This window comes from Mesorhizobium shangrilense, from assembly GCF_028826155.1.
Lineage (GTDB): Bacteria > Pseudomonadota > Alphaproteobacteria > Rhizobiales > Rhizobiaceae > Arvimicrobium > Arvimicrobium flavum.
In genome coordinates, this window is record NZ_JAQGPN010000001.1 from 1 (window position 1) to 225,314 (window position 225,314).

Annotated in this window: 218 protein-coding genes; 97 read left to right on the forward strand and 121 right to left on the reverse strand. The window is 64.8% G+C overall.

Features of this window, described 5'->3' with window-relative positions:
- Positions 1-3 precede the first annotated feature (3 nt).
- From dnaA to PD284_RS00035, 7 genes are all read left to right on the forward strand, one after another.
- The gene (gene dnaA / locus PD284_RS00005) at positions 4-1,443 is read left to right on the forward strand and encodes a chromosomal replication initiator protein DnaA (RefSeq protein WP_274630488.1); all 1,440 of its coding nucleotides are present in this window, start codon (positions 4-6) and stop codon (positions 1,441-1,443) included.
- 238 nt (positions 1,444-1,681) lie between these two features.
- Complete coding sequence (gene dnaN / locus PD284_RS00010; RefSeq protein WP_274626194.1) at positions 1,682-2,800, forward strand: DNA polymerase III subunit beta; 1,119 nt, start codon at positions 1,682-1,684, stop codon at positions 2,798-2,800.
- Positions 2,801-2,844: 44 nt separating this feature from the next.
- Positions 2,845-3,987: a DNA replication/repair protein RecF gene (gene recF, locus PD284_RS00015; RefSeq protein ID WP_274626195.1), complete on the forward strand. Its 1,143-nt coding sequence runs from the start codon at positions 2,845-2,847 to the stop codon at positions 3,985-3,987.
- 31 nt (positions 3,988-4,018) lie between these two features.
- Entirely contained in the window at positions 4,019-4,789 is a 771-nt protein-coding gene (locus tag PD284_RS00020) for a molybdopterin-synthase adenylyltransferase MoeB (RefSeq protein ID WP_274626196.1), read from the forward strand.
- Positions 4,786-5,274 (forward strand): GNAT family N-acetyltransferase, encoded by a 489-nt coding sequence (locus PD284_RS00025; protein ID WP_274626197.1) that lies wholly within the window; start codon positions 4,786-4,788, stop codon positions 5,272-5,274. Before PD284_RS00020 ends, PD284_RS00025 begins: the two co-directional genes overlap by 4 nt.
- Complete coding sequence (locus tag PD284_RS00030; protein ID WP_274626198.1) at positions 5,271-6,524, forward strand: aconitase X catalytic domain-containing protein; 1,254 nt, start codon at positions 5,271-5,273, stop codon at positions 6,522-6,524. Before PD284_RS00025 ends, PD284_RS00030 begins: the two co-directional genes overlap by 4 nt.
- Positions 6,521-6,961: an aconitase X swivel domain-containing protein gene (locus PD284_RS00035; protein WP_274626199.1), complete on the forward strand. Its 441-nt coding sequence runs from the start codon at positions 6,521-6,523 to the stop codon at positions 6,959-6,961. Before PD284_RS00030 ends, PD284_RS00035 begins: the two co-directional genes overlap by 4 nt.
- Here PD284_RS00035 and PD284_RS00040 read toward each other — a convergent pair.
- A complete protein-coding gene (locus tag PD284_RS00040) occupies positions 6,958-7,959 on the reverse strand; it encodes a 2-hydroxyacid dehydrogenase (RefSeq protein ID WP_274626200.1) in 1,002 nt (333 codons plus the stop codon). The two genes, PD284_RS00035 and PD284_RS00040, sit on opposite strands and share 4 nt — an antisense overlap.
- 157 nt (positions 7,960-8,116) lie before the next feature.
- Here PD284_RS00040 and PD284_RS00045 point away from each other — a divergent pair, with 157 nt between their 5' ends.
- Complete coding sequence (locus PD284_RS00045; protein ID WP_274626201.1) at positions 8,117-8,680, forward strand: SH3 domain-containing protein; 564 nt, start codon at positions 8,117-8,119, stop codon at positions 8,678-8,680.
- Between the two features lie 12 nt (positions 8,681-8,692).
- On the opposite strand, the gene irrA is transcribed toward PD284_RS00045, so the two are convergent.
- The gene (irrA, locus tag PD284_RS00050) at positions 8,693-9,088 is read right to left on the reverse strand and encodes an iron response transcriptional regulator IrrA (protein WP_274630489.1); all 396 of its coding nucleotides are present in this window, start codon (positions 9,086-9,088) and stop codon (positions 8,693-8,695) included.
- A gap of 243 nt (positions 9,089-9,331) precedes the next feature.
- On the opposite strand from irrA, the gene fabA reads away from it, so the two are divergent.
- The 4 genes from fabA (at position 9,332) to PD284_RS00070 (ending at position 13,648) form a co-directional block, all read left to right on the forward strand.
- Entirely contained in the window at positions 9,332-9,847 is a 516-nt protein-coding gene (gene fabA, locus PD284_RS00055) for a 3-hydroxyacyl-[acyl-carrier-protein] dehydratase FabA (RefSeq protein WP_274626202.1), read from the forward strand.
- A 35-nt stretch (positions 9,848-9,882) separates the two neighbouring features.
- Complete coding sequence (gene fabB, locus PD284_RS00060) at positions 9,883-11,100, forward strand: beta-ketoacyl-ACP synthase I (protein WP_274626203.1); 1,218 nt, start codon at positions 9,883-9,885, stop codon at positions 11,098-11,100.
- Positions 11,101-11,216: 116 nt separating this feature from the next.
- Positions 11,217-12,029 (forward strand): enoyl-ACP reductase FabI, encoded by an 813-nt coding sequence (gene fabI, locus PD284_RS00065; RefSeq protein WP_274626204.1) that lies wholly within the window; start codon positions 11,217-11,219, stop codon positions 12,027-12,029.
- Positions 12,030-12,112: 83 nt separating this feature from the next.
- Positions 12,113-13,648, forward strand: coding sequence for a putative bifunctional diguanylate cyclase/phosphodiesterase (locus PD284_RS00070; protein WP_274626205.1), 1,536 nt, complete (start codon positions 12,113-12,115; stop codon positions 13,646-13,648).
- A gap of 14 nt (positions 13,649-13,662) precedes the next feature.
- On the opposite strand, the gene PD284_RS00075 is transcribed toward PD284_RS00070, so the two are convergent.
- On the reverse strand, positions 13,663-14,034 hold the full coding sequence (locus PD284_RS00075; protein WP_274626206.1) for an energy transducer TonB: 372 nt from the start codon (positions 14,032-14,034) through the stop codon (positions 13,663-13,665).
- Positions 14,035-14,136: 102 nt separating this feature from the next.
- Positions 14,137-15,171, reverse strand: a complete 1,035-nt coding sequence (locus PD284_RS00080) for a class I SAM-dependent methyltransferase (protein WP_274626207.1) — start codon at positions 15,169-15,171, stop codon at positions 14,137-14,139.
- A 105-nt stretch (positions 15,172-15,276) separates the two neighbouring features.
- Between PD284_RS00080 and PD284_RS00085 the strand changes: the two genes are divergently transcribed.
- Together PD284_RS00085 and PD284_RS00090 are read left to right on the forward strand one after the other, a co-directional pair.
- Entirely contained in the window at positions 15,277-16,356 is a 1,080-nt protein-coding gene (locus PD284_RS00085; RefSeq protein ID WP_274626208.1) for an NAD(P)H-dependent flavin oxidoreductase, read from the forward strand.
- A 95-nt stretch (positions 16,357-16,451) separates the two neighbouring features.
- Positions 16,452-16,850, forward strand: a complete 399-nt coding sequence (locus PD284_RS00090; protein WP_274626209.1) for a nuclear transport factor 2 family protein — start codon at positions 16,452-16,454, stop codon at positions 16,848-16,850.
- An 81-nt stretch (positions 16,851-16,931) separates the two neighbouring features.
- Here the strand turns inward: PD284_RS00090 and pnp are convergent, their stop codons facing one another.
- From pnp to rimP, 10 genes are all read right to left on the reverse strand, one after another.
- The gene (gene pnp, locus PD284_RS00095; RefSeq protein WP_274626210.1) at positions 16,932-19,076 is read right to left on the reverse strand and encodes a polyribonucleotide nucleotidyltransferase; all 2,145 of its coding nucleotides are present in this window, start codon (positions 19,074-19,076) and stop codon (positions 16,932-16,934) included.
- A 278-nt stretch (positions 19,077-19,354) separates the two neighbouring features.
- On the reverse strand, positions 19,355-19,702 hold the full coding sequence (rpsO, locus tag PD284_RS00100; RefSeq protein WP_274626211.1) for a 30S ribosomal protein S15: 348 nt from the start codon (positions 19,700-19,702) through the stop codon (positions 19,355-19,357).
- Between the two features lie 97 nt (positions 19,703-19,799).
- A complete protein-coding gene (locus PD284_RS00105) occupies positions 19,800-21,467 on the reverse strand; it encodes a sensor histidine kinase (RefSeq protein WP_274626212.1) in 1,668 nt (555 codons plus the stop codon).
- 96 nt (positions 21,468-21,563) lie between these two features.
- Entirely contained in the window at positions 21,564-22,664 is a 1,101-nt protein-coding gene (gene corA / locus PD284_RS00110; protein ID WP_274626213.1) for a magnesium/cobalt transporter CorA, read from the reverse strand.
- Positions 22,665-22,673: 9 nt separating this feature from the next.
- Positions 22,674-23,639: a tRNA pseudouridine(55) synthase TruB gene (gene truB, locus PD284_RS00115; protein ID WP_274626214.1), complete on the reverse strand. Its 966-nt coding sequence runs from the start codon at positions 23,637-23,639 to the stop codon at positions 22,674-22,676.
- Positions 23,640-24,047, reverse strand: coding sequence for a 30S ribosome-binding factor RbfA (rbfA, locus tag PD284_RS00120; protein WP_274626215.1), 408 nt, complete (start codon positions 24,045-24,047; stop codon positions 23,640-23,642).
- A gap of 160 nt (positions 24,048-24,207) precedes the next feature.
- Complete coding sequence (gene infB / locus PD284_RS00125) at positions 24,208-26,772, reverse strand: translation initiation factor IF-2 (protein WP_274626216.1); 2,565 nt, start codon at positions 26,770-26,772, stop codon at positions 24,208-24,210.
- A complete protein-coding gene (locus PD284_RS00130; RefSeq protein ID WP_274630490.1) occupies positions 26,769-27,419 on the reverse strand; it encodes an RNA-binding protein in 651 nt (216 codons plus the stop codon). Before PD284_RS00130 ends, infB begins: the two co-directional genes overlap by 4 nt.
- Before the next feature lie 32 nt (positions 27,420-27,451).
- Positions 27,452-29,047 (reverse strand): transcription termination factor NusA, encoded by a 1,596-nt coding sequence (gene nusA / locus PD284_RS00135; RefSeq protein WP_274626217.1) that lies wholly within the window; start codon positions 29,045-29,047, stop codon positions 27,452-27,454.
- Between the two features lie 48 nt (positions 29,048-29,095).
- Complete coding sequence (gene rimP, locus PD284_RS00140; protein ID WP_274630491.1) at positions 29,096-29,734, reverse strand: ribosome maturation factor RimP; 639 nt, start codon at positions 29,732-29,734, stop codon at positions 29,096-29,098.
- A gap of 328 nt (positions 29,735-30,062) precedes the next feature.
- Between rimP and PD284_RS00145 the strand changes: the two genes are divergently transcribed.
- Positions 30,063-30,221, forward strand: coding sequence for a hypothetical protein (locus PD284_RS00145; RefSeq protein WP_274626218.1), 159 nt, complete (start codon positions 30,063-30,065; stop codon positions 30,219-30,221).
- Between the two features lie 85 nt (positions 30,222-30,306).
- On the opposite strand, the gene PD284_RS00150 is transcribed toward PD284_RS00145, so the two are convergent.
- The 4 genes from PD284_RS00150 to PD284_RS00165 all read right to left on the reverse strand — a co-directional run bounded on the left by PD284_RS00150 (position 30,307) and on the right by PD284_RS00165 (position 34,659).
- Entirely contained in the window at positions 30,307-31,851 is a 1,545-nt protein-coding gene (locus PD284_RS00150) for a tripartite tricarboxylate transporter permease (RefSeq protein WP_274626219.1), read from the reverse strand.
- Positions 31,852-31,869: 18 nt separating this feature from the next.
- Entirely contained in the window at positions 31,870-32,355 is a 486-nt protein-coding gene (locus PD284_RS00155; protein WP_274626220.1) for a tripartite tricarboxylate transporter TctB family protein, read from the reverse strand.
- On the reverse strand, positions 32,352-33,296 hold the full coding sequence (locus tag PD284_RS00160) for a Bug family tripartite tricarboxylate transporter substrate binding protein (protein WP_274626221.1): 945 nt from the start codon (positions 33,294-33,296) through the stop codon (positions 32,352-32,354). Before PD284_RS00160 ends, PD284_RS00155 begins: the two co-directional genes overlap by 4 nt.
- A gap of 289 nt (positions 33,297-33,585) precedes the next feature.
- The gene (locus PD284_RS00165; RefSeq protein ID WP_274626222.1) at positions 33,586-34,659 is read right to left on the reverse strand and encodes an ABC transporter substrate-binding protein; all 1,074 of its coding nucleotides are present in this window, start codon (positions 34,657-34,659) and stop codon (positions 33,586-33,588) included.
- Between the two features lie 75 nt (positions 34,660-34,734).
- Here PD284_RS00165 and PD284_RS00170 point away from each other — a divergent pair, with 75 nt between their 5' ends.
- Positions 34,735-35,409, forward strand: a complete 675-nt coding sequence (locus PD284_RS00170; RefSeq protein WP_274626223.1) for a response regulator transcription factor — start codon at positions 34,735-34,737, stop codon at positions 35,407-35,409.
- On the forward strand, positions 35,409-36,794 hold the full coding sequence (locus PD284_RS00175) for a sensor histidine kinase (RefSeq protein ID WP_274626224.1): 1,386 nt from the start codon (positions 35,409-35,411) through the stop codon (positions 36,792-36,794). The genes PD284_RS00170 and PD284_RS00175 overlap by 1 nt, the downstream gene beginning before the upstream one ends.
- 40 nt (positions 36,795-36,834) lie before the next feature.
- On the opposite strand, the gene trmB is transcribed toward PD284_RS00175, so the two are convergent.
- From trmB to PD284_RS00205, 6 genes are all read right to left on the reverse strand, one after another.
- A complete protein-coding gene (trmB, locus tag PD284_RS00180; RefSeq protein WP_274626225.1) occupies positions 36,835-37,536 on the reverse strand; it encodes a tRNA (guanine(46)-N(7))-methyltransferase TrmB in 702 nt (233 codons plus the stop codon).
- Between the two features lie 15 nt (positions 37,537-37,551).
- Positions 37,552-38,814 (reverse strand): methionine adenosyltransferase, encoded by a 1,263-nt coding sequence (gene metK / locus PD284_RS00185; RefSeq protein WP_274626226.1) that lies wholly within the window; start codon positions 38,812-38,814, stop codon positions 37,552-37,554.
- Between the two features lie 176 nt (positions 38,815-38,990).
- On the reverse strand, positions 38,991-39,404 hold the full coding sequence (locus tag PD284_RS00190; RefSeq protein ID WP_274630492.1) for a helix-turn-helix domain-containing protein: 414 nt from the start codon (positions 39,402-39,404) through the stop codon (positions 38,991-38,993).
- Positions 39,405-39,540: 136 nt separating this feature from the next.
- On the reverse strand, positions 39,541-41,130 hold the full coding sequence (lnt, locus tag PD284_RS00195) for an apolipoprotein N-acyltransferase (protein WP_274626227.1): 1,590 nt from the start codon (positions 41,128-41,130) through the stop codon (positions 39,541-39,543).
- A gap of 130 nt (positions 41,131-41,260) precedes the next feature.
- The gene (locus PD284_RS00200) at positions 41,261-44,440 is read right to left on the reverse strand and encodes an efflux RND transporter permease subunit (RefSeq protein ID WP_274626228.1); all 3,180 of its coding nucleotides are present in this window, start codon (positions 44,438-44,440) and stop codon (positions 41,261-41,263) included.
- A 5-nt stretch (positions 44,441-44,445) separates the two neighbouring features.
- Positions 44,446-45,606 (reverse strand): efflux RND transporter periplasmic adaptor subunit, encoded by a 1,161-nt coding sequence (locus tag PD284_RS00205; protein WP_274626229.1) that lies wholly within the window; start codon positions 45,604-45,606, stop codon positions 44,446-44,448.
- 353 nt (positions 45,607-45,959) lie between these two features.
- Between PD284_RS00205 and PD284_RS00210 the strand changes: the two genes are divergently transcribed.
- Together PD284_RS00210 and PD284_RS00215 are read left to right on the forward strand one after the other, a co-directional pair.
- The gene (locus PD284_RS00210; protein ID WP_274626230.1) at positions 45,960-46,433 is read left to right on the forward strand and encodes an adenylate/guanylate cyclase domain-containing protein; all 474 of its coding nucleotides are present in this window, start codon (positions 45,960-45,962) and stop codon (positions 46,431-46,433) included.
- Complete coding sequence (locus PD284_RS00215; RefSeq protein ID WP_274626231.1) at positions 46,409-47,719, forward strand: tetratricopeptide repeat protein; 1,311 nt, start codon at positions 46,409-46,411, stop codon at positions 47,717-47,719. Before PD284_RS00210 ends, PD284_RS00215 begins: the two co-directional genes overlap by 25 nt.
- 149 nt (positions 47,720-47,868) lie before the next feature.
- Here the strand turns inward: PD284_RS00215 and PD284_RS00220 are convergent, their stop codons facing one another.
- The 23 genes from PD284_RS00220 to PD284_RS00330 form a co-directional block, all read right to left on the reverse strand.
- A complete protein-coding gene (locus PD284_RS00220; RefSeq protein WP_274626232.1) occupies positions 47,869-48,948 on the reverse strand; it encodes a hemolysin family protein in 1,080 nt (359 codons plus the stop codon).
- 27 nt (positions 48,949-48,975) lie between these two features.
- Positions 48,976-49,455: an rRNA maturation RNase YbeY gene (ybeY, locus tag PD284_RS00225; RefSeq protein WP_274630493.1), complete on the reverse strand. Its 480-nt coding sequence runs from the start codon at positions 49,453-49,455 to the stop codon at positions 48,976-48,978.
- 53 nt (positions 49,456-49,508) lie between these two features.
- A complete protein-coding gene (locus PD284_RS00230; protein ID WP_274630494.1) occupies positions 49,509-50,501 on the reverse strand; it encodes a PhoH family protein in 993 nt (330 codons plus the stop codon).
- Positions 50,502-50,575: 74 nt separating this feature from the next.
- Positions 50,576-51,985, reverse strand: a complete 1,410-nt coding sequence (gene miaB / locus PD284_RS00235; protein WP_411956165.1) for a tRNA (N6-isopentenyl adenosine(37)-C2)-methylthiotransferase MiaB — start codon at positions 51,983-51,985, stop codon at positions 50,576-50,578.
- A 100-nt stretch (positions 51,986-52,085) separates the two neighbouring features.
- On the reverse strand, positions 52,086-52,877 hold the full coding sequence (olsA, locus tag PD284_RS00240; protein WP_274626233.1) for a lyso-ornithine lipid O-acyltransferase: 792 nt from the start codon (positions 52,875-52,877) through the stop codon (positions 52,086-52,088).
- Positions 52,878-52,912: 35 nt separating this feature from the next.
- The gene (rimI, locus tag PD284_RS00245) at positions 52,913-53,407 is read right to left on the reverse strand and encodes a ribosomal protein S18-alanine N-acetyltransferase (RefSeq protein ID WP_274626234.1); all 495 of its coding nucleotides are present in this window, start codon (positions 53,405-53,407) and stop codon (positions 52,913-52,915) included.
- Positions 53,407-54,102 (reverse strand): tRNA (adenosine(37)-N6)-threonylcarbamoyltransferase complex dimerization subunit type 1 TsaB, encoded by a 696-nt coding sequence (tsaB, locus tag PD284_RS00250; RefSeq protein ID WP_274626235.1) that lies wholly within the window; start codon positions 54,100-54,102, stop codon positions 53,407-53,409. The genes rimI and tsaB overlap by 1 nt, the downstream gene beginning before the upstream one ends.
- Positions 54,103-54,276: 174 nt before the next feature.
- Entirely contained in the window at positions 54,277-56,451 is a 2,175-nt protein-coding gene (locus PD284_RS00255; RefSeq protein WP_274626236.1) for a malate synthase G, read from the reverse strand.
- A 117-nt stretch (positions 56,452-56,568) separates the two neighbouring features.
- A complete protein-coding gene (locus tag PD284_RS00260; RefSeq protein ID WP_274626237.1) occupies positions 56,569-57,318 on the reverse strand; it encodes a glutaredoxin in 750 nt (249 codons plus the stop codon).
- A 230-nt stretch (positions 57,319-57,548) separates the two neighbouring features.
- On the reverse strand, positions 57,549-59,570 hold the full coding sequence (locus tag PD284_RS00265) for a hydantoinase/oxoprolinase family protein (protein WP_274626238.1): 2,022 nt from the start codon (positions 59,568-59,570) through the stop codon (positions 57,549-57,551).
- 133 nt (positions 59,571-59,703) lie between these two features.
- The gene (locus tag PD284_RS00270) at positions 59,704-60,411 is read right to left on the reverse strand and encodes an ABC transporter ATP-binding protein (RefSeq protein WP_274626239.1); all 708 of its coding nucleotides are present in this window, start codon (positions 60,409-60,411) and stop codon (positions 59,704-59,706) included.
- Complete coding sequence (locus PD284_RS00275) at positions 60,404-61,162, reverse strand: ABC transporter ATP-binding protein (RefSeq protein ID WP_274626240.1); 759 nt, start codon at positions 61,160-61,162, stop codon at positions 60,404-60,406. The genes PD284_RS00270 and PD284_RS00275 overlap by 8 nt, the downstream gene beginning before the upstream one ends.
- A complete protein-coding gene (locus PD284_RS00280) occupies positions 61,159-62,112 on the reverse strand; it encodes a branched-chain amino acid ABC transporter permease (protein ID WP_274626241.1) in 954 nt (317 codons plus the stop codon). Before PD284_RS00280 ends, PD284_RS00275 begins: the two co-directional genes overlap by 4 nt.
- Positions 62,109-62,990 carry a branched-chain amino acid ABC transporter permease gene (locus PD284_RS00285; protein WP_274626242.1) on the reverse strand — a complete coding sequence of 294 codons (882 nt, stop codon included), beginning with the start codon at positions 62,988-62,990 and terminating at the stop codon, positions 62,109-62,111. Before PD284_RS00285 ends, PD284_RS00280 begins: the two co-directional genes overlap by 4 nt.
- Positions 62,991-63,284 (reverse strand): type II toxin-antitoxin system RelE/ParE family toxin, encoded by a 294-nt coding sequence (locus PD284_RS00290; RefSeq protein ID WP_274626243.1) that lies wholly within the window; start codon positions 63,282-63,284, stop codon positions 62,991-62,993.
- Positions 63,281-63,571 carry an antitoxin of toxin-antitoxin stability system gene (locus tag PD284_RS00295; protein WP_274626244.1) on the reverse strand — a complete coding sequence of 97 codons (291 nt, stop codon included), beginning with the start codon at positions 63,569-63,571 and terminating at the stop codon, positions 63,281-63,283. Before PD284_RS00295 ends, PD284_RS00290 begins: the two co-directional genes overlap by 4 nt.
- A gap of 67 nt (positions 63,572-63,638) precedes the next feature.
- Positions 63,639-64,943: an ABC transporter substrate-binding protein gene (locus PD284_RS00300; protein WP_274626245.1), complete on the reverse strand. Its 1,305-nt coding sequence runs from the start codon at positions 64,941-64,943 to the stop codon at positions 63,639-63,641.
- A 115-nt stretch (positions 64,944-65,058) separates the two neighbouring features.
- Positions 65,059-66,453 (reverse strand): hypothetical protein, encoded by a 1,395-nt coding sequence (locus PD284_RS00305; protein WP_274626246.1) that lies wholly within the window; start codon positions 66,451-66,453, stop codon positions 65,059-65,061.
- A gap of 87 nt (positions 66,454-66,540) precedes the next feature.
- Complete coding sequence (gene pncB, locus PD284_RS00310; protein WP_274626247.1) at positions 66,541-67,842, reverse strand: nicotinate phosphoribosyltransferase; 1,302 nt, start codon at positions 67,840-67,842, stop codon at positions 66,541-66,543.
- Positions 67,843-67,986: 144 nt separating this feature from the next.
- Positions 67,987-69,720 carry an alanine racemase gene (locus PD284_RS00315; RefSeq protein ID WP_274626248.1) on the reverse strand — a complete coding sequence of 578 codons (1,734 nt, stop codon included), beginning with the start codon at positions 69,718-69,720 and terminating at the stop codon, positions 67,987-67,989.
- Position 69,721: 1 nt separating this feature from the next.
- Positions 69,722-70,675: an agmatinase gene (gene speB / locus PD284_RS00320; RefSeq protein WP_274626249.1), complete on the reverse strand. Its 954-nt coding sequence runs from the start codon at positions 70,673-70,675 to the stop codon at positions 69,722-69,724.
- An 84-nt stretch (positions 70,676-70,759) separates the two neighbouring features.
- Positions 70,760-72,172 carry an MATE family efflux transporter gene (locus PD284_RS00325; protein ID WP_274626250.1) on the reverse strand — a complete coding sequence of 471 codons (1,413 nt, stop codon included), beginning with the start codon at positions 72,170-72,172 and terminating at the stop codon, positions 70,760-70,762.
- Between the two features lie 200 nt (positions 72,173-72,372).
- Entirely contained in the window at positions 72,373-73,224 is an 852-nt protein-coding gene (locus PD284_RS00330) for a LysR substrate-binding domain-containing protein (RefSeq protein WP_274626251.1), read from the reverse strand.
- A 216-nt stretch (positions 73,225-73,440) separates the two neighbouring features.
- Here PD284_RS00330 and PD284_RS00335 point away from each other — a divergent pair, with 216 nt between their 5' ends.
- Together PD284_RS00335 and PD284_RS00340 are read left to right on the forward strand one after the other, a co-directional pair.
- Entirely contained in the window at positions 73,441-73,917 is a 477-nt protein-coding gene (locus PD284_RS00335; protein WP_274626252.1) for a nucleoside deaminase, read from the forward strand.
- A 6-nt stretch (positions 73,918-73,923) separates the two neighbouring features.
- Positions 73,924-75,192, forward strand: a complete 1,269-nt coding sequence (locus PD284_RS00340; RefSeq protein ID WP_274626253.1) for a cyanate transporter — start codon at positions 73,924-73,926, stop codon at positions 75,190-75,192.
- A gap of 8 nt (positions 75,193-75,200) precedes the next feature.
- On the opposite strand, the gene PD284_RS00345 is transcribed toward PD284_RS00340, so the two are convergent.
- From PD284_RS00345 to PD284_RS00385, 9 genes are all read right to left on the reverse strand, one after another.
- Positions 75,201-76,778, reverse strand: coding sequence for an FGGY-family carbohydrate kinase (locus PD284_RS00345; RefSeq protein WP_274626254.1), 1,578 nt, complete (start codon positions 76,776-76,778; stop codon positions 75,201-75,203).
- The gene (locus PD284_RS00350) at positions 76,778-77,455 is read right to left on the reverse strand and encodes an HAD family hydrolase (protein ID WP_274626255.1); all 678 of its coding nucleotides are present in this window, start codon (positions 77,453-77,455) and stop codon (positions 76,778-76,780) included. Before PD284_RS00350 ends, PD284_RS00345 begins: the two co-directional genes overlap by 1 nt.
- 8 nt (positions 77,456-77,463) lie before the next feature.
- Positions 77,464-78,255 (reverse strand): SDR family NAD(P)-dependent oxidoreductase, encoded by a 792-nt coding sequence (locus PD284_RS00355; protein ID WP_274626256.1) that lies wholly within the window; start codon positions 78,253-78,255, stop codon positions 77,464-77,466.
- Between the two features lie 67 nt (positions 78,256-78,322).
- Positions 78,323-79,795, reverse strand: a complete 1,473-nt coding sequence (locus PD284_RS00360) for a mannitol dehydrogenase family protein (RefSeq protein WP_274626257.1) — start codon at positions 79,793-79,795, stop codon at positions 78,323-78,325.
- A gap of 159 nt (positions 79,796-79,954) precedes the next feature.
- Positions 79,955-80,956, reverse strand: coding sequence for an ABC transporter ATP-binding protein (locus tag PD284_RS00365; RefSeq protein ID WP_274626258.1), 1,002 nt, complete (start codon positions 80,954-80,956; stop codon positions 79,955-79,957).
- 14 nt (positions 80,957-80,970) lie between these two features.
- Entirely contained in the window at positions 80,971-81,795 is an 825-nt protein-coding gene (locus PD284_RS00370; protein ID WP_274626259.1) for a carbohydrate ABC transporter permease, read from the reverse strand.
- 178 nt (positions 81,796-81,973) lie between these two features.
- Positions 81,974-82,846: a carbohydrate ABC transporter permease gene (locus PD284_RS00375; RefSeq protein WP_274626260.1), complete on the reverse strand. Its 873-nt coding sequence runs from the start codon at positions 82,844-82,846 to the stop codon at positions 81,974-81,976.
- A 244-nt stretch (positions 82,847-83,090) separates the two neighbouring features.
- Complete coding sequence (locus tag PD284_RS00380; RefSeq protein ID WP_274626261.1) at positions 83,091-84,398, reverse strand: ABC transporter substrate-binding protein; 1,308 nt, start codon at positions 84,396-84,398, stop codon at positions 83,091-83,093.
- 246 nt (positions 84,399-84,644) lie between these two features.
- Positions 84,645-85,544 (reverse strand): LysR substrate-binding domain-containing protein, encoded by a 900-nt coding sequence (locus PD284_RS00385; protein ID WP_274626262.1) that lies wholly within the window; start codon positions 85,542-85,544, stop codon positions 84,645-84,647.
- A 99-nt stretch (positions 85,545-85,643) separates the two neighbouring features.
- Here PD284_RS00385 and PD284_RS00390 point away from each other — a divergent pair, with 99 nt between their 5' ends.
- Complete coding sequence (locus PD284_RS00390) at positions 85,644-85,871, forward strand: hypothetical protein (RefSeq protein ID WP_274626263.1); 228 nt, start codon at positions 85,644-85,646, stop codon at positions 85,869-85,871.
- A gap of 12 nt (positions 85,872-85,883) precedes the next feature.
- On the opposite strand, the gene PD284_RS00395 is transcribed toward PD284_RS00390, so the two are convergent.
- The 4 genes from PD284_RS00395 to PD284_RS00410 form a co-directional block, all read right to left on the reverse strand.
- Entirely contained in the window at positions 85,884-86,840 is a 957-nt protein-coding gene (locus PD284_RS00395; RefSeq protein WP_274626264.1) for a sugar-binding transcriptional regulator, read from the reverse strand.
- Positions 86,841-87,056: 216 nt separating this feature from the next.
- The gene (locus PD284_RS00400; protein ID WP_274626265.1) at positions 87,057-88,274 is read right to left on the reverse strand and encodes a mandelate racemase/muconate lactonizing enzyme family protein; all 1,218 of its coding nucleotides are present in this window, start codon (positions 88,272-88,274) and stop codon (positions 87,057-87,059) included.
- A 99-nt stretch (positions 88,275-88,373) separates the two neighbouring features.
- Positions 88,374-89,876: a tripartite tricarboxylate transporter permease gene (locus PD284_RS00405; RefSeq protein ID WP_274626266.1), complete on the reverse strand. Its 1,503-nt coding sequence runs from the start codon at positions 89,874-89,876 to the stop codon at positions 88,374-88,376.
- A gap of 20 nt (positions 89,877-89,896) precedes the next feature.
- Positions 89,897-90,355: a tripartite tricarboxylate transporter TctB family protein gene (locus PD284_RS00410; RefSeq protein WP_274626267.1), complete on the reverse strand. Its 459-nt coding sequence runs from the start codon at positions 90,353-90,355 to the stop codon at positions 89,897-89,899.
- Positions 90,356-90,600: 245 nt separating this feature from the next.
- On the opposite strand from PD284_RS00410, the gene PD284_RS00415 reads away from it, so the two are divergent.
- The 3 genes from PD284_RS00415 to PD284_RS00425 are packed head-to-tail and all read left to right on the forward strand — an operon-like array spanning position 90,601 to position 93,128.
- Complete coding sequence (locus PD284_RS00415; RefSeq protein ID WP_274626268.1) at positions 90,601-90,882, forward strand: UxaA family hydrolase; 282 nt, start codon at positions 90,601-90,603, stop codon at positions 90,880-90,882.
- The gene (locus PD284_RS00420; RefSeq protein ID WP_274626269.1) at positions 90,882-92,039 is read left to right on the forward strand and encodes a UxaA family hydrolase; all 1,158 of its coding nucleotides are present in this window, start codon (positions 90,882-90,884) and stop codon (positions 92,037-92,039) included. Before PD284_RS00415 ends, PD284_RS00420 begins: the two co-directional genes overlap by 1 nt.
- A 9-nt stretch (positions 92,040-92,048) precedes the next feature.
- Positions 92,049-93,128, forward strand: a complete 1,080-nt coding sequence (locus PD284_RS00425; protein ID WP_274626270.1) for an Ldh family oxidoreductase — start codon at positions 92,049-92,051, stop codon at positions 93,126-93,128.
- A 42-nt stretch (positions 93,129-93,170) separates the two neighbouring features.
- Here the strand turns inward: PD284_RS00425 and PD284_RS00430 are convergent, their stop codons facing one another.
- Both PD284_RS00430 and PD284_RS00435 read right to left on the reverse strand, forming a co-directional pair.
- Entirely contained in the window at positions 93,171-94,205 is a 1,035-nt protein-coding gene (locus PD284_RS00430) for a ketopantoate reductase family protein (RefSeq protein ID WP_274626271.1), read from the reverse strand.
- A 32-nt stretch (positions 94,206-94,237) separates the two neighbouring features.
- Complete coding sequence (locus PD284_RS00435) at positions 94,238-95,263, reverse strand: YeiH family protein (protein WP_274626272.1); 1,026 nt, start codon at positions 95,261-95,263, stop codon at positions 94,238-94,240.
- A gap of 113 nt (positions 95,264-95,376) precedes the next feature.
- On the opposite strand from PD284_RS00435, the gene PD284_RS00440 reads away from it, so the two are divergent.
- Positions 95,377-96,279: a LysR substrate-binding domain-containing protein gene (locus PD284_RS00440; protein WP_274626273.1), complete on the forward strand. Its 903-nt coding sequence runs from the start codon at positions 95,377-95,379 to the stop codon at positions 96,277-96,279.
- Positions 96,280-96,334: 55 nt separating this feature from the next.
- Here PD284_RS00440 and PD284_RS00445 read toward each other — a convergent pair whose 3' ends face one another.
- The 5 genes from PD284_RS00445 to PD284_RS00465 are packed head-to-tail and all read right to left on the reverse strand — an operon-like array spanning position 96,335 to position 102,012.
- The gene (locus PD284_RS00445) at positions 96,335-97,279 is read right to left on the reverse strand and encodes a Bug family tripartite tricarboxylate transporter substrate binding protein (RefSeq protein WP_274626274.1); all 945 of its coding nucleotides are present in this window, start codon (positions 97,277-97,279) and stop codon (positions 96,335-96,337) included.
- Positions 97,280-97,334: 55 nt separating this feature from the next.
- Positions 97,335-98,204: a TrmB family transcriptional regulator gene (locus tag PD284_RS00450; protein WP_274626275.1), complete on the reverse strand. Its 870-nt coding sequence runs from the start codon at positions 98,202-98,204 to the stop codon at positions 97,335-97,337.
- A gap of 15 nt (positions 98,205-98,219) precedes the next feature.
- Positions 98,220-99,713 (reverse strand): CoA-binding protein, encoded by a 1,494-nt coding sequence (locus PD284_RS00455; RefSeq protein WP_274626276.1) that lies wholly within the window; start codon positions 99,711-99,713, stop codon positions 98,220-98,222.
- Entirely contained in the window at positions 99,710-100,462 is a 753-nt protein-coding gene (locus PD284_RS00460) for an acetate--CoA ligase family protein (protein ID WP_274626277.1), read from the reverse strand. Before PD284_RS00460 ends, PD284_RS00455 begins: the two co-directional genes overlap by 4 nt.
- Positions 100,462-102,012: an acyl-CoA carboxylase subunit beta gene (locus PD284_RS00465; RefSeq protein ID WP_274626278.1), complete on the reverse strand. Its 1,551-nt coding sequence runs from the start codon at positions 102,010-102,012 to the stop codon at positions 100,462-100,464. Before PD284_RS00465 ends, PD284_RS00460 begins: the two co-directional genes overlap by 1 nt.
- A 153-nt stretch (positions 102,013-102,165) precedes the next feature.
- On the opposite strand from PD284_RS00465, the gene PD284_RS00470 reads away from it, so the two are divergent.
- The 3 genes from PD284_RS00470 to PD284_RS00480 are packed head-to-tail and all read left to right on the forward strand — an operon-like array spanning position 102,166 to position 104,578.
- Positions 102,166-102,387: a biotin/lipoyl-binding carrier protein gene (locus tag PD284_RS00470; RefSeq protein WP_274626279.1), complete on the forward strand. Its 222-nt coding sequence runs from the start codon at positions 102,166-102,168 to the stop codon at positions 102,385-102,387.
- A gap of 3 nt (positions 102,388-102,390) precedes the next feature.
- A complete protein-coding gene (locus tag PD284_RS00475; RefSeq protein WP_274626280.1) occupies positions 102,391-103,779 on the forward strand; it encodes an acetyl-CoA carboxylase biotin carboxylase subunit in 1,389 nt (462 codons plus the stop codon).
- 55 nt (positions 103,780-103,834) lie between these two features.
- Complete coding sequence (locus PD284_RS00480) at positions 103,835-104,578, forward strand: sulfite exporter TauE/SafE family protein (protein ID WP_274626281.1); 744 nt, start codon at positions 103,835-103,837, stop codon at positions 104,576-104,578.
- Positions 104,579-104,588: 10 nt separating this feature from the next.
- On the opposite strand, the gene gph is transcribed toward PD284_RS00480, so the two are convergent.
- Genes gph through rpe form a run of 3 tightly spaced genes read right to left on the reverse strand, consistent with a single transcriptional unit; the run spans position 104,589 to position 106,543 of the window.
- The gene (gph, locus tag PD284_RS00485) at positions 104,589-105,293 is read right to left on the reverse strand and encodes a phosphoglycolate phosphatase (RefSeq protein WP_274626282.1); all 705 of its coding nucleotides are present in this window, start codon (positions 105,291-105,293) and stop codon (positions 104,589-104,591) included.
- Positions 105,290-105,847, reverse strand: coding sequence for a thioredoxin family protein (locus PD284_RS00490; RefSeq protein ID WP_274626283.1), 558 nt, complete (start codon positions 105,845-105,847; stop codon positions 105,290-105,292). Before PD284_RS00490 ends, gph begins: the two co-directional genes overlap by 4 nt.
- A gap of 15 nt (positions 105,848-105,862) precedes the next feature.
- Positions 105,863-106,543 carry a ribulose-phosphate 3-epimerase gene (rpe, locus tag PD284_RS00495; RefSeq protein WP_274626284.1) on the reverse strand — a complete coding sequence of 227 codons (681 nt, stop codon included), beginning with the start codon at positions 106,541-106,543 and terminating at the stop codon, positions 105,863-105,865.
- Positions 106,544-106,841: 298 nt separating this feature from the next.
- On the opposite strand from rpe, the gene modA reads away from it, so the two are divergent.
- The 3 genes from modA to modC all read left to right on the forward strand — a co-directional run bounded on the left by modA (position 106,842) and on the right by modC (position 109,647).
- Positions 106,842-107,600 carry a molybdate ABC transporter substrate-binding protein gene (modA, locus tag PD284_RS00500; protein ID WP_274630496.1) on the forward strand — a complete coding sequence of 253 codons (759 nt, stop codon included), beginning with the start codon at positions 106,842-106,844 and terminating at the stop codon, positions 107,598-107,600.
- Positions 107,601-107,863: 263 nt separating this feature from the next.
- Positions 107,864-108,565, forward strand: a complete 702-nt coding sequence (gene modB, locus PD284_RS00505; protein ID WP_274626285.1) for a molybdate ABC transporter permease subunit — start codon at positions 107,864-107,866, stop codon at positions 108,563-108,565.
- Complete coding sequence (gene modC / locus PD284_RS00510) at positions 108,562-109,647, forward strand: molybdenum ABC transporter ATP-binding protein (RefSeq protein ID WP_274626286.1); 1,086 nt, start codon at positions 108,562-108,564, stop codon at positions 109,645-109,647. Before modB ends, modC begins: the two co-directional genes overlap by 4 nt.
- A gap of 97 nt (positions 109,648-109,744) precedes the next feature.
- Here modC and PD284_RS00515 read toward each other — a convergent pair whose 3' ends face one another.
- Complete coding sequence (locus PD284_RS00515) at positions 109,745-110,251, reverse strand: YciE/YciF ferroxidase family protein (RefSeq protein ID WP_274626287.1); 507 nt, start codon at positions 110,249-110,251, stop codon at positions 109,745-109,747.
- Between the two features lie 447 nt (positions 110,252-110,698).
- On the opposite strand from PD284_RS00515, the gene PD284_RS00520 reads away from it, so the two are divergent.
- The 4 genes from PD284_RS00520 (at position 110,699) to PD284_RS00535 (ending at position 113,435) form a co-directional block, all read left to right on the forward strand.
- A complete protein-coding gene (locus tag PD284_RS00520; protein WP_274626288.1) occupies positions 110,699-111,007 on the forward strand; it encodes a hypothetical protein in 309 nt (102 codons plus the stop codon).
- 143 nt (positions 111,008-111,150) lie between these two features.
- Complete coding sequence (kce, locus tag PD284_RS00525) at positions 111,151-112,080, forward strand: 3,5-dioxohexanoate:acetyl-CoA acetone transferase (RefSeq protein WP_274626289.1); 930 nt, start codon at positions 111,151-111,153, stop codon at positions 112,078-112,080.
- A gap of 189 nt (positions 112,081-112,269) precedes the next feature.
- The gene (locus tag PD284_RS00530) at positions 112,270-112,854 is read left to right on the forward strand and encodes an amino acid synthesis family protein (RefSeq protein WP_274626290.1); all 585 of its coding nucleotides are present in this window, start codon (positions 112,270-112,272) and stop codon (positions 112,852-112,854) included.
- Complete coding sequence (locus PD284_RS00535) at positions 112,851-113,435, forward strand: amino acid synthesis family protein (RefSeq protein WP_274626291.1); 585 nt, start codon at positions 112,851-112,853, stop codon at positions 113,433-113,435. The genes PD284_RS00530 and PD284_RS00535 overlap by 4 nt, the downstream gene beginning before the upstream one ends.
- Positions 113,436-113,622: 187 nt before the next feature.
- On the opposite strand, the gene PD284_RS00540 is transcribed toward PD284_RS00535, so the two are convergent.
- The 9 genes from PD284_RS00540 to PD284_RS00580 all read right to left on the reverse strand — a co-directional run bounded on the left by PD284_RS00540 (position 113,623) and on the right by PD284_RS00580 (position 122,630).
- Positions 113,623-114,822, reverse strand: a complete 1,200-nt coding sequence (locus PD284_RS00540) for an amidohydrolase family protein (protein ID WP_274626292.1) — start codon at positions 114,820-114,822, stop codon at positions 113,623-113,625.
- Between the two features lie 32 nt (positions 114,823-114,854).
- Positions 114,855-115,379: a MarR family winged helix-turn-helix transcriptional regulator gene (locus tag PD284_RS00545; protein WP_338036628.1), complete on the reverse strand. Its 525-nt coding sequence runs from the start codon at positions 115,377-115,379 to the stop codon at positions 114,855-114,857.
- Positions 115,376-116,020 (reverse strand): cysteine hydrolase family protein, encoded by a 645-nt coding sequence (locus PD284_RS00550; protein WP_274626293.1) that lies wholly within the window; start codon positions 116,018-116,020, stop codon positions 115,376-115,378. Before PD284_RS00550 ends, PD284_RS00545 begins: the two co-directional genes overlap by 4 nt.
- A 24-nt stretch (positions 116,021-116,044) precedes the next feature.
- Entirely contained in the window at positions 116,045-116,974 is a 930-nt protein-coding gene (locus PD284_RS00555) for a nucleoside hydrolase (RefSeq protein ID WP_274626294.1), read from the reverse strand.
- Positions 116,971-117,993: a nucleoside hydrolase gene (locus PD284_RS00560; RefSeq protein WP_274626295.1), complete on the reverse strand. Its 1,023-nt coding sequence runs from the start codon at positions 117,991-117,993 to the stop codon at positions 116,971-116,973. Before PD284_RS00560 ends, PD284_RS00555 begins: the two co-directional genes overlap by 4 nt.
- Positions 117,994-118,011: 18 nt before the next feature.
- Positions 118,012-118,983, reverse strand: coding sequence for an ABC transporter permease (locus tag PD284_RS00565; protein WP_274626296.1), 972 nt, complete (start codon positions 118,981-118,983; stop codon positions 118,012-118,014).
- Entirely contained in the window at positions 118,971-120,014 is a 1,044-nt protein-coding gene (locus tag PD284_RS00570; protein ID WP_274626297.1) for an ABC transporter permease, read from the reverse strand. Before PD284_RS00570 ends, PD284_RS00565 begins: the two co-directional genes overlap by 13 nt.
- The gene (locus tag PD284_RS00575) at positions 120,011-121,552 is read right to left on the reverse strand and encodes an ABC transporter ATP-binding protein (protein ID WP_274626298.1); all 1,542 of its coding nucleotides are present in this window, start codon (positions 121,550-121,552) and stop codon (positions 120,011-120,013) included. The genes PD284_RS00570 and PD284_RS00575 overlap by 4 nt, the downstream gene beginning before the upstream one ends.
- A gap of 67 nt (positions 121,553-121,619) precedes the next feature.
- Positions 121,620-122,630: a BMP family lipoprotein gene (locus PD284_RS00580; RefSeq protein WP_274626299.1), complete on the reverse strand. Its 1,011-nt coding sequence runs from the start codon at positions 122,628-122,630 to the stop codon at positions 121,620-121,622.
- 376 nt (positions 122,631-123,006) lie between these two features.
- Between PD284_RS00580 and PD284_RS00585 the strand changes: the two genes are divergently transcribed.
- From PD284_RS00585 to PD284_RS00595, 3 genes are all read left to right on the forward strand, one after another.
- On the forward strand, positions 123,007-123,849 hold the full coding sequence (locus tag PD284_RS00585) for an NAD-dependent epimerase/dehydratase family protein (protein ID WP_274626300.1): 843 nt from the start codon (positions 123,007-123,009) through the stop codon (positions 123,847-123,849).
- A 10-nt stretch (positions 123,850-123,859) separates the two neighbouring features.
- Positions 123,860-124,690, forward strand: a complete 831-nt coding sequence (locus tag PD284_RS00590; RefSeq protein WP_274626301.1) for an SDR family NAD(P)-dependent oxidoreductase — start codon at positions 123,860-123,862, stop codon at positions 124,688-124,690.
- A gap of 189 nt (positions 124,691-124,879) precedes the next feature.
- Positions 124,880-125,335, forward strand: a complete 456-nt coding sequence (locus tag PD284_RS00595; protein WP_274626302.1) for a CoxG family protein — start codon at positions 124,880-124,882, stop codon at positions 125,333-125,335.
- A gap of 29 nt (positions 125,336-125,364) precedes the next feature.
- Here PD284_RS00595 and PD284_RS00600 read toward each other — a convergent pair whose 3' ends face one another.
- The 12 genes from PD284_RS00600 to PD284_RS00660 form a co-directional block, all read right to left on the reverse strand.
- Complete coding sequence (locus tag PD284_RS00600; RefSeq protein ID WP_274626303.1) at positions 125,365-126,942, reverse strand: hypothetical protein; 1,578 nt, start codon at positions 126,940-126,942, stop codon at positions 125,365-125,367.
- Between the two features lie 46 nt (positions 126,943-126,988).
- Entirely contained in the window at positions 126,989-129,070 is a 2,082-nt protein-coding gene (locus PD284_RS00605) for a hypothetical protein (protein WP_274626304.1), read from the reverse strand.
- Between the two features lie 139 nt (positions 129,071-129,209).
- Positions 129,210-130,220: a Gfo/Idh/MocA family protein gene (locus PD284_RS00610; protein WP_274626305.1), complete on the reverse strand. Its 1,011-nt coding sequence runs from the start codon at positions 130,218-130,220 to the stop codon at positions 129,210-129,212.
- Between the two features lie 40 nt (positions 130,221-130,260).
- Positions 130,261-131,076 (reverse strand): ABC transporter ATP-binding protein, encoded by an 816-nt coding sequence (locus tag PD284_RS00615; protein ID WP_274626306.1) that lies wholly within the window; start codon positions 131,074-131,076, stop codon positions 130,261-130,263.
- Complete coding sequence (locus PD284_RS26865; protein ID WP_338036629.1) at positions 131,063-131,707, reverse strand: ABC transporter permease; 645 nt, start codon at positions 131,705-131,707, stop codon at positions 131,063-131,065. The genes PD284_RS00615 and PD284_RS26865 overlap by 14 nt, the downstream gene beginning before the upstream one ends.
- A gap of 245 nt (positions 131,708-131,952) precedes the next feature.
- A complete protein-coding gene (locus tag PD284_RS00625) occupies positions 131,953-133,404 on the reverse strand; it encodes a hypothetical protein (RefSeq protein WP_338036630.1) in 1,452 nt (483 codons plus the stop codon).
- Complete coding sequence (locus PD284_RS00635) at positions 133,401-133,952, reverse strand: hypothetical protein (protein WP_274626309.1); 552 nt, start codon at positions 133,950-133,952, stop codon at positions 133,401-133,403. The genes PD284_RS00625 and PD284_RS00635 overlap by 4 nt, the downstream gene beginning before the upstream one ends.
- Positions 133,952-134,878, reverse strand: coding sequence for a Gfo/Idh/MocA family protein (locus PD284_RS00640; RefSeq protein WP_274626310.1), 927 nt, complete (start codon positions 134,876-134,878; stop codon positions 133,952-133,954). The genes PD284_RS00635 and PD284_RS00640 overlap by 1 nt, the downstream gene beginning before the upstream one ends.
- Positions 134,878-135,906: a polysaccharide deacetylase family protein gene (locus PD284_RS00645; protein ID WP_274626311.1), complete on the reverse strand. Its 1,029-nt coding sequence runs from the start codon at positions 135,904-135,906 to the stop codon at positions 134,878-134,880. Before PD284_RS00645 ends, PD284_RS00640 begins: the two co-directional genes overlap by 1 nt.
- A 14-nt stretch (positions 135,907-135,920) precedes the next feature.
- The gene (locus tag PD284_RS00650) at positions 135,921-137,045 is read right to left on the reverse strand and encodes a GNAT family N-acetyltransferase (RefSeq protein ID WP_274626312.1); all 1,125 of its coding nucleotides are present in this window, start codon (positions 137,043-137,045) and stop codon (positions 135,921-135,923) included.
- 76 nt (positions 137,046-137,121) lie between these two features.
- A complete protein-coding gene (locus tag PD284_RS00655) occupies positions 137,122-138,534 on the reverse strand; it encodes a hypothetical protein (RefSeq protein WP_274626313.1) in 1,413 nt (470 codons plus the stop codon).
- Between the two features lie 253 nt (positions 138,535-138,787).
- Positions 138,788-139,534 carry an SDR family NAD(P)-dependent oxidoreductase gene (locus PD284_RS00660; RefSeq protein WP_274626314.1) on the reverse strand — a complete coding sequence of 249 codons (747 nt, stop codon included), beginning with the start codon at positions 139,532-139,534 and terminating at the stop codon, positions 138,788-138,790.
- 203 nt (positions 139,535-139,737) lie between these two features.
- On the opposite strand from PD284_RS00660, the gene PD284_RS00665 reads away from it, so the two are divergent.
- From PD284_RS00665 to PD284_RS00675, 3 genes are read left to right on the forward strand one after another with little or no spacing between them, the layout of a single operon-like run.
- A complete protein-coding gene (locus PD284_RS00665) occupies positions 139,738-140,700 on the forward strand; it encodes a tagatose kinase (RefSeq protein ID WP_274626315.1) in 963 nt (320 codons plus the stop codon).
- Positions 140,697-141,968, forward strand: coding sequence for a D-tagatose-bisphosphate aldolase, class II, non-catalytic subunit (locus PD284_RS00670; protein WP_274626316.1), 1,272 nt, complete (start codon positions 140,697-140,699; stop codon positions 141,966-141,968). The genes PD284_RS00665 and PD284_RS00670 overlap by 4 nt, the downstream gene beginning before the upstream one ends.
- Before the next feature lie 32 nt (positions 141,969-142,000).
- Positions 142,001-142,261, forward strand: a complete 261-nt coding sequence (locus PD284_RS00675; protein ID WP_274626317.1) for a type II toxin-antitoxin system Phd/YefM family antitoxin — start codon at positions 142,001-142,003, stop codon at positions 142,259-142,261.
- On the opposite strand, the gene PD284_RS00680 is transcribed toward PD284_RS00675, so the two are convergent.
- Positions 142,234-143,529 (reverse strand): AGE family epimerase/isomerase, encoded by a 1,296-nt coding sequence (locus tag PD284_RS00680; RefSeq protein ID WP_274626318.1) that lies wholly within the window; start codon positions 143,527-143,529, stop codon positions 142,234-142,236. The two genes, PD284_RS00675 and PD284_RS00680, sit on opposite strands and share 28 nt — an antisense overlap.
- 404 nt (positions 143,530-143,933) lie before the next feature.
- Between PD284_RS00680 and PD284_RS00685 the strand changes: the two genes are divergently transcribed.
- The 5 genes from PD284_RS00685 (at position 143,934) to PD284_RS00705 (ending at position 147,576) form a co-directional block, all read left to right on the forward strand.
- Positions 143,934-144,911: an ABC transporter substrate-binding protein gene (locus PD284_RS00685; protein WP_274626319.1), complete on the forward strand. Its 978-nt coding sequence runs from the start codon at positions 143,934-143,936 to the stop codon at positions 144,909-144,911.
- Between the two features lie 117 nt (positions 144,912-145,028).
- On the forward strand, positions 145,029-146,090 hold the full coding sequence (locus PD284_RS00690; protein WP_274626320.1) for an ABC transporter permease subunit: 1,062 nt from the start codon (positions 145,029-145,031) through the stop codon (positions 146,088-146,090).
- Positions 146,083-146,841 (forward strand): ATP-binding cassette domain-containing protein, encoded by a 759-nt coding sequence (locus PD284_RS00695; protein ID WP_274626321.1) that lies wholly within the window; start codon positions 146,083-146,085, stop codon positions 146,839-146,841. Before PD284_RS00690 ends, PD284_RS00695 begins: the two co-directional genes overlap by 8 nt.
- 73 nt (positions 146,842-146,914) lie before the next feature.
- Positions 146,915-147,142, forward strand: a complete 228-nt coding sequence (locus tag PD284_RS00700; protein ID WP_274626322.1) for a ribbon-helix-helix domain-containing protein — start codon at positions 146,915-146,917, stop codon at positions 147,140-147,142.
- Positions 147,139-147,576, forward strand: a complete 438-nt coding sequence (locus tag PD284_RS00705) for a TA system VapC family ribonuclease toxin (RefSeq protein ID WP_274626323.1) — start codon at positions 147,139-147,141, stop codon at positions 147,574-147,576. The genes PD284_RS00700 and PD284_RS00705 overlap by 4 nt, the downstream gene beginning before the upstream one ends.
- A 9-nt stretch (positions 147,577-147,585) precedes the next feature.
- Here the strand turns inward: PD284_RS00705 and PD284_RS00710 are convergent, their stop codons facing one another.
- The 5 genes from PD284_RS00710 to PD284_RS00730 are packed head-to-tail and all read right to left on the reverse strand — an operon-like array spanning position 147,586 to position 151,955.
- A complete protein-coding gene (locus tag PD284_RS00710; protein ID WP_274630499.1) occupies positions 147,586-148,533 on the reverse strand; it encodes an ROK family protein in 948 nt (315 codons plus the stop codon).
- On the reverse strand, positions 148,533-149,228 hold the full coding sequence (locus PD284_RS00715) for a ribulose-phosphate 3-epimerase (RefSeq protein WP_274626324.1): 696 nt from the start codon (positions 149,226-149,228) through the stop codon (positions 148,533-148,535). Before PD284_RS00715 ends, PD284_RS00710 begins: the two co-directional genes overlap by 1 nt.
- On the reverse strand, positions 149,225-150,037 hold the full coding sequence (locus tag PD284_RS00720) for an alpha/beta fold hydrolase (RefSeq protein WP_274626325.1): 813 nt from the start codon (positions 150,035-150,037) through the stop codon (positions 149,225-149,227). The genes PD284_RS00715 and PD284_RS00720 overlap by 4 nt, the downstream gene beginning before the upstream one ends.
- On the reverse strand, positions 150,034-150,879 hold the full coding sequence (locus PD284_RS00725; RefSeq protein WP_274626326.1) for a sugar phosphate isomerase/epimerase family protein: 846 nt from the start codon (positions 150,877-150,879) through the stop codon (positions 150,034-150,036). The genes PD284_RS00720 and PD284_RS00725 overlap by 4 nt, the downstream gene beginning before the upstream one ends.
- Complete coding sequence (locus PD284_RS00730) at positions 150,879-151,955, reverse strand: Gfo/Idh/MocA family protein (protein ID WP_274626327.1); 1,077 nt, start codon at positions 151,953-151,955, stop codon at positions 150,879-150,881. The genes PD284_RS00725 and PD284_RS00730 overlap by 1 nt, the downstream gene beginning before the upstream one ends.
- A 316-nt stretch (positions 151,956-152,271) precedes the next feature.
- Here PD284_RS00730 and PD284_RS00735 point away from each other — a divergent pair, with 316 nt between their 5' ends.
- Positions 152,272-153,468, forward strand: a complete 1,197-nt coding sequence (locus tag PD284_RS00735) for an ROK family transcriptional regulator (RefSeq protein ID WP_274626328.1) — start codon at positions 152,272-152,274, stop codon at positions 153,466-153,468.
- 157 nt (positions 153,469-153,625) lie between these two features.
- Positions 153,626-154,180: a hypothetical protein gene (locus tag PD284_RS00740; RefSeq protein WP_274626329.1), complete on the forward strand. Its 555-nt coding sequence runs from the start codon at positions 153,626-153,628 to the stop codon at positions 154,178-154,180.
- Between the two features lie 126 nt (positions 154,181-154,306).
- On the opposite strand, the gene PD284_RS00745 is transcribed toward PD284_RS00740, so the two are convergent.
- The gene (locus PD284_RS00745) at positions 154,307-154,705 is read right to left on the reverse strand and encodes a Fur family transcriptional regulator (RefSeq protein ID WP_274626330.1); all 399 of its coding nucleotides are present in this window, start codon (positions 154,703-154,705) and stop codon (positions 154,307-154,309) included.
- A gap of 109 nt (positions 154,706-154,814) precedes the next feature.
- Here PD284_RS00745 and aztA point away from each other — a divergent pair, with 109 nt between their 5' ends.
- The 4 genes from aztA to PD284_RS00765 all read left to right on the forward strand — a co-directional run bounded on the left by aztA (position 154,815) and on the right by PD284_RS00765 (position 158,451).
- On the forward strand, positions 154,815-155,687 hold the full coding sequence (aztA, locus tag PD284_RS00750; protein ID WP_274626331.1) for a zinc ABC transporter ATP-binding protein AztA: 873 nt from the start codon (positions 154,815-154,817) through the stop codon (positions 155,685-155,687).
- Positions 155,687-156,562, forward strand: coding sequence for a zinc ABC transporter permease AztB (aztB, locus tag PD284_RS00755; protein WP_274626332.1), 876 nt, complete (start codon positions 155,687-155,689; stop codon positions 156,560-156,562). The genes aztA and aztB overlap by 1 nt, the downstream gene beginning before the upstream one ends.
- 17 nt (positions 156,563-156,579) lie before the next feature.
- Complete coding sequence (gene aztC, locus PD284_RS00760; protein ID WP_274626333.1) at positions 156,580-157,530, forward strand: zinc ABC transporter substrate-binding protein AztC; 951 nt, start codon at positions 156,580-156,582, stop codon at positions 157,528-157,530.
- A gap of 129 nt (positions 157,531-157,659) precedes the next feature.
- Positions 157,660-158,451, forward strand: a complete 792-nt coding sequence (locus tag PD284_RS00765; RefSeq protein WP_274626334.1) for a DUF1194 domain-containing protein — start codon at positions 157,660-157,662, stop codon at positions 158,449-158,451.
- A gap of 20 nt (positions 158,452-158,471) precedes the next feature.
- Here PD284_RS00765 and PD284_RS00770 read toward each other — a convergent pair whose 3' ends face one another.
- Positions 158,472-159,365, reverse strand: coding sequence for an IclR family transcriptional regulator (locus tag PD284_RS00770; protein ID WP_274626335.1), 894 nt, complete (start codon positions 159,363-159,365; stop codon positions 158,472-158,474).
- 106 nt (positions 159,366-159,471) lie between these two features.
- On the opposite strand from PD284_RS00770, the gene PD284_RS00775 reads away from it, so the two are divergent.
- The 5 genes from PD284_RS00775 to PD284_RS00795 all read left to right on the forward strand — a co-directional run bounded on the left by PD284_RS00775 (position 159,472) and on the right by PD284_RS00795 (position 164,197).
- Complete coding sequence (locus PD284_RS00775; RefSeq protein ID WP_274626336.1) at positions 159,472-160,431, forward strand: dihydrodipicolinate synthase family protein; 960 nt, start codon at positions 159,472-159,474, stop codon at positions 160,429-160,431.
- Between the two features lie 25 nt (positions 160,432-160,456).
- Positions 160,457-161,449: a TRAP transporter substrate-binding protein gene (locus tag PD284_RS00780; protein WP_274626337.1), complete on the forward strand. Its 993-nt coding sequence runs from the start codon at positions 160,457-160,459 to the stop codon at positions 161,447-161,449.
- Between the two features lie 138 nt (positions 161,450-161,587).
- Positions 161,588-162,121: a TRAP transporter small permease gene (locus PD284_RS00785; protein ID WP_274626338.1), complete on the forward strand. Its 534-nt coding sequence runs from the start codon at positions 161,588-161,590 to the stop codon at positions 162,119-162,121.
- Positions 162,118-163,392, forward strand: coding sequence for a TRAP transporter large permease (locus PD284_RS00790; protein WP_274626339.1), 1,275 nt, complete (start codon positions 162,118-162,120; stop codon positions 163,390-163,392). The genes PD284_RS00785 and PD284_RS00790 overlap by 4 nt, the downstream gene beginning before the upstream one ends.
- 274 nt (positions 163,393-163,666) lie before the next feature.
- Positions 163,667-164,197 (forward strand): dihydrofolate reductase family protein, encoded by a 531-nt coding sequence (locus tag PD284_RS00795; RefSeq protein ID WP_274626340.1) that lies wholly within the window; start codon positions 163,667-163,669, stop codon positions 164,195-164,197.
- A 146-nt stretch (positions 164,198-164,343) separates the two neighbouring features.
- Here the strand turns inward: PD284_RS00795 and efp are convergent, their stop codons facing one another.
- Positions 164,344-164,913, reverse strand: coding sequence for an elongation factor P (gene efp, locus PD284_RS00800; protein WP_274626341.1), 570 nt, complete (start codon positions 164,911-164,913; stop codon positions 164,344-164,346).
- 125 nt (positions 164,914-165,038) lie between these two features.
- Between efp and epmA the strand changes: the two genes are divergently transcribed.
- Together epmA and lepA are read left to right on the forward strand one after the other, a co-directional pair.
- Complete coding sequence (gene epmA, locus PD284_RS00805) at positions 165,039-166,091, forward strand: EF-P lysine aminoacylase EpmA (RefSeq protein ID WP_274626342.1); 1,053 nt, start codon at positions 165,039-165,041, stop codon at positions 166,089-166,091.
- Positions 166,092-166,198: 107 nt separating this feature from the next.
- Complete coding sequence (lepA, locus tag PD284_RS00810) at positions 166,199-168,013, forward strand: translation elongation factor 4 (protein WP_274626343.1); 1,815 nt, start codon at positions 166,199-166,201, stop codon at positions 168,011-168,013.
- 75 nt (positions 168,014-168,088) lie between these two features.
- On the opposite strand, the gene PD284_RS00815 is transcribed toward lepA, so the two are convergent.
- Entirely contained in the window at positions 168,089-168,445 is a 357-nt protein-coding gene (locus PD284_RS00815; RefSeq protein WP_274626344.1) for an endonuclease domain-containing protein, read from the reverse strand.
- Positions 168,446-168,990: 545 nt separating this feature from the next.
- On the opposite strand from PD284_RS00815, the gene PD284_RS00820 reads away from it, so the two are divergent.
- The 6 genes from PD284_RS00820 (at position 168,991) to PD284_RS00845 (ending at position 173,906) form a co-directional block, all read left to right on the forward strand.
- Positions 168,991-169,416: a nuclear transport factor 2 family protein gene (locus PD284_RS00820; protein WP_274626345.1), complete on the forward strand. Its 426-nt coding sequence runs from the start codon at positions 168,991-168,993 to the stop codon at positions 169,414-169,416.
- Positions 169,417-169,700: 284 nt separating this feature from the next.
- Entirely contained in the window at positions 169,701-170,072 is a 372-nt protein-coding gene (locus PD284_RS00825) for a hypothetical protein (protein WP_274626346.1), read from the forward strand.
- A gap of 13 nt (positions 170,073-170,085) precedes the next feature.
- Entirely contained in the window at positions 170,086-170,244 is a 159-nt protein-coding gene (locus PD284_RS00830; protein WP_274626347.1) for a putative periplasmic lipoprotein, read from the forward strand.
- Between the two features lie 207 nt (positions 170,245-170,451).
- The gene (locus PD284_RS00835) at positions 170,452-171,684 is read left to right on the forward strand and encodes a glycosyltransferase (RefSeq protein ID WP_274626348.1); all 1,233 of its coding nucleotides are present in this window, start codon (positions 170,452-170,454) and stop codon (positions 171,682-171,684) included.
- Positions 171,685-171,820: 136 nt separating this feature from the next.
- Positions 171,821-172,159 (forward strand): hypothetical protein, encoded by a 339-nt coding sequence (locus tag PD284_RS00840; protein ID WP_274626349.1) that lies wholly within the window; start codon positions 171,821-171,823, stop codon positions 172,157-172,159.
- 13 nt (positions 172,160-172,172) lie between these two features.
- A complete protein-coding gene (locus PD284_RS00845; protein WP_274626350.1) occupies positions 172,173-173,906 on the forward strand; it encodes a SulP family inorganic anion transporter in 1,734 nt (577 codons plus the stop codon).
- Positions 173,907-173,931: 25 nt separating this feature from the next.
- On the opposite strand, the gene PD284_RS00850 is transcribed toward PD284_RS00845, so the two are convergent.
- Entirely contained in the window at positions 173,932-174,363 is a 432-nt protein-coding gene (locus tag PD284_RS00850) for a hypothetical protein (RefSeq protein ID WP_274626351.1), read from the reverse strand.
- A 34-nt stretch (positions 174,364-174,397) separates the two neighbouring features.
- On the reverse strand, positions 174,398-175,261 hold the full coding sequence (locus PD284_RS00855) for a C40 family peptidase (protein ID WP_274626352.1): 864 nt from the start codon (positions 175,259-175,261) through the stop codon (positions 174,398-174,400).
- A 116-nt stretch (positions 175,262-175,377) separates the two neighbouring features.
- Here PD284_RS00855 and PD284_RS00860 point away from each other — a divergent pair, with 116 nt between their 5' ends.
- The 5 genes from PD284_RS00860 (at position 175,378) to PD284_RS00880 (ending at position 179,703) form a co-directional block, all read left to right on the forward strand.
- Entirely contained in the window at positions 175,378-176,085 is a 708-nt protein-coding gene (locus PD284_RS00860) for a CerR family C-terminal domain-containing protein (RefSeq protein WP_274626353.1), read from the forward strand.
- Between the two features lies 1 nt (position 176,086).
- Positions 176,087-177,028 carry an HlyD family secretion protein gene (locus PD284_RS00865; protein ID WP_274626354.1) on the forward strand — a complete coding sequence of 314 codons (942 nt, stop codon included), beginning with the start codon at positions 176,087-176,089 and terminating at the stop codon, positions 177,026-177,028.
- A 101-nt stretch (positions 177,029-177,129) separates the two neighbouring features.
- Entirely contained in the window at positions 177,130-178,047 is a 918-nt protein-coding gene (locus tag PD284_RS00870; protein WP_274626355.1) for an ABC transporter ATP-binding protein, read from the forward strand.
- On the forward strand, positions 178,044-179,180 hold the full coding sequence (locus tag PD284_RS00875; RefSeq protein WP_274626356.1) for an ABC transporter permease: 1,137 nt from the start codon (positions 178,044-178,046) through the stop codon (positions 179,178-179,180). The genes PD284_RS00870 and PD284_RS00875 overlap by 4 nt, the downstream gene beginning before the upstream one ends.
- Positions 179,181-179,304: 124 nt before the next feature.
- Entirely contained in the window at positions 179,305-179,703 is a 399-nt protein-coding gene (locus PD284_RS00880) for a hypothetical protein (protein WP_274626357.1), read from the forward strand.
- Positions 179,704-179,731: 28 nt separating this feature from the next.
- Here PD284_RS00880 and PD284_RS00885 read toward each other — a convergent pair whose 3' ends face one another.
- The gene (locus PD284_RS00885) at positions 179,732-180,721 is read right to left on the reverse strand and encodes a threonine ammonia-lyase (RefSeq protein ID WP_274626358.1); all 990 of its coding nucleotides are present in this window, start codon (positions 180,719-180,721) and stop codon (positions 179,732-179,734) included.
- A 442-nt stretch (positions 180,722-181,163) separates the two neighbouring features.
- On the reverse strand, positions 181,164-181,787 hold the full coding sequence (locus PD284_RS00890) for an alpha-ketoglutarate-dependent dioxygenase AlkB family protein (protein ID WP_274626359.1): 624 nt from the start codon (positions 181,785-181,787) through the stop codon (positions 181,164-181,166).
- A 116-nt stretch (positions 181,788-181,903) separates the two neighbouring features.
- Here PD284_RS00890 and PD284_RS00895 point away from each other — a divergent pair, with 116 nt between their 5' ends.
- Positions 181,904-182,713, forward strand: a complete 810-nt coding sequence (locus PD284_RS00895) for a class II glutamine amidotransferase (protein WP_274630500.1) — start codon at positions 181,904-181,906, stop codon at positions 182,711-182,713.
- A gap of 101 nt (positions 182,714-182,814) precedes the next feature.
- Here the strand turns inward: PD284_RS00895 and PD284_RS00900 are convergent, their stop codons facing one another.
- Positions 182,815-183,018: a hypothetical protein gene (locus tag PD284_RS00900; protein ID WP_274626360.1), complete on the reverse strand. Its 204-nt coding sequence runs from the start codon at positions 183,016-183,018 to the stop codon at positions 182,815-182,817.
- A gap of 61 nt (positions 183,019-183,079) precedes the next feature.
- On the reverse strand, positions 183,080-184,036 hold the full coding sequence (locus tag PD284_RS00905) for a homocysteine S-methyltransferase family protein (protein WP_274626361.1): 957 nt from the start codon (positions 184,034-184,036) through the stop codon (positions 183,080-183,082).
- A 242-nt stretch (positions 184,037-184,278) separates the two neighbouring features.
- Here PD284_RS00905 and PD284_RS00910 point away from each other — a divergent pair, with 242 nt between their 5' ends.
- Positions 184,279-184,926, forward strand: a complete 648-nt coding sequence (locus PD284_RS00910) for a TetR/AcrR family transcriptional regulator (RefSeq protein WP_274626362.1) — start codon at positions 184,279-184,281, stop codon at positions 184,924-184,926.
- Positions 184,927-184,957: 31 nt separating this feature from the next.
- Here PD284_RS00910 and PD284_RS00915 read toward each other — a convergent pair whose 3' ends face one another.
- Positions 184,958-187,438 (reverse strand): heavy metal translocating P-type ATPase, encoded by a 2,481-nt coding sequence (locus PD284_RS00915; protein WP_274626363.1) that lies wholly within the window; start codon positions 187,436-187,438, stop codon positions 184,958-184,960.
- Positions 187,439-187,645: 207 nt separating this feature from the next.
- Here PD284_RS00915 and PD284_RS00920 point away from each other — a divergent pair, with 207 nt between their 5' ends.
- The gene (locus PD284_RS00920; RefSeq protein WP_274626364.1) at positions 187,646-187,921 is read left to right on the forward strand and encodes a metal-sensitive transcriptional regulator; all 276 of its coding nucleotides are present in this window, start codon (positions 187,646-187,648) and stop codon (positions 187,919-187,921) included.
- Positions 187,922-187,990: 69 nt separating this feature from the next.
- Positions 187,991-188,503: a DUF305 domain-containing protein gene (locus tag PD284_RS00925; protein WP_274626365.1), complete on the forward strand. Its 513-nt coding sequence runs from the start codon at positions 187,991-187,993 to the stop codon at positions 188,501-188,503.
- Between the two features lie 67 nt (positions 188,504-188,570).
- Here PD284_RS00925 and PD284_RS00930 read toward each other — a convergent pair whose 3' ends face one another.
- From PD284_RS00930 to PD284_RS00945, 4 genes are all read right to left on the reverse strand, one after another.
- Positions 188,571-189,254 carry a hydrolase gene (locus PD284_RS00930; RefSeq protein ID WP_274626366.1) on the reverse strand — a complete coding sequence of 228 codons (684 nt, stop codon included), beginning with the start codon at positions 189,252-189,254 and terminating at the stop codon, positions 188,571-188,573.
- Positions 189,255-189,319: 65 nt separating this feature from the next.
- Complete coding sequence (locus tag PD284_RS00935) at positions 189,320-189,745, reverse strand: isochorismatase family protein (protein WP_338036680.1); 426 nt, start codon at positions 189,743-189,745, stop codon at positions 189,320-189,322.
- The gene (locus tag PD284_RS27020; RefSeq protein ID WP_274626367.1) at positions 189,730-189,945 is read right to left on the reverse strand and encodes a cysteine hydrolase family protein; all 216 of its coding nucleotides are present in this window, start codon (positions 189,943-189,945) and stop codon (positions 189,730-189,732) included. Before PD284_RS27020 ends, PD284_RS00935 begins: the two co-directional genes overlap by 16 nt.
- 71 nt (positions 189,946-190,016) lie before the next feature.
- Positions 190,017-190,883 (reverse strand): pirin family protein, encoded by an 867-nt coding sequence (locus tag PD284_RS00945; protein WP_274626368.1) that lies wholly within the window; start codon positions 190,881-190,883, stop codon positions 190,017-190,019.
- Positions 190,884-191,013: 130 nt separating this feature from the next.
- Here PD284_RS00945 and PD284_RS00950 point away from each other — a divergent pair, with 130 nt between their 5' ends.
- From PD284_RS00950 to PD284_RS00985, 8 genes are all read left to right on the forward strand, one after another.
- A complete protein-coding gene (locus PD284_RS00950) occupies positions 191,014-191,961 on the forward strand; it encodes a LysR family transcriptional regulator (RefSeq protein WP_274630502.1) in 948 nt (315 codons plus the stop codon).
- A 131-nt stretch (positions 191,962-192,092) separates the two neighbouring features.
- On the forward strand, positions 192,093-193,040 hold the full coding sequence (pip, locus tag PD284_RS00955) for a prolyl aminopeptidase (RefSeq protein WP_274626369.1): 948 nt from the start codon (positions 192,093-192,095) through the stop codon (positions 193,038-193,040).
- Between the two features lie 96 nt (positions 193,041-193,136).
- Positions 193,137-194,738, forward strand: a complete 1,602-nt coding sequence (locus PD284_RS00960) for an ABC transporter substrate-binding protein (protein WP_274626370.1) — start codon at positions 193,137-193,139, stop codon at positions 194,736-194,738.
- Positions 194,739-194,772: 34 nt separating this feature from the next.
- A complete protein-coding gene (locus PD284_RS00965; RefSeq protein ID WP_274626371.1) occupies positions 194,773-195,825 on the forward strand; it encodes an ABC transporter permease in 1,053 nt (350 codons plus the stop codon).
- Positions 195,826-195,863: 38 nt separating this feature from the next.
- Entirely contained in the window at positions 195,864-196,757 is an 894-nt protein-coding gene (locus tag PD284_RS00970; RefSeq protein WP_274626372.1) for an ABC transporter permease, read from the forward strand.
- Between the two features lie 10 nt (positions 196,758-196,767).
- Positions 196,768-197,643, forward strand: coding sequence for an ABC transporter ATP-binding protein (locus tag PD284_RS00975; RefSeq protein ID WP_274626373.1), 876 nt, complete (start codon positions 196,768-196,770; stop codon positions 197,641-197,643).
- Entirely contained in the window at positions 197,621-198,451 is an 831-nt protein-coding gene (locus PD284_RS00980; protein ID WP_411956166.1) for an ABC transporter ATP-binding protein, read from the forward strand. Before PD284_RS00975 ends, PD284_RS00980 begins: the two co-directional genes overlap by 23 nt.
- 92 nt (positions 198,452-198,543) lie before the next feature.
- Positions 198,544-199,752, forward strand: a complete 1,209-nt coding sequence (locus tag PD284_RS00985; RefSeq protein ID WP_274626374.1) for a hydantoinase/carbamoylase family amidase — start codon at positions 198,544-198,546, stop codon at positions 199,750-199,752.
- Between the two features lie 85 nt (positions 199,753-199,837).
- On the opposite strand, the gene PD284_RS00990 is transcribed toward PD284_RS00985, so the two are convergent.
- Positions 199,838-200,809 (reverse strand): LysR family transcriptional regulator, encoded by a 972-nt coding sequence (locus PD284_RS00990; RefSeq protein ID WP_274626375.1) that lies wholly within the window; start codon positions 200,807-200,809, stop codon positions 199,838-199,840.
- A gap of 631 nt (positions 200,810-201,440) precedes the next feature.
- Here PD284_RS00990 and PD284_RS00995 point away from each other — a divergent pair.
- Complete coding sequence (locus PD284_RS00995) at positions 201,441-202,724, forward strand: hypothetical protein (RefSeq protein WP_274626376.1); 1,284 nt, start codon at positions 201,441-201,443, stop codon at positions 202,722-202,724.
- 81 nt (positions 202,725-202,805) lie between these two features.
- Here PD284_RS00995 and PD284_RS01000 read toward each other — a convergent pair whose 3' ends face one another.
- Positions 202,806-202,943 (reverse strand): hypothetical protein, encoded by a 138-nt coding sequence (locus tag PD284_RS01000; protein WP_274626377.1) that lies wholly within the window; start codon positions 202,941-202,943, stop codon positions 202,806-202,808.
- A gap of 412 nt (positions 202,944-203,355) precedes the next feature.
- Here PD284_RS01000 and PD284_RS01005 point away from each other — a divergent pair, with 412 nt between their 5' ends.
- Genes PD284_RS01005 through PD284_RS01020 form a run of 4 tightly spaced genes read left to right on the forward strand, consistent with a single transcriptional unit; the run spans position 203,356 to position 207,355 of the window.
- Positions 203,356-204,684, forward strand: a complete 1,329-nt coding sequence (locus PD284_RS01005) for a nucleoside 2-deoxyribosyltransferase (RefSeq protein ID WP_274626378.1) — start codon at positions 203,356-203,358, stop codon at positions 204,682-204,684.
- The gene (locus PD284_RS01010; RefSeq protein WP_274626379.1) at positions 204,681-205,304 is read left to right on the forward strand and encodes a 7-cyano-7-deazaguanine synthase; all 624 of its coding nucleotides are present in this window, start codon (positions 204,681-204,683) and stop codon (positions 205,302-205,304) included. Before PD284_RS01005 ends, PD284_RS01010 begins: the two co-directional genes overlap by 4 nt.
- A gap of 50 nt (positions 205,305-205,354) precedes the next feature.
- Positions 205,355-205,963 carry an HhH-GDP family DNA glycosylase gene (locus PD284_RS01015; protein ID WP_274626380.1) on the forward strand — a complete coding sequence of 203 codons (609 nt, stop codon included), beginning with the start codon at positions 205,355-205,357 and terminating at the stop codon, positions 205,961-205,963.
- Positions 205,964-205,996: 33 nt separating this feature from the next.
- Complete coding sequence (locus PD284_RS01020; RefSeq protein WP_274630504.1) at positions 205,997-207,355, forward strand: anti-phage deoxyguanosine triphosphatase; 1,359 nt, start codon at positions 205,997-205,999, stop codon at positions 207,353-207,355.
- On the opposite strand, the gene PD284_RS01025 is transcribed toward PD284_RS01020, so the two are convergent.
- From PD284_RS01025 to PD284_RS01045, 5 genes are all read right to left on the reverse strand, one after another.
- Positions 207,352-207,717 carry a hypothetical protein gene (locus tag PD284_RS01025; RefSeq protein WP_274626381.1) on the reverse strand — a complete coding sequence of 122 codons (366 nt, stop codon included), beginning with the start codon at positions 207,715-207,717 and terminating at the stop codon, positions 207,352-207,354. The two genes, PD284_RS01020 and PD284_RS01025, sit on opposite strands and share 4 nt — an antisense overlap.
- Before the next feature lie 234 nt (positions 207,718-207,951).
- Complete coding sequence (locus PD284_RS01030; RefSeq protein ID WP_274626382.1) at positions 207,952-211,812, reverse strand: ATP-binding protein; 3,861 nt, start codon at positions 211,810-211,812, stop codon at positions 207,952-207,954.
- Between the two features lie 76 nt (positions 211,813-211,888).
- On the reverse strand, positions 211,889-212,950 hold the full coding sequence (locus tag PD284_RS01035; protein ID WP_274626383.1) for a hypothetical protein: 1,062 nt from the start codon (positions 212,948-212,950) through the stop codon (positions 211,889-211,891).
- Between the two features lie 70 nt (positions 212,951-213,020).
- Positions 213,021-217,898 (reverse strand): DEAD/DEAH box helicase, encoded by a 4,878-nt coding sequence (locus tag PD284_RS01040; RefSeq protein ID WP_274626384.1) that lies wholly within the window; start codon positions 217,896-217,898, stop codon positions 213,021-213,023.
- Between the two features lie 67 nt (positions 217,899-217,965).
- Positions 217,966-218,154: a hypothetical protein gene (locus PD284_RS01045; RefSeq protein WP_274626385.1), complete on the reverse strand. Its 189-nt coding sequence runs from the start codon at positions 218,152-218,154 to the stop codon at positions 217,966-217,968.
- A gap of 376 nt (positions 218,155-218,530) precedes the next feature.
- On the opposite strand from PD284_RS01045, the gene PD284_RS01050 reads away from it, so the two are divergent.
- The 3 genes from PD284_RS01050 (at position 218,531) to PD284_RS01060 (ending at position 220,035) form a co-directional block, all read left to right on the forward strand.
- Complete coding sequence (locus tag PD284_RS01050; protein ID WP_274626386.1) at positions 218,531-219,058, forward strand: antirestriction protein ArdA; 528 nt, start codon at positions 218,531-218,533, stop codon at positions 219,056-219,058.
- A 193-nt stretch (positions 219,059-219,251) separates the two neighbouring features.
- Positions 219,252-219,467 (forward strand): transcriptional regulator domain-containing protein, encoded by a 216-nt coding sequence (locus PD284_RS01055; RefSeq protein ID WP_274626387.1) that lies wholly within the window; start codon positions 219,252-219,254, stop codon positions 219,465-219,467.
- 46 nt (positions 219,468-219,513) lie between these two features.
- Positions 219,514-220,035: a DUF2285 domain-containing protein gene (locus PD284_RS01060; protein WP_274626388.1), complete on the forward strand. Its 522-nt coding sequence runs from the start codon at positions 219,514-219,516 to the stop codon at positions 220,033-220,035.
- 16 nt (positions 220,036-220,051) lie between these two features.
- On the opposite strand, the gene PD284_RS01065 is transcribed toward PD284_RS01060, so the two are convergent.
- Positions 220,052-220,339 carry a DUF2285 domain-containing protein gene (locus PD284_RS01065; RefSeq protein ID WP_274630505.1) on the reverse strand — a complete coding sequence of 96 codons (288 nt, stop codon included), beginning with the start codon at positions 220,337-220,339 and terminating at the stop codon, positions 220,052-220,054.
- A 463-nt stretch (positions 220,340-220,802) separates the two neighbouring features.
- Between PD284_RS01065 and PD284_RS01070 the strand changes: the two genes are divergently transcribed.
- The 6 genes from PD284_RS01070 (at position 220,803) to PD284_RS01095 (ending at position 224,569) form a co-directional block, all read left to right on the forward strand.
- Positions 220,803-221,072 carry a helix-turn-helix transcriptional regulator gene (locus PD284_RS01070; protein ID WP_274626389.1) on the forward strand — a complete coding sequence of 90 codons (270 nt, stop codon included), beginning with the start codon at positions 220,803-220,805 and terminating at the stop codon, positions 221,070-221,072.
- Entirely contained in the window at positions 221,073-222,149 is a 1,077-nt protein-coding gene (locus PD284_RS01075) for a replication initiator protein A (protein ID WP_274626390.1), read from the forward strand.
- A gap of 61 nt (positions 222,150-222,210) precedes the next feature.
- Positions 222,211-222,729 carry a DUF2840 domain-containing protein gene (locus tag PD284_RS01080; RefSeq protein WP_274626391.1) on the forward strand — a complete coding sequence of 173 codons (519 nt, stop codon included), beginning with the start codon at positions 222,211-222,213 and terminating at the stop codon, positions 222,727-222,729.
- Positions 222,726-223,271: a S26 family signal peptidase gene (locus PD284_RS01085; RefSeq protein WP_274626392.1), complete on the forward strand. Its 546-nt coding sequence runs from the start codon at positions 222,726-222,728 to the stop codon at positions 223,269-223,271. The genes PD284_RS01080 and PD284_RS01085 overlap by 4 nt, the downstream gene beginning before the upstream one ends.
- Positions 223,272-223,307: 36 nt before the next feature.
- Positions 223,308-223,643 (forward strand): DUF736 domain-containing protein, encoded by a 336-nt coding sequence (locus PD284_RS01090; protein ID WP_274626393.1) that lies wholly within the window; start codon positions 223,308-223,310, stop codon positions 223,641-223,643.
- Positions 223,640-224,569: a lytic transglycosylase domain-containing protein gene (locus tag PD284_RS01095; protein WP_274626394.1), complete on the forward strand. Its 930-nt coding sequence runs from the start codon at positions 223,640-223,642 to the stop codon at positions 224,567-224,569. Before PD284_RS01090 ends, PD284_RS01095 begins: the two co-directional genes overlap by 4 nt.
- Positions 224,570-225,314 lie beyond the last annotated feature (745 nt).

Consider the following 225,314-nt stretch of genomic DNA (forward strand, 5'->3'; position numbering starts at 1 on the left):
CTCATCTTTGAGAGGGTGAAGGCGCAGCTGAAGGCTCAGCTTGGCGCGGAAGTCTATGCGAGCTGGTTTGGCCGCATGAAGCTCGACGAGGCCTCCAAGGGCCTGGTGAGGCTTTCTGTGCCCACGGCGTTCCTGAAGACCTGGATCAATAGCCACTATCTCGACGCCATCTCCAATCTGTGGAAGCGCGAGGATCCCTCGGTCCTGCGGATCGAAGTCATCGTACGCAGCGCCACGCGCCAGCTTAAGGTCGCACCGGAGACCGAGCCGTCCTTCCGCAAGGCGGCTCATCAGGCCCAGACGGCGATCGCCAGCGGCACGCTGCCGGCCAACCGCAACGAACGTACGGCGCCGGCGCGCCCGGCGGTCAGCGAACCCCAGCAGAAGCAGAGCGTGCTCGGTTCGCCGCTGGACCAGCGCTACACGTTCGAGTCCTTCGTCGAAGGCCCCTCGAACCGCGTGGCGTTCGCAGCGGCCCGCGCCGTGGCGGAATCCGGCTCGAATGCAGTGCGCTTCAATCCGCTGTTCCTCCACGCCTCCGTCGGCCTCGGAAAGACGCACTTGCTGCAGGCCATCGCGGCTGAAGCGCTGCGCAACAACCCGAAGGGCCGCGTTGTCTACCTGACGGCGGAATATTTCATGTGGCGCTTCGCCACCGCGATCCGCGACAACAATGCGCTGACGCTCAAGGAGCAGCTGCGGGACATCGACCTGCTGATCATCGACGACATGCAGTTCCTGCAGGGCAAGTCGATCCAGCACGAGTTCTGCCACCTGATCAACATGCTGCTCGACAGCGCCAAGCAGGTGGTCGTGGCCGCCGACCGCCCGCCGGCGGAGCTGGAATCGCTCGAGCCCCGCGTGCGCTCGCGCCTGAACGGCGGCGTCGCGCTCGAGATGGCGGCGCCGGACTATTCGATGCGCCTTGCCATGCTGAAGCAGAGGCTGGCGAGCGCCAAGGCCGATGACCAGTCGATGTCGATCGGCGAGGACATCCTCCATCACATCGCGCAGACCATAACCGGCAGCGGACGGGAGCTCGAAGGGGCGTTCAACCAGTTGCTCTTCCGGCAGTCCTTCGAGCCGCAGATCACCATCGACCGTATCGACGAGATCCTAGGCCACATCTACCGCGCCGGCGAGCCCAAGCGCGTCCGCATTGAAGACATCCAGCGCATCGTGGCGCGCCACTACAACGTCTCCAAGACCGAGCTTCTGTCGAACAGGCGCACGCGCACCATCGTCAAGCCGCGCCAGATCGCCATGTATCTTTCGAAGGTGATGACGCCACGCTCGCTTCCGGAAATTGGCCGGCGTTTCGGCGGGAGGGATCACACCACGGTGCTCCACGCGGTCCGCAAGATCGAGGACCTGTCCGGAGGCGACAACACGCTAGCTCAGGAGCTGGAACTCCTGCGCAGGCTGATCAACGAGCAGGCCTAGCAGCCAGCCGTGCGCATCGACCAGCAAGCTGGCTGGAGCTAGGCCGGGGATAGATGCGGCGGACCGCCCGCCCCCGGCGGGTGTTATCCCCAGGCCGCCCGCGGCGCGATGCAAATCAGCGCCGCGGGCTTGCGTTTCCTGAGCATTTCCTGTCAGTCTCTGCCGGAATTCAACTGCTTTAAGCCGTTTGCGGCTGTCCGATAGGGACAGGCGCTGGCGATCGAACCCGAGCCTTGTCATGCGTGTTGTCCTCGAACGCTCCAACCTCCTGAAGTCCCTAAGCCACGTTCATCGTGTCGTGGAGCGGCGCAACACGATCCCGATCCTGTCGAACGTCCTCCTCAACGCCGCGGGCGCCAGCCTGGACCTGAAGGCGACCGACCTCGACCTCGAGATCACCGAGGCGATCGCCGCAGTGGTGGAACAGGCAGGCGCGACGACCGTCCCTGCGCATCTGCTCTACGACATCGTGCGCAAGCTCCCCGACGGTGCGGAGGTGATGCTGAAGACCGACGACGACGGTAACTCGATGACTGTCATCTCCGGCCGGTCGAGCTTCCGTCTGCAGTGCCTGCCGCAGTCCGACTTCCCGGAACTGACCGCCGGCTCGCTCTCCCACACCTTCCGCCTGGAATCGGCCTCGCTCAAGGCGTTGATCGACAAGACCCAGTTCGCGATCTCGACGGAGGAGACGCGCTACTACCTCAACGGCATCTACCTGCACACGCTGGAGATCGGCGGCCAGCTGAAGCTGCGGGCCGTGGCGACCGATGGCCACCGCCTGGCGCGTGCGGAGATCGAGGCGCCTGCAGGCTCCGAGGGAATGCCGGGCGTCATTATCCCCCGCAAGACGGTCAGCGAGTTGCAGAAGCTGGTCGACGACCCGGACGTCGTGGTGACGGTCGAGCTTTCCGACACCAAGATCCGCCTCACCATCGGCAGCGTGGTGCTGACGTCCAAGCTCATTGACGGCACTTTCCCGGACTACCAGCGCGTCATTCCGACCGGAAACGACAAGCAGCTGATCCTCGACCGGCAGACCTTTGCCCAGGCCGTGGACCGCGTGTCCACGATCTCTTCGGAGCGCGGGCGTGCGGTGAAGCTGACCATCGGCAACGGTCAGGTGACGCTTGCCGTGAACAATCCGGATTCCGGCAGCGCCACCGAAGAGCTGGCCGCCGACTACTCGTCAGATCCGCTCGAAATCGGCTTCAACGCGCGCTACCTGCTCGACGTGGCCGCCCAGCTTTCCGGCAGCGAGGCCAAGTTCATGTTGGCCGACGCCGGATCGCCGACGCTGATCCACGACACCGCGGACGAGCGCGCGCTCTATGTGCTGATGCCGATGCGGGTGTAGCGCGCCGTATCCGGCGCATGCCCAGCAGCACATCGGCCAGCCTCATGGACCCGCAACCTTATCTGAGCCGGCTGCAGCTCACCGACTTCCGCAACTACGCCCATCTGGCCGTCACGCTGCGTCCGGGGCCGGTCGTGCTGACCGGCGAGAACGGCGCCGGCAAGACCAATCTTCTCGAGGCAGTCTCCTTCCTGACGCCCGGCCGCGGCCTGCGCCGCGCCACCCTCGAGGAGATCGCCCGTGAGGGCGGCGGACCGGGATTTGCCGTCCACGCACGTCTGGAAGGGCCGTTCGGCGACTGCGAGATCGGCACCGGAACGGCTGGAAACGCCGCCGGCGAAGGCGGACGCAAGGTGCGCATCAACGGTGCGACGGCCCGATCGGCGGACGAATTGCTGGAATGGCTGCGGGTGGTGTGGCTGACGCCGGCCATGGACGCGCTCTTCGTCGGGCCGGCAGGCGACCGCCGCCGCTTCCTCGACCGGCTGGTGCTGGCGGTCGATCCGCTCCACGGGCAGCGCGCACTCGACTACGAGAAAGCCATGCGCGGGCGCAACCGCCTGCTCGCCGAAGAGCAGCGGGACGGCGCATGGCTCGACGCGATCGAGCTGCAGATGGCGGAGACCGGTGTCGCCATAGCCGCCGCGCGCGCCGAGATGGTGCGCCTGCTTGCCGCGATGATCGCCAAGCTGCCCGACGACGGACCCTTCCCGCATGCCGACATCGAACTGGCCGGCACGCTGGAAGCGGAAATCGGCTCTCTGCCGGCGGTTGAGCTGGAAGAGCGGTTCCGCGAGGCGCTGGGGCGCGGGCGGGAACGCGACCGCGCAGCCGGACGAACGCTGGAAGGCCCGCACCGCTCGGACATACTGGTGCGCCATCGGCCGAAGGACATGCCGGCCGCGCTCTGCTCGACAGGCGAGCAGAAGGCCCTCCTCGTCGGCCTCGTGATCTCGCACGCGCGCTTCTGCGGCGAGATGTCGGGCGCGGCGCCCGTCCTGCTGCTCGACGAGATCGCCGCGCATTTCGACGCCGGCCGGCGGGCAGCGCTCTTCGGCATACTCGAGGAAATCGGCGGCCAAACCTTCATGACCGGCACCGAACCGGCCCTCTTCTCCAGCCTGAAGGGCCGTGCGCAGTTCCTCACCGTCGAGCACGGCACGATCCGGCCCACCGAGGGGCACTGACACGACGGCCTATGGACGCTATGGTCGGCTCATGGACAGGCACGACACACCGCCGCTTTCCGATGAAGAACTCGAGCGCTACGCGCGGCACATCGTGCTGCCCGAGGTCGGCGGCCCCGGCCAGCAGGCTCTCAAGCGCGCCCGTGTGCTGATCATCGGCGCCGGCGGTCTCGGCGCACCCATCCTCGAATATCTGGCGGCAGCGGGCGTGGGCGCGCTTGGCATCGTCGATGACGACACGGTTTCCCTCTCCAACCTGCAAAGACAGGTGATCCACGGGACGGAGGCTTTGGGCCTGGCGAAGGGGGAGAGCGCGAGGCGCACCATCGCGCGCATCAACCCGCATGTTGCGGTGGAACTGCACCACCTGCGCCTCACCGCCGACAATGCACGTCCGCTCGTCGCCCGCTACGACATCGTGGCGGACGGTTCGGACAATTTCGACACGCGCTATGCGGTGGCTGACGCCTGCGCGGCGGAGGGGGTCGCCCTTGTGCACGGCGCGGTGGGACGTTTCGACGGCTCCCTGACGGTGCTGAAGCCTTTCGAACAGGACGCTCGCGGCAAACCCAATCCGACCTACCGCGACCTCTTCCCCGAACCGCCCCCGGTCGGGCTGGTGCCTTCCTGCGCGGAGGCGGGCGTGCTGGGCGCACTGACCGGGGTCATCGGGACACTGCAGGCAATGGAGGTGATAAAACTCATCACCGGCATCGGCGAGCCGCTGGTCGGCCGCCTGATGCTCTACGACGCGCTTGCGGCACGCTTCGACACGGTGAAATACGGCCGCGCTCCCGAATGAACCTCCCCGGCCCCGTGACGGTTCGGCGCCTGCCGACCGACTTCAGCGACTGGGCCGGCCTGCTGGCGCTTATCCTGCGCGCATTCGACTACATGAATGGCCGCATCGATCCGCCCTCCTCCGCACTCGCGCTCACCCCGGAAACGCTGCGCGACAAGGCCCAGGCCGAAACTGCCTTCCTCGCCCATATCGGCGATCGCATGGTCGGCTGCGCCTTCCTGGCGGAGAAGGCCGATCACTTCTATCTCGGCAAGCTGGCTGTCGATCCGGACAGGCAGCGCCGCGGCATCGGCAGGGCATTGATGCAGGCCGCCGAGGCGCACGTGCGGGCCGCCGGCAAGCCCGAGATCGAACTGCAGACGCGCATCGAGCTGACCGGGAACCACCGCGCCTTCGAGCGGCTCGGCTACCTGGAAACCGCGCGGACCGCGCATCTCGGCTACGACCGGCCGACCACCATCACCATGCGCAAGGCATTGCGGTGAGCCTGGCGCTGACGGCGCAGGAGCGGGCGACCGCGGCCGGCGGCGACGGGGCGGCGATGGCGATGCGCATCGTCGCCGAAAGCGCGAGACTGCTCGGCGCGCCGCGCCTCCTCAAAATCGCCTCGGCCCACATCGACGGAGCGCTCTATCACGGCGATTCCGGCACGCTGTTCGCCGAGCGGCTGGTCGAAGGCCGCGCAAGGGTCGCGGTGCGCGCCACCCTCAACGTCGGCGCCCTGGATCTCATAGGTTGCTCGCGCGTGCGCCTGGAAGAGCCGCAGCGGAGCATGGCGCGACGGATGATGGAGGCCTACGGCAAGCTTGGATGCGAGCAAAGCTGGACCTGCGCGCCCTACCAGGCAGGACACCGGCCAACCGCCGGGACGGACGTCGCCTGGGGCGAGTCCAACGCGGTCGTGTTCTGCAACTCGGTCCTCGGCGCGCGCACCAACCGCTACGGGGACTTCCTAGACATCGCCTGCGCAATCGTCGGCCGGGCGCCCGACTACGGATTGCATCGGCCCGAGCACCGTCGCGCGACGGTCGTTTTCGATGTCGGCGACCTTCCGGCCGCCTTCCTGGCGTCCGAAACCGCATGGCCCGTGCTCGGCAGCCTGTACGGCCGTTCCGTCGGAAACGCGATTGGCGTGGTGAAGGGCGTTTCTGCTCACCCCGGCGAGGATGCGTTGAAGGCATTCGGCGCGGCCGCCGCCTCCTCCGGCGCAGTCGGGCTCTTCCACATCGCCGGCGTCACGCCCGAAGCCCCAAATCTCGAAACCGCCCTCGGTGGCGAGCCTGCCGAAGCAACCATCCGCGTCACGTCCAAAATGGCGGCGGACGCGCTCGGAAGACTGTCGACGGCCGAGCGCCCCGACCATATCGACGCGGTGGCGATCGGCAGTCCGCACCTTTCCCTGCATGAGTTCGACGCGCTCGAGCGACGCCTGGCCGGCCGCCGGCTCGCGGTGCCGCTCTATGCTTGCAGCGGACGCCATGTCGTCGAAGAGCTTGACCGGACCGGCCGCCGCAAGGGGCTGGAGGCGCTGGGCGTCGTGCTCGTGGCCGACACCTGCGTGGTCGTCACCCCAATCATGGCGGACATTGCCGACGGGGTACTGATGACCAATTCGGGCAAGTTCGCCCACTATGCGCCGGGCAACACGGGATATGCCGTGGTCTACGGGTCCCTCGCAGACTGCGTCGAGAGCGCGGTCGTGGGGCGACCGATGATCGGGGAGAGCCTGTTATGACCGGCGTCCTGCCAACCGGGCTACACCTGTCCGGCGACGTGCTCGTCGAAGGGCTCGGCGGCAGCGGGCCGGCGCTGGTGCTCTCCGCTCCCATCAGCTTCTGGGGCGGGGTCGACGCGAAGACCGGACGCATGGTCGACGTGCGCCACCCCGAATGCGGCCGATCGATCGCAGGACAGGTTCTATTCGTGCCTGGAACGATCGGCTCGTCCTCTGCGTCTGCCGTGCTGATGGAACTGGTCCACAACCGCAAGGCGCCCGCCGCGCTCGTCCTGCACGAACCCGATGCGATCCTGCTTCTGGGCCTGATCGTGGCGCGGGAGATGGGTTGGCGGACGCCGGTGGCGGTGAAGCTCGACCGCGCCGACTTCGGAAAGGTCGAGGGACGGCAGGTTGCCGTCAGCGTCAGCGGCGCGATCGATATCGTGGACCGCTAGACCCTGTTCGGCAGCACCCGGTCCGGCGGGCGGTGGCCGTCGACGAAGGTGCGGATGTTGATGATCACCTTCTCCCCCATATCGATGCGGCCTTCCATCGTCGCGGAACCCATATGCGGCAGCAGCGCCACCTTGCCCTTGTGGGCGAGCCTCAGCAGCTTCGGATTGACCGCCGGCTCGTGCTCGAACACGTCGAGCGCCGCACCCGCCAGCTTGTTTTCCTGGAGAAGATGGATCAGCGCCTCCTCGTCGATGATGTCGCCGCGCGCCGTGTTGACGATGTAGGCCGAGGGCTGCATCAGCGCCAGGCGTCGGCCGGACAGCAGGTGGAACGTGGCCGGCGTCGACGGGCAGTTGACGGAGATGATGTCCATCCGGGCGAGCATCTGGTCGAGGCTCTCCCAATAGGTCGCCTCCAATTCGTCCTCAACCGCGGGGTTCACCCTGTGGCGGTTGTGGTAGTGGATCGACAGGCCGAAGGCCTTGGCGCGGCGCGCGACCGCAGTGCCGATGCGGCCCATGCCGACGATGCCCAGCCGCTTGCCCCAGATCCTGCGTCCCAGCATCCAGGTCGGCGACCAGCCGGCCCACTTCTGGTTGCCGCCGAAGATGCCGGCGCCCTCGATCAGCCGACGCGGGACGGCCAGCATCAGGGCCATGGTCATGTCCGCCGTGTCCTCGGTCAGGACATTGGGCGTATTGGTGACCGTTATGGAGCGCTTGGCCGCCGCGCTGACGTCGATGTTGTCGACGCCGTTGCCGAATGTCGCGATGAGGCGCAGCCGCTCGCCGGCCTGCTCGATCAGCGCAGCGTCGATCCTGTCGGTCACGGTCGGCACGAGCACGTCGGCCTCCTTGACCGCCGCGACAAGCTCGGGCTGGGTCATCGGGCGGTCGTCGACATTCAGGCGGGCATCGAAAAGCTCGCGCATGCGGGTTTCGACCTGGTCCGGCAGTTTCCGCGTGATGACGACCAGTGGCTTCTTTCTGCCGGCCATTGTTCCCTCGAATCCGGGTCCTGTTGAGACCTCTTTAACCAAGTCCGGCGAGACTGGAAACCGGCCCCGACCCCGCTCATCTCTAACAAGCGGTCGGGCCGATGACAAAGAAAAAGGCCGTGGCCGCGGCACTCCACACGTTCTGAGGATAACGACATTGTCCCGTTTTGCGCCGCTCCGCTCGATCGTATCGGCAGGCTGCGTGGCAGCCTTGCTGTCCGTCGCCAATGGAGCGCTCGCGCCGGAGGCGTTCGCCGCCGCCGACCAGAACGTCGCGCGCGGCCCGAGCGGCCTGCCGCTGCCGCGTTTCGTCAGCCTGAAGTCCGGCCGCGTCAACTCGCGCGTCGGCCCGGGCGTCACCTATGCGGTCGACTGGCTCTACATGAAGGCCGGACTGCCGATGGAGATCATCCAGGAGTACGACAACTGGCGGAAGGTGCGCGATTCGGACGGCGCCGAGGGGTGGATCAACCAGTCGCTGCTGTCGGGCAAGCGCACGGCGATCGCCGCGCCATGGCAACGCGGCAAGGACGCCCGCATCGCGCTGCGGTCGGAGCCCAGCGAGACGGCATCGACTGTGGCCATCCTCGAGCCCGGCGTGATCGGCGCCATCAAGACGTGCAACGGCAACTGGTGTGAGATGACCTTCAGCGGCCATACCGGCTGGGTCACCCAGACGCAGGTCTGGGGCGCCTATCCCGGCGAAACCATCAAGGATTGAACGCGGACGCGGTCAATCGCGTTTCGGGCGAAGCCGAATCACGATGTCCACGTTGGCGATTTCCATGCCTTCCGGCGGCTCGGGAAGGCTCTCGACGCGCACCGGCCCCGGTGCAATATCGAAGACGCGGTTCTCGCCCTCGACAAAAAAATGATGGTGATCCGAGGTGTTGGTGTCGAAGTAGGTTCTTGACCCTTCGACCGCGAGGATGCGAAGCAGGCCAGCCTCGGTGAACTGGTGCAGCGTGTTGTAGACGGTCGCAAGCGATACGGGCACGCCGGCGAGCAAAGCCTCCTCATGAAGTTCCTCTGCAGAAAGGTGGCGGTCGCCCTTGGCGAACAGCATCGAGGCGAGCGCAACCCGCTGGCGCGTGGGGCGCAGCCCCGCGTCGCGGACTCGCTGATCGATCGATTGCGGCTTGGCCGTCAGTTGCCTATCCTCTCGCCCATCAGAGTATCGTCGACGGCAAGCATGGAAACCAGCCGAAAACAAGGTGTTTGCGACATATATTCGGTCGGGCGCGCCCGATCAATAGCGCACATTGACCACCCCCGGCCGGCGCGCTAAGCGCTAATTCCTGTTTCCGGCGTGAAACAATCTGTAATAAGAACGGCGCACAGAAGCGAACCGCGCGCCGAACCGGGAGTCGACATGGCAGAGCCGAAATCCAGCTACGACTACGAAGATCTGCTGGCCTGCGCCCGCGGCGAGCTGTTCGGCCCGGGCAATGCCCAACTCCCCGCCCCGCCCATGCTGATGTTCGACCGAATCACGGAGGTCAGCGAGACCGGCGGCGCCTTCGACAAGGGCTTCATCCGCGCCGAGTTCGACATCAAGCCGGATCTCTGGTTCTTTCCCTGCCATTTCATCGGCAATCCGATCATGCCCGGATGCCTCGGCCTGGACGCCATGTGGCAGCTCACCGGCTTCTATCTCGGCTGGCTGGGCGAGCCCGGCAAGGGCATGGCGCTCTCCACCGGAGAAGTGAAGTTCAAGGGCATGGTCACGCCCTCCGTGAAGAAGGTCGAGTACGGCGTCGACTTCAAGCGCGTGATGCGCGGGCGACTCGTTCTCGGAATCGCTGACGGCTGGCTGAAGGCCGACGGCGAGCAGATCTATACGGCGACGGACCTCAAGGTCGGCCTTTCCAAGCAGTCCGCGGCCTGACGGACGACGCACAGCATCTTACGAGGAGCCCAAGAATGAGACGAGTCGTTGTGACGGGCCTCGGCATCGTGTCCTCGATCGGCAATGACGCCGCGGCGGTGGAAGATTCCCTTCGCCAGGCCAGATCCGGCATCAGCTTTTCGGACGAATTCGCCGAGCACGGTTTCAAGTGCCAGGTGTGGGGTCGCCCCACGCTCGACCCGGCGGAACTCGTCGACCGCCGCGCAATGCGCTTCCTGCACAAAGGCGGCGCATGGAACCATGTCGCCATGCAGCAGGCGATCGCCGACTCCGGCATGGAGGAAGGCGACATCACCAACGAGCGCACCGGCATCATCATGGGTTCCGGCGGACCGTCGACCAAGACCATCTTCGAGGCGGCGGAGATCACGCTGAAGAACACCAGCCCGAAGCGCATCGGCCCATTCGCCGTGCCGAAGGCGATGTCGTCCACGGCCTCGGCGACGCTTGCCACCTGGTTCAAGATCCACGGCGTCAACTACTCGATCTCGTCGGCCTGCTCGACCTCGGCGCACTGCATCGGCAATGCCTACGAGCTCATCCAGTGGGGCAAGCAGGACATGATGTTCGCGGGCGGCCACGAGGACCTGGACTGGACCATGTCGAACCTGTTCGACGCCATGGGCGCCATGTCCTCGAAGTACAACGACCGTGCGGCGATCGCCTCGCGCGCCTATGACGCCGATCGCGACGGCTTCGTCATCGCCGGCGGCGCAGGCGTGCTGGTGCTCGAGGAACTCGAGCACGCCAAGGCGCGCGGCGCGAAGATCTATGCGGAGATCGTCGGCTACGGCGCGACATCCGACGGCTACGACATGGTTGCCCCGTCGGGCGAAGGCGCGGTGCGCTGCATGCGCCAGGCGCTTTCCACGGTCAAGGGCGACGTCGACTACGTCAACACGCACGGCACCTCGACACCTGTCGGCGACTCCAAGGAGATCGGCGCGATCCGCGAAGTCTTCGGCGACAAGATCCCGCACATCCAGTCGACCAAGTCGCTGACCGGGCATTCGCTCGGCGCGGCCGGCGTCCAGGAGTCCATCTACTCCATCCTGATGATGCAGGCGGGCTTTATCGGCGAAAGCGCCCACATCGAGACCCTCGATCCAGAGTTCGAAGGCGTGCCGATCGTTCGCCAGAGAATCGACAACGCCAAGATCGACACAGCGCTGTCGAACTCGTTCGGCTTCGGCGGCACCAACGCGACGCTGGTCTTCCAGCGCTATGCGTGAGGGATAGGGAGTAGCGAGTAGATGGATATGCCTGCACGCTTCTCCGCTCCCATTTCCCGCGCTCACTACTCGCTATTCACTACTCCCTGTTCGCTCACTTCTGAGGATTGCTCGGCATGACCGCATTGATGAAGGGCAAGCGCGGCCTCATCATGGGGGTCGCCAACGACCATTCGATCGCCTGGGGGATCGCCTCGAAGCTCGCCGAGCACGGCGCCGAACTTGCCTTCACCTATCAGGGCGAAGCCTTCGGCAAGCGGGTCAAGCCGCTGGCCGAGAAGATCGGCACCAAGCTGATCGTCCCCTGCGACGTCGAGGACAGCGCGTCGGTGGCGGCCACGTTCGACACCCTGAAATCGGAATGGGGCGGGCTCGATTTCATCGTCCACGCCATCGGTTTCTCCGACAAGAACGAGCTCAAGGGCCTCTACGCCGACACCACGCGCGAGAACTTCGTGCGTACCATGGTGATATCCTGCTACTCCTTCACGGAGGTGGCGCGGCACGCCGCCGAGCTCATGCAGGGCGGCGGATCGATGATCACCCTGACCTATGCGGGTTCCGTGCGCGTCATGCCGAACTACAACGTCATGGGCGTCGCCAAGGCCGGCCTTGAGGCCAGCGTGCGCTACCTGGCGAACGACTACGGCCCGCGCGGGATCCGCGTGAACGCGATTTCGGCGGGACCTGTGCGCACACTCGCCGGCGCCGGCATCTCCGACGCGCGCTACATGTTCTCCTACCAGCAGCGCAACGCGCCGCTGCGAAAGACCGTTTCGCTGGACGAGATCGGCGGCTCCGCGCTCTATCTGCTGTCGGACCTCTCCGGCGGCGTCACGGGCGAGATCCACTATGTCGATTCCGGCTATCACATCGTCTCGATGCCGACGATGGACGAACTGAAGCGTACGGACGCGGGGAAAGACTGAACGGGTATCGCTAAACTTGGACCATTCGGCGGAAACCGCCGTTAAGGGTTGACGCGATAGAACCCGTGGATTCGGGGACCCACATGCCGCAGTTCAAAAATCCGCATCGAAGCACGCTGTTCCGGTTGACCACGATCGCCGCCTGCGGCATCGGCAGCCTTGCCATGGGCATGTGGGGGCTGCAAATCGCCTTCGGCTCCAATGCGACCTTCATTCCGGCCGAGACGGCCGGCGCCATCATCGCCGCGCTTTTCGTGCTTGGCTCAAGCTGTGCCGCACTGGCGTTTTTTGCTGGCGTCGACGAATCCCTCCAGTACGTCCATCAGGAAACCCAGCTCGACAAACTGACCGGCCTCCACTCGCGCCGGGCGATGATCGGTCGCGTCGCCACGGCAGGCGCAACAACCGAGCGGACCGGCGAAAGCGTGTTCCTGATCGACGTCGACATCGATCGCTTCAAGCAGATCAACGAGGCGATCGGCTACGGTCAAGGCGACGAGCTTATCCGCACCTTCGCCCGGAGGCTTCAAGATGCCCTGCCGCGAAACGCCGAGATCGGGCGGCTCGGCGCGGGAGAGTTCGGCATCCTGATAAAGGACGACGAGATCGACCTGCCCATCGAGGCGTTCGTCCAGGCGCTGATCGATCGTCTGATGGAGCCCTATCAGTTGGCAACGCACCTGCAGTCTGTGAACGTCTCGCTCGGATTGGCAGCGGTGACCGGGGACGGCGACGATCCCGTCCAGGTCCTGCGGTGCTCCAGCCTGGCCCTGCAGCATGCGCGGGCGACGGGACTCGGCGGCTGGGCGATCTTCCACCCGGACATGGGCAGGGTCGCCGACCACCGGCAATGGGTCGAGTCCGAGCTGCACACCGCTTTCGAACGCGGCGACTTCCACCTGCATTACCAGCCGCAACTCGACCTGCAGTCTGGCAAGACCGTGGGCTACGAGGCGCTGATCCGTTGGAAGCACCCCGAACGCGGCATGATCCCGCCCAACGAGTTCATCCCGATCGCCGAGGAGACCGGGATGATCTTTCCGATCGGAAGCTGGGTGCTCAGAAAGGCGTGCTCCGATGCGCGCCTCCTGCCCGACGACTGCTTCGTCGCCGTGAACATCTCGCCGGTCCAGTTCATGACACGCGACTTCCTGACCGTGGTGCGCCAGGCGATCCAGGCCACCGGAATCGCACCGAGCAGGCTGGAGCTCGAAGTGACTGAAACCGCGATGATGCAGGACCGCGAGCGCGCGGCGGTCGTGCTCAAGGAGCTTGCAGGAATGGGCATTTCGGTCGCCGTGGACGACTTCGGCACCGGCTACTCGAACCTCAGCTATCTGATCGACTTCCCGTTCCGGAAGCTGAAGATCGACCGTTCCTTCGTGAGCCGGATGGAAACGGATTCGAACAGCGGCGCCGTCGTCTCCACCATCGTTGGCCTGTCGCGGGCGCTCGGCGTTCGCACGATCGCGGAAGGCGTCGAGACGGAGAGTCAGGCCACGCTTCTGAAAGCGGCCGGCTGCGAAGTCGTGCAGGGCTATTTCTTCGGACGTCCTGGCCCGCTGCAACTGCGTGACAGCGCCGAGACGGCTGCCGCCGCAAGCGCCACCATGCACTGACGCACTTCGCCTCGTCAGTTCCCGGGCGAGGTAAACTGCATGGTGTAGACGGTGCCTGCGATCCCCTGCGCCAGCGCAGGTGACAGTTGCAACGGCATGCACTGCTCCACCGCCTGCACGGCCGCCTCGACGAACGACTTCCGCGCCTTTTCGTCTCCACTGACGCTGATGGCGGTCGGTTTCGGCGTCCCCAGCAGGCTTCCGTCGCGCTTGATGCCGAAGCTGAGCGTGACGGAAGCGCCCGCCGGCGCGCCGGATGGCGGCGTCCAGCATCTCTGGATCGCGGCGCCGACATCATCCATGGTGTTGAGAGTGTCTGCCCGGGATTGGTCGGTTCCGACGAGAACGACGCCCGCAAGCATGGCCGGTACGATGAACGTTTTCATCAACGCTCTCCATTTAACCGCCCAAGACCAATAGCATGGCCCAAGAAACGGCAAAAGACGTCGGCGGCGGAGCCAGCACGCGGAACGCAGGCGCGCCGGGCGTCATCGCTTGGCGCGGAGCACCTTGAAGCCCTGGTCCTCGGCAAGCTTCTGGACAGCCGAGAACGCCCCAGACAGGGAAGCCTCGTAGGGCAGCTGACGGTTCGCGACGACCAGCAGCTGCCCACCCGGCTTCAGCGCGCGGGCGGCCGCACCGATCAGCGCCTGGCCGAGACCAGGTTCGGCCGCGCGTCCGGTGTGGAAGGGCGGGTTCATGACGATGGCGTCGTAGCGCTCGGCGACCGGCTCGACGACGAGATCGTGCCAGTAGAAGCCGGCCGTCGGCGCTGCAGGCGATCCGGCCAGGGCTGCGCCGAGATTGGCTCTGGCAGCCTCCAGCGAGGCGAAATCCGCCTCGTAGAGATCCAGCGATTTCACCTTGCGGCAGCGTTCGGCGACCTCGACGGCGAGGTAGCCCCAACCGGCGCAGAAATCCGCCACCTTGCCGGCAAGCTCGGCCGGCAGGTGCTGCGCCAAAAGCTTCGATCCGGCATCGACGCGATCGTGCGAGAACATGCCCGGCGCGGCGGTGAAGCGGCCCTCGACGAGCACGGAACCGTTCTCGGCGCGCAGCGCCTCGATGGCGGGCTGCGGATCGGCGGGCCGCCGCAGCCATAACGCGACGCCGTGATACTTCGAAAGGCTGCCCTCGACGGCAAACGATCCGCTGAGCCGCTTTCTCAGACTGGCGACGCCATCCTCCTTGCCCCCGGCCACGACGATCAGCGCGCCGGGACCGGTCCGCTCGAGCGCGTCAGCGACCCTCAGCTCGTTCAGGCCGCGATGCCTTCCGCAGAGCACCAGGGCGGCCGTGAAGCACTCCCCCGATACGGTTTGCGAAACGTCATGTCCGGCCTTGACCAAGGCGCTGAAATGCGGCCGGAACCCCTGCACGAGCGTCAGTTTCCCGCCGAAACCGTCCGGCAGGACAAATCCTGGCTCGGCGCCGAGGAAGAGCACGCGCGCATCGTCGCCGGGAGTTTCGAGCACGTCCGCTTCGAACGGGTGGAGCAGCGTGGCGAGAGCCTCCCGCGTCATGAACGTCCGCCGCGCGAAAGAACTTTGCTTTGATGGGTCATAGGCCGTAGCAATAGAGAGGTTCGCGACCGCTATAGCGCTGCGGCGCAAGACAAGGAACATGCCATGTGGCCAGATCGCCGGATCCTCGACCTCTTTGGCATCGAGCTCCCCATCCTGCTCGCGCCGATGGCCGGTCCGGTGCTCTCCGACATGACGGTCGCCGTCGCCAATGCCGGCGGCCTCGGCGCGCTGCCTTCAGCCATGCTGGGCCTCGAACAGGCGCGCGCCGAGCTCGAGAAGGTGCGCAGGGGTACCAACCGGCCGGTCAACGTCAACTTCTTCTGCCATACGCCGGCCGCCCTCGACGAAGCGCGCGAAGCCACATGGCGGGAGCGCCTGAAGCCCTACTATGTCGAGCTGGGGATCGACCCCTCGGAGCCCATGCCGGTCTCCAATCGCACGCCCTTCGACGCGTCGTTCTGCAGACTCGTGGAGGAATTTCGCCCTGAGGTCGTCAGCTTCCATTTCGGGCTTCCCGAGCCGTCGCTGATGCAGCGCGTCAAGGCGACCGGCGCCAGGGTGATCTCCTCCGCCACAACCGTGCGCGAGGCGATCTGGCTGGAGCAACATGGGTGCGACGCAATCATCGCCCAGGGGTCCGAAGCCGGCGGCCATCGCGGCATGTTCCTCGACACCGACGTATCGAAGCAGGTCGGAACTATGGCCCTGGTACCGCAGGTCGTGGATGCAGTGAAGGTTCCCGTCATCGCCGCCGGCGGCATAGCGGACGGCCGCGGCATCGTCGCCGCCCTGGCGCTTGGGGCCTCGGCCGTGCAGATAGGCACCGCCTATCTGTTCTGCCCCGAAGCGAAGGTGTCGCCGATCCATCGCGAGGCGCTGAACCACGCCTATGACGACGAGACGGTGCTCACCCGCATCTTCACCGGCCGTCCGGCCCGCGGCATCGTCAACCGCATCATCCGCGAGGTCGGGGCAATGTCCGATGTGGCGCCTGCATTCCCGCTGGCCGGCGGCGCGCTGATGCCGCTGCGCGCCAAGACGGAAGCGTCCGGATCGGGCGACTTCATGCCGCTCTGGTCGGGACAGGCGATGCGGCTCGGCCGCGCGTTGCCTGCGGCGGAGCTCACGCGGACGCTGGCCGACGAGGCGCAGGCGCTGCTCAAACGGATGGGCTCCGTTTGAGCAACAGCCGATTCAGGCGGACCCGGAAACAGAGGAACGAAAGCAAGGTCCCCCCGTTTCCCCGGATCACAGTTCGTCCGAATTGGAGACGCACAATGAGCCGCAAACAGACGATCGTCGATCTGGAGAAGAAGTTCTGGGATACGATGATTTCGAAGGACGTAGGCGCCGCAACCGGGATGATGGCCAAGAATAGCATCATCATCGGCCCGCAGGGTATCTCCGAGATTTCACGCAGTGATTTCGCCAAATTGATGGAAGAGAGCAAATGGACGCTCGATTCCTATGACTTCAGCGACGTCCAGGTCCTGTTTCCTACCGAAGACACCGCCGTCATCGGCTACAGGGTGAAGCAGAAGGGTACAATGGACGGCAAGCCCTATTCCATGGAAGCCGCCGACGCCAGCACATGGACCCGGGACGGCGAGTCCTGGCACTGCGCGCTGCATACCGAAACGATGGTGGGAAAACCGTCGGGAACGACGGCCCGATGACCGGCTCCAACGCATCGGCATGAAACAAAACGGGCGCGGCTTGCGCCACGCCCGTCAATGTCAGCTCATGAAGAATGCCGCTTATGCCGCATCTTCAGCGTCGGACTTCTTGTCCCTGGGGATTTCCTTGCCGGTCGCCTGATCGACGACCTTCATGGAGAGGCGGACCTTGCCGCGCTCATCGAAGCCCATCAGCTTGACCCAGACCTTCTGGCCTTCCTTGACGACGTCCGTGGTCTTCTGGACGCGGTCGTTGGCAAGCTGCGAGATGTGGACGAGGCCGTCGCGCGGGCCGAAGAAGTTGACGAAGGCGCCGAAGTCGGCGGTCTTGACCACCGTGCCCTCGTAGATCTCGCCGACTTCCGGCTCGGCCACGATGGTGTGGATCCACTTCTTCGCCGCCTCGATCTCCTTGCCGTTCGACGAAGCGATCTTCACCGTGCCGTCGTCCTCGATGTTGATCTTGGCGCCGGTCTTCTCGACGATCTCGCGGATCACCTTGCCGCCAGAGCCGATCACGTCGCGGATCTTGTCGGTCGGGATGTGCATGACCTCGATGCGCGGCGCGAACTCGCCGAGCTGGCCACGGCTCTCGGAGAGCGCCTTCGCCATTTCGCCGAGGATATGCACACGGCCGCCCTTCGCCTGATCAAGCGCGATACGCATGATCTCTTCGGTGATGCCGGCGATCTTGATGTCCATCTGCAGCGATGTGATGCCACGATCGGTGCCGGCCACCTTGAAGTCCATGTCGCCGAGATGGTCCTCGTCGCCGAGGATGTCGGAGAGCACCGCGAAGCGCTCGCCTTCCTTGATCAGGCCCATGGCAATGCCGGCCACCGGCTTGGCCAGCGGCACGCCGGCGTCCATCAGGGCCAGCGAGGTGCCGCACACGGTCGCCATCGAGGACGAGCCGTTCGACTCGGTGATCTCGGAGACGACGCGCAGCGTGTAGGGGAACTGCTCCGCCGCCGGCAGCATCGGGTGGACGGCGCGCCATGCAAGCTTGCCGTGGCCGATCTCACGACGTCCCGGGGAACCCATGCGGCCGGTCTCACCGACCGAGTAGGGCGGGAAGTTGTAGTGCAGCAGGAAGGTTTCCTTGCGCGTGCCGGTCAGCTCGTCGATGAACTGCTCGTCCTCGCCGGTGCCCAGCGTGGCGACCACGATCGCCTGGGTCTCGCCGCGGGTGAACAGCGCCGAGCCGTGCGTGCGCGGCAGGATGCCGACTTCCGACACGATCGGACGGACCGTCTTGAGGTCGCGTCCGTCGATGCGGCTGCCGGTGTCCAGGATGTTCCAGCGGACGATCTTGGCCTGCAGTTCCTTGAAGACCGTGGCGACCTGTTCCGGCGACCACTTTGGCTCGTCCTCGCCCTCGGCGGCGAAAGCAGCCTTCACCTTGGCCTTGGCAGCGTCGACCGCGGCGTAGCGATCCTGCTTGTCGGTGATCTTGTAGGCGGCCCTCAGGTCTGCCTCGGCGAGGCCCAGCATCTCCTTCTCGAGTTCGTCGAAGGTCGGCGAAGTGAAATCGCGCGGGTCCTTGGCGGCGACCTCGGCCAGCTTGATGATGGCGTCAATGACCGGCTGGAAGCTCTTGTGGCCGAACATGACCGCGCCGAGCATGACGTCTTCGGCCAGTTCCTGGGCCTCGGACTCGACCATCAGCACGGCGTCCGAGGTGCCGGCGACGACGAGGTCGAGCTTCGATTCCGGCATCTCGTCGAGGTGCGGATTGAGCTTGTACTCGCCGTTGATGTAGCCGACGCGGGCGCCGCCGATCGGGCCCATGAAGGGCACGCCGGAAAGCGTCAGCGCAGCCGAAGTGGCGACGATCGACAGGATGTCCGGATCGTTTTCCAGATCATGCTGAACGACGGTGACGACGACCTGCGTGTCGTTCTTGTAGCCGTCGACGAAGAGCGGGCGGATAGGACGGTCGATGAGACGGGAAACCAGGGTCTCCTTCTCGCTCGGGCGGCCTTCTCGCTTGAAGTAGCCGCCCGGGATCTTGCCGGCGGCGTAGGTCTTTTCCTGGTAGTTGACGGTCAGCGGGAAGAAGTCGAAGCCGGGCTTCGGCTCCTTCGCGGAGACGACGGTGGCGAGCACGACGGTCTCGCCATAGGTGGCGAGGACGGCGCCGTCAGCCTGACGCGCGATCTTGCCGGTCTCGAGGATGAGCGGACGCCCGCCCCATTCGATTTCCACTTTGTGGTGATTGAACATCTCTTGTCCTTCATATGCGGGGAGCGCGCCGCCATTCTCAGAAATGGCGCGTTCCGCTTTCCTGGCTCCAGTTCGGACGAGCCACGGGCAAGACAACGGGAAGCTTGGGCCTCACCGGCACATCGGCGTGTTTGCCAAGCGTCCTGCAATCCTGCCCCATGACCAATCCATGGGCCGTTCCGGGAATAACCCTCCATCCCGGTACGGGCGGGCCCTCCGGAGAGCGGCCCGAATGCGCGGACGCTGGGCGATCCGAGGATGCCCAGCGTCCAGTTTTCTTAGCGGCGCAGGCCAAGCTTCTCGATCAGCGTCGAGTAGCGGGCCTCGTCCTTGCCCTTCAGGTAGTCGAGCAGCCGGCGGCGCTGGGAGACGAGAGCGAGCAGGCCACGACGGGAGTGGTTGTCCTTCTTGTGGCCCTTGAAGTGCTCGGTCAGGTTCTTGATGCGCTCCGAGAGGATCGCAACCTGGACTTCCGGCGAACCGGTGTCGCCCTTGGCGGTCGCAAACTCGGCCATCAGCGCCTGCTTGCGCTCTACAGTGATCGACATCGTACACTTCCTTTCTGATATTCTAGGAATTCGGGACGCCCACAGCCGGGATGTCGTCCAGCAGGGGCCGATGGACATTGCGCGAACCGCGTAATGCTGCGGCGCATATAGGCGAAATGTGGCGAAAACGCCAGATCAATTCTGACTCGCCCCAGGATAGCCTGAACGGGGCGGTTCACCTCTCTTCCTGATGCTTGTCCGTCGGTCGGATATTCGCGACCGGGAAAGTGAAACGTGCCTCCAGGCCGTCGGGATGCAGATGCCGCTCGACCTTGGCGCCGAGCCCACCGGGGAGCATCCGCTCGATGATTTGGGTGCCGAACCCCTTCCGGCTCGAGCGCTGTTTCAGATCGGGAACGTGCTCTCTCCATACGAGCTCCAGCTCGTCGCCATGGAGGGACCACGTCACCGACAGGCGGCCGGACTGCTGCGAGAACGCGCCGTACTTGGCGGCGTTCGTCGCCATCTCGTGGATTGCCAGACCAAGCGTCTGCGCTGCCTGCAGGGAGAGCCGGAAGTGCGGTCCGGAAATCTGCAGCCGGGTATCCTCGGCAGGCCGGAACGGCTCGATTTGCACCGTGATGAGCTCCCGCAGCTCCACACCGGCGACGCTGCCGGCGATGAGCAGGTCGGTCGAACGGGCGAGGCCCATCAGCCGCTGCTGGAAACGCTCGCTGAACTCGGCCACGCTTTCGGCATTGCGCGCGCTCTGGTTGGCGATCGATGACACGACCGTGAGCTGGTTCTTTGAGCGGTGCGCGACCTCCCGCATGAGGAAGCGAATCTCGTTCTCCGCCGCCCGGCGCTGTGCCGCAGCGTCGGCCATCGCCGCGGAAACGGTCGTCAACTCCCTGACCGGATACGACATCGCCGCTACTTCTTCCCCCGCGCCAAGCCGATGGGCGTCGCGCGCCAGACGGCGGACCGATTTGGATATCTGCCTGCCGAACAGCCAGGCGGCGAGGCCGCCGACCGCGATCATGGCAAGGCCGCCGAGCATCAGCAGCCGCAGGGTGCGCTCCAGCGGACGCTCGATGGCGTCGCGCTCCGCCCACAGGATGACCTTCCAGCCGCTGAGTTCCGACGCCTTGGCGACGAGCTCGTAGTCCTTGCCGTCCAGGTCTATCGACCGCCGCACCGGCCCGACCGCGCTTGCCTCCTCGCCCAGGAAGAATGGCTTGCCGACATCCGCGGACATGAGGCTGGAAGCCAGCACCGTGCCGTTATTGTCGACGATCACCGCGTTCCAACCGCCGCGCAGGTTCTCCACGGTCAGCGCACTAGAAAGGGCCTCGGCATCCTGCGTCAGCAGAAGCAACAGGGAGTCGCCCTCGGGCTGAACCCGTGGAAGTATGATGTTGAACACCCATCGGTTGGCGACACGGCCGAGAAAGCCATCAGAGATGGTGGGCAAGCCTGTCTTCAGCGCGTGCTCTGCCGGCTCCGGATCAGAGATCTTGCCCAGAGGGGCTCCGAACGCGCGGCGCGTGTTCAGGAGCTGGTTCAGGTCCCCATCTGCGACGATGACATAGGACGCCGTTCCAGCCAGCGCCTGCTGCGCGCCGACGTAGAAGCGGCGTAGATCGCCCTCGTTCAACGAACTCGAGGTCGAGAGGCTGCGAAGCGCGGTGATCATGCCCTGAAGCTGGCTGTCCACCGTTTGCACCGCGGCGCCCGCCGCAGCTTCAGCCAGGGTGGCGACGACATCCGCCTGCGCACGATTGTTGCGGTCGAGCAGGAACACGGAAAGGAGCAGCGGCGGCAAAAGGGCGGCGGCGATCAGCAGCCCGAGCAGCACGCTGATCGAAAGGGATCCGGTGGATTTGCGGAGCGGAGCGGCCATTTGTGCGCCATGCACGGTGTCGGGCGCGCCGGAGTTGAACTTTTTCAGCAATTCGGCAGAAACCTTTGTCGCGTCGCAACGATCAAGCGTAAGCGTCTACAGCCATTTTTTCCAGCGGAAGTAGAGCACGAGGATCAAGGCGATAATGAGCATCAGGCCGAGCGCCATCGGATAGCCGAAATCCGCCCTGAGCTCGGGCATGTTCCATGGCGACGCTTCGGAATCGAAGTTCATCCCCCATATACCGGCCAGGAATGTGAGCGGGATGAAGATGGTCGATATGAGGGTCAGCAGATTGATGACCTCGCTGGTTTTGGCCTGGCTGAGCGACAGGTGCATGTCGATCAGCCCCGTCAGCACGTCGCGGTAGGTTTCCACCATGTCCAGCAGGCGCGTCGTGTGGTCCAGCGTGTCGTTGATGTAGGTCCTCGTTTCGGCGCTCACATAGGGGGCGTCCGAACGCAGCAGCGCGGCAACGGCGTCGTGCAGGGGCCCGAGCGCGCGCTTGGCCGCGATCATGTTGCGTCGCAGTTCATGCATCTGGCGCGTCTGATGTTTCTGCGGCGCGTCGAGCATCTCGTCCTCGATCCGCTCGATCTTGTCCCCCGTCGCCTCCAGCGCCGGGAAATAGCTGTCCACGAGGGCGTCGATCAGCGCATAGGCCAGGTAGTCGGCCGAGCGGGTCCGCAGCCGGTTCGACTGCGACGACTCGATCCGTTTGCGCACCGGGCTGAACGGATCGCCCTGGCGTTCCTGGAAGGTGACGACGAACTTGCGGTTGAAGTAGACTGCAACCTGCTCATAGCGGTTCGTGGCGACGTCATCGATCATCGACAGAACCACGAAGGCGTGATCGTCGAAGAAGTCGACCTTCGGCCGCTGGCCAGTGTTCACCGTATCCTCCAGCGCCAGAGGATGCAGGCCGAAGATTGCGCCAATTTCGGCGACGAGGCCGACATCCGCGAGCCCCGCGCAGTCCAGCCAGATCACCGGCCAAGCGTCGCACAGCCTGCGGACCTCGGTTAGTGAGGCGTCCGCGACAGCCTCAAAGCCGTCCGGCGAGATGCCGGTGATGCTGAGAATCGGCGGCCTGGCGTTCGGATCCGCCACAAGGGTGCCGGGCGAAGCGCCTACGGGGGATCGTTTGGCCTTCCTGCGAGGCCTTTTCCTCTCACCTTCCGGCTTCGACCCCGCCATGCAGCCCCTTTACACGGTGAACACTCGTTTCGGCTTGAACATACCGGCTTCTATGGCCCCGATGGCAACCAGTTTTCCGCGCACCGTGGCACAGGCTTCCTCGGCTTCGAGGGGGGCGTCGCGGCCGCGCACGATCACCGAATTACCGAGCCTGATCTTCTGGGCAGCCTCGTCGGTGAGTGCTACCTGGGGCAGGCAGTCGAGGGCCTCGACGGTGTCGAGCAGCAGGCTGTCGAGGGCGGAGAAGTCGCGGTAGGCCGGCTTGGGCTGACCCTCTTCCGGTGCGGCCGCCTCGGCCGGCCGCGCCGCCTCCAGTTCCGCGATGGTGACGAAATCCTCCTCCGCGAACGGATCGACTTCGGTCCGGCGCAGGCTGGCGATATGGCCAAAACAGCCCAGGTCGCGCCCCATGTCGCGGGCCAGCGAGCGCACATAGGTGCCCTTGCCGCACTCTATTTCGAACACCGAATGTCCCTCGGGCTTCGTCTCCAGGAGTTCGAGGCGGGCGATCTCCACTTCGCGCGGCGGAATGTCCACCGTCCCGCCCTCGCGCGCCAGATCGTAGGCCCGCTCGCCGGCGATCTTGATGGCGGAAAACTGCGGCGGGATCTGCATGATAACGCCGGTGTACTTCGGCAGCAGCGCGCGGATCTCATCCTCCGTCGGCCGCTTTTCCGATGTCTTCGTCACCGGGCCTTCGAGGTCGTCGGTAGAACGCTCCTCGCCCCAGGCGACGCTGAATCGGTAGACCTTGGCGCCGTCTTGGACATAGGGGACGGTCTTCGTCGCCTCGCCCAGCGCGATCGGCAGCATTCCCGACGCCAGTGGATCGAGCGTGCCGGCGTGGCCCGCCTTATCGGCATTGAACAGCCACTTGATCTTCGAGACGGCTTCGGTCGAACCCATGCCGACCGGCTTGTCCAACACGACCCAGCCGGAAACCGGCCGGCCCTTCTTCTTGCGGGGACGGGACATCTATTCCTTGTCTTCTTTATCGCTGTCCAGATCGCGCGCCACTTCGGGCGAGCGTAGCAGATCGTCGATCTTCGCCATGTTGTCGTAGCTGGTGTCCAGGCGGAAACGGACCTCCGGCATGTACTTCATCTGTCGAAGCGCGGGCGACATGCGGCCGCGGATGAAGCGCGCGTTGCGGTTCAGCGCCTCGATGACCCTCGCATCCTCACGCGCGCCGAGCGGCGCAACGAAAGCCGTGGCGATCTTCAGGTCGGGCGACATGCGCACCTCCGAGACTGAGATCACGGTCGTCTCGATGAGATCGTCGCGAACCTCTCCGCGCTGAAGGAGATCGGCGAGTGCGTGGCGCACCTGCTCGCCGACGCGGAGCTGGCGCTGGGAGGGGCCGGAACTTGTGGATTTCGACATCTATCAAGCCAAAAAAGGGTGCACGGCTGCATGCGCTTTCGCCCCTCGGGCAAAACGCGGGCAACCGGATGATGAAGGCGCTTTCGGCGGATGAAATCTCCGCCTCCAACCGCCTGGCTCGTCTCCCCTCCCCGGTTGGGGAAAGGAGATCGCGACCGCCTTACAGCGTCCGCGTGATCATCTCGACGCGGTAGCACTCGATGATGTCGCCCTGTCGGATGTCCTCGTAGTTCTGGAAGGCCATGCCGCATTCCTGGCCGACCGGCACCTCGGAGACTTCGTCCTTGAACCGCTTCAGCGTCTTCAGGGTGCCCTCGTGGATGACGACGTTGTCGCGGATCAGGCGGACGCCTGCGCCACGCTCCACCCGGCCCTCGGTGACACGGCAGCCCGCGACCTTGCCGACCTTGGTGATGTGGAAGACCTCGAGGATCTCGGCATTGCCGAGGAAGGTCTCGCGGCGTTCCGGCGACAGAAGGCCCGACATCGCCGCCTTCACATCGTCCACGAGGCTGTAGATGATGTTGTAGTAGCGGATCTCGATGCCCGCCTGCTCGGCCGCTTGACGAGCCTGCGCATTGGCGCGGACGTTGAAGCCGATGATCGAGGCCCCGGACGTCTCGGCCAGCGTGACGTCGCTTTCCGTGATGGCGCCTGCGCCGGCATGGACGATACGCGCGCGCACCTCGTCGGTGCCGAGCTTGTCCAAGGCCGTGACGATCGCTTCGATCGAACCCTGCACGTCGCCCTTGATGATCAGCGGGAACTCCTTGAGGCCGCTGGTCTGCAACTGCGACATCATCTGCTCGAGCGAACCACGCTGGCCGGCGTGCTTGGCGACGGCCTTGTCACGCGCCAGACGCTGACGGTACTCGGTGATCTCGCGGGCGCGCGCCTCGTTGTTGACGACAGCGAAGCGGTCGCCGGCCTGCGGCGTGCCCTGAAGGCCCAGCACCTCGACCGGCATCGCGGGCGGGGCTTCTTCCACGTGCCCGCCGCGGTCGTTGACCAGCGCGCGGACACGGCCCCACTCGTTGCCGGCAACGATGATATCGCCGGGCATCAGCGTGCCGGTCTGGACCAGCACGGTCGCGACCGGGCCACGACCCTTGTCGAGCTTGGCCTCGATGACGACGCCTTCCGAGGTACGTTCCGGATTGGCCTTGAGATCGAGTAGCTCGGCCTGCAGCAGGATCGCTTCCAGCAGCTTGTCGATGCCGGCGCCGGTCTTGGCGGAAACCTCGACGTCGAGCACCTCGCCGCCCATCGATTCCACGAACACCTCGTGCTGCAGAAGCTGCGTGCGCACCTTCTGCGGATCGGCCTCGTGCTTGTCGACCTTGTTGATCGCCACGATGATCGGTACGCCGGCCGCCTTGGCATGGCTGATGGACTCGATCGTCTGCGGCATCACGCTGTCGTCGGCCGCGACGACCAGCACGGCAATGTCGGTCGCCTGCGCGCCGCGAGCGCGCATCGCCGTGAAGGCGGCGTGGCCCGGCGTGTCGATGAAGGTGATCTTCTGGCCGTTCTTCTCCACCTGGTAGGCGCCGATGTGCTGGGTGATGCCACCGGCTTCGCCGGACTGCACATTGGCGTTGCGGATGGCGTCGAGCAGCGAGGTCTTGCCGTGGTCGACGTGACCCATGATGGTGACGACCGGCGGACGCGACTCGAGATCCTCCGGACGATCGGGGATGTTGAAGAGGCCTTCCTCGATGTCCGACTCGGCGACGCGCTTGACCGTGTGCCCGAAGTCGGAGGCCACCAGCTCGGCGGTATCGGCGTCGATCACGTCGCCCGGCTTCAGGATCTGGCCCTGCTTCATGAAGAACTTCACGATATCCACGGCGCGTTCCGACATGCGGTTCGCGAGATCCTGGATGGTGATGGTCTCGGGGATGGTCACCTCGCGCACGATCTTCTCGCGCTGCTCCTGGTACATGGCGCGCTTGAACTTTTCCTGACGGCGACGCATCGCCGACAGCGAGCGCCCACGCGCATCGTCCTCGGAAGAGGTCGCCGAGCTCAGCGTCAGCTTACCCTGGCGGCGATCGGCTTCACCCTTGGCGCGCGTCGGGCGCGCGAGTTCGGGCTTGACCAGACGCTTGATCGGAGCGGGAGCGGAAACGCCGCGCGGCGCGGGACGTTTTTCCTCCGCCTCGTCGGCTTCGGGAGCCGGTCGGGTGTCGAGCTGCGGGGCGCGGCGGCGCGCCTCTTCCTCGGCGCGGCGGCGCGATTCCGCTTCCGCCTGGATGCGGGCTTCTTCTTCGGCCTGACGGCGAGCCGAATCCTCGCGCTCGCGCTGGCGAAGCTCGTCCTCGGCCGCCCGGCGCTTGGCGTCCTCGGCCGCGCGCGTACGTTCCTCCATCTCGCGTGCCTTGGAGCCCTCCAGCGCGCGACGACGGGCGTCCATCTCCTCCGTGGAGAGTTCATTCAGCACCATGCCGGAGCGGTCGGGCTGCGGGCGCGGCGTCTCGCGCGGCTGGACCTGCGGCTGCGGCTGAGGCGTCTTGGGCTTGAACGCGGTCACAACCTGCACGGGCTCGCGCTTGACGGTGCCCGGCACCTCGAACTTGCGCTTCTTCGTCTCCACGACGACGGAATTCGTGCGTCCGTGCGAGAAATTCTGACGGATCGTGCCCTGCTCCGGGCGCTTGAGGGTGAGCGTCGTCTTCTTGTTGACGCTCAAGGTCTTGTCGTCACCTGACTTCGTGTCACTCATTCCATGTCCTCTGCGGCAACATCAACTTCGGCAACTGCCGCAAACGCTGATCGTGTGTCCGGAGATCCGCCCCGGTACCGGTCGAGCGCAACCATGCGCTTCAACGCAGCCTTTCCCGCGTCGCCCGCGAGAAGCGCTGCATGTATCACATTTGTGCCCCCTAATGCCAAACCCAATTCCGCTTCGGAAAAAAGTTTGTAGGCGGGTATGTCAGGGCCACCAAGGTGTACCGTGGCGCGGCGCGCCTGCGATATCTTCCTGCAGCCGTCTTCGGCGGCCTCTTGCGCATGGAGCACGGCAACGGCCTTGCCGCCGCGCACGGCGGCTTCGGTCTTCGCCGCGCCAAGCGACACGGCGCCAGCCTTGCGGGCAAGCCCCAGCGCACCAAGCGCCGATTTCGCCAGGAGGCGGTCCACCATCCCTGCGAGATCGGCAGGCACGGTGACGTCGGCCTTGAACGCTCGCGCAAACAGGCGCTTCTCGGCCGCCTTCTCTATATGGGTGCGATTGGCCGTAACCCAACAGCCACGGCCCGGCAAATTTCGTTTCAGATCGGGGACGACGGCCGAATCCGGCCCGACCACGAACCGGATCAGATCATCCGGCGCGGCCGTGTTCCTGGTGACGATGCAGGTGCGATCGTTCATTTCGTCCAAGCGTGGTCCCCGGCAGTTTCATCTCAGGCGCCGACGGATTCGGCCGATTCTTCGGCTTCAGCGGCGACGTCGTCCTCATTGATCCAGCCCGCCTTGAGGCGCGCAGCGACCACCATCTGCTCGGCATCCGCCCGAGTGACGCCAAAATCGGCCAGCACGCCCGGATAGGTCTTGGTCTCGCCGTCCTTGCGCTCCTTCCAGCCGACGAGATCGTCGACGGCATAGCCGGCGAAGTCCTCGACGGTCTTCACCCCGTCCTCGCCGAGCGCGACCATCATGGCCGTGGTCACGCCGGGGATCTCGCGCAGCTCGTCCTGGACGCCCAGCTTGTTGCGCTTGGCGTCGTGCTCGGCCTCAATCTTGTCCAGATAATCTTTCGCACGCCGCTGGATCTCAACGGCCGTATCTTCGTCGAAGCCGTCAATTGAGGAGATCTCGCCCTGGTCGACATAGGCGACTTCCTCGACGCTCGTGAAGCCTTCCGAGGCGAGCACTTGGCCGACCATCTCGTCGACGTCCAGCGCCGTCATGAACAGGTTCGAGCGCTCCACGAATTCCTTCTGGCGACGCTGCGACTCTTCCTCTTCGGTGAGGATGTCGATGTCCCACCCGGTCAGCTGCGAGGCGAGACGGACGTTCTGTCCGCGCCGGCCGATCGCGAGCGAGAGCTGGTCATCGGGGACGACGACCTCGATGCGCTCCGCATCCTCGTCGAGCACCACCTTGGCGACTTCCGCCGGCTGCAGCGCATTGACGATGAAGGAAGCGGCAGACGGCGACCACGGAATGATGTCGATCTTCTCGCCCTGCAGCTCGGCAACCACCGCCTGCACCCGCGAACCGCGCATGCCGACGCAGGCGCCGACGGGATCGATCGAGCTGTCGCGCGAGATCACGGCGATCTTGGCGCGGCTGCCCGGATCGCGGGCCACCGACTTGATCTCGATGATGCCGTCGTAGATCTCCGGCACTTCCATGTTGAACAGTTTCGCCATGAACTGCGGATGGGTGCGCGACAGGAAGATCTGCGGCCCACGCTGCTCGCGGCGCACGTCGTAGACATAGGCGCGGACGCGATCGCCGTACTTGTAGTTCTCGCGCGGAATGAGCTCGTCGCGGCGGATGATGGCCTCGCCGCGGCCAAGGTCGACGATGACGTTGCCGTACTCGACGCGCTTCACCGTGCCGTTGACGATCTCGCCGATGCGATCCTTGTACTCGTCGTACTGACGATCACGCTCGGCCTCGCGCACTTTCTGCACGATGACCTGCTTGGCCGACTGGGCGGCGATACGGCCGAAATCCATCGGCGGCAGCTGCTCGGCGATGAAGTCGCCCGGCTCGGCGTCCGGATTGCGGCGGCGGGCGTCCTCGATCGAGATCTGCTTGTCGAAATCCTCGACGGTCTCGACGACCTCCATGAGGCGCTGCAGCTTCATCTCGCCGGTGTTCGGATTGATGTCGGCGCGGATGGTCGTCTCCTGGCCGTAACGCGAGCGCGCGGCCTTCTGGATGGCGTCGGCCATCGCGGCGATCACGATGCTCTTGTCGATCGACTTTTCGCGCGCGACCGCATCGGCGATCTGCAGCAGCTCAAGTCTGTTCGCACTGACTGCCATTTTTGTCTCCCTGACAGGTTGCGGACAACGAGATCCGCATATTCAATACTACTCGTCGGCCTCGGCGGGGCCGGCTTCAGCGTCGTCATCCGACGCATCGTCGTCCAATTCGCCGCGCCGCTTCCTGGCTTCCTTGCGCGCCTTGTTGTCCTTCGACAGCGCATCGCGGATCAGGTCGTCGGTCAGTATCAGCCGCGCTTCCGATATCGCCTCGTAAGGCAGGCTGACCGTGGGTTCTTCGCCGTAGGCCGGCTGGTCGCGGGTGAGCTCGACGCCATTTTCGTCGGCGGACGTGATCTTGCCGCGAAACCGCTTGCGGTCGGCGACCATGATCGAAGTCTCGATCTTCGCCAAGTGACCCTGCCACACCGCGAAATCGGATTTCCGGACCAGCGGGCGATCTATACCCGGCGAGGACACTTCCAGATGATACGCCTTTTCGACCGGATCTTCCACGTCGAGGACAGGTGACACCGCCCGGCTGACCTCTTCGCAATCCTCGACGGTCATGGTCCCGTCATTGCGCTCGGCCATGATCTGCAGCGTCAGACCGTTCTGACCGAACAGGCGGACGCGGACGAGGCGGAAACCTATGCCGCGCAGCACCGGCGCGATGATCGCCGCGATACGCGCGTCGACGCCGCTCTCGCGGATGATGCGATCATCGCCTTCGTCGCGTGCCGTCACGTCTTCGGTCATCAAGTCTCCACTGTGGCGCTGCCAGGTAACAAAAAAGAGCGGGACCGGTTGGACCCACTCTTCGTCATACCGACCAAGAATTTGAGGCCGATATAGTCCCAATCCCGGCGGTTTGCAAGGCTTAGACAACGGCGGCGCCTCTATCATGGAGTTTTCGGTCTTTTTCACGACGTTTTCGCCCTAGCCACATCGGCCGAGCGACGCGGCGGGGCCATGCATACCGACATGGCAGCCCTGCAGACAGAGCTCTGGAAGATCGGTGTGCGCTGCACTATCTATGTTGCAGCGCACAATGAGGCACTGGAAAGCAGGAACAATGACTACCCCAAAACGCATCACCCTCAGCGAGGTGCTCGGCATCATCGGCGACGCGGTCGCAACGGCAGCCGCCGTCCGCAACAGACGTCAGCCCGCGGCGCGCCATCTGCGCGGCCTCGGGATCGACCCGGAGCAGTTCCGTCAGATCGGCCGCTAAACACGGCCTGTTCCGCCGCGCATAGCGGCACGCGACGACCGCCTGGCTGACCCGCAAGGGACGCCGGCGGTCGGCCAAAATTCCCTCAGTCGCTATCGCCGGCGATCTGGGCGAGCACCTTGCCCTTGCCGCGATAGCGCAAATACATCGGCAGGAAGACAGCCGTCAGCGCCAGCGCCCAGAGAAACACCGCGATCCAGGAATGGAAGAGCGCCAGCGGGTCGCCCTGGCTGATCTGCAGCGCCTGCCTGAGGCTCTTCTCCGCCATCGGCCCGAGGATGAGGCCCACGACGACCGGCGCGATCGGGTAGTGGAAGCGGCGCAGCAGGTAGCCGAGTATCCCGAACAGCATCAGCAGCCCCAGTCCGAACGAGACCGGCACGCCGAACAGGTGATAGGTCGAGCCGTCGGCGCCGATGGTGCCCAACGTGGCGAACACCAGGATGCCGGCATAGAGCCAGTGCCGCGGGATGGTCAGCAGCTTCACCCACAACCCGATCAGCGGCAGGTTCAGCACGATCAGCATCAGATTGGCGACCAGCAGGCTGGCAATCAGCCCCCACACCAGGGGCGCATTGGTGACGAAGAGCAACGGTCCCGGCTGCAGACCGAACTGCTGGAAGCCTGCCAGCATGATCGCTGCCGTCGCCGTAGTCGGAAGCCCAAGCGTCAGCAGCGGCACCAGTGTGCCGGCGGCAGAGGCATTGTTGGCCGCCTCAGGACCGGCGACGCCTTCGATCGCCCCCTTGCCGAAGTCTTCAGGATGCTTGGAAAAATTCTTCTCAGCGGCATAGGAGAGGAAACTGGAGACGTCGGCCCCGCCCGCCGGCATCGCGCCGATGGGGAAACCGATTGCCGTGCCCCGCAGCCACGGCGCCCACGAACGCCTCCAGTCCTGCCTGCTCATCCAGACCGATCCCTTGACGGATTCGACCTTTTCCTCCGCCATGTGCTTGGCGGCGACGACGGCCAGCGTTTCGCCGATCGCAAATAGCGCCACGGCCAGCGTGGTCACCGAGATACCGTCGAACAGGTTCGGCAGCCCCATCGCGAGGCGGGTCTGGCCGGTCAGCTGGTCGATGCCGATGAGGCCGAGCGCCAATCCGATGAACAGTGAAGTGAGCCCACGCAGGGTCGACTCGCCGAAGGCCGCCGACACCGTCATGAAGGCCAGCAACATCAGCCCGAAATACTCGGCTGGGCCGAAGGAAAGCGCGAACTTGACCACCGAGGGCGCGATGAAGGCCAGGCCCAGGGTCGCCAGCAGGCCGGCGATGAAGGAGCCGATGGCTGCAGTCGCCAGAGCCGGACCGCCGCGGCCCTGGCGGGCCATCTTGTTGCCCTCCAGCGCAGTGACGATCGAAGCGCTCTCGCCCGGCGTGTTGAGCAGGATCGAGGTGGTCGAGCCGCCATACATGCCGCCATAGTAGATGCCGGCGAACATGATCAACGACCCGGCCGGGTCAAGCTTGTAGGTGACCGGCAGAAGCAGCGCGACGGTGAGCGCCGGACCGATGCCCGGCAGCACGCCGACGGCTGTGCCAAGCGTCACGCCGACCAGCGCATAGAAGAGGTTTGACCATTGCATCGCCGTCAGGAGACCCTGACCGAGCAGCTCGAAGGTGTTCATCGGCCTTGCCCTCCCCGGCTAAAACAGGTGTTCCAGCGGCCCTGCCGGAAGGCTGAGCTGCAGGCCCTTGGCAAAGATGAACCAGACCACGAAGGCGAAGACGATGCCGATCGGAACGGTCTGCCATAGCGGGCCGCGCCCGAAACCCTTCGCGGTCGCGGCGAACAGCAGCCCGGTGGCGATCGAGAAGCCGACCGTCTTCATGGTGAGCATCTGGATCGTGAGGCCGCCGATGATCCAGAACATCGGCCCGAAGGCCTGCGGCTCGCGCTCCGGAAAGTCGCCTCGCCAGGCCTCGATCGCAGTCAGCACGCCGAGCCCGAACAGGCCACCGGCGATGATGTAGGGAAAGGTCTTCGGCCCCACCGGAGAATAGCCGGCGACGCCCCCGGTCTGCGACGTCGACAAGGCGATGAGGATCGCCACGATGATCAGAACCGCGGCAATGACGAACGCCGCCCGGTCAGGGCGGCGCTCTTCCGGCGATCGACCGGTTTCGCTCATTTCACGAGACCGATGTCTTTCAGGATGGCTGAAGTCGCCTCGGTGTCCTTCTTGAGCTGCGCGGCGAAGTCGTCGCCGGCGAGATAGGTGTTGGCCCAGCCCTTGTCGGCCAGCGTCTTCTGCCAGCTGGCGGAGTTCACCATCTTCTCGACGTCGCCGATGATGGCGGTCTTCTGTTCGTCGCTGATGCCGGGGGCCGCTGCCACCATGCGCCAGTTCTGGATCGAGACGTCGACGCCGCCTTCCTTGAAGGTCGGCGCGTCAATGCCCGCGATCTTCTCGTCCGACGAGATGCCGATGACGCGCAGCGTGCCCGCCTTCACCTGCTCGGCGAACTCGCCATAGCCGGAGATGCCGACGGTGACCTGGTTGCCGAGGATCGCGGCAAGCGCCTCGCCGCCGCCTGAGAAGGCGATGTAGTTGACCTTGGTCGGGTCGACGCCGACCGCCTTGGCGATCAGGCCGGCCGTGATGTGGTCAGTGCCGCCGGCCGAACCGCCGCCCCAGGATACCGAGCCCGGATCGGCCTTCAGCTTCTCGACAAGGCCGGCCATGTCCTTGATGTCCGAGGCGGCCGGAACGACGAGCGCCTCGTACTCGCCGGTGAGGCGCGCGATCGGCGTGACCTGATCGAGCGTGACGGGCGAATTGTTGGTCAGGATCGCGCCGACCATGACATAGCCGCCGACGATAAGCTGCGAGGCGTCGCCGCTTGCCTGGTTGACGAACTGCGCGAGGCCGATGGTGCCGCCGGCGCCCGGAACGTTGGTCACCTGCACGCTGGAAGAGATCTGCTCGTCCTGGAGCGCGGCCTGCATGGAGCGGGCGGTCTGGTCCCAGCCGCCACCCGGTGCTGCCGGCGCCATGATCTTGTAGTCGGCCGCAGCGGCCGGCAGCGCCATCGCAGCCGCGATGATCGACGCCCAGATGTACTGCTTCATTGTCGAACCTCCCTTTGCGGCCTCCCGTTGGGGCGGGTGAAAGCCGGTGCTTGGGCGTCCAGGCAAACAAACGGCGGACGCCGACGTTGATAGGGTTGGAAGGACGGCCGTTCGGACCGAGAACCGCCGCTGGTCGCGACGCACCCGGCAAAACCCGATCGGCTCGAGATCCTCCCAGATCTGCGGGCGCGTCCGCCTCCAACGGACCGCACCTTCGACAACCCTAGCGGGCCAAGCTGACATCTACCTGACACGTTTGGGCGATCATGCCGCACATCTCGCGTCATTTCTACTGGCCCCTCAGGGCTTCATTCCAGCGCTTGATCATGCGCGAGCGCTTGACCTGGTCGAGATAGACCATGAGCCCCGGGCTCACGGGCACCGGCCGCAATTGCGCGCCCATCGCCGCCTGCATGGAACTGGCCGTATTGTCTCCCGAGACTTCCGGGTTGACGGCGGCGATGTGCAACCTGCGGGCCATGATCGCCTGGCCTTCGGCCGACATCATGTAGGCGATGTACTTGCGGCCGAGTTCGGGCTCACGCGCGGCTTTCGGCACCAGGCCGATGCGCGACATGACGATTGTATAGTCCTTGGGCAGCACGATGCCGAGATCAGCATTCCGCGCCGCCCACTCGGCTGCGTAGGACCCAAGGATGTTGTAGCCGAGGACGAAGCGGCCGTCGGCGATCCTCTCCAGGATCGCGGAGCTGGTCGAATACAGTTTTACTCCCGCCGCGCCCATCGAACGCACCACCGACCAGATGTCGGGAAACTGCTCCTGGTCGCGCGACATGAACATGAAGCCGACGCCGGAGCGCTCGATGTCGTAGGTGGCGATGCGGCCATAGGCCTTGTCGCCTTGCTCGCGCAGGTAGTCGACCAGCTGGCCCCGCGTCGCCGGTGGCGGCGCGTCCGGGAAACTCGGTTTGTGGTAGACGAATACGGCCGGCTCGAAGGTCAGCGCATAGGCTGTGTTCCGCCAGTTCGCCCAGCGCGGCCAGCGCGCGCTCAACGGCAGCTCGCTCTCCTGGGCATAGCCGTCATTGGCGAGCTTGACCTGAAGGTCCATCGCCGAGGAAAAGGCGACATCGGCGGTGCCCTCGCCGGCATCAGTTTCCGCCACGATGCGGTCATAGATGTCGGACGTCAGCAGATCCGAGTAACTGACGGCAATGTCGGGATTGGCCGCCTGGAAACCGGCGACCATCGGGCGCGCGATCGGCGTGTCGAGCGCCGAGTAGATCGTCAGCGTGCGCGCGGCTGGATTGCCGTCACGCGCCGGGAACAGCGTCGTCTCGGCTTCGGCGAAGGTGGGCAGAATGGCGAACGCCGCCGCGGCGGCAAGAAGAAGGCAACGCATGCCGGAAGAATGCCCCAGCGGGCCTCTGTTCACAATCGCTGGAGCGCTCGCTAGTGTCGGGCTGGAGGGCGTGATTTGAGAATCCTGATCGTCGAGGACAGTGACACGCTGGCGCGCGGCCTGCTTGCCGTACTAAAGGGCGACGGCTATGCGGTCGATGTGGTCGGCGACGGCGCATCGGCGGTCGCCGTGCTGAGCACTGAACGCTTCGACCTCGTTATACTCGACCTGAACCTGCCTGATATGGACGGCCTCGAGGTGCTCCGCGCGCTGCGTGCGCGGCAGAACGAGGTCAGCGTGCTGATCCTGTCGGCGCGCGGAGAACTCGGCGATCGCGTACAGGGGCTAGATCTCGGCGCGGACGACTACCTGACCAAGCCGTTCGACGTCGACGAGTTGGAGGCCCGCGTGCGCTCGCTGCTGCGCCGCCGCGCCGGCGTGAATCGCACAGTGCTCTCGCTGGGTTCCGTTACGCTCGATCTCAACGCCAGGTCGTTCTCGGCGAACGGCGCGCAGCTCGACATCCCGGCCCGGGAGCGCTCCCTTCTGGAAACGCTCTTCCTGCGCTCCGGCAAGGTCGTCACCAAGCAGGCGATCATGGAGTCGCTGGCCGGCTTCGACGACGACCTCAGCCACAACGCCATCGAGCAGTACGTCAGCCGCCTGCGCAGACGGCTCGCGCCCCACGGCCTGACCGTCCGCACGGCCCGCGGCATCGGCTATTATCTCGAGCAGGCGAAACCCGATTGATGGCCCCCGGGCGATCCTATTCGCTCCGCCGCCGGCTGCTCGCCTGGCTGCTGGCGCCATTGGTGCTGATCGGGCTGATCGCACTGGCCGATTCCTACCGCGAGGCGGCAAGCACCGCTGACTCGGTATCGGACCGGGTGCTCGCAGGCTCCGCCTTAGCGATCGCCGAGCGCGTGGTCGTCGCCGAAGATGGCACGCTCGAAGTCGACATCCCCTATGTTGCCCTCGAAATGCTGACCTCGGCTGCGCAGGACCGGGTCTTCTATCGCGTGGACGGTCCGCCCGGCAACTTCATCACGGGCTACCAGGAGTTGCCGAGCATCGAGGGCCTCGCGCGCGAGACAACCGCCTTCGCCGACGCGACCTTCCGCGGCGAACCGATCCGCGTCGCCGTGCTGGCGCGATCGGCATCGACCGGCATCAATTCGGTCCCCTATGTCGTCACGGTGGCCGAAACCACCATCGCGCGAAGCCAGCTAACCCACACCATCCTGCTGCGCTCGGCGCTGCGACTCGGGGCGCTGATCGCCCTGGCGGCCGTCCTGGTGTGGATCGCAGTCACTGCCTCCCTGCGGCCGCTCTACCGGCTTCGCGACGCCATCGCCGAGCGCAGTCCCAACGACCTGCAGCCAATAGAGCAGATCGTGCCCAACGAGGTGCGCGGCCTCGTCGACACAGTGAACCTGTTCATGGCGCGGCTGGGCAGCACCCTTTCCGCCATGCGCAACTTCACCGGCAACGCCAGCCACCAGTTGCGCACGCCGATGGCGATCATCCGCACGCAGCTGGCGCTCGCACAGCGTGCTCCCACCGTTGAAGACGCCCGCGACGCCGCCAATGCCGGCGACGAGGCGGTCGCGCATGCCGAGCGCGTGCTGGCCCAGCTCCTGCTGCTTGCCAGGATCGATGCGGCGGATTCCGAGAAATTGACGACCTTCGAGCCGCTCGACCTGACCGCGCTCGCCCGCGACCGCACCGCCGAGCACGTGGTCCGCGCTGGTGACGCGCATGTAGATCTCGGCTTCGAGGGCGACGTACCGCACCTGATACGAGGCGACCAGCTGCTGATCGGGGAACTGATCGACAACCTCATTGCCAACGCGATCGCCTACTCGGGTGATGGCGCGGAAGCGACCGTCAGCGTCCATCTGGACGGCGACGTCTTGCTTGCCGTGGAGGACAACGGCCCGGGCCTGTCGGCCGAGGACAGGCAAAGGGTGATGCAGCGCTTCGCACGCGGCAGCGGCAAGCCGGGTGCGGGACTGGGCCTACCGATCGTCGAGGAGATCGCGCGAGTGTTCGGAGGTTCGATCGAACTCGGCGAGGGACGCGATCGTCGCGGACTAAAGGTTGCCGTGCGGTTTCCGGCACTGGCGGCGGGTTGACACGTCCGAGGGCCGGCCTCCTCATGGGCCGCCGCTGACCTCAGAGCCTGCGGAACGTCAGATACGCAGGAGGCCTTCCTTCCCGGATCGCCTTGGCCTCGTAGCGTGTGCTCGGCCAACCGTCGTAGGGCGTGTGCCAGTCGGCGGCGGATGTCGCCAGCCACTCGAAATCCGGATGGGCGCGGCAGTGAAGCAGCGTCCAGTTGACATAGGTGTCGATGTCGGACGCGAAGCGGAGGAGCGCTCCCGGCTTCATCGCCTGGGCGAAGCGATCGAGGTTCACCTTGCTGACAAAGCGCCGCTTCCAGTGCCGCTTCTTCGGCCATGGGTCGGGGTAGAGCAGGTCGATGCCGTCGAGGCAGGTCGCCGGAAGCCAGTCGAGCAGTTGCGTCGCATCATCGTCATAAACGCGCAGGTTGGGCTGCGGCTGCTTGGCCACCGCAAGCATCATCTTCGCCATGCTGTTGACGAAAGGCTCAACGCCAATGAAGCCGGTGTCAGGAAAACGGCGCGCTTCGTGCAGCAGATGCTCGCCGCCGCCAAAACCGATCTCCAGGCGCAGGCGCGAGACGGGCGCGCGAAACAGTTCGCGCAGGTCGCCCGGCGCCGGCGACGAGAGATCGATCCTGTAGACGGGAAGCTGGGTTTCGAGCGCCGTCCCGGGCATGGTCCGAAGGCCCTTGCCCCGGCGACGCCCGAAAAACGCCTCGGTCGCGCGTGAACGCCGGTTCTCTTCGGTCATCGGACTGGCTCGGCGTCAGGCCGCCACCGCTTCCTTGATCGCCTTGACGAGATCGGTCCGCTCCCACGCGAACGACCCGTCGCGGCCCGGCTTTCGGCCAAAATGCCCATACGCCGTGGTCTTGGCGTAGATCGGCTTGTTCAGGTCGAGATGGCGGCGGATTCCCGACGGCGACAGGTCCATGACCTCGCGCAGCACGTCCTCCAGCTTCGACTCCTCGACCTTGCCGGTGCCGTGCAGGTCGACATAGACCGACAGCGGCTGGGCGACGCCGATGGCGTAGGAGAGCTGGATCGTGCAGCGCTCCGCCAGCTTGGCGGCCACCACGTTCTTGGCGAGGTAGCGCGCCGCATAGGCGGCCGAGCGGTCGACCTTGGTCGTGTCCTTGCCGGAGAACGCGCCACCGCCGTGGGGCGCGGCGCCGCCGTAGGTGTCGACGATGATCTTGCGGCCGGTGAGGCCGGCGTCGCCGTCCGGACCGCCGATGACGAACTTGCCGGTCGGGTTGATGTACCAGTTGCAGTCGTCGGCGATCTGGAGGCCGTTCAGCGCCTGCCGGATGAAGGGCTCGACCACGGTGCGGACCTTGCCGGAATCCCACTTGTCGTCGAGGTGCTGGGTGGACAGCACGATCTGCGTGACGGCCGCCGGCTTGCCGTCGACATACTGGACGGTGACCTGGCTCTTGGCGTCTGGGCCGAGCCTGCCGACATCGCCCTTGCCTTCGCGGCGGGCGGCGGACAGCAGTTCCAGCACCTTGTGGCTGTAATAGATCGGCGCCGGCATGAGGTCCGGCGTCTCGCTGCAGGCGTAGCCGAACATGATGCCCTGGTCGCCAGCGCCCTCGGTGTTGGCGTCGGCGGCCTTGTCGACGCCCTGCGCGATGTCGGCCGACTGCGCGTGCAGCAGCACGTCGATCTTGGCGTTCTTCCAGTGGAAGCCGCTCTGCTCGTAGCCGATGTCGCGGATCGCCTTGCGGGCGACGGAGCGGAACTTGGAGGGGTTGATCACCGGATGTCCGCTGGCGTCGAGCAGCGGCTTGCCGTCCTTGCCCTTCTTCAGCAGCGTGTCCGGCACCCTGACCTCGCCAGCGATGATGACGCGGTTGGTCGTCGCAAGCGTCTCGCAGGCCACGCGGACGTCCCAGGGATTCATCCCGGACTTCTTCGCCTCGCGGTAGACCAGATCGACGATTTCGTCCGAGATCCGGTCGCACACCTTGTCGGGATGACCTTCGGACACAGATTCACTGGTGAAAAGGTAGTTCTGGCGTGACACGGGCTATCCCTCTCGAAGCGGGCTGACGCTGTCAAACCCGTTGGTGCGTCGTGTTAGCCATACAGATCGCGGGTCGTCAAGGACCGATATTCCGCAGGGTGCGGCCCCGCGAAAACTTCATTTCCTCGGCATTTGGCGACGCCTGCGGCCGCGATCGCCCAAGGCGGGCAACATGGTCAGGCGTCGTCCTCCTCGGCCAGCGTCTTGACAAGATCGATCAGCCGCTTCCGCGTCTTCGGGTTCGAGATCCTCACGAACGCGCGGTTGAGCATCAAGCCCTCGGCGCTGGTGCAGAACTCCATCGCAGACGCATTCGGTCCCTCCTCCGCACGCAGGGGCGCAGCGATCGAATCCCGGCTCGGCGCATCCTCGAAGAAGAAGGAGACCGGAGTGTTCAGGATTGATGCGATGTCCTGCAGGCGGCTCGCGCCGACGCGATTGGTCCCCTTCTCGTATTTCTGGACCTGCTGGAAGGTAATGCCAAGACTTTCACCCAGCCTTTCCTGACTCATGCCGAGCATGTTGCGGCGCATGCGGATCCGGCCACCGACATGTACATCTATCGGATTCGGCTTCTTGGTATTATCCATCTCACTCCTCGCCGTTGCGCGGCTTGTTGTCGTTGTTCTTTGCCCCCCGGGGGTCCCGCGCTTCTGCTTCAATCACTCACCATGCAAGGCAATGACAATGCGGCGATGCAGCAATATGTTCGCCGGTTTCGAGCTGTCAATTCGAACGGAACCGACTGCGAACACCAAAGCCAACGCAGAATAGCACAAAAAAGCCAAGGACGAACACGCCATTGAGCGACGGATTGACAGGGATCGCCCTGTCTTGCCCGGAGGTCGCGACTGTTGCATCGATCACTGCTCTCGCGTCGATCGCAAGGGCGTCGACCACGCGGCCGCGGGCGTCGATGACGCCGGAGATTCCGTTGTTGGCCGAGCGGAGCACCGGCAGGCCGGATTCGGCAGCACGTATCTGGGCCTGCCTGAAGTGCTGATACGGGCCCGGCGTATCTCCGAACCACGCGTCGTTGGTGACGTTGATAATGACGTCGGCCGCGCCGGTGTCTGCAGCTACGAGCGTCGGGAAGATGATCTCATAGCAGACGAACGGAACGCCGCGCATGCCGCCGGGGAGGGTCATCGCATGCCTCGCCGAGCCCGCGGCAAAGTCGAGCGGAAGCGTAACGACCTTCTGCAGGCCGAGTTCGCCCAGGATGTCCTGGAACGGCAGGTATTCGCCGAACGGCACCAGATGCACCTTGTCGACCGCGTCCACGATGACGCCGGCATCGTTGATCGCGACGACGGAGTTGTAGTAGCGGGCGCTGCCCGACGGCGCCCCGCCCTCTTCGCGAACGATCCCCGCCATCAGCATCTGTCCCGGCTGCAGCAGTTCTCCCATGGCGACCAGCGCATCCGGGCGCTCGGTGAGCAGGAACGGAAGGGAGGTTTCCGGCCAGAGGATGAGCTCCGGTTTCGGCTGTCCCTCGGCCACCGGCAGCGCCGAGAGGTCGAGCAGCGTCTTGAAGATGCGGTCGCGCACCGAGCCTTCCCATTTCTCGCTCTGGTCGATCGAGGGCTGGACGATACGCACGGACAGCTTGTTCTCGCCGGCTGGGGCGGGCCACGACAGCGCCCAGGCGCCGTAGCCGACATGCGCCACCGCCAGCAGGGCGGCGAGCGCGGCCCCTGCCGCGCGATGACTGCGAGCTGCGAGCAGCGCCGGCATCGAGAACACGAAGACGGCCAGCACGTTCATGCCCATGGTCCCGACGACGCCCACCGACTGCATGAGAAGGGGAACCGGCATCGCAATATAGCCGACCGGGTTCCAGGGAAACCCGGTGAACGCCACCGCACGCAGCCATTCCGCCACGCCGAACGCCGCCGCAAGTGCTGCGATGCGACCGACGCCCTCGCCCCAGAACAGGCGCGCCAGAACGGCTGCGAGGCCGAAGAAAACAGCCAGAAGGGCTGGCAGGCCCAACACGGCCAGCGGCAGAGCCCAGGCAAAGGCATCGGCCTCGACCAGGAGAGCGCCTCCGACCCACCAGAGACCGGCGACAAAGTAGCCGAAGCCGAACCACCAGCCGGTCGCGAATGCCGGCCGCAACCGTTTCAGCAAGCCGGCGGGCGAACATGCCGTGGCGCCGTCCAGCAGCCAGACGAGAACGGGAAAGGAGACGAAACCGACGGCAAAGAAGTCGTAGGGCGCCTGCCCCAACGCAGCCAGCGCGCCAGCAAGGAATGCGGTCAGCACACGCCGCCAACCCCACAGCAAAACGATCCTGCCGGCAAAGCCTTCCATATGGTTCCGGGATAGTCGAATCAAAGAAGCCTAGATTTAGCAGCAAGGGCTGCTGGCTCCAAACAACGCCCGCCTTACCGGAACAGCCGCCGCTCCGTGCAGCTGCGCGCACGCCACCAGTGCTTGCAGCCTATTCCGCAGGTTCCGCAGCGGTCGCCTCGGCCGGCGCAACGATGCGCAGCGGAAACAGCCGCCTGAGCGCGACATAGAAGACCGGCGTCAGGAAGAGGCCGAAGAAGGTGACGCCGAGCATGCCGGAGAACACCGCCGTGCCGAGCGACTGGCGCATTTCCGCCCCCGGTCCGGTCGCGATCATCAGCGGCACGACACCGAGGATGAAGGCGAAGGCCGTCATCAGGATCGGCCGCAGCCGAAGGCGCGCGGCCTCGACCGCGGCATCCACCGGCGACGCGCCCCGCTCCTGCCCCTGCCGCGCGAACTCGACGATGAGGATGGCGTTCTTGGCCGCGAGTCCGACAAGGACGATCAGGCCGATCTGCACGAGCACGTTGTTGTCCAGTCCGCGCCAGGCAACGCCCAGGAGGGCGGCGAGCACGCTCAGCGGCACGATCAGCACGATGGCGAAGGGCATGATCCAGCTCTCGTACTGCGCGGCCAGCGCGAGAAAAACGAAGAGGACCGAGAGGCCGAAGATGAAGATCGCCGTGTTGCCCGTCTGCCGCTCCTGCAGGGCAAGCTCGGTCCATTCGAACGCCGTCCCCTGCGGCAGCGTCTCTGTGGCGATCCCCTCCATGAGGTTGAGCGCCGTGCCGGTGGAGACGCCGGACGCCGCGGAGCCTTGCAACGGCACCGAGACGTACATGTTGTAGCGCTGCACCAGCGACGGACCGGTCACGTCTCGGATCTCGACCAGCGTGCCCAGCGGCACCAGCGCGCCGGAGGCCGATCGCACCTTGAGCCTGAGGATGTCGTCGCGTTCGAGCCGGAAGGTCTGATCGGCCTGTGCGCGCACCTGGTAGACGCGGCCGAAGGCGTTGAAGTCGTTGACGTAGGCCGTGCCGAGATTGATCGACAGCGTCTCGAAGATGTTGGGGATCGGCACGTTGAGCATGCGCGCCTTGTCGCGGTCGATCTCCAGGAAGAACTGCGGACTGGAAGCGGAGAAGGTGGTGAAGATGCCGACGAGCCCGGGAGTCTGGTTCGCCTTGGCCGCGATCTCCTGGGTGAGCGCGAGGATCGGGCGCATGTCGGAGCTGTTGCGCTCCTGGATCATCATCTTGAAGCCGCCGGAATTGCCGATGCCGCTCACCGGCGGGGGCGGCAGCGCGATGATGAACGCCTCCTCGATGCTCTGCAGGGTGGCAAACAGAGCGCCGACGATCTTGTCGGAGCTGTTGCCCTCCTCCAGCCGTTTGTCGAAGCTCTCGAAGGGCGCGAAGATCACGCCGGCATTGCTGGCGTTGGTGAAGGTCGCGCCGGAAAAGCCCGCGAAGGCGACGGCGTTCGCGACGCCGGGCGTCTTGTTGACGATCTCGGACGCCCTGCGGATCACCGCGTCCGTCCTGCCCAGCGAAGCGCCCTCCGGCAGTTGCACGACCACGATCGCGTAGCCCTGGTCCATAGACGGTATGAAGCCGCGCGGCACGACCTGGAGCATGTTATAGGTGGCGTAGATCAGGGCGGCGAAGATGGCGAGCATGGCAAGCAGCACCGCCGTCGAGCCCACCAGGACGTGGACGAGCCTGGCGTAGCCATGCGCCAGCGCGTCGAAGCCGCGGTTGAACCCGTCGGCCAGCCTCTGGCCGAACCGTACGAGGGCGAAGCGCGGCTCGTGGCCCGCCTGATGCGGCTTGAAAATCACGCCGGCCAGCGCGGGGGACAGCGTCAGCGAATTGAACGCAGAGATCGCCGTCGACACGGCGATGGTGATGGCGAACTGAAGGTAGAACTGGCCGGAGATGCCGGGGATGAAGGCGGTCGGCACGAACACCGAGATCAGCACCAGCGAGATAGCCAGAACCGCGGTACCCACCTCGTCCATCGTGCGGTGCGCCGCCTCGCGCGGCGACAGCCCGAGCGAGATGTTGCGCTCGATGTTCTCCACAACCACGATCGCATCGTCCACGACGATGCCGACCGCGAGCACCAGGCCGAACAGCGTCAGCATGTTGAGCGAGAAGCCGAAGGCGTAGAGCACCGCCATTGCGCCGATCAGCGACACGGGAATCGCGACGATCGGCACCAGCGACATGCGCCAGGACTGGAGGAACACAATGATCACGACGACCACCAGGAGCACCGCCTCCAGGATCGTCTTGTAGACCTCGTTGATCGATGCCGAGATGAACTCGGTCGGGTTATAGACGATCTCGTAGGTCAGCCCCTTGGGAAAGTCGGCCGACAGACGCCGCATCGTGTTCATGATGTCTTCGGCAGCGCCCAGCGCATTCGTTCCCGGCCGCTGGAATATGCCCAGGGCTACCGCCTGCTTGCCGTTCAGGTACGAATTGGTGATGTAGTCGCGTGCGCCGAGTTCGATGCGGGCGACGTCCTGGAGCGAGATCAGCCGGCCGTCCTCGGTCGACTTGACGATGACATAACGGAAATCGCGGGCGTCCTCGAAGCGGCCCTGCGTGGTGACGGTGTACTGGAAGGCGGACTCCCCCGTTACCGGCGGCGCGCCGATGGAGCCGCCCGAAACCTGCACATTCTGGTCGCGCAGCGACTGCACCACGTCGCCGGCGGTCATGCCGAGAGAGGCGAGCTTGTCGGGGTCCAGCCAGATGCGCAGCGAATACTCGCGCTCGCCGAAGATGCTGACATCGCCGACGCCGTCGAGCCTGAGCAGCACGTCGCGTATGCGCGAGCGGGCGTAGTTGGACACGTAGAGCTGGTCGTAGGTGTCGTCCGGCGACAGCATGTGCACGACCATCATCAGGTCGGGCGAACTCTTGGCCGTGGTCACGCCAAGGCGCCGCACCTCCTCCGGCAGGCGCGGCTCGGCGATCGAAACCCGGTTCTGCACCAGCACCTGCGCGGCATCCAGGTCGGTGCCGAGCTTGAAGGTGATCGTCAGCGACATCGAACCGTCGCCCGAGGAGTAGGACGACATGTAGAGCATGTGCTCGACGCCGTTGATCTCCTGTTCCAGCGGCGTCGCCACGGTCGCGGCGATGGTCTCGGCGTCGGCGCCGGGATAGGAGGCGCGCACCACGATGGTCGGCGGCGCGATCTCGGGATACTGCGCGACCGGAAGCTGCGTGTAGGCGATGCCGCCGACGACCAGCAGCAGGATCGAAAGGACGGCCGCGAAGATGGGGCGGTCGACGAAGAAGTGGGCGAAGCTCATGGCGGCTATTCCTCCGCCACCACGGTCGGCGGAAGGGTGACCAGCTCGGGCTTGACGGTGACGCCGGGGCGCACCCGCATCAGCCCGTTGATCACGACCGTCTCGTCGCCTGTCAGTCCCTCGCGGATGACCCTGTAGCCGTCAATGCGCGGGCCGGTGCGGACTTCCTTGGTCGAAACCATGCCGGCATCGTCGACCACGAAGACGATGCGGCGGTTCTGGTCGGCCCCGATGGCCTCGTCCGGCAGCAGCACGCCCCGATGCGGCAGCGAGCCCGGCACATTGATACGGCCGAACATACCGGGTTGCAGGACGCCGTCCTTGTTGTCGAACCGGGCGCGCACCCGCATCGTTCCGGTGGCGTTGTCGAGGCGGTTCTCGGCGAAGTCCAGCTTGCCCGCGAACGGCGCTTCGTTGCGGTCGGCGACGTGGACGACGACATCCAGCCCGCCACCGCCCTCCTGCATCACGGCCCCGCGCGTGCGGGCATCCCGGGCGTAGGCGAAGTAGGAGCGCTCGTCGATGTCGAAGTAGAAATCGATCGGATCCACCGCCACGATCGTGGTGAGCAGGGTGGAGTTCGCCTCGACGAGATTGCCGGGCGACACCAGACGCCGGCCGATGCGGCCGCTGACCGGCGCCTTGATCTCGGTGAACTCGAGGCTGAGGCTTGCGTTGCGCAGCGACGCCTCGGCGCCCTGATGCTGGGCCTGGGTGGCCAGAAACTCGCGGCGGCGGTCGTCGAGCGTCGAAATCGAGAGATTGCCCGACTTGGCGAGCGTCTCGGCGCGGTCGAGCTGCGACTTGGCGAATTCCAGGGCGCTCGTGGTCACGTCCACCTGCGATTTCGCCGCGTCGTAGGCCGCCTGGAACGGTCGCCGATCGATGGTGAAGAGAAGCTCGCCTTCGGCGACCATGGCCCCATCGCGGAAATGGACCTGGTCGAGATAGCCCGCGACCCGCGAGCGAACCGAAACGTCGTCAACGGCCTCGAAACGGCCGACATACTCGTCGTCCTCGACAATGTCGCGAACCACGGGCTTGGCGACGGTCACGGTGGGGGGCCCGCCCTGCTGGGCGAAGGCGGTCGGAACTGCACAGGCAAGACCGATGGCGACTAGGATCGCTCCGACGGCGTGCGAGATGACGCTCAAGGGGCGCGACATAGCGGCGCCTGGACGGCTTGCGAGGGGCACTGTCGGCACGGTCACCACACCTCCCACGACGCCCCTCGCCCGGGCGAACAACGCAAATAGGAAATCGGACTTCTGCCTTGAAGAGGCGATCATGCCTTCCGCGGTCGCGAAAATCCACTATCCTGCAACGATCCTGACACGCATGGCGCATCGTTCATTGCGGATCGTTCATTGCAGAAAGGGATCCGCCTGCTGCGGGCGGCAGGTCTCGCCAGATCGCTTCGGCCAGATGCGGGCCGACGGGCATGACGCATAGCGCGCACAATCGCCGTTCGACCTTTGGCCGCCGAAAGGGTAGATTGAGGCCGGTCCAGGTGCGCGCAATGCAGGATCCGCCGGTCACTCGCCGTCTTGCCGCCATTCTCGCCGCGGATGTGGCTGGATACAGCCGGTTGGTGGCGGCCGACGAGGAAGCCACGCTTCGTACGCTCGGCGCCTATCGCACAACAATCGCCGATCTGGCCGCCGAGCATGGCGGCCGCATCTTCGGGACCGCCGGCGACAGCGTCATGATCGAGTTCGCGAGCGCCGTCCAGGCGGCGCGCTCCGCCGTCGCCATTCAGCGGGCGCTGAAGCGCTACAACGACGACCTGCCGTCGGAGCGCCGGCTGGAATTCCGCATCGGGATCAATCTCGGCGACGTGGTCGCGGAGCGCGGCGACCTGCTCGGCGACGGCGTGAACGTCGCGGCGCGCGTTCAGGAGATCGCTCCCCCGGCGGGCATCTGCCTGACCGGCGCCATGGCCGAGCAGGCAAGCACGACTTCCGCATCGTGGCGATCGGCGAGCGGCTGCTGAAGAACATACCCCGGCCGCTGCTCATCCACCGGGTCGAATGGGAGACCGCCAGCCCCGTGGCTGCGGGCGTGTTCACCGAGGCGCCCTCGCTGCCGGACAAGCCGTCGATCGCCGTCCTGCCTTTCATGAACCTGAGCGGCGACCGCGAGCAGGAGTATTTTGCCGACGGCATCACCGAAGACATCATCACGGCCCTGTCGCACTACCGGTGGTTCTTCGTCGTCGCCCGCAACTCGACATTCGCCTACAAGGGCCGCGCGCTGGACGTGAAGCAGATCGCCCGCGAGCTGGGCGTGCGTTACGTGCTGGAGGGAAGCGTCCGGAAAGCCTCGAACCGGGTTCGCGCCACCGCCCAGCTGATCGACGCCGGCACCGGAAATCACCTGCTCGCCGAGCAGTTCGACCGCGACTTCTCCGATGTTTTCGCCCTTCAGGACGAAATCACGCAGAGCGTGGTCGCAGCAATCGAGCCGGAGATGCTGCTGACGGAAGGGCGTCGGGCGACCCGCAAGAACCCGGCGAACCTCGATGCGTTCGACCATTGCATGCGCGGCATGTGGCTTTTCCAGCAGTTCACGCGCGACGAGAACCGCGAAGCCGAAAGATGGCTGCGCAGGGCGCTCGACCTCGATCCCGACCTCGCGCTCGCACACACCTACCTTGCCCGCGCCCTGAACACGCGCATCTGGTGGGGCTGGAGCGAGGACATAGACCGAGAGCTCGCCGACGAATGGCGGGCCGCCAAGACCGCCGTGATGCTTGACGAGCGGGATCCGTATTCCCACTACGCATCATTCCTTGCCAGCCTGCTGATGTTGCGCCACGAGGAAGCCATCGCCGCCGCGCAGCGTGCGATCGATCTCACCCCGAACTTCGCGCTGGGCTACTTCGCGCTGGGCTGGGCGCGCATCTACCTCGGACGCTCGGACGAAGCTCTCGATCCCATGCTGCGCAGCCTGCGCCTCAATCCCCACGACCGGCAGTCGGAGACGTTTTTGGGCCAGGCCGCCATCGCGCAATACCATCTGGGCAACTTCGAGGAGTCAGCGGATTATTGCCGCCGCGCCCTGCGCGTGCGCCGCCATCGCTTTGTCCTGCGCACGCTGCTTGCCGCCCTCGGCCAGCTCGGCCGGTCCGGGGAGTGCGGGACTGTCATCGCCGAGCTGAACGAAACGAAGCCCCCGCTCGAGCAGCGGCATTGGGAAATCACCCTGCCCTACGCCGACGCGGCAAGCCGCGCATTCTTCGACGAGGGCCTGCGCAAGGCCGGTCTTTGCCGCCAGTGACCGCCACAAGGCGGCATTCCGGCCGCCAGGCTGACGAGCGTTGAACACAGCCTTCGTCCTGGTCGGCCAGCGCGATGCCGGAACGCGCGTCCGCACTGGCGAACGTCACTTCCGGCTCGAACTCCCGGATCTCGACGCGGTTCCGCGCCTTACTCGACGTGCTCGGCAGTGGCTGGCCGGCGGCGGCGCTCGCCACGCAAATCCTGCACGATGCGCACGCGCTTGACGCGGCGCGGGTCTGCGTCGAGCACGTGGAACTCGAAGCCGGGGATCGCCTGCACCACCTCGCCTCGCGCCGGCACGCGGCCGAGCGCATTGAAGATCATGCCGCCGATGGTGTCGACGGACTCCCCGTGCTCGCCGGCGGCAAACGCTCCGCCGATCTTGGCGGCGACGTCGTCGATCTCGGCCTTGGCGTCGACCACGAACACGCCCTCGCCGGTCTGGGTGATCAGCGGAACTTCCTCGTCGTGCTCGTCCTCGATGTCGCCGACGACCATTTCGACCAGGTCCTCGAGCGACACCAGCCCGTCCGTTCCGCCGTACTCGTCGATGACCAGGGCCATCTGCACGCGCTGCGCCTGCATCCGGCTCATCAGGTCCGACGCCAGCATGGACGGGGGCACGAATAGCACGGGGCGGATGAGGTTGAGCTCGCCGATCGACTTGGTGAGATCGACATTGCCCAGATTGAATGCCGCGCCTCCATTGGCAGCCGTCTCGGGCGCATTGGCGGCTGCAGCCTTCCTCGATTGCCGGGGCTTCTTGCCACGCGCCTGACGCGTGATGTGGCCGAGGATGTCGCGGATGTGCACCATGCCGCGGGGATCGTCGAGCGTCTCGGCGTATACGGGCATGCGCGAATGGCCGGAGCGCTCGAAAAGGCCGATCAGTTCGCCGAGCGTGGTCGACAGTTCGACAGCCTCGATGTCGGCGCGCGGGATCATCGTGTCCTCGACGCGTACTTCGCGCAATCTGAGGATGTTCTTGAGCATCGCCCTCTCGCCAGGCGAGAACGTCTCGCCGTCGGCATCCGCCTCGGCAAGCGCGTCGGCCAGATCCTCGCGAAGAGTGGAGCCGTTGCGAGAGCGGAAAAGCCCGGCAAAACGCTCGAACAGGGATTGGCGTTCTGGGGGCTGATCCGCGCTTCTACTCGGTCCGTCTCCGGATTTTGAGGAAGGCGCATCGCCGCCGGCTGAGGCGGGCGGGGACTGGCTGGGTTCGTTCATCTCGGTTCGGCCAAATGCCATTTCCTGTTACGCGTAGGGATCGCGAATGGCAAGCCTCGCAAGCACGCGGCGTTCCAGCGCTTCCATCTCCTCTGCATCCTCGTCCGTTTCGTGGTCATAGCCCAGCAAATGGAGCAGGCCATGGACGAGAAGGTGACTTAGATGGTGGTCGAACGGCTTGTCTTCCAGTGTCGCCTCGCGTTCGACCGTCTCGAAAGCGAGGATGACGTCCCCCAGCATCGGCGGGAGTTGCTTGCTCCCCTTGCGCACCGGCGACGCCGGGAAGGACAGCACGTTGGTCGGCTTGTCCTTGCCGCGCCATTCGGCGTTGAGGGTTCGGATGCTGGCGTCATCCGTGAACATTAGGCTGAGTTCGCTTTCGCCGGCGATGCCGAGTTCCTCCAGCACGGCGCCGGTCGCGGCTTCGGCCAGTTCGCCAAGCACCGTTTCCGCCGGCCAGCCGCCCGCCTCGACGAGAATGTCGATTTCCGGTCCTGCCGCCGGCATTGAGCCGGCCGCGCCGATGTCGTTGGATCTTGCGGAAGCCATGTCCGTCGTCGTCAGTGCTCCACCGCACCGCCGCGGGCGAGCTTTGCCTCGCGGTCATAGGCGGAGACGATCTCCGCCACCAGCGGATGGCGAACGACGTCCTTCTCGTTGAAGCGGACGGTGACGATGCCCGAGACGTCGGTCAGGATGCGAAGCGCTTCCACCAGGCCAGACTTGGTGTTGGGCGGCAGGTCGATCTGCGACGGATCGCCGGTGACGATCATGCGCGAGTTCTCGCCCAGACGCGTCAGGAACATCTTCATCTGCATCGGCGTCGTGTTCTGCGCCTCGTCGAGGATCACCGCCGCATGGGCGAGGGTGCGGCCGCGCATGAAGGCGAGCGGGGCGATCTCGATCACTTCCGCCGCAATGGCGCGCTCGACCTTGTCGGGAGGCATCATGTCGTAGAGTGCGTCGTAGAGCGGACGCAGGTAAGGATCGACCTTCTCCTTCATGTCGCCCGGCAGGAAGCCGAGCCGCTCGCCTGCCTCCACCGCCGGTCGCGACAGCACGATGCGCTCAACCATGCCGCGTTCGAGCAGCATGGCCGCGTGCGCCACGGCCAGATAGGTCTTGCCGGTGCCCGCCGGACCGATGCCGAAGACCATCTCCGAGCGCTCCAGCGCCCGCATGTAGGCGTCCTGGTTGGCCGAGCGGGCATAGATGGTGCGCTTGCGGGTGGCGATCTGGGCGGCAGCCATCTTGCCTTTCCGTTCCAGGGTGGGGAGCGTGAGCTGGTCGTCGGCCGACAACGACATCCTGATTGCGCCGTCGACGTCCGATTGCGCAATGTCGGCGCCCTTCTGAAGGATGCCGTAGAGGTGATCGAGCGCGCGCCGCGCCTGTTCGGCCGCCGTCGCGTTGCCGCGGATGTTCAGCTGGTTGCCACGCGGCCGGATGTCAACGCCGAGCTTCTGCTCCAGGCGCGCCAGGTTCTCGTCGAACTGGCCATAGAGCGCGCTCGCCAGCTTGTTGTTATCGAAGGTCAGAACGATGTGCGCCATGTCAGAAGCCCCGGAAGGCGTGTTCTTCAGTTCTGCAGTGGCGCTCAAACGTGTCTCCTTCCCGCCGGCTTCGATCACATGCGCTCGGCGTGGAGGCTGTTCACGCCGGCCTTCATGATTCGCACCTGGATAATGTCACCGATTTCGCCTGCCGTTTCATCAACAATCACCGGCTGGAGCCAAGGCGAACGACCGACCTTCTGGCCGGGCTGCCGGCCCGGCTTCTCGATCAGCAGTTCGATCTCCTTGCCGATCATCTGAACCGTGAACTCGCGCTGATGTTCCGCAAGCAGCGCCTGCAGCCGTTGCAGTCGCTCGTCCTTCACCTTCTCGTCCACCTGGCCGCCCATGTCCGCCCCGGGCGTGCCCGGTCGCTGCGAATACTTGAACGAGAACGCCTGCGCGTAGCGCACCTGGCGGACGATCTCGAGCGTCGCCTCGAAATCCGCATCGGTCTCGCCGGGGAAGCCGACGATGAAATCGCCCGACATGGCAATGTCGGCGCGCACCGCGCGGATGCGGTCGATCAGCTTCAGGTAGTCGGCCGCCGTATGCCTGCGGTTCATCGCCTTCAGGATGCGGTCGGAGCCGGACTGCACGGGCAGGTGCAGGTAGGGCATCAGCATCGGCAGGTCACGGTGCGCCTCGATCAGCGCATCGTCCATGTCGCGCGGATGGCTGGTCGTGTAGCGCAGGCGCGCGATGCCGGGCACCTCGGCCAGCCGGAACAGGAGGCGGCCAAGACCCCATTCCTTGCCGTCCGGTCCCTCGCCGTGCCAGGCGTTGACGTTCTGGCCGAGCAGGGTCACCTCGCGCACGCCGGCATCCGCCAGCTTCTCGGCCTCGGCGATGATCTGGGCGACCGGACGCGATACCTCGGAGCCGCGCGTGTAGGGCACGACGCAGAAGGTACAGAACTTGTCGCAGCCTTCCTGGACCGTCAGGAACGCAGTCACACCGCGCTTGATCACCTCGGCCTTTCTCGGCTGGGGCAAATGCTCGAACTTGTCCTCGATGGCGTAGTCGGTCTCGACCACCTTCTCGCCGCTCCGCACCCTGCGCACCGCATCCGGCAGCCTGTGATAGGTCTGCGGGCCGATCACCAGATCGACCACCGGCGAGCGGCGGATGATCTCCTGCCCCTCCGCCTGCGCCACGCATCCGGCGACGCCGATCACCGTCTCCAGACCCGCTTGCGCGCGCTCGGACTTCAGCTTGCGGATGCGGCCGAGCTCCGAATAGACCTTCTCGGCCGCCTTCTCGCGGATGTGACAGGTGTTGAGGAGAACGAGGTCGGCCTCCTCGATCGCGTCGGTCGGCACATAGCCGTCAGCCGCCAGCGCATCGCCCATGCGCTGCGAGTCATAGACGTTCATCTGGCAGCCATAGGTCTTCAAAAAGACCTTCTTGGCGGGTTCCGGTGCGGCAGTGGGCAGGGCTTCGTCCTGGCCCCCGACGGGCTTGATCGTGGTGCTCAACTCCATTGCCGGGCTTCTAAAGCGTTTCCGTGACAAAATACAGACGGATTTGTCGGAGCCAGCGCCCGTACTGGTCGCGCCACGCATGTGCGCCGCTTTCCGCGCCTCACACGGGCTTGCGCAGCGCCTGCACGTGCAGTTCCCGCACCTGCCGTTCGGCCTTGCCCGAGACATCCTTGCGGTTCGTGGCGGCCGTCACCTCGAAAGGCTCGCCGAAATGCAGCTCGATGTCGATGCCGCCCTCCTTCAGCAAGGTTCGCATGTGCGGGACGAGATCGGCGTCGCCGATCCAGGTGACGAGCGGCATGTGGATGCGCTGCATCGGCATGCCATGGAGGCGCGTGTAGGCGATCGCAAGCGGCTGGATGACCACGCGTTCCGCCGCACCCTCGTCGATCGCCACCTTGGCAGCGCCGAAGAGCGTACTCTTGAAGGGAATGACCATGTTGCCGTCCGATGTCGACCCCTCGGCGAAGAGCACCATGGCGTCGCCGGAAGCGAGCCGCCGGCCGATCTCGCTGGCCTGCTCGCCGGACTTCCGCTTGCGCTCCCGCTCCACGAACACCGTCCGCTGCAGGCGCGCCAGCGTGCCGATCATCGGCCAGCCGGCCGTCTCCGACTTGGCGATGAACGACACCTGGGCGACGGAGCCGATGGCCATGATGTCCGTCCAGGAAACATGGTTGGCGGCAATCATCAGCGGCCGCTCGTCGGACATGGAGCCGCGGACGCGGACACGGAAGCCCAGCGCCTTCAGGACCATGCGGTGCCAGATCATCGGCGTCAGCGCATAGTGCGGATGGCCGAGCTTCAGCGCCAGGTACTGGACAGGGGCCAGCACCAGCGTGACGGACGAAAACATCGCCAAAGCGAATATGGTGCGCAGTGCGCCGATCATCGCACCAAAACCGGTTCCGTGTTGCCAGCCTTTCGCTAGCGAAGATCGCGGCGCATCACAAGCGCGCCCGATCTCGCGCCGCCGCCATGTTCGTAGTAGGCGGGCCGCTTGCCGACCTCGCGGAAGCCGAGCCGGCGATAGAGGCCGAGCGCCGGGGCATTGGATTCGTCGACCTCCAGGAAAAGCGCCTCGGCGCGCTCATGGTGAAGCTCCCGCAGCACCGCGTCCATCAACTGCCAGCCAAGTCCGCTGCGCCTCGACGCCCGCGCCACCGCAACGGTCAGGATCTCGCCCTCGCCCGCCGCAAGCCGGGCCAGCACGAAACCCGCCGGGCCCCGCCTGGCATTGCCGACTTCGCGCACGACATAGCCGAAGACGGTGTCCTGCGCGAGCAGCGACTGGAACTCCTCCTCGGACCAGGGCCGCCGGAAGTCCTCCCGATGGAGTTCGGCGATGGCCGGCGTATCGGCGAGCGACAGCCGCTCCACCACGAAATCGCGCTTGCGAGAGGCCACGAACGGCAGGCGCATCAGTCGCCACGCCTCGGCAGAATGAAGCCGGCCTGCGGCTTGGCGTCCGGCGCGCGCAGGTAGAGCGGCGCGGGTCTTCCGGCATCAGCCGGATCCTTCGCCGCGGCAAGGCGGGCATAGACGCCGATATCGGCCGTCGCGCCTTCGAAACCGCTCAATGTCGCCCCCTCGATCAACCCCGCGATCCTCACGGCTGCCGAGCCCGCCAGAACCGACCGGCTCTCAGACGCATGGTCCGCCGCCTGCTCCAGCGTCATCACCGCTGGATCATAGCGCGCAGCGCCGAATCGATCGTAAACGCCGACATAGATCCCGTCGCGTCCCGCATCGATTGCCGCCATGATGTCGGCGTCGTTCCAACCGCCGGCCCCGCCTGCCCTCGCCTCGGCGGCGATGGCCTCGAGCGTGGTCACGCCGATCGCCGGGACCTTCAGGGCCAGCGCAAGGCCCCGCGCCGTGGCGACCCCGACACGGACCCCGGTGAAGGAGCCCGGGCCTACGGAGACCGCGATAGCTCCCACATCCCCATAGGACGCACCCGCAGCGACGAGAGCGACGCCGATGACGTCCATGAGATGCTCGGCGTGCCCCTTGCCGAGGTCGCGCACCTCACGGCCAAGCTCGCCGCCGGCTGCTGCGTCATAGAGGCATGCCGCGCACAGGCTGGCCGCACAGTCGATGGCGAGGATGATCATTGCTTGCACACCGCCAAGTCCGCCCCCTCCACCACGCTACGCGTGGTCCCCCTCCCCCGTAAACGGAGGAGGATCAAGGTCGCGGCGACGGCGCCGCTGCGGGTCCTCCCCTGCGAAGCGGGAGAGGGGGACCATGCAAGGCATGGTGGAGGGGGCATCATGGGGATGGCCGTATTAGCTCCCGGCAGCCGCCTTCAGCTCCAGCCGGCGCGCATGCAGGACCGGCTCCGTGTAGCCGTTGGGCTGCGCACGACCGAGGAAGACCAGGTCACAAGCTGCGAGGAAGGCGATCGAGCTGTCGAAGGAAGGGGCCATCGGGCGGTAGAGCGGGTCGCCGGCGTTCTGCTGGTCGACCACGGCGGCCATGCGCTTCAGGGACTCCATCACCTGGTCGCGGGTGCAAACGCCATGGTGCAGCCAGTTGGCGATGTGCTGCGAGGAAATGCGCAGGGTCGCCCGGTCCTCCATCAGCCCCACATCGTTGATGTCGGGCACCTTGGAGCAGCCGACGCCCTGGTCGACCCAGCGCACCACGTAGCCGAGGATACCCTGGCAGTTGTTGTCGAGCTCCTTCTGGATGTCCTCCGGCGTCCAGTTGGGGCGCGCGGCGACCGGAATCGACAGGATATCGTCCAGGCTGGCGCGCGGGCGGCTCTTCAGGCTCTCCTGCACCGCATGAACGTCGACCTTGTGGTAGTGCGTCGCGTGCAGCGTGGCCGCCGTCGGCGACGGCACCCAGGCCGTGTTCGCCCCCGCCTTGGGATGGCCGATCTTCTGCTCCAGCATCGCGGCCATCAGGTCGGGCATCGCCCACATGCCCTTGCCGATCTGGGCGCGGCCCTCGAGCCCGCAGGCAAGCCCGATGTCGACGTTCCGGTTCTCGTAGGCGGCGATCCAGGCCGACTGCTTCATGTCGCCCTTGCGGATCATCGGACCGGCTTCCATCGAGGTGTGGATCTCGTCACCGGTGCGGTCGAGGAAGCCGGTGTTGATGAACACCACCCGCTCCTTGGCGGCGCGGATGCACTCCTTGAGGTTGACCGTGGTGCGGCGCTCCTCGTCCATGATGCCCATCTTGAGCGTGTTGGCGGGCATGCCGAGCGCAAGCTCGACGCGGCGGAAGAGGTCGTCGGCGAAAGCCACTTCCTCGGGACCGTGCATCTTCGGCTTGACGACGTAAACGGAACCGGCCGGCGAGTTCGCCTTGCGGCCGTTCTCGCCGACGTCGTGGATCGCCATCGCCGCCGTGACCATGGCATCGAGGATGCCCTCGGGAACCTCGTTTCCGTCGCGGTCGAGCACCGCGGGATTGGTCATCAGGTGGCCGACATTGCGCACCAGCATGAGCGAGCGGCAGCGCAGGTTGAAGGTCGAGCCGTCCGGCGCGGTGTATTCCAGGTCCGGATTGAGCTTCCGGGTAAAGGTCTTGCCGCCCTTGGAGATCTCCTCCGTGAGGTCGCCCTTCATCAGGCCGAGCCAGTTGCGGTAGACGGTGACCTTGTCCTCGGTATCGACTGCGGCGACGGAATCCTCGCAGTCCATGATCGTGGTGATCGCGGCCTCCAGCCAGACGTCGGAGATGTGAGCGGCGTCGGACTTGCCGATCGGCGAGGTCGCATCGATCAGGATTTCGATATGGATGCCGTTGTTCTTCAGCAGGAACTGCGTCGGCTTGGCCGCGTCGCCGAGATAGCCTGCGAACTGCTCCGGCTTCTGCAGGCCGGCCACCTTGCCGTCCGCCATGGTGATCGCAAGCGCGGCGTTCGACACGGCAAAGCTGCGCACATCGTTCCAGCCCGCGCCGGCCAGCGGGACCGCCTCGTCGAGGAACTTGCGGGCCCAGGCGATGACCTTCCCGCCACGCACCGGATTGTAGCCCTTGCCCTTCTCTGCGCCATCCGTCTCGGGGATGGCGTCGGTGCCGTAGAGCGCGTCATAGAGCGAACCCCAGCGGGCGTTCGCCGCATTCAGGGCGTAGCGGGCGTTCATGACGGGCACGACGAGCTGCGGTCCGGCTATGGTCGCGATCTCCGGATCGACGTTGGCGGTCGCCACTTTGAAGTCCGGTCCCTCGTCCACGAGGTAGCCGATCTCCTTGAGAAAGCCCTTGTAGCTCTCGAGGTCGATCGGCCCGCGGTTGGCGCGGTGCCACTGGTCGATCCGGTCCTGGATCTCCTCGCGCCGGGCCAGAAGCTCGCGGTTCTTCGGCGAAAGGTCGTGAACGATGGCGGAGAAGGCGGACCAGAAGGCCGGGTTGCCGATGCCGGTTCCAGGCAAGGCCTCGTTGGCCATGAAGTCGTGGAGCTCTCGCGCGATCTTCAGGCCGGCGATCTCGATGCGATCCGTCATTCCACTCTGCTCCCGCTTGTCTCACCCGATGTGCGCCGCACTTGGCATGGCGGCGAGCACGGGTCAATTCGCAGCTTGTCGCATCGGGTCGGCCGTAGGGTCGAAGCCGGGTGTGGACTACATGGTCCAGAACACCATCCAGACGGCCATCGCGATCATCATCAGGTTTTCGGTGAGCGACACGAATCCCAGCGGCACCTTGCTCGAGCCGCCGACACAGGCGCACTTCAGCTCGCGCTTGTCGATGTAGACGGCCTTGAAGACCGAGACCGCGCCGATCGTGCCAATGAACAGGGCGATGGGCACCGAGAGCCAGATCAGCGCGCCCGACACCATCAGCACGCCCGCAACGAGCTCCCCATAGGGATAGACGTAGGAATAGGGCACATAGCGCTTTGCCAGCAGGTCGTAGTTCAGGAACATGGTCGAGAAAGTTTCGACATCCTGCAGCTTGAGCATCGCCAGGATACACATGCTGAAGGCGATGAACCACTCGGCGGCGTGGATGGTGACCAGGCTGCCCATGGTCGCCCAGCTCACCGCAAGCGCCATCAGCGCCGCCGTTGCGAAGACCGCCAGAACGGGCCGATAGCTGACCGTGTCGGGATCCGCGACTTTCAAGCCGAAATGGCGGCGTAGATCGTCATGGCCGCCGATGCGCTCGCCATCGATGAAGGTCTGCGGCGTCGTCTTGACGCCGTGCTCGGCCTTGAAGGCGTCCGTCTCGGCGCGTGTCGTCAGCCAGTGGTCGTCGAGCTCGTAGCCCTGGCGCCTGAGCAGGTCGACGCTCTTCAAGCCATAGGGGCATGTGTGTTCGGGCATCACCATCCGGTAGATGGTCGCCCTCTTCGCCGGTCTATGCAGCATGCCGGGATCTCCGCTCGCTTGGGTTCCAGCACCAGATAAGGTTTCCAGTTACTGGAAGGTCAAGGGTGGGTTCTGTACGGTCGAAACGCAGCAGGTCCGGATTTGTGCCGCTCCGGGAACGCGCTTACCCTTCCCTTGTGGGGAGGATCGCTGAGATTCATGGATCGAAGCGACGGGGATTGAAGCGGGTAGAGCCGACTGGATGCTCGTTCGCTGACCCCATACCGTCCTCACACCGCCACGCGCGGACGACCGGTCGCCGTCGCCACGATATTCGCCTCGACGAAGCTGCGCTGGCCTTCGACGGTCGCCGTGCGGATGTCGCGGGTGATGGTCAATTCGGCGGCATCCGTGCCGGCCTCGGCGGCGCGTTCCGATGCACGCCCGCGCACATCGGCCTCCGCCGCAGCAAGTGCCTCGCCTTCGTCGAGGAAGTCGCGAACCTGATCGCCGGAGGAAAGCCTGAACAGGCCCTCCTTCGGCTGGCTGACCAACGCCTCCGCCGTGACCCGCACCTGGCCGACAACGGCGCCCAGCGCATTGGCGACGTCGGTATCCTCCGGCACGATGCACTTGTTGCCCACCAGCGGCGGCAGCGCCGCATAATGCAGCGGCGCGGATGCGCCTAGCCCGATCACCGGGCGATCGAGCCAGACCGAAACGCGAGCGATGCCGTCGTGGCCGTCCACCGCCCGCTGAACCAGCGCGTGCGCCACGGTTGCGGCGCCATCGAGTCCGTCCTCCTCGAACGCGGTTTCGAGCACGACCTCGGCCGAAAGCCTGGTGAGAGCAGCGAGCACCCGCTCGCTGATGGCCTCCGCGGTTTCAGCGATCGGCTGTCCCCGACCGTCACGGCGGCGCGCGAAGAGTTCGGCGACCATGCGGCCGGCGACGGCATTCCAATTATCCTGCCTGCCCAGGGTATGGGCCGCATCCGACGGCGTGAAGCCCACGACATGGACCAGCCCGCGGGCAACAAGACGATGCAACGTTGCCTGCTGGGCGTTCGACGACAGCAGCCTGTCGAGCGGCTGGGGGACGGCGGTGATCAGCTCGAAAAGCCTGCCTTCCGCAGGGTTCAAGCCGGCGGCCAGCCGGTCCGGCACGCCCGTGCGCATGGCGAAGCGGCCGTCCATGCGGCCGGCATTGGGCGCGCGGAGGTGGCGCTCCAGCGCCTCGATGACGGCATCCGCGTGGTCGACTGCGGCCAGCGAGACGGGCACAACCCGACGCGGCCCCAGCAGGATCCTCGGGTTCAACGCACCGTCTTCCAGAGCCACTTCCGAGTCGCCGCCCAGACCGAAGGTGCGCATCGCGACGGCCTCGACCATGGTGCGATAGCCACCGACAGTAGCGCCTTCCGGGTCCAGCCGCGGCCGTCCCTTGTCGAGTACGGCGACGTCGGTCGTCGTGCCTCCGATGTCCGAGACGACCGCATCGTCGAGCCCGGTCATGTGCCGCGCCCCTACCAGACTGGCGGCGGGGCCGGAGAGGATCGTCTCGATCGGCCGCTGGCGGGCGAAGGCTGCCGAGACGAGCGCGCCATCGCCACGCACCACCATGAGCGGTGCGCGAATGCCGCGTCCATCCAAAAAGCCCTCGGTCGCAGCGACGAGCCGATCGATCATCGAGATCAGCCGGGCGTTGAGCAGCGTGGTCAGCGCCCGGCGCGGGCCGCCCAATTTCGAGGAAAGCTCGTGGCTCGCCGTGACGGGCAGGCCGGTGCGGCTGCGGATCAGATCACGGGCGGCTATTTCGTGCTCGGGGTTGCGCGTCGAGAAATAGGCGCAGACGGCGAAGGCCGAAACGTTGACCGCAAGCTCGGGCAATGCCTGTTCCAGCGCCGCCAGATCGAGCGCCGCAGCATTGCCGTGCACATCATGACCGCCAGCGCAGAAGACCACGGGATCGTCGCCCAGCGCGGCCTTCAGTCCGTCGCGCGCGAGGTCTTCCGCGCCGAAGCCGATCATGATCAACGCGACGCGACCGCCCTGCCGCTCGACCAATGCGTTGGTGGCGAGCGTCGTCGACATCGAGGCGAGCTTTATCTGGGAGGGATCGATCGCCGCGTTCGCCAATACGGCCTCGACCGCGCCGGAAATGCCGACGGCAAGATCGTGCCGGGTGGTCAGCGCTTTCGCCTTGGCGACGACCGTACCCTTGCCTGCGGGCTGCTCCGACCACAGGACCGCGTCGGTATAGGTGCCGCCGGTGTCGATGCCGAGGAAGAGGGTGGAGGGGGAAGCGTTCATTGCAAGATCGATCGGATGGATGACGCGGAGGGCCTGCCGACCTGATAGGCCATGCGACGCGCCGGCGATAGTCGCAGCCATTGCGCCAGATCAGCCCGGGCGCCCGCGATCGCATCGGGTGGCGGGATGAGGTCTACCCCACCCCCACATACCGCTTGATCAGCGCGTGATCCTCCCGCAGCCGCTCCACCTCGACCGTCTCGCGGTTGCGGCCGTTCTCGATGAAGGCGACGCGGTCGGCGACCGGCAGCACCGCGTCGACGCGCTGTTCGACCAGGATCGTCGAGACGCCCCGCTCCCGCAGTTTGCCGACCGTCTCGCGGATCCTGGCGATCATCGATGGCATCAGGCCCTCGGTCGGTTCGTCGAGCAGAAGCACCTCCGGCTCCACACAGAGCGCGCGCGCCATCGCCAGCATCTGCTGCTCGCCGCCGGAAAGCGTGCCCGAACGCTGCTTCAGCCGCTCGCGCAGGACGGGGAAGAGATCGAGCACGGCATCCCGCGTCGCCTTGCCCTTGTTGCGGGTCATCAGGCCGATCTCGATGTTTTCCGCCACCGTCATCTCGGAGAACAGTCGGCGCCCCTGCGGCACATAGGCGATGCCGGCCCTCGGGACCTCGTGGGCCGGCAGTTTGGTCAGTTCCTTGTCGCCCAGCCGGATCGAGCCGGCGCGCGCCGGAAGCAGCCCCATGATCGCCTTGAGTGCGGTGGTCTTGCCCGCCCCGTTGCGCCCCAGCAGACAGAGAACCTCCCCCCGCCGCAGGTTCAACGACAGGCCATGCAGCACTTGCACTTCGCCGTAGAAGCAGTCCAGTTGCGAGACGGTGAGGATGTCAGCCATGGCCGCTGCCCCCCAGATACGCGCGCTGCACGTCGGCGTTGGCGCGGATCGCCTCCGGCGTTCCGTCGGCAAGAACCCGGCCGGCGTCGAACACCGTGATCCGATCGGCCAGCGCCATGACGACGGGCATGTTGTGTTCAATCAGCAGCACGGTGGCGGTCTTCGCAATGTCGCGGATGAGCCCGATGAAGTTCTCTATCTCGGCATCGGAGAGACCCTGCGTCGGCTCGTCGAGGATCAGGAGGCGCGGCTTCAGCGCCAGTCCCATGGCGACCTCGAGCAGGCGCTGATGGCCGTAGGAGAGTGCGCCGGCGCGCGTGTCGCGGCGATCCTCTAACCCGGTGCGATGCAGCGCCTCCAGCGTCCTGGCCTCGAGCGCACGGGGGCCGCGCTTTTCGCCGGAAGCATCGAGCAGCGCACGCTCAGCAGCCAGCGCGACATTGTCGAAAGCGGCCAGGTTGGCGAAGACGCTGGTGATCTGGAACGTATAGGCGATGCCCCTGCGAACCCGCTGGTGCGCGGGAAGCCGCGTGATGTCCTCGCCTCGGAACTCGATGCGTCCGGCGCTCGGCGCGATGCGTCCGCACACCAGGCTGACGAAGGTCGTCTTGCCGGCGCCGTTGGGGCCGATGATGGCGCGCACTTCCCCGGGCATGACTGTGAAGTCGACGGAATCGACCGCCTTCAGCCCGCCGAAGCTGCGACCGAGGCCGGAGGTGACCAGCAAAGGCCTTGTCTCGTCGGCGTTCACGGCAGCCACCTTGCCCAGCGGTCCCTCGCCGTGCCGAGCACGCCCTTGGGGAAGAACAGCACGAGCCCGATAAGCGCGACGCCGACGATCAGCAGGTAGGCGCTGGTGTAACCGCTGGTGATGTCGACGACATAATACATGAACAGGGTGCCCACGATCGGCCCCAGCGTCGTCGCCGCGCCGCCCAGCAACACCCAGAGCAGCGGCAGGATCGAATACTGCACCGAGGCGAACGTCGCGCCGACATGGCCGAACAGCAGCGCATAGGCCGCTCCCGCGGCCGCGCAGATCGCCCCCGAAACGATGACCGCCCCCAGCTTGTTGGCGAAGACGTCGTATCCCAGCATCGTCGTACGCATCTCGTTCTCGCGGATCGCCACCAGAACGCGGCCGAACGGGGCCGAGACGAAGCGCAGCGTGATCAACAGAACCACCGAGAACAGCAAGAGCGCGGTCATGTAGCGCGTCGCCGGGTCGGCGAGATCGACATGCAGCCCGCCTATGTCGAAGCTGCGCAGCTGGCGGTCGAGCACGAGGCCCTCGTCGCCACGCGTCCACTGGCTGAAATAGAGGATCGTCAGGTAGATCACCTGCGCGAACATCATGGTCACGATCATGAAGGCCACGCCGGTCGTGCGCAGCGCCAGAAGCCCGATGCCCACGGCGAGGACGGCGCCAGACGCCACGCCGGCGACAAAGCCGACGGGGGCGCTCCAGCCCAGATGCAGCATGGTCAATCCCGCGCCATACATGCCGGCGGCGAAGAACATGGCGTGGCCAAGGCTCAGCAGCCCTGCGTAGCCGAAGAGGAAATTGTAGCCCATGGCGAAGACGGCGAGCACCATGACCCGCGCGAACACGCCATGATGATACTCCGGCAGCACGAAATTCAGCGCGAACAACAGCGCAATCGCGCCCGCGTGCAGGGCAAGGCTCTTCGATCCGCTCATTTGACTGCCGTGCCGAACAGCCCAGTCGGGCGAAAGACGAGGACCAGGGCAACCAGCAGCGTTGCGATCATCTTGGCCAGCGTCGGCGAGAAGAAGACGGAGATGATGCCGTCGGAAAGGCCGATCAGCAGCGCCGCGATCAGCGTGCCGCGCAACGACCCCAGCCCACCGATGATGACGACGATGAAGGAGAGCAGCAGCGGGTCGCGGCCCATTAGGTAGTGGGCCTGCTGGATGGGCACGATCAGCACGGCGGCCACGGCCGCCAGCATCGCGCCCAGCGCGAAGACGCCGCCATAGACGCGGTCGACCGGAATGCCGAAGGCCTGCGCGGTCTCCCGGTCATATTGCGTGGCGCGCATGACGAGGCCGATGCGGGTGCGCGTCAGAACCAGCCAGGTCGCGAGGATGAGCAGCGCCGACGCGGCGATGACGGCGAGCTTGTAGCCGGAATAGCCGAACCAGGGCAGCAGGACGCGATAGTTGAACGGGGCCTCGACGGGCCTCGCGTCCGCCCCATAGAGGGACAGCGCCAGCTGCTGCAGGATGTAGAGAAGGCCGATGGTGGCGACGATCGTGGCCTCGGGGTTGTATTCGAGGCGACGCAACACGAGCCGCTCCGCCGCGAAAGCGATGGCTCCGACGATCAGCGGGCTGATTATCAGCGCGGCCAGAAAACCTACGGCCGGATGTCCGCCGAGCAGCGACGCCACCCACCAGGCGATGACGGCGCCCAGCATGAAGAACTCGCCATGCGCGACATTGACGATGCGCATGACGCCGAAGACCAGCGACAGGCCGAGCGCCGTCAGCGCCAGCACAGCGGCTGTGACGAGGCCTTCGAGGGAGGCTAGGAAGAGGTGGGGACCGAAGGACATTTATGCATCCTCGCCAGCGATCGGCGGCCACCGGCGGGCGGTGTGGAAGATCGCTGCAATCCAGATCGTATCGCTGCGGATCTCATAGACGATCCGGTAGCTCGGATGAGGGATGAGTTCCCGGCTACCTATCAATTTCCCCTCGCGCGCAGAAAGGGGAAACCGCCTAATTCGATCTATCGCTCGGTCGAATGTAGCGTTCAGCCTGTCAGCCGCAGCGGGATCATGGGCGGCAACATACTCGAATATCTCCAGGCGATCCGCCTCTGCTTCGGGCGTCCAACGTATCCTCACGCGGTCTTCCTACTTGCGCCGCGAAGAGCTGCAACACGAGCGGCAAATTCGGTGCGCACCTCTTCATCAGACCGGCCAATGCCCGCATCGATGGAACGGCGCGCTCTTTCAATCTTGCGCCTGTAGTAGTCATCATAATCAAGTCGACGGATGCTTTCCTCGACATAATCGCGCATGAATTCGCGCACGATCTGCGACGCCGGCCGATCGGCGGCTGCAGCAGCCGCCATGAACGCCTCGCGCAATTCAGGCTCCAGCTTCATCGTGAAGACGGCTTCCTTGGCCATGGCTCGGCTCCTTCTCGGTACTGACGACGTATATACGCCGTCAGTACCTTCCTGACCAGCGCGATGGCTACAGCGGCATCGTCGTGTAGTCGCCCTCGGGCTCGTACATGCCGTCCTCGATCGAGGTCCGGTGCACGACCGTCAGCTTGCCGCTCTCGAGCTTCGAAATATTCTGGTGGCCGAAGACTTGGTGGATCTTGCCGTTGAAGACCTTGTCGCCCTGGGGATGCTCCGGTCCATCCTTGAACTCGGTCAGCGCCTCGGTCGCCTCGACCAGCTTGGCGCGGTCCTCGGGGTCCTTGTAGCCGCTGTCCTCCATCGCCTTCTTGATGACGTAGAGCGTCTCCCAGCAGCCGAACATGTGGGCGGCGGTCGAGACGTCCTTCGGGTCGTCCTTGGAAGCGCCGTTGTCGTCGATGCCGACGGCCTCGCGGTAGGCCTTCTGCGCTTCCGAGTCGTTCGCCTGCGCGTAGCGGGGCGAGCCCTCCCAGAAATGGCTGCCGCCCAGGAATTCCAGCCCCGGGCTGTTGATGTCGACGGCCTCGAGGCTGTCGATGAAGCCGAAAAGCTGCGGGCCGGAGGAACCGTAGAACTCGCCGAGTTCCTTGACGAAGGTGAGCACCGCGGGGCCGACCATGACGTGGTAGAGCACTTCCGTGTCCGTCGGAATCTGCGGGAGATATTTCGTGAAGGAGCTTTCCGTCGGCGGAATGGCGATCTGCGCAAGCACGTCCGCACCCTGCGCCTTCAACGCCGGCGGCAGGTAGTCCCGGTGGTCGTAGCCGAAGGCGTAGTCCGGATAGATCATGGTGACCTTCTTGCCGAGATTCGCCGCCATCCAGGGCGCCACCGACGTCACCTGCGAGCGCACGTCGGTGATGCCCGGCTGCAGGCACCAGCGGTTCATCTTGCCGGAAGCGACGTGATAGCCCTCGCTGACCACGTAGTAGGGGATCTTGAGCTCGCCGGCGGTCGGCGCCGAACCCATCACGACATGGCTGAACAGCGTGCCGTAGACGAGGTCGCACTTGTGCTGCGTGGCAAACTTGCCGACCACCTCGGCGCCGCGTGCCGGGTCGGTGCCGTCATCCTCGGTGATGATCTCGATCGGCCGCCCGTTGATGCCGCCGGCGTCGTTGATCTTCTTCACGGCCGCCGCCGTCGTGCGCTCGTACCAGCGGCCATAGGCGGCGCCGATGCCGGTGCGATGGGCCTGGAAGCCGATCTTGATCGGCGCAGAACTCTGCGCCTGGGCATAGCGCACGTAGCCCGGCGCCATGCCGATGGCGGCGGTCGCCCCAAGTCCCGCCAGAGCGGTGCGGCGGCTCACCTTCGCATTCGAAAGGCTGGTCCTGTCACGCGTATCGGTCATGCTGATCCCCTGTTCCCTCAATGCCCATGACGTCCGGCAAAGCCATCCGGATGAACGGCGCGAATGCGCGTCGATGATGTAAACCATCATTGCCGGGAGCCGGCAAGACGCTGCGTCAACCGGCTGTGGGTGTCGACAGCAACCAGAGCCCGAAGACGGTGTAGCCGATCATCAGAAGCGTCAGCGGAAGCTGGCTGAGGGCGGCCGCCCTCGCGTCCGCATAAAGCCGCGCGGCAAGCCCATGCGCGATAAGCACCGCCAACACGTGGCCCGCTATGATGGCGCCAGCCTGCAGGTTCCAGACGATCCATGCGGCCCCGGAGCCCGCGGCGATCCCCGCATGAACATGGCCGCCGGCCGTGCCGAACAGGTTCCAGCCCCGCGCGAACGGGTCGGAAAGCGCGATCCCGGCGTATTGACCGTTCACCAGCAGCGCGGTGAGGTAATGCGACAAGTGGTAGGCCAGCGCGATCGGAACGATCGACCAGACGAGCAGCCCGGCCGCCTTCGCATAGGCGACCCTGTCGCCCGCCAGCCGCGCGCCCATGGCGACGGAGGCGAAGTAGGCTCCGGCAAGCCCCAGAAACGCGAGCGCCAAGCCAACGGAATTCGTCCCCATAACCGCTGTGCGTCCCGGAAATTCCAGCGGGTTCACTCCATTCAGCCCTAGCCAAAAGAAGGTCTTCGACAAACCGTCGAAGGAGACGGAACTCAACGCCAGAAGGAGGAAGGCGACGCCGCTGAGGGGCAGCGGATCGGCCTCGGAAAGCCCGGCGCCCGGCCAGCGCAACGCCAACCTCTTTCCGCCACCCGCTTTCGGTTCGCAGCCCAGCATCGCGAAGCGGGAAAGCATGGCGAAGAACGCGCTCAGGAACTCCCCGCGCCGGCTCCACTCGGCATGTCCGAAGGCCAGCATGGCGGCGAAGGTCGCCAGCCAATAGATCCCGACGACGAAGGCCAAGCGCGCGGGATCATCCGGCGCCGGATAGATCAGCTCGAACCAGGCAAAGGCGGCTAAGAGGAGGAATGCCGGCCAATAACCCCAGCGCGCCGGCATCCTAGTCGGCTTGAGCCTGAAGACGCGGTGCGCGATCTTCCACGGCCCGTACCACGGATCGAGCCATGTCCAGACGTTGCCCACGACGCCCTGGACGAGGGTGACGCCGACCCAGAGCAATGTCCAGACCGTCAGTGGCAGCGGGTTGGAGAGGGGATCGCGGCTGCCGAACAGTCCGGCGAGCAACAGCATCGCCATGAAGGAGAAGGACAGCAGGCTGACGACTGCGCGCGACCTCTCGGGACATGCAAACAACCACAGCCGCATTGCCGCTGCGCGTACGACCAGCCGTTCCGGCAGGACGAGAAGGGCGAGGAAGCTCGCCGCGACGGCGACCGCGCCCCCGACCAGATAGTGCCCGGTAGGCAGGAGCAGGACATGTCCGCGCTCGGACGCATGGGCGAAGGCCTGGTCGGGGAGGAGAACGACGAGAGCGATGGCGCTCCAGAGCAAGCTCGCGCGCCCCCCTGGCCTGCAGGCCATCTCCCTCCCGAGGGGGGTATGAGGCGCCGTCCGAAAGCCCAATTTCCGCCCGCCGCCTTACACAAAGACCTTGTGAGCCACGCGGGCCTCGTCGCCGAAGATGCGGATGTAGCGCTCGATTTCCTTCAGGTCGCCCGTCGCCTTCTCGGGATTGTCCGACAGCTTCACGGCCGGCCGGCCGTTCGCTTCCGTCACCTTGCAGACCAGCGAGATGGCCTTCAGGCCGTCGGTCTCGACGGGCGCGCAATCCTCGAAGTCGTTGGTGAGATTGGTGCCCCAGCCGAACGACATGCGCACCTTGCCCTCGAAATGCCGGTAGGTCTCGATGATGGTGTCGACATCCAGCCCGTCGGAGAAGATCAGCAGCTTCTTGCGCGGATCTTTTCCCCTCTTGCGCCACCAGTCGATGATCCTTTCGCCGCCCTCGATCGGAGGTGCGCTGTCCGGGCGGAACCCGGTCCAGTCCGCCACCCAGTCGGGCGCGTCGCGCAGGAAGGCCGCGGTGCCGAACGCATCGGGGAGCACGATGAGCAGGTTGCCGCCATAGTAGCGCTGCCAGTCCTGCAGGACGCTATAGGGTGCGGCGCGCAGCTCGGTCTCGTTCCTGGCCAGCGCGCCCAGCACCATCGGCAGCTCGTGTGCATTGGTGCCCAGCGCCTCGAGATCGGTGTCCATGGCGAGCAGCACATTGCTGGTTCCCGTAAAGGCCTCGCCTATGCCCTCCTTCAACGCCTCCACGCACCAGCGCTGCCAAAGGAAGCTGTGGCGACGCCGCGTGCCAAAGTCTGAAATGCGGATGCCCGGCAGTTGCCGCAGCTGCTCGGTCTTGGCCCACATCTTGGCCTTGGCGCGCGCGTAGAGCACATCGAGTTCGAACGGCCCAAAACCTTTCATGGCGGCACGCGAGCGCAGTTCGTTGATGATGCCGAGCGCCGGGATCTCCCACATCGTGGTGTACTTCCACTTGCCGTGGAAATGCAGCTCGTACTGACCGTTCCGCTTCTCCAGCTCGTATTCCGGGAGCTGGAAGTCCTCCAGCCAGGCGAGGAACTCCGGCTCGAAGATCTGCTTGCGGCCGTAAAAGGTGTTGCCGGCCAGCCAGATCATCTCCTTCTTCGACATGCGGAGCGTGCGCGCATGGTCGAGCTGAGCGCGCAACTCCCCTTCGTCGATCTCGTCGGCCAGCCTGACCGGGCTGCGATTGATCAGGGAGAAGGTGGCGTCGACCTCCGGATACATGCCCCAGATCATCTGCAGCATCAGCAGCTTGTAGAAGTCCGTGTCCAGCAGGCTGCGGATGATGGGATCGAGCTTCCATGTATGGTTGTAGACGCGCCTGGCGATGTCAGTCTGGGCCATGCTCTGCGATGCCTTTGCAAATACCTCCCGTGCGGGCAGCCGCCGCGCACATGTCGCCTATAGCATCAAATTGCAGGCGTGCGCCCCCTTCCCCGCCGTGGCACGACAGAAAGGGGAACCGTCAGGCCACCGTCGGGAACCGGCCTATTCGGTGCGCCCGCTCAGTATGCGCTTGCCGAGCGCGCTCAGCAGATAGCCGAACGCCGCGTCCAGCGCCGGAGGCGTCGGGCTCTCGCCGATGCCCGACAGCACGATCGCGCGAAGCTCCCGGCTGGCGGCAATGCGCTCCATCACGGTGGAGCATTCGCGGTAGCTCAAACCCGCCTCGCGCGGATCGTCGCCCATGCCGCGGGCCACGGAGGCATGCAGCACCAGCGCAAAGCCGTCGGTGGTCTGGGTGACGCGCTGGATCGCCTTGCGGGCCGACTCGCGGATGCCGACGAGATCGATATCCTCCATGGTCAGGGCCAGGATCTTGCGCTCGTCTATGGTGCGCGCCTGCTCCTTCGTCGCCGTGCGGATGGCGAAAACCGCGGCCGCCTCCGGATTGGCCATGCGGCGGACGTCGCCTGGCTCTGAATCCATCCAGAGCAGCCCGGATTCCACCGCCGCGTCATCGGCTGTGTCGAGCATCTCGAAGATCCGGTCGCGATCCGGGATGATCCAGACCGGAAGATCCGCTGCGTCCGGAACGCCATCGCGCTTGATCTCCAGGCCAAGCTCGATGACCCCTGCAACAAATGCACGTGTTTCGGTTCGATCATGGATGTCGGGCGCCGCGATCAGCCTCACCGCCGTCGGACGCGGCGCGATGTTCTCGCGACCGGCAAGCTGCTTGTCGATGTAAGGCGACAGCATCGCCTGGACGAGCGCCCCATAGTCCATCTCGAAGCGGATGGGGTCGCCGACCGCGAATTTCTTCGCCTCGGTGATGTCGACGATCAGATGGTCGCTGGAGGCGGTGACGATTTCCACATTGCGGTGGCGCGGCTTCAGCCCCTCGGGGCGCATGTCCACGCGGCCGAGGTTGACGATGCCGCGCAGGCGCGCACCGCGATCCTCGAAAACGAGCCGGTTGCCGAACGCGTCGGGCCCCGTCTCGCCGTCCGGCAGGGAGTGCTTCATCTTAATCTCGACGAGTTCCGCCTCCAGCGTGAAGCCGCCGTCGTCGTAGCCCGGCAGCGTGCCACCGGTGAAGGAGTTCTCGCCGCGCAGGATGGTCGCGCCGACGCGCAGCATGTTGACGCCCTTGGGCAGCGGCTCGGTCTGCATCAGTGCGAGATTCGCGGAGTTGCCGCCGGAAATGTAGTCGAGTTTCGTGCCGAAACGCTGTTCCAGCTGGTCCGCGAGGTTGCAGAGATTGTCCAACTTTGCGCGTGTCGGCATGACCCCGCTGGCGCACATGAAGTTGGCGCCGATACCGGCGAGCCGCAGCGACGGCTCGCGCATCGCGGTCGCCGCCAGCGGGAAAAGGTCCTCCGGCGGCACGCCTTCGCGGCGGTCGCCCATCTCCAGCATGAGGATGACGTCGTGCACGACGCCCTGCTCCTCGGCTGCACGGGCGAGCGCGTCGAGCACTGCCGCTTCGGAATTCAGGCTCATGTCGCACAGCCGCACCACATCCGGCGCTTCGCTGACCGATGGAATACGCAGCATCATCACGGGCGCGGCAATGCCGCTGTTGCGCAGGCGCTGGACGTTGTCGAGCCGCGAATCGGCCAGCCCGGCGGCTCCGCCGCGCAACATGGCGCGCGCCACCAGCGGCGAACCGCAGACGGCCTTGGTCACGCCGAAGACACCGACTTGTCCGCCGAGGCTGTCGACGACGCGCCGCGTGTTCTCAGCGATGATGTCGAGATCGATGACGACGGACGGCATTTTATCCCTTATTCTCGGGCGCCAGCGACGCCCTTGCGCAGAGATGCTCCAGGATCACGGATGCTCCGAGCAGAGCCGTCGTCTCGGTCGGATCGTAAGGCGGCGCCACCTCGACGACGTCCATCCCGACGATATTGACATTCGTCAGCGCCCGGATCGTGTCGATCGCCTCATGCGGCAGCAATCCGTCGACAACCGGCGTGCCCGTGCCCGGCGCAAAGGCGGGATCGATGCAGTCGATGTCGAAGGTGAGGTAGCAGGGCATCCCGTCCGTCACCCTCTCGATCTCGGCGACCAGCGCCGCGATCCCGTGCTGGCGCACCCACGGCCGATGCAGCACGATGATCGGGTCGTCGAGATCATAAAATGTGCGGATGCCGACCTGGATCGACTTCGCCGGGTCGATCAGTCCCTCGTCCATGGCGAAGCGCACATACGAGCCGTGATCGAGGAAGGATGACTTCATCGTGTCGCGATGGGCGTCGAACTGGATCAGCGCCAGCGGGCCGTGCACCTCAGCATGCGCCTTGAGCAGCGGATAAGTGGTCAGGTGGTCGCCGCCGAGGCCGATCAACCTGGTGCCGGCCTTGAGCACGTGCAGGGCCTGCGCATAGGCGTTCTGCAGCATCTCCTGCGGCTGGCCCCGCTGGTAGAACACGTCGCCATAGTCGACCACGGCCAGCCGGTCGAACGGATCGAAGTTCCACGGCCACACCTCGCCCCACGAAAGCTGCGAGGTGGCGCGACGCAGCGCATCCGGCCCCAGCCGCGCGCCCGGCCGCCCGGAAGTCGACAGGTCGTAGGGGATGCCCATGATCGCATAGTCGACGCCGGCAAGGTCGCGGGTCTGCCGCCTGCGCATGAAGCTCCGCGCGCCGGAGAACGGCATCTCGACCTCGGTGCCGTAGAGCGAGTCGTGATCGAAGGCCTGGTCACCACGATGGATGCGCGACATCACTCCCCCCGACGTACCTCTCCTGCCGGTATGCTACACCACCTTAGCCGATCTTGGCGCCTGATGTCGCGCCGGTCTCCAGACCTACTGGGAGACCGGCCGATAGGCCGTGGACAGTCCAAGCCGGTTGCGCTGCAGCCAACGGTAGATCAGCAGCACCGAAACCACCGCCAACCCGGTGCAGAGCCCTATCCAGATGCCGTTGCCGTCGAAGCCAAACCAGAAGGCGAGCGCCACGCCGAGCACGAGCCCGATGCCCCAGTAGCCGATCGCGGCATAGATCATCGGCACGGTCGTGTCCTGCAGGCCACGCAGCATCCCGGCGGCCACGGCCTGGGCGCCGTCGGCCACCTGGAAGAGCGCTGCAAAGGCGAGGAAGGTCACCGCAAAGCCGATCACCGCCGTGTTCGCGGGATCATCGATGTCGATGAAGACGCCGATCAACAGCTTCGGCAGCGTGATCATCACAATGGCCATCAGAGCCATGAACGACACGCCCATCGCCAGGGCAGTCCAGCCGGCGCGGCTGATGCCCTCCGTGTCACGCGCGCCAAAAGCCAGCCCGACGCGCACGGTCGCTGCCTGGGCAAGGCCGAGCGGGATCATGAACGTCACCGAGGAGATCTGCAGCGCGATGGCGTGGGCGGCGAGTTGCGCGGCGCCGATCAAACCCATCAGGAGGGCGGCAGCGTTGAAGATCGTCACCTCGAAGGCCAGGATGCCCGAAATCGGCGCGCCAAGCTTGAGCAGCGCCCGGAAGCGCGGCCAGTCGGCCCGCCAGAAACGACCGAGCAGGTGGTAGCGGCGGAACTGCCTGTGGGTCATGACCACGGCGACCATGCCGAAGAACATGATGAAGCTCGCGAAGCTGGTGGCGAGGCCGGAGCCGACGATGCCCAGCGCGGGAAAGCCGAGATTGCCGAAGACCAGCACCCAGTTGCCAAGCGCGTTGAGGATGACGGCGAACGCCATGATCCCCAGCGCCCAGGCCGGCTTCTCCAGCGCCGAAATGAACGAGCGCAGCACGATGTAGCCATAGAAAGGCAGCACCGCCCATTGCAGGCCGCGCACATAGGTGCCTGCCAGCTTGGCCAGCGGCGGCTCCTGCCCCATGGCGAGCAGCACCGTCTCGGTGTTCCACAAAAGTATCCAGATCGGGATCACCGCCAGGACGGCCAGCCAGAGACCCTGCCGCACGGTGCGGCGCACGTCGCGCACCGAGTGCTTCTTGCGGCCGAGCTCCGCCGCCATCATCGGCTGCGTCGCGTAGACGAGGCCGAGGCCGAAGATCAGGGGCGCGAAGTACATGTTCGAACCCAAGGCGCCCGCCGCCAGCGAATCGGCGCCCAGCCGGCCAATGAACATGACGTCGGTGGCGGTCATCGCCGCCTGCGCGAGATTGGTGAGGATCATGGGCCATGCCAGCGCCAGCATCGCCCGGAATTCCTCACGCCACAGTTTTCCGGACGCTTGCGCGCCGGCCACGATCGCAGACATTTTCGTCTTTCCGCTCAAAAAAGCCGGAACGTGATCCGGCGCAGCAATAGTCACGGCGACGGCTTCGGCACGTCGCGGAGCAGTGCCGTTTAGATGAGAATCGCCCTCCGTGGCAAGGCGTGACGGAGCGGAAACGTTGAGCCAGAACCTCTCGCCCCCCGGTTTCCCATGGCGTGACGCACGCCGCGCCGGCGCGGCCGTCAGGCTTCCACGGCCTCAGCCAACAGGGCGGCCAACTGTCGGATATGGTCCGCCGCGTCGGCGCGGTGGTGGATCGCGATCTCCATCATCCCCGCCTTCGGAAGACCGCTGTCAGGCGTCAGGACGCGATGGCCGGGCAGCGCCGTCCGCGCCGGCAGCAGACTGACCCCGAGCCCGTCGGCGACCGCGCTCTGGATGCTGGCGAGGCTGGAACTCGTGTAGGCCAGGCGCCACCGCCGCCCGATCGCGTCGAGGGCGCTGATCATGTCGGCCCGGTAGAGCCCGTTCGGCGGGAATGCGGCGAGCGGCAACGGGTCCATTTCGAAAGCAGGATGGTCGGCGCTGTCCAGCCAGCAGAGGGGCTCGGGCCAGCTCATCACGCCCACCGTCGCACCGGGCTTCTGCTTCACCATCACGAGATCCAGTTCGCCGGTGTCATACGCGCGCTGGAGGTCGCGGCTGAGTCCGCTCGTCACCTCCAGCTTCATGCCGCCATGGCTGCGCATGAACCTTGAGAGGAGCGGCGTCACACGCATCGACGCAAAATCCTCCGGCAGGCCCAGCCGCATCGCGGGTCGGACCGAGGCCCCGGACAGCGCTGCGGCAGCCTCGTCGTTCAGCATCAGCATCCGCCGGGCGTAGCCGAGCAGCTGTTCGCCCGCCTCGGTTGGCCGGACGCCGCGCCGGCTGCGGTCGAGCAGGACCTGGCTGGCCGTCTCTTCGAGCCGCAGCACCTGTTGGCTGACGGTCGACTGCGTCGAATGAAGCGCCCTCGCGGCCGCCGTGAAGCTGCCCGTGTCGACGACGGCCAGGAATGCGCGCAGGAGATGGAGACTGAACGTCGTATTCATGTTCCGACTGGATAACATTGATACATTTAATTTCAAAATACTCTTCTCGAAGCGTATATGAGTGTCGTGCCTTCACGACGCTACCGGGCGCGGGGGGCCCATCGCAGATTCAGGATTGTTCATCATGTTGGTTCCCCGTGCCTCGAGGCCGCCCACGGCTGGCCCGACCGGCTCCACCGCAACACTCGTCCGCTCGACGGAAAGCGCAGGTGCGAGATGAGCGGCTCGGATCGCTTCCTGGACGAAGCCATTGATCTCGCGCTCGACAACATCCGCCAGGGCGGCAGGCCCTTCGGCGCGGTTGTCGTCAAGGACGGCGTCGTGATCGCGCGAGCCGCGAACCGGATGCAGGCCGACAGCGACCCGACCGCTCATGCCGAGCTCCTGGCGCTGCGCGCCGCCGGAAAGGCGCTCGGCTCGCCCCGGCTCGACGGTTGCTCCGTCTATGCGAGCGGCCAGCCCTGCCCGATGTGCATGGCCGCGATGCGCATGTCCGACATCGGCGATATCACGTTCGCCTACTCGGACGAACAGGCCGAGCCCTTCGGACTTTCCACCGCCGCCATCGCCGCCGAACTGGCCAAGCCGTACGACCAACAGGCCGGCCTGTCGTTGAAGCACCAGCCGCAGGAGGTGACGGAAGACGGTCATCTCTACCGCATCTGGCAGCGCCAGGCGGGATCGGCCGACTAGCTCCCGATGTCGCACACGGATCGTCCGGCGCCCGGCCGGCAGTGGACCTTGCTTGCCCTGATCGTCCTGATCGGGCTCAACCTGCGACCCTTCCTCACCGGGCCGGGTCCGCTGCTGTCCCTCATCGAAGCCGACACCGGCATGGGCTTTCGCGGGCTGGCCATGCTGACACTTTTGCCCATGCTGCTGATGGGCGTCGGTGCATTCTTCGCCCCCGGCATCCAAGCCGCGGTCGGGACGCGTCGCGCCTTGCTCGCCGCCCTGCTCGTCCTGGCGCTGGGTTCATTGCTGCGCCTCGTCGTTCCAGGGGGCGTGACCCTGGTGATGACCGCAGCGCTGTGCGGCGCAGGTGTGGCGGTGATCCAGGCCGCGGTCCCCGGCATCATCAAGGCGCATTTTGCCGGAAGCGTATCGGGGGTCACCGGTCTCTATTCGGCGATGCTGATGGCGGGCGGTGCGCTGGGTGCGCGCCTGTCGCCGCTTCTTGCCGGCCAGAACGGCGACTGGCGCGCCGGCCTGGCATGGCTTGCCGTCCCAGCAGCGGTCGCGCTCGTCGCCGCATTCTCCGCGCTTGCCAATTCCGCCGCGACGGCGCCCGACCGGTTACTGGCCGTGCGTCTTCTGCGCCGCCCGCGCACCTGGACTCTGATGGTAGCGTTCGGCCTGGTCAATGGCGGCTACTCGTCGATGGTCGCCTGGCTGGCGCCCTACTACCAGGCGCGCGGCTGGAACCCCGCCGAAAGCGGCAGCCTGGTCGCGGTGATGGCCGTCTCCCAGGCGATGTCCGCCATCGCCATGCCCCTCATCGCAGGTCGCGGCATCGACCGGCGTCCGTGGCTCCTGCTGACGCTCGCCATGCAGGCGACCGGCTTTCTGGGCCTCGCATTTGTCCCCAACGCAGCCCCCATGTTCTGGGTCGCCATCTGCGGCGCAGGGCTCGGCGGCGGCTTCGCGCTGGCTATGGTGACGGCGCTAGACCACCTTGCGCGGCCGGAACAGGCGGGGGCGCTTGCAGCGCTGATGCAGGGCGGGGGCTTCGTGATCGCAGCAACCGCGCCGCTGGCGACGGCCCTGCTGCAAGGATGGAGCGGCAGCTTTGCCACCGGATGGATCATGCACCTGGCCTGGGTCGCCGTGACCGTCGCGCTCTACATGCGCTTCGATCCGGCAGGTTATGCGAGGGTCATGGGCGTTCCGGCGACGTCCGGCGCAATCGCCTCGATTCCTGCTGCTGTTGGCGAACTGCGCGCCAGCGCACCGCCCGCTGGCTCCTGATCCGGCCTCTAAGCCAGCGCCCTCGACAAGTCGTCCAGCTCCTTCCTCTGGCGGAGCATCTCGAGGAAGATCCGGTAGTCCCGATCGTAGTCCGCTCCCCGTATGGCGGGGCGCGGATGCCCGGTTCGACCCATGGCGCTGGCGGCGCCGGCGAGGTTTTCGTGGAGGCCGGCCGCCGTCGCGGCCGCCATCGCCGTGCCCAGCAACACCGCATCCTCCGACCCCGGCTCGACGATCCGGCAGCCGGTCGCGTCCGCATAGAGCTCCATCAGCAGCGGGTTCCTGAGATGGCCGCCCGCGACATGCAGCGTGTCGATCGGCCGCCCGCCGGCCCGCAGCGTCTCGACGATGTGGCGTACGCCGAGCGCGATCGCAACGCAGCTCCGCCAGTATAGCCGGCAAAGCCCGTCGAAGGAGGCGTCGAGCGCAAGGCCGCTGACGACGCCGAGCGCATGCGGATCGCCGAGCGGCGCCCGGTTGCCGTGGAAATCCGGAAGCACGTGCAGGCGTGCCGCAAAGTCGCGACCCTCGATCGACCGCAGTTCGCCGATGCGCCCGGCGATGCGTTCGTGCATGGCGAGCCCCGGCTTCTCTCCGTGCAGGAGGATGACATGGTCGAGCAGCGCACCGGTGGCCGACTGCCCGGCCTCGCTCATCCACCGGCGCTGTAGGGCGGCGTCGCGAAACGGTCCCCAGACCGACGGAAGATGCAGCGGCGCGTCCGAGGCGAACATCACGCAACTCGACGTGCCGGCGATGAGCGCCGCCTCGCTTGCCAGCCTCTCGGCCGGCAGCGCGCCAAGTGCGCCGAGCGCCCCGGCATAGGCGTCGACCAGGCCCGCGCCGACCCGGCACGCCGGCGACAGGCCGAGCGCGGCGGCGGCTTCCGGCGAAAGCGCGCCGAGATCCGAACCGATCGCGGTCGCGACGGCAGGCAGACCGGCACGAACGAGCATGTCCGAAAGGCCGACCGCATTGAGGAAGGCATAGGGCCATGGTTCCTTCTCGTCCGGCAGATAGCCCCACTTGCAGGCGAGCGTGCCTTGCGAACGCGCATTGGAGCCGCTGGCTCGCCAGGTCAGGAAGTCGGCAAGGTCGAGGATGGGACCTGCCGCCGACCAGCTTTCCGGCAGCCGTCGCTTGAGCCACATCAGCTTCGGCGTCTGCATCTCGGGCGACATGACGCCGCCGGCCTTGGCCAGCACGGGGTGGCCGGTCGCGGTGCACTCGTCGGCCTCTGCAAGGGCGCGATGGTCGAACCAGGCGATCGTGTCCCAGCGGCTCCCGCCGTCCCGCGACACCGGAACCTGCGATCCGTCGCGGGCCCGCACCACCAGCGAACACGTTGCGTCAAAGGAGATGCCGCGAACGGCCTCCGGAGCGACGCCGGCCTCCTCGCGCGCGGCCTTCACCGCGGCGCAGACCGCCTCCCAGATGTCTTCGGAATCGTGCTCGGCCTGCCCGGGCGCGCCACGCCGCAGGGCGATCGGACGGTCAGCGCGTCCAAGGAGGACGCCCTCGGCGGTGAAGATGCCAGCACGTGCGCTGCCCGTGCCGACATCGACAGCGCAGACCACTTGCTGCATCAGCGGCCTTCTCGTGCCGGCAGGGCGGCGATCAGTTCGGGCAGGCGCCGCACGTCGCTCAGCATGAAGTCCGGACCGAGCGCTTCCAGCCGCTCCGCGAAACCGGGATAGCGAGCATGCGAGCCCCCGCTGAAGCCGACGACGCGCATGCCGGCGCTTCTCGCCGCCAGGATTCCGGCGGGGCTGTCCTCGACGACAAGGCAATCCTCCGGCGCGGCGCCCATCTGCTCGGCTGCGTAGAGGAAGAGGTCGGGCGATGGCTTGCCGCGCTTCACCATGGTGGCACTGTATATGTGCGGTTCGAGCAGCGCCAGCAGCCCGGTGACCCGCAGGGACAGGCGGATGCGGTCCGGCTGGCTGGACGACGCCACGCAGCGCGCGCCCCCGATCCGCTCCAGCGTCTCGCGTATCCCGGGGATGGGCTTCAGCTCCGCCTCGAAGCGATGGAAGAGTTCGTCGCGCAGCGCGTGCATCTCTTCCTCGGGCAGCACCAGCCCATAGTCCGAGCGCAGCGTGTCGAGGATCGTCGCCATGCTGCGTCCGAGGAAGCGTTCGTAGGCGTCCTCCTCGCCGATCATGACGCCGTTGCGGGCGAGGCCGTCGCGCAGTACCGCGATCGAGATGACCTCGCTGTCGACCAGCACCCCGTCGCAGTCGAAGATGACGAGTCCGGGCATCGCTGGCGTCACACCGTCCGCAGCATGCCGCCATCCACATGATAGGTGGAGCCGACGGAGTAGGACGCGCGGTCCGAGCATAGGAAGACGAAGAAGTTGGCCAGTTCCTCGACCGTGCCGAAGCGTTTTATCGGGGCATGCTCGTCGGCGACGGACTGCAGATAGGCCTGATAGTCGCCGCCGCTCTCGGCGGTGAGCTGCTTCGCCGTCTTCACCCAGTCGGGCGTCAGGATCAGGCCGGGATTGATCGTGTTGACGCGGATGTTGTCCTTGATCACCTCGGCGGCGAGGTTCTTCGAGAACATCAGCAGCGCCGCCTTGGTGACGTTGTAGATCGGCTCGTACCAGAGCGGCTGCACCGCGCAGATCGAAGCGTTGTGCAGGATCGCGCCGCCGCCTCGCGCCTTCATCATCGGCACGAAGCCGCGAGCGAGCCGCACCGCCGCCATGACGTGAAGTTCCCAATAGGCCTGCCACTTGTCGTCGGGCGCCTCCATGATGGTCTCGTTCGAGCCCGTGCCGGCATTGTTGACGAGGATGTCCGCTCCGCCGAACTCCTTGCGGGCGGCGGCGACCAGCGATTCGGCGCCCTCGATCGTCGCGACATCGCAGGCGACGGGAACCGCTCGAACGCCGTGCTCCCGGGCGATGCGGCGAGCCTCGTCCTGCAGCCGCTCCGCCCCCCGCGCAGCCATGACGACATGCGCGCCCTCGCGTGCAAACGCTTCCGCCACGCCGAGCCCGATGCCGACGCTGGCGCCCGTGATCGCGGCCACCTTGCCGCCCAGCCCGAGATCCATGCTCTCCTCCGCTCCTCCGATGGCGCGACGCTATCGCAGCGGCACAGCCTGCGGAAGCCTTCCGTTCTCAGCTTGCGAGATAGCGGGCCAGGGCGTCCCGCGCGCCATGCCGCCACAGCGCATTGAGACGCCGGGTGAAGGCCTCCGCGAAGGCGGGCGACTTGCCGACGTCGCCGTAGATGTCTTCCATGGCGAGCCAGGCGGCCGGATCGTCCTTTGCCGCCTTCGAACGCTCCACCAGGCGATCCCAGTTGGGATCGTTGGGCGCGATCTCCGCGCCGGAATCGGTGGCGCCGGCGCAGTAGCGGCACCACAGCGCCGATTCCAGCGCCAGCCCCTCCACGGAGGCGTCGGCCTTCAGCCGGTCTGCGATCGTCGGGATGATGAATTTCGGCTGCCTGTTGGAGCCGTCGAGGCACAGCCGGCGGATGGTGTCGCCGATCTTGGGATTGGCGAACCGCTTCTCGATGAGCTGCCGGTACGCTTCCAGGTCCGTGCCGGGAACGGGCGGCACCGTCGGCAGGATCTCCTCGCGGTGCAGCTTCGACAGGAAGCCGCGGATCAAGTCGTTCTCCATCGCCTCGTGCACGAAATGGAGGTCCATCAGTCCGCCCGGATAGGCGATGGCTGCGTGTCCCCCGTTCAGGATGCGGATCTTCATCAGCTCGAAGGGCGAGACATCGTCGACGAACTCGACGCCGGCCTTCTCCAGGTCCGGGCGGCCGAGCGGGAAGCTGTCCTCCAGCACCCACTGCTTGAACGGTTCGCAGAACACAGGCCAGTTGTCCTCGACGCCGAACTCGGTCCGCAGCATCTCGCGCTCGCGGTCGGTGGTCGCAGGCGTGATGCGGTCGACCATCCCGTTCGGAAAGGCGACGTTGCCCTCCACCCAGTCGGCGAAGGCGGGATCGGAGAGTTTTGCCAGCCCGCAGACCGTCTCCATGGTGACATGGCCGTTATGGGGGATGTTGTCGCAGCACATGACCGTGAAAGGCGGCACGCCGGCCTCCCTGCGCCGCTTCAGGCCGGCCAGGATCAGGCCGAACACCGTTTTCGACCTCTCCGGGCTTGCTGCGTCCGCCACAATGTCGGGATGCTGCGGATTGAAGCGGCCGGTCGAGGCATCGATGAAATAGCCGCCCTCGGTGATGGTCATCGAGACGATGCGGATCGCCGGGTCGGCAAGTTTTGCGACGGTCGCTTCGCGGTCGCCCGGCACCAGGAAGTCGACCATGGCCCCGGTCACCCTCGCCTGCATATGCCCGGTATCCTGCTCGACCACCGTCGTCAGCCAGTCCTGCTCGGCCAGCCTGTCGCGCCCCGCCTTCTCGGCCTCGAACACGCCTGCGCCGACGATCGCCCAGTCGCGGTCGATCCCCGCATTGAACAGATCGTCCAGATAGACGGCCTGATGGGAGCGGTGGAAATTGCCCACCCCGAAATGGAGGATCCCGGGCGTGAGGTCGGAACGCGCATAGGACGGAACGGCAACCCTCGACTGGAACGAGCCCAGATTGGCGGCGGAGAGTTTCGTGCTCATTACTATGGTCCTTGTCTCTGCCCCCTCCGGCCGAACTCGCGCACGAAGCCCTTCCCGCCCCTCGACGGGGAGGGTGGCCCGCAGGGCTGGGTGGGTTGATCAGCCCTTCGCCTGGCTTCGCCGAGCACCTCCGCTATCGAATGGGAGGAGGGAGCCGCCTCATTGCAACGCGTTCCCGTCCGCGCCGAATTTGTGGATGCGGGCGGGATCGGGCGTCAGGTAGATGGTATCGCCGTGCTGTACGGGCATGTCGCCTTCGGCGCGCACGGTGATCATGCCCGCCCCGTCGGTGTTGACGTGCATGAAGGTGTCGGCCCCCAGATGCTCGGCGACACCGACCACCCCCTTCCACTGGCCGTCCGACTTCGACACCTTGATGTGCTCGGGCCGCACGCCGATCGTCGCCGCGCCGGCGGTCTTGGCCGGCTGACCCTCGACGAAATTCATCTTGGGCGAGCCGATGAAGCCGGCGACAAACAGGTTCCTTGGCGACCGGTAAAGCTCCAGCGGCGAGCCCACCTGCTCGATGTTGCCGGCGTTGAGCACCACGATCTTGTCGGCCATCGTCATCGCCTCGACCTGGTCATGGGTGACGTAGACCATCGTCGTCTTCAGCTGGTGGTGCAGTTCGCTGATCTCCAGCCGCATGGTGCCGCGCAGCGCCGCGTCGAGGTTGGACAGCGGCTCGTCGAACAGGAAGGCCGAGGGCTGCCGCACGATGGCGCGGCCGATGGCGACGCGCTGGCGCTGGCCGCCGGACAGCTGCCCCGGCCGGCGCTCGAGATAGTTGGTGAGGTTGAGCACCCGAGCGGCGTCCGTCACCTTCCTGTCGATGGCCTCCTTGGTTTCGCCCGCCATCTTCAGTGGGAAGGCGATGTTCTTCGCCACGGTCATGTGCGGATAGAGCGCGTAGGACTGGAACACCATGGCGAGCTTGCGCTTGGCCGGCGCCTCGTTGGTCACGTCGCGCCCGTCGATGTGGATGGTCCCGGAGGTGGTGTCCTCAAGTCCCGCGATCAGGCGAAGCAGCGTCGACTTTCCGCAGCCCGAGGGCCCGACGAAGACGACGAACTCGCCGTCCTCGATGTCGAGGTTGATGTTCGGGATGATGTTCGTCGCCCCGAAGGACTTGGTGACGTTTCTGAGAGCGATCTTGCCCATGTCTCATCCTCCCCCTACTTGACGGCGCCGAAGGTCAGTCCGCGCACGAGCTGGCGCTGCGAGAACCAACCCATGATGAGGATCGGCGCGATGGCGAGCGTGGACGCCGCCGAGAGCTTTGCCCAGAACAGGCCCTGCGGGCTCGAGAACGACGCGATGAAGGCCGTCAGCGGCGCAGCGTCGGTGGCAGTCAGCCGGATGGTCCAGAACGCTTCGTTCCAGGCCAGGATGATGTTGAGCAGCATGGTGGACGCGATCCCCGGCACTGCCATCGGCGTCAGCACGTGGACGATCTCGCCCCACAGCGAGGCGCCGTCCATGCGCGCCGCCTCCAGGATCTCGCCGGGGATCTCGCGGAAATAGGTGTAGAGCATCCATACCACGATCGGCAGGTTGATCAGCATCAGCATCACGGTGAGGCCGATGCGCGAGTCCAGCAGGCCGGTGTCGCGGAAGATCAAATAGATCGGCACCAGGACGGCAGCCGCCGGCATCATCTTGGTCGAGAGCATCCACATCAGGATGTCCTTGGTCCTCTTCGTCGGCGAGAACGCCATCGACCATGCCGCCGGCACCGCGATGATGATGCCGAGCAGGGTCGCCCCGACGGCGATGATCACCGAGTTCATGAATGGCTTGAAATAGTCCCGCTGGGTCTGCACCTCGATATAGTTCTCGAAGGTGAAGGAGGGGATCATGTTGAAACCGGCAATCGCCTCCGGCTCGGTCTTCACCGACGTGATGATGGTGTAGAGGATCGGGAAGAAGATCAGCAGCGCGAGCACCCATGCGGCGATGCTGAACCCGATCTTGGTCCGTGTCGGGACTGCGCGTGCCATGATCAGATGTCCTCGACTACGTGGATAAATGCGCCCCCTCCACCACCTTCGGCGGTCCCCCTCCCCCGTACACGGGGGAGGATCAAGGTCGCGGCCGGCCGCACGGCCGGATCCTCCCCTGCGAAGCGGGGGAGGGGGACCACGCGAAGCGTGGTGGAGGGGGCGCGCATCTCTTTCCTCACCTGTCCAAATTCTTCCCCACCGCGCGCATCAGGAAGAACGCGACGATGTTGGCGAGGATGACCGCGATCACGCCGCCGGCCGAAGCCCCGCCGACGTCGTAGCCGAGCAGCGCCGTGCGGTAGATGAGGAACGGCAGGTTGGTCGATGCGTAGCCCGGCCCGCCATTGGTCGTGACGAGGATCTCCGCATAGACGCCGAGCAGGAAGATCGTCTGGATCAGGATCACCACCGTGATCGCCCGCGACATGTGCGGCAGGGTCAGGTGCCAGAACCTGCTGACGAAGCCCGCGCCGTCCATCTCGGCCGCCTCCTTCTGCTCCGAATCCAGCGACTGCAGCGCGGTGAGCAGGATCAGCGTGGCGAAGGGCAGCCACTGCCAGGCGACGATGAGGATGATGGAAAAGAGCGGATAGCTGGCGAACCAGTCGACCGGCTTCAGGCCGAAGAAGCGCGAGATGTCGGCGAACACCCCATAGCCCGGATGCATGATCATGTTCTTCCACACCAGCGCGGCGACCGGCGGCATGACGAAGAAGGGCGAGATCACGAGGATGCGCACGATGCCCTGCCCGAACATCGGCTGGTCGAGCAAAAGGGCCAGCGCGGTGCCTCCGATCACCGTGATCAGCAGGACGCCGACTACGATCACCAGTGTGTTCCAGATCGACTGGAAGAAGGCCGGGTCCGTATAGAAATACACGTAGTTGAACAGGCCGGCGAAGCTGACATTGCCCGGATTGAGCAGGTTGTAGTTCTGGAACGAGAACCACAGCGTCATGGCCAGCGGCACGATCATCCAGATCAGGAGGAGGATGACCGAGGGCGCCATCATGAAGCGCGCCAGCGTCCGCGTCTGCTTGGTTGCCATGGTCTCCTCCCAGGTTCCGGTCCGGCGTTTCCCTCCCCCTCGAGGGGAGGGTGGCCGCCAAGCGGCCGGGTGGGTCGGTGCGGCAGCGCTCCACGTTCCTTTGCGCCGCGCCGTGCCGAGACAACCCCTCCCGCTCGTTCTGCTCGCGACGTTCCCCTCAAGACGAGGGAAGGTCCATTGAGAAAAGGGCCGCCCGGAAGTCTGTCGACCACTGGGACCGGGCGGCCAAGGCTCTGGGAGGAGCCTATTTGATGTAGCCCGCTCGGGTCATCTCGCGGGTGGCCACCGACTGCGCCTGCGCCAGCGCGTCGTCGACGGTCATCTGCCCGGCCAACGCCGCGGAGAACAGCTGCCCGACGGTGGTGCCCAGCCCCTGGAACTCGGGGATCGCGACGAACTGCACGCCCGTGTAGGGAACCGGCTTCACCGTCGGCTTGGTCGGATCGGCCGCGTTGATGGAGTCCAGCGTCATCTTCGCGAAGGGTGCGGCCTTCTGGTACTCCGCATTGTTGTAGAGCGAGGTTCTCGTCCCCGGAGGCACGTTCGCCCAGCCATCCTTGGAAGCCACGAGGTCGAGATAGGCCTTGCTGGTCGCCCAGGACACGAACTTCTCGGCGGCGGCCGCCTTCTGGCTGCCCGCCGGGATGGCGAGCGACCACGCCCACAGCCAGTTGCCGCGCTTGCCGAGCCCGTTGTCGGGCGCCAGCGCGTAGCCGACCTTGTCGGCGACCGTCGAGTTCTTCGGGTCGGAGACGAAGGACGCAGCCACCGTGGCGTCGATCCACATGCCGCACTTGCCCTGCTGGAACAGCGCCAGGTTCTCGTTGAAGCCGTTTGATGACGCCCCTTGCGGGCCGGCGTCGGCCATCAGCTTGGTATAGAAGTCGAGCGCCGCCTTCCATTCCGGCTGGTCGAACTGGGGCACCCATTTCTCGTCGAACCAGCGGGCGCCGAACGAGTTGGACATGGCGGTCAGAAACGCCATGTTCTCGCCCCAGCCCGCCTTGCCGCGCAGGCAGATGCCGTTGATGTCGGCAGCGCGATCCGTCATCTTGCGCGCCGCCTCGCCGATGAACTCCCAGGTCGGCGCCTCAGGCATGGTCAGCCCGGCCTTCTCCATCAGGTCCTTGCGGTACATGACGAAGGAGCTCTCGCCGTAGAACGGCGCGGCATAGAGCTTGCCGTCGGCCGACAGGCCGTTGCGGATCGCGGGGATGATGTCGTCGACGTCATAGTCCGCGCCGAGATTGTCGAGCGGCAGCAGCCACTGCTGCTTCGCCCAGATCGGCACCTCGTAGGTGCCGATCGTCATCACGTCGTACTGGCCGCCCTTGGTCGCGATGTCGGTGGTGACGCGCTCGCGCAGCACGTTCTCCTCCAGCGTCACCCATTCGAGCTGGATGTCTGGATTCTTGGCGGCGAAGTCGTCGGTCAGCTTCTGCATGCGCACCATGTCGCCGTTGTTCACAGTGGCGATGGTGATGGTTTCGGCATGCGCGCCCAACGCCAAGAGGCTGGCGGTCGCGCCCAAGAAGAGCGTTCTCATACGCATGAAACTTCCTCCCAAAACTCCAAGGTGAGCAATTGCCTTGGCTATGGGCAATTATTCATTCTCCGTGATGAATGTCAAGCAGGTTGATCGCCGGGCGGGCAAACAGCGAAGAACCTGGCCTGGGATGTTCTCGCTGCCGCGTCCCTCGACCTAGCATTCAGCACGGACGACCAAGCGCGCAAACCGAGGCGTCGGCGATGAAAGGATGAGGCGATGCGAGGCTGACGCCCCAAGTGACCGCCAAGACTACTCGGAGGACGCCGCGATCTCGGCGAGGATCCAGTCGCGGAAGGCGCGAATCTTGGGAACGTTGCGGCGCTGCTCTTGATAGACGAGCCAGAAGATGTGGCCATCGTTTCCGACCACATCGAAGGGCTGGATGAGACTGCCATCCGCCAGTTCCGACGTGAAGAACGCCCTGGTCAGTATGCCGACCCCGCGCCCGGCAACGGCAGCGCGGCCCTCATAGGCCTGCGACCCCAGCTGGGACCGCACCTGGCCGGACGTGTCGGGCCGGTCGTTGACGCCGGCCAGCTTGAACCAGATCTCCCACCAGGGGTCGTCCGGATCAAGGATCGGCAGACGCAGGAGATCGGAGGGATGCCGGACGCCACCGATGGAGGCCGCGAGCTTCGGACTCAGCATCGGCGTAAAGTCGGCGAGAAACAGACGGTGGGCCATGAGTCCGGGCCACTCGCCCTTTGCGCCCGAGCGAATGCCGATGTCGACGCTCTCAGCAGCGAAATCCACCATGCGGTGCGAGGTCTCGAGGCGAACCGCGATCGCCGGATGCGCGATATGAAAGGAGCCCAGCCGCAACGCCAGCCAGTTCGCGGCGAATGTGGGGATGGTGCTGATCGTCAGGGTGCCGAGCCCGCCCGTCCTGGCGCTCTCATAGCCTTCCGCCAGGATGCGGAAGGCGTCGGTGGCGGCGGATGCCAGCGTTTTCCCGGCGTCGGTCAGCGCGACCCGCCGCGGTTGCCGCACGAAGAGCGGCGCGCCCACCCGCTCCTCCAGCACCTTGATTTGATAACTCACCGCCGCCTGCGTCATCGCCAATTCCTCGGCGGCGCGGGTGAAGCTCAGATGGCGCGCGGCGGCCTCGAAGGCCCGCACCGCAGCCAGGGGCGGCAAGCGGTTTGACATAAGTCCTCCTTATGCAAACTACGCGACGTTCGATTGGAGAACAAGCACCCCGCGCCTCATATGTCCCTCATCACGAGTTCCCGACGAAGGAGAAGGACAATGCTCTACAATTCTTCGACCGCCACCGTGAAATTCCTCGCCCGCGAGTTCTCCTTCGCCTCGCGACCGGCCAAAAGCAGGCCTTTGAACCGGGACGAGTTCTCCGATCATCTGTTGCGCGATCTTGGACTCCTCGACGGCCATGCGGTGCCGGAGCATTCGGAACGACACAGGCTGAACCGGGCAGTCGAACCCGAGCAGATCGTCCAGACCCGCTACGGTGCATAAGGCGTGCTTCGCCTATCCCGCCAGAAGTGCGGCCGCGGTCAGTTCGTCGGTGATCACCCCGTTGACCAGACGACGGTTGAGCGCGGCCCGGATGCCGGGCAGCTTTGCCTCCCCCATGGCGAGCGCCACGACCAGCGATTTCTCGCGCGAGGGTAGCGGGGCGGCGGCGACGCGCTCATTGGTGAGACCCTCGATCAGCCGGCCGTCACGATCGAAGGCCCAGCCGACGATCTCGCCGACGGCCCCGGCCTTCTGGAGCGCCTTGAGTTCGGTTTCGGAGATGAAGCCGTCGACATAGAGCGGCGCCGAAGGGCCGAGATCGCCGATGCCGACGAAGGTGACATCGGCCGTGGCGGCCAGTTCCAGCGTCTGCCTGATCATCGCCTGGCTCTGCAGCATCTCGCGCTCGGCGGGCGTGGACGCGATGACCGGCAGCGGCATCGGAAAGCTGCGCGCCTTGATGAGGTCCGCCATCGTGAAGATGACGTTGTAGAAGGCGGCCGACCCGTCCGGCGCAATATTGCCTGTCAGCGAGACGACCTTGTGTTGCGGGCACTCCATCGGCGACATCTGTTCGATCGCCGCCTTCAGCGTGCGGCCTGTCCCGATCGCCATCACGATCGGTTGCGGCGAGCGCAGCCGGCGCTCGATCTCGGCCGCGGCCGCTTCAGCCACGCCGATCGTCGTCGACAGATTGCCGGGATCGCTCGGCACCACTTCGACGAGATCCAGTGCGAAGCGAGCCTTCAGCCGCTCGCCGAGATCCAGGCATTCGGCGATGGGATGGTCCAGCCTGACCTTCACCAGGCCTTCGGAAACGGCCAACGAGACGAGGCGTTGCGCGCTCTGCCGGGAAACGCCCAGCTTTGTTGCAATCTGGTCCTGCGTGTTGCCGGCGACGTAGTACAGCCACCCGGCCCTGGCAGCGTCGTCGTGCCGCCCCGTCGCCATATCCGCCCGACCAGCCATATCGCTCCGCCCTCAATCCTGCACAGCCGCCCGCGCCGCAATTCCGCTGAACAGGCAGCACCCCATCCTTGAGCAATTGTCCTGCAAGATCAACAATTATTCAGATCTCAGGCACGACTGCGACGGCGACGCAACGCCGCCTATGGCCATCGGCATATCGGCCAGACAGGCTGAAGGCAACCGGTGCGCGAGCGCGAGCCGCCTCCAGCCGCGATTTCACGCGACGCGGTAGCGGTCGACAATGTCCATGTCGAGCTCGACGCCGATGCCGGGACGTTCCGGCACTTCCATGTAGCCGTCGACCAGCTTCTCCACCGGCTCGCGCAGGAGCTTGTGGCGCAGCGGGTTCGGCTGGTTTTTGGACCAGTCGCTCTGCATGAACTCGAAGACGAGGAAGTTGGGAAGCGATACGGCAAACTGGAGTGTCGCGGCGAGGCAGACGGCCGAGCAACTGCCGGTATGCGGCGCGTATGGGATGTGGAACGCGCGCGACATCGCCGCGATCCTTCGCGCTTCGGTGATGCCGCCCGTACGGGAGATGTTAGGCTGCACGATGTCGATGGCGCGGCGGCGAAAGAAGTCGCGCGATCCGAACGACATGAAGTCCGCTTCGCCGGCCGCGATGCGAATGTCCAGCGAATCCGCGAGATGCACGTAGCCGTCTATGTCGTTCGGGGCGATCGGCTCCTCGAACCAGAAAATGTCCAGCTTCTCCAACGCCCGGCCGACCTGGAGTGCGGTCGCGACGTCCTCGCTGTAGGCGCAGTTGGCGTCGACCATCAACCGGATGTCCGGTCCGACCGCATCGCGTATGGCGGCCACGAAGTCGATATCGGCCTGCGGCCTGTCGAGATTGCGGCCAATCTTGATCTTCATTGCCCTGAAGCCGCGCTCCTTGAAGCCGACGGCCTGCGCGATCACTTCGTCAAATGCCCGGAAACGGAGGGAAGACGCATAGGCGGCCAGGCGGTCATGGTGGCGACCGCCGAGCAGCGTATAGAGGGGCAGGTCGAGGAATTTTCCGGCGAGATCCCACAGCGCGATGTCGATGCCGCTGATCGCCTCGACGAACATGCCGCGGTTGTGGCCGCGGTTCATCATCACGCCGAACAGCAACTCCCATATCGCCTCGCGATCGAGCGGGTCGCGCCCGACAAGGATCTTCGCAATGTCCTCGATAATGGCGCGCGTGGCCGTCGGCGCCAGCCTGACCATGCATTCGCCGACGCCCGTGAGACCACAATCCGTCTCGATGAGGACCAGCGTCGTGCGGTAGCCGCTGAAGATGACGTCGGTCAGGTCGGCGGCGTGCGGCACGGCGACCGGCGCATCGATCTCGTCTTCGATGGGGACATAGAGGCTGATCGGCGTCACCTTGGTAATGCGCATCCGCGGGCGCGTCGAAGCTCGCCCCAGGGCGGTGGTCGTCGTCATATCTTTCCCCTGCTACATTTCGATGAAATCAGGCCTGTCCCCGGCGCTCGACCGCAGGTTGGCAGGTCCTCGAGCCGGCGCTCGAAAGCGCCGGGCTTGTTACACTTGCGCGTCGCCGTTCAGGCTCTTCAGACGTCCGCGATATCGCTCGACCATCGTGAAGGCGAGGAAAGCCACGATCAGCAGCAGGATCGTCAGGGCATAGGGCCTTGTGACGAAGATCGAATAGCTGCCGTCCGACAGCAGCATTGACCGTCTCAGGCTTTCCTCGATGATCGGGCTGAGGATGAAGGCCAGGATGAAGGACGGCATGGAATAGTCCAGTTGCCTGAGGATGAAGCACAGCATCCCTACCCCCAGGGCAAGCCACAGTTCGAAGAACAGGCTGTGCGCGGCGTAGACGCCGACGATCGACAGAGTGAGGATGATCGGCACCAGGTAGATATTGGAGATGGTGAGCGCCCGGGCAAACATGTTCGTCACCAGACGGCCGGCGAGGTACATCGCCACCGTCGTCAGCAGGAAGCCGTAGAACAGGCCATAGGCGAGGTCCGCACTGTTGGTGAAAAGGTTCGGACCGGGCTGGATGCCGTGGATGATGAAGGCGCCGAGGATGATTGCCGTGGCGGGCGACCCCGGGATGCCCAGCGCCATCAGCGGCACAAGGTTGCCGCCCACCACGGCGTTGTTGGCGGATTCGGGCGCTGCAATGCCTTCGGGATTGCCGTGCCCGAACGTCTGCGGCGAGCGGCTCATCTTCTTTGCCTGAATGTAGGCGAACCAGGAGGCAGGCCCGGCTCCCATGCCGGGGAACAGGCCGACCAGCGATCCGATGCCCGCGCCGGTCATGGTGGGCGCGAAGATCGACTTGAACTCCTTCCAGGTGAGCCCGGTGCTGACGCGCTCCGTCGAGGCGACATAGCGCTTGTGCAGGTCGTGACTGATGATCGCGAATATTTCGGAGAAGGCGAACATGCCCGTCAGCAGCGCCACCATGCCGACGCCCTCGAGCAGCTCGAGGCGTCCGAAGGTGAAGCGCAAGGCGCCGGTGAAGGTGTCCAGTCCTATGGTTCCGACCATGAGGCCGAGTACCACCGAGATGGCGCTCTTCAGCGCGCTCTTCGAGCTTAGAGCCGCAACCGCCAGCAAGCCGGCGATGCCTATGAGAAAGAATTCAGGATCGGAGAAGCGCACCGCGAGACGGGCGAGCGGAACTGCGAGAAACGCGAGGACAAGGCCGCCGACGATGCCGCCGATCGTCGACGACAGCAGCGAATAGCCGAGGGCCTTGCCCGGCAGCCCCTGCTTGGCCATCGCGTTGCCGTCCAGCACCGTCGCAACCGCCGCCGGCGTCCCCGGAATGCCGAGCACGATCGACGATATGGAGCCGCCGTATTCCGCGCCCTGATAAGCTGCCACGAGAAGCAGGATCGAGGCCAGCGGCGACATGCTGTAGGTCAACGGCAGCAAAAGCACGATGGCGATGGTCGCTCCCAGGCCCGGCAGCGCACCTATGATCAGCCCGACCAAGGTTCCCAGAGCGATCGCGGAGAGGTTCGCGAGTGAAAACAGGCTCGCGAAATCGAAGGCAAGAAAATCCATCACAGCACCGGACAAAGGGCTCAGGCCAGCGAGACGCCGAGAGCAAGTTCGAAGATGAGGTAGAGCGATGCCGTGAAAGCGCCGGCGACGGCGGCCGCAACAGCTGCGGTGCGCGGCTTGCGTTCCGGCGCATAGACCATGATCAGCGCAAAGAAGAACAGCGCCGCGGGCACGTAGAACTGGCTTGCCGCCGCCCATAGGAGAAAGAACAGGCCGCTGAGAATGATCGTCAGCGCCAACCTGCCCGCGTTTGGCAGTTCCAGCGGCTCAGCAGCTTCGGAACGATCTCTCTTGAACGACACCACGACCTGGACGCCGCACAGGATGATCAGCAGGACGCCCAGCATGATCGGGAACTGCGCCGGCCCGAAACCGGCCCCCGGAAAGGCGGCGGCAAGTTTGTAGCTCTCAAACAGATAGTAGCATCCCGCCAGGATGAAGCCTGCCAGGAACAGCCGGTCAGCCAGCCTCGTGGTCATCCGTTCTCCTCCCTGGACACGGAACCCGTTTCGACGTTGCTGAAGAAACGACGTTATGATTGAACGCTGAATGCGTCTTGGCAAGAGGTAATCGGATTCAATGATCGATTTTGTCTTATCGATCGTTTCCTTCGATTAAACTATTCGCCTTTACGTGTTGGACTCGTCGCCTGCGGCTTGCCACGGTCGACGCTGAACCGTGGACCTCGGGGACCACCGGTAACTGCAAGGGGAGGAGTGCGCGCATGGGCAAGGTCATCATCCTCGATAGCCGTGACAACGTTGCAACGGCCATCGTGGACATCGCGAAAGGCGAACGCATCGAGGCGACCTCGGGCGTCGTCACGGCGGCGGAGGACATCCCGTTCGGGCACAAGATGGCGCTCGCGGCGATCCCCCACGGCGGCGTCATCCTGAAATACGGCGAGTCCATCGGACTGGCCGAGGGGGACATCGGCGTCGGCGCATGCGTGCACGTGCACAATGTCGACAGCCAGCGCGGGCGCGGCGATCGGGGAGGCAAGTGATGAGTGAGCATGGTTTCTGGGGATATCGCCGCGCCAACGGCACGGTAGGAATACGCAATCAGGTCGCCATCCTGGCGGTGATGGATAACGTCAACGGCGTCGTCAAGAACCTCGCGAGCCTGGTGCGCGGCACGCTGCCAATCCCGGTCTGGTATGGCCGTGGCCAGTTCGGAGCAGACGACGTCCTGTTCCGCAGGACGCAGGTAGGGCTGGCGGCCAACCCCAACATCGCCTCGGTTCTGGTGATCAGCCTGGAAAAGGTTTCGGCGCAGAAGGTAGCGGCAGCCATCGCCGAGAGCGGCAAGCCGGTCGAATGGATTTCCGTCCAGGACATCGGCGGCACGGTCGAGGCGCTGGCCGCCGGAATTCGCAAGCTCCTGCCGATGGTTTCCGCCGCGAGCGCCGAGCGGCCCGAATTCGTGCCGCTGTCGAGCCTTGTCCTCGGCGTCGAATGCGGCGGCACCGACACGACCTCGGGCATCGCCGCCAATCCGGCTCTCGGCTATGTCGCCGACCGCGTCGTCGAAAGTGGCGGCACGGTCTATCTTTCCGAAACGTCCGAATGGATGGGCGCGGAACAGGTGCTCGCAAAACGCGCCAGGAGCGAGGCGATCAGCGCCGACATCTGGGCTGCCGTGCGGCGCATCGAAGACAGCGCGGTTGCCCGCGGGGTCGACATCCGCGGCGCCAATCCGGTGCCCGACAACATTCGCGGCGGCATCACGACGATTGAGGAGAAGTCGCTCGGCGCCATCATCAAGGGTGGTACGACAGAGATCCAGGGCGTCCTAGACTATGCGGTGCCGGCAAAGGGGAACGGGCTCTATCTGATGGACACCGCCGCTCCGGCGGCAGAATCCATGACCGGGCTCGCCGCGGGCGGCGCCCAGCTCATTCTCTTCTCGACCGGCCAGATGAACATCATGGGCAATCTCATCGCCCCCACGGTCAAGGTGACCGGCAATCCGCGCACGGCGGAGCGGCTGCGGGACAATGTGGATGTCGACGTCTCGGCAATGCTTCAGGGTGAGAGCCTCGAAGCGGCCGGGTCTCGGCTGCTCGATTTCACGCTGGGCGTTGCCAGCGGAAGGCTGACCAAGGCGGAGATCCTCGGCGACGAGGACATCGCGATCAGCCGGATCGAGCCCACGGTCTGAGGGAGCAACATGTCGTCGGTCGGTGCGGCAGAACCAAAGCAACGTTTCGCGGCGGAGGAGCTGCGCGCCTTTGCGACAGGGATGTTCGCGCACGCCGGATTGGCTGGGGAGCACGCAGCCATCGTTGCGGATGCGCTGGTCTATGCCAACCTGCGCGGGCTCGACACCCACGGCCTGGTGCGCATCCCGGCATATCTGAAGAGGATCGCAGCGGGCCTCATCAATACCCGGCCGGAGATCCGCAGGCACTCGCCGATGCCCTTCAGCAGCGTCTTCGACGCCGACAATGCAATGGGGCCGGTGGGCGCAAGGCTGGCGATGGATGCGTGCGTGGAAACGGCCGACCGTCTCGGCATCGGGGTCGCCACGGTGCGCCGCAGCAATCATTTCGGCGCAGCATCCGTCTACACCGTGCCGCCGACCGCCAAGGGCCTGATCACGGTCGTCATGTCGCCCGCCGCCCGATCGCTGGCAGCGCATGGCAGCCGCGCGCCGCTTCTCGGCACCAATCCCTTCGCCGTGGCGACACCAGCCGGCAAGTATGGCGCCTGGTCGCTGGACATGGCGGCGAGCGTTGCAGCGCGCGGGCACATCCGGCTTGCCGCCCAGGAAGGCAGGGCGATTCCGGAGGGCTGGGCGCTCGACCCGGATGGCGCCCCAACCACCGATGCCCAGGCAGCGCTCCGCGGCACCATGCTGCCTTTCTCGGGCGCGAAGGGTTCCGCCCTGGCGATGATGGTCGACATTCTCGGCGGGGTGCTGTCGGGCTCTGCTTTCGCCGGCGACACCCGCGACTGGAATACGGATTTCACCGGACCCGCCGACGTCGGCCACTTCCTGCTGGCGATGAAGGTGGAAGCCTTCATGCCGCTGGCCGAATTCGAGAGCCGGATGGAGACGGCGATCGGGCGGCTGAAGGCGCTGCCGCCCGCACAGGGCTTCGACGAGGTGCGTTTTCCCGGCGAGCGCAGCGGCAATACCGAGATCGAGAGACGTCGGCACGGCATCCCGCTCAGCGTCGAGGCGGTGACGTCCTTGCGCGCGCAAGCCGCGTCATCCGGAGTGGAGTTTCCCGCGCCGCTCGCGTGAACTACCTCATTCGAAATCCGATTGGCTCAATCGGATTGCCGGTCAGATGATGCCCCGGGCGAGTTCCGGCGATGGCTGCAGTTCACCGCGCTCGATCCGCAGGATTAACTGGTGAACCCTCCCGTGCGGCGTGGCGTCGATGCCGACGTCCCTGCCCTTTTGCGCAATGAATCCGTTGATCGCGTCGGTTTCCGTGCGACGCCCCTTGCCGATGTCCTGCGCCATTGAAGGTCGCTGATCGCCTGAGCGCGCCCCGGCGATCTCGGCCATCCGCAGGCGGATCGCATCGATCGCGCCAGCGTCGCCCCGCTCCGCCGCGACCAGCGTGTCGAAGTCGAACCCGGTGTTGACGAGCGGGTAGCCGAGCGCGCGGCCTATGCGCACCGCCTGCCCGCCGAGACGCATGCCGAGCGCCATCGTGACCGGATCGGAATCGCGTTCCCGGCCCGTCATGCCGGTCATGGCGGACAGGCCGTTGCGCATGGAGTTGATGACCAGCTTCGACCATTTCACGCCGATGAGGTTGCCGATCGGCTTGCTGGCTTCGGCGTGGTCCAGGGCTGCAGCAATTTCCGCGCAGCGGGCAGGATCGGCGCCTTCCACTGCGCCGACGCTGATATCGCCCTTCGGCGACATCCTCCTGACGTGGGCCGGTCCGACGAGTTCGCAGGCGAGAGCATTGATCGCGCAGCCATAGGTGCGGCGGGCGCCGGCAATGGAGGCTATCGCACCTTCATTTATCGCGTTCTGTAGCGACACGACCACGCCATCGTCGGCAAGATAGGGAACGACGAGCTGCGTCGCCCAAAGGGTATCGTAGGACTTGACCGCGATGAAGGCGATGTCGATGGGCCGCTCCCGAACGAAGCCCTGGACATCGCCGATATGCCTTATGTCAGCGGGTACGGTGAAGCGTTCGCCGGACAGCCCCTCCACGGTCATCCCGTCGCGGCGCACTTTCTCGACATGCTCGGGCCAGGCATCGATCAGCGTGACGTCCAGCCCAGCCCGAGCCATGTGCGCGCCGAAATAGCCGCCGATGGCGCCGGCGCCCACGATCACGATCCGAGCCGACATTTATCTCCTCCCCCAGAGACGATCCCGTATGCCTAGTAGCCGAACAGCTTGAGCGCGGCGAGACCGAACACCGCGATGAACAGCCAGCCGAATACTCCCAGCAGCAGCGGCTTCGCGCCCTTGGCCCGCAGCCGTCCCGCATTGATCTGAAGACCGATGGCGGCGAGGGCGGAGGCCAGAAGGAAGTTGGTCACCAGCCCGACATTCTCGGCGACGATCGCCGGCAGCTCCACGGCGCTGTTGACGATGACCATGCAGACGAAGCCCAGCACGAACCATGGCACCGGCGTCTCGGCCCGCGCCTCGCCTTCTCCGCGCGAAGTCGCGAACACGGCCATGCCCAGCACCAGCGGGGCCAGCATCACGACCCGCGTCAGCTTCGAGACGGTGCCGTACTGGCCCGCCGCATCACTGTGCTGGAATGCTGCGGCCGCAACCTGCGCGACTTCGTGCACCGTGGCGCCGACCCACAAGCCGAAGCCAACATCGTCGAGACCCAGCGGCTGTGCCAGCAACGGGTAGACGAACATGGATATCGAGCCGAGGATGCTCACACAGGCAATGGCATAGGCCACATCCTCATCGCTGCCCCGGCTCACGGTATTGGCTGCGACGACTGCAGAAGCGCCGCACACCGCCGTTCCGGCCGCTATGAGGTCGGTCAGGGCGCGGTCGACGCCCAGCGCGCGGCCGGCGAGGCGAATGGCGAAAAAGGTCGCCAGCAGCGTTGCGGCGAGAATAGCGACCGCGCCGCCGCCCAGGCTCAGCACCTGGGTCAGCGTGAGCTGCAGGCCCAGCAGCACGATGCCAAGCCGCAGCAGCCGCTTGGCCGAGAACGCGATGCCCGGCAGCGCCGACGCAGGCGCGCCCCACAGGTTCTGGACGGCAATGCCGACGACAATCGCAAGGATCATCGGGCTGAGGCTGCTGATGCCCGACAAGCTCCTGAACGTCAGGCACGCGGCGGCAATCGTCGTCGCCAGGACGATGCCCGGCAACAGCGGAAATTGGCGCACCAGGCCAATAGGAGCGTCCCTTACTTCCGACTGCTGCGACACCGCGATCTCCAGACTGCAATTAAAACACCGGAGGTCTTTGGCCTTGCGCGATCAATCAATCCAACGGATATTTATGCTCAGAACGTTCGGTTTTTTCGAATATTGATTGGCAGATGACGCTCGACCAGCTTCGGATTTTTCTGGAAGTCGCCACCTATGAGCACGTTACCCGTGCGGCGCAGACATTGAACATGACCCAGTCGGCCGTCAGCGCGGCGGTCGCGGCGCTGGAGGCCCGTCACGGGGTCACGCTGTTCGATCGCATCGGCAGACGGATCGAACTCACGCAGGCCGGACGCGCCTTCGTCAAGGAAGCAAGGAGCGCGCTTCGCCGGGCGGAGGAGGCAGAACGCTTCCTGAGCGATCTCGGCGGCACGGCTTCGGGGGTGCTGCGTCTGCACGCGAGCCAAACCGTGGCCAGCTACTGGTTGCCCCCACACTTGGTGCGCTTCCGAGAGCGCCATCCGCGGGTCGAGATCCAGCTCAGCCTCGGCAACACCCGCTCGGCGACCTCGGCAATTATGGAGGGCGCTGCCGACCTCGCCATCGTGGAGGGCGAGGTTGAGGGCGACGGCCTGCTCCAGAAGGTCGTCGCGAGGGATCGTCTGGTGCTGGTCGTCAGCAAACGGCATCCGTGGGCGGACGGCCGCCCGATCGGAGCGGCGGACCTCAGCAGCACGACCTGGATCATGCGGGAATCCGGTTCGGGGACCAGGGCAGCCTTCGAGCGTGACCTGGCGGCGCTAGGAGTCGACCCGTCGCGCCTGCTCACCGTGCTGGAGATGCCGTCCAACGAAGCCTGCCTGGCGGCCGTCGAAGTGGGACGCAGCGCGACAGTCCTGTCAAAGCGCGCCGCGCTCGCACGGCTGAACGACGGCAGCTTCCACGAAGTCAACTTCGAGCTTCCGGTGCGCCATTTCGCGATGATCCGCCACGCCGAGCGTCACGCTGCGCGTTCGGTTCGGGCGATGATGGAGATGCTCGAGACATCGGCGGGCGACAACGCCATCGGCTGACCGATTGCCCGCCGGGGCCGCGAACCATATTGGGTGCGGCCCCGTCCGGATTGCCCTACTCTGTTGAATACTCGTCGAGTTGCGCCTTGAAGTACTCGGCGAACGCCTTGTGATCCATGTAGGCATCCTGCTGGCGCTGCTGCTTCATGTACTCCTGCCAGCGCGGATCCTTGGTCGCCTGCTGGAGGGCCGCGCTCAACTTCTCCAGGACCGGTTCAGGCGTGCCGGCCTTCGCGAATACGCCGCGCCATAGCACCTCGCCATCGATGTCCTTGTGCCCCTCTTCGACGAAGGTCGGAACGTCCGGACGGTCGGCTGCACGTTCGCCGAGGCTAAGCGCCAGCATGCGAAGATCGCCAGCATCGACCTGTGCGTTGACGTTGCTGCTGGTCACCACGGCGGCGTCGATGTTTTCGCCCAGCACCGCCGAGACGACGCCGCTGCCACCGTCATAGGGCACATAGGTCACCTTGATGTCGGCGCCCTTGGATACCTTGTCGACGAAGAACGAGGACCAGCTCTTGGAACCCACGCCGCCCACCTTGAGGCTGCCCGGATTGGCTTTCGCCGCCGCGACGAAATCCTTGTAGGATTTGAGCGGGCTGTTCTTGGGAACGACGAGGGTCTTGTAGTCCGCGTTGATGCGGGCGATCGGCTGCACGTCCTCCCCCTTCACCGGCCATTGTCCTCCGGTGATGCCAAGCACGACGGTGTCCGACTGGCTGAAGACCGTGTATCCGTCCGCCGCCTGGGCCAGCGAGTAGGCGACGCCGATCGCGGTGCCGCCGCCATCCTTGTTCACGGGCACGATCTTCTGTCCAAGCACCTGCTCGGTTGCCGTGATGAGCGTGCGGGCAAATGTATCGGCGCCCGAGCCCGGCGAGAACGGGATGACCCAATTGATGGGCTTGGCGGGGTATTCCTGCGCCTGAGAGGGGGCCGCCCAGCCCAACGCTCCCAACAGCGCGACAGCAATTCCCAGTGACCTGATAGGCTTCATTCCACTTCCTCCTTTTATGATCTGTCGCGCCGGCCGTCCTCCCGACCCAAACGCCCTAATCCAGTCCAGTCCTTTCCCGAAACGACTGCGCCTGCTCCTTGGTGAAGCGGCGGAGCCTGAGCTGCTTCAGGTGCGGCCCGAACACCTCCTCGATCTGCGAGCCGAAGCGCAGGTGGATCTCGGCCATGTAGTAGTCGTGCCTGATCAGCGAATCCGCCATCTGCACCACCGAGTAGTTGCGCGTGTGGAACGCCGTCATCCGGTCGGTGGTGGCGGTGACAGCCTCACGATGGTCGATGGTCAGCGTGAAAAGGTTGTCCGCCGTGCCCATGCGCATGCCGTTGGCTTCGTGCAGGTAGACTTGACAGCGGTCGTTGAAACGGAACTCGTCGGGATCCGTGCCGAACAGCACGATCAGAATCTCGACGCCGCGCTCGGCCGCCTCCCGCAGCGCCTCGGAATAGACGCGAAGCACCTCGTCCGCAGCCTTGATGCAGATGGTGCTGCGGCTTTCGCTGATGAGGGAGCTGATCTTCCGATAGATGGCGAGTTCGCCCTGCACGTTCCACACATAGGGATCGTCCTCCGGCGCTTTCAGCCTGGCGAGCTCCTTTGCGAGGTTGTCGCAGACCGCCATCGTCTGGCGACCGAGGTTCTTCAAGTGGCGATCGGGCGGCGCGGCGACATAGCGCACCGGATTTTCGCTGATGGGCTGGACGGCGCCCCGCTTCGCCAGCGATTCGAGCGCATTGTAGGTGTTCGGTCGCGGCACGCCGGTCGCCTTGGCGATCTCGTAGGCGGTGGCCGGGCTCTCGGTGAGGAGTTGCATGTAGATCTTGGCTTCGTATTCGGTGAAGCCGAGACGGCGGAAATCCTGGATCAGGTCGGCAGAAGCCGTTTCGCGCTTGTTCGGTTCCTGCACCATCTTTCCCTCCTGCGGCTAAGCTGTGCTTCGGTTGGCTGGGGGCGAGTTTGCATGTCCGATTGCCGAAAGGAACTCCTCGTAGCCGCGGAAGCCGGCGAGCGCATCGACCGCCTGCGGGATCTCGTCGAATGTCGGGACGCCGCGCTCCATGGCCGCCCGACGGAACTCGCGACGCCACGCGTCCGCTTCCTCGCTGCGGTCGGAGCGCAGCACCAGGATCTGGTGCGGCGCGCTATCGGCCCCATCCGCCCCGCCCAGAACCGAGTTGAGCAGGTTGGGCAGGAAGCCCGGCACATGGCGGTAGCCGAGGATGACCGGCAGATTGAGGTGGATGATCGTGGCGTAGGGCGCCGTCAGCGTCCGGTTGATATCGAGGATTCGAGCAGCCACCCTTCCCTCTTCCTCCTTCAGCACGCTTGCGGGGAGGTCGATCGGATTGGCCAGGCTCGCTCCCGGCGGAAGCTTGATGCGCGCATACTCCTCACGCGCCGCCGGCGAGGGCGACGCCAGGCCGAAACCGGCGCGGTCGAGGGCGTCGGTCGCAAGCACGCTGGCTCCGCCACCATTGCCGAACAGCGTGACGACCGGCTCGCGGCCAGGCTTGGGCTGAAGCCACAGGCAAAGCTGCAGCGCGTCCAGAAAAGTATCCAGCGTGTCGGTCAGCACCATGCCGGTCTGCCGCGCCAGCGCGCGCCAGGCCTGATCCGTCCCGGCCATGGCCCCGGTGTGCGAAGCTGCCGCCTTCCCGCCGAGACCGGTGACGCCGCCGACCAGAAGCACGACCGGCTTGCGCCCCTTGTTCTTCCGGACAAGCTCCTGGAAGCGCCGTCCGTCCTTCACATCCTCGACGTAGAGGCCGACCACGCGCGTCTCGGGATCGTGCAGATAGTACTCGAGCAAATCCGACGGTCCGACGTCGATGGAGTTTCCTAGCGTTACAAGCCCGCTGAACCGGAGACCCAGATTCTGCCCACGCCTCAGGATATCCATCCCGAGACCGCCGCTCTGGCAAGCCACGCCGACACCGCCCGGCTCGATCACCGCGCCTTCCATGAAGGTGTAGCCGCCATGGGGGGAATGAGTCCCCATGCAGTTCGGCCCTACCAGGCGGAAGCCGCCCTGCCGCGCGAGCTCGCGCAGCCGGTCTTCCCAGGCGTGATGGGTTTCAGGATCGCCGCTTGCCATGACCTGCGCGAAACGCAGCCTGCCGCCTGCCCCGGCGAGCACGGCCTCGGCGTTCTTCGCCGGGACGGTCAGGTACGCGTAGTCGGTCGGCTCGGGCGTCTCCGCCAGCGAGCGGAAGGCCGGGATGCCCTCGATCTCGGCCGCACTTGGATGGATCGGGAAAATGCGCCCCCGGTAGCCGCAATCTCTGAGGACACGGATGAACCGGTTTCCCGCCGACGTGCCGTTGGCGGACGCCCCGATGACGGCGATGGAGTCGGGCCTGAAGAGCGGCCGAAACTCCTTCAACACCTGCGAGGGTGCCTGCATCCTGACGACACTCATTTGCCGACGCCCCTGAGAACGACGCGGCAGTCGACGGCCACTAGGCCGTCATGTCGCGCGATCAGCGGGTTCAGATCGAATTCTTCGACCCGGTCCGCGTGGGCAGTGAAAAACCCGTCCTCACCGCCAAGGGCAAGCAGCGCATCCCGGATCCGGCCGAGGTCCGCGCCGGCCTTCCCACGGGCCCCTTTCAGTATCGGAGCCATCCTGAGGCCCTCGATCATCTCACAGGCGTCCCGCGCCTCGATCGGGCACAATCGAAAGGCGACATCCTTCAGGATCTCGGCAAAGACCCCGCCTGCGCCGAGCATGATCATCGGCCCGAGCTGCGGGTCGATGACGCCGCCGATGACAATCTCCGTCCCCGGCTCCACCATCTCCTCGACCAGGAAACCGGTGAGCGCCTTGCCGGCCTGAGCCATCCTTGCGCGAATTTCGGCGCAGGCGGCATCGACTTCTGCCGCGTTGGCGAGTCCGAGCCGCACCGCACCGAGGTCGCTCTTGTGAACCGCTTCGCTTGACAGCGCCTTGAGCACAAATGGCGGTCGCAGAGCCGCGATCCGCCCGTGCGCACCGTCGTACGGGCCGATGCGAACGCTCTTCGGTACGGCAATACCGAGTTCCGACAGAACCAGCTTTCCGCTGTGTTCGTCGAGCGCTCCCTGCCCCGCCTCGATGGCGCGATCGATGATCCGTCGGATGGCCGGGGCATGCGCGCCGTTGCCAGAGATTTGCGCCGGAGCGTCCATCAATAGCTCGTCGGCCAGTTGGCGAGGTGGTGTTCGCCGATGCCGCCCTTCGGTCCGGCGCACTGAATGTCGAGGGCGGAGACGAGGAAGCGGCGGGTTTCGCGCGGGTCGATTACGGCCTGCGCCTCGAACAGACCGGCCAGCGCGTAGGCGGAACTGTCCTGCGAGATTTCCTCGACCAGCTTCTCGAACCGTTCGGGGTCGTCCTCACGCTGGATGCCATGCAGGACATTGACGCCCACCCTTGGATCCATGAAGCCGAAATTGGCTGTGGGCCACGCCGCCGCGATTTCGGAATGACGGCCGCCACCCATGTTGAGATAGGCCTGGCCGTAGTTCTTGCGCATCGTCACCGCGATGCGGGGCACCGTCACCTGTGACAGGGCGTTCATCCAGTTCATGATGCGGCCCGGCGCCCAGCGACGCTCCCCGTCGATGCCGATCAGGAAGCCCGGCTGGTCGACCAGGAAGATGATCGGCAGGTTGAAGGAGTCGCACAGGACCAGGAAACTGGTCGCCTTGCGCATCGAATCGACATCGATCGCGCCGCCCCGGACGAGCGGATTGTTGGCCAGGATGCCGACGCTGCGGCCGCCGATGCGCGCCAGGGCAGTGACCAGCGACCGGCCGAACTTGGGCTTCAGCTCGAAAAGGCTGTCGCGATCGACCAGCGGCGCGAGGATCTTGCGGGAATCATAGACCTGCGACTGGTTCACCGGAAAATGGTCGAGAACCGACAGCGCCGCTTCGTCCGACCCCTGCGGAACCGGCTTGCGCGGGGTGGTCTCGTCGCGATTCTGCGGCATGTAGCCGAGATATGTCTTGACGATGTCCAGCGCCTGCTCGTCGGTGTCGACCGCATAGTCGACCAGCCCGGTCTTCTCCGTGTGCAGCTTCCAGCCGCCCAGTTCCTCGGGGTCGACAGCCTGATTGATGGCCACCGACGTCACGCGGCTGCTTGCCACCGCCATCGTGGCGCCCTTGCGCATCACCGCGAAGTCCGACATGCAGCCATACCAGGTCGACGAGCCGTAGCAGTCGCCGAGCAGCGCCGAAACGAGCGGCATCTCGCGGCGGCGACGGAACTCGAACGGATCCTGCCCGAGCATGGCGCGCCCGGAGGCGCCCATGCGATCGGGCATCCGCGCGCCGGAGGATTCGCCCAGCATGACCAGCGGCATGCCGCGCGCCGCCGCCGTGTCCTTCACATGCTTGATCTTCTTGCCGTTGATGACGCTGGACGAAGCCCCCAGCACGCTGAAGTCGTTGGAGACCACCGCGACCTGGCGGCCATTGACCTCGCCGAAACCGGCGATCTTGCCGTCGGCAGGCGTACGGTCGCGCATCTCCGGACGGTGCGAGGTGGCGAGCTGACCGACCTCGAAGAACGTGTCCCGGTCCAACAGATGGTCCAGCCGTTGGCGGGCATTCAGGATGCCGGCGGCACGCCTTTCCTCGAGCCGCTTCGGACTGCCCATCGCAAGCGCCCTGGCCTGCCGCCGGCTCAATTCGTCGAGCGATAGGGCCATGGCGTCTACATGATCCGTCATCCGCTGCCTCCTCCAAAACAGTAGTTGCCGCAAACACTACGCTACGTTTTGGCGCGCTGTCCATAGCTGAAATTGACGTCACTGCATTTTCGTAGTTGCTATTGCAACACCGCGCCGGACGCCGTACGGTTCCTGCAAACCAAGGGAGAAGTCATGGCGAAAATCGACATTATCGGAGAGATGACCGGATCGATCTGGAAAATCCTCGCAGAGCCCGGCCAGCAAGTGACCGAGGGAGACACCGTCATCCTGATTGAGGCCATGAAGATGGAGATCCCGGTGGCCGCGCCGGAGTCCGGCCGCGTGTCCGAGATCCTCGTCAAGGAAGGCGACATGGTTGCCGACGGCGACGTGGTCATGCGCCTGGAGCAGTAGCCGATGCGCAAGCTGCTGGTCGCCAATCGTGGCGAGATCGCCTGCCGAGTCATGCGCACCGCGCAGGCGAACGGCGTCAGAACGGTTGCTGTCTTCTCGGAAGCTGATCGCAACGCCATGCATGTTGAAATGGCCGATGAAGCGCGCCTCATCGGCGCGGCGCAAGCCGCCCAAAGCTATCTCGACCCGGCGCGGATTCTGGAGGCGGCGCGCGAATCCGGCGCCGATGCCGTTCATCCCGGTTACGGCTTCCTGTCCGAGAACGCCGGTTTTGCCGAAGCCGTCATCAAGGCGGACCTGACATGGGTTGGCCCATCGCCCGAGACGATCCGCCTGATGGGCGACAAGCAGACGGCGCGCAGCACAGCGGCCAATGCCGGAGTTCCGGTGGTTCCCGGCAGCCGGCGCTTCGCACCGGGCGACCTTGCCGGACTGGCGGAAGCCGCGTCGGAAGTCGGATTTCCGGTGCTGATCAAGGCTGCGGCCGGCGGTGGCGGCATCGGCATGCGCCAGGCCGAAGGCCCGGACAAGCTCGAGGAACTTGTGGTCGCGGTTCAGGAAGCGGCGCAGAAATCGTTCGGCAACGGCGACATCTACCTCGAACGTTTCCTCCCGAAGGCGCGCCATGTGGAAATCCAGGTCTTCGGCTTCGGCGATGGACGCGCCATCCATCTGCATGAGCGCGACTGCTCCCTGCAGCGGCGCTTCCAGAAGGTCATCGAGGAGGCGCCTGCTCCAGGACTGCCGGAACAGGTTCGCGCTCGCATGGCCGAAGCTGCCTTGGCCCTGTGCGGCTCGACCCGCTATTCGGGGCTCGGCACCGTCGAATTCATCGTCGACGCCGCAACCTTCGAGTTTTTCTTCCTGGAGATGAACACCCGCATCCAGGTGGAGCACCCGGTGACCGAGATGATCACGGGGATCGATCTGGTCGGGCTGCAGTTGGCTCTTGCCGGCGGGCAAACCGGCGAATTGCCTGGGGAAACTCCGCCGAGGCGCGGTTGCGCGATCGAATGCAGGCTCTACGCGGAAAACCCCGCAAAGATGTTCTTCCCGTCACCCGGCCGCCTGACGACATTTCAGTTGCCCGCACCGCGCGACGGCCTGCGGATCGATACCGGCTACCGGCAGGGGGACACGGTGACGCCGTTCTACGATCCGATGATCGCCAAGATCATCGTCCATGGCGACACGCGCGAAGCAGCGATCGCAAAAGCCGTAGTCGCCCTTGAGGAACTCAGCGTAGACGGGATCTCCACCAATCGCGGTTTCCTGCTTGCCTGCCTGAGGCACGAGGCTTTTGCCGAAGGCGCGGTGCATACGAAATTCATCGACACCTACAAGAACGAATTGCTGGATGCAGTTCGGCAGGCAGAAGCGGTAGCCGCGTGACCGATCTGCCCTGCGAGCGCTGCGGTTCCCGTGCAGCCGTGCCCGGGAGCGCAGATTGGCGATCCTGACCGGCGTCTTCCTTGTCGTCGCTGTGCTGCTGACGTCCACACTCTCGGGCGTCTTCGGCATGGTCGGCGGGATGGTGCTGTTGTGGCTGCTCCTGCTGGTGATGCCGGTAACCACCGCGATTGCCGTTCAGGGCATGCTGCAGCTCGTCGCCAACTGCTCGCGCGCCTATTTCGCGCGCGCCTGGATGGACTGGCGGATCATCGGCTTCTCCACGGCCGGACTGGCGTTGGCCATCCTGCTTCTGGCGCTCGTCAGCTACACGCCCAGCGTCGCGATGGTCTCGATCTGCGTCGGCCTGTTGCCGATCATCGTGTGGATGCCGGTGCGACGCCTGCGCCTCGACGCTTCACGCCCCCTGCATGCCGTCGCCTGCGGCTTCATTTCGGGGGGGCTGAACATCGGCGTCGGGGTTGCGGGACCGGTTGCCGACGTCTTCTTCGTCCGGACAGACATGGATCGCCGCAAGGTGATTGCCACCAAGGCCGCCCTGCAGGTGCTCTCGCACCTCGCGAAGGTCGTCTATTATTCGGGCTCGCTGGTTCTTCTTTCGCGGACCGAGATCGTGTCGATCGGCATAGCGGCCCCGTTCGCAGTGCTTGGCTCTATCCTCGGTCATCGCATCCTGGTGCGGCTCTCCAACGAGGGCTTCAGGCAGGGAACCCGCTGGTTGGTGACGGTGGTGGGCGCATTCTATTTCGTGCAGGGTGTCTACCTGATCGCAAACGGTTGAGCGCGGCGCCTCAGTTCTTCCGCTCGCGCAGAGTCTCGAAGGCTTCCGGCAGTTGCGAGAGCGAGTCCAGGAGCAGGTCCGCGCCGAGCTCCTCGACCGGCACGGTCGTGTAGCCGCCGCGCACGATAACAACCGCGACACCCGCGGCCCGCGCGGAAGCGACGTCGGCCATGCTGTCGCCCACCATCAGCGCATTCCAGGGCTCGACGCCGAGGCGGTCGAGCGCGGCGAGCAGAATGTCGGGCGCCGGTTTCTTGGCGACACCGGCATCGCCGCCGACAACTGAGCCGAGATAGGGGAACAGGGCGAAGTGATCGAGGATGGCCTCGGCGGCGCGCTGCGGCTTGTTGGTCGCCACCGCCAGGCGGACCCCGTCGCCGTGGAGTCCCTCGAGCGTCTCTGCGGCGGATGGCATCAGCACCGTGAATTCGGTCAGGTGATTGCCGTAGATGTCGAGCATGGCGATATGCTCATTCTCCAGCGCCTCGCCTTCCAGCGGCCTGCCGCAGGCGCGGAAGGCGCGTTCGACCAGAACCTTCACCCCCTGCCCGACCATCGACTTGACCTCGTCGAGCATCAGCGGCCCGAGCGCATGGCGGGCCAGCAGCTGGTTGGTCGCCGCCTGGATATCTGGCGCGGAATCGACCAGCGTGCCGTCGAGGTCGAGCAGCACCGCCTGCGGCCAGCGCCGCGCCACGGGGGCAGAGTCGTTCATGCCGCGTCGCGCCACTTGATGGAACAGCCGATGGCGACGACCTGCTCGCGCGGACCTTCGCCGGTTTCCGCGACCTGTCGCATCGCCTCGTAGAGGTCGCGCTTGAGATCCGACGCAGCTTCCTCCTTGCGGGAGGCGTCGAGACGGCCACGATACTGCAGCTCCAGCTTGCCGTTGAAGCCGAAGAAGTCCGGCGTGCAGGCAGCTCCGTAGGCGCGGGCCGCGTCCTGGCTCTCGTCATGGAGGTAGGGGAAGCCCAGCTTGTGCCTCTCGGCGAACAGCTTCATGTTCTCGAAGGAATCTTCGGGATAGGCGCCCGCGTCGTTCGAATTGATCGCCACGAAACCGACCCCGATCGCCCGCAGGTCGGCGGCGTCCCGCGCCATCCGGCCGATCACCGCCTTCACATAGGGGCAGTGGTTGCAGATGAAGGCGACGACGAGGCCGTTCGGCCCCGCCTCGCCGAGGATGGAGCGCGACTGGCCGTCCACGCCCGCAAGCACGAAATCGACCGCCTTCCATCCGAAATCGCAAACAGGTGCTGCCGTCGGCATGGTCGCCTCCTTTTGCTAGGCGGCGATGGCGCGCTCGGCCGCGCCGCGGATCGCCGCGATGTTCTGCCGGTAGGACTCCAGGTTGCCGCCCTTGAAGACGGCCGCACCGGCGACGAAGACGTCGGCCCCGGCAGCGGCCGCAAGCGGCGCCGTCTCGACGCCCACGCCACCGTCGACCTCGATGCGGATCGGGCGATCGCCTATCATAGTCCTGATGCGGCGGATCTTGTCCAGCGTGGCGGGGATGAAGGCCTGGCCGCCGAAGCCGGGATTGACGGTCATGACGAGCACGGTGTCGACCCGGTCGAGCACGTATTCGATCGCGCTTTCGTGCGTCGACGGATTGAGCGAGACGCCGGCCATCCGGCCGGCGGACTTGATCGCCTGGAGGGAGCGGTCGAGATGCGGCCCTGCCTCGGCATGAACGGTGATCTGGTCGCAGCCGGCGTCGATGAAGGCGTCCAGGTAGCGGTCCACCGGCGCGATCATCAGGTGACAGTCGAACAGCTTCTTGGTGCGATCGCGCAGCGCCTTGATGATCGGCGCGCCGAAGCTGATGTTCGGCACGAAATGGCCGTCCATGACGTCGAGATGGATCCAGTCGGCGCCGGCCGCGTCGATGGCCTCGACCTCCTCTCCGAGCCGCGAGTAGTCCGCCGACAGTATGGACGGGGCGATAAGGATGCTGCGGCTCATGACGTCTCCATGTCGGGCGCGGCTTGGAACGAGGGCTCTATAGCCGCAATGGCCGCGGACGGAAAGTTACACCTTGGCGGGGGACGGCCGAGTGTCGCGCCCCTGATAGCAGCATCGCGCATGCGAACGATTCGCTTAAACACAACGCGGCGCCCTAGGCGCTTGCTACTCTATGGCAGCACATACGCCTGTTGACGCGGTTCAGTTCGTTGGTGTTATATCCATCTGAATATATCGATTGGTCGAAGGGGGAGGTATCATGCGTTCAACGATCAGGATGGCGCTCGGAGTGGCGGGGATGTCGGTTGCCGCAATGACGGCGCTGACGCCCGCGGCGCTTGCCGAGGAGAACGTCACCGTCTTCGCCGCCGCGAGCCTCAAGAACGCGCTCGACGCCGTCAACGAGGCCTGCGCGGCCGAGGTCGGCGAGAAGGCGACCATCTCCTACGCTGCAAGTTCGGCCCTGGCCAAGCAGATCGAACAGGGCGCGCCGGCCGACGTCTTCATGTCCGCGGACCTCGACTGGATGGCGTATCTTTCCGAGAAGAACCTGACGAAGAAAGAAACCGAGACAAAACTGCTCGGCAACAGCATCGTGCTCGTCGCGCCTGCGGATTCGGCCGCCTCCACCACCATTGCCGCCAATTTCGACCTCGCAGGTCTTGTGGGCGACGGCCGACTGGCAATGGCCAACGTCGATTATGTCCCGGCCGGCAAGTACGGCAAGGCCGCGCTTGAAAAGCTGGGCGTCTGGTCCTCCGTCGAGGGCAAGGTCGCACAGGCTGAGAACGTGCGTGCCGCACTCGCGCTGGTGGCGACCGGCGAAGCCCCGCTCGGCATCGTCTACAAGACCGACGCCGCCGCCGAGAAGAAGGTCAAGGTTGTCGGCACCTTCCCCGAGGATTCGCATGCGCCGATCGTCTACCCGGTGGCGCAGACCGCCGATTCCAAGGACGACGACACGCCAACCTTTCTGAAGTGCCTGCAGTCGGCAAAGGCGAAGTCGCTGTTCGAGGAGCAGGGATTCACCGTACTCGCGCCGACCGTCTCGAACTAAGGCATCTAGCGGCGCCCGCGACGAAGCGTCAGGTTGGCGCCGGAAACGGAAAGTCGGTGCCACGTATCAGTGCGAGAGCCGGGACGTTCCCTCCCCGCCCCACCCGGCTCTCCACTTGGCAGACCGCACCGTTTCCGGCGCCAGCATTGTGCGACCCGCCCTTGCCAAATTCGGGCGAAGGGCTTGAAAAGCGCGCGCAATTGCTATGCCTTCTCGGCAGACCTCGCACCGCCACCACCGAACCCCTACGGCACGCATAAGACATGGAATGGCTGGCCCTCAGTCCCGATGAATGGAATGCGGTCCGCCTTTCCCTCAAGGTTTCCACCTGGGCGACGATCGTCAGCCTGCCCTTCGGGCTCCTCATCGCTCATCTGCTGGCGCGCGGGCGCTTCCCCGGCAAGTCGATTCTCAACGGCATCATCCACCTGCCGCTCATCCTGCCGCCAGTGGTCACCGGCTACCTGCTGTTGCTCGGCTTCGGGCGACGCGGGCCGATCGGGTCCTTTCTCGACGAATACTTCGGCATCGTCTTCTCCTTCCGCTGGACGGGCGCCGCACTCGCCTGCGGGGTCATGGCCTTCCCGCTGATGGTGCGCGCCATCCGCCTGTCGATCGAGGCGGTGGATCGCCGGCTCGAGGCCGCGGCGGGCACGCTCGGCGCCAATCCGGCCTGGGTCTACGCCACCATCACGTTGCCGCTGATTCTGCCCGGCGTGATCGCCGGCATGATCCTCTCCTTTGCCAAGGCCATGGGAGAGTTCGGCGCCACCATCACCTTCGTCTCCAACATTCCCGGCGAGACCCAGACGCTGCCCTCGGCGATCTATACCTTCACCCAGGTGCCGGGCGGCGACCTCGGCGCGCTGCGCCTGACCCTGGTATCCATCGTCATCGCCATGATCGCGCTGATCGTCTCGGAGGTGCTGGCGCGCCGGGTCAGCCAGCGGATCGAGGCCGAATGACGCTCTCCGTCTCCGTCCGCCGCCGCCTCGGCGCCTTCGATCTCGACGCCGCCTTCGAGAGCAGCGGACGCCTCACCGCCCTGTTCGGCCCCTCAGGCTCGGGCAAGACCTCGCTGGTCAATCTGATCGGCGGGCTGATCCGCCCCGATTCCGGCCGCATCGCCGCCGGCGAGCGCGTGCTGGTCGACACGGCGCAGCGCATCCACGTGCCCAAGCATCGGCGCCGCATGGGCTACGTCTTTCAGGACGCCAGGCTGTTTCCGCATCTGACCGTCGCGCAGAACCTCCGCTACGGGCGCTTCTTCACGCCGCAGGCGGACCGCTATGCCGATTTCGACAGCATCGTCGACCTGCTCGGCATCGGCCATTTGCTCGACCGCAAGCCCGACCGCCTCTCGGGCGGCGAGAAGCAGCGCGTCGCCATCGGCCGCGCGCTGATCTCCAGCCCGAAGCTCCTCTTGATGGACGAGCCGCTCGCGTCGCTGGACGAGGCCCGCAAGGCCGAGATCCTGCCCTATCTTGAGCGGCTGCGCGACGAGTCGGGCATCCCCATCGTCTATGTGAGCCACTCCGTCGCGGAGGTCGCACGGCTTGCTACCGACGTCGTGGTGCTCTCCGCCGGCAAGGTCACCGCCAGCGGGTCGACGCAGCAGATCCTGGCGCGGCTCGATCTCTTGCCGGAGGAGGAGCGCGCCGAAGGCGGCTCGGTCATCGAAGTGATCGTCAGCCGGCACGACCGCGAAGCCGGCCTGACCGTGATGCGCTCACCGGCCGGCGAATGGCTGCTGCCGCTGATCGACGCCGAGGCCGGCTCGCACATCCGGCTCCGCATCCGCGCCCGCGATGTGATGATCGCGACGGAGAGGCCGCACGGCATCAGCGCGCTCAACGTTGCAGCAGGCAAGGTCGTCGAGATTTCAAGCGGCCCGGAGCGCGACGCGCTGGTGGGGATCGACTGCGGCGGCGACAGGATCGTCGCCCGCATCACACGCTATTCGGCAAACGCACTAGGCCTGGTGCCGGGGCGGGAGGTGTTCGCCATCGTCAAGGCGGTGACGTTTGACAAGGGCAACGTCAGGTAGCGCCAACGCTAGGCCGCCGCCAGCGCAGAACGAACTCAGGCGGCCGGGAGGAACCCAGCCGCCTTGTGGCGTCTCAAACAATGGCCTGGTCTGACGGCTACTCGGCCGCCTTCAGGTTGACCTTGCTCTCGGCCAACTGCGAGAGCTTCTTGTCGGTCGCTTCCTCCTCCTTGAGGTTTTCCATGAGTACGCTGGCGCAATCGCTGCGGCCGAGCTGCTTGGCCCAGGCGATCAACGTCCCGTAGCGCGTCATCTCATAGTGTTCCACCGCCTGCGCCGAAGCGATGAGCGCGGCGTCGAGCACCTGCTTGTCGGCGATGTCTCCGCTTACCTCGTCCGCCTCCTTGAGAATGCCGTCGATGGCCGGACAGTCTACGCCCTTGGCCTTGACGCCGTGCATCTCAAACACTTTCTCCACACGCGCGATGTGGCCCTTGGTTTGGGTCAGGTGCTCCTGGAAGCCTGCCTTGAGCTGCGGATCGGTTGCCTTCTCGATCATCTTGGGCAAAGCCTTTTCGATCTGCTGCTCGGCATAGTAGATGTCGCGCAGGGTGTGCACGAAAAGGTCGTCCAAGCTTTTGATATCCTTAGAAAAGAAGCCCATGATCTTCCTGCCTTTCCATTGCGTTGGGGGTTTGTGTTAGCCGGGGGCGCCACGCTTGACGCCGGGTTGTGGCCGGCCGGCGCCGGTCCCTGCCTCAACGTGTGCGAGGCCATCGCGTTCCGGCAGGACGCGGATGAATATGTCCGGTGACGAAATGCGGTGCGTGGAGAGGAGCCTGTGCCGAAAGGAGCGCGCGTTCTACGGCGTCCTCGACGCGCTCCTACTTGCGCCTGTCGTAGCGCAGCGGAACTTCCAGAAAGCAGGAGCGTAGCCAGGACACGCACGAGGTCAGGAACGAAGACATCACATCCCTCCGAATCTATCCCATAACAGCCTACCGGACTGTTGGTTCCAGCCGCTGGCCCAGCGGCACAGCCATGCTATCGTGGGGAACCGAGCCGCCACGCCGGCCGTTGCGGCCAACAACACGCAACAGAGGGCAAAGATATGGCCGACATCATCGAGTTGACGGAGCACGAGGACATCCGGAATTGGGCCGCGGCCCGCATGGGGGCTCCCGCGATCATCGACGCTTCGGCGGAAGGCGGCACCCAGCCGGTCCTGCGCATCGTCTTCGACCAGGCCGCCTACCAGGACCAGGACCGCGCCGAGCGGCCGCAGAACGCCGGTGGCTTCGAACTGGTCGAATGGGACGACTGGTTCAAGATCTTCGACGATGCCGGACTGGCGCTGCTCGTCGCCCGGGAAACGCCGGGTCGCAAGGACAGCTTCCACGAGATCGTGCGACGCGCGTGAGACAGGGGTCCCTAGCCCCACTGGAAAGGAAGCGTGAAGGGCGACGCCGTCCCGTCATCTGGCGTCGCCGATAGGCGTCGCCTGGTCCGGTCGCCGGCCTCCCGCGTCTGATAGACCAGCCTTACGCATTCAGGAGGAAACCTTTGTCCAGCCGCAAAGTCATCATCACCTGCGCCGTCACCGGCTCCATCCACACGCCATCGATGACGCCGCATCTTCCGGTGACCGCCGCGGAGATCGCCGACGCGGCCATCGGCGCGGCCGAGGCCGGCGCGGCGATCATCCACCTGCATGCCCGCAAGCCCGAGACAGGCGAGCCGGATCAGTCGCTGGAGGCGTTCCGTCCGTTCCTCGGGGTCATCAAGCAGCGGGTCGGCGCCGTCCTCAACATCACCACCGGCGGCGCCTCGACGATGACCATCGAGGAACGGCTGCAGCCGGCTCTCCACTTCCAGCCGGAGGTGGCCTCGCTCAACATGGGCACGATGAACTTCGGGCTGTTTCCGATGCTGGGGCGCTTCAAGGAGTTCAAGCATTCGTGGGAGCGCCCCTATCTCGAGGGTACGAAGAGCCGCATCTTCCGCAACACCTTCGAGGACATCGAGACGATCCTCACGCGCTGCGCCGACAACGACACGCGCTTCGAGATCGAATGCTACGACATCGGCCACCTCTACACCTGCGCGCATTTCGTCGAGCGCGGGCTGATCAAGCCGCCCTTCTTCATCCAGAGCGTGTTCGGCATCCTTGGCGGCATCGGCACGCATCCCGAGGACGTGGCCCACATGAAGCGCACCGCCGATCGCCTGTTCGGCGCGGACTATCGCTGGTCGGTGCTCGGCGCCGGACGCATGCAGATGCCGATCGCCATGCAGTCGGTGATCCTCGGCGGCAACGTGCGGGTCGGACTGGAGGATTCCATCTGGGCGGGCAAGGGTCGGCTGGCCGCCAGCAATGCCGAGCAGGTCGGCATCGCGCGCAAACTGATCGAGGACCTCGGCATGGAGATCGCGACCCCCGAAGAGGCGCGCGCCATGCTGAACCTGAAAGGCGGCAGCAACGTCAACTTCTGATAGGGGCCGCCTGACGATTGCGGAGATGCGAGGCCCCCGCCGCCGCCGCGATGCAGTGAGGCCAGAGGGTGATGAAACGCCGCGTTTTCCTTCGCAATCCGCGGCCTCGCCTGCCTTGACAGAAGCCGGCGCAGGCTAGATTGTTTGTACTCTAACAATCGAGCTCATCGTCAAGGAACGAGTGCCACCATGCCCAGCGTCGAAGTCCGCAAGTTCGTCACCCAGGTCGAAGAGATCTGGCATGAGGGAGGCCCCGCGGCGGCCGCCCCGCTGCTCCGCGGCTCCATCGCAGCCGTCGTCAAAAACCCCTATGCCGGCCGCTACGTCGAGGAAATCACCAGCTTCATGGAAGACCTGAAGCCGCTCGGCCTCGACATGGCGAAGCGGCTCCTGGCTGCGCTCGGCGGGAATGTCGAGCGGATCGAGGGCTACGGGAAAGGCGCCATCGTCGGCGCGGCGGGTGAACTCGAACACGGCGCGCTCTGGCACGTGCCCGGCGGATACGCCATGCGCGAGCTTCTCGGCGGCGCCAAGGCGATCGTTCCCTCCACCAAGAAAGTCGGCGGTCTGGGCGCGCAGATCGATATCCCGATCACGCACAAGGACGCCTCCTACGTGCGCAGCCATTTCGACGCCGTCGAGGTCCGCATCAGCGACGCGCCACGCGCCGACGAGCTCATGCTGGTTCTGGCCATGACTTGCGGCCCACGGGTGCATGCGCGCGCCGGCGGCCTGGCGGTTTCCGAGATCAAGGGAGAGGACGGATTGCGATGAACACTTCGATCCGCAAGATCGTCACCATCGTCGAGGAAACGCTGATCGAGGGCGGCAAGGAGGTTTCACCTCCGACCCGCCGCGCGGCCGCCGTCGCCATCATCGACAATCCGTTTGCCGGCAAATATGTTGAAAACCTCGAGCCGCTGTTCGCTGTCGGCGAGGAGCTTGGCGGCCTGCTTGCGGAGCGCGCGGTCGCCGCGCTCGGCATTCCGGGCGAGAAGGTGGAAAGCTTCGGCAAGGCGGCTTGCGTCGGCGCAGAGGGCGAACTGGAGCATGCAGCTGCGCTCCTGCATCCCAAGCTCGGCGCACCGTTCCGCAAGGTGCTCGGCAAGGGCGCAGCGCTCATCCCCTCCTCCAAGAAGCGGGGTGGCCCCGGCACGCCGTTCGACATCCCGCTCGGCCACAAGGACGCCGCCTTTGTGCGGAGCCACTTCGATGGGATGGAAGTGCGCGTCAACGACGCGCCGCGCGAAAACGAGATCGCGGTGGCGATCGCCGTCACCGATTCCGGCCGCCCGCACCCGCGCGTCGGCGGGCTCCTGAAGAGCGAGATCAAGGGCGAAGACGGGCTGCGGTGACGCACCCGACTGCGCCGATCGCTGAAATGCAACAGGCCGGCGCCGCGGAAGCGACGCCGGCCTGTTGCGTCAGAAGGGGCTGAGAGCGCTTTGCTTCCGGTGCGTCTCGCCGGTTACGGCTGGAAATGGCAACGGGCGGCAGGGGATGACCAGGTCATTCCCCTCCGCGGTCCGCAAACCTATCGCGTCAGCTCCCGAACAGCTCCGGCATGACGCTCGACGGCGGCGTGTTGCGCGAGCGATGGGTGCGGACGATGCCGTCGATGACGGTCATGCCGATGCCGGGGATGTCGCCCAGTTGTACGCTTTCCAGCAGGTTCTTGCCGGCGGAATGCTGGGCCTTGTCGAGCAGCACGAAGTCCGCAGCGCGGCCGACCTCGATCAGGCCGCAGTCCAGGTCGCGCATGCGTGCCGTGTTGCCGGTGGCGAAGCAGAAGGCGATCTCGGCCGGGATGTCGCCCAGCGAGGACAGCATCGAGACCATGCGGATTATGCCGAGCGGCTGCACGCCCGAGCCGGCGGGCCCGTCGGTGCCCAGGATGACGCGCTCGAGTTCCTTCATCTCCCTGGCGATGCGCAACGTGTAAAGGGCGGCGCGCTCGTTGCCGTTGTGGACCAGCTCCAGGCCGCGCTTGCAGCCTTCGCAGATGCAGCGGATCTGGTCGTCAGGCAGCGCCGTGTGGCCGCCATTGATATGGCCGATGACATCGGTATCGGCTGCCAGCACCACGTCCTTGTCGATCAGCCCGGAGCCGGGGATCGACGGGCCGCCGGTGTGGATCGTGCTCTGGATGCCGTACTTGCGCGCCCAGGCGACCATCTGGCGGGCGGTATCGGCATCCTTGACCGAGCCGAGGCCCACCTCGCCCAGCAGCTTGACGCCCGCCGCGGCCAGTTCCTTGAAATCGTCCTCGACCATGCCCTGCTCGATGACGGGTGCGCCGGCATGGACCTTGACGCCCGAGGGGCGGAAGGCTTCGAACATGCGCTGCGAGGTGATGGCGTGCGCCTTCAGGCCTACAATGTCGCGCGGACGTCCGGGCGTATGCACCTCGCCGGCGGAAATCATGGTGGTGACGCCGCCATGCAGCGTGGAGTCGATCCAGGAGAGCTGGCTCTGGCGCGGCGTCCAGTCGCCCGCGACCGGATGCACGTGGCTGTCGATCAGGCCCGGCGCGATCGCCGAGCCCTTGGCGTCGATGGTGGTCGTGGCGCCCTCGGTGTCCAGGTCCTTGAACCTGCCGACGGCGGTGATGCGGTCGTTGTCACAGACGATGGTGTCGGCGTCGAGGATGGGTTTCTCGATGGCGCCCGACAGCATCAGGCCGATGTTGCGGATGACCAGCCTGGTCGGCTTGCCGTCGCCGGTGGGAGCATCATGAGCCATGGTCGATCCTTGCAGCTGCGTTCAGAAATGCGTCAGGCGAATTCGTCGTCACCGTCGCCGATCCGGTGGAGCAGCGAAAGAAGCGTCTGCTGTTCCTCGGAGGAGAGCGGCGCCAGCACCCGGCGCGCGACCTCCATGCTGTCGGCGAGGCGTTCGATCGCGTATCGATTGCCCTCGTCGGTCAGCTTGATCATGGCGAGCCTTTGGTCCTTCTTGGTCGGCCGCCGCTGGATGAGGCCGATCTTCAGAAGCTTGCGCACCACGATGCTGATCGTCGAGGGATCCATCGCGGTGAGCCGGCCGAGATGATTCTGCGACACCTCGCCATGCTTCAGCAGCGTCGCCAGCACGGCGACCTGCGTCGGGGTTAGGTCCTGCCCGCTCAACACCTGCTGGAAGCAGAAGGTGGCGCGCTGGTGCGCGCGCCGGATCATGTGCGCCGGATGCCTGCCGAGGTCGTAGCCGGACGCCTCGTAGACGGCCAGCACCTCCGCCCGCGTCATCGGCGGCTTGTCAGCCGCACCGCTCTCCTGATCCGGCTTGGCGTTCAAGCTCACGCGGCGATGTCCATGTTCTCGATGACCCCGCCCTTCGACAGGGCGGCGACCACGCTCTTGGCGTCGGTGACGATGCCGAAATGCGTGGAGATGTCGTAGAGCGTGCTTTCCTGCTCGCGCGGACCGGTGGCCGCGCAGCAGTCATGCGGCACGACGACCTCGTAACCGTTGAAGAAGGCGTCGTGGACGGTCGAGCGCACGCAGATATTGGTGACCACACCGAACACGATAACCTGGTCGACCATCATGTCCTTCAGCGTCACGTCGAGATCGGTCTGGAAGAACGACGAATAACGGTGCTTGTCTACGTGGATCTCGTCGTCGCGCGCGCCGAGGTCGTCGATGATCTCGACCGCCCAGGTGCCGGCTTCGCAATGCGGCGTCCGCTTCAGGAACTCGCGGTCGCGCCGCATGTTCTTGCGGTGGCTGTCATGCACCCAGATCACCGGGGCGCCCGCCTTGCGGGCTGCCTCGATGACGGCCAGCTGCGGCGGCACCAGCGTCTCGTAGCCGGGGAGCACCATCTTGCCGCCCGGCTTGCAGAACTCGTTGATCATGTCGACCACGATCACCGCTGCGCGCTGCGGGTCGAGCGCGATGCGCTCAACATTCCGATGCGAGGAAAAGACATCTAAGGACATCAGACGGCCTCCTGGACGTGTCGCTCAATCCCTGAGCAGGCTGTAGAGTAGATCGAAGAAGCGGTCGCTATCCACTTCATATGCGATGCTTGCGTTCGGTTTCTCGCCGCGCTCGTTCCAGAAGTCGGCAACGGTCGCGCCGAAGGAGTAACCCGCGGCCAGATTGACCCCGATATGCACCGGCTTGGTGCGGATCAGGGTCGGATCGATCACGGCGGCGATGACCAGCGGATCGTGGAGCGCCCCGCCGACCCCCATCGAGTTGCGGTGAAGCTTCTCATAGAACTTCAGCCAGTCGACGACAACCTTGCCGAGCGGGGAGTCGATCTTCTCAAGCTCGGCAAACTGCGGCGCCTCAACCAGCACCTGCATGGTGACGTCGAGACCGAGCATGGTGATCGGAATGCCGCTGTCGAGCACGATCTTCAGCGCTTCGGGATCGCAGAAGGCGTTGAATTCGGTCGGCGTGATGATCTCGCTCTTGCGGTAGAACACGCCGCCCATCCAGATCAGGTTCTTGATCTTGGACAGCACCTGCGGGTGCTTCAGCACCAAGAGGCCGATGTTGGTGAGTGGGCCCGTCGCAACCACCTGGATCGGCTCCGGCTGCGCAGCCAGCTTCTCGGCGAGAAAATCAACGGCGTGCTGGTCGACGACCTGCTTCTTCGCCGGCGGCAGGTAGGGCGAGCCTTCAAGGCCGCTTGGGCCGTCAGCGGTGCCGAGCACCAGCGGACGCGCCAACGGACGGTCGCAGCCCTGCGCCACCGGCACATCGTTCGCCCCGATGAACTCGAGGATGCGCAGGCAGTTCGCCGTGGTCTTCTCAAGCTCGGAATTGCCGCAGGTCGTCGTGATACCGAGGATCTCGATAGCCGGCGAACGATGCGCCATGACCAGCGCGATGGCGTCATCGTGACCGGGGTCGCAATCGAAGAGGATCGGGGTGGCGGTCATGCTGCGTCTCCCGCACGCTCGTACTTCGTCATGGTATCCTTGAACATCTGCATGAAGCGGCGGCCGTCGATATCCGTGCAGATGCGGGTCGTCTTCGGCCCTCCGCCGGGGAGGATCTGGCGGCCGCGATAGGCCACCGTCTGGCCGCGCGCGATGCGCCCGTCGAGGACGACATCGACGAAGAGCGGTTCGGTCATGCGGCAGAGGTCAGGCTGGAACGCCAGCGCGACGGTGATGACGTCGTCCATCGGGAAGGCGACGAGGTCGAAGAACTCCCGCCAGATGTCGATGTAGATCGGGAACACGCGGTCGATCATGGCGACGACCGCGTTGTCCTTGGCGACGGCGCGCATGTCGGCGAGGTCGTCGCGCGACATCATGCCGGTGGCCGCGCGGTTGTCCTCGCAGACGTCGAGCGGCACCAGGATCTTGTCGATGTCGGCATTGAGCACGATGCGCGAGGCTTCCGGGTCGGCCCAGATGTTGTATTCGGTGACGGGCGTGATGTTGCCCGGCGTGGTGAAGGTGCCGCCGAGCACGACGAGGCGCTTGAGCAGCTTCGTCAGCCCGGGCTCCTGCAGCAGCGCCATCGCGGCGTTGGTGAGCGGCCCGGTGGTGACCAGCGTGATCTCGCCCGGATTGGCGCGCGCCATGTCGATGATGAAGTCGACGGCGTGCTTGTCGATCGCCTTGTGGGTCGGCTGCGGGGCCTTGGGGTTGAAGTCCTTCAGGCGGTCCCCGAAGCGGGCGATGAGGCGCTTCTCGAAATGCACCGGCGCTTCCATGTCGGCCTTGTCATGACCGACGATCGGACACCATGCGCCCGCCGCGACCGGAATGTCCTCACGGCCAGCCAGCGAAAGCGTGTTGAGCACGACATTGGTCACCTGCTCGATGCCGCCGGCCGCGCCGGTGACCGTGGTGATGCCTTCCAGTTTCAGATGCGGTGACGCCGCGGCGAAGAGGACGGCGAGGATGTCGTCGCCCGCCGAATCGACGTCGAGAATGATGCGTTCCATGTCTTCCCTTGAACTCACTTACGATTTCGTCTCTGGCGCAGGCTTGACCGTCAGCACGCGCCGCATGCTGTCCAGCGTCTCCCTGATGATCTTCGGGCGAGCCCGATAGGAGAGCGCGAAGAGCGCAGTGAGCGCCACGAGATAGGGCACCGCCAGCACCAGGTAGGACGAGACGCCGAAGGTCTGCAGACGTAGCGCCAGCGCATCGGAGAAGCCGAAGAGCAGGCAGCCGAGCAGGATCCGCCACGGATCGCCCGCCGAGAAGATGAGGATGGCGACGGCCATGAAGCCGCGGCCCGACGACATATTCTCGGTGAACATCGTGGTGTAGCCGAGCGACAGATGAGCGCCGGCGAGGCCCGCCAGCAGGCCGCACAGCAGCGAGGCGGTATAGCGGATACGCGTGATCGAGATGCCAAGCGCCTCGGCCGCCTCCGGCTTCTCGCCGACCACGCGGATATAGAGCCCCAGCTTGGTGCGCTTGTAGAAGAGGATCAGCAGCGGCACCAGGATGAAGGCGACGTAGACCAGCGGCGTATAGCCGGAGATCAGCTGGCCGAACCAGCCGAGTTCCTTCGCAAAGGGCAGCTTCACCGCCGGCAGGCCCACCAGGCCATGGCCGAAGATCGAGCCGCGCGTGCCGAAGATCGCCTTCATCAGCGAGATCGTCATGCCGCCTGCGAGGATGTTGAGCGCCAGGCCCACCACCACCTCGTTCGCCTTGAAGGTGACGACGAGCAGCGCGAAGACATAGGCCAGCACCAGCGCAGCGAGCACCCCGCACAGCACGCCGATCCAGGGCGAGCCGAAGAAGATGGTGCCAATGACGGCGAAGAAGGCGCCGACCAGCATCTGGCCCTCGAGGCCGATGTTGAAGATGCCCGCCTTCGTGGTGAACGAACCGCCGAGCGCGACCAACAGGATCGGCGCCGTGGTGCGGAGCGTCGCGACGAAGAGCGAAACGTTGATGATGCGCTCTAGAATTTCCACCGGCGCTCCCCTGCGGTGCTGTCGCCGGCCTTGCGGCGGATGGTGACCTGGGCGGATACGGCGAGGATGATCAGCGCCTGCACCACCGTGATGATCTCGCGCGAGGCCGTTGTGTCGACCTCCAGCATCAGCGAGCCGCTGCGCAGCGCGCCGAAGAAGATGGCGGTGAAGATGGTGCCGATCGGATTGCCGTTGGCGAGCAGCGCGGCGATGACGCCGTCGAAGCCGAAGCCTGGCGCAAAACCTTCCATGAAGCGGTGGTGGACGCCGAGGGCCTCGATGCCGCCGGCCAGGCCGCCGACCGCGCCCGACACCAGCAGGACGAAGAACACCTGCCGCTTGATGTCGATGCCGCCATACTCGGCGAACTTCGGATTGGCGCCCATCTCGGAGACCGAGTAGCCGCGCGACGTGCGCAGGAAGAAGTAGTGCACAGCGACAGCAAGCACGAGCCCGATGATCAGGCCCCAGTTCAACCGCGAGAACGAGAACAGCTCCGGCAGGTAGGCCGACTCAAAGATCGGCGGCGTTTCGGACTGGCCGCCAGGCTTCTTGAAGACGCTGATCGTGAGGTAGGACGTCATCAGGATCGCGACGTAGTTCGCAAGGATGGTCGAGACCACCTCGTTGGCGTTGTAGCGGGCGCGGAAGAAGGCCGGGATCGCAATCCACGCCATGCCGGCCAGCGCCGCCACGACGATCGCGACCAGCATGTGGAGGATCGGCGGCATGCCGAACGAGAAGCCGACCCAGGTGGCTGCGAAGCCCCCCATGAAGAGCTGCCCCTCGATGCCGATGTTGAACAGGCCGCCGCGCAGGGAAATGCACGCGGCGATGCCGCAGACCAGGATCGGCGTCGCCTGGAGCAGCGTCCCGGCGATGCGTTCCGGACTGCCGAAGGCGCCGCGAAGCAGCGTATCGAGGACGTGCAGCGGGTTCTCGTCGATTGCGAGGATCACGAGCGCGCCAAGGATCAGCGCCAACAGGATCGCCAGTGCCTGGCCTGAAAGGGCCGCCATGCGGTCGCTCATTGCGCCACCTCCGCCCGAGCGGCCGCTTCATCGCGGCTTGCGCCTGCCATCATGAAGCCAAGCTCCTCTTCGCTTACGTTATTGCCGTCGAGCTCGCCCATGATGCGCCCCGCGAACATCACGAGGATGCGATCGGCGAGCGCGATCAGTTCGTCGAGTTGCACGGAGATCAGCAGAATGGCCCGCCCGTCCTCGCGCTGTTTCATGATCTCGGCGTGGATTGCCTCCTGCGCGCCGATGTCGACGCCGCGCGTCGGCTGGTCGATGAGCAGGAAGCGGGGGTCGCCCGAAAATTCGCGGGCCAGCACGACCTTCTGGATGTTGCCGCCCGACAGGCTCTTCACCGGCGAGTCCGCGCTGCGGGTACGGATGTCGAAGCGCTTGATCAGTGTCTCGGTCTGCTCGTGCAGGTAGCGGCGCGAGATGATGCCCCGGCGCGACCAGGGTTCCTGGTCCTGCCGCCCCATCAGCACGTTCTGCGCGATCGAGGCGTTGCGGTTGACGCCGCGCACCATGCGGTCGCCCGGCACGTGGGCGAGCCCCGCATGGCGGATCTCTCGCGTCGACAGGCCATTCAGCGGCTTTCCGTCGAGGCTGACCAGCCCGTGGCTCTCGGGGCGAAGGCCGCTGATCACTTCGGCGAGTTCGGTCTGGCCGTTGCCGGCGACGCCGGCGATGCCGACGATCTCGCCCGCCCTCACGTCGAAGGACACGCCCGTCACCGCCGGGAGCCGGCGGTCGTCGCGCGCCCAAAGGTCGCGGACCTGGAGCACGCTCGGACCGTTCTGGGCCTCGCGCGGTCGCCGATCGAAGCTGACGGTGCGGCCGACCATCATCTGGACCAGTTCCGACTTGCTGAGCCCCTTGGTCGGGCGGGTGTCTATGACCTTGCCGTGGCGCAGCACGGTGACCGAATCCGACACCTCCATCACCTCCTCGAGGTGGTGCGAGATGAAGATCACGGTCATGCCCTGAGCGACGAAGCCGCGCAGCGTCTGGAAAAGTTCGCGGCTTTCCTGCGGCGTCAGCACCGCGGTCGGCTCGTCGAGGATGATGGTGCGCGCGCCGCGAACCAGAACCTTCAGGATTTCGATGCGCTGCTCGATGCCGACGGACAGCAGGCCGACGCGCTCGGTGGCGTCCACCTGAAGCCCGAACTGCTTTGACAACTCGGCGGTCTTGGCGATCTGGGCGGCATGGTCGATCATGCCGTTCCGCACGATCTCCATGCCGAGAAACACGTTTTCGGCCACGCTCAGCGACGGCACCAGCTTGAAATGCTGGTGCACCATGCCGATCCCGGCGTCGATGGCGACCGAGGGATTGGGCAGCACCAGCTGCTTGCCGTCGATCCAGATCTCGCCCTCGTCGGGCTGCAGCAGCCCGAAAAGGATGTTCATCAGCGTGGTCTTGCCGGCGCCGTTCTCGCCAATGATGGCGTGAATCTTGCCGCGCTCGACGGCGAGGTTCACGTCCTCGTTCGCGACGAACGCGCCGAAGCGCTTGGTTATGGATTTCAGTTCGATGGCAAGGGGCATCGGACGATCTTCCGCGCGTCCGCCCCCTTCGCGGTGGAAGGGGGCGGATTGGATCCGCGCTTTCCTGTTACTTTACGGTATCGACAACGACCTTGCCGGAGATCACGTCCGCCTTGGCGGCCTCGACCTTGGCGAGCACATCGGCGGGGACCTTGTCGGCCACGTCGGGGCAGATCAGCAGCTCGACGCCGCCCGACTTGAGGTCGTAGGTGTAGGTGGCGCCGGGCGTGATGCCCTTGCCGTCGACCACGTCCTTGACCAGGCTGTAGACCGCGACGTCGGCGTGCTTCAGCATGCTGGCCATGACCGCGCCAGGCGCGACCGGGCACTGGTCGATGTCGACGCCAAACGAGTACTTGCCGGCGGCCTTGCTGGCCTGCAGCACGCCCTCGCCCGTCGGGCCGGCGACGTTGTAGACCATGTCGGAACCCTGGCCGTAGAGCGCCATGGTCAGTTCGCTGCCCTTGGCCGGATCGTCGAAGGTGCCGGCAAAGACGACGTCGACGCGGACATCCGGCGCGACATACTTGGCGCCCTGCTCGTAGCCGGCCAGGAAGTCGCGGATGACCGGGATGTCGCGGCCGCCAACGAAGCCGATGGCCTTGCCGTCGCCGAGGCCTTCGACCTCGCTGCCCTTCTCGGCCATCGCCGCGCCGAGCGCGCCGACGAGGAAGGAGCCCTGGTTCTGGGCGAAGTTGGCGTAGGAAATCGTCTTGGAATCAAGAACGCCGTCGATGAAGACGAAGCGCGTGTCGGGATAGGCAGCGGACGCCTTGGTCAGCGCGTCGACCAGCTCCCAGCCCATCACGAAGACGACATCGTACTCGCCGCTCTTGGCGACGTTGTTGAACTGCTCCTCATAGTCGAGCGCGCGGTTGCCCGTGTCGATGAGCTTGACCTTAACGCCGAGATCCTTCTCGGCCTTCTTCAGACCCTCGACGATGGAGATGCCGAAGCCCTGGGCGAAGTAGCCCGAGATGGCTGCGACGTTGACGTCCTTGGCGAAGGCGGAGGTGCTGGCCAGCGCGAGCAGGGAGGCGCCACACAGGGACATGAAACGACCGGAACGAGCGAACATTCGGATTACCCTCTGGGTTAGTGTTTGGTTCATTGGCCATCCTGGTCCGCACCGTTCGCAGAGGCGATCGCCAGATCGTTGATGGTCATACAATCGTGATCTGGAAATTGTCGGCTTGTCAATCCGGAAACTCAGACCCTCGATCTTCGCATCAACACTTTTGGACGCAGCGAGCCGTCTTCCCGATTGACAAACGGCCTGCCGCGCGGTCACGATCATATGACCATCAACGATCTCGTCGACTGTCAACACGGCAGCAGGCCAGGACGGAATGCAGCTACGGCGCCACCGGCAAAACGCGGCGGCGACTTCGCCGCGTTGGCGTCATCAGGTCGCCGGCGACACAAAATGACTTTCAATCACTAGCCAGGTAAACATGCGCACCATCGTCACTGGATCAAGCGGCCTCCTGGGGCGGCACGTCGCTGCGGCGCTCACCGAGGCGGGGCACACGGTGCTCGGCCTCGACGCAGCGCCCGCACCCGCCGGCGCTTCGTGGCAGCACGTCACGATCGACCTCACCGACTTCGGCCAAACGATGCAGCTCGTCCGCGACGCCGAGGCGGTCGTGCACATCGCGGCGATCCCGCGCCCCACAGGGCTGCCGCCGGTCCAGGTGTTCCAGACCAACATGGCGGCCTGCTATAACGTCGTCGAGGCAGCCGTTCTGAGTGGAGCAAAGCGGATCGTCTATGCCTCATCGATGAGCGTACTCGGCTACCCCTTCTTCGAGCAGCCGGTCGTACCGACCTACCTCCCCTTCGATTCCAGGCATCCTGTCGCGCCGCAAGACGCCTATGCCCTGTCCAAATGGCTCGGCGAGGAGCTCGTGCAGTCCGCGATCCTCAGGCGTCCGGGACTGTCGGCGGTCAGCCTGCGCATGCCCTGGATACAGACGCCGGAGACATTCCCGCGCGACGTGGTCGAGCGCCGCCGCCACGCCGAATTGGTCGCACGCGACCTGTGGGCCTATCTCGATGCCCGCGATGCCGGCCAGGCGTTCGTTTCGGCGGTGGAACGACCCTTGCAAGGCCACCATCGCATGTTCATCAGCGCCGCCGACACATTTATGGAGACGGAGACGCAGGCACTGGTTGCAGCCGCCTATCCGTCGGCCGAAATCCGCAAGCCGCTGGCGGACCACGCCACCGTGTTCGACCTCTCCGAAGCCCGCGACGTTCTGGGTTTTGAGCCGCGCCATGTCTGGCGCGATTACTAAGGAGCATTCCATGAACAATCTGATCGGACGGCGCTTCGCCGACAAAGTCGCGCTGGTGACCGGCGGAGCCGGCGCGATCGGCTCGGCCGCCGTGCGGCGATTCGCGGCCGAGGGCGCGCGCGTCGTCATCGCCGACCGCAACGAAGCGGCCGCCGCGGCGCTTGCCCACGAACTGGCGGAGACCGGCGCAGAGGCGCTCGCCGTCACGGCGGACGTCACCTCCGAAGCCGACGTCCAGGCCCTCGTCGAGAAGGCCCAGGCGCGCTTCGGCCGTATCGCCGTGCTCTTCAACAATGCCGGCATCTCCGGCAAGGTCGCGCCCGTTTACGAGCTGTCGCCCGACGACTGGGACGACATCATCCGCATCAACCTGCGCGGCATCTTCCTTGTCCAGCGCGCCGTCCTGCGCGCCATGATCGACAGCAAGGTTCGCGGCAGCGTGGTCAACATGGGATCGTCCATGGCCGGCTGGGACGTGCTGTCGGGCGGCGCCGGCTATGCGGCGAGCAAGCACGCCGTGGTCGGGCTCACCCGCATCGCGGCCCTCGACGCCGCGCCCTATGGCATCCGCGTCAACGCCATCTGCCCTGGCGTCATCGAGACGCGCCTGGGCGTCCCGTCGGGCGACGACGCCGAGTACCGCGCCGGCATCGAGCGCTTCTCCAACCGCATCCCGCTGCGCCGCATCGGCGAGCCTGACGACGTGGCCGCCGCCGTCGCCTTCCTCGCCTCCGCGGAGGCGCGGCACGTCACCGGCGTGGACTGGCTGATCGACGGCGGGCAGACGCTGCAGAGCTGGGCCAACGCGCCCGAGGCGACCGCCTATCCGCGGCTGGTGTGAACGTATCGACCGTTTTCGCGTCGGTCGGGCTGACCCGCGCCGGGTATCACTGGTGGAAAATATCTGCATAGCGCAGAAACAGACAGACTTTGGTCAGATTTCCCCTGTCATGAACCTGTGACATCAGCGTTGCTTCGGCTTGCCGAGGCCAACGGCCGCAGCAGACCTTCAGCAGTCCGGAGAGAACTCATGAACATCAACCAGGTCTTTCCGGTAAAGGCCTCCCGCGACAGGGTCTGGGCAGGCCTCATGGATCCGGAGATCCTGCGCCAGTCCATTCCAGGCTGCCAGTCGGTCGAATGGGACGGCGAGGACACATTCGACATCGTGGTCGTGCTGCGCGTGGCAGGCCAGAAGATTCGCTTCAGCGGCAGCGTTTCGCTGGAGGACCTCGTGCCGGACACTTCGTTCGAGGCGGAGGGCTCGGTCAAGATCGCAGGCTTCGGGTTTTCCGCCGCAAATGCCAGTATATCGCTGCGCGATCCCGAGAACGCCGGCTCGGGTCAAGCGACGCTGGTGGATGCGAACGTCTCGGTCAACATCTCAGGCAAGATCGCCTTCCTCGGCGAGCGCATCATCACCCGTCATGCGCTCAGGCTGGCGGACGAGTTCTTCCGCCGTTTCGGCCCGCTGGTCACGGCCTGAGACAGCCTGAGCGGCTGCCTCGCGCTGCTTCAGGCTACCTTCTTCGGAGCGAGACGCAGCAGCGTCTCCTTGTCCAGCGTCGCCGCCAGCGCGACGTCCGGCCGGTCGCGAGAGAAGTTGACATACCCGAGCGGCGCGGATGGCGGCTCGGCCTTGGAGATGGCGCGCAGAAGCCGTCTGCCGTCCTTCGCGTAGGTAATGTGACCGCTCTCGATATACGTCTCAAACAGGGCTGCGCCGGTCGCATGGTGGGTGATGGCAGGGATGCCCACTGACGCCGCTTCGAGCGCCGCCGCCGAATATTTCGTCACCAGCACATCGGTCAGCCTGAGCACGTCCTCGAACAGGCATTCGCTGGCGAGGTGCAGCTCGAATCTGCCGACGCCGCGTTCATGCAGGTAGCTGGCGATTTCGTCACGCAGGTGGAACGATCTCGGGTGCACGCGGATCAGCCAGAAGACGTCATCGCGCGACGATTGCAGCGCCTCCAGCACGTCGACCGGCAGATAGCCGTCGAACTCCGAATTATGCAGGCTCACCTCGTGGCAATAGAGCACCCGTTTCGCGCCCTCGGGAATCATCGCCCGCAGCCGTTCGACGCGCGGATCGCGCTGCCACACGCGATGCGCGTGCTTCCATGGGAACCCGGCGACCTCGACCTTGCGCCAGGGGGCGACGCCGCGCTGCTTCGCAGCCAGCATGTTCTCGCGGGTGACGTCGCCCCACACCCACATTGTCTCGGGGAAGGGATATATGTCGCCCTCCGGAATCCGCGGGTGGTCATGGTAGATGTTCAGCCCATCCTGGATGCCGTGCATGAGGTCGATGGTCGGAACCTTGTGACGCCGCGCCGCGGCGAGCACGCCCATCTTTTCCAGGTTGGCGAAGTTCTGGACGAAAACCGCCGCCGGCCTCTGGTGGCTGAACCATTGGTCCGCGGCGTCATGAAAGGCGAGCACCGTTTCGATCCTGCCGATCATCTCGTCGGCGTCGATCGTCTGCGGCAGGTTGGCGCTCCTCAGCAGCCGGTTAATTTGCTCGATGACACTGCGGCACCGGGCCAGGTCGTCCATATGGGTCCCGATGCGGGCGACCCCGGGAAGGAAGTAGGCGGGCTCGACCATCTTCTGCTTGGCCGGCATCTGGCGCTGGAAGCGACAGAGCTTTACGGTGCGGTATCCCTGATCGCGGAAGTGCAGCAGCATTGGATCGGCGTACATGTTGACCGCATTGCGCCCGACATACTGCGTGTAGTCGGCCGGCACCTCGACGAAGACCAGGGCGTCGGTCAGGTCGACGTCGCCCGTGCCCCGTTCGGTGACCAGCATCGCCGAACCCAGCGAAACGACGCCAACGTCGGAAAACGCGATCGCGCGCGAGGCATCCCCTTCGCGGTAGATCCTTCCGGTGTGGCTCGGCTGGTCGAACAGGTCCGTGAACAGCTTGCCGGCCTGGCCGGCCACCAGCAAAAACAGGTGCTGGCGCACCAGCATCCAGAAATTGATGTCGCCGACCCTGAATGCCGATGCGTCCACCTCATCCTGGAGGTCCATGGCGAGTTCATGCAGGCTGAGCGGCTCGATGAGGTCGTTGTAGTCGGTCTTCATCTTGTTCCCGTTGGGAGGCAGGGATGGCGGTCGGCCGAGGATCGGGTCAGGCCTTCGCCCGCTGCAGGGTGGTGGCCAGCATGTCGAAGGTGACAAGGCGGCGAAGCACGTCCGCCTCCTTCGGCGAAGCCGCATAGGCCTCGATGATCTCGTTGACGATGGCGTGGGCCTCGGCGTTGAACATCATCGCCTGGATCCATTGCATGAGCTGGGCGATCTGGGCCTTTGCGCCCCTGCAGCGGACACTCAGCGCGAGCTCGATGCCGGTGAAGATCGCGCTTCCGCGGCAATTGGCATTGTGGGATCCGGTCATGGCGAGACGCAAGGATTCGGCCCGATTGACGGAGAGCATGCGCGCCAATCGGAAAAAGAGCCTCACGCCGTTTAGACGCCATTCAGGCAGGTGCGCTTCGAGCGGCAGCGACTGCAGCACGCTGGCGGCATAGGCGCCATTGCCGGTATCGATCAGGCGATTGAGCACACGCAGCGCGATGCGTGAATGGAACTGCCGAGCATGGCAATGTTCGGGCGACGCCATCAGATGGTTCAGATTGCAGAAGAAGAGCAGGCTGTGCGCGATGTCCTCGCCGGTGTCCGAACCAAAGTCGAGCAAGTGGGTCAATTCGCCGAGCCGGAGGTCCTGGTCACGGAAGCCTCCCGTCCAGAGCACGTCACCGGTCGCCGGGTCGACAAGGGTCACCTCGCCAGATCCGGCGGCGACCATCGCGGGCGAAAGCCGGATTGAGAAACCGCCGAAGATGGAGCCGCCGGCGCGGTGGGCGGCAGCCTCGATCTGGTTCGCTTCGACCTCATACCGCTCGCAGCCGTCTACAACCACGCTGACGCGGGCCTTGTCGCGCCAGCCGCCTTCGCTGACCTTCCATCCGTGGATGGCGAGACCTGGCCCGGCGGCGAATTCATGCATCGGAAGATCGACCACATCGTTGCCCGGGATCAGGAGAAACGTCTCCAGATCGATCTTGTCCAGGGGCAAGGCGACAGTCACGACGGAACCGGGAGGCAACGCGCCGACCCGGATCGCGAAGCCGGCGGCGGCCGGGGCTGGCGCATAGCGCTCCAGGATGCGGCTCGGCTTGCAGGCAAGGCCTGCGCCCGCCTGATTGCCGTTGACCTTCGCCGACACCAGGGTCGGAAGGTCTGGCGCAAGCGTGTCGAAGCAGAAGCCGATCAGGGAACCATTGACGTATTCGCGCAACCGCGCCGCAAAACGCGTCCAGCGTATGCCCGGACCTCCAGTGGAGAGGACGACCCGTCCGTTGCTGGCGTCGACCAGCGATGCATGGAGATCACAGTCGCAGGTGAGACCAAGTTCCTCGATGTGGGGCAGCAGGGAGAAGGTGAACGAACCGTCGCGACTTGCGATGGTTCGCGGACCGAGATCGCAGCCATTGACGACAAGGGAGAATACGAGGACCTCGTGTGGCTCGACATCGCCAGCTCCCGCCACGATGTAGTTCGTCTCGTCGTCCTCCAATGCCGCAGAAAGGGGAAAAGCCAGTGCGGCGACATCGGCAGCCGCTTCGCTTTCGAGCCTGGCGCCGATCGCCTCCAGGACCGGATCGCCGGCCGGCGAGATGGCCGACGACATCCCCTCACGGGAAGCGGAGTGCCGGCTGTGGACCTCGTCGCGGGCGACGGCGCGGATGTAGCCGGTGAGAGCGCCCGCGACGCAGTCCTGGAACTCACCCTCGAAGCGACATCCGGCGTCCCGCCCGGACTCTTGGCTCGTGGCCTTCGCGGGGGACCGCATGGCGAAGGCCGACGAGCCATCCGCAGCTTCCCCGAGCGCCGGCGCTGCCGGCTTGGCGTCCGGCGTTTGCGCAGCCTGGGCGTCGCCGTCTTCGGCAATGATTGTCACGAGGGGTTCGGGCCAAGCCGTGCGGCCGAGCTCCGATATTCCGGCGACAAGCGTCACATCCGGCACGGCAAACATCGATGCCGTACCCGGGTCGATCAGGGGTTCGGCGGGGTGAGCCGTCGTGCGATCGTCAAATGCAGTGCCGGCCTGCAGACGACCCGAAGCAGCCGACTCTTCATTCGCAGCCTCGGACATTCCATCATTCGTGGCGTCAATGATCGAGGCGTCTGGCCCCACTGCTTTCGACATGTGACCCTCTCGGTCTTTTCGGCGCTCCGACCCCCATTGGAGCGCCCCCATGCGCCCCTTCTGCCACCCCGGCATCGCTTCTAACCGCCACGCCGGGGGATGTCGATCACCGCCGTCCGTCTCGTGCGATCCCGGATGCTCAGCTGATCGGATAGGCCGCTTTGCGCGCCGCATCCGGGAGCGGAAAGCCCACCAGTTGCCCGGTCGCGCCGGACCAACGGATACCGGCGAAGATCTCGAAGGCGCGCAGGCCCTCCTCGATGCCCGAGATCGTCGGGCCGTCCGCCAGCGCGTCCTCTACCGCTCCTGCCGTCGCGAAGATGATGTCGCACGGGCGGAACGGCTCAAGCACGCGCTCGACCAAGGGGATGCCGTAGCGGGAGACCGGCGCATCGCGATGCTCCGCCTCGCGCGCCATGATGCGCCAGGGCGTCAGCTCGTTCTCGATGACCACGCGACCGCGTTCGTAGACGAACTCCATGCGCGTCGGCACGCCGATGTCGTCGCTCATCTCGATGATCGCGCGCCGCGATCCGTAGCGGACAATCGCCGTGCCGCCGGGATCGTCGAACTGCTTGCCGCGGGGGTTGGGCACGGTCGTTTCGGTGACATGCGCGAAGACGTCGGTCGCCCGTCCGAAAACCCGGTTGAACAGGTCGAAGAAGTGCGTTCCCATGCAGCCGAGACCGGCTGCGCCCATGGTCAGAATGCCGGCGGCGAGTGGACCCATTTCGTCTGAGCCGTCGAGCTTCGAGAGCGCGTCATAGGGCGAGCAGTAGCGGCGGCCGTGATTGACGACGATGCGGCTGCCGGTGGCGGTCGCCTTCGCCTGGAGCTCCTCGCCCTCCTCCATGCTGGTGCAGAGCGGCTTTTCCACCATGAAGCGGCGATGGCCGCGCTCGATGCCTTCCATCACCAGGGGGCAATGGCTGGGACCATGCGTCGCCACGGCGACCATGTCGAGATCGGTCCCCCAAAAACTCTCCAGATCCGGCGCTGCGATGGCTTTCAATGCATCATTGCGGAACGCGTAGGCGTCCGCAAAACTGTCGAAGACGCGCACCACGTCGTGCCCAAGCGCCTCGGCGGCCGTGACGATCCGCTCGCCCATGCGCCCCATGCCGAGAACGCCGATCTTCTTTTTCATCATCGAATGCCTTCTTGGAATTTCCGTGAACCGCCCCCGCCGCTCACGACTGGGCAGCGTCATGCACTGCCGGCAACTGCCCGGGATGTTCGAGCTGGTGCTGCCGGTAGGCTTTCCAGACCGGAGCGAGCGGCCCGTCCTCGACGATGTGGCCCTCGTGCATCCACAGCAAGCGATCGCACCATTCCTCGAGCACCGGATAAGCGTGGGAGGCGATGACCATGCCGCCCGACTTCTCCACGATCGATTCCAGCCGCGCCTGACTCTTGGCGCGGAAGGCCGCGTCGCCGGCGTTGATCCATTCATCCATGATGAGGAGGTCCGGCTTGACGACCGTTGCCGCACCCAATGCGAGGCGCACGCGCATTCCCGCCGAATAGCCCTTCATCGGCATGTCGAAGTAAGATCCCAGGCCGGTGAACTCCATCACCTCGGCGATCGCCGCCTGCCGCTCCGCGCGTCCCAGATTGAGATAGAGGAGCTTGACTTCCACGTTCTCGCGCCCCGTGAGCAGCGGGTGGAAGCCCGAGTGGATGTTGATGATCGGGACGACCTGCCCACGGGTCGTCACCTTGCCGGTCGTCGGCGGTAGCAACCCGCCAAGTACATTGAGCAAGGTGGTCTTGCCGGAACCATTGACGCCGATCAGCCCGACCCGCGAACCGCGCGCGATGTCGAGGCTCGGTATGGACAGGCTGTCGACGTGAAGCGCCCCACCCCGCATCGTGACCTTGCCGCCGACCTCCTGCATCGCGCCGAGGATCGAACGCAGCGACCCGGAGTGACGGCGTACGCGGTGGCGCACGCTCACGTCGCGGAGGCTCGCGATCATGTCGCCCGTCGATTCAGGCCGCCTCATAGACAATCCTTCGGTGAAGCAGCCGGAACACGGCCACGAACAGCAGGAGATTGACCAACGTCACGGCACCGGCGCCGATGGCAACATCATTCGCCACGGTCCCGGAGAGCAGCGGCTCGCGGACGACCTCGATCATGTAGAAGAACGGATTGAAGCCGACAAAGGCCAGTCGCAACATGTCGTGCACGCGATCGGGCTGCCAGATGATGGGCGTCAGGAAGAAGGCAATCCGCATGACGTTGGAGATAAGCAGCGGCACGTCCCGGAAGCGCGCGGCGAGCGCACTGGTCCAGTAGGACTGCATGTAGAGATTGACGAAGAGGACAAACAGCCCCGCCAGGAGTTGCCACGTGAACTGCAGCGGCCCGGTCAGGAAATAGAGGGCGACGACAAGAACCGCCAGGTTCACGACGAATATCAGCAGCCGCGCGAAGAAGGATTTGAGCACCACCCCGAACAGGTTGACGCGGATCTGGCTGATCTGCGCGTATTCCGCGACGAAGATGTTTGCGCCCCGCGACATCGAGTCGAGAAGCACGGTCCAGACGATGTAGCCTATCGCGAAATACGGAAAATAGCCCTGCAGATCGAGGCCGAAGGCCGACGAGTAAAGGAAGGCAATCGCCGTCACGAAGACGACGTTGGACGCGACCAGCCACAGCGGTCCGAGCGCCGTGAACAGGTACTGTCGACGGACGTCGAACAGCGCGATCCGCCACCATTTCGGCGCTTCCGAAAGGGCTCCTGTCAGCTGCCGCAGGAGACCGTCGTCGGGAGTGGTCGTGTCGATTCGAATGAGCTCTACTCGTCTGAACCCGAATTGGGCGTGCTGCGGATATACGCTCCATGGCGCGAGAACAAGGCGAAAGCCGCTTCCTATCGTCGCGTCCGGGTCAGCGTATCGGGGGATGTCGGTTGCTGCGGGGAGGCGTCGAGAATGGTGCGCAGCGCTGAGACCGCGAGGTTGCGGTCGCGACGAAGGAATATCGGCCGCGCAGGCTTGCGGACTGCTTGTCGCAGCGCCGCCAGCGCAGCGTCGCCGCCCGCATAGATCATGAGTTCCGGATCCGCCGGATCGCCGAGTCGGGCGCGAATTGCCGATCCGGTGAAGACGGTCGGGAGGCCGGCATCGACCGTTTCGAAGGCGGCCGCCGAGTCGGCGGTGAGCGCCGCATCCGCCAGGGCGATCGCATGGGAGAGCGGCTGTCGGGTCGGTTCGGCGATCTCCACATTGCCAAGGCCGGCGCACTGTATCTCGGCCTCGGCGATGCGCCGGGCGCGGGGATGCAGCCTGACCAGCCACAGCCATTCCGGCGGCGCCGCAGCGGCCAGCTGCAGGAAGTCGTCAGGCAGCGGCTCGCCATTCCCGATCCGCGAATGGTCCGGCTGATGCAGGTAGAGCACGGTGTGGCGGGTCGACGCGCGCTCCGGCGTTCGCTCCTGGGCCGCGGCATGGCGAAGATCGCCGCCGACGATGCGGCGCACGCTCGGGCCATCGGCCGGCGCGCGCTCGCAAAACCAGTCGCTCCACAGCCAGAACCAGGAGGGCATGGGATCGACGACGCCGGGGGCCAGATCGGGCCAGGACAGGTAGATCGCCGCGTCGCGTGTGAACATGCCGTGCTGGTGGTCGATGAGCGCTATGCCGGCGCGGCGCGCGGCAGCGCCGAGCGCCAGCTTCTCCAGGCCGATATAGTTCTGCACCATCACTGCGCGCGGCTCGATGGCCCGCAGCGCGGCGCTCCAGGCGGGCACCAGGGCGAGGATGCGCGCCCCCCAGGCCAGGCAGTCGAGCGGCTCGACGACCCGGCGGCCGAAGCGCGCGGCTATATCGGCTGCGATCGGCCGCAGCAGCGCCAGGAATGCCCTAACCTCCGCGTCCTTCAACCGTTGGGCGCGGTCGATCTCCTGGAAGAAGGCGATGCCCGCCTGCCCCGAATTGATCGACCCCCGGCCGATCGACGAAAGGCATTGCACGGAGAATTCTTCCGACAGCTCCGCAAGCCCCTCGGCGAGCGGGTCCGTGGGCCGGCCCTCGCGCAGGCTGCCGAAATCCTTGAAGGACTGGACGAGAAGCAGGTCAGGGCGGCGACGCCATTCGCCGAAGAGAAGCGCATCGCCGAGATGCGCGCGTTGCTCCGGCAGACAACCCCGCTCTGCCGCCGGTTCGGCGGCAGCCGGCATCGGAGCGCCGGCGTTCTTCAGCACAGCGTAGAGCAGCGCCAGACGGACCAGCGGCCACATGCCGATCCCGCCGAGTTGCAGGGAGCCTACCGGATGCCTGTCCATCAGCTCGAGCAGGATCGCGTTGGCGTCGTCGACCGTCACGACGACCTCTCGGCGATCAGCATCGGCAGGCGTCTCGCCGTGGTCTCCAGAACATAGGGTAGCGCAGATGGCGGGATGCCGGGATCCGCGGCGAAGGTTTCGAAGTCCGCCCAGGCCGCCTCCTGCCCGCCGGCGCGACACCACATGGCCCATGCAATGACGCTGCGTTTGCGGACAAGCGAGAACAGGAAGCGCAACCGACGCCGTCGCCGGTTGCCGCAAAGGTCGATGACGGGCTTCAGAATCTCCAGCCACCGCCCGTCGCCCGGCCTGACCAGCATGAAGACGAACGGGTTGCCGAGCAGGCGCGCAGCTTCGTCATATCTGCCGGTCATCGCGAGCAGCGACGCCAGCCCATGCGCCGTGGCTCCGGCGCTCCGCCGATACCGCCAGGCGTGCAGCGGAAAGGCAAGGCAGGTTCGCGAGAAATGACGCGCGACGCCGGCCGCCGCCTCGGGATTCCTGTCCTGCCGCAGAAAATCGGCGGCGGCCTCAAACCGGTTCGCCGGCCAGCCGCGCAAGAAGGTAACCGCCGAGCGCTTCGCCATCATCCTGCCGTGAGGCGGTCGATCAGTTCGACGGACTTCAGGTAGTCCGCGAGGTCGGCCGAGCCGGCGGGAACCATGCCTGTCCGCACGGTCTCGACGAACGCCAGCGCTTGTCCGAAGAAACCCGGCTTGAAGCGCGTATCTGGGCCGGATGCCCTGATCTCGGAACGCTGACGCCCCGGCGAACGGATGACCAGCGCCTCCTCGATCGGCGCATAGACGATGCAGAGGTTGTCCGCATAGGCCGTCACCCGCCACGGCCCTGGCGCGTACCACTGCGCGTTGTAGAGGCCTCGCGCCCCAGACGCGAAATCGACAAGCCCCGAATAGGATCGGTCCCACCAGTTGGCGACCGAATTGTTCGTCTGCACGGAATTTGCTTCGCCGGCAAAGAAACGGAAGAGATCAATGAGGTGCACGCTGTTTCCGAAGTGCCAGGCTTTGAGCGTCTCCTCGCCATAGCGGCCAGCGAGCGCCTTGATGTCCTCAGGCATGTGCACCTCGACGAACCGCGCGCCGCCGGCTTCGTCGAGAAGTCGCTTACCCTCGGCGATCACCTCGTAGTGACGTCGGTTGAGCGCCACCATGTTCGGCTGCGTGATGAGCGCCGCCGCGTTGCGTGTCTCCTCCAGGCTCATGCCGACGGGCTTCTCCATGAGGAGCGGCAGTCCGGTCCGAGCGGCGAGGAGCGAAACCTCGGCCATGTGGATCGCCGGCACGACGACGACGATCGCGTCGACGTCAGGCTTTGCCAGAAAGTCGGCGATGGTGCGCGCCTCGGCGAAGCCGTGCTCGGCACGGAAGCGCTCGGCATTCTCCAGGGAGCGCGAGGCGCAGACGCCGAGCCTCACGCCGTCGATGGCGGCAAACGCCGTGGCGTGCTGCGCCGCAATCGGTCCGGCGCCGATGAATCCCAGTCTCGTCATCAGATCTTTCCCGCAATGGCCTGTGGATGCGCTCCGGCAGCCAGCCGCGTCCAGCCATTCGGCTCAGCATCGGCCTGCTTCGGGAGGTCGTTGGTGTCGAGCCGCGACAGCCGATACGGCGCCTCAGAGGCCCGGTCGGCAAGCCCGACCTTGGCCGTAAACGCCGCTCTATAGCCACGCTCCTCCAGCAGCGCGAGCGTCGTCTCGTTGTAGTCTCCGTACGGATAGCAGTAGGTGCGCCCCGCCGACGGCACGCCGATCAGGTCAAGAAGCTCGTCCGCCCCGTCGATCTCCGCGCGCTGGCCGGCTTCGTCCAAGCGCGAATGCCAGAGGTGACGGTCGCCGTGGCCGCCAAAATGCATGCCGCATGCAGCCATCACGCGCCCCTGCTCGATCGATATGTAGAGTTCCTCTGCGAAGGCCTTCTCGTCGGCGGACACGTAGCGAGCGAACAGTTCCGCCGCGATCTCGGAGCGCAAGGCGTCCGGCAGCGCATGCTGGAGCAGGCGCTTCACATAGATCACCTCGGCCGGGTCGAAGCGGTTGGCCTGCCGGAACTCGGCCTTTAGTGCATCGGTGGTCGGCAGGTCGAAACGATCGCGCGCGCCCTCGACGAGGCGGTCGAGTTCGGTCTCCAGCTTCGCCTTGTCCGGCTCGCTTGCGAGGATGAAATGGGTCTTGTTGACCTCCAGCACCTGGCGCGCCAGCACCACGGAGCGCGGCGCATAGAAGGCGCCGGTGACGCCCTCGTCCATCATGATGGGAAAGGCGTAGGCGTAGTGGTCGCTGTAGCCGTCGTCGAAGGTGAGCAGGCAGGCGCGGGGCGGAAGCGCTTCGCCTGCGTCCCTTGCGGAGAGAAAATCGCCCATCGAAACGATCGTGTAGTTCGCCTTGAGATAGCGGATCTGCTCACGGAACAGCTCGGCCTCCAGCCCCTTGATGTCGGGGTAGCGGCTGCGCACGAGCGGCCTGACATAGTGGTACATGACCACGGTCACCGGGTCCGCCACGCGGCTGCGAACATCCATGCTGATCTCCATGATTATTCCTGAGCGCGCCCGTGAGCCTCGTAGTAGGCGATCGTCGGGCGATCGAGATCGAGGTCGCCCTTGGTCAGCATCAGCCGGCCGAAATCGAACGCCTGCGCCCGGTCGTCCCGCGACCAGACGACCGCCGAGGTCGTCTGCGGCTGCCTCAGTTCGAATGGATAGAACAGATGCGAGAGCTGGCAGAAGTAGTCGTCATTGGTGGAGAACCAGTCCGCTGCGAGGAAATGTCCTGCGGTCGCGGAATGCGAACACGTCACGTCGGCGAAGGCCGCCCCCGTGTCCCTCGCGAAGCCGTCTATGAAGGCCACCGCCGCGTCCATGTCGGCAGGATCGCCGAAGACGTCGACCACATGCAGGAAACGCAGCCCCCCGGTCTCGTCGCTGCGCAGGATCACAGCCGCGCCGGTTCCGGGACGAGCCGCGTCCGTGACGTGATAGAGACGGTAGTCGAAAACCGGGTGATCCTCGTAGCGCCAGGCAAGCGCCGCCGCGTCGCGTTTGAACAGATTGGCGCGGCCCGAAGCCGCTGCCCCTATCTCGCCAAGCGACGCCGCCTCTGCCTCTCGCGCGTGATAGGCACGATCGGTTCCGCCTTTCCCATGCGCGATGAGACGCCGCCCCAACGGGTCGATCCTGGCGACATGCGCCACCGCCGCCTCGTCGAGGACGCGAAAATAGCGCGGGATCTGGCCAAGCCTCCTGAATCCGGAGGCGGCATAGATCGGCATGGCCATCTCGCTGATGCCGAAACCGACCATGAAGTCGTGCGTTGCCTGGAGGCTCTGCATGATGCCCTTGCCGACGCCCAGCCCGCGTGCCGCTTCCGAGACCACCCAGGTTGTCAGCTCGGCTGCCCGCCTCGGACGCCCGTCCAGCAGGAATGTCCGCCGGTTCAGTCCCATGACGCCCAGGATTGCGCCGTCGCGCACGGCGACGCAGTTCCAATCCAGCCCCTCATTCTCGGGCGGGGCCACGAACTGCCAGCGATAGAACCGCGGCAGGCTGAGCGAGACGGGCCGCGCCCAAGTCTCGCGATAGTATGCGGAGATCGCGAGGTCGTCGACGCCGACGGCATGCGCGGGGCCGGTACGCACCCCATTCGATTCAATCACGGTCATCGGCTTTTCGTTCGGCTCCGGCTATGTCCGTCATCATGTGTGCTTTCTCGGCCTGCCGGGAGGCCAATCGTGCGCCTCATGCCGCCAAAGCTCCTGGACGGCCGACAATGTCGGCGATCCGGGCCACTGCCGCCGTGACCGCATGTGCATCGGTTCGCCCCGGGGGCTCCGCGTCTCGCATCAGGCCGCGCCCGCGATTGGAGAGGAATTGTGTAGCCACGCCGACATCGTGCGCTTCCAATGCGGCCGCAGAGGAGTGCGTGAAATGGACGGCGACCCGTTCCAGCAGCAATCCCAGCGGCGCCTTTGACGTGAACCGGTCGAGCGCATCGTCCCGGCGCACTTTTTGGCGCGGATGATTGCGCCACAGCAACTGGCTGATGCCGACGAGGTTCGCTGCCTCCAGCGCGGCGGCCTCGACGTCAACGCCGGGCTGCCGGGAAACGAGTCCGACCCTTTCGTCCAGCGAAGAAAGGCGGCCCGCGATGCTGCGGCGCTCCTCGTCAATTGCTGCGGCTAATCCCGGCGCAGCGCGCTCCGCGAGAGCCGATTCCATGAGGCGCAACGGCGCCCCGACAACGATGGTGGACGCGTTGTCGGCCAACGGGCTTGCCGAGGTCCATGCAAGAAAGTGATCCGCCACCCCGGCCCCGCCCGCACTGCCGCAGCATCGAGGGTCGAAGCTGCGCAGGTGGCCATGCTGCAGTTCGAAGCTTGGTATCCCGAAATCCCGCGCAGCAAGCACCGCCCCTGACGTGAAGGGGTCGACGCCCCCGCTCACGATGACGCCGCCGGGGCGCCGCTTCCCCCAACGCGCCCCGAGCGCTTGCCGCACGGCCTCGGTGAGTGTGACGAGGCCATCGAGCCAGGTCGGCAGCAGCACAGGCACGCGTAGCCCGACACTCCGGATGGCTTCCGAAATGATGCTTGCGCACGAGGCGCGCGAGGCGCGCGAGGCGCAGCAACCCCGATCCAGCACCGACCAGCGATGTCGCACGATATTGCCGGTATCCGGTGCAGTCTGCCCTTCCGGCATCGAATAGTAGAGGGCTCGCGTCCGCAGGCCCGCCCCCGCAAGCGCAAGACGCAGCGGATCGACCGGAATGACATAACTGCGGTTCCCGATCCGGTCGACCCGGTGACCGCTCACCACGAATTCGATGTCGACAGGGCGATCTTCATCGCCGTCCTGCTGGATGCTCACAGTGGGCCCGCGGCCCATCAGGTTCTCGCCGATCCACGAAAGAGAGGCCGATAGAGGTTCGCGCAAGGCTCCTGGCAGGGTCGTTCCCTGGTAGCGCGAAGAGATGCGATTCGCGGCCGCGTAGGCCACGACCGAGAAGTGATCGTCGCTGGAGTCCAGGCCCGAGACCTTTTCGAGCGCCGCGTCAAGCGCGGCCTGGATCCGATCGCCTAGCGAATCGACCAGCGGCGCAGGGCCGCTTTGAATCTCTTGCCGGATTTCTGAAGGTTCGGGGGTATGCGGCATCCAACCAGTTTCATTCCGAATGCCCCATTGAACTTCACCGGACACTGTCCGGTTGCACGCGTTCCCCGGCGCGGACTTATCCGCTTCTACACGAGGAGACAAGCAAAAGCCGGCCCGCCCACAGGAATGAATCGGACCGACGGGCATTGAATGCGCCTCCGTCAGGTCTCCGGCAGCGAACGAAAACGAGGCCAGCGGGGCTGCACGGCGCCCTCATAGCCGAGGGCGCCGTCGAATGTTCGGCGACTACCGGTCAGTACGTTGCGCGGCCGCCTGAGAGATCGAAAGTCGAAGCGGTGGTGAAGCTGTTCTCCGCCGACACCAGCCAGGCGACCATGTTCGCCGCCTCGTCCAGCTCGAGGAAGCGGGCGCGCGGGATCTTCGACAGCATGTAGTCGATGTGCTCCTGCTTCATCTGGTCGAAGATGCGCGTGCGCGCCGCTGCCGGGGTGATGCAGTTCACCGCGATGTTGAAGCCGGCTAGCTCCTTGCCGAGCGACTTGGTCAGGCCGATGACGCCGGCCTTCGACGCCGAATAGGCACTGGCGTTCGGGTTGCCTTCCTTGCCGGCGACGGAGGCGATGTTGACGATGCGGCCGTAGTTGCGCTCCTTCATCGACGGCACGACGGCGCGGTTCACGTAGAACGTGCCGTTGAGGTTGATGTCGATGACGCGGCGCCACTCGTCGAGCGGGTAGACGTCGAGCGGATGGTTGGCGCCCGCGATGCCGGCCGAGTTGACGACGATCGAAACCGGCCCGAGATCGGCTTCGCTGCGCTTGTGCGCATCGGCCACGGCCTCGGCGTCGGCCACGTTGACGACGACGCCGCGGGCGGCAGCGCCGAGATCGGCCACCGCCTGGTCGAGCAGCTTGGCGTCCATGTCCCACAGGCAGACCTTGGCGCCCGATGCGACGATGCGTTTGGCCATGGCGAAGCCGAGCCCCTGCGCGCCGCCGGTCACAATTGCCGTCTGGCCGGCAAGATCGATCTGGTTCATGAGTTCTCCCCCTCGGGATTGGTGCAACGGAATGTTCGGGTAAGGCCGACGGCAGGTCCGATAGCATACGGAATACCGCCAGTCAGCCGGGCTCAACAAACCGCGCGGAATATTCTCACGTTACGGGCGCGAGCGGCGCGCTCTCGGGCTTGCAGTCAGGCGCGGAAGCGGCGACACACGACTGCGAGTGAGGAGGAAACTCGATGCTTCAAGGCAGCATTGTCACGATCGGGGAGATCCTGATCGAGATTATGGCGACGACGCGCGGCCAAGGCTTTCGCGAGGCGCAGCCGCTGGTCGGGCCGTTCCCGAGCGGTGCGCCGGCCATCTTCATCGACCAGGTCGGTAAGCTCGGCCATCCCGCGGCAATCGTCTCGGCGGTCGGCGACGACGATTTCGGCTTCCTCAACCTCGACCGCCTGCGCCGCGACGGCGTCGATGTCTCTGCCGTGGCGATCCATGCGGGTGCGGCAACCGGCAGCGCCTTCGTGCGCTACCGTCCAGACGGCGGCAATCGCGACTTCGTCTTCAACATGCGCGACAGCGCGGCCGGCCGCATCGGCGCGACGCCGGAGGCGCACGCCGTCCTCGCGACCGCCGGCCACCTGCACGTGATGGGCTCAGGGCTGCCAGTTCCTGCCGTATTCAACATGGTCCGGAACGCGCTCCCCGCCATCAAGGCGCGTGGCGGCACGGTGTCGTTCGACCCCAACATGCGCAAGGAGATACTGGAGAGAGCGGACGGCAAGGCCGCCTTCGACATGGTGCTGGCGGCCGCGGACTACTTCCTGCCCTCCGGCGAGGAGCTGCAGCTCGTCACCGGAGAAGCGGACGAGAGCCGCGCCGTCGCCAAGCTGCTCGCGGCAGGCGTCAGGGAGATCGTGCTGAAGCGCGGGGCCACGGGCGCCAGCCATTTCGACCGCAATGGCCGCACCGATGCACCGGGCTTCGCGGTCGACGAGATCGATCCGACCGGCGCCGGCGATTCTTTCGGCGCCGCCTTCATCGTGTGCCGCCTAATGGGGAAAAGCCCCGCCGAAGCGCTGCGCTATGCCAATGCCGCCGGCGCCCGCACGGTGACGGTGCAGGGGCCGATGGAGGGGACGTCCACCTTCGCCGAACTCGACGCCTTCATGGCGCGCGCCGCGAACGGAGCGCAGGCATGAGCGCCGTCGACCTCCGCACGCTGGCCGAGGCGCGCCGCAAAGGCGAAACGCGCGGCATCACCTCCGTCTGCGTCGCCCATCCGCGCGTCATCCGCGCCGCGCTGAGGCACGGCCGCGCGCTCGGCCGCCCGGTCCTGATCGAGGCGACCTGCAACCAGGTCAACCAGGACGGCGGCTACACCGGCCTGCGGCCCGTCGACTTTCGCCGCATGGTGCTGGAAATCGCCGAGGCCGAGGGCTTCGACCCGGCGCAACTCATCCTCGGCGGCGACCATCTCGGTCCCAACCCCTGGCGCAAGCTGGGCGTGGACGAAGCGATGGCCAAGGCCGAGACCATGGTTGCAGCCTATGTCGCGGCCGGCTTCACCAAGATCCATCTCGACGCGAGCATGGGCGTCGCCGGCGAGCCGGAAGCGCTGGACGACGAGACGACCGCACGCCGCGCCGCAAGACTTGCGGCCGCCGCGGAGCGTGCGGCGAAGGAGGCCGGAACCCCGACGCCGCTCTACATCATCGGCACCGAGGTGCCGACGCCCGGTGGCGCCACGCACGCGCTCGACCACGTTGTCCCCACCTCCCACGCTGCCGCCGAGCAAAGCATCGCCGCGCACCGCCAGGTCTTCGCAGCAAGCGGCCTCGACGCAGCCTTTGACCGCGTTATCGCACTCGTCGTGCAGCCCGGCGTCGAATTCGGCCACGAGAGCGTGGTCGAATACGCACCTGAGCAGGCGCGCGACCTGATCTCGATGCTCGACGGGCAGCCGCAGTTCGTTTTCGAGGCGCATTCGACCGACTACCAGCCGGGCGGAAAACTGGCCCGGCTCGTCGCCGACGGCTTCGCGATCCTGAAAGTCGGCCCCGGCCTCACCTTCGCCATGCGCGAAGCGCTCTACGGGCTCGACTGCATAGCGGCCGAGCTCGACCCGGGTTATGGCGGCCGCGCGCTGGCCGATTCGATGGAGCGGCTGATGCTCGCCGAACCCGGTTTCTGGCAGAGCCACTACCGGGGCACGCCGCAGGAGCAGCATGCTCTGCGCCACTACAGCTTCAGCGACCGCATCCGCTATTACTGGCCCCACCCCCTGGCACAGGCGGCGGTGAAGCGGCTCATGCAGACGCTCGACGGCCGGACTATCCCGCAGACACTGGTCTCGCAGTTCCTGCCGCGCCAGGCGGACGGAGCGACTGCCGCGTTTGCCGACAAACTGATCGAGGCGGCCATCGTGCGCGTGCTCGACGACTATGCGAAAGCTTGTGAGCCCGCGTGACCTGGACTACCTTTGGTCCAAAAGGCGCCGACATGGAAATCTCCGTTTCCGAAGCGAAAGCACAGCTGACCGACCTCGTCCGCCAGGCCGAGGCGGGCGAGGAGGTCATCCTCACGCGGGACGGCAGGCCGGTTGTGCGGCTGGTGCCGATCAGGTCAAAACCGACGCGCGAGGAGCGGGCAGCGGTGCTCGAGGCCGTACGCGCGGCTGGAGCCGCCGCCAAGAAAGACGACTGGCCATCGGCAGCCAGAAGCCAGGATTTCCTCTACGGTGACGACGGTTTGCCGGCTTGATCGCGGTCTACCAGCCACCCCTTCCCTGCCGCCGGGATGACCCTGGTCAGGCTTCCCGTCGCCGGGAAGAGCGGGATCAGGCAGGCCTGCACCGCGTGGTAGATGTCGGCCTTGCCGGCAAACAGCGTAAAGCTCGGCTGCATGTCCTCGGTCAACTGCTCGAACCAGCCGCCGTGCTCACGGTCGAGGTGGTGGTCTGCGATGACGTTCCAGACGCGGCGGTACCACTCCTCATGGAAGGCGCTCGGCGCATGCTCGATGAGGAAGCTCGCCGCCCCGATCGCCTCGCATGACGGCCACCACAGCTTGTGGCGCATGGCGGGGCGGTCGTTCCAGTCGAGCGTGTAGAAGAAGCCGCCCTGCTCCCGGTCCCAGCCCAGCTCCACCGACTGCCGGAACAGCTCCGTGGAGGCGTGCGGCATCCATTCTTGCCTGCGTCCGCCCAGCACCCACAGCTGCAGGATCAGCCGCGACCATTCCAGCGCGTGGCCAGGCGTCGTGCCGGAGGGCCGGAACATCTCGTTCACCGCGCGGTAGTCGCGGTCGAGGTTCCATTCGGTGTCGAAGTGCTCCCCCACGCGAAAGCCGTTGTCGCCGGCGTGGCGGCGGATGATCAGGTCGGCGATCCGTTCCGCCTTGTCGAGATAGACCTTGTCGCCCGTCGCCTCGAAGGCGGCCATCAGCGCCTCGGTCAGGTGCATGTTGGAGTTCTGTCCGCGATACTCGGCAAACGGCGTCCAGTCGGCGTTGAATTCCTCTGCGATCGCCCCGTGCCGGTCCTCCCAGAAGCGGGTCTCAAGGACCTCGGTCACGTCGGCCAGCAGCTTGTCGGCCAGCGGATGCCCGAGCAGCTTGCCGCTCGATGCCGCCAGCAGCACGAAGGCATGGCCGTACCCCTGCTTGGTCGCGTCCTTCGGGCCGTCGTCGTCCATCGACCAGAAGTAGCCGCCATGCTTGCTGTCGCGGTGCTGCTCCCAGAGATATTTCAGCCCGTGATCGACAACCGCGTCAGACCCCGGCCGGCCGAGCAGGCTGCCGATGACGAAGCAGTGCACCATGCGTGCGGTCGTGTGGATCGGCCGTATAGGATTATCCGCGTTCAGCGGGCGTCCAGCCGGGTCGAGGTCGAAGAAGCCGCCCTTGGGGTTGAAGGTGCGCTGCTGGAAGAAGTCGAACAGGTCCTCCGCCCGCGCCATCAGCCAGTTGCGGTGCGCAGGCAACGCCTTCGAGGAGCCGGACGCCGTCGAGACGAAACTGGTATTCTTCACCAACTCTCTCCTCCAGCCGGTTTGCCGAGCCGCGCATGCGCGCGGCACGGGGTAAAACCCTCGGGCCACAAATGCAGACAAGCACGGCCAACGAGCGCCGTCGACCGCTTTTGTCCGGCCCGGGCAGTCTGTTTCTCCGCGATGTCAAAAACGTATGTTCGCATCCTATACAAAGTCGGGAACGGCAGATACGATCCCCCTGAACGGTCGGGGTCGTATCAGCGTGACGCTGCGCGAATTTCGGCTAGTATGATCCTTGACGGGACGCGCTTTGGGAGGAGTGCCGTTCAGCCGCATCAAGCTGACTTCTGTCTCATCGCCGCGAATCGAAGCCGTTCACAGCCGGCCAACCAGATTGCCGTCCATGCGGCGGCATGCGTGCCAACACCAGGAGGAGACGTTTCATGAAGAAGTTGATTACCGCATTGGCGGCGCTCGCGATCGGCGCGACCGCAATGGTCACCAGCGCGGTGGCCCAGGAGAAGAAGACCATCGCCCTCATCCCGGGCCTGACCACCGACGCGTTCTACATCACCATGCGCAAGGGCGCGCAGGCGGCCGCCGACGCGCTCGGCGTGGAGCTGGTGTTCCAGGGCGGACCGGAGTTCAACCCGACCGTCCAGGTGCCGGTGCTCGACGCGGTGATCGCGCGCAAGCCTGACGCCATTCTGATCGCGCCGACCGACACGACCCAGCTCGTCGCTCCGCTGAAGAAGGCGCAGGACGCCGGCATCCCGGTGATCACCGTCGACACCTTCATCGGCACCGGCAAGTACCAGACCGGCGCCGGCGACGCGGACTTCCCACTCTCCTACATCGCTTCCGACAACGTGCTCGGCGGCCGCATGGCAGCGCGCGCGCTCGCCAATGCGATCGGCGGCGAAGGCAAGGTGTTCGTCTCCAACGTCAAGCCCGGCATCTCGACGACCGACCAGCGCGAGGAAGGCTTCAAGCTGGAGATGAAGGAGAACTTCTCGAAGATCGAGGTGCTCGAGACGCAGTTCAACGAGAACGACGCCAACAAGGCCGCCTCGCTGCTGCAGGCCGTCTTCGCCCGCAACTCCGACCTCAAGGGCGTGTTCGGCGCCAACCTGTTCTCGGCCATCGGCTCGGCCAACGGCGTGCAGCAGGCTGGCCAGACCGGCGCCATCAAGGTGGTCGCCTTCGACGCGCCGACCTCGATCGTCGACAACATCAACACGGGCCTGGTGGACGTCGCGATCGCCCAGCACCCGGCCGAGATCGGCTACTACGGCGTGATGTCGGCCTATGCCCACCTCTCGGGCCAGTCGATCCCAACCCTGATCGGCACCGGCTTCACGGTGATCGACAAGTCGAACGTAGGCGACCCGAACGTCGCCAAGTACATCTACTCGGAGTGATCTCCGACGTCGTTCACTTCCCCCGGGCGGCAACGTCCGGGGGAATCCCCTGATGCCCCGCCGGGCGTCGCTTGTGCCGTGCGCCCGTCGGTGCACGCCGCCGACCGGGTAGAAACCATGAACTCACAATCCCAGGCGTCCGAAACCACCCACGTCGCGCCGCAGGCCGACCACGCGGACCGCGCCAAGACGCTCGTTCAGCGCATCGCCGACCTCCGCGCCTGGCTGTTCCTGGCCGCGCTGATCGTCGGGTTCGAGATCTGGGCGCGTGTGGACTTCGGCGGCACCTTCATTTTGAACCCCTTCAACCTCCAGTCCATCGCCATCTTCGCGGTGGCTCCGCTGCTGCTTGCGATGGGGCAGACCTTCGTCATCATCTCCGGCGGCATCGACCTTTCGCTCGGCTTCATCATGGGCCTCGCAGCGGTGGTCGCCGCCCACGTCATCAACTGGCTGAGCCCCGGCATGCCGTTGCCGCTGGCCGTGCTCTTCGGCGCCTGCGTCGCCATCTGCGTCGCGGCGATCCCCGGCACCATCAACGGGCTGCTCGTCTCGCGCCTCAAGGTGCCGCCCTTCATCGGCACGCTCGGCATGTTCGGCGTGGCGCGCGGCGTCGCCTTCCTGCTCGCCGGCGGCACCGTCGTGCCGGTCAGCGGCAACAGCTTCTTCTCCACGCTGGGCAACGGCCGCTTCATGAACGTGCCCTACATCGTCATCATCACCGCCATCTTCGTGCTGGTGATGCACTACCTGCTCAGCCAGACCAAGTTCGGCCAGCACAACTACGCCATCGGCGCCAATGTGCAGGCGGCGCGCCGTGCGGGCATCGACATCAAGTGGCACCTGTTGCGCCTCTACATCCTGTCAGCCGTCTGCGCTGGCATCGCGGGCGTGCTCTACTCGGCCCGCTTCAATGCGGGCGCGGCGCAGGCCGGCGAGCCGCTGCTGCTCGATTCCGTGGCGGCAGTGGTCATCGGCGGCGCCAGCCTCTTCGGCGGCTCTGGCACCATCCTCGGGACCGTGGCGGGCGCGTTCGTCATCGCCGTCATCCAGTACGGGCTGGTATTCGTCAACGTGGAGCCCTTCTGGCAGTTCATCAGCGTCGGCGTCGTCATCATCATCTCGGTGCTGATCGACCAGGCGCAACGGCGTTTCAGCGGAGGCCGCGTCGATGAGTAACGATGTCAACGGGGCGACGCCCCTCCTCGAGGTCCGCCACCTCTCCAAGAACTTCGGCGCCGTGGAGGCGCTGAAGGAACTGTCGGTGACCGTCAAGGCCGGCGAGGTCGTGGCGCTCGCAGGCGACAACGGCGCCGGCAAGACCACCCTCATCAAGGCGATTTCCGGCGTCTACAAGCCGTCGAGCGGCGAGATCCTGCTCAAGGGCGAGCCGGTCAACTTCTCGACGCCGCAGGAGGCGCGGGACAAGGGGATCGAGACGATCTACCAGGACCTCGCGCTGGCCGACAATCTGTCGATCGGCGCCAACATCTTCCTCGGCCGCGAGCCGATGCGGAAGGTGCTCGGCTTCCTTCCCGTGCTCGACCGCAAGACGATGGCGGACGCGGCCAAGAAGACGATGAGCCTGCTCGACTTCCACGTGAACCGTCTGGAGGCGCCGGTCAGCAACTTCTCCGGCGGCCAGCGGCAGGCGGTGGCGATCGGCCGGGCGGTGTTCTGGAACGCCCAGATCCTCATCATGGACGAGCCGACGGCCGCACTCGGCGTGCCCGAACAGCGCAAGGTCATCCAGCTCATCCACCAGCTCAAGGCGCAGGGCCGCGGCGTCATCTTCATCTCGCACAACCTGCAGGACATTTTTGCCGTCTCCGACCGCATCGTGGTGCTGCGGCGCGGCGTGCTTGCCGGCGAACGCAAGATCTCCGAGACCAACCACGACGAGGTGGTCAAGCTGATGGTCGGCGGCTGAGGTCCTTGCCCTGCTTCGCGCTGCGCACTATTTTGATGCGTGATGCGTGATGCAGATTGCAAAGAGGTGAGCTGTGCGCACGACCCTGGCCATTGATGACGATGTGTTGGCTGCTGCCAAGGCGCTTGCTGAACAGCAGCGCAGAAGCGTTGGCGAGGTCATCTCGGAGCTTGCTCGCCAGTCGCTGAAAAGACCACTGCCGGCCCGGCATCGAAACGGCATTCCGTTGCTCGAGGTGAAGGAGGGCGGCGCCCCGGTGACGCTGGAGATGGTCAATGCGCTTCGCGATGAGCTACCGTGACGTTTCTGCTCGATGTGAATGTCCTCATCGCGCTGATCGACCCACTGCACGTCGCCCATGACATCTCGCATGCGTGGTTCGAACAAAAAGGTCACAAAGCTTGGGCCACATGCCCCATCACGGAGAATGGGGTCATTCGCATCGTTGGAAGTTCCAGATATCAGAATTCGCCCGGTTCACCCGCTGCCGTAGCTGCGATGGTCCGGCAGTTGCGGTCCCTTCCAGGTCACGCCTTCTGGTCCGATGACATCAGCCTGATAGACTATGACGCGTTGGACACCGATCGGATCCTCCTGTCTTCACAGGTAACCGACACCTATCTACTTGCGCTGGCTCAATCGAATGGCGGTCAATTGGCGACACTCGACCGGCGGCTTTTGACCACCGCTCTGTCTGATGGATCGGCCTCGCTTCATATGATCGGGGGGCACTGAACTTAGACGTCACCCCTCCCCGAACACCATCGCCGCAGCGCCGATCAGCCCTGAATTGTCGCCCAGTTCTGCCCTCACCACCGGCACGTCGCGAAACGCCGGCATGGCCGAACGCTGGACGCGCCGGGCAATCCCTTCTTGCATCTCGCCAAAGCCGTTCGCCATGCCGCCGCCGATGATCACGATGTCGGGGCTGTAGAGGTGGAGCAGGTTGGCGATGCCGATGCCGAGGTAGTCCGCCTCCTCGGCCACCAGTTCGCCCGCCAGCGGGTCGCCGCGTGCAGCCGCCTCGAACACGCGGCGGGCGTCGATCGCTTCCATGTCCTCGCCGAGCAGGGTATCCGCGGCGTCCGTAGCGCGCAGCCGTGCGCGTCGCGTGAATGCGGTGCCCGAAGCATAGGCTTCCCAACAGCCGCTGTTGCCGCAGGAACAGATGTCGCCGTCTTCCACGATGGTCATATGGCCGACGTGCCCGGCCATGCCCCGGCGGCCGCGCAGCACGCGTCCGTCGCAGACGACCCCGCCGCCGATGCCGGTGCTCACGGTGACATAGGCAAGGTTCGAAAGCGCCCTTCCCGCACCGAACCGCCATTCCCCGAGCGCTGCGGCGATGCCGTCATTCTCGAGGCGCACGGGCAGGCCGAGCCGCTGCGCAAGCAGCGCCGCGATCGGGACGTCGCGGAAACCCGCCAGGGTTGGCGCCCAGATGATGCGGCCGTTGACCGCGTCGAGCGGCCCGGGAGCCGAGATGCCGACGCCGGCGATCTCCGCAAGGGCAACGCCCTCGGCAATCTCCCTCGCTACCTCCGCAAGCTGGCCGACGACCGCCTCAGGGCCGGCGGAAGCCGCTGTGGCAACCGCCGTCCTCTTGAGGACCTCGCCGCTGCGGCTCACCAATGCGGCGCGCAGCTGTGTGCCGCCGAGGTCGAGCCCGATGGCGAGCGGCGCGCCGGTCATCACAGTGCGTGCAGCCACGACATGCGTGCGGCTAGGTCCGGCGCGCCAAAGGCGAGTGAGCCCACCACGACGGTCTCGGCGCCGGCAGCGCGCAGAACAGGCACCGTGTGCTCGCGGATGCCCCCGTCGGCAGCCAGCACGGTCCGCCGCGGGCTCTTCGCCTGCCATATCAGCTGCTTGGCCGCCCGCAGGCGATCGCCGGCCCGCTCGTCGAGTCCCTGTCCCTTCACGCCGATGGCCGTGCCGAGCAGGGTCACGAAGCGCAGGCGCGGAAGGTAGGGCGCGACCGCCTCGACCGGGCTCTCCACCTTCAGCACCATGCCCGCCGCCACGCCGCGCGCGTCAAGCACGTCCAGGGCCTCGGAAGCGACCGCCTCGTTCTCCAGATGGATGCTGATCAGGTCGCTGCCGGCGTCGGCGAACTGCTCGATCTGCGGGATCAGCACGTCGTCGGCGGTCATCAGATGAACGTGGATCGGAATGCTCGTCGCCTTGCGGATCGCAGCGACGAGGTCGGGGAAGAACAGCAGCGCAGGAGCAAAATGCCCGTCGGCGACGTCGATGTGCAGCACGTCGGCGTGCCCGGCGATGCGGCCAAGGTCCCGCTCGAGATTGACGAGGTCGGCAGACCACATCGAGAACTCGCCGATCAGGCGGTCGGTCGGCAGGGCATCTATCCAGTCGGGCGAGGTCATTGGAGTTCCTTCAGGAAGTTTTGAAGCGCATCGCGGACGTCGGCGACGTGGCGGGCGCGGTTCTCGGCCTTCGGCGTCACGCGCACCAGCCGGGAGCCGGGGACGAGCGCTGCGAGCCGTTCGGCATGAGCAAGGGGATGCACGAAGTCCTGGCCGTGGCCGATGACCAGCGTCGGCACGCGAAGCGCCCGCAGATCGTCTTCCGAGACGCCAGGCCCATCGGCGGAAATGCGCTGCAGCAGGGCCGCCGTGACGGCCCGGTTCGGCCGGTCGAAGAAGCCCGCAAGCGAAGCCAGGTTGTCGGGCGCTTCCGCCGCGAGCCTCTTCGCGGTCTCGCCCGCCAGGAAGATCTTGCGGGCCTCGTCGCCCGCGAGGGCTGCTAGCAGCCGCCCCACTTCCGCATTGGGCGCCATGTTCGCGGGCGCGGCGTCCGTCACCCAGGCAGGCCGCACGAGGATCAGCCCGCACACCAGATCCGGCCGCTTCACCGCCAGGCGCAGCGCGATCGCCGCGCCCATGGAGACGCCACCGACGACCAGGGGCAGGCTTTGCGTCATGTCCGCGACAGCCGCGACGTCCCGGGCAAACGTCGCGATGCCGAAACGATCGGTGTCGCCCGCCTCCGACGCCCCGTGGCCACGGCATTCAAGCGTTATGCGGCGCAGACGCGCATCCTCAGGGAACAGTTCAGCCGGCTGGCCCGCGTCGCCGCAGAGCCCGTGCTGGAACATGACAGGCACGCCCTCGCCGCCGGTGTCGTCCACGCGCAGCCGCGCGCCGTCCCGAACGATGCTGCCGATCGGCGTCATCGCGTCACCTCGACGCCCGCAGCCCCCATCACGCCGAGCAGGAAGCGGGCGACGCCTTCGGCCTCGCGGGCAGCAAGGCCATGCGCGACCATCGGCCCGTCGAAGCCGCCGGCGGCAAGCCGCGCGAGATAGTGAGGATAGTCGAGCACGCCCTGTCCCGCGGTGACGAAGCCGCCCTCGGCGTCCCGGTCCTTGGCGTGGCCCATCACGATGCGATCGGCAAGCAAGTCGATGCCGCGTGCCACTATATCGAGCTGGCGCTCGATCGTTTCGGCTTCGAAAAGATTGGCGGGATCGAAGACGATGCGGAGCCGCGAGCTGCGCAGCTCGTCGATCAGCCGGCGCGCCTTTGCGGCCGAGTTGACGACATTGGCCAGTTCCGGCTCGATGCCGAGATCCACCCCGTGACGGTCCGCGATGCCGATGGCGACTTCCATCGACGCCAGCAGATCGGCCCACGCCTCGGGGGTGTCGTTGTCGGGATGCGCCCGCCACTGGTCATGCGCATCGCGTGTACCGGTGCAGAGCGTGATCAGCCGCGTCGACATCGCCGCCGCATTCGCCGCCAGGACCTCGAGCCTCCTGTGGCCCGCGGCGCGAACGGCCGGGTCGGGATGGATCATGTTGTAGGTGCCGGACAGCGCTACGATCTCGACCTGCCGGTCCTTTGCGGCAGCGCCGACCGCGGCGGCCACGCCCGGCGGAATCTCGTCGGGCATGGGCGGCAATCCCGAGCAGGCCATGTTGTACTGCGCCACCGAAAAGCCGGCCGCAGACACGGCGGCGAGCACCGGTTCCGGCGCCTCGCCCGGAAAGGTCTTAGCAAAAATGCCCAGCCTCATCAGACGCCTCCCGAGACCTCGGCCAGCGTGACGCGGCGCCCACTCTCGGCGGAGCGCGCGATGGCGACCATGGCGCGCACCGAGGCAAGACCGTCCTCGACGCTCGCGCCTTCCATCGCCCCGCCCTTCAGGACGACATCGGCGAAACCTTCGAGTTGGCGTCGATAAAAATGGCCGTCGGCACCGAGCACGCGATGCGTCGCGCCGTCAGCCTCGCGGAAAATGTCGACGTCGCTCGATTTGTAGTACCAGGGATTGTAGGTCTTGCCGATGACGCTGCCGTTCTGGCCGTAGATCTGAAAACCCTCGTGCCAGTCCATCCGCACTGCCACGGTCAGGTCGAGATGGCCGAGCGTGCCGCGCGCGAACTCCACGTCGACGAACCAGCACCAGATGCCTGCACGCTCGGAGAGGCGGGCCGTCACCGCCGTTATTTCGCCGGCAAAATAGCGTGCGACGTCGACCAGATGGCAGCCATGCGCCAGCATGTAATAGCGCCTGAGGTCAGCCTTCGGATTGGCGGCAGGCCTGCGCGCGTTGGCGCTGCTCACGATCAGCGGCTGCACGGCGTCCGTCATCGGATAGCGGTGCGTGCTGTCGCAGTACCAGGCCTTCAGCGCCACCATCTCGCCCATCTCGGTCTCGATGAACGTCTTGGCGGCCTGCAGCCCGGCGTCGAACCGCTTCATGTGGCCGACCTGGAACACCTTGCCCGAGCGCGCGACGGCGGCCTTCAATTCCTCCGCCTCCTCGATCGTCACGCCGACCGGCTTCTCGCAGAGCACGTGCTTGCCTGCCTCCAGCGCGCGGATCGACGCCGGCACGTGGAAGGCGTCCGCGGTGGCGATGATCACCGCGTCGACCGCCGGATCGGCCAGCATCGCGTCATAGTCGGCAAACGTCTTCTCGGCCCCATGCGTCACCGCCATGCGCTCGCGCAGATCCTGCGCCACGTCGCAGATCGCGTAGAGGTCGGCGTTGCGCGCCTTGGTGCAGCTTTCGAAATGGGCGGCCTGGGCGATCTGCCCCGCCCCCAGGACCCCCACTTTCAGGCGGTCGGTCTCCTTCATGGGCATCGGCGGCGTTCCTTGCAGCTTTCATGGAGAACCGCCCTGGCGCCATGCCGAGCGGAGTTTGTTCGGTTTCAAACCAAACTCTGCGCGACGATTTTGTCAAGTGTGTGATCGCGCGCAAACGGGTGGGCCGGGAAGTACCGGCTGACCGCATTGCCGGTTCCGACCATCGACCGCGTATCGCGCCGAAAAGCGTATGCCGGCATTTCGGCGAAAGTCATGCGAAAACAAAAATCTAAAGCGACTGCCCGTTTCCGGAATCGCGCGGTTTGCTTTAGGCTTTCCGTGCCGAGACCCCGGCAAGGAGCTCAACCAACCCATGTCCATGCCGCGGGCAGTCCGCCACATCAACGAGGTCCGGGCGCTCGACGCCCTGTTCCGCGGGGGGCCGATGAGCCGCGCCGACTTGGCGCGCCGGCTCGGCCTCACCCGCTCGACCGCCAGCAGCATTGTGGCCGACCTGATCGAAGCCGGGCTGGTGGAGGAAGACGATACCGAGGCCGCCGAGCGCGAGGTGGTGCGCACCGGGCGGCCTGGCACTGACCTGCGGCTCAACCGGCATCACGCCGTCTTCCTAGGGGCTGATATCGGCGTCGGCCACGAGACGGCGGTTGCGATCGGGCTCGACGCTGCGATCGTCGCCGAGGATACCGTTATCCTGGACATGAAGCGGCTGACGCCCGAAGCCGTCGTCGACGACCTCGCCGGCCTCGTCCGCCGCACCATGGCGCGGCTGCCGGCGCCGGAGGCGGTGCGCGGCCTCAGCGTCGTGCTACCCGGATTGCTGACGCGCGACGGCAGGCTGATGCGCGCGCCCATCCTCGGCTGGTACGACGTGCCTGTGCTCGACATGCTGCGGGAACGCCTGCCCGAACTTCCCACCATCGTCGCGGAGAACGACGCCAACGCCTTTGCCATGGCCGAACTCTATCGCGGCGGCGAGGCCGCGCCGCGCGAGGCGCTCTACATCTTCATGGACGCCGGCGTCGGCGGCGGGCTGGTCAGCGGCGGCAGGATCCTGCGCGGCGGACAGGGCTATGCCGGCGAGATCGGCCACATCTATGCCGGCGAGGAAGGCTTTGCGAACATCGCCACGGTGCCCGGCTCGCTCGAAAGCTTTGTCGGTCGCGACGCCGTGTTGGCGCGCCACCGCTTCCACGGTGGCGCGGCGGTGAGCTTCGGCGACTTCCTGCGCGCGGTAGAGGCGGGAGAGCCGTCGGCGCTATCGACGGTGGCGGACTGGGGCCGCTTCCTCGGCCGTGGCCTGGCCACGCTGACCAGCGTGCTCAATCCGGAAGTCATCGTGCTCGGCGGCCCGGTGGCCTCGCTCTTCGCCTATGCGCGCGACCAAGTCGACCACTCGCTGCGCAAGCATCTCCTGGCCAACCACCCGCTGCCGGAGATCGCGCTGTCGGCGCTCGGCATAGAAGGCCCGGCGATCGGCGCCGCCTTGATGCTGCACCAGAGCATGTTCTCGATCGACGAAAAGCTCGTGTTCAACCGCACTCAGGAATAGGCGGCGCGGGAGCCGCCGTTGGGGCCTGACCCTGGAATTCTGTCGCGCAGCCCCTCGACCCCTGGGGCGTGTACTCAATAACGCGGGTATCGGCCGCGACATGGCCGATATTCCGCGCTAGACTAGGAAGACCGGTCGCACACAATGGAGGGTAGCCATGAAACGGCTCTATATCCTCGCATCGGTTTCTTTAGTCCTCTCAACGTCCAGCATCGCAGCCGAACTCACGGCGGAGATTCCGAAGGGAGACCCCGAATTCATTGCAAAAGCGATATCTGCTGCTCCCGCCGATATCGGGAAGGACGCCACGATCATTCGACTGGCTGACGGCTTCAACCCGACCACCGTCAGAGAAGGAAAAAATGGATGGACCTGCGCCATCGATCTCGACGGCGGGCCGTGGTGCGCCGATGTCGTCGGGGTTGAATGGTTCCGGGCAGTTTATACCCAGGGCGAGCCGCCGGACAAAACCGGGTTCGTCTACATGATGGTCGGGGACATGGGCACCAGCAACCACGACCCTTATGCAACCGACAAGTCGCACTGGGTCCAGACAGGTCCCCATGTCATGATCGTCGGGAAGGCGGCGCACGAAATGGCGGCCAGCTACCCCAACAAGATGGATCCCGATCCCAGCCATCCCTACGTCATGTTCCCGGGGAACAAGTATCAGCACCTGATGCTCCCCGCCGACATGGGCCATAGCAAGTAGCGCGCTTCACCGCCGCGTCTCGGCCGGTCGCGGCGGATTACTCGCCCTGAATCCTCACCGAAATGGGCCTCCTTGGTGTGCGCCAGTCGACGGTTGCCCGCCAATCGCAGCTTATTGGCACACGCCCTATTGCGCCCCGCAGGCTGCGCAGGTGCCGCGCATCTCGATCGTGGTCTTCGCCCGCCGGAACGCGTGGTCGCGCGACCAGCCTGTCAGCCGCTCCTCCACCACTTCGTCCGAAAACTCGTCGACCGCACCGCAGCTGTCGCAGATCGCGAACGCGATCAGTCCGTGCGCGTGGTCGTGCGGATGCGCGCAGGCGACGAAGGAGTTGATGCTCTCCAGCCGGTGCACCAGGCCGAACTCCATCAGCTTGTCGAGCGCGCGGTAGATCTGCAGCGGCGCGCGAAAACCGTGCTCGCGCAGCTGGTCGAGCAGCCCATAGGCGCTGAGCGGGGCCTCAGCCCTCGAAAGCGCGCCGAGCACGAGCGCCTGGTTCTTCGTCAGTTCACGCGTCGCGGTCATCTCAAGAACTTTCGTCGCATCCCGTCTTGCATCGGCGAAATCGTGAATGTAATAACATAACACACCAGCAACACTCAAGGCCGCATCCCGCATGCGGATGACCCCGCCGATGTCCAGCGCGAAAGTGACATTCACCGATCTGACGCTCGGCTACAACAGCCATCCGGCCGTGCACCACCTGAACGGCACGGTGCGCGCCGGCTCGCTCACCGCCGTCGTGGGCGCGAACGGGTCCGGCAAGTCGACTTTGATGAAGGGCATCGTCGGGGTGCTGAAGCCGATGGCTGGCGCCTGCGCCATAGCGCCGGGTTCGCGGCTCGCCTACCTGCCCCAGCAATCCGAGCTTGACCGCACCTTTCCGGCGCGCGTCGTCGACCTCGTCTCGCTCGGCCTCTGGCCGCGGCGTGGCCTGCTCGGCCGCCATGGCGCCGAGGACCGCAAGGCGGTGGCCGATGCGCTCGCCGCCGTCGGGCTCTCCGGCTTCGAGACTCGCCCGATAGACACGCTGTCCGGCGGACAGTTGCAGCGCGCCCTTTTCGCCCGCGTGCTCGTGCAGGACGCCAACCTCATCCTGCTCGACGAGCCGTTCAACGCCGTCGACGCCCGGACGGTCACGGACCTGATCGCGCTCATCAAGCGCTGGCATGGCGAGAGCCGCACGGTGCTGGTCGTGGTGCATGACCTCGATCTCGTGCGCCAGCATTTCCCCGAGGCGCTGCTGCTCGCCCGCCAGCCGGTCGCGTGGGGCGACGCGCGCAACACGCTCTCCGCCGAGAACCTGCTCAGGGCGCGCCAGTTCCACGAGGCCTGGGACGAGCACGCGCCATGGTGCGCGCCCGACGATGCCCACGATCACGCCCACCACGACCACCACGCGGGCCACGGACATCACCACGACCATGCCCATCACGCGCCGGGCGAACACCATCACGACCACGCCCACGCGGTGGACGGCTCCGCGCACGAGAGGGGCGCAGCCTGATGGACATGCTCTACGCCTCGCTGGTCCAGCCTTTCGCCGAGTTCGAGTTCATGCGCCGCGCGCTCATCGGCTCGCTGCTCCTGTCGTTCAGTTCCTGTCCGGTCGGCGTCTTCCTGATGCTGAGGCGAATGAGCCTGGCGGGCGACGCCATGGCCCACGCCATCCTGCCGGGCGCGGCGATGGGCTTCCTGCTGTTCGGGCTGCAGATCGTGCCCATGACCATCGGCGGGCTTGTGGCCGGCGTGATCGCGGCGCTGGGCGCGGGCGCAGTTTCACGGCTCACCATCCAGAAGGAAGACGCCTCGATGGCCGCCTTCTACCTGATCTCGCTGGCGCTCGGCGTCCTCATCGTCTCGCTCAAGGGCTCCAGCGTCGACCTGATGAACGTGCTGTTCGGTAGCGTGCTTGCCCTCAACGACGAGGCGCTGGCGCTGATCGCGCTCATCGCGGGCGTCACGCTGGCCTCGCTCGCGGTGTTCTGGCGGGCGCTGGTGGCCGAATGCCTGGACCCGCTCTTCCTGCGCTCGGTGTCACGGCTCGGGCCGCCGGTCCACTTCGTCTTCCTCGGGCTGGTCGTGCTCAACCTCGTCGGCGGCTTCCAGGCGCTGGGCACGCTGCTCTCGGTCGGCCTGATGATGCTGCCGGCAGCAGCCGCGCGCTTCTGGACGACGCGCGTCGGGCCGATGTGCCTCGTTGCGATCCTGGTCGGCGCAGCCTCCAGCCTGTCGGGCCTTCTCCTCTCCTACCACGCCGCCCTGCCCTCCGGGCCGGCGATCATCCTGTCGGCCGGCGTGATCTACGCCGTGTCGATCCTTGCCGGCACGCGCGGCATCGTCGCCACGCGCGCCCGCCGCACGTCCCACCGCACCGCGTGAAGATCGAGGCCCAATCCATGCTGAAGACGATCCGGACCGCCCTTTTCTCTTCCGCCGTCCTCCTCTCGCCCGCAGCACTTGCGGGAGCATCGGCAGAACCGCTGAAGGTCGTCGCCAGTTTCTCGATCCTCGCGGACTTTGCCAAGAATGTCGGCGGCGACAGGGTCGAGATCACGACGCTGGTCGGGCCGGACGGCGACGCGCATGTCTACGAACCCAAGCCGGCCGATGCGGCGGCAGTCGCTTCCGCCGACGTCGTGCTGGTCAACGGGCTGCAGTTCGAAGGCTTCGTCCCGCGCCTGGTCGAGGCGAGCGGCGCAAAGGCGCCGCTGGTCGAGCTTTCGAAGGGAGCAGATCTCCTGCCGGCCTCCGGCGGCCACGAAGACGAGGCGGGCGCTGCGCACGACCACGGCAGCGAGGCCGACCACGATCACGGCGCCCACGATCCGCACGCCTGGCAATCGGTGCGCAACGCCAAGGTCTATGTGACCAATGTCGCGGACGCGTTCTGCACCGCCGACGCCGACGGCTGCGACACCTACCGGGCGAACGCCTCAGCCTACGGCCAGAAGCTCGATGTGCTGGAGGCCGAGATCACGGCCGCCGTCGCGGCCATCCCCGAGGCCAAGCGCACCATCATCACCTCGCACGACGCCTTCGGCTATCTCGCCCATGCCTACGGGCTGAACTTCGTCGCCCCGAAGGGCGTCTCAACCGAGGCCGAGGCGTCGGCCGCCGACGTCGCCGCCCTGATCCGCCAGGTCCGGGAGGACCGCGCGTCCGCCGTCTTCGTCGAGAACATCACGAACCCCCGCCTGATCGAGCAGATCGCCACCGAGACCGGCCTCGAAATCGGCGGCGCCCTCTACTCCGACGCCCTGTCGCCGGAAGGCGGCCCCGCCGCCACCTATATCGACATGATGCGGCACAACCTCGCCACCATCAAAGGCGCCGTCACGGGAAGCTGAGCTGTCTTTTCCACGGGAGTGAGCGGCATCAGATCAGCTCGCGCCGGCACACGCCATCGCATTTGATTGGACCCGGCGGCCCGGCAGGTTTATCCTTGCGCGTGGGGGCAATCGATCGCGACGACAACGATGCGGGCCGCACTTGCCCTGATCCTGTGTCTCGCCTGCAGCCCGGTGACCCCGGTCGCGGCCGCCGGAGATGACGAGGTCGACGTCGAGCTCGTGCTCGCCGTCGACGCCTCCAACTCCATGGACAAGGAAGAGTTCGCCCTGCAGCGGGCGGGCTACGTCAATGCGCTGCTGACCCCCGAATTCCTGAATGCCGTGCAGTCGGGCCGCCACGGGCGGATCGCGCTGACCTATTTCGAATGGTCCGGGTCGATCCGGCAGGGCTCCATCATCCCCTGGCAGATCATAGACGGCCACAACAGCGCGACCGTCTTCGCCGGGAAACTGGCGGCACTGCCGCTCGGCGGATCGTCCGGCGGCACGTCCATCTCCAGCGCGGTCGCCTTCGGCGCAAGCCTGCTTGCCCAGAGCAAGTTGCAGGGCGAGCGGCGCATCATCGACATCTCGGGCGACGGACCCAACAACACCGGCGGTCCGGTCGCAGCCGTCCGCGACGAGGCCGTGTCGGGCGGCATCATCATCAACGGCCTGCCCATCCTCATCCGGCCCTCGCAGATGACCGCGGCGATGTTCGGAACCGTCGACCGCTACTATTCCGATTGCGTGACCGGCGGCCCGGGTTCCTTCGTGCTCCCCATCCACGACGCATCCGAATTCGCCACCGCGATCCGCCTCAAGCTGATCCTGGAGGTCAGCGGCCTCGCCGCGCGGCCAAGGGTGCTGGCCGTCGCCGCGCTGCCCGTCGACTGCCTCGTCGGCGAGCATTACCGGCTGTTCTATCCGGATCCGTAGAACGGCAGCCCCGCGGCGTCCTATTTTTCCAGCCAGCGCCTTGCCGGGGATTCGTGCAACGCCCTCGCTGCGTTATCCACCACGCAAAGCTCCTGCAGCTGCGGGATCACGTTCCCCACGCCCATTCGCCGGCTGATTTCCAGGCTCGCAACGCAGAGGCCCGACAGTGCGCGAGCCAGCAGATCGCCGTTCAGTCGCGACGTGGGGATGGTCACGCTCATTCCCGTCAGCACGGCGCCTGAATTTCCCGCGATCGGGATACCCACGCAGAACACGCCGGGAATGCACTCTTCCGTGTCCAGGCTGAAGCCGCGCTGGCGGATTCTGCGAAGCTCGGCCACCAGGTCTTCCGGGTCGACGAACGTGTTCTCGGTGAAGCGCGCGAGCGGGCCGCTCCCCACCCGATCCCTTGCCTCGCTCTCGGGCAGATGCGCCAGCAGGACCTTGCCGATGCTGGTCGCGTGCGCAGGGAAACGACGCCCCACTTCCAACTGCATGCGCAACTGATGGGAACATTCCACCGTCGCGAGATTGACGCCCTCGGCGCCGCGCAGCAACCCGAGCTGGGCTGTCTCGTTCACCCCGGCAACGATTGCCGCCATGGCGGCCTTCGCTTCCCGCACTTCCACATGCTGCTTGAGAAACGACCGACCGTGCTCGAACAACTGCACGCCGAAGCTGTAGCGCCGCGTCTCGGGGTCGAATACCAGATACTGGCGCTGGGCCAGCACGGCGAGCAGGCCGTGCAGGCTGCTCTTGGGCACTTCAAGGCGCTTCACCAGTTCGGGAAAGGTCAGGCCGTCGGGCTCTCCCCCCAGACACTCGAAGACATCGAGAACCCGCTCTGCCGATTTGATTTTGACAGCCGAGCCATCCGCTGCCGGCCGCGCCTCTCTCGTCGTGAGCTCTCGCATCGCGCTGCTTGACTTCCCCCGGGATCTGATCGTAGTTTCTAACTGTGAACACTGGTTCATATATCTGAACCACTCGCACCTGGCAAGACGCCTCAAGGGGGAAAATTTGTTTCGCGGTATCTATCCGATGCAGTTCGCGTTCTTCGACGCGGCCGGCGAACTCGACAAGGCGGCGATGCGCCGTCAGGCAGAAGGCTGCATCGCGGCCGGCGTGGATGGTCTTGCGGTGCTGGGCCTCGGCACCGAGGTGAACAAGCTCACCCTGTCGGAGCGGCGGCAGGTCCTCGAGGGAGCCGCGGAAGCTGCCGCCGGCAAGGTGGCTCTCAGCGTCACCGTGGCGGAACCATCCATTGCCGCCCAGACAGAATTCGCCCGCTACGCGGTCGAGCTCGGCGCCGACTGGATCGTCCTGCAGCCTCCTCCCGTCCGCAGCGCAAGCGAGAGCGAGCTCATTCGCTTCTTCGGCAAGGTCGCTGACGCCGTGGATGCGCCGATCGGAATCCAGAATGCCCCCGAATATACCGGCATCGGATTGAGCGCCGAAGGTATTGCGACGCTGGCGCGCAATCATGCGAACTTTCGCGTCCTCAAGGGAGAAGGACCGGTCATCGGCATCCGCAAGATCATCGAGGAGACGAACGGACAGCTTGCCGTATTCAACGGTCGCGGCGGCCTGGAACTGACGGACAATCTCAGGGCCGGATGCGCGGGCATGGTTCCCGGCGCCGAAAGCTGCGACGTCCAGAAGCGCATCTTCGATCTCGTCACGTCGCCGCGCGCCGAGGATCAGGCAGAGGGAGAGGCGCTCTACCGTTCGCTGCTGCCCCTCGTCGTCTTCCTCATGCAGAGCCTCGACAACTTCCTTGTCTACGGCAAGCTGCTCGCGGCCCTCCGGTATGGCATCGAAAGCCTCAACCCGCGCACACCCTCGTTCGCTCCGAACCCGTTCGGCCTCGCCTGCCTGACGCGGGCCGCGGAACATCTTTGGCCGGACCTGGAGTTCGACCGCCTCGCGGCGATCTGCTCCACGCAAGCGAGCAGCACCGCGCCAGTCACCAGATCCTGACACATCATCTTTGGGAGGAGAACACATGAACATTTCGAGACGCGCGGCCTTGGCCGCGGCGTTCGTCCTCGGCCTGGCGGGAACCGCCAGCGCCCAGGTCACGCTGAAGTACGGGCATCCCAATCCGAACGAAAGCATCGGCGGACAGTTCGCCAATCGCTTCGCCGAACTGGTGAAGGAAAAGACGAGCGGCTCGGTCGTCGTCAACGTCTTCCCGTCCTCGCAGTTGGGGACGGCCAAGGAACGTTTCGAGGGAGTCCAGTTCGGGCTGATCGACTTCGGCCACGATTCCTATTCGACGGTCGGCCAGGCGGTCCCGGATTTCGGCGCGCTCGATTTGCCCTATCTCTACCGCGACGTCGAACACGCCGTTGCGGCCACCACACCGGAGACGAGCCCGGTGGCGCGTGAGTTGAACGAGCGGCTCAAGTCCGAAGCGCAGATGGAGGTCCTCGGCACCTTCCTCTACGGGATCCGCGAGCTGACCACCTCCAACTATCCGGTCCGTTCGCCGGACGACCTGGCAGGCAAGCGCATTCGCGCCATTCCCGTTCCGGTCTGGATCGGGATGGTCGAGGGCATGAACGCGATCCCCACGCCCGTCGACTTCGCGGAACTGACGACCGCGCTCGCCACCGGCGTGATCGACGGTCAGGAGAACCCGCTGACCGCGATCCTCACCTCGAACATGTACGACAGCCAGAAATACCTGATCCTCACGGATCACATGATCAACATCATTCCGCTGTTCGTGAATTCCGCCTCGCTTGCCCGTCTCTCGCCGGAGCAGCAGACCGCCATTCGCGATGCAGCGCGCCAGGCCGGCCAGGACATACTGGCAATCTCCGTCGCCGAGCATGAACGTCTCAAGACCGATCTGGCCGAAAAGGGCATGACCGTCATCTCGACGGAGGACGGACTCGACCTCGAAGCCTTCCGCACCCGGGTTTCCGAGCACGTGCGGGCGAAGTTCCCCGAATGGGCGTCGATCATCGAAGGCATCCAGGCGCTCCGGTAGGCTTCGCTCCGTATCGGCCGCCGGTTTCCGGCAACAGGCGATGTGAAAACCAACAGCTAAAGCAAGCTGCCCGATCCTGAAATCGCGCAGTCTGCTTTAGCGCGCGCCTCCGTCATGCGTGACAAGGGAGAGACCTGCATGGTGTGGAAGAAGTCCGGCAAGCTCGCCGACCGCCCGTTGGAGGCGGTCGAGCGCATGGGCGTCCTGATCGGCTGCGTTCTGCTGTGGGGCATGTTCGGCCTCGTCCTGCTGCAGATGTTCAGCCGGGTGCTGCTCAGCACCGGCTTGCCGTGGCCCGACGAACTGGCGCGCTATTTCCACATCGTGCTGGTGTTCTTCGGGCTCGCCTTTGCCCACCGCATGCGAAACCACGTCGACATGCTGTTCTTCGCCGAGCGCTGGTCTCCCGTGACGCAGCGCATCGCAGGGGCGGTCATCGAGCTGTCGATCGTCGTCTCTTCCGTCGTGATCGTCGCGGGCGGCATCAGCCTCATCAGCCGGATGGGATCCCAGAAGGGACCGTCGCTCGGATTGCCGCTCACCTATTTCATCGGCGTCACCGTCGTGGGGTTTGCCTTGCTCGCGCTCGAGGCGCTTCGGCAACTGGTCCGGAAGTTCAGCTCCAGCGACGCCGTCGCACTCCCCGACAAGAAGGAGCACCTCGAGCTATGAGCGCCATCGTCTTTGTCGGGGCATTCCTGCTGCTCGTCGCCATCGGCATGCCGATCGCGTTCGCCCTAATCGTGCCCGCCATCGCCTACATGCTGCTGTGGGGCTATCCGCTCGCAACCATCCCGCACGCGCTGACCAACTCGCTGGACTCCTTTCCCCTGCTGGCCGTGCCGCTGTTTGTCCTCGTCGGCAACCTCATGGGATCTTCCGGCATCGCCAAGCGCCTCTTCCACTTCGCGCACCTGTGCGTGGCTCACTGGAGGGGTGGCCTCGCCCAGGTCAACATCCTCGCAAGCCTGATCTTCTCCGGCAGTTCGGGCTCGGCGCTCGCCGACATCGGCGGCATGGGCGCCGTCGAGATCCAGGCGATGAAGGACGCCGGCTACAAGGGTTCGTTTGCGGCCGCCCTCACGGCGGCGTCGGCCACCACCGGCCCCATCTTCCCGCCCAGCATTCCCTTCATCATCTATGCGGCGACGGCCGAGACGTCGGCGGTCAACCTGCTGCTCGCCGGCATCGTTCCGGGCCTGCTCATCACGGTCGGCCTGATGGCCTTCACGGCCTACCTGGCCCGCCGCAGGAACTATCCGACGGAAGCCAAGGCCTCGCGATCCGAACTGTGGGACAGCTTTGTATCCGCCCTGCCTGCGCTGCTGACCCCGGTCGTGCTCGTGAGCGGAATGTTGGGCGGATACTTCACCGCGACCGAGGCGGCTGCGGTCACGGTCCTCTACATCCTGCTGATCAGCATCTTCATCTACCGTGACTTCGAATGGACCTTCCTTGTCCAGGCGACCTGGGACACGGTGCGGACAAGCGCCATCCTGATGATCATGGTGGCGGCTTCGGTCCTGTTCACCCGCATGCTCGCCTTCGAGCAGGTGCCCCAGATGGTGACCGCGGCGATGCTCTCGCTGAGCGCCAACCCGCTGGTGCTGCTGCTCATCGCCAACGTCGTCGTGCTGGTCATCGGGCTCTTCCTCGAAACGACGAGCGCCATCCTGATCCTGACCCCGCTGATCGCGCCGCCGCTGGTCGCCGCCGGCGTCGACCCGACCCATCTGGGGGTCGTCGTCGTCTACAATCTAATGATCGGTTTGATCACGCCGCCAATGGGCATGTCGCTTTTCATGGTGAGCACGGTCGCGCGCGAGCCTGTGGTGAATGTACTCCGGGAGATCATTCCGTACTACATCCCGCTCGTGGGCATTCTCATCCTTCTGACCTACGTCCCACAGCTCTCCCTGTGGCTGCCGCGCCTGTTGAACTAGGGTCAGCGGGCTGGCCGCACGCCAAAGACCCTGAACATCGCCGCGATGCTCGTCGACAGCCTCGTCTGCGAGCACTACCGGCTGTTCTATCCGGATCCGTGAGCGCCCAGGCGACCCCAGCGGCGCGAGAGTTGGAACGATCGACCGCCGCGGGCTTGGGCGTACCTGCGCACCGAAAAAGCCGACTGCGATACAAAATCAGTCGACCTGACCGCAACTGATTGCATAATGCAACCGGATCTGCGCGGATGGCGTGTGCAGGAAAGGAGAGATTATGGCCAAGCTCGTGTTCGGAATGAACCAGTCCCTGGACGGCTACGTCGACTATATGGAGTTTGGGCCAAGCCCCACGCTCTTCCGCCACTTCATCAAGGAGGCCCAGGAGCACGCGGGCAGCGTGTACGGTCGCCGGATGTATGAGATCATGCGCTACTGGGACGACGATCATCCGGAATGGGGTGCGGACGAGCATGCCTTCGCGGCGGCGTGGCGACGCCAGCCGAAATGGGTCGTCTCGCGCTCGTTGAAATCCGTAGGCCCCAACGCCAGGCTTGTCGGGGACGATCTCGGGAGCGCGATCCGGGCGTTGAAGGCCGAGCACGAAGGGGAGATCGAAGTTGCCGGCCCGGACCTGGCGAACAGCCTCACTGAACTCGGTTTGATCGACGAGTATCGGATCTACCTGCACCCAGTGGTGCTTGGTCACGGCAAGCCATATTTCGCCGGACCCCGGCCGCCGCTTCGCCTTGTGACGCATGACCGGATCGGCGAGGATGTGATCAGGCTGACCTACGTTCCAGCCTGATTTCGCGACTTGCCGGATGGCGTCGCTGCTGCACAGGACCACGACTGACGGATTTTGATGGCGTCCGTCATCGCGCGCCAATCCGGCACGCAGCCGCTTCGATCAATCTGTGCTGCCCCGCGGGCGCAGGGCGAACGCCGGACCACTCAGTCCTTGGCGCGCTCGACGTAGGAGCCGTCGGCCGTCATCACCACGATGCGCGTGCCCACTGTGATGTGCGGCGGCACCGCGGAGCGGACGCCGTTGGACAGCATCGCCGGCTTGTAGGACGAAGATGCGGTCTGGCCCTTGGTGACGGGCTCGGTCTCGATCACTTCCAGCGTCACACGCTGCGGCAGCTCGATGGCGATCGCCACCCCCTCGTGGACCGACAGGGTCACTTCCATGCCTTCCTGGATATAGGCCGCCTGGTCGCCCAGCACGTCCGCCGAAACCGTCACCTGATCGTAGGTCTCGGGGTTCATGAAGTGGAAGCCCTCGCCGTCCTGGTAGAGGAAGGAGTGCGGCCGGTCCTCGACATAGGCGCGCTCGACCTGCTCGGTCGTGCGGTAGCGCTCCGACACCTTAACCCCGTCGGAGATGCGGCGCATGTCGAGCTGGGTGACGGGCGTGCCCTTGCCGGGGTGGATATTCTCCGCCGACAGGATCACATAGAGACGGCCATCCTTGTCGACGACATTGCCTTTGCGGAGCGAACTGGCGATTACCTTGACCACGAGCAAACTTTCCAAGTGAGTCGGCCGCGCATGACAGCCTCTGGAACCAACATCCGGGCCCTACAGCATCCTTGCGATCTTCGCCAGTCGTCTCGCCTTTTTCAGTGTCCCGGGAGCGCCTGATCATGCAGAAAGCATCCCCCTGGTGGTCGCCGCACGTCCATGCCGACCGTCGCCCGCGCCTCCTCACCCGCAACGCCATCGCCGCGTCCGTGCGCGCCTGGTTCGCGGAACGCGGCTTCCTCGAGGTCGAGACGGCAGCGCTCCAGGTCTCGCCCGGCAACGAGGCGCATCTGTCCGCCTTCGCCAGCGAGGCGATCAGCACCGGCGGCGAGCGCGCACCGCTCTACCTGCACACCTCGCCGGAATTCGCCTGCAAGAAGCTGCTGGCCGCCGGCGAGCAGAAGATATTCAGCTTCGGCAAGGTGTGGCGCAACCGCGAGCGTGGGCCGCTGCACCACCCCGAGTTCACCATGATCGAATGGTATCGGGTCGGCGAGCCCTACCAGGTGCTCATGGAGGACTGCGCGGCGCTGCTCGCGCTTGCCGCCGGTAAGGCCGGTGCCAGGCGCTTCGCCTTCCGCGGCCGCGAGGCCGATCCCTTCGCCGAGCCGGAGCGCGTCACCGTCGCGGAGGCCTTTGAGCGCCATGCCGGCATCGACCTGCTGGCCAGCGTCGCCGCGGACGGCGCGACCGACCGCGAAACCCTCCTTGCAGCCGTGACGGCGGCCGGGATCCGCACCGCGCCGGACGACAACTGGGCGGACCTTTTCAGCCGCGTCATGGTCGAGAAGGTGGAGCCCAACCTCGGCCAGGGCCGCGCCACGGTGCTGTGCGAATACCCGACCGCCGAGGCAGCCCTTGCCCGCCCGACCGCGCACGACCCGCGCGTGGCCGAACGCTTCGAGCTCTATTGCTGCGGCGTCGAGCTTGCCAACGGCTTCGGCGAACTGACGGACGCCGCGGAACAGCGCCGCCGGTTCGTCGCCGAGATGGACGAGAAGGAGCGCGTCTACGGCGAGCGCTACCCCATCGACGACGACTTCCTCTCCGCCCTCTCCATCATGCCCGACGCCAGCGGCGTCGCCCTCGGCTTCGACAGGATGGTCATGCTGGCGACTGGCGCTCCCCGGATCGACGACGTGCTGTGGACGCCCGTCGCGGAGACGCCGCGATAGGCGCAGCGCACGCCGCCGCCCTTGCCTAACCGCGAATTCGGGGCCGGAAACGGCCCCGTAACGCCCGCAACTCTTGCGTTTTCGCCTCTCCCTGCTAAACGCCGCGCATGACCTTTGCGCTCGACCACATCCGCAACTTCTCCATCGTCGCCCATATCGACCACGGCAAGTCGACGCTGGCCGACCGGCTGATCCAGCTCACCGGCGGCCTCGACGCGCGCGAGATGGCCGGCAAGGAGCAGGTTCTCGACAACATGGACATCGAGAAGGAGCGCGGCATCACCATCAAGGCGCAGACCGTGCGCCTCGCCTACAAAGCCAAGAACGGCGAGGACTACGTCCTCAACCTGATCGACACGCCCGGCCATGTCGACTTCGCCTACGAGGTGTCACGCTCGCTCGCCGCCTGCGAGGGCTCGCTGCTGGTCGTCGACGCAAGCCAGGGCGTCGAGGCGCAGACGCTCGCCAACGTCTACCAGGCGATCGACAAGAACCACGAGATCGTCGTGGTGCTGAACAAGGTCGACCTGCCGGCCGCCGAGCCGGAGCGCGTCAAGGAGCAGGTCGAGGAGGTGATCGGCCTCGATGCCTCGAACGCCGTCGAGATCTCGGCCAAGACCGGCCTCAACATCGAGGCGGTGCTGGAGGCGATCGTCCACCAGCTGCCGCCGCCGCGCGAGGGCGACCCCACAAAGCCGCTCAAGGCCATGCTGGTCGACAGCTGGTACGACGCCTATCTCGGCGTCATCGTGCTGGTCCGCGTCATCGACGGCGTCCTGAAGAAGGGCCAGACCATCCGGATGATGGGCACCGGCGCAAAATACCCGGTCGAGCGCACCGGATACTTTACGCCGAAAATGATCCAGGCCGACGAGATCGGCCCCGGCGAGTTCGGCTTCATCACGGCCTCGATCAAGGAAGTGGCCGACACCCGCGTCGGCGACACCATCACCGAGGACCGCCGCCCGACCGAGCAGGCATTGCCGGGCTTCAAGCCGGCGCAGCCGGTCGTGTTCTGCGGCCTGTTCCCGGTCGACGCCGCCGACTTCGAGGACCTGCGCGCCGCCGTCGGCAAGCTGCGCCTCAACGACGCCAGCTTCTCCTTCGAGATGGAGACCTCGGCCGCCCTCGGCTTCGGCTTCCGCTGCGGCTTCCTCGGGCTCCTCCACCTCGAGATCATCCAGGAGCGGCTGGAGCGCGAGTTCGACCTCGACTTGATCGCCACCGCGCCGTCTGTCGTCTACCGCATGAACCTCATCGACGGCACGACGAAGGAACTGCACAACCCGGCCGACATGCCGGACGTGATGAAGATCACCTCGATCGAGGAGCCGTGGATCCGCGCCACCATCCTGACGCCGGACGACTATCTCGGCTCGATTCTGAAACTCTGCCAGGACCGCCGCGGCATCCAGGCCGACCTTTCCTATGTCGGCAAGCGCGCCATGCTGGTCTACGACCTGCCGCTCAACGAGGTCGTCTTCGACTTTTATGACCGGCTGAAGTCGATTTCGAAGGGCTACGCCTCGTTCGACTACCACCTCACCGACTACCGCGAGGGCGACCTCGTAAAAATGTCGATCCTGGTCAACGAGGAGCCGGTCGACGCGCTGTCCATGCTGGTCCACCGCCACGCGGCGGAAAAGCGCGGCCGCGCCATGTGCGAGAAGCTCAAGGAGCTGATCCCGCAGCACATGTTCAAGATCCCGATCCAGGCCGCCATCGGTGGCAAGGTGATCGCCCGCGAGACGATCTCGGCGCTCCGCAAGGACGTGACCGCAAAGTGCTACGGCGGCGACGTCACCCGCAAGCGCAAGCTGCTCGAGAAGCAGAAGGAGGGCAAGAAGCGCATGCGGCAGTTCGGCAAGGTCGACATCCCGCAGGCCGCCTTCATCGAAGCGCTGAAGATGGGCGACAACTAGGGCTGACGCCTGATCCTCCCCTGCGGAACGGGGGAGGGGGACCGCCGAAGGCGGTGGAGGGGGCGTCGCACCGCTTCACCCTCGCGCCGCCTCGGCAATCATCACCAGCATCCCCTCGAGCGCCCTCTCATCCAGAATATCCGTCGCCGCGATCCGCATGACGCGGATGCCGCGCCCCGCAAGCCAGTCGTCCCGCCGCAGATCATGGTGCATCTGCCCAGGCAGGTCGTGATGTGCGCCATCGACCTCCACGGCGAGCCGCCCCTCCGCCTGGAAAAAATCGAGCACATAGGGTCCAACCGGATGCTGACGCCGGAATCGAAGCCCGTTCAGCCGCAGACCGCGGAGGCAGTCCCACAGGATGACCTCCGGCAGACTCAGGTCGCGGCGCAACCGCTTCGCACGCTTGAATGTCTGCTTTTCAGCTCGCATCACCCGCCCCACGCCCCCTCCACCATGCTTCGCATGGTCCCCCTCCCCCGTAAACGGGGGAGGATCAGGCCGCGGCGACGTCACTCCATCAGCAGGTTTGCGGCCGCCGGACATAGCAACAGCTTCGCCGCCAAATCCTCCCCCGTTTACGGGGGAGGGGGACCGCCGAAGGCGGTGGAGGGGGCGGGCTGCTTGCCGATCTCTCCGTGTCAGTACCAGGGATTCGAAGGGAAGCGGCGATCATAGCGATGGTGCGTGGGAATACGCTAGCGCTATGGACCGGTGAGTACCACCGCCCTCGGCGGCAGGCCAATGCGGATGCCTAGGGGCAGACGCGGTAGGTGGCGGTGGTTTTCCTCGAACCAGCTTGTCGGCAGGAAGGTGAGCCGCCAGCGAGTCGCTCCGGGCGTTCGACACCTATGAAAGGTCCACCGGACCTTTCATTTCGCCTCCGGCGAACCGGTGCCTCATCCCCTTCCCCTTTTCCCAACTTGCCGCCCCCCTCCCTCCACCTCACACTCGGCGTTTTCCAGGAGGAGACGGCGATGTCCGACAACCTTTCCCGCCTGAAAGCCACCTACACCGCCTGGCACGACACCAAGGGCGACCGCGAGGTCTGGCGGCCGCTGCTCGCAGACCGGTTCAGCCTGCGCAGCGTCGACGAGAATTCGCCGGGGCTCGCCTTCGCGCGCAACCGGTATTCGCGCGAGGAGGTGCTCGACTATCTCGCGGGCGTTCTCAACGAATGGGAGATGGTGCACTTCACGCCGGAGACCTTTGTCAGCGAGGGCGACCAGATCGCAATGTTCGGCCTCTGCGCCTACCGCAACCGGGCGACCGGCAAGGTCACCGAGACGCTCGTCTCGGCGCTGTGGCGGTTCGAGGACGACAAGGCGGTGGCGATGACCGAGATCTTCGACAGCGCCGCGGTGTCTGCGGCGGCCACACCCGACGCGTTCATGCAGGCGTGACCGCGGAAAGCCTCCATTCCTGCCTTGAATGTCGGCGCACGGACGGAACCGGGCAAACCGCGGCCTGGGGACGGCGGGACCGGAAAGGCCGCGGTCACGGTCACCTCGCCCTCTGCGCGCTCGACATTGCGCCCACGGTGAAAACCGTAGATACATCAGAGTGATAGCAGCAGCGCGCCCTCCCACAGGAAAAACGCATGCGCTGTCTTCCAGCGCCCGCTGCGCCGTGCCATTGTCCGCCGCGCGGCCGGATGGGGCCGCTTTTGTTTTTTTGGGGGGATTTCATGACTCGCATTTCGGCGCTGCGCGCCGCTTTGTCCGGCGCATTGCTGCTCGCCTCGGGCGTTTCGACCTTCGCCGCCGACGTCACCTTCATGATGCGCAACGATCATCCGAACGCGGTGCGCCTCGAGCTCTACAGCCAGGATCGCGATCATGTCTGGCCGGGCGGCGGCAAGGACTACTACCTCGACGACGGCGAGACGAAGGAATTCCCGCTGTCGTGCACCCAGGGCGAGACCATCTGCTATGGCGCCTGGGTGGACGGCGACGAGGGCACCTACTGGGGCGTCGGCCCGGGCGACAAGGAGCAGTGCGATGACTGCTGCTACACCTGCACCGGCGGCGAGACCGAGGAAATCAACCTGGTTCCGTGAGGTCCCCGCGCCGATGATCCGCCTCCTCCTCGTCATCCTGTCGGTTGCCCTGCTCGCCGGCTGCGCCACGCGCGCCGCCGGCATTCCCGCTGCGGCGGACGACATCGGACCGCTGCCGGCCGACATGAAGCCGCTGACGGTGGAGCAGGAAGAGACGGCGGCGGACAGTTGACGAACGCAGAAAGCCTTTGGAAAACAAAGGCTTTCCTGCTTGCCGACCCTTCGGTTTCGTGATGTATGCGAATCAGGCGGTGGGAGGCTGCCGAATTTCCAGCTTTCGACAGCGCATCGTGGGACGAGCCTTGGCCTGTAACATCCGCACACCCTATGTGATCACGTCATTGCCCCCGAGGCGGCATTGATCTGGTAGTAGACGGCCATGTCGGCAGTCACTTCTCAGAGCGATATCGCGGTTGACGCAGGATCGCTGGTCCAGGGCACGGCGCGCGAAGCGGTCGCGCATCGGCGCGTCACCATCATCTGCAACGATACGGACTATTTTCTCCGCCACCGGCGGATCACCGCCGACACGCTCGCCCGGGAAGGCCACCACGTGCGGGTCGCGACCGGCGGCGCGGCCATGCCGGCGCAGGCGATCGGCAAGTGGGATTATCTTCACCTGCCGGTCGAGCGATTTTCCTTCCGGCCCGGCCGCGACACGGCGCTGATGCTGCGCACCGTGGCAGAGGTGCTGCGGCACCGGCCCGACACGCTCCATCTCATCACGCTGAAGCCGATCGTCTTTGCGGGGCTGGCGGCGCTGCTGGCGCGGCGCATCTCCGGAAGGCGGCTGCGCATCGTGGCGACGGTGCCGGGCCTCGGCCGGCTGATGTCGCCACGCAGCCGCATGAACGGACGCAGCGCAACGTTTTCCCGCCAACTGGTCGAACGCGCAGTCCGCATCCTGTCCAGCCGGCACGACGTCCACTTCACCTTCGAGACTGCGGCCGATCACGCGGTGTGGCTGGAGAAGGGCCTCGTGCGGCCCGAAGGCTCCACCGTCATCTGTGGGGCGGGCGTCGACCCGAAATGGTTCTATCCGGCCGAAGAACGCGCGCCTTCCGGAAGGCTGCGCGTGCTGTTCGCCTCGCGCCTGCTGGGCGCCAAGGGGCTGGACGCCTTCCTCGAAGCGGCGCGCGCCTTCCAGGGCAACCCGGATGTCGAGTTCCTGGTGGCCGGCATGGTGGAGCCGAACGATCCCGACGGGATCACCGCCGACGAGTTGGCCAGGGAGCCGGCGATCACCTTCCTCGGCGAGCGGCGCGACATGCCGGAGCTCCTACGCTCCGTCGACGTCGTCTGCCTGCCGACGCGCTATGGCGAAGGCATTCCGCGCATCCTGATCGAGGCGGCGGCGACCGGCATCCCTTGCATTGCCAGCGACATTGACGGCTGCCTGGAGATCGTCGAGGACGGTGAAACCGGCGTCATCGTCCCGGAACGGCCGATGCGGTCAGCCGCCGACGGCATCGCCAGAGCCGTGCGCGGCTATCTGGACGATCCCGAGCTGCTGCGGCTTCACGGCGAGAACGGACGCATCAAGTTCGAGACCGGCGACTTTGCCGAGGACAAGGTGATCGCGCATTTCCTGCGCCTGATCGCCGATCACTGAGGCGCCGCACAGCACCGCCGCACGAATTCAACGGCCACCTGCGCCACGCCTGGCCCAGACGCCGGTCCTTGACGCAATCGCCTGTCTTGGACGACAAGGCGGAAGCGCCTGTTTGTCGGATTTGTGGGGGTCGCACGTGAGCCCGTTGGGCCTGATACTGCTTGGCATCTCGACCGCGATCTTCCTGGCCGCCGCGAGCATGGCGAAATCCTGGGCGCTGATGCCCTCGGCGTGGAAGCTGGTGGTGACGCTGCTTCTCTATACCGCCGGCAACCTGATCATGCTGCGTCTGGTGCGGGAATTCGGGATGGCCGCTGCCTTCAGCCTGTCCGCCGTGATCCAGCTCGTCGCGGTCACCGTCATCGCGTTCACGTTCTTCGGCGAGCGGATGAGCGCGATCCAGAACGTCGGCGTGGTGCTTGCCGTCTTCGCCGTGGGCCTGATCACGCTCGGCCCCTGGATCACGGGGCGCTGAGGGAGGGCTCGCCATGAGTGCCTCCACCGGCCACAAGCCAGCCGCCCCCACCTTCGCGGAACTGTTCACGCCCAAGCTCGTCACCGTCTTCCGCGAAGGCTACGGCATGCCGCAGCTGCGCGCCGACGCGATGGCCGGGCTGACCGTCGCCGTCGTGGCGCTGCCGCTGTCGATGGCGATCGCCATCGCGTCCGGCGTGTCGCCCGACCGCGGCCTGTGGACGGCGATCGTCGGCGGCTTCCTGGTGTCGCTGCTCGGCGGCAGCCGCCACCAGATCGGCGGGCCGGCCGGCGCCTTCATCGGCCTGATCGCGTTGACCGCCGACCGACACGGCATCGACGGGCTGCTGCTGGCGACCACGATGGCGGGCGTGTTTCTCATGGCGCTCGGCTATCTGAGGCTCGGCACCTACATAAAATTCATCCCCTACCCGGTGACCGTCGGCTTCACCGCCGGCATCGCGGTCATCATCTTCGCCAGCCAGCTCAGCGAGCTGTTCGGGCTCAGCCTTGCCGGCAAGGAGCCGGGCGAACTTATCCCCAAGCTCGTGGCGCTCTGGAACGCCGCGGGCACGGTCAACCCGTCGGCGATCCTGGTCGCGCTGCTCACCATCGCCACGATACTCGTGCTCAGGCGTTGGCGTCCGGGCTGGCCCGGCATGCTGATCGCGGTCGGCGTGGCGACGGTGGCGGCCGTCCTGCTCAGCCTGCCGGTCGAGACGATCGGCTCGCGCTTCGGCGGCATTCCGCGCACCATTCCGGCGCCGGCCTTGCCGGCCTTCAGCCTCGAAAAGATGCAGGCGGTGCTGCCGGATGCGATCGCGTTCGCGCTGCTCGGTGCGATCGAGTCGCTCCTGTCAGCCGTGGTCGCGGACGGCATGAGCGGCCGCCGCCACCGCTCCAACTGTGAGCTGGTCGCGCAGGGCGCAGCCAATATCGGCTCGGCGATGGTCGGCGGCATCTGCGTCACCGGCACCATTGCGCGCACCGCGACCAACGTGCGCGCGGGCGCCTATGGGCCGGTGTCGGGCATCCTGCATTCCGTGTTCCTGCTCGCTTTCGTGCTGGTGGCCGCGCCGCTTGCCCGCTTCATTCCGCTTGCGGCGCTGGCCGGTGTGCTGGCGATCGTGGCCTGGAACATGGTCGAGCGGCATGCGATCGCCGCACTCGTGCGCTCCTCGCGCGGCGACGCGCTGGTGCTCGCGGTGACGTTCCTGCTGGTGATCTTCCGCGACCTGACCGAAGGCATCGTCGTCGGCTTCGGCCTTGGCGCACTGCTCTTCATCGGCCGCATGAGCAGCGCGCTGGCGATCGAAAGGGAACAGCCCATCGTCGAGGAGGACGTCGCCGATACCTCCAACGGCGACCGCAGGGAGTACGAAGCCGCATCGGCGACGGATCCGAACACCGTCGTCTACCGCATCTCGGGCGCCTTCTTCTTCGGCGCGGCCTCCGCCGTCGCGACGGTCCTCGACCGCATCGCCGACCAGCGCCGCAACTTCGTCATCGATTTCTCGCACGTGCCCTTCCTGGACTCCACCGCCGCCAACGTGGTCGAGGGCTCGATCCGCAAGGCGGAGAAGGCCGGCGTGCGCGTGGTGGTGAGCGGCGCCTCCCCCGCCACCCGCCGCATGCTGGTCACCCATGGCGTCAAGCCGCAGCGGGTGCAGTTCGCCGAGAACATCGAGGTGGCGCGAAAGCTGATCGAGGCGGAGCATGCCGGCGTCGAGGAAAAGCCCGGCCACTGAGAGTTTTCTGGGCGCAGGAAGGCTCTTAGGGATATTTCGCTAGGATCTCGGCGAGGAAGGCGTCGCGCAGGCGCTCGAAGGTCTGCATGCTCATGCGGATCGTGTCGCCGACCGCGAGCCCGGTGACGGACCTCGCGGGATCGTACCGGATGGTCCGGTCGGCCTGCAGAACGCCCGCGTTCGCCATGATGGAGTTCGCCAGCATCCTGACTTCGTTCAGCGGGTTCCCGTCCGTCCTTTCGACGGCGCGCAGCCGATGGACGAAATGGTGGTCGAGCGCGAGCACGAGGTTGTTGAAGAGGGCGGCCTCGAAGACGCCGACGGCCGCCACGAGGTCGCGGCTGCTGATCGTCGACGCCGCGATCGTCATCATGTCGAGATAGCTTGAGAGCTGCGCGGCGAGTCTCGCCCGGCAGGCTTCGACATAGGTGGCGGGATAACTGCTGATGGCAAGCATGTGGTCCCTCCTTCGCAGGTTGCACTGCCCTCTCTCATGATGCGGATCGCCCGTCGGCCTCGCCATCCTTGCGCTGGACCTCCGATCGATCGGGCACCGGATGTGCCAACTGTTCGGAACGCGGTTCGTGCCAGGTGACCTGGCGATAGTCGAAACCGTATTCCAGCGTCGGCTTCACGATACGGAAATACGGCGACAGGTCGAAGTCGCGCGGCGTGTAGAGCGAGTGGTGCCGGATGTGCATGATCTCGCGCCGCGAGAACGCCGACTGGGCCGACGCGCGGCCCGGCGCGCGCGTGATCTCCGGCAGGATGGGGTAGCGGATGTGCTCGTAGGCCTCGGCGATCAAGCTGGAGCAGATCGCGCGCGTCGGATCGCCTGAACCGAAGGCGATCATGCGGCGGCGCCAACGCACCGGGACCGGCAAGGGGAACGGCAGGAAATAGCGCAGCATGTCGGTGATGTTCTTCAGGTCGTATTTCAGCCCGAGCTTGCCGACCATGAAGTCCACCACATAGGCGCGGTCGTCAGGGGACAGGCCGTTCGCCCGGCAGATGCGGGTGTTGTAGGTCTTGTACTTGGACAGCGGCACCGCCACGCAGCCGTCGCCCAGATTGACCTCGATGAGGCGCGGGCGCTCGGAGCCGTCGGCAGGCGCAGGCAGGGCGTCGCCGACATAGAGCGCGGAATGCGACCAGGTCGACTGCGTCAGGTACTTGATCACCGCCGACACGCGCTGGTTGCCTTCGATCAGGAGGACGTCTCCGGGCTCGAGTGTCCGGCGCAATGTGTCCGGATCCGACGGCGTATAGGGCTCGTAGCCCGACGAGGCGGATTCGAGTTTGCGCGCCATCAGGCGCCCAAGCCGGTCGAGCAGCGTTTCGGTGGTCTCAGTCATCTTGCTCCTCTCCGCCTGCAACTATGTACCAGACGGGCTCTCTCCAAAAGTCCAGCTGGCGGCGGTGATCGGTCCAGAGAATTGACATTAATCAATCGATTGATTAAATTCAATCAATGAGCACCATCGAGAAAGTGCCCCCGACACCCCCAAGGCAAGCCGCGAATTCGGCCGACCAGACGCGACTGGCCCTCATCCATGCAGCACTGCAGCTGTTCGGCAGCCGCGGCTTCGAAGGCACCTCGACGCGCGAGATCGCAGCCGCCGCCAAGGCCAACATTGGCTCGATCGCCTATCACTTCGGCAGCAAGGAGGGTTTGCGCCAGGCCTGTGCGGAGCACATTGCGCAGACGATGACCACACTCTCGGCGCACGTTCTCGCCGCAGCCCCCGATCCCTTCGAACTCTCTCCGCAAGCAGCGCGCAAGCTGCTGAAGGACATCCTCGGGACGATGACGACCTTTCTCGTCAGCCGACCGGAGTCGGGGGAGTTCGTGCAGTTCATCCTGCGTGAGTTGGCGCATCCGACCGCGGCGCTCGACACCATCTACAACCGCATGTTCGCGCCCATGCACATGCGGATCTGCCAGGTCTGGGCGGCCATCACGGGCGAAGATGCCGAGGCGCCAGCAACGCGCATCGCCGTGTTCACGCTGATCGGCCAGATCGTCTACTTCCGCATCGGCCGCGAGGCGGTGCTGCGCCGGATGGAGTGGACCGACATCGGCGCAGACGAAGCACGGCAGATTGTCGAGGCGGTCACGGCGAACCTCGACGCCATCCTGGCCGCACACGGTGCTCCGCCGCAGGACAAGGTCAACTGAGATGAGCCTCCTCTGCTCGATCCCCCTGGCGGCTTCGCTGTTCTCGGCCTGTGCGTCGCCGCCGCTCGCCGTCGGCTATGTCGAGGGCGAATTCGTGTTGCTGGCGCCGATCGAGACGGCGCAGGTGATCGACGTGGCGGTCAGGCGAGGCGACCGGGTGGAACCAGGTGGCAAGATCGCGACGCTTGACCGGGGAGACGCCGAGATCGCCGTTGCACAGGCAGAAGCCGCACTCGCCCAGGCCGAAGCGCAGCTCGCCGACCTGAAAGTGGGAAAACGGCCCGAAGAGATCGCGGTGCTGGAGGCGGCGGTCCGCTCCGCCGAGGCCGAGCAGCAGGAGGCCGAACGGGTCCTCGTCCGCGTGCAGGACCTTCACGAGAAGGGCATCGCCACGCGCGCCTCGCTCGACGAGGCGACAACGCAGCTCCAGGTCGCGCAGGCCGCGATCGGCCAGGCGCAGGCCAACCTGGACGTGGCACATCTTCCGGCACGCGCCGAGGCGATCAAGGCGGCAGACAACCAGGTGCGGCAGTCGCGGGCGGCACTCGACCAGGCGCGCTGGCGGCTTTCCAAGCGCGACATCATGGCCCCCGCCACCGGGCGGATCGATGACGTCATCCGCAATCCCGGCGACCTGGCGGGACCGACGTCCCCCGTGGTCTCGATGCTGCCCGATGGCGCGGTGAAGCTGAAGGTCTACGTGCCCGAAGCACACTTCTCCTCCGTAGAGGTTGGCACCCTCCTCAATGTGCGCTGCGACGGCTGCGCGGACGGGCTGACGGCCAGGGTGAGCTACGTGTCGCCCGACCCCGAATTCACGCCGCCGGTCATCTACTCGCTCGAGACCAGGCAGAAGCTCGTCTATCTCGTCGAGGCGCGGCCCGAGGGCGACGCGCGGGCGCTTCAGCCGGGCCAGATCGTGGATGTGAGTTTAGGGGAGTAGGGGAGTAGGAAGCAGCCAGCGGGAGGAACTCGCAAGCCAAATCAAGCGAAGCATATTTCCCCTACTCCCCTACTCCTTACTCCCCTTGCGCGGACACCAGCATGGACGTCATCAACGTTACCAATCTCGTGAAGCGCTACGGCGCCAAGACCGTCGTCGACCATGTGACGATGACCGTCACCGAAGGCGAGATCGTCGGCTTCCTCGGTCCCAACGGGTCGGGCAAGACGACGACGATCCGCATCATGTGCGGGCTGCTCACGCCCGACGAGGGCGACGGCAAGGTGCTCGGCTACGACCTCAGGACCGAGAGCCTGAAGATCAAGCGCGAGGTCGGCTACATGACGCAGAAGTTCTCGTTCTACGAGGACCTGACCATCGCCGAAAACCTTATGTTCGTCGCCCGGCTCTATGAGCTCAAGCCGCCCAAGGAGCATGTCGACCGCACGCTTCAGGAACTCGGCCTGACCTCGCGGCAGGACCAGCTTGCCGGCACGCTGTCGGGCGGGTGGAAGCAGCGGCTGGCGCTGGCGGCCTGTATCATGCACAAGCCGAGGCTCCTGCTGCTGGACGAGCCGACGGCGGGCGTCGACCCCAAGGCGCGCCGCGAATTCTGGGACGAGATCCACCGGCTGGCGCGCGGCGGGCTCACCGTACTGGTCTCCACCCACTACATGGACGAAGCAGAGCGCTGCCATCGGATCAGCTATATCTCCTACGGAAAGCTGCTCGCGACCGGCACGGTCGAGGATGTGATCCGCAACGCGGGCCTCTCCACCTTCGTCGTCAGCGGCGACGGGCTCAACGAGATCGCCGAGGAGCTCCAGGGCCGCCCCGGCGTCGAACAGGTGGCGCCATTCGGCGCGACGCTGCATGTCGTCGGCTCCGACCGGGCGGCGCTCGAGGCATCCCTCGAGGACATCAAGGCGAGGGAGCACGTCTCCGTAGAGGCGGGCGAGACCAGCCTCGAGGACGTCTTCATCCAGTTCATGGCCGGCTCCAAGGACAACATGGCATGAGGAGCGTCTTCTCCTTCCCGCGGCTGGGCGCGCTCCTCATGAAGGAGTTCATCCAGATGCGGCGCGACCGCATCACCTTCGCCATGATGCTCGGCGTGCCGCTGATGCAGCTCGTGCTGTTCGGCTTTGCCATCAACAACGACCCCAAGAGCCTGCCGGCCGCACTGGTGGCGACCAGCAACGACAACTACACGCGCGCCATCGTCTCGGCGCTGCAGGTGACCGGCTACTACCGCTTCGATCACATCGCGAGAAGCGCCGCGGAGGCTGAGGCGCTCCTCGCCCGCGGGGATGTTTCGTTCGTCGTTACCATCCCGTCGGACTTCGCCCGGCGGGTCGTGCGGGGCGACAAGCCGCAAATCCTCATCGAGGCCGACGCCACCGATCCGGCCGCCTCCAGCGGCGCCATCTCGACGCTGTCCACGCTGGCCTCGCAGGCGCTGCTGCGCGAACAGGGGATGCAGCAGGCGGCGGCCGAGAACGCCGACAGCGCGCTCTCGGTGGTCGTCCATCGCCGCTACAACCCCGAAGGCATCTCGCAATACAACATCGTGCCCGGACTGCTGGGCGTCATCCTGCAGATGACCATGGTGATGATGACCTCGATGGCGCTGACGCGGGAGACGGAGCGGGGCACCATGGAGAACCTGCTCGCCATGCCGGCCAACCCCGCCGAGATCATGCTCGGCAAGGTGCTGCCGTTCCTGGGGGTGGGCGCGGTGCAGGTGGCGGTGGTGCTGGTGGCGGCAAAGCTGCTGTTCGGCGTGCCCTTCATCGGTTCCCTGGCGATGCTCCTGTCCGCCGTATTCGCCTTTGTGCTCGCGCTGGTGCTGCTGGGCTACACGATCTCGACGGTCGCCCGTACTCAGATGCAGGCCATGCAACTGACCTTCTTCTTCTTCCTTCCCTCGATCCTGCTCTCGGGATTCATGTTCCCTTATCGCGGCATGCCGCAATGGGCCCAGTATCTCGGCGAGATCCTGCCGCTGACGCATTTCCTCAGGATCATCCGCGCCGTGATGCTCAAGGGCGCCGACTTCGCAGCCATCTCGACGGAAGTCGTGTGGCTCTGCGGGTTCATCCTGTTTTTCGCCGTATTGGCTCTGTTGAGGTTCCGACGCACGCTCGATTGAGGGAATAGAGCTGGGGGGCATCCGTTCATCCTATCCGTGCGTAACGGAACTTGATCACGCCAAGTTCACGAACGTGAAACTGAATGCTTGCGGCCGCGTTTTGCCGCAAACGGAGACGAGACACATGCGCAGACTCCTTATCTCTTCCGTGCTGGCCGTAGCGACGGCGGTCACCGGCTTGCCACTCACCGCGACCACCGCCTCGGCCCAGGATGTCGAGTTGAGAATCGATCGCGACGGGCCGCAGCTGAGGCTCCGGGAGGGCTGCAATCCAAACTACGAGGATTGTTACGACCGGGGCCGCTATGACCGACGCGACTACGATCGCCGAGGCTACTACGAGGTCGAGAATCGTGGGTGCACGCCCGACCGCGCGTTGCGCAAGGCGGACCGCATGGGCATCCGCCGCGCCCGCATCGTCGACGTCGATCGGCGTTCTATCGAGGTCCGCGGCCGCGACCGCAGGGGTGACCGGGTCTACCTGACCTTCGGCCGCCGCGACCGCAGCTGCCCGGTCTGGTAACCGCCTGCGAACGGGACGTCGGAGGCCATCAGGCCTCCGACAGCAACCTTGCATAGACGCTGAGGTCGACGTTGCCGCCCGACAGCACGACGGCCACGCATCTGCCGCTCAGGTCGATCTGACCGGACCCGACCGCCGCAAGGCCGACCACCCCTCCAGGTTCGACGACCAGCTTCAGATGCGACGCGGCATCGCGCATGGCGGCCGCGGTATCTTTCTCGGAAACGGCGACCGCACCGCTCAGCGCTCTTCGGTTGATCTCGAAGGTGATCTCGCCCGGCTCGGGCGTCAGGATGGCGTCGCAGATCGAGCGGAAGCCGGACGCGTTGGCGACGCGCCTGCCTTCGGCCAGCGAGCGGCGCGTGTCGTCAAAATTCTCCGGCTCGGCAGCCCAAACCTCGGTGCTCGGCAACAGCGCCTTCACGGCAAGCGCGATGCCGCTGATCAGCCCACCGCCGCCGCAAGGCGACACGACGGCGTCCAGCTTCGCTCCCAGGTCGGCGGCCTGCGCAACCAGCTCCAGTCCGATCGTGCCCTGCCCCGCGATGATCATCGGATCGTCGAACGGTTTTACAAGCACCCGACCCGCATCGACGTAGGACTTCACCACCGCGTCGCGGTCGTCCTTGAAGCGGTCGAAGGTGATCACGGTGGCGCCCATCGCATCGACATTGCGGCGCTTGATCGCCGGCGCGTCGATCGGCATCGCGATCACCGCGTCGATGCCGAACAACTTGGCCGCCGCGGCGACGCCCTGTGCATGGTTGCCCGACGAATAGGCCACGATGCCGCGCGCCCGTTCCTCCGGACTGAGGGATGAGATCTTGTTGTAGGCGCCACGGAACTTGAAGGATCCGGTGCGCTGCAGCACCTCGGGCTTGAACAGGACGCGGCCGCCGACGCGATCGTTGAGGGCGGGCGATTCGAGCAGCGGCGTCTCGATTGCGTGGCCCTTGATGCGGGCCGCCGCAGCGTGGACGTCCTCGATGGTGGGCACGGCTGGGGCGTGGATGGTCATGGGGCAATCCGTTCCAGAGTTTTCCCGGATGGTGCATGGAAGAGCACGGCTTGCCAGCAAAAAGATGTCATCGCGACAATCGTCAGTTCGTGCGTCGCTCTTTTCGCGGGGGTGGCATTGCGGCCTGGCGCCACTTGTCCGCCAGTTGTGCATGAGGCCGGCATGGGACCTTTTGGTGGGCTGCGCGGATAGCGCGGCATGGGTCCTAGGGTCTCCGCAGTTCGCTTCGCTCCTGCTCCGCCCTAGGATGACGAAGTTTGAGAGGACAGCCGCTAATCACCAACGTTGGTGCTTAGCGGCTGTCCTCTCCCACTTCGTCATCCCAGGGCAAGCGCAGCGAAGCGGAGCGCGACCCTGGGACCCATGCCAGAACGCTGCGGACGCACACTTACCGTGCCCATGCCGCGAGGTTTAGGGCGAACGCCAACCGTGCTGCTCGCGTCTATGCCGCCGCCGGCCTGGTCACCCGCCTCAGCGTGAGGTTTATGCGGCCGCCATTCTTCAGCAGCGTGGAGGTTTCGGGGTAGATGCGGTCGACCCCGTGGAAGGCGAGCCGCCCTTCCCCGCCGAGGATGACGGCGTCGCCGCTCTCGAGCCGGAACGAGACCGTATTGCCCTGGCGCGTATTCTCGCCCACCCGGAACAGGCAAGCGTCGCCGAGGGAGAGCGACACCACCGGCGCGTCGAAATCCTGCTCGTCGCGATCCTGATGCAGGCCCATCTTCGCCTCGGCCGTATAGAAATTGACCAGGCACGCTTCCGGCGGATGCGGGTAATCCGAAAGCGCGCGCCAGACGGCAAGCAGGCGCTCCGGCATTGCCGGCCACGGCCGTCCGGTGACCGGATGGGTGGCCTGGTAGCGATAGCCGCGGTCCCGGTCGGTCACCCAGCCGAGCGATCCGCAATTGGTCATGCGCACGCTCATCGGCTTGCCGGTCTTGGGCATCGTCGGCACGTAGAGGGGAGCCTCGGCGACGACGGCGCGGATATCGGCCAGCAGCGCATCCTGCGCGGCGGGATCGAGATAGCCCGGCATGTGACGGATGCCTTCCGGCAGGACCAGCATGAGCGACTCCCTGTCTGTCGCAACCAAGATAGGGCCTGCGGCACGGCTTCGTTAACCCGAAATTCACCATGACTTCGCAGCATGTCCGCATCGGTTGCGAAAATGGGGAACGCCGCATGTGCCGGTGGGCGGCCTATCTGGGCGACGAGGTCTTCCTCGAGGACATCGTGACCGCGCCATGCCATTCGCTGATCGCGCAGAGCCACCACGCGCTGGAGGCCAAGACGCCGACCAACGGCGACGGTTTCGGCGTCGCATGGTACGGCGCGCGGCCGGAACCCGGGCTCTATCGCGACATCCTGCCGGCGTGGTCCGATCCCAACCTCAAGAGCCTCTGCCGGCAGATCCGCTCGCGGCTTTTCCTCGCCCATGTGCGCGCCTCGACCGGAGGCGCCACCAGCCGCGCCAACTGCCATCCCTTCGCCTTCGGCCGCTGGTCGTTCATGCACAACGGCCAGATCGGCGGTTTTGAGAAGATCCGCCGGCGGCTGGAAGCCTCCATCGCCGACGACCTCTACGACCTCATGGAGGGGACCACCGATTCCGAGCTGCTGTTCCTGATGATGCTGCAGGAGGGACTGGATGAAGACCCGCAAGGCGCGGCGGAGCGCGCCACGGCGCGTGCCGTGCTTGCGGCGCAGGAGGCGGGCATCCAGTCGGCGATCCGCCTCACCGCGGCATTCTCGGACGGCGAGGCGCTGCACGCGATCCGCTACGCCACCGACGCCTTCGCGCCGACGCTCTACACGGCGCAAGTGTGCGGCGCAGGCCGCTGCCTGGTCTCGGAACCGTTCGACCGGGAAGGGCCGAACTGGCAGCCGATACCCCCCGCGAGCTTCGTGACGATGACGCGGGAGCGAGTCACCATCCGGCCGTTCCAGCCCGGGACGCAGCCGGCGGCGGAGCGGGAACTGGTGGCGTCCTAGCACCGATATGATCGCTTGATCAGAGCGAGACGACCGCGGAGGTTCTTTCCTTCCGACAGAAGTCTCCCGGGTGATGGAAAAACACCTCCCGGGATCTTGCGCTAGAAGCGCACCATGTGACCGCGCTGGCCGGTACTCAGGGGACGCCTCAGGCCAACGTCACGCAAAAGGTGGTCGTCCATCACCTCGAAGGAGGCGAACTCCCGGTTGGCGCCGCGCGCGGCCGACGCGCTGCCGCGCCAGTTCGTCAGACGGCCGAGGAGCCCAGCCCCGGCGCGTCCATCGGTTCTCGTCAAAGTGCTCATGATCAGGCTCCATGCTGCAGCGGAGCGTTCTCCGCCGCGGTTGGCTTTTCAGTCTGCCTCGTCAGGCGCTGAGCGCCATGGGAGGCAGGCAGGCTTCGCATATGGCCGCCATGTGGCGGTGGTCGGTGCCGCAGCACCCGCCGAGGATGCGCATGGCGGGGAACGACCGCATCAGGGCGTGGTAGCGGCGGCCGAGGTCGGCCGGATCGCCGGCGTCGAGCGTCTCGGATTCGTCGAGTTCCTGATGGCTCTTCGCCGAGGCGTTCGCTCGGATGCCGTGAATGCGCTTCATCCAGGGCGCATCCCTGCGCAACGCACCCTCGAAATGGCTCGGGTGCGCGCAGTTGATCATGAAGTAGAGCGGGTACCCGTCCGACTTCTCGTCAACCGTCTCGATGGCTTCCTGCAGGGTGGCCCCGCCAACCAGTCGGCCGTCGGTCTCCACCGTGAAGGCAACCACGCACGGCATCCTTGCCGCCTTCGCGGCGCGTGCGACGCCGAGCGCCTCGTCGATGCTGTTCATCGTGATCGCCGACACCATGTCGGCGGCCGTGTGGGCGAACAGCCCGACCTGAAAGGCGTGGTAATCTTCCGCCTCCGCCGCCCCCATTCGGCCGGCCTTGTAGCCGTCGCCCCTCGGGCCGATGGCGCCGTTGATGACGCAGGGCGTTGTCGGTGTTTCCCACACGTCCCGAAGCGCCTCGACGAGGTCGACCGAAGTGCGATTGACTCTGCGCAGTGCATCCGGCGAGTAGCCGAGCGTGGCGCCCCAGTCGGGACTTGCCCGCCATGTCGCAGTGTCCAGCACAAAGCCGAGCCGGTTCTGCTGGGCGAGCGCCAAGTACTTCTCATAGTAGTCGACCAGATGCGAGCGGCCGGAAGCGCTGTCCAGCAGCACGAAGGATGCGAACTGCGGCAGATCGAGGCCTTGAAGAAAGATGAGCGAGGTCTCCATTCCGCCATCGCTCAAAAAGAGGCCACCCTGCATTTGCGGCAGATCGTGACGATATTTCGCCATTATGGTATTCCTCTCGTTGATAATACCATCCGCCTCATATGTGGGCGGGATCGGATCGACCGCAGATTTGCCGATCTTTTGCCCCGCGGATAGAAATCTCGCGGTCAGGTGATGCCGCCGTTCGCTAAAGCGAAACAAATTCATACGCTTGCGCGGCATGTGGCATCTTGACCGATTTATGTTGGATTGTGTGGCAATTCGAAAACCGTACCGCCGGTACAGCAATTCGAGGGAATTTGGACATGCGCAAGGGCGAAGCGACGCGCGAACGCATCCTCGAGATCGCCGAGGCATCGGTGCTGGCGAAGGGATTCGCGGCGACCTCGATCGAAGAGTTGATCGCCGAGGCGGGCATCACCAAGAGCGGGTTCTTCTACCACTTCCGGGACAAGAACGAATTGGCGCACGAGATGCTGCGCCGCTACGTGGCCTCCGACATGAGCATCCAGGACCAGATCTTCGAGCGGGCCGCGGAACTCTCCGACGACCCGCTGCAGCGCTTCCTGATCGGACTGAAGCTTTTCGCCGAGGCCATGGCGGACCTGCCCGGCGTGCATCCCGGCTGCGTGATCGCATCGATCTGCTACCAGGAGCGACTGTTCGACCGCGAGGTGATCGATCTCAACCGACAGGCGGTGGAGAACATGAACACGCGGTTCCGCGGTTATCTCGAGGCGATCGCCGCGACCTACCCGCCGCGCGAGCCCATCGACCTCGAGGCGATGGCGGAGATGGTGTCCTGCATCGTCGACGGCGGCATCATTATGGCCAAGATCCTGGACGACCCGACGCGGCTGGTGCGCCAGGTGCTGGCCTACAGGGCCTTTGTGAAGCTGCAGTTCTCGCCTGCCGACTCGCTCACCAGACCGGCTCCGGCGCGCGCTGCCTGAACCGCGCGCGCCAGCAAGATCGCCAGTCTCATCAAGCTTCGGCGAGCGGCTTCCACCACTTGAGGCGCAGGGCGTTGCCGAGCACGAAGACCGACGACAGCGCCATGGCTCCGGCCGCGAAGATCGGCGACAGCAGGATTCCGAAAGCGGGATAGAGCGCCCCTGCCGCCACCGGGATCAGCGCGGCGTTGTAGGCAAAGGCCCAGAACAGGTTCTGCTTGATGTTGCGGATCGTGCCCCTGGAGAGCGCGATGGCGTTGGGCACGCCGACAAGGCTCCCCGACATCAGCACCACGTCCGCCGCCTCCACTGCAATGTCCGTGCCGGTGCCGATGGCGATGCCGACATCCGCCTCCGCGAGCGCCGGAGCGTCATTGATGCCGTCGCCCACGAAGGCGAGCGCGCCATGCGCGGCCTTCAGCCTTTTGACCGTCTCGACCTTGCCTTCCGGCAGCACCTCGGCGACCACCTCGTCAATACCGAGACGCCTGGCGATGGCGTGCGCCGTGCGCGCGTTGTCGCCGGTGATCATCGCCACCTTGAGACCCAGTTCGTGCAGGGCCGCGATCGCCCTGGGCGTCGTTTCCTTTATCGGGTCGGCGACCGCGATGATCGCGGCAAGCTTGCCGCCAATCGCGGCATAGAGCGGCGACTTGCCCTCGTCGCCGAGCCGAGCAGCGGTTTCGGCGAATTGAGCAACGTCGAGGCCCAATGCCGTCATGTAGCGATCGGCGCCGATCTCGATGCGCTCGCCGCCGATCGTCGCCGCAACCCCAAAGCCAGTGACGGATTCGAAACTGTCGATGGCGGGTAGGTCCAGGCCATCGGCTTCGGCCGCCTCGACGATCGCCCGGGCAATCGGGTGCTCGGACCTGGCCTCGACCGCCGCAACGCGCGCCAGCACGCCGGCCCGGTCGAAGCCCGCGGCCAACTCAAGATCGGTGAGCGCCGGCCGGCCTTCGGTCAGCGTGCCTGTCTTGTCGACGGCGACCACCTTGGCGTCCTTCAGCAGTTGCAGGGCCTCGCCCTTGCGGAAGAGCACGCCCATCTCGGCGCCGCGACCGGTGCCGACCATGATCGAGGTCGGCGTCGCCAACCCCATGGCACAGGGGCACGCGATGATGAGGACCGCGACGGCGTTGACCAGGGCAAAGGTGAGCGCCGGAGACGGACCGAAATAGAACCAGGCAACGAACGTCGCGGCGGCCATTGCGATCACGGCGGGCACAAACCACATCGTCACCTTGTCCACCATCGCCTGGATCGGCAGCTTCGAGCCTTGCGCCTCCTCGACCATGCGGATGATCTGCGAGAGCACGGTCGCAGCGCCCACCGCGGTCGCGGTGAAGGCAAAGGCGCCGTTCTGGTTGACGGTGCCGCCGACGACCGCGCTGCCGGCCTTCTTCGCCACCGGGATGGGTTCGCCGGTGATCATGGATTCGTCGACATAGCTCTCCCCCTCGACGACCTCGCCGTCGACCGGCAGACGCTCGCCCGGGCGGACCTCGACCAGGTCTCCGGGCACCACCTCGCCGATGGCGATCTCGACGGCTTTCCCGTCGCGCCGGACCCGCGCCGTCTTCGCCTGCAGCCCAACCAGCCGCTTGATCGCTTCGGACGTGCGCCCCTTGGCGCGCGCCTCCAGGAACCGTCCGAGCAGGATGAGCGTCACGATCACCGCCGCTGCCTCGTAGTACACGTTGACCGTGCCGGCCGGCAGGAGCGAGGCCGCGAAGGTGGCGACCACCGAATAGGCATAGGCCGCCATCGTACCGACGGCGACAAGGGAGTTCATGTCAGGCGCGAGCCGGAAAAGGGCCGGGATGCCCTTCTGGTAGAAACGGATGCCCGGTACGAAAAGCACCAGCGTGGTCAGCGCGAACTGGATGTACCAGTTCCACTGCATGCCGATGGTCGCCATGATCAGTTCATGTGCGCCGGGAATGAGATGCGAGCCCATTTCCAGGACAAAGACCGGCAGCGTCAGCACCGCCGCGAGGATCAGGTCGCGCCGAAGTTCCGCCTGCTCGGCCTGCTTCTTCGCAACAGCCTCGTCCGTATCGAAGGCGGCGCGATCGATCAGCCTGGCGGTGTAGCCGGCTGCGTCGACAGCCGCCAACAGCGCGGCCGCGTCGGCAGCACCCCGGATGCTCGCCCGTTCCGTCGCAAGGTTGACGCTGGCTTCGGTCACACCGGGAACCGCTTTCAACGCGCGCTCCACGCGTCCGACGCATGACGCGCAAGTCATGCCGTCAATGGAAAGCTCCATTACCGTTGACGGCACCGAATAGCCGGCGGCCTCCACCGCCTCTGCCAGCGCGGCCCTATCGAGGGGGCCGTCGACGCTGATATCGGCGCGTTCGGTGGCGAGGTTCACATTGACCTTGCCGACGCCGGCGACCTTCCGAAGCGCGGCTTCGACCCGCCCGACGCAGGAGGCGCAGGTCATCCCCTCGATCGGGAGACTGAGGGTCGCGGCAGCCCGCGGATGATCTTTCAGTGGGGCGTTCATCTTGGCTTCCATGCACGTTCGAATGGTTGTTGATCGCAGTCATGCACCTTCCCATCAGTGGAAGGTCAAGGGGATATTTCCGGTCGATCTTTTGGCCGCCGACCAGACCCGCGGTTCTGCGCACCTGCTAAGGGCGACCCGACAGTCCACGGAACCGAACCGCCCTCCAAACGCTTATCCATACCCGTACGGGGTATTGAGACAGCCATGTGTGAAAAGAACAGCAAAACCATCTGCACCAGGCTGAACAGGATTGCCGGGCAGGTGAAGGGCATCAGGCAGATGGTCGAGGACCAGCGCTACTGCGTGGACATCCTCTATCAGATCCATGCGGTCAAAGCCGCGCTGGCGAGGGTCGAGACAGAGGTCCTCAGGTCACACGCCGCTTGGTGCGTGGAGGAAGCGATCCTTTCCGGCGACGCCGCCCAGCAGCGCGAGAAATTCCATGAACTGGTGGACGTCTTCGCCAAGGCGAAGCTCTGATCGCGGGCGACGTACGGTCGAGCCCGCATGCATCGGGCCCGGAAACCGAGCAACAACAGGAGCTTCGACATGGAGCATACTTCCCACGCGACAGGCGCCCATCACGCGACGAGCTCCGGCCGTCCCTACCTGATGTTCTGGATCAACATGGGTCTCGGCCTGGTCGTCATGTATGTCGTGATGTTCTCGATGATCGATGGCGTCCACGATTTTCGCAACAACCTCAACATGTTCTACATGGCCGTGACGATGTGGGCGCCGATGGGCGTCTTCATGCTGGCGACGATGCCGGGCATGTATCCCAACAAGCGCCTCAACGTCGCACTCCATGTGCTGTTCGTGATCCTCACGGTCGGCTCGTTCGCGGCAACCCGGGCGCAGACGTTGATCGACGACCGCCAGTTCATCGCCTCGATGATCCCCCATCACTCCGGCGCGATCCTGATGTGCCGGGAGGCCGACCTGACAGACGCCGAGCTGGTTGCCCTCTGCCAGGACATCGTCGCCGCGCAGCGCGCGGAAATCGATCAGATGGAACGGATTGGAGCGCGCCTGGGAGAGGCAACAAACACCCCGCAATGAGGCAGTTCGCCGGCATGGGAACGGCGCGCCAGAGGGCGCGCCGTGTATTCATTTCGGCCGGCCGGGATCAGGCCCGCATGGAGTCGAGCTGTTCCTGGTTCTTCTCCACGTCCTGCGCCTTCAGGTAGCTCTCGATGAGCAACTGATAGGCGGGGAAGATTTTCGTGTAGACGCCAGCCCATTCCTGCGCGTCGTCGCGGTGCCAGGTCTTCTGCAATTCGGAGGCAACCGCCGCCGTGTCCATGGGCACCACGCCGGCCTGCGTGATGCGGGCGAGAGTGATCTCCTGCGCCATCTTGGAATAGGTGCCGGACGCGTCGACCACGGCAAACACCTTATAGCCGTCATAGACGGCGCTGATCGCCGGGAATGCCATGCAGACGCTGGTGATGGTCCCGGCGATGATCAGCGTCTTGCGCCCGGTCGCCTTGACCGCGGCGACGAAGTCCGGATTGTCCCAGGCGTTGATCTCGCCCTTGCGCGCCACATACCGGGCATGCGGGGCGTTCTCATGGATCTCCGGGATCAGCGGCCCGTTCGGCCCCTGCGGCACGGAGGCCGTGGTGATGACCGGGATCTTGGCGAGCGTCGCCATCCTGGCAAGCGCGGCGGCGTGGTTGCGCAGAACCGGCATGGGCATGTCGGCGACGGTCTGGAACAGACCGCTCTGATGGTCGATCAGCAAGAGGACGGCGTCGTCGACGTCAATGACGGGACGCTTGCCGTTGAAGTTGGCAATGTGGTTGCTCATTTCGTTCTCCGTGGTTCGTCCGGTGGGTCGGGCAGGCAGGCCGCCTGCCCAGTCGGCGAAGGCCGCTACTTGGCCGCCTGCAGCTGGGCGTAGCTGGTCATCAGGTTGCGATAGTCCGGGATGTGGTTCGCAAACAGCGTGCCCAGCCCCTCGACGTCGTTGCGCCAATCGCGGTGCAGCTCACAGGCGACACCGAACCAGGTCATCAGCTGCGCGCCGGCTTCCGTCATGCGGTCCCACGCCGAATGGCGGGTGAGCTCATTGAAGGTGCCCGAGGCGTCGGTGACGACGAAGACGTCGAACCCCTCGGCGAGCGCCGACAGTGCGGGGAATGCGACGCAGACCTCGGTCACCACGCCGGCGATGATGAGCTGCTTCTTGCCGGTGGCCTTGACCGCCTTGACGAAGTCCTCGTTGTCCCACGCATTGATCTGGCCCGGACGCGGAATGAAGGCGGCATCCGGCAGCGTCTCCTTCAGCTCGGGGAGCAGCGGGCCGTTGGGCCGTTCTCGAAGCTGGTCGACAGGACCGTCGGCAGGTTGAAGTACTTTGCGATATCGGCGACGGCCAGAACGTTGTTGCGGAACTGGTCGGGGGCGATGTCGCGCACCAGCGAAAGAAGACCGGTCTGATGGTCGACGAGCAGGACGGCAGCGTTGTCCTTGTCCAGGCGGACGTAAGGCTTGGTCATTTTCTTCTCCTTGAGTTCCGCAGATTATATTGATGCGGACCCGCTGCGGACTTTCGGGCCCGCATGCGCGGTCAAGCGGCGATGGCGCCGAACTTGCCCGCGCGGAAATCAGCGAAGGCCTGCTGCAGCTCTTCCTGCGTGTTCATGACGAAGGGACCGCGCATGGCTACGGGTTCGCCAAGCGGCTCGCCGCCCAGCACAAGCACTGTGGCGTCGCTTTCGGCATCGAGCGTGAAGGCCCCGCCCGTTCGGTCGAGAAGCACAAACTGCCCCTCGCGCGCCGCCGACCCGCCATTCACCCGCACCGAGCCGCGCAGCACGACAAGGCCGGCCGTGTGACCTTCCGGCAATTCGAGCAATGCCGACTTGCCCTGCCTCACCTTCACGTCCCAGAGATCGATCGGCGAGAAGGTGCGGGCCGGGCCCTTGCGGCTCTCGTGCTCGCCGGCAATGACCCGGAGGCTTCCGGCATCGTCAGGCAGGTCGATCGACGGAATGTCGTCGCTAAGCAGGGTCTGGTAACCCGGCGCGGCATTCTTGTCCTTCGCGGGAAGGTTGACCCAGAGCTGCACCATGTCGAGCGTGCCGCCGCGCCTGGTGAAGGCCTGCGAGTGGAATTCCTTGTGCAGGATGCCCGCGGCAGCCGTCATCCACTGCACGTCGCCGGGACCGATGATCCCGCCCGCTCCGGTCGAGTCGCGGTGCTCGACCTCGCCCTCATATACGATGGTCACCGTCTCGAAGCCACGATGCGGATGCGCACCGACGCCGCGCGGCCGGTCGGCCGGCGGAAAAGCCGTCGGCCCGGCATGGTCCAGATGCAGGAACGGGCTGACATGCTCGCCGTGCGTGGCATAGGACAGCATGGAGCGGACCGGGAAACCGTCGCCCACCCAGTGCTGCGCAGGGCTGCTGTAGATACCGAGGACTTTTCGCATTGCGGTTCTCCTGTTCGCGCCGTTTCGAGCAATCACGTTGGGATAAACCTATGACTGCAACAAAACTCGCGGAAGCCATGCGAGCGTGCTAGTCTGTCCTGGAAACAGGACAATCGACGGCTTGAACGCCATGCTTGATCTCAACGACCTTCGCTTTTTCGTTGATGTTGTGGAACAGAACGGCTTTGCGGCAGCTGCGCGCAAGCTCGAGATGCCCCGCTCTCGCCTGAGCCGCCGCATCGGCATGCTGGAGGAAAGCTTGGGTGTCCGCTTGATCCAACGGTCGACCCGCCACTTCGCAGTGACCGAAATCGGTCAGGAGTTCTATCGCCATTGCCTGGCGATGGTGGTGGAGGCGGAAGCCGCCGAGGAGGCGATCGCCCGCATCCAGGCCGAGCCGCAGGGACTGGTGCGCGTCAGCAGCCCCTCGCCATTGATCTATCTCCAGCTGGGGGGAATGATCGCCCGCTTCATGACGAAATGCCCCAAGGTGAAGGTCCATCTGGAAAGCACAAATCGACGCGTCGACCCGATCCGCGAAGGCTTCGACCTGGCCATCAGGGTGCGCTTTCCGCCGCTCGACGACAGCGATCTGGTGATCCGCAAGCTCGGCGACAGCAGGCAGCGGCTGGTGGCGAGCCCGATGCTGCTCGACGGCTGCTTTTCCAGGCCGCTCGTGCCGGCCGATCTGACGGCGATGCCGAGCCTCGCCTGGGGGCCGTCACACTCCGATCACGAATGGCGCCTCGACGGCCCGGAAGGCGCCACCGCCGTCATTCCGCACGCCCCGCGGCTGATCACCGAGGATATGGTGGCTCTCAGGGAGGCGGCTCTTGCCGGGATCGGGGTCTGCCAGTTGCCGACGATCGTCGCGAGGGAAGACGTGAAAGCGGGCAGACTGGTCGACATCCTGCCGCAATGGGCCCCGCGGGCCGGCATCGTCCACGCCGCCTTTCCCTCCCGCCGCGGCCTGCTGCCGTCTGTCCGGTCGCTGGTGGACTTCCTGGCAGAGGAATATGCAGCCTTGAGCAAGGCCGAGCAGGATCAGCCGTTGGGGCCCGACAAGCCGCTGCCGTGACGGCATCCTCCCGCAGCGGTCAGCCCGCGCACGCGGCCAGCTGAGTATTTTGCAACCCCCATACGATGTTTGCATTGGAGATGGTCCGCGGCTTCGGCCATGCTTCAGGCGTGTCGGGTTTGGGGGAAAACATGAAGCAGCAGGAGCCGCCTGCGCCGGTGAGGAGTCTCACGGTGTCGCGCGATCACGGACATGTTCTGCATGTCGAAAGCCACGGCAACCAAGCCGGCATTCCCACGGTAATCCTGCACGGCGGACCCGGAGCCGGAATCTCCTATCGCCAGCTGCAGACCGTCGATCTCGCGCGCCATCAGGTTATACTTTTCGACCAGCGCGGTTCCGGGAAGTCTACGCCGACCGCCTCGCTGGAGGCGAACACGACCGCCCATCTCGTCGGTGATCTCGAAGCAATTCGCGAACAATTCGGGTTCGAGAAGTGGATCGTGGCCGGCGGGTCGTGGGGGAGCACGCTTGCGCTGGCCTACGCCCAGAAACATCCAGATCGCGTAGCCGCCCTGCGATTGTACGGAATTTTCCTGGCAAGCCGCGAAGAGGTCGACTGGTGGTTTCAAGGGATAAGCACGGCCTATCCCGATTACTGGGAGGACTTCGCAGCGCACGTGACGCCGGCAGAGCGCGGCGACCTGTGCGCCGCTTATCATCAGCGCTTGACGTCGAACGACAACGAGACGTCGATGTCTGCATCCTACGCGCTGCGGCTTTTCTCGGCCCGCACACAGACGCTGGAGCCATCCGAAACCCATGTGCACGACGTGCTTGCGGCGCCCGAGAAGGTTCTCGCCGTCGCCCGTCTCTTTACGCACTATTGCAGGAACCGCGCCTTCATGCGCAGCGGCGAACTTCTGCAGGGCATTGATCGCATCCGGCACATACCTGCCGAGATCGTCCAGGCGCGCTACGACATGGTCACACCCATGCGGACCGCCTGGGCTTTGCACCGGGCGTGGCCGGAGGCCGGATTCCGGATCGTCACGCTGTCCAACCACACATGCAGCGAACCGATGCTGGCTGAACTCAGAGCAGCAATGGATCGATTGGGAGCCTTGTCCGGCCTGTAGACGGCCGGAACGCCGGCGCGTCGTCCATGCCAAGCTCGCACTGCGTAGGCGTGGCAGAGCGGCGCGTGAGAACGAAACCGAACAAAGGGGGAGACAATGAAGTATTTTCAGAAAGCCATGCTTGGCGTGGCCGCGCTTGCGTTCACGGGTTCAGGGTCTGCGGCGGTCGCCGACTCGCGGTCCGACGTTATGGTCATGGCCTGGAACGTGGATGCGATCGCCAGCTTCGACCCGGCACAGGCCGCAGACACCGTGACGGTCGAACTGCTGCAGAACCTGTGCGATCGCCTTGTCGATATCGATCCGAACGACGAGACCAAGGTGGTCCCCGGATTGGCCGAAAGCTGGGAAGTCTCGGACGACGGACTGACGATCACCTTCCGTCTGCGCGACGACCTGAAGTTCCCCAATGGCAAGGCTGCGACGGCAGGCGACATGGCCTGGTCCCTGCAACGCGTCGTCCAGATCGGACTTGGGGCTGCGACGGCGATCACCGAATACGGCTTCAACAAGGGCAATGTCGAAACAAGCATCACAGCGCCCGATGACCGCACGCTGGTCCTCAAGCTGGACAAGCCCTATCCGTCGTCCCTCGTCCTGCAGGGCCTCGGTGCCTACTATGTCGCCGCGCTCGTCGACCGGGAAACGGTCCTGGCCAATGCGGTCGAAGGCGACCTCGGCAACAAGTATCTCTCCACGCGCACCGAATGCGTCGGTCCCTACAAGCTGGCGCGCTGGAACCCGGGGGAAGTCGTCGTCTACGAGCGAAACGACGTCTACCATGGTCAGAAGCCGGCCATGCGCCAGATCATCATCCGCCATGTGGCTGAAACCGGTACGCAGCGCCTGATGCTCGAGAAGGGGGACGTCGACGTTGCCCGAGATCTCATGCCGGAGGACATCAGCAATCTGGCCAAGCAGCCGGATGTCCGGATCGAAACCACCTACCGACCGACGATCACCCATCTGACGCTGAACAACGCGCATGAGGCGCTGGCCAAGGAGGAGGTGCGGATGGCTCTGCGCTATCTCCTTGACTACGACGCCATGCAGGACAGCTTTCTCAAGAATATCGGCGTGATGCGCGGCGCGCCGGTTCAGCTTGGCGCCTTTGGCGCGCTGGACGAAAAGGAGGGGCAGCCGTTCCATCTGGATATCGACAAGGCGCGGGAACTCCTCGCCAAAGCCGGATACGCCGATGGTTTCGAGATCAAGATGGTCATCGGTACGCATTCCTATGCGATGCCGATCGCTCAGCACTTCCAGCAGAACGCCGCCAAGGTGGGGATCAAGGTGTCCATCGAGCGCATGGCGAACGCACAGCTTTTTGCCAAGGTGCGCGGCCGGGAGTTTGAGCTTGCGATCATGAGCTGGACGACGTCGGTGGGCGATGCCCACGGCATGCTCTCGCGCCAGGTCTACAATCCGGACAATTCGGCAGAGGCCAAGTACACCCAGTATCCGAGCTGGCGTTCGTCCTACTACTCGCAACAATACAACACGCAGGTCATGGACGCCCTAATGGAGAGGGACCCATCCAAGCGCGAGGAGATGTACAAGCAGATCCAGCGCGACATGATGGAAATCGGCCCACAGGTCTACATTTTCCAGACCACGCAGGCGGTAGCGGTGCGCAACACGCTGAAGAACTGGCGGTTCAACAGCTATCGCGCCTACTACAACCTGGCGTCGAAGTAGGCGGCGCCTTCCCCCGAGTCTTAGGAACACCCCAATGGCTGCGCCCATCCTTTCGCGTCCGCGGACGCGGAGATTGCTCCGCCTGGCCGGCAAGGCAGGCGTCACGGTGGCCTCGATCTCCGTGACGCTGCTCGGCCTGATGCTGCTTACATTCCTCATCGGGCGCATGCTGCCGCTCGATCCGGTCATCAAGGTGGTGGGCGAGAACGCCACGCAGGAAGCCTACGAGAAGGCTTATCGACAACTGGGGCTCGACCAGCCGCTGATCGTGCAGTTCCTGAGCTATCTCAAGAGTGCGATCACGCTGGATCTTGGCAATGCGCTCACCTCGGGCCGCCCGGTTGTCGAAGACATCGCACGCGTGTTCCCCGCCACCGTCGAATTGGCGACGGTGGCGATGGCCATCGGCGCTGCACTCGGGATTCCGCTCGGTGTCTACTCTGCCATGTATGCCAACAGCCCTCTCGACCATCTGGTGAGAACGCTGTGCCTGATCGGATACTCCACGCCGAATTTCTGGCTCGGGCTGATGGGCCTGATGGTCTTCTACGTGGGCCTCGGCTGGGTCGCAGGACCGGGCCGCATCGATATCAGCTACGAGTATTCGGTCGAGATGAGGACCGGCTTCTTGTTCTACGACACGCTCAGGGCGGGGAACATGGAAGCCTTCCGCTCCGCCGTCTCGCACATCGTATTGCCGGCTTCGATCCTGGCATTTGGGGCCATGACATATATCAGCCGCATGACGCGCAGCTTCATGGCTGCCCAGCTTGCCCAGGAATATGTGATAACCGCCCGCGTGAAGGGACTTTCCTGGCGGCGCACCGTCTGGGTTCACGCTTTCCGAAACATCGGCGTCCAGGTTCTGACCGTGTGCGCGCTGTCCTACGCCTTCCTGTTCGAAGGGGCGGTGCTGACGGAAACGGTGTTCGCGTGGCCCGGCTTCGGCCGGTATCTGACGACGGCCCTGATGGCCGGCGACATGAACGCGGTGGTCGGCTGTACCTTGCTCGTGGGGTTGATCTTCGTCCTGATCAACTTGCTTTGCGACTTTCTCTACAAGTTCCTCGACCCGCGCACGCGATAGGAACGCGTCGCATCGTCCCCTCGTTTCCAGGATAGATCATGAACCTGCGAGACTACATAGACGCCCCGGTTCCGGCTTCGGCGCGGCAGGCCCGTGTCCAGCAATTCGTCCGCGCCGGCAGGCGGTTTGCACGCAACTCATCGGCGCTGGCGGGGCTTGTCTGCCTGGTTCTCCTCTTCTTCATCGCTATCTTCGCACCGTGGATCGCAACCCACGATCCCTACGCACAGGCATTGAGCGAGCGTTTGCAGCCCTTTTCGGCCCAACATTGGCTTGGTACGGACGAACTGGGGCGGGACATATTCAGCCGCCTCGTTCACGGCACCCGCATCACGCTTTACATCGCGTTCCTGACAGCGGTCATCGTCGGACCGATCGGGCTCGCCGTCGGCACCGTCGCCGGGTATTTTGGGAAATGGATCGACGTCGTTCTGATGCGTGTGGTCGACGTGTTTCTCGCGTTTCCGACCCTCGTCCTCGCCCTGGCCTTTGTGACCGCGCTCGGTCCCGGCCTTGAAAACGCGGTCATAGCGATCTCGCTTTCGGTCTGGCCTCCGATCGCCCGTCTTGCCCGCGCCGAAACGCTGACGATCCGCAACTCGGACTACGTGGCTGCCATGCGCCTGCAAGGGGCATCGTCGTGGCGGATCATATGGTCGGACATTGTTCCGATGTGCCTGCCGTCCGTGGTTGTGCGCGTCACGCTGAACGTCGCCACCATCATCCTGACTGCAGCTGGGCTGGGATTTCTCGGTCTCGGCGCGCAGCCGCCAAGCTCCGAGTGGGGCGCCATGCTGTCGACCGGGCGGGAGTACATGATGGGAAGCTGGTGGATCGCCGCCGTGCCGGGGGTGGCGATCCTGGTGACCAGCCTTTCGGTCAGCCTGGTCGGCGACGGACTTCGCGATGTGTTGGACCCGCGCCATGACTGATCTCCTACCCGTGGAAAACGATCCGCTCATCGAGGTCCGCAACTTGCGGATCCGCTTCGAAGGCAGCGCCAACGGCGTCGAGGCCGTGCGCGGCGTCTCGTTCAAGATCGGGCGGGAGAAGGTGGGCATCATCGGCGAAAGCGGCTCCGGCAAGTCGCAAACCGGCCGCGCCCTGTTGAAGCTGACGCCGAAATCGGCACGCCTTTCGGCCGAAAAGCTGGCATTCCGGGGGGAAGACCTTCTAACGGCCAGCGAAAAGCGGATGCGCGAGATCCGGGGTCGGGGAATCTCGATGATCTTGCAGGATCCCCGATTTTCTCTGAACCCCCTGATGCGCGTCGGCGATCAGATCGTCGAAGCGTTTCGCCTGCATCACAGAACCGATGCGGCCACCGCCAGGGCACGCGCGCTGCAAATGCTCGAGGCAGTGCAGATCCGGGATGCGGAGCGTGTATTCCGCCTCCTGCCGCACGAGATCTCGGGCGGCATGGGACAGCGGGTGATGATCGCCATGATGCTGATACCGCAACCGGACATCATCATCGCCGACGAGCCCACATCCGCTCTCGATGTGACGGTCCGCTTGCATGTGCTCACGATCCTCGATGAACTCGTCGCCAGCCGCGATACGGGCCTCATCCTCATCAGCCATGACCTGAACCTGGTATCCGGCTTCTGCGACCGCATCCTGGTGATGTACGCCGGGCGCATTGTCGAAGAGATTGCCGCCAGCGACCTGCGCAACGCGCGACATCCCTATACGCGCGCGCTGCTGGGAAGCTTGCCGCGCCTCGATCTCGCTACCGACGAACTGACCGTACCTTCCCGGGACCCGGCATGGCTGCATGGGCCGGTCTATCGCTATGGGATTGAATATGACTCCTAGTCCAATCCTTGAAGCAAGAAATCTGAACATCGCCTTCGGTACCGACGAACGCCGGCACAACGTCGTCAACGACGTGCGCTTTCAGGTTCCGCGCGGGGGTGCATACGGCCTCATCGGCGAGTCCGGTTGTGGCAAGTCCACGATCCTGCGTGCGATCGCCGGGCTGAATACCGACTATGAGGGTGAGATCCTGTTCGACGGCAAGGTGCTGGGGCCCCGGCGGACCCCGGAATTCCGACGCCAGGTGCAGATGGTGTTCCAGGACCCGTACGCTTCCCTGCATCCTCGCAAGATCGTCGAGAAGACCCTGGCGGAACCGCTCGCGATACACGGGTTGCGCGATGCCGGGAAACGGATCGACGAGGTTCTGTCGATGGTGGGTCTCGAATCCGGGTTCCGGTATAGATATCCGCACCAACTCTCCGGCGGCCAACGACAACGCATTGCCATTGCCCGCGCGTTGATCACGCAGCCGCACACCTTGCTGCTGGATGAGCCGACATCGGCATTGGACGTCTCCGTACAGGCTGAAATTCTCAACCTGCTCAAGCGGATCCGCAGGGAGCAGGGGTTGACCTACGTGCTGGTCTCCCACGACCTCGCGGTGATCGCGCATGTCTGCGAGATGATCGGCATGATGGAGCGTGGCCGCATCGTCGAAGAGATGACCCCGCAGGATATCCGGACAGGTCGCGCGAAGGAGAAGTACACGCGTGAGTTTCTTCACGCGAGCTCCGCCTTCGCCAATGCCCTCGAAGGGCAACCTCGGCCAGGTCTCGCGGCGACCCCGGAGCAATCGCCTGGATGAGGTGCGATCAGCAGGGTCCGATGCCCTGCCCGACAGCCCCAGGCCTGTCTGCAATGACCGCATCAGCGGCTTGTCATCACCTAGGATAAACGATGAGCACAATACAGTTCGACGCCCGGCGAATGCTGGCGGATCTTGACGACCTGCGCCGGATCGGCGCCGTCGGCAGCGGCGTGCGCAGGCCGGCCTACAGCGACGACGACATCGCTGCACGCAAATGGCTGGCGGGTCGCATGGCGGACGCCGGGTTGCGACCAGTCGTGGACGAATGGGGAAATGTGTTTGGATTGCCACTCGGCGACGAGCCGTGCCTCTTGATCGGATCCCACACCGATACGCAGCCGCTCGGCGGATGGCTGGACGGTAGCTACGGCGTGATCTGTGCGCTGGAAATTGCCCGCGCCGCCCGCGAGTGCGGCGGGCCGCGACTGGCTGTGGTGTCCTTCCAGGATGAGGAAGGACGCTTCTGCGGTCTCACCGGCAGCGCCCTGTGGTCGGGCGTCATGGACCGTGACGTTGCCGACCGCGTCCGTGATGCGGATGGCCTTTGCCTGCTGGAAGCGCGCCAGCGCGCGAAGGAGATCGCCGAAGTCGCCAACGTCTCGCCAGCCCGGTTCAGCGGTTATGTCGAAGCACATATCGAGCAGGGACCGATACTGGAGACGGCGGGCGAAAGCCTGGGCGTGGTAGAAGCCATCGTGGGTGTACGAACCCTGACGCTCGCGCTCACCGGCCTGGCAAATCATGCCGGAACCACGCCGATGAAGATGCGTCGCGATGCATCGCGCGGAATGGTGGCGCTGGCCTTTGAACTGGAGCGCGCGCTTGCATCGGCCGCCGGGCCAAGCACAGTGTGGACCTTCGGGCGCATTGTGGTCGAACCAAATGCGCCCTCCATCATACCCGGCTTTGCGGCCCTTACCGTCCAGTTCCGGGACCCATCTCTGGCAAAGCTGGAGGAACTGTCGTCGCTGGTTGAAAGACACGCCCATGAAATCGCCAAGGCATCACATCTCGACCTTGAGATAACGTCGGGATTCAGTGCTGATCCGGTGCGGATGAATGAGGGCTTCGTCGCTGCCCTGGCAATGGCCTGCGAGGACGTGGTTCCGGGCAAATGGCGGTTGATGCAGTCCGGCGCGCTGCATGATGCGTCGTGTGTCGGGCGCATCATGCCCGCCGCAATGCTGTTCGTGCCCTCGATCGGCGGCATCAGCCACAACCCGGCGGAGGATACGGATCGCGCTGATCTTGCGTTGGGACTTGCCGCCCTCGCGCGTGCGGTCGAACGGCTGTCCTGACCTATCCGATTTCCGTTCGATCCGGTCCGGGTTGAAACGCGCCGGGCCCGTCTGCGCCGCAGAAGGCCGGGGCGGCCGCGTGGCGTCAGTTGAGGCGCTGGCCTCGTTCGGCAGCAGCCGCTTCGGGCGCAGTCGCGGTGTATTGCGCAGCCCATTGCGGCGCTTCCAGAAGCGCGCCAAGGGATTTCCAGAAGCGCCGTGCGTAGGGTGGCAGGCTGATGCCACGGTAGATCCGGATATCGATATCGATCTCGGTTTCCGGCCCTCCGATGGCCATGAGCAGGCCGCTCGCCAGTTCGGCGCGGATGTTGCTGAGGGGCAGCCAAGCGACGCCTTCGCCCGTCATCACCATTGATTTGAGCATGATGACCAGCGAATTCTCCCAGACGGGAGTGAGCATTGCTGCGTGCTGCTCAAACCGGGAGCGAACGGCCTGCCCCAGGAAACTGGCCGCCGAATAACTGAAGTAAGGTACGGTGCAGTCGTCACGCAACGTCCATACGGGATCGCCGCTTTCGTTCCGGCGCGTCACAAGAAGCACCTTCTCCTTCATGATCGGATGGTATGCGTTGTTACGTATCAGCGCCATCTCGGCGACAGATTGGCTCCAGAACGTGATCAGGAAGTCCGATTTTCCCTCGACGAAGATCTTTACGTTGTTGGCGAAGTTCGGCTCGGTGTCCGACAGCCTGATATTCCAATCCTCGCCCTGCGCCTTGAACTCCGCCATCAGAGGCATGAACACAGGGGCGACCAGCGAACTGAGCACCAACATGCTTATGGATTTTTCCTTATCCGGGTTGCCGCTCGATGCGGCGGCGCGGATCTCCTCAGCGGCCTCGATGATCCTGATCGCCATCGGCAAGATCTGCTCCCCCGGTTCGGTCAGGGAGATCGGGTAGGTCGCGCGGTCGAAAAGGCGCGCACCCACCCATTCCTCCAGAGCCGAGATCCGTCGGCTGAGGGCCGACTGGGACACATTGCGCGCCAAAGCGGTTTCGACGAATGAGCGGCTGCCCGTGAGATGCACGAAATCTTCTAATACCTTGATGTCCAAATGCGTTTAATCCCGTAACAGGCGCGCGCAGGCAGTAGCGGTTCGAATAATAGGTCGGATGCAAGATCTTCGTTCGTAGAGCACATGGCGTCGCAATTTGGAGCATGACACCTTTGCTGTTTCAAGGGTGCGTCTCGACCGGCGCCCTGGATGACTTCCTCGTGATCGGATTTTCCGCAGCCGTGCAGCGCCAAGGCGTGATCTGCTCGAGCGCTATCGACCTTGAGCGCTCTCAGGGTCGCAGCAAGCGTTGATCTGATGGACGGCGACAGCCATCTGGCGTGTACATGTCGGTGCGCAACAGAATTGAACTTGGCGCCACAGGAAACGCCAAAGCCGCGGCAATTGATCGAGGAATACCTTCTCGGTCTCAACGCAACGCGAGCTGCGTTTCCGACTGCTGCGACTGTGCTGAACTCAATCGGGCTCCAGGTCACTGGAGTCGCATCAACGACAGCGATGTTATTTTTATCGTGATTTTGGCGCGCCGCACCGGGTGAAGATGACAACTATATCTACGCCATAGCCCTCTAAATCGGCATCAAAAAAGGATAGAAGCCCTCTCAAAAGACGGAATCAATGAGTGTATCTGCAATGCGATATCGGTGGTGACGGAGTTGAGATATTCGCTATGCAGGTGACGCGCCTTGAGCTCTATAAACGGGTCTGTGAGAGGCCACTTAGCAAAGTCGCACCGGAGCTCGGAATTTCCGGCACGGCACTCGCCGCTATCTGCAAACGATACCAAGTGCCTTATCCCGGATCGGGATACTGGACCCGCAAGTCCCTAGGACTTCCGGCAGCGTTACCGACTTTTCCAGAAGCGTCCGATGAGACCATCGATATCCTGCCCCCAGTCGTCAAACCGCGCAAAAAGCGAACAATGGAGGAAGGAGCCGCGCGCAAGCCAAAGCTCGTTGCGAAAACTCTCCGTCCGGTTCGTCACCCGCTGCTTTTTGGTGCAGAAGAGCATCTGCGGAAAACACGGGAGGTCAAGAACGGCGAGTTCCTCAGGCCCTATAAAAGGATTCTGCCGGACCTGATTTCATCAGAAGCGGCGCTTCCGCGTGCTCTCTCCATCGCCAACGCTCTGTATCTTGCGCTTGATGAGCGAGGTTACCGCGTTCACATCGCGCCCGCCGCCGACAATCTGCTGCGGATTCATGTCGGGGAACAAGAGGTCGAGCGAAAGGATCGCAAATACGGTCGCTACCACTCAGGAAGCATTTGGGCTCCTGACAGGCCGACTGTTTTTTATATCGACATGGTGCCAGTCGCGCTCGCCATCACCGAGATGACCGAGCGCGTAACGATGCGCTATTTCAATGGCGACTATCATCGTGAGGACAGCAAGCTCATACGCTCAGCCAAATCTTGGCAACTGACGCACTCGTGGACAACCGAGCAGGATATGCCGTGCGGGCGTTTTCGGATCGTTGCCTACTCACCCAAAAAGGGCGTCAAGTGGTCTCGCAACTGGCAGGAAACGGATCAGCAGTCGCTTGAGCGTCTGATCCCAGAAATTGTCGAGACGTTAGGTGCGTCCAAAGTTGATCTGCAACGCCTTATGGAGGCCGAAGAAGCGGCGGAGGAACAGAGGAAAAAAGAGCAAAAGGAGCGGTGGGAACGCTACGAACGGGAGGAAGATGCGCGAAAGACGGCCCAGGCTCTCGCTGACAGCCGGCAGCAGTTGGCCGAGATTATCGAGAAGTGGGGAAAAGCGATGACCGTAGAGCGCTTCTTCGCGGACGCAACAGAGCGCTTGAACAGCGCGGATGACGACCGTCGGCAGCGTTTAGAAAGACGTCTAGCGCTCGCCAGATCAGTGATGGGAAGCGTTGATCCGCTGGATTTCATTGAAAGCTGGCTTGCCCCGGAGGAGAGACACCGTTCGAAATTTTCAAGGGGATCATAAGCTTGATAAAACGCTCGCGGTGCGCACATTCGGATCAGAGCTTTCGACGACAGCAACGTGGCTGTTTCCGCCAGCCCGGTTTCAGCAGAAGTCGGCGGCCATCTGCCGTTCAGCCAGCGGCCAGAAGAAAATGAGCGGATGGAGAATGGGCTTGAGCCCGCCAAATTCGTGAGCAGATAGTGTGCGTTTTTTAACGGAATACTTGATACGGCCGCTCATCTGTAGGTAGTCTGGCCCGATATTTACAGGTGGGGGAATGATGGGTAGCAGTGGATCGGGAAATTTTAGTGATTATTCTGGCAAGCCGAAAACGACATCAGGCAGCGGATCGTCCGGTGGGGCCAGCGGCTCAGATAAGTGTGGAGAGGCATTTTCTGCGAGTCTGGAGGACGTTGCCAGCCATGATTTCTATGTGAATCACGGTTTTGCGCCTGCGGTTGGAACCCAGCTTACAATTGAACTCAGGGGCCGAGTTGTAGCTGTTGCAGGTACGGATTCGATTGGCTCACTACCAACCCGGCTCAACTATCTTGCACGTTGCTTGCAGGATGGTTTCACCTACACGGGTATTGTGACCGTATCCTCAAACGGCAGCAGTCCCCAAGTCCAAGCTGATTTTGTGTCTGGATAGATGCCAGAGACAATTCCGATACTGATCGGTGAAGTCACGGTTGACTTCACGATGCCGACGCGCACGACCGACGCAAAAGTGAGGCTTGGCGGGGTGGTACATGCAGCTCGCGGCCTATGGGCTAGTGGGCGAAACTACTCCGTGGGAGCATTCTGCCCGGCGTACTTGGTCGAACAAGCGAGGAATTACCTTAGCCAGCACGGCTGTCAGGAATTTGTCCTCCTGGGAGAGGTAACCGGTGCACCCAACGTTATCGCGATTGCTGACGTAAAAGAGGTGGGACACCAAGGTTACGAAGACATCCTCCGCGACGAAAGGAGAGTTGTGCCAAGTTGCGACCACGTCGATTTGAGCCGGTTTGACCCCGTCGTTATCTTCCCGGGCCGCTATGACTTGGGGGAAGTGATCAATCGACTCAAGCCAGGGGCTCGCGTCACGATCGATGCCGCCTACGATGTGGACGGCGCGGATGTCCTCCGATCGCTCGCGGGTCGGATCGACTCCCTAGTGATCTCAACCTCCTCGACCTTGTTCTCGAAACTTGCATTGAGCGATGTTGCTCCGCTGCTAGATTTAGCAAAGAGCATTGGCGCAAAGCAGCTACTTCTGAAAGAAAATCGTGGCGGCAGCAGGCTATTCGATATCAGAACCGGCGCCATTGAGTATATTACCGCCACACTAGATGTAACGATGAATTCGGTTGGTGTTGGAGACGCCTTCACCGCCGTATTTGGTACTTTCGACGGCAGCACCCGAGATGCCGCTTGGCGGGGCATGCAGGTTGCGACGGTCTATTCTCAGACTACGTGGCCGGATGATCTTCAACGCGATATCGAGCGAGAACTCCGGATACCAATCGAGGTTGTTCGCGGTCTGGGCGGCGTCACCCTGCCGTGGCATGTGCGTCCGGGTCTGCAAATTTACCTGGCCGCACCAGATTTCTCATACACAGATCATATAGAGATCAACGCCGCCGTAGCTGCGTTGGAATACCATAACTTTCGAGTCAGAAGGCCGGTTAAGGAAAACGGCGAGGCAAAACGCGAAGCACCCATCGAGTCCCTTTCACCCTACTACTTTAGTGACGTGCAGTTACTTCGAGAATGTGCAGCGGTCTTCGCAATACCCATAGAACGCGATCCAGGAACTTTGGTCGAGATCGGCCTTGCAATCGAAATGGGAAAGCCAGTCGTTACCTTCGATCCTCGTAACGAGAACCGGAACACAATGGTGGTTAGGGGAAGCACCGCTTATTCGTCCGATCTCGACGTCTGCTTGAACGGCACGTTTGACGCCTTATCGAAGCTTGAGAGGGGCGCCGATAGATGACCAAGAAAGTGATTCTTCTCGCATCTGGTGGCTTGGACTCTACGACCGTGGCTTTTGGGTTGCATGCGGAAGGAACGAATGTGAGCCCGCTGTTTTTTGACTACGGGCAACACTGTGTCGAGACTGAATGGAGCCGGGTGAATGAAGTTCTGCCCGCAGATATGAAGCGTCCGGAGCGGGTCAACCTTTCAGATCTTTTTAGGGGATCAAAATCGCGACTGATCGTTGAGGCCGACCTCTGGAATGACGATGTTCGCGATGATGATCTGTACATCCCTTATCGAACCCTTCTGTTTTACGCCGCCGCCGCTGCAAAAGCGCAAACACTCGGTATCCTCGAAGTCTACACAGGCTTTATCAATAGCAACCATGCCAAGGAGATCGACTGCACCGCCGAGTTCATGAACAAGCTCGACGGACTCACCGACGCCATCGGACCGGTGCGATTCACGTCACCCTTTCGGTACTCATCAAAAACAGAAGTCGCCCAAGAGGCCATCCGCCTCGGAGTACCCATCGGTAGGACATTCTCCTGCCAAGCATCAAGCAAACTTCCGTGCGGAGCTTGCCCAAACTGTGTTGAGCGCCTAGAGGCGCTTCGGCAAACAGGACTATTATAATGACGCCATCTCCATCGGATCGACTTGAGCTTTTGAAGGCGGCACGCCGAGTGGCGGATTTCGCCTCATCGCAGGGCGTTCCTGCTACATATGCTGTGCGGCGCTCAACATATAGACACGCTGGAGCTCTTCTCGCGGACGCCGTGCTGCAGGCAGGGCTTAGCTATCATTCGGTGGTCATGCCGCGCGTAGGGCGCATTCTAAAGGAGTTTCCTGATGCGGATCGCATAAGTGCGCTCAGCAATCTCGTTGAGAAGGGCAGTACGGCGCATCTGCTCAACTGGCAGCATCCGACCAAGATAGAGCGCTTTGAGCGCCTCGTCCGCTTTCTGCATAGGGCAAAGGTGGACACCACAGACGACATGCGCACAGCGCTCAAGTCTGAGCCGTTCTGTGCCGACCTCCAATCATTGAATGGTGTAGGGCCCAAGACAATCGACTACATGGCTTGTTTGGTAGGAATTGAGTCAATTGCAGTGGATCGCCATATTAGAACCTTTGCGTTAAGATCGGGAGTTAATAACGACGCGTATGACTTCTTAAAGAACGTGTTCTGTTTTGCAGCGGACCTGCTTTCTATTTCTCGGCGAGAATTCGACGCGTGGGTGTGGTCCCGCGAGGCCAGCAGACAGTCGCCGCAGCTGAATTTCGTCTTCTAGCAGCATCTCTGGGAAAAGAACGACTTGAAGCCGATGATCTTCGACCCCAACGCCAATATCTGGGGAGCGCGTCGCGAGGGGTGGAAGCCGAGCACGTCCGACGCTCGCGATGCGGCCGCTACCGATTATGGGCGCATTATCCATTCGTCATCGTTCCGGCGCCTGCAAGGCAAGACCCAAATACTCAATCTTGGCGACTCTGACTTCTACCGGAACCGGCTTACACACTCGATCGAGGTGGCTCAGGTAGCGGGCGGAATCACGCTCCAGCTGAAGAAAGACTTCCCCGACCACGAGGCCTCGCCGTGGATTCCTAATCTTACCATGATCCAAGCGATCGGCGCGACGCATGACCTCGGCCATCCCCCTTTCGGGCATGGCGGCGAGGTCGCGCTCCACTACGCCATGCGAGGCGATGGTGGGTTCGAGGGCAACGGCCAGACCCTGCGCATCCTCAGCCGCCTTGAGAAATTCTCGGCCAGTAATGGCGCCAATCTTTCCCGCCGATCTCTTCTTGGCGTGCTAAAATATCCGGCGCCGATGAGCGCGGTCCGCAGCACAGACGAAAAGTTGACGCCAGCGCTACTAGGCGGCGCATCGGTAGTGCGCCTCATCAACCGGAAGGCCTGCCGTCCGCCCAAGTGCTATCTCAACAGCGAGTCGGATGTGGTGGACTGGCTGCTCGACCCTGTGCCCCGGGTTGAGCGGGACCTGTTCACGGCCTGGGAGCCGGTTGAGGGCGACCATGGCAAGACCAAGCACAAGTCGTTCGATTGTAGCATCATGGACCTCGCCGACGATATCGCCTTCGGGGTGCACGACCTTGAGGACGCACTAACCATGGGTCTCATGGACGCCGACGACCTCGCTTCCGCTTTGCCCGAGGAATCTTGCAGGAGTTTCCTCGACTACATCCAGACTCGCGAGGACTTCGGCAATGACGTCTATGCCGGCCTTGTTAAGGCCCTGAGTGACGATGCGACGCGCAAGCGAAACATTGGCAGGATGGTGACACACCTCATCACCTCGGTCCGGATCAGGGCGGAAGAGGGCTTCGAGACGCCGCTTCTGCGCTATCGGGTGGATCTTCCCGAGCCGCAAAGCACCTTCCTCAACACTCTGAAGAAGGCGGTGAAGGAGAAAGTGATCAGGAGCGCCCGTGTCCAGCAGCTCGAATTCAAGGGCCAGAACATGGTGGTAGCCGTGTTCGAGGCGCTGGCGACCGATCCCAAGTCACTGCTTCCAGAAAGCACCAAGGCTCGCTACGAGGCTGCCGACGAGAAGATGCGCGTGATCTGCGACCACGTTTCCGGAATGACCGACGGTTTCCTGCTGCGCACATACGAACGGCTCTTCAGCCCGCGGATGGGCTCGGTGTTTGACCGCATCTAACCGATCGGGTCGTCCGCACCTGCCGTGTGCGACCGCGAACCGAAATGAAGACTCGCCCCCCATACCAAGCCCCTACGCAATGTTCTTGTAACGATAATCATTCGACCGGACGAGATACGAACTTTTTCACCGCCGAACGCCGCCGTTTCTACGCGCGGGCCGTCCTCTGCAAGATGCAAGGGCGTACGCTCGGCGACTATAGCGTATTTTAGAGGGTAATCGGCGGTATTTGGCGCGCCGCACTGGGTGATGATGACAGTTACATCTACGCTATAGCCGAACAGCGCTTCTACAGGTAAAGCATTGAAAAAAGACATATTCTTATCTATTAGAGCGTGAATGCGACCTGAGCCGTCTTTCACTGATCCGCGATCCGTGCTTGACGGCCCAGGTACGACTGGGAGACGCCTGTGGACTCTCGTTGCAGTTCGGCGCGCCAACGCCCCACTCTGTCTCGGTCGCATGTCTATGATCGGTGGCCTTGGCGCGGGGACCGGACTATCTGGTCTGAAGTACCAGAACTATGAAAGCAGGCGCTTTCCACTCGCTTGAAGCATTCCTGCCACCCTCGACCCCATGATTGTCGCGCGCCATCGCTAGACATTATAAAGCACCCCGATAATTCGGCGCGCTTGCCGAACCCGCCTCATTCCGGTTTGCTCGCGGCCAACGGCAAAAACCTGGGAGACACCCAAGCCTCCAATACTCTCAAACTGTCGCAGGTGCGCTAACGGCGCAGGCAACGCCGCGCCGATCCGCTTGAAAACGCTCGATCCGTCCTCGAGCGAAATCGCTACAAGCGCGCCGACATTGCTGGCCAAATGATCCAATGGGATCGTCGGCCCACCAAGAACGACTTGTTTCTCGAGTGCTAGTGGAACCGCGCTTTCATCTACAACCCGGAACGCGATTTCTATCTGCTCGATCACCGCAGACGCATCAACTTCAACCGCTTCGTCTCCGCCAGGTTCGACTAGAATGTGATGGTCAAAAATGACCCCAACTACCCGGTGGAGTGCAACTCTTGCTTCTTCGACAAAAATCGACTTCGGACTTCTCACCCGCGGATCAGGAATCTCCGCCGTAAGGCCCACCATATCGCTTCCTTGCGATCTTAAAAGGCGGCGTGCGTAGATCGCTTGTTCTCGCCGCGCGACAACGAGCCGACGATCATCGACGGGCGAAGGATGAGAATCGACGATCGCTATCGCTCCCTGTGGAGCGGCGAAGCCAAAATTGTCCCGGCGCAGGAAGAAGGCTGATTTACCGTCGAATACGTCACGATTGAGAACGTCAGGTGCCTCTTGAGTCTCTCCCACAGTCTCATGCGTGAAGGCAGCGAGATCGGGGCAAATCAAAAAATCGCGCTCGAGCGATCGCATTGATTGAAGCGGTAGAGGTAACACAACTGCTTCGGTAGGTTGCGGGGGCGCGTCGCGCTGGCGCCAACGGCAGCATTCTTCGAACAGCCTTTCGACCTGCTCAACCAAGAAAACGAGATCGGCCGCGCACTGATCAACCTCGGCCGCCCTGATCTCATGGCGTTGGCCATGATGCGCCTTGTTCATCAACTGAAGCACCGGCGAGTTATCAGCGAGCGACGGATGATCCACAAAACGCCTGAACACGTTGGAAGCAAACATACCTTGCGGGCTTACTTTCACCAGCGGGCGCAGTCGCGTCACGAAGCTTGCGAGCGTGGGATGGGAATTTTGCCGAGCCCACGTCGAATGCGCTGGGTCGTCAAACAGATCACCCAGCATTGCTTCTAAATAAACTCTGCATCCATCCGCGAAATCTCGCGCGGGTTCTTCTTGATTCCGATCCACTTCGAAAAGTTCGTGCCTGCGTGCAATCTCCGACTGCGAGGGCGTTGTCCTGATAACCGGTTGAAGGACAGTCGCCGGTTGGACTGAGAAGTGCTTGATACCCGCAAGACTAGGCGCGCGGATGACAAAGCTCGCGAACCGGGGATCATAAGATGTTAAAATGAGCTGAGCGCTGCCAGCGAGGTTTGCCAGACCGCTTGCCAAGCGTTGACGGTTTTCATCGTCGAGCAACTCTTGCGCGTCGTCCAGAATCAAAGTCCGAAGCCCGCCACGATCAGCGATAACATGTTCCCAAAAGGCCAAATAAAACCCGACCAAGCTTGCGCGCAGAGCTGAGGCGTTCACTACGTGTTGCGCTGGAGCCGATACGCCATCGCTCTCTACAAAGAGATCGATCTCGCCCTTCCGCCCCATCGCTGTGCCTACAAGGCGATGAGCAGTACTCGGAAATGCGCCGAGATAAATGCGATTCCGCCAAGCTGCCGCCTTCTCGCTGAGTTTGTTCCGAAGCTGATCTATCTGCTTGTCGGCCAGCGTGCCCAGCTCAAGCAGATTCCCAATCGCTTCAGAAGCGATGGCGTACTCGGCCAACCGCTTCTCGCAACTTCGCCTTGAATCGAGCTGACGCTTGATACGGGTGCAGAGCTCAAGAGCATTGGTAATGGGCGACGCTTGCCGCACGATAGCGTCGAGTTGAAGAAGCTTTCCGGTGAGATTGTCCGTCTTGATGGGTTCGCCCTGTTTTGGGCGTTTGCCCAACACGCTCTGGGCAAGGTCGCGCAGGAACGATCCGCTCTCTTGCCGCCACTTTGCAAAGCGCAGCGCGACATCAAGTTTCTGGAGCGCGTTCGATAAATCTTCGCAATGCGGAGGCAATGAGAATTCCCGCGCTGCCACAAGCTCGGTCCGACCCTCGACTGCCTTCTCAAGTGAGGCTGCAGTTTCAGAACGCAACGCGTCGAGAACGCCCTTAAAGGCCCTAGCCTCGAACAACTCATCAAGAATTGCCATGCGAACGAGGTCACAAGGATGATCAGGAAGGTCTTGCGACAGCTCGGACTGCAACGAGGGTGGCAGGCTCTTTATCAGTTCGGCATGGGCTGCCTTGGCCCACCGAGCCAACGTCTGGGCGAGCAAAGTCGCGTTACCCTGCGCATCATGAAGATGCTGCCCCACAGGATTGCCGCTTACAGGATCGATTGCTTCTCCGATGGAGTGGCCACAGACGACACATAGATCATCATCGCGGTTCGGATCGGGATGATCCGCAAGCCATGACGCAACATGTGCGTACAGCCGCGCCCTTGCCGCAGACGATGGATTGGCATCAAGTTCGGCGAGAACCTTGGCGTCATGTACAATGTTCTCAAGCTTGTCTTCCGCAGCTTTCAACTCCTCAGCAGCAAGCGCACCAAGTCCCTTCAGGCGCGAAAACGACGGCAACAAGTTGAGACGCTCCAACTCGCTGAGAGCGACGCTGATATTCTGTTCTAGTTCGACTTGAATCTTGCGATCGTTCGGATCGAACTGCTCGCCAAGGATCGCTTGTGCCGCTTCGAACGCCTTCGCTTTGGCAGCGTCGAAATGACTGACGGCTCCCGTAATTGCTTCCTCAATGGATTTGTCGTTTGACGGCGACGGGATAGCCTGCGGAATAGCGAGATCGGGCTGATCCTCTAGAACCTTGGCTAAGTCCGATCGAGCGGTTTCATAACTTCGATCGAAGCCCTCAAGCTCAGCGGTCTTCGCCTTGACGAAATCCTTGCCGATCTTCTGTTTTGCCCGGCGAGCATGATCAGCGAGATCGATTAGAGAAGCGAGCCCAGTCAGTTCGCCGACAGCGCGGCCCAACTCCGATTCACCGCCTACGCGAATGACGGACAATAGTCCTGGCATAACCGTGCCGATGCGAACCGCAATTGGGTCCAAGCCGAGAAGTGATAAGTCTGGCGGAACTTCGTTCAGTCGTCCTTGGGTAGACCTCGACTGCGTTCGCCGGATTGGAGGCAATTCGGCGCCAGTTTCATCAACGAAAGTAAGCTCCACCCACGTATCGGCGTGGACGAAATCTCTATCTGGTCGATGGCTCTGCGCGTCAGGCAACGGCGTTACCGGAGTAATGCGATGCATCGTGGCTTCAGCGCCGGATTCCGCCGGGCCTACTTTGCATTCAAATTCGACTTTCGCAGACTCCGGCTCACGCTGCGCGCGCAGTAACTCTCCAGTAAGCACCCAGATTATCGCGTTGGCGAGCGAGGTTTTCCCCGATCCGTTTCTCCCCTCGAACAATGTGAAACCCGGTGAGAATTCATGGATATAATTATCTGGCGGGTCAGAGGGCGTTCCAAATTTGTGAAGCCCGGCAAACCGATGAGCTTCCAGCTTTCGTAGGGTCAGTCGTCTAGCATTCGCGTTGAGCGGGCGAGCCGGGAGAGCTTCAAGTTCGATCGGCTCCCCTTGAATGGCATCAACCAAATTCTCGGCATGAGTTGCGGACACAGCGGCGCCCCAGTTTGCCTCGCCGCGTTTGCGATACCAATCTAGCGCGCTTCGAGTGCGATCGTCGGGTAGCGCGTAGAGTTGGTCATCGCCAACAACGATCGCGCGTCCGCTAACGAGGTCGGACAACAGTGAGTCCAAGGTGTGAAGGTGCAGCGATCGCGCTTCGAACTCGGCCGTCGTCTTTATTGTTGAATGATGTCCACTACTCATCGCTCCCCCCTCTGCCTGCGAAAAGGTCCCCCTGATCTGCGTCGATTTCGCTAAATGCACCCAAAACCGCAGACAGAGCATTATCGTCTAGAGGCTCAGACAAGGCATCGCCATTGAACTCTAGAACGCGCAGAACCCTGATATTCTTGGGTGAATTGGCCTTTCCCTGAAAAGCCCACTGCACCTTGATCGTGTCCATGATGTGGATATTGAGCTGTTCGGCTTTCACCAGTCCCCAGAACTGCTCATCTTCAATCCGGAAAAGCCGCTCGCGGCCCTTGGCGTCCTTCGCCTTCCAAGCACGCTGACGATCTTCCCTTTCCCAATTCGGGGACGTGACCTTGAGGTCAACAATGGCCGTTTGCCACGGCTCGTCGTTCTCGTCCTTCACCGGCGGGAGAACAACCTGTAGGCGTGCGAAGTCGCTTCGGTCGATTGGGAAAACGGGCTCGTCCTCGAACCCAACTGCACGGATATCAGGTGTGGCGGCGCAAGCTTCGTAAAACTCGTTCCGTGCGGCGAATCCATCGCGGAAGCGCGTCGTGGTTATCCCAACCGATTCCAATTCGCCGACATTTGTTTGAAGGAAGGATTTTGTCGTTTCGACAAGGAATTCAGCGGCGGCAAGGCATTTCGCTTCGTCGTCTTCTGGCGCTTCGTCCGCTTTCCCGATGGCCTCGTCATCCTCATCAGAAACGATCTGCTCCCTGATCGGCGAACCTGCCTGCTCGCCCCAATGCGCCGGTTCCTGCAATGTCAGCCCACGGATGAAGGCCTGACCGATATCGCTTTCCGTGAATGTCCAAACAGCGATCCAGCCGCCAAGCAAATAGACGCCGATCCTGCTTTTGAAGGAGCCTTCCTGCGGCGAAAGTACCAGAATTTCGTATTTCAGCCTTCCATCAAAGAGCTCTCGATTCAAAGAGGCGATGATGGTTTCCGCCTGTTCGGCGGTGCGCACAAACGTACCGAGAGGTATGGCATGTGACGGTAGGTCAAAATGGATCGGCAGGATGGCAATTGCGCCATCCCCACTTGATTTTGACTGCACCATCCCCGCGCCCTCCCGACACAGCCGATTGCGGCTGCTTACATTTGAATTGCCTCCAACATGACGAACATAGTCATTCGCCGATATCCAACGCCGGAAGGCTGCGGACGATTTTCATCGTCTCCAAGCTGACGGTGATGACGCGCTGGAAAAGTTCCAGCGGATAGGCCGGATTGCCAACGGTTTCGATGGCATAGCGGTTAGCATCATTTTCGATGCCGCTGTCCTTGTCCGTCTTTACGCACTGACGTTCCATTACCCATTCAAGGGCAGACTTACCGTTGACGACATAATCGTACGCCTCAAGCGGGATGTCCTGCATGGTGATGTTGGCATTGTAGATGACGGTACTCTTATCGATAGAGCTTCGCTTTCCACCAAATTTCATGCCGGTTACACGGAAGAACGCTTCTGGGTTCCCGATGTTAGCAAATCGTAGATCGCCCTGTTTAAATGTTACAGGGTATGGCTCCACCCCATCAAAATTCAGATGCAGGACGCCAAGGGCGCGCCCTGCCTCCCTGAAAGCGTAAAAGTCACCGGCCATAGGCAGGCGCGGATGGACCTTTTGAAGATCGGATTGGAAATTCTGCCGATATTCCGGCGAATGAAGTATGCCATACGTGTACCAGAATATATCCTCTTTGCTGATCGACTGATCGCGAAAGTAGCTCTGGAACAGGTCGAGCGACCAGTCGGAAATTCCATCACGACGCCCATAGGCTTCGTCCGCGTTACCTTCGAAGAGATCGCCGTTCGCCTTGTTTCGCTCTTCATAATAGTAAAGCGGATAACACATGCCCGTGTCAGTCAGGTGCATGCTTGGCACTTGGTCGGTGACGAGGCAGGAAAAGCCCTTACGGTCAGTTACGCCGGTACAAGAAATGACAACATTCTGATGGGCGGCGGTCGGGAACATCCGTTTGGTCAGATTGACCATCTCGTTGAGGCGGCGATCAAAATACATAAACTGCCGTCCGAACGGCCTGTGTGCAGCGGCGATGACGCTTCCGGCATTGAACTCGATAAGCTTACCTCTTTCAGCATCCTTCTTAAGCGCGCGCGACCAACTGATGCGCTTTGGATCGTTTGACACCACATCCGCGAGCGCGGGCCAGCTCTCTTTGGCAAGACCGTCGCATGCTTCTCGGTACTTTTCGCTCTCTTCGTTGAACGCTACGACGAGACGGCCAACCGACGCTTCAAGGGCAGGAATAGAACTGTTGTACACCCATGGATCGCGGTTGGTGACGACCCCATAGGAGTTTGACACGAAAACAGACTGACCGCTTTGACCATCGCGTTCGGCCAACGGCAGGAAGCTCTGGAAGGCCGGGTCTCGCTGATTGATCCAATCCGCATTTTCGTTGGGAACAATCCGCTTCCAGTTGATACTGGCGATCGAGCCTAAGCCATCGATGACTTTTAGCTTTTCCTCCCGGCTTAGATAGTCGCCGATATCATAGTATTTAAGTTCGCCAGCCGGTGGCATCTCAGGGCTTTTAATCATCAGCGTGATAGCAACAGGCGTGCGTGAACCTGATCCAAAGACTTTTCCACCCTCACGACGGGACGCTTCTCCGGAAGTTCTCTGGTCGCCGCGCAGGTCAAAGACATAGATATTGCCGAACTCGTCGGTCAAAGATTTACGCAGACCGTCCATGTTCTTGGCGTCGATAAAAGAGCCGTTGGTGACAAATGCAACGACACCCTTGTCCTTGATCCTATCCGAAGCCCATCGAATGGCGCGAACATAGGAATCGTAATTGCTCTTCGCGAGCTTCGAACTGGAAGCCTTGGCGTAGGTGTCCCGAATTCGCGCATCCAAACCGGGATAGACGGTATTCTTATTATTCTCGTTTTCGCTACCTTGCTGTCCCGAATACGGCGGATTCCCCACGATCACGCGAATGTCCGTGGCCTTCTGCCGCTTCCGCCGTTCCGAGTTATCCGGCATGTAACGCGATATCAGGTCATCACTCTCGTACATCTGGAAAGTGTCGGTCAGGCAGATGCCCTCGAACGGCACATAGTCGCCACCCATGATGCCGTGATAGACCGCTTCGATGTTGATGGCGGCGATGTAGTAGGCCAGCAAAATAATCTCGTTGGCATGGATTTCATGCCGGAACTTATGTTCCATTTCCTCCGGCGCGATCAGGCCGGATTGCAGCAAGCGCGTGATAAACGTGCCGGTCCCCGTGAACGGGTCGATGATGTGGACGCCTTCCGAGCCAAGTGTCTGCCCGAATTCCTGCTGCAAAACCTCATTCACCGAATGGATGATGAAGTCCACGATTTCGACCGGCGTATAGACGATGCCCAATTTCTCGGTCGTGCGCGGGAAGGCTTTGCGGAAGAACTTGTCGTAAAGCTCGACAATCAGCCGCTGCTTGGCCTGCGGATCGGTGATGCCCGACGCGCGCAATCGCACACTGGCATAGAATTTTTCGAGGTCTTTGGATTCCTTGTCGAGATTGGCTTCGTCCAGCACGTCCAGAACACGTTGCATGGCGCGGGAGACTGGGTTTTCGCTGGTGAACTGATGGCCTTCAAACAGCACCTCGAACACCGGACGGGTGATGATGTGCTGCGCCAGCATTTCGACGGCATCATCTTCGGTGATGCTGTCATTGAGGTCGTCTTTCAGCTCGCCGTGGAATTCATCGAAGGCACGGCGGGCTCCGGTGTCCGGATCGGCAAGGATGCCTTTCAGACGACTGATATGGTTCTTGGCGATTTCGGCGATGTTGGTCGCCCAATCTTCCCAATAATCACGGGTGCCGCACTTCTTGACGATCTTCGCCATGATGGCGCGGGAAAATTCGTCAACGGAGAAGGCAAGCTCGCCCTGCACCTCGCCGGTGACGATCGGGTCGCGCCCCGGTGTGCCGATGCCCGACCGTTCGGGCTTCGAGCGCGTCGGCAGGTCTTCCACAACGGCAGTGACTGCCTGCAATTCGGCATTCTGGGTGACGCCGATGATCTCGATCGCGTTGCTGACATCCTGCCCAAGCGATGCCTTGTTGATGGTCGCATCGAACCGATCATCATGGGCGCGCAAGGCGTTGAGGATTTGCCAGACAACGCGATACTTCTCGTTGTCGTTCAACGCCTGTTCCGCCGGAACGCCTGCGGGGACGCCAACAGGTAGGATGACATATCCCATCTTCTTACCCTCGGCCCGGCGCATCACGCGCCCGACCGATTGGACAACATCAATCTGACTCTTGCGCGGATGAAGGAACATGATGGCGTCGAGCGCCGGAACGTCCACGCCTTCGGACAGGCAGCGCGCATTGGTCAGGATACGGCAGATATCGTCGCCCGCGTCGGCTTTCAGCCAGTCGAGTAATGCGCCACGGGACTTGGCGTTGAACGTGCCGTCAACATGTTCGATCTCGCACCGCAGGGGCAATCTGCTTTCGGCGCCGTCTTCGTCGGTGTAGTCGAGATATTCATCGACAACCGTGCCGAACTCGTCACGGATCAGTTTGGAGCTGCGGATGTCTTTGCAGAACGCCAATGCCCGGCGCATGGGATGTGGATCGGTGGTAACATCGGCTTTCATGTCGGCTTTGGTCAGGGCTTTGTAACAGCCGATGATCTTGGTCGCGTCATCAAGGACAAGCTCGGAACTACCGTCACCAAGGCGCTTCTGGATCGCCGAGCTGACAAGCCCTTCATCCATTGCCAGCACGACAACCTTGTAGTCGGTCAAAAGGTTGTTCTGCACCGCCCATGAGAAGCCACGGTAAAACAGTGTTTTTCCGAACAGCTTCTCGTCATCCATGGAAGTCAGAACAGCATCGGCTTCATCGGCACGGCTCTTCACGTTGTCGCCGAAGATGCGCGGCGTGGCCGTCATATAGAGGCGCTTCCTGCCGCGAATGATGTCGTTGGAATGGACTTTGACGAAATTGGATTCGTCCTCGCCCGCCAGAGTTGCGCCCGTGGTACGGTGCGCCTCGTCGCAAACGATGAGATCGAATTCCGGCAGGCCGTGCTTCTGCTGCGCGTCCGCGACAACCTGAATGGATTGGTAGGTTGCAAACACCACGGTCATCTCGTCCGGCACGGCCTTGCCCGCGCTTTCGGAAAGCTTGGCAGCATTGGTCGTGGCAGGGAACGCGAGGTCCAGCACGTCGATTTCGGCAATGTCATCATTGCTCTGACGGCGCTTGCCCACCTGCGTATCGGAACATACCGCGAAGGATCGCAACGGGGTTTCGGTGTCCGCTGTCCACTCGCGTACCGTCTGCGACATCAGGGCAAGGGACGGCACAAGGAACAGGACAAGCTTTCCTTCACCGGCCAGGTCTTCGGCGATCTTGAGGCTGGCAAAGGTCTTGCCTGTTCCGCAGGCCATGATGAGCTTGCCGCGATCGGCTTCGGCCAGTCCGGCGCGCACCTCGCGCAAGGCATCCTGCTGATGTTCGCGGAGTTTCTTTTTGTCCGCCAGCACCACTTCGCCCTTGGCGGCGAATTTTTCCCAACGGATCGGACTTTCCTGCATTTCCGAAAGGTTGATCCGAAGGACGGGGATGGCCTGCCCACGGATCATGGTTTCGGCGTTTTCGCTCCAAGCCTTTTCAGTGCTGTCAATGATGACGCGACGTCTAAACGGGGCCTTGCCCGATGCCGATATGAAGCTGTCGATATCCTCTTTCCTGATGCGGTAGGCGGCATCGTAAAATTTGCACTGGATCGCGGCGAAGCCATCTTCATCGCGAAGCTTGGCTACAAGGTCGATTCCCGTGTCGCGGGCATCCCAGCCATTGGCGTCAGCCCAATCCTTGAAAGTCTGAACCTGCTCATACTGTTCCAGCTGGATCGGATCATGGGTGAGGTAGGCGATGGCGAAACGCTCAAAATACGTTCCCTTGTCGCGCTCGGTACGCGCTGCATCACGGTAGGTCTGCAAAAGCGATTGCAGTGTCTGTTCGGCCATGTCTTCCCCCAAGCCCCTGTTCGGGCATTCACCTGCTGCGCCGGAACCGGCTTTCGTGCGTGTTCCATCAGCGCGTCGTCGCGTTCGGTTTCGTTGCGGGTTGCGCGTCCGACGACGCGCTGTTCCTACGGACAAAATCGCGCATGAACTCCCGTATGACCTGCGCGGCAGGCCGATCCAGAACCTGACAGGCTGCAAGGAATTCATCCCGCAGCTCGCGCTCGATCCTGATTCGCATCCCGGTGTCTTTTTTCATGAATTGCAGTGTATCCGGTGGATACACAAAAACCAGCCCTGAGGATATGCTTACCGCCAGCAAACACCGTGAATTCGTCTAGCGGCCGTCCAGCTCTCTACCACTCAATCCGTGAGCGCGTTCGCCTGCGGGCCGGCGCGGCTTTCGCCGCGTCCCATCTGATAGCTATTTCTAAGGGCGCTGCCCTCGCGCGGCGCAAGAAAACTCACCGGCCTTTCGCGGCATAAACGGCCCGCTCCCCGCAAGCGGGTCCCCTCCATTTATTCCACGGTGCCAAAGAGTTGTCTGGCACCTTACTACCCCGGTCTCGCCGACGGGCAAGGGTTCAAGAGCGGCGCTTCGCTGCTCTGAACCCGAAACCCGAAGGAACAGAGACATGACCAACGCAGCCGACAGCAATCCTCGCATCTATATTGCCTGCCTTGCCGCCTATAATAACGGCTATTTGCATGGAGCGTGGATCGACGCGGATCAGGACGTGGACGAAATCAGGGACGAGATCTCGGCCATGCTCGCACGGTCCCCCATCGAGCACGCGGAGGAATATGCCATCCATGATTATGAGGGCTTCGAGGGCGTCGCGATCAGCGAATATGCGGGCATCGACACCGTAGCACGCATGGGCGCTTTCATCGCAGAACATGGCGCACTTGGCGCGGGCCTGCTGGAGCAGTTCAGCGGCGACATGGAACAAGCCGAAACCGCCTTGCAGGATTGCTATCATGGTCAGTTCTCCAGTCTCGCCGACTACATGGAGGAATTGACCACCGAGAGCGTCACGATCCCCGAGGCGCTACGCTACTATGTCGATTGGCAGGCGATGGCGCGCGACGCTGAGATGGGCGGCGACCTGTTCACCATCGAAACTGCGCACGGTGAGGTGCATGTGTTTTCCAACAGGTGAAAACATGACTGCCTGTTCGTGCTCATACGGGCACGCGTCGCGAAATCACCGGCTGTCGCCAAGCCAAAAATACCAAAAATGATCGGGTTAGCCGCTCAAGGTATCTGCTTTGAGCGGCTTCTATATTTCCCATGATCCTTGAACCTCTCTTTGCCGGGCGCTGCCCAGCATCCCGGCTTGGGGAGGTGACGCCATGCTCAGCATCGATTGGCGATCACCGGCGGCATACGGGCATACAAAACACGTCCCTGCCGCTGGTTTCGCTTGGGAATACCTGCGCCGCAACGACGAATATCGTCATGACTTCCAGACCATCGCATTGACCGGCCAGCCGACCGGGCGCGACCTTGAAGCGTTCGCGGATCGCTGGGGGTTGCGATTTCCCCTGCGATCCAGACGCGCCGCATGACCGGCAATCGCCGATCTGGTGTCCGCGCCTTCAACCGCAAGCCGTGATGTTGTCGCCGGTCGATCACAAGGATGACCACACCGAACCGATATTGACGTTGGCGCATCTCGACGGTCTTGACATGCGCCGCGCTGCCGATGGTTGGCACGGTATCTGGCTGGTGGATGGCGTCGCGCATCAATTCTGGCTGCCCGAGGCGGTGCCGGACGCAGCCGCGTTCTATGCCGTTACGCTGCCGATGGATGCTTTTCTGGAGCTTCGCGCTCATGCTGCCCGCCGTTTCTGGCGATCCCTCAACGGCCGCGCGCCCGGTCCCGATTTCCGGGCCGTTCCCGACCAGCTCCGGCAATGGTACATGCTGTCGCTGCGCGCGCTCGACGCCCGACTGCGCGGCGAGAGCTATCGCACCATCTCCGAAGTCCTGCTCGGCTTTCGCGGCACCAAGGAGGATTTCGAGAACGATCCGCGCAAGAACAAGGCCCGCCGCCTGGTCGCGCATGGCATCAAGATGATGCGGGGCGGCTATCGCCTACTGCTCCACTATCCGATCAAGCCCGGCAAGCGTTGATCGGGAGGCATGGCCCTCATGCCTTGTTGGCTGCCGCCTGCTCCAAAATCTTCCGATAGCCTTCACGCGATAGCCATTGCGCACGTTCTAGGTGGCTTTGCCAGCAACGATAGGTCCGAAGTTCCTCGGCCACCGGATCGCGGTGCAACACGATCCGCGCGACTTCCTTCCAGTCCGCATCTTCGGCCTTCGCATCGAGAAGGCGCAGATAGGTGACGTAATGCTGTTCGTCATAAACGGTTATGGTGTCGCCGATCGGCGCTTCGTCATCCACATCGGGATCGAGTTCGACGGGCACCATCATAGTCATTCCCCGCATCCGAGAGACTTTGTCTGCGGTGCGCCCCCGCAAACGATTCTCTCTGACTCTTGGTGATCGGGGAGTTCGAAACCGCTGTTACACGGCCCCATGGCCTTTAGCTCGGAAAGCCTGTTGTATACGCCACAGGCTCCCCGACCATAGGTCAAGGAGTGCGGTGCCGTAACGGCCGGCACCAAACGGTAACAGAGGGGTTTCGACGCCCCGGAGCAGCGCGTCTGCTCCACCCACATTCTTAGCCGAACCGCGTGCGAATGTCTTCGCCTATTCGGCCCGGCAGGCGATGAGCCGCTGAAATCCTTCATTTATTAGCCCGAAACACGCCCGCAGGGGGTGCCGTCAGCGCATAGGCGCAAATGCGGCACGCTACGCGCCGCCGATCCCTCGCCATGCTTCGCCACAGTCCGCTGCCGCCCTCCGGCAGCCCAATCCCGACTGGAGGTGATCCATGCCCAACCCGCTTGCGGGCCTGCCGCCGCGCCTGTTGCGCACCAAGGAAGCCGCGCGCTTCCTCGGCATATCCATCCGCACCCTTGAGAAACATCGCACCTACGGCACCGGCCCGACCTATCGCAAGGTCGGCGGTCGCGTCCTCTACACCGTCCACGATCTGGAAAACTGGAGCGCGGTCGGCGAGCGCAAATCGACCCGCGACAAGACCGCCGGCACCGTCTTTCCCGCGCGTCCGCTCACCCCCGAAGAACGGGACGAGTGCTAGATGCTGCGCGAGGACGATCACGCCCCCGCGCAGCCGGCCGAGGACAGCGAGCGCAGCCGCCTGGACCCCTTCGTGGTCGCAACGGGCGATGCGCCGCCGCGCGACCAGCGCGACTTGATGGAACGGCCGTTTTTCTCGCTGGCGAAGACCCCGCGCACCAAGCCGATTCTCTACAAGGCCGCCGACATAGAGGTGCAGGTGTTCGGGATGCCCGAACACGGCATGGCGACGATATGGGACGCCGATGTGCTGATATGGGCGGCGTCGCAGATCGTCGCGGCCGAGAACAATGGCCTCCGCACGTCGCGCTTCGTCCGGTTCACGCCCTACCATCTGTTGCGCGCCATCGGACGCCCAACCGGCAATCACCAATACCGGCTTTTGAAAGCTGCGCTGGCGCGGCTGCAATCCACCGTCATCGCCACCACCATTCGCAACGGCCCGCATTGGCGTCGCCGGCAATTCTCTTGGATCAACGAATGGGAGGAAATGACGACGCGCGCCGGCCGCGTCGAGGGCATGGAGTTCGTCCTGCCCGAATGGTTCTACAACAGCGTTATCGACCGCTCGTTGGTGTTGACCATCGACCCGGCCTATTTCCGGCTGACAGGCGGCATCGAGCGATGGCTTTACCGCGTCGCCAGAAAGCACGCCGGGCACCAGCGCCATGGCTGGATTTTCGAGGTCGCGCACCTTCATCAGAAATCCGGCAGCCTCGCGCGGCCGTCCGACTTCGCACTCGACCTTCGCCGGATCGCGGCCCGCCAGAAACTCCCCGGCTACCGCCTCCAGATCGAGCGGGAAGACGGCCGCGAGCTGCTGCGCATCCGCCCCGATAATTCGTCAACAGGCACTGTTGATAACCCTGTTAATGCCATCGGCAGATCAGGCGCACGGGGTATCGGCACATCGGGCGCACGACTATCGGCAGATCAGGCGCACGAACCGCAGATAACGCTTTGGCCTGAAACGCGGAATCCGACCGCTAACTTATCTAACAGAGAATCTAACTCTTTTTCTTTGACGCGCGCGCAGGCGAAGCGTGGTGCCGGTTCTGCCGGGAACGGCGAGCCATGACGCCCGCCGTTGACGCAGCGCACGCGCGCAATCCCCACCAGCACATCGCCGGAGACGCACAATGACCCGTCGCGCCCATCGCAGCGCGCACGGCCGTCCGCTGCCGGACGGGCCTGCGCCCTTCACCACATTGGTCGAGCTGACTTTCGAGAAACGCCGCATCGAGCATTGGATCAGGTTCGGCCGCAAGAGCTATGAACAGATCATCGACCGCCGCCGTAGCGTCGTCGGCTTCGCGCCGGGCAGCGTCTTCGCCTTCGTTCGATGGGCGAACGGCGACCATGGCACGGTCGTTTCCCGCATTGACATTGTGCGGGCAATCGGGCGCGGCGAGCCGTTCCAGACATTGCCATTCGTCCGCCCCGGTGGCGAAATCCTGTTGCGCCTCGATAGCTGGCCGAGGGTGCAGCGCGGGCTTGCCGCCATCGACGCCGTGGAATCGCTCGGCCTAGACCCGGCCGACGCCGCGCCCGAGCATTGGCGGCATGTCCACAACCGTTTGACCGCCAATCTGGAGCCGCACGCTTACACGCGCGAGCGACATGCCGCGTGGCTTCACCGCCGAAGGATCGAGCTATGACGCGCCGCTGCACCATCGCGGTGACGGCGCTCGCCGTCATCGGCATCGCCGCCGCCAGCACCGTCGATTGGCCCGTGAAACTCATCTGGAACGCGACGGCCAGCGCACCCATCGGCTTCTACACCGTCGAGCCGGCCGAGGCGCTCGACGTGCCCGAGCTGGTCGCCGTCGTGCCGCCCGAGCCGCTCGCCGCCTTCGTGGCCGAGCGCGGCTATGTCGCGCGGGGCGTCCCGCTGTTGAAGCGCGTCCTGGGCTTGCCGGGACAGCGGGTTTGCCGCTTGCGGTCCACGATCACGGTGAACGGGATCGAGATCGGCGAGGCGCTGGAGCGCGACAGCCTCGGCCGCGATCTGCCCGTTTGGCAGGGCTGCCGCGTCATCGGCGACGACCAGCTTTTCCTCATGAATTGGGAACTCCGCGACAGCCTCGACGGCCGTTATTTCGGACTCATCCCCGCAGCTTCCGTCATCGGCCGGGCGGTCCCGCTCTGGACCGATGAGGAAGGAGTCGGCCGCTACGAGTGGCGCGCGCAGACGCACTGAAACCATGCCCCGAAAGCCAATCACAGGAGATTTCCCATGGCAGAGATAGGCACGTTCACCCGCACCGAAACCGGCTACGCCGGGAAGCTTCATTCGTTCGGACTCCACGAAAATCTGTTCATCGTCCTGGCCAAGCCGAGCGACATGAAAAACGCGCCCGACTATCGCCTGCGCCTCGATAGCGAGGACGGCCCGGACGCCGGCCCCGCATGGAAAGACTCCAGCGAAAATGCCGGCGACTTCGTGTCGATGAGACTGGAAGGACCGATCTTCCCGTTCCCGATCCGCGCCAAGCTGTTCCAGTCCAACGACGATCCTTCGGTCTGGACCCTGCGTTGGAAGCACCCCCGGAAAGTCGTGGATGAGGAATGACGGCCGCGCTCGTCCGGCCCGCCGTTCGGTCCAAGATCGTCACCCCTTTGTTCGCGGAAAAGCCGTCTCATCCCTTCGTCCCGCTCGAAGACCGGACGGCCGGCGCGCGCAGCGAAGGTCAGGGGCGGCCATCGGCCGGCGCTTGCGCCTTGCCCTTGACCGCAGCGCGCACGCTGGCAGGCTGGCGGCGAAGCGGAGACAGGCAGGCATGGCGTTGTGCCGTCCTGCTGGCCGGCGCGCTTTTCGTTTGCGTCGGATCGGGCATGGCGGTCGCGCAATCCGCGCCCGTCGAGCGTCCGGCCGCCGCCCATCCCTACGCAGCCCATATCGCCGAGGCGTCGCAGCGTTTCGGCATACCGGAACATTGGATCGTCGCGGTGCTAAGCGCCGAGAGCGCAGGCGATGTGCACGCGATTTCGTCGGCCGGCGCGATGGGGTTGATGCAGGTGATGCCCGCAACATGGGCGGGCCTGCACATCCGCTACGGCCTCGGCCGCGATCCCTACGACCCGCGCGGCAACATCCTCGCCGGCACGGCCTACCTGCGCGAGATGTGGGACCGCTACGGCAATGTCGCGGCGATGCTGGCGGCCTACAATGCCGGTCCCGGCCGCTACGACGAATATCTTGCGACCGGCCGCAACCTGCCGGCCGAAACGCGGGCCTATGTCGCCGCGCTCGCGCCGATCCTCGGCGGCGCGGCTGCAACCGAACCGCCGTCATCGGCACCGCCACCGCCGCCAGATTGGCGCGAGGCACCGCTGTTCGTTATGCGTCCGGGCGACGCGCGGGCTGTCGCCGCGCCGCCGTCCGACGCACGATCCGGCGATGGCCGCGCGACCGTTCCGGCGCCCGATCCCGTCGATGCGGAGTCGCAGGACGGTAGCATTTTCGTGGCGAGCGCCAGCGACGGGGGAACGCCATGAGGGCGGCGTTCCCGCGCTCGGCGGCTTTGGTTTCGGCATCCGGTCGGGCAGGTTTGCGCCCGGCAGGATTCCGGGCTGGAGAGGCAGAAAAGACAGAAAGGGCGGAGGGCAAGATTAAAGAAGACGGCACCATATCGGGCCGCTTCTGGAAATTGTTGTTGTCTGCACACTGGTTAGGTCGCCGGTTCCGGCACCATGGTTTTGAGGGGCCGGGTGCCGCGATTTCGCGCAAAGCCTTAGCTTTGCATGGTTTCGAGCGGCACCATAGGCCCATATCGGCCTGTTTTCGGCGGTTTTGGCTGGAGCCGCGCCCATGAGCGCCGACGACGAAAACCGCTTCCGTCCGAAGCCCGGCCGCATCCGATCCGACACGCCGAAGGCCGGGAGGTCCAAGAGCTTTTTCACGCAGGTTAAGAAGATCACCCGCCAGCATCAGGCAGCGGCCTCCCGCGATCCTTCCATGCCGTCATCCGCTCGCCCGTCATCGCCGGGGCGGTCCCGCGCCATGGTCGCCAGCGGCAAGGGCGTGAAGCGCGGCCGGGGCGCGAGCTTCGTGCGTGCCCGCAACATCTCCGGCCAATGGCATCATCGCCAGCCCGGCAGCCGCCGCGTGATCGTCAAGCAGCGTAGCGTCCGGGCCGCGTGGAAGGGCGGCCGCGCCCGCGCGCATCTGCGCTATGTCCAGCGCGACGGCACGTCACGCGACGGCGAGCAGGGCCGGCTCTATTCGGCGACCGAGGACCGC

Excerpts from the sequence above, each read along its gene's own strand:
- PD284_RS00365 (WP_274626258.1), bottom strand. The coding sequence starts at position 80,956 with ATGGGCAAGATCGCTCTCAGAAACGTCACCAAGTCCTTCGGGGCGACG.
- corA (WP_274626213.1), bottom strand. The coding sequence starts at position 22,664 with ATGGCGGGGTCGAAGCCGGAAGGTGAGAGGAAAAGGCCTCGCAGGAAG.
- PD284_RS01040 (WP_274626384.1), bottom strand. The coding sequence starts at position 217,898 with ATGGCCGAACAGACACTGCAATCGCTTTTGCAGACCTACCGTGATGCA.
- PD284_RS00070 (WP_274626205.1), top strand. The coding sequence starts at position 12,113 with ATGCCGCAGTTCAAAAATCCGCATCGAAGCACGCTGTTCCGGTTGACC.
- PD284_RS00535 (WP_274626291.1), top strand. The coding sequence starts at position 112,851 with ATGAACACTTCGATCCGCAAGATCGTCACCATCGTCGAGGAAACGCTG.
- rpe (WP_274626284.1), bottom strand. The coding sequence starts at position 106,543 with ATGAGCCGCAGCATCCTTATCGCCCCGTCCATACTGTCGGCGGACTAC.
- fabB (WP_274626203.1), top strand. The coding sequence starts at position 9,883 with ATGAGACGAGTCGTTGTGACGGGCCTCGGCATCGTGTCCTCGATCGGC.
- PD284_RS00945 (WP_274626368.1), bottom strand. The coding sequence starts at position 190,883 with ATGCGAAAAGTCCTCGGTATCTACAGCAGCCCTGCGCAGCACTGGGTG.
- PD284_RS00595 (WP_274626302.1), top strand. The coding sequence starts at position 124,880 with ATGAACATCAACCAGGTCTTTCCGGTAAAGGCCTCCCGCGACAGGGTC.
- PD284_RS00795 (WP_274626340.1), top strand. The coding sequence starts at position 163,667 with ATGGCCAAGCTCGTGTTCGGAATGAACCAGTCCCTGGACGGCTACGTC.
- aztB (WP_274626332.1), top strand. The coding sequence starts at position 155,687 with ATGGACATGCTCTACGCCTCGCTGGTCCAGCCTTTCGCCGAGTTCGAG.
- aztA (WP_274626331.1), top strand. The coding sequence starts at position 154,815 with ATGTCCAGCGCGAAAGTGACATTCACCGATCTGACGCTCGGCTACAAC.
- PD284_RS00430 (WP_274626271.1), bottom strand. The coding sequence starts at position 94,205 with ATGTCGGCTCGGATCGTGATCGTGGGCGCCGGCGCCATCGGCGGCTAT.
- PD284_RS00670 (WP_274626316.1), top strand. The coding sequence starts at position 140,697 with ATGAGCGCCGTCGACCTCCGCACGCTGGCCGAGGCGCGCCGCAAAGGC.
- PD284_RS00690 (WP_274626320.1), top strand. The coding sequence starts at position 145,029 with ATGAACTCACAATCCCAGGCGTCCGAAACCACCCACGTCGCGCCGCAG.
- PD284_RS00465 (WP_274626278.1), bottom strand. The coding sequence starts at position 102,012 with ATGACGGATCATGTAGACGCCATGGCCCTATCGCTCGACGAATTGAGC.
- PD284_RS00880 (WP_274626357.1), top strand. The coding sequence starts at position 179,305 with ATGCGCAGACTCCTTATCTCTTCCGTGCTGGCCGTAGCGACGGCGGTC.
- PD284_RS00865 (WP_274626354.1), top strand. The coding sequence starts at position 176,087 with ATGAGCCTCCTCTGCTCGATCCCCCTGGCGGCTTCGCTGTTCTCGGCC.
- PD284_RS01035 (WP_274626383.1), bottom strand. The coding sequence starts at position 212,950 with ATGGTGCAGTCAAAATCAAGTGGGGATGGCGCAATTGCCATCCTGCCG.
- PD284_RS01065 (WP_274630505.1), bottom strand. The coding sequence starts at position 220,339 with ATGATGGTGCCCGTCGAACTCGATCCCGATGTGGATGACGAAGCGCCG.
- PD284_RS00325 (WP_274626250.1), bottom strand. The coding sequence starts at position 72,172 with ATGTCTGCGATCGTGGCCGGCGCGCAAGCGTCCGGAAAACTGTGGCGT.
- PD284_RS00900 (WP_274626360.1), bottom strand. The coding sequence starts at position 183,018 with ATGAGCACTTTGACGAGAACCGATGGACGCGCCGGGGCTGGGCTCCTC.
- PD284_RS27020 (WP_274626367.1), bottom strand. The coding sequence starts at position 189,945 with ATGACCAAGCCTTACGTCCGCCTGGACAAGGACAACGCTGCCGTCCTG.
- PD284_RS00375 (WP_274626260.1), bottom strand. The coding sequence starts at position 82,846 with ATGGCAACCAAGCAGACGCGGACGCTGGCGCGCTTCATGATGGCGCCC.
- PD284_RS00380 (WP_274626261.1), bottom strand. The coding sequence starts at position 84,398 with ATGCGTATGAGAACGCTCTTCTTGGGCGCGACCGCCAGCCTCTTGGCG.
- PD284_RS00440 (WP_274626273.1), top strand. The coding sequence starts at position 95,377 with ATGACGCTCGACCAGCTTCGGATTTTTCTGGAAGTCGCCACCTATGAG.
- PD284_RS00835 (WP_274626348.1), top strand. The coding sequence starts at position 170,452 with ATGTCGGCAGTCACTTCTCAGAGCGATATCGCGGTTGACGCAGGATCG.
- PD284_RS00895 (WP_274630500.1), top strand. The coding sequence starts at position 181,904 with ATGTGCCGGTGGGCGGCCTATCTGGGCGACGAGGTCTTCCTCGAGGAC.
- PD284_RS00230 (WP_274630494.1), bottom strand. The coding sequence starts at position 50,501 with ATGGCGCACATCGTTCTGACCTTCGATAACAACAAGCTGGCGAGCGCG.
- PD284_RS00270 (WP_274626239.1), bottom strand. The coding sequence starts at position 60,411 with ATGGCTGACATCCTCACCGTCTCGCAACTGGACTGCTTCTACGGCGAA.
- PD284_RS00610 (WP_274626305.1), bottom strand. The coding sequence starts at position 130,220 with ATGATGAAAAAGAAGATCGGCGTTCTCGGCATGGGGCGCATGGGCGAG.
- miaB (WP_411956165.1), bottom strand. The coding sequence starts at position 51,985 with ATGGAGTTGAGCACCACGATCAAGCCCGTCGGGGGCCAGGACGAAGCC.
- PD284_RS00300 (WP_274626245.1), bottom strand. The coding sequence starts at position 64,943 with ATGACCGATACGCGTGACAGGACCAGCCTTTCGAATGCGAAGGTGAGC.
- PD284_RS00920 (WP_274626364.1), top strand. The coding sequence starts at position 187,646 with ATGTGTGAAAAGAACAGCAAAACCATCTGCACCAGGCTGAACAGGATT.
- PD284_RS00560 (WP_274626295.1), bottom strand. The coding sequence starts at position 117,993 with ATGGAACGCATCATTCTCGACGTCGATTCGGCGGGCGACGACATCCTC.
- lnt (WP_274626227.1), bottom strand. The coding sequence starts at position 41,130 with ATGGAAGGCTTTGCCGGCAGGATCGTTTTGCTGTGGGGTTGGCGGCGT.
- PD284_RS00075 (WP_274626206.1), bottom strand. The coding sequence starts at position 14,034 with ATGAAAACGTTCATCGTACCGGCCATGCTTGCGGGCGTCGTTCTCGTC.
- PD284_RS00855 (WP_274626352.1), bottom strand. The coding sequence starts at position 175,261 with ATGACTGAGACCACCGAAACGCTGCTCGACCGGCTTGGGCGCCTGATG.
- PD284_RS01045 (WP_274626385.1), bottom strand. The coding sequence starts at position 218,154 with ATGAAAAAAGACACCGGGATGCGAATCAGGATCGAGCGCGAGCTGCGG.
- tsaB (WP_274626235.1), bottom strand. The coding sequence starts at position 54,102 with ATGATCATCCTCGCCATCGACTGTGCGGCCAGCCTGTGCGCGGCATGC.
- PD284_RS00450 (WP_274626275.1), bottom strand. The coding sequence starts at position 98,204 with ATGGTGCAGGAACCGAACAAGCGCGAAACGGCTTCTGCCGACCTGATC.
- PD284_RS00470 (WP_274626279.1), top strand. The coding sequence starts at position 102,166 with ATGGCGAAAATCGACATTATCGGAGAGATGACCGGATCGATCTGGAAA.
- PD284_RS00885 (WP_274626358.1), bottom strand. The coding sequence starts at position 180,721 with ATGACCATCCACGCCCCAGCCGTGCCCACCATCGAGGACGTCCACGCT.
- PD284_RS01075 (WP_274626390.1), top strand. The coding sequence starts at position 221,073 with ATGCTGCGCGAGGACGATCACGCCCCCGCGCAGCCGGCCGAGGACAGC.
- PD284_RS00980 (WP_411956166.1), top strand. The coding sequence starts at position 197,621 with ATGGGATTGAATATGACTCCTAGTCCAATCCTTGAAGCAAGAAATCTG.
- PD284_RS00145 (WP_274626218.1), top strand. The coding sequence starts at position 30,063 with ATGACTACCCCAAAACGCATCACCCTCAGCGAGGTGCTCGGCATCATC.
- epmA (WP_274626342.1), top strand. The coding sequence starts at position 165,039 with ATGCAGAAAGCATCCCCCTGGTGGTCGCCGCACGTCCATGCCGACCGT.
- gph (WP_274626282.1), bottom strand. The coding sequence starts at position 105,293 with ATGAACGACTCTGCCCCCGTGGCGCGGCGCTGGCCGCAGGCGGTGCTG.
- PD284_RS00425 (WP_274626270.1), top strand. The coding sequence starts at position 92,049 with ATGTCGTCGGTCGGTGCGGCAGAACCAAAGCAACGTTTCGCGGCGGAG.
- PD284_RS00410 (WP_274626267.1), bottom strand. The coding sequence starts at position 90,355 with ATGACCACGAGGCTGGCTGACCGGCTGTTCCTGGCAGGCTTCATCCTG.
- PD284_RS00925 (WP_274626365.1), top strand. The coding sequence starts at position 187,991 with ATGGAGCATACTTCCCACGCGACAGGCGCCCATCACGCGACGAGCTCC.
- lepA (WP_274626343.1), top strand. The coding sequence starts at position 166,199 with ATGACCTTTGCGCTCGACCACATCCGCAACTTCTCCATCGTCGCCCAT.
- PD284_RS00870 (WP_274626355.1), top strand. The coding sequence starts at position 177,130 with ATGGACGTCATCAACGTTACCAATCTCGTGAAGCGCTACGGCGCCAAG.
- PD284_RS00175 (WP_274626224.1), top strand. The coding sequence starts at position 35,409 with ATGGCCCCCGGGCGATCCTATTCGCTCCGCCGCCGGCTGCTCGCCTGG.
- PD284_RS00830 (WP_274626347.1), top strand. The coding sequence starts at position 170,086 with ATGATCCGCCTCCTCCTCGTCATCCTGTCGGTTGCCCTGCTCGCCGGC.
- PD284_RS00160 (WP_274626221.1), bottom strand. The coding sequence starts at position 33,296 with ATGAAGCAGTACATCTGGGCGTCGATCATCGCGGCTGCGATGGCGCTG.
- PD284_RS00355 (WP_274626256.1), bottom strand. The coding sequence starts at position 78,255 with ATGGATCTCGGGCTGGGCGGCAAGGTGGCCGCGATCACGGGCGCCAGC.
- PD284_RS00335 (WP_274626252.1), top strand. The coding sequence starts at position 73,441 with ATGAGCGGCTCGGATCGCTTCCTGGACGAAGCCATTGATCTCGCGCTC.
- PD284_RS00555 (WP_274626294.1), bottom strand. The coding sequence starts at position 116,974 with ATGACCGCCACCCCGATCCTCTTCGATTGCGACCCCGGTCACGATGAC.
- PD284_RS00740 (WP_274626329.1), top strand. The coding sequence starts at position 153,626 with ATGAAACGGCTCTATATCCTCGCATCGGTTTCTTTAGTCCTCTCAACG.
- olsA (WP_274626233.1), bottom strand. The coding sequence starts at position 52,877 with ATGATCGGCGCACTGCGCACCATATTCGCTTTGGCGATGTTTTCGTCC.
- PD284_RS00445 (WP_274626274.1), bottom strand. The coding sequence starts at position 97,279 with ATGAAGCCTATCAGGTCACTGGGAATTGCTGTCGCGCTGTTGGGAGCG.
- PD284_RS01095 (WP_274626394.1), top strand. The coding sequence starts at position 223,640 with ATGACGGCCGCGCTCGTCCGGCCCGCCGTTCGGTCCAAGATCGTCACC.
- PD284_RS00640 (WP_274626310.1), bottom strand. The coding sequence starts at position 134,878 with ATGACGAGACTGGGATTCATCGGCGCCGGACCGATTGCGGCGCAGCAC.
- PD284_RS00150 (WP_274626219.1), bottom strand. The coding sequence starts at position 31,851 with ATGAACACCTTCGAGCTGCTCGGTCAGGGTCTCCTGACGGCGATGCAA.
- PD284_RS00725 (WP_274626326.1), bottom strand. The coding sequence starts at position 150,879 with ATGAGGCTGGGCATTTTTGCTAAGACCTTTCCGGGCGAGGCGCCGGAA.
- PD284_RS00035 (WP_274626199.1), top strand. The coding sequence starts at position 6,521 with ATGACCGGCGTCCTGCCAACCGGGCTACACCTGTCCGGCGACGTGCTC.
- rpsO (WP_274626211.1), bottom strand. The coding sequence starts at position 19,702 with ATGTCCATCGGCCCCTGCTGGACGACATCCCGGCTGTGGGCGTCCCGA.
- PD284_RS00550 (WP_274626293.1), bottom strand. The coding sequence starts at position 116,020 with ATGTCCTTAGATGTCTTTTCCTCGCATCGGAATGTTGAGCGCATCGCG.
- PD284_RS00090 (WP_274626209.1), top strand. The coding sequence starts at position 16,452 with ATGAGCCGCAAACAGACGATCGTCGATCTGGAGAAGAAGTTCTGGGAT.
- PD284_RS00350 (WP_274626255.1), bottom strand. The coding sequence starts at position 77,455 with ATGCCCGGACTCGTCATCTTCGACTGCGACGGGGTGCTGGTCGACAGC.
- nusA (WP_274626217.1), bottom strand. The coding sequence starts at position 29,047 with ATGGCAGTCAGTGCGAACAGACTTGAGCTGCTGCAGATCGCCGATGCG.
- PD284_RS00130 (WP_274630490.1), bottom strand. The coding sequence starts at position 27,419 with ATGAACGATCGCACCTGCATCGTCACCAGGAACACGGCCGCGCCGGAT.
- PD284_RS00615 (WP_274626306.1), bottom strand. The coding sequence starts at position 131,076 with ATGAGGCGGCCTGAATCGACGGGCGACATGATCGCGAGCCTCCGCGAC.
- PD284_RS00815 (WP_274626344.1), bottom strand. The coding sequence starts at position 168,445 with ATGCGAGCTGAAAAGCAGACATTCAAGCGTGCGAAGCGGTTGCGCCGC.
- PD284_RS00780 (WP_274626337.1), top strand. The coding sequence starts at position 160,457 with ATGAACATTTCGAGACGCGCGGCCTTGGCCGCGGCGTTCGTCCTCGGC.
- modA (WP_274630496.1), top strand. The coding sequence starts at position 106,842 with ATGTCGGTTGCCGCAATGACGGCGCTGACGCCCGCGGCGCTTGCCGAG.
- PD284_RS01090 (WP_274626393.1), top strand. The coding sequence starts at position 223,308 with ATGGCAGAGATAGGCACGTTCACCCGCACCGAAACCGGCTACGCCGGG.
- PD284_RS00735 (WP_274626328.1), top strand. The coding sequence starts at position 152,272 with ATGTCCATGCCGCGGGCAGTCCGCCACATCAACGAGGTCCGGGCGCTC.
- PD284_RS00340 (WP_274626253.1), top strand. The coding sequence starts at position 73,924 with ATGTCGCACACGGATCGTCCGGCGCCCGGCCGGCAGTGGACCTTGCTT.
- PD284_RS00295 (WP_274626244.1), bottom strand. The coding sequence starts at position 63,571 with ATGGCCAAGGAAGCCGTCTTCACGATGAAGCTGGAGCCTGAATTGCGC.
- PD284_RS00390 (WP_274626263.1), top strand. The coding sequence starts at position 85,644 with ATGCTCTACAATTCTTCGACCGCCACCGTGAAATTCCTCGCCCGCGAG.
- PD284_RS00905 (WP_274626361.1), bottom strand. The coding sequence starts at position 184,036 with ATGGCGAAATATCGTCACGATCTGCCGCAAATGCAGGGTGGCCTCTTT.
- PD284_RS00930 (WP_274626366.1), bottom strand. The coding sequence starts at position 189,254 with ATGAGCAACCACATTGCCAACTTCAACGGCAAGCGTCCCGTCATTGAC.
- PD284_RS00960 (WP_274626370.1), top strand. The coding sequence starts at position 193,137 with ATGAAGTATTTTCAGAAAGCCATGCTTGGCGTGGCCGCGCTTGCGTTC.
- PD284_RS00345 (WP_274626254.1), bottom strand. The coding sequence starts at position 76,778 with ATGCAGCAAGTGGTCTGCGCTGTCGATGTCGGCACGGGCAGCGCACGT.
- PD284_RS01085 (WP_274626392.1), top strand. The coding sequence starts at position 222,726 with ATGACGCGCCGCTGCACCATCGCGGTGACGGCGCTCGCCGTCATCGGC.
- PD284_RS00490 (WP_274626283.1), bottom strand. The coding sequence starts at position 105,847 with ATGCCGACGGCAGCACCTGTTTGCGATTTCGGATGGAAGGCGGTCGAT.
- PD284_RS00875 (WP_274626356.1), top strand. The coding sequence starts at position 178,044 with ATGAGGAGCGTCTTCTCCTTCCCGCGGCTGGGCGCGCTCCTCATGAAG.
- PD284_RS00570 (WP_274626297.1), bottom strand. The coding sequence starts at position 120,014 with ATGAGCGACCGCATGGCGGCCCTTTCAGGCCAGGCACTGGCGATCCTG.
- PD284_RS00020 (WP_274626196.1), top strand. The coding sequence starts at position 4,019 with ATGGACAGGCACGACACACCGCCGCTTTCCGATGAAGAACTCGAGCGC.
- PD284_RS00915 (WP_274626363.1), bottom strand. The coding sequence starts at position 187,438 with ATGAACGCCCCACTGAAAGATCATCCGCGGGCTGCCGCGACCCTCAGT.
- rimI (WP_274626234.1), bottom strand. The coding sequence starts at position 53,407 with ATGCGCCTGCCGTTCGTGGCCTCTCGCAAGCGCGATTTCGTGGTGGAG.
- PD284_RS00395 (WP_274626264.1), bottom strand. The coding sequence starts at position 86,840 with ATGGCTGGTCGGGCGGATATGGCGACGGGGCGGCACGACGACGCTGCC.
- PD284_RS00540 (WP_274626292.1), bottom strand. The coding sequence starts at position 114,822 with ATGGCTCATGATGCTCCCACCGGCGACGGCAAGCCGACCAGGCTGGTC.
- pip (WP_274626369.1), top strand. The coding sequence starts at position 192,093 with ATGAAGCAGCAGGAGCCGCCTGCGCCGGTGAGGAGTCTCACGGTGTCG.
- fabA (WP_274626202.1), top strand. The coding sequence starts at position 9,332 with ATGGCAGAGCCGAAATCCAGCTACGACTACGAAGATCTGCTGGCCTGC.
- PD284_RS00105 (WP_274626212.1), bottom strand. The coding sequence starts at position 21,467 with ATGGCCGCTCCGCTCCGCAAATCCACCGGATCCCTTTCGATCAGCGTG.
- PD284_RS00575 (WP_274626298.1), bottom strand. The coding sequence starts at position 121,552 with ATGCCCCTTGCCATCGAACTGAAATCCATAACCAAGCGCTTCGGCGCG.
- trmB (WP_274626225.1), bottom strand. The coding sequence starts at position 37,536 with ATGACCGAAGAGAACCGGCGTTCACGCGCGACCGAGGCGTTTTTCGGG.
- rbfA (WP_274626215.1), bottom strand. The coding sequence starts at position 24,047 with ATGTCGAAATCCACAAGTTCCGGCCCCTCCCAGCGCCAGCTCCGCGTC.
- PD284_RS00580 (WP_274626299.1), bottom strand. The coding sequence starts at position 122,630 with ATGTTCGCTCGTTCCGGTCGTTTCATGTCCCTGTGTGGCGCCTCCCTG.
- PD284_RS00985 (WP_274626374.1), top strand. The coding sequence starts at position 198,544 with ATGAGCACAATACAGTTCGACGCCCGGCGAATGCTGGCGGATCTTGAC.
- pnp (WP_274626210.1), bottom strand. The coding sequence starts at position 19,076 with ATGTTCAATCACCACAAAGTGGAAATCGAATGGGGCGGGCGTCCGCTC.
- PD284_RS01050 (WP_274626386.1), top strand. The coding sequence starts at position 218,531 with ATGACCAACGCAGCCGACAGCAATCCTCGCATCTATATTGCCTGCCTT.
- PD284_RS00635 (WP_274626309.1), bottom strand. The coding sequence starts at position 133,952 with ATGGCGAAGCGCTCGGCGGTTACCTTCTTGCGCGGCTGGCCGGCGAAC.
- PD284_RS00260 (WP_274626237.1), bottom strand. The coding sequence starts at position 57,318 with ATGCTGCATAGACCGGCGAAGAGGGCGACCATCTACCGGATGGTGATG.
- recF (WP_274626195.1), top strand. The coding sequence starts at position 2,845 with ATGGACCCGCAACCTTATCTGAGCCGGCTGCAGCTCACCGACTTCCGC.
- PD284_RS00520 (WP_274626288.1), top strand. The coding sequence starts at position 110,699 with ATGGCCGACATCATCGAGTTGACGGAGCACGAGGACATCCGGAATTGG.
- PD284_RS00660 (WP_274626314.1), bottom strand. The coding sequence starts at position 139,534 with ATGAACCAGATCGATCTTGCCGGCCAGACGGCAATTGTGACCGGCGGC.
- dnaN (WP_274626194.1), top strand. The coding sequence starts at position 1,682 with ATGCGTGTTGTCCTCGAACGCTCCAACCTCCTGAAGTCCCTAAGCCAC.
- PD284_RS00695 (WP_274626321.1), top strand. The coding sequence starts at position 146,083 with ATGAGTAACGATGTCAACGGGGCGACGCCCCTCCTCGAGGTCCGCCAC.
- PD284_RS00715 (WP_274626324.1), bottom strand. The coding sequence starts at position 149,228 with ATGACCTCGCCCGACTGGATAGATGCCCTGCCGACCGACCGCCTGATC.
- PD284_RS00605 (WP_274626304.1), bottom strand. The coding sequence starts at position 129,070 with ATGTCGAAAGCAGTGGGGCCAGACGCCTCGATCATTGACGCCACGAAT.
- PD284_RS00280 (WP_274626241.1), bottom strand. The coding sequence starts at position 62,112 with ATGAGCGGATCGAAGAGCCTTGCCCTGCACGCGGGCGCGATTGCGCTG.
- PD284_RS00710 (WP_274630499.1), bottom strand. The coding sequence starts at position 148,533 with ATGACCGGCGCGCCGCTCGCCATCGGGCTCGACCTCGGCGGCACACAG.
- PD284_RS00950 (WP_274630502.1), top strand. The coding sequence starts at position 191,014 with ATGCTTGATCTCAACGACCTTCGCTTTTTCGTTGATGTTGTGGAACAG.
- PD284_RS00415 (WP_274626268.1), top strand. The coding sequence starts at position 90,601 with ATGGGCAAGGTCATCATCCTCGATAGCCGTGACAACGTTGCAACGGCC.
- PD284_RS01010 (WP_274626379.1), top strand. The coding sequence starts at position 204,681 with ATGACCAAGAAAGTGATTCTTCTCGCATCTGGTGGCTTGGACTCTACG.
- PD284_RS00845 (WP_274626350.1), top strand. The coding sequence starts at position 172,173 with ATGAGTGCCTCCACCGGCCACAAGCCAGCCGCCCCCACCTTCGCGGAA.
- truB (WP_274626214.1), bottom strand. The coding sequence starts at position 23,639 with ATGTCCCGTCCCCGCAAGAAGAAGGGCCGGCCGGTTTCCGGCTGGGTC.
- speB (WP_274626249.1), bottom strand. The coding sequence starts at position 70,675 with ATGTCGCGCATCCATCGTGGTGACCAGGCCTTCGATCACGACTCGCTC.
- PD284_RS01000 (WP_274626377.1), bottom strand. The coding sequence starts at position 202,943 with ATGAGCGGCCGTATCAAGTATTCCGTTAAAAAACGCACACTATCTGCT.
- PD284_RS00190 (WP_274630492.1), bottom strand. The coding sequence starts at position 39,404 with ATGGATAATACCAAGAAGCCGAATCCGATAGATGTACATGTCGGTGGC.
- pncB (WP_274626247.1), bottom strand. The coding sequence starts at position 67,842 with ATGGCCCAGACTGACATCGCCAGGCGCGTCTACAACCATACATGGAAG.
- PD284_RS00255 (WP_274626236.1), bottom strand. The coding sequence starts at position 56,451 with ATGACGGATCGCATCGAGATCGCCGGCCTGAAGATCGCGCGAGAGCTC.
- PD284_RS00765 (WP_274626334.1), top strand. The coding sequence starts at position 157,660 with ATGCGGGCCGCACTTGCCCTGATCCTGTGTCTCGCCTGCAGCCCGGTG.
- PD284_RS00210 (WP_274626230.1), top strand. The coding sequence starts at position 45,960 with ATGCAGGATCCGCCGGTCACTCGCCGTCTTGCCGCCATTCTCGCCGCG.
- PD284_RS00385 (WP_274626262.1), bottom strand. The coding sequence starts at position 85,544 with ATGTCAAACCGCTTGCCGCCCCTGGCTGCGGTGCGGGCCTTCGAGGCC.
- infB (WP_274626216.1), bottom strand. The coding sequence starts at position 26,772 with ATGAGTGACACGAAGTCAGGTGACGACAAGACCTTGAGCGTCAACAAG.
- PD284_RS00080 (WP_274626207.1), bottom strand. The coding sequence starts at position 15,171 with ATGACGCGGGAGGCTCTCGCCACGCTGCTCCACCCGTTCGAAGCGGAC.
- PD284_RS00200 (WP_274626228.1), bottom strand. The coding sequence starts at position 44,440 with ATGAGCTTCGCCCACTTCTTCGTCGACCGCCCCATCTTCGCGGCCGTC.
- PD284_RS00515 (WP_274626287.1), bottom strand. The coding sequence starts at position 110,251 with ATGGGCTTCTTTTCTAAGGATATCAAAAGCTTGGACGACCTTTTCGTG.
- PD284_RS00655 (WP_274626313.1), bottom strand. The coding sequence starts at position 138,534 with ATGCCGCATACCCCCGAACCTTCAGAAATCCGGCAAGAGATTCAAAGC.
- PD284_RS00685 (WP_274626319.1), top strand. The coding sequence starts at position 143,934 with ATGAAGAAGTTGATTACCGCATTGGCGGCGCTCGCGATCGGCGCGACC.
- PD284_RS00530 (WP_274626290.1), top strand. The coding sequence starts at position 112,270 with ATGCCCAGCGTCGAAGTCCGCAAGTTCGTCACCCAGGTCGAAGAGATC.
- PD284_RS01080 (WP_274626391.1), top strand. The coding sequence starts at position 222,211 with ATGACCCGTCGCGCCCATCGCAGCGCGCACGGCCGTCCGCTGCCGGAC.
- PD284_RS00665 (WP_274626315.1), top strand. The coding sequence starts at position 139,738 with ATGCTTCAAGGCAGCATTGTCACGATCGGGGAGATCCTGATCGAGATT.
- PD284_RS00910 (WP_274626362.1), top strand. The coding sequence starts at position 184,279 with ATGCGCAAGGGCGAAGCGACGCGCGAACGCATCCTCGAGATCGCCGAG.
- PD284_RS00860 (WP_274626353.1), top strand. The coding sequence starts at position 175,378 with ATGAGCACCATCGAGAAAGTGCCCCCGACACCCCCAAGGCAAGCCGCG.
- PD284_RS00785 (WP_274626338.1), top strand. The coding sequence starts at position 161,588 with ATGGTGTGGAAGAAGTCCGGCAAGCTCGCCGACCGCCCGTTGGAGGCG.
- PD284_RS00460 (WP_274626277.1), bottom strand. The coding sequence starts at position 100,462 with ATGGACGCTCCGGCGCAAATCTCTGGCAACGGCGCGCATGCCCCGGCC.
- PD284_RS00040 (WP_274626200.1), bottom strand. The coding sequence starts at position 7,959 with ATGGCCGGCAGAAAGAAGCCACTGGTCGTCATCACGCGGAAACTGCCG.
- PD284_RS00475 (WP_274626280.1), top strand. The coding sequence starts at position 102,391 with ATGCGCAAGCTGCTGGTCGCCAATCGTGGCGAGATCGCCTGCCGAGTC.
- PD284_RS00650 (WP_274626312.1), bottom strand. The coding sequence starts at position 137,045 with ATGACCGTGATTGAATCGAATGGGGTGCGTACCGGCCCCGCGCATGCC.
- modB (WP_274626285.1), top strand. The coding sequence starts at position 107,864 with ATGGAATGGCTGGCCCTCAGTCCCGATGAATGGAATGCGGTCCGCCTT.
- PD284_RS00370 (WP_274626259.1), bottom strand. The coding sequence starts at position 81,795 with ATGGCACGCGCAGTCCCGACACGGACCAAGATCGGGTTCAGCATCGCC.
- PD284_RS00315 (WP_274626248.1), bottom strand. The coding sequence starts at position 69,720 with ATGCCGTCCGTCGTCATCGATCTCGACATCATCGCTGAGAACACGCGG.
- PD284_RS00730 (WP_274626327.1), bottom strand. The coding sequence starts at position 151,955 with ATGCCCATGAAGGAGACCGACCGCCTGAAAGTGGGGGTCCTGGGGGCG.
- PD284_RS00420 (WP_274626269.1), top strand. The coding sequence starts at position 90,882 with ATGAGTGAGCATGGTTTCTGGGGATATCGCCGCGCCAACGGCACGGTA.
- PD284_RS00155 (WP_274626220.1), bottom strand. The coding sequence starts at position 32,355 with ATGAGCGAAACCGGTCGATCGCCGGAAGAGCGCCGCCCTGACCGGGCG.
- PD284_RS00220 (WP_274626232.1), bottom strand. The coding sequence starts at position 48,948 with ATGAACGAACCCAGCCAGTCCCCGCCCGCCTCAGCCGGCGGCGATGCG.
- PD284_RS00850 (WP_274626351.1), bottom strand. The coding sequence starts at position 174,363 with ATGCTTGCCATCAGCAGTTATCCCGCCACCTATGTCGAAGCCTGCCGG.
- PD284_RS00720 (WP_274626325.1), bottom strand. The coding sequence starts at position 150,037 with ATGACGCCGATCGGCAGCATCGTTCGGGACGGCGCGCGGCTGCGCGTG.
- PD284_RS00405 (WP_274626266.1), bottom strand. The coding sequence starts at position 89,876 with ATGGATTTTCTTGCCTTCGATTTCGCGAGCCTGTTTTCACTCGCGAAC.
- PD284_RS00965 (WP_274626371.1), top strand. The coding sequence starts at position 194,773 with ATGGCTGCGCCCATCCTTTCGCGTCCGCGGACGCGGAGATTGCTCCGC.
- PD284_RS00165 (WP_274626222.1), bottom strand. The coding sequence starts at position 34,659 with ATGCGTTGCCTTCTTCTTGCCGCCGCGGCGGCGTTCGCCATTCTGCCC.
- PD284_RS00400 (WP_274626265.1), bottom strand. The coding sequence starts at position 88,274 with ATGACGACGACCACCGCCCTGGGGCGAGCTTCGACGCGCCCGCGGATG.
- PD284_RS00970 (WP_274626372.1), top strand. The coding sequence starts at position 195,864 with ATGAACCTGCGAGACTACATAGACGCCCCGGTTCCGGCTTCGGCGCGG.
- fabI (WP_274626204.1), top strand. The coding sequence starts at position 11,217 with ATGACCGCATTGATGAAGGGCAAGCGCGGCCTCATCATGGGGGTCGCC.
- ybeY (WP_274630493.1), bottom strand. The coding sequence starts at position 49,455 with ATGCCGGCGGCAGGACCGGAAATCGACATTCTCGTCGAGGCGGGCGGC.
- PD284_RS00745 (WP_274626330.1), bottom strand. The coding sequence starts at position 154,705 with ATGACCGCGACGCGTGAACTGACGAAGAACCAGGCGCTCGTGCTCGGC.
- PD284_RS01005 (WP_274626378.1), top strand. The coding sequence starts at position 203,356 with ATGCCAGAGACAATTCCGATACTGATCGGTGAAGTCACGGTTGACTTC.
- PD284_RS00825 (WP_274626346.1), top strand. The coding sequence starts at position 169,701 with ATGACTCGCATTTCGGCGCTGCGCGCCGCTTTGTCCGGCGCATTGCTG.
- PD284_RS00600 (WP_274626303.1), bottom strand. The coding sequence starts at position 126,942 with ATGAAGACCGACTACAACGACCTCATCGAGCCGCTCAGCCTGCATGAA.
- PD284_RS00590 (WP_274626301.1), top strand. The coding sequence starts at position 123,860 with ATGAACAATCTGATCGGACGGCGCTTCGCCGACAAAGTCGCGCTGGTG.
- PD284_RS00330 (WP_274626251.1), bottom strand. The coding sequence starts at position 73,224 with ATGAATACGACGTTCAGTCTCCATCTCCTGCGCGCATTCCTGGCCGTC.
- PD284_RS00675 (WP_274626317.1), top strand. The coding sequence starts at position 142,001 with ATGGAAATCTCCGTTTCCGAAGCGAAAGCACAGCTGACCGACCTCGTC.
- PD284_RS00455 (WP_274626276.1), bottom strand. The coding sequence starts at position 99,713 with ATGAGTGTCGTCAGGATGCAGGCACCCTCGCAGGTGTTGAAGGAGTTT.
- PD284_RS01055 (WP_274626387.1), top strand. The coding sequence starts at position 219,252 with ATGCTCAGCATCGATTGGCGATCACCGGCGGCATACGGGCATACAAAA.
- PD284_RS00085 (WP_274626208.1), top strand. The coding sequence starts at position 15,277 with ATGTGGCCAGATCGCCGGATCCTCGACCTCTTTGGCATCGAGCTCCCC.
- PD284_RS00890 (WP_274626359.1), bottom strand. The coding sequence starts at position 181,787 with ATGCTGGTCCTGCCGGAAGGCATCCGTCACATGCCGGGCTATCTCGAT.
- PD284_RS00025 (WP_274626197.1), top strand. The coding sequence starts at position 4,786 with ATGAACCTCCCCGGCCCCGTGACGGTTCGGCGCCTGCCGACCGACTTC.
- PD284_RS00645 (WP_274626311.1), bottom strand. The coding sequence starts at position 135,906 with ATGGATGTTCGCAGCCGCGTGGCGGACCCGGTGACCGTGGTCATGTAC.
- aztC (WP_274626333.1), top strand. The coding sequence starts at position 156,580 with ATGCTGAAGACGATCCGGACCGCCCTTTTCTCTTCCGCCGTCCTCCTC.
- PD284_RS01020 (WP_274630504.1), top strand. The coding sequence starts at position 205,997 with ATGATCTTCGACCCCAACGCCAATATCTGGGGAGCGCGTCGCGAGGGG.
- PD284_RS00995 (WP_274626376.1), top strand. The coding sequence starts at position 201,441 with ATGCAGGTGACGCGCCTTGAGCTCTATAAACGGGTCTGTGAGAGGCCA.
- PD284_RS00790 (WP_274626339.1), top strand. The coding sequence starts at position 162,118 with ATGAGCGCCATCGTCTTTGTCGGGGCATTCCTGCTGCTCGTCGCCATC.
- PD284_RS00285 (WP_274626242.1), bottom strand. The coding sequence starts at position 62,990 with ATGTCCTTCGGTCCCCACCTCTTCCTAGCCTCCCTCGAAGGCCTCGTC.
- PD284_RS00770 (WP_274626335.1), bottom strand. The coding sequence starts at position 159,365 with ATGCGAGAGCTCACGACGAGAGAGGCGCGGCCGGCAGCGGATGGCTCG.
- modC (WP_274626286.1), top strand. The coding sequence starts at position 108,562 with ATGACGCTCTCCGTCTCCGTCCGCCGCCGCCTCGGCGCCTTCGATCTC.
- PD284_RS01070 (WP_274626389.1), top strand. The coding sequence starts at position 220,803 with ATGCCCAACCCGCTTGCGGGCCTGCCGCCGCGCCTGTTGCGCACCAAG.
- PD284_RS01060 (WP_274626388.1), top strand. The coding sequence starts at position 219,514 with ATGTTGTCGCCGGTCGATCACAAGGATGACCACACCGAACCGATATTG.
- PD284_RS00360 (WP_274626257.1), bottom strand. The coding sequence starts at position 79,795 with ATGAGCACGAAACTCTCCGCCGCCAATCTGGGCTCGTTCCAGTCGAGG.
- PD284_RS00820 (WP_274626345.1), top strand. The coding sequence starts at position 168,991 with ATGTCCGACAACCTTTCCCGCCTGAAAGCCACCTACACCGCCTGGCAC.
- PD284_RS00265 (WP_274626238.1), bottom strand. The coding sequence starts at position 59,570 with ATGAACGCTTCCCCCTCCACCCTCTTCCTCGGCATCGACACCGGCGGC.
- PD284_RS00585 (WP_274626300.1), top strand. The coding sequence starts at position 123,007 with ATGCGCACCATCGTCACTGGATCAAGCGGCCTCCTGGGGCGGCACGTC.
- PD284_RS00205 (WP_274626229.1), bottom strand. The coding sequence starts at position 45,606 with ATGTCGCGCCCCTTGAGCGTCATCTCGCACGCCGTCGGAGCGATCCTA.